This window comes from Clostridioides sp. ES-S-0001-03 (assembly GCF_020676075.1).
Taxonomy (GTDB): Bacteria; Bacillota; Clostridia; order Peptostreptococcales; family Peptostreptococcaceae; genus Clostridioides.
On record NZ_JACVWJ010000002.1, the window covers coordinates 461,372 to 692,057 of the forward strand.

A 230,686-nucleotide genomic window follows, 5' to 3' on the forward strand; every position below is an offset into this window, starting at 1 on the left:
ATAATAATTCCTAATTCTATGTTAGATATTGTTGTTGGACTTAGTTTAGGTCTTGGGTATAGCTTTAGAGCTATAATTGGTGCAGAACTTATTGCGGCTTCTTCAGGTTTAGGATACTTGATTTCTGACGGTAAGGATATGTCAAGAACTGATATTGTACTGGTTGGAATTTTTGTTATTGGTTTTTTAGGTATACTTTCAGATTATCTATTTTCAATGGCAATAGCAAAATTTAGTAAAGGGAAGCAGGTTGATTTAAATGGTTAGAAATGGATTTTTATTAGAGAATATACATAAAAAGTATTTAGTTGATAATAAAGAACATTTAGTGCTTGATGATATATCATTAAGTATATCTAGCGAAGAAATAACGGTTATACTAGGGGAAAGTGGCTGTGGGAAGACAACCTTGCTTAGAATTTTAGCAGGTCTTGAAAGTACTACTAGTGGAAATGTATATTTTTTTAATAATGATAAAAAGTGTATCCCAAAAGTAGGAGTTGTTTTTCAAGAAAGTAGACTAATGCCATGGCTAAATGTAAGTGAAAATATACTTTTACATACTGAAAAAAATAATAGAAATAAAGTTGATTTAGATAGATATTTAAAGATGATGAAACTTGAAAAGTTTAAGAACTCATATCCAAATGAGTTATCAGGAGGAATGGCTCACAGGGTAAGTATTGCAAGAGCTCTTTCTTTTAACCCAGATATTCTATTGATGGATGAGCCATTTGCAGCATTAGATTATTTTACAAGAAGAAAAATGCAAAAAGAAGTAGTAAATATCCATAAAAATACTAAAAAAGGGGTAGTATTTGTAACTCATAATATAGAAGAAGCTATGGAAATAGCAAAGAAAATAATTGTTTTTAGTAAAAATAAAGGGATTAAACAATTTAGTGTCGAAGATGAATATAATAGAGATTTAACTAAAAGCTATTATATAAGCTTAAAAAAAGAAATATTAAGGGAATTGGGGGAGTTTTAAGTGATTAAGAGAAACAAAAAAATTTTAGCAGTAATGACATCTTTAGTAATGGTATTGGTTGGGACTGTGGGATGTTCAACCAAAGAAGAGGGTAATAAAGATGTTCCTACAAAAAAAGAGACTAGTTTACCTAAGGAAATAAATTTAACCTATGTGAAGTCTCCACTTAACGTTCCAAGTATACTGGAAAAGAAAGATGATTCATTTGGTAAGGAATTTAAAAAGGATAATATAAAAGTTAATTTTCATGAACTAACAACAGGCCCAGAACAAACTCAGGCACTAGCTGCTGGAGAATTAGACTTTTTACATGCATTAGGTGGAACATCTGCTATAATAGCAGCATCTAATGGAGTTGGACTTAAAGTTACAAATATCTATAGTAGATCACCAAAAGGATATATGCTTATAACTAACAATGAAAATATCAAATCTATAAAAGATTTAAAAGGTAAGAAAATTGTAGGTCCAAAAGGGACTATACTTCATCAATTATTGATTGCTGCACTTGCTAAGGAAGGTTATACGATAGATGATGTTGAATATGTAAACATGGATATTCCTAGTGCTGCCTCTGCATTAGAAAGTAAAAGTGCAGATGTTGCAATGCTTGCAGGGCCAGTGGCTTTAAAAACAATAAATGCAGGTAGCAAAATGATAGTAAATGGAGAAGGTTTAGTTAGTGGAATAATAGTTACTGCAGTAAGTGATGATTTTGCTCAAAAATATCCTGAATTAGTAAAAAGATTTATGAAAGTTCATGAAGAGACTTTAAAATATATGGATGAGAATAAAGGTAAGGTAATGGAAGAGGTATCAAAAGAAGTTGGTTTAACTTTAGATGAAACAAAGGAAATGTATTCTTGGTATGATTTTAGTTCTAAGATAACAGATAAGGACATAAAAGAGTTAGAGGACACACAAGAATTCTTGATGTCTAATGGAATGCAAGAAAAGAAAATAAATATTAAAGATATGTTATATAACTAAAATTAGTATATTAAGAAATTAGCATATTAAAATAGAAAATACATCCTTAAGTTATTGTGATAATAACATGATAAAAAAGGATGTATTTTTATTTTTAATTATTTTATAGAATAAAATCTAATTAGAAACAGCTTACTATTTTATCTACACTTATGTAGTCAAGTAATTTTCTCATTTTTTTACGATGAAGCAAGAACTTAGAATATGTGTCTTCTGATTGTTTTGGATCACCATAAACTTTCCAATACCTAATCATAGAAACTTCATAGTTACTATATCCCATAAATCCAATTACATCTTTAAGGGGATATCCTAAAAAAATACCTATTTCATCAGGAAAAGTATCAGTTTTAAGCTTTTCAACTAGATGCTCTAAATAAGCATTTACATTAGTATTTTGTTTGTATCCTAAAAACTTCAAGAAATTTACTGTTTTTTTACATTTTAATCTTTCTGACAATGCTGTTTTATTTACAAATAAAATTTTTAATCCTTTTTTTTCTTTATCAATAACTATAAAATCTATTCTTTTACAATTATATAGATATTTGTAAATATCATTAATTTTTTCCTCTCTATTTACATCAGTAAATGAAATATTTATTATTTCAGCAGGTTTAGAGCCTAAAAAAACTGGACCTAAAACTTCTAAAAGCCATTTTATATATGATGATTCAATTTTATTCTTACAACAAAATTGTGAATTGCAACAATGCATAAAAGATAACCTCCTTCAAATGAAAATTAATATCAATTAATTAAATTATACTATGAATGATAATCAATATCAATAATAAAATTATATTTTTTTTATTAATTACTTATCTATTATAATTTCCCAAAAAATAAATTATAAATTGTTTAATTTTAGTAAATAAAAAATAAAAATATAGAAATACTAAATTGAGAAAGAACTTTATTAAAACTTTTTGTAATATAAAACATCTAGGAGGATAATAAAAATGAAATTAAAAAGAACTTTATTTGTAGGACTAGCGTTAGTATTAGCTATAGGTATGACTGCTTGTACTAAAAAAACTGAAAAACCAAATGAAAATGCAGGAAAAAATCCAAATGAATCAGTAAACAACAATGAAGGTTATATGAATTATTATTCAACAAGCTATAATGATTATATAGCAGGTTTAAATAGATATTCTATTTATGATACTCCAGAAAGTATAAATAATCAATTTAAAGATAAAGAATATCCAGGAAATGAAAAATATTTAAGTGATGTAAAGGCTGCATACAAAGACAGTAGAGACAAAATACAATCATTTGTAACATCTCTTAAAAAAGATGGTAAAACAGAAGATGCTGAATTAAAGAAAATGAATGATGAATTAATAACTGAAGGTGAAAGATTAGTAAAAGATATAGATGCTAGATTAGAGAAATTAGATAAAGTATCTGATGAAGATATGAAAAAAGGTCAAAATGACTTTATGAAACTAGTTCATGGAACAGAAAATGTTGGAAATGATATAGGTAGTGGTTTTAGAAAAATGATAAAAGACATGAATGATAGATTAGGAATAACAGGAAATAATAAAAAATAGTAGAATAACCTGCCAATATCAACAATAAAAATTATTTTATAAAGCGCTGTAAAGCCACACGAACACTATGTTTGTGTGGCTTTATGTGTTTCTATTTTAGTTGCTTAAAAATTCCGTTTTACGCCTATTTGATTTCAATATTCAATGATGGCTTATAAAAACAGTAAAAAAATATAAAACGAGAAATTTTCAGGTATAGTATCTAATCGAATTTTTAGCCTTGTTTTGTTGCCACATACAGGATAGCGTATCTACTCTATTTTTATAATGCTTTACTTTATTTCGATAAATAATTTAGAACACGATTATTAAAATCTTTTGCTTCCTCATACGCAGCATGTCCAAGACCTTTATATATAAATAATTCGCTGTCCTTAATTTTATCAGTTAATTCAACAGAAGAAGTTACACCAACTATCTTATCGTTATCGCCCCCAATTATCAAAGTGGGACATATAATATTATTCAACTCCATATATGCATCATGCTGAATACAAGAGGATGCTTGTATGAGAAACCGTCTAAAATCTTTAGGTTTACCGATTTTCCCAAGCAAAGGGTAAAGAAAACGATATTTTTTTAGATAATTCTCTGAATAAGAATTTTCTGATATGTCAATCATTAGATACTTATATTTTTCTTGCTCTGCCAATGTAATCCAATTCCCAACAACTTCTTGTATGTTTTTATTCTGCTTTGATAGCGTAACTGCCAGTACGAGTTTCTCAATTAAATCGGGATAATCAATAGCAAGGTATTGTGCTATCATTCCACCTTGAGAAATACCTAAAACTTTAGCTTTAGTGATACCAAGTATTTTCATGGCTTTCGCTTGGTCTTTAGCCATATCTCGTGTAGAATAACCTTCTTTTAAATGGTTTTTTCTGCTAAAAACATATACTTTATAGTCTTTGGCGTACATGCGATATGCGATAGCCATTGTAATAGCCATTCTTTTGACTGTGGTTAATCCATCGCCTAGTCCAGGAAGCATGATTAATATTTTCACAAATATTTACTTCGCATTTTAAAATAGTTCGTTTTTATTTTTTACTCCAAGTTCTTTGCAAATAAGTTCTTTATATGCTTCTACTTTTGCTGGAAAATCACTAACATTCTACTCGAAGAAATCCACATCCAAATAGAAATTAGATAGAACAAGTATCAGTTTTGTCAAAATAATTGAAAGAGTAGTATCTTGATATCCATTTTCTAAACTGATATGAGGTTTTATGAACTTTGTTTTCAATTCAGAATAATAAAAAATAAAAATTTCAAATAAATTTATTGACAAATATTATTAATAAATATATTATATATAACATAGCAAGAAATGATAATCGAATTAAATTAAATAACGTCTTATCAAGAGTGGTGGAGGGACTGGCCCTTTGAAACCCGGCAACCAGTATATTTTATATACATTGGTGCTAAATCCTGCAACTAATATAGTTGATAGATGAGTATAAATAGCTTTCTAAGCCTGAGTTTATACTCAGGCTTTTATTTTGTTAGATACAAATTTAAAATACATAAATAAAAATAAACATACAAATTGAGCAGAATATGTGGGGAGGAAATTTTATGATTAGCATAAAAAATGTTAATAAGTATTATGGAAAGACTCAAGTACTTAAAGATGTAAGTATTGAGATAGAATCTGGAGAAATTTTTGGAATAATAGGTCATAGTGGTGCTGGAAAATCAACACTACTTAGATGTATAAATGGGCTAGAAGAATATCAAGAAGGTAGTGTGCTTGTATCTAATAAGGAAGTAAAGTCATTAAATGAAAAGCAAATGAGGGATTTAAGAAAAGAGTTAGGTATGATTTTTCAACACTTTTCATTACTTGAAAGAAAAACAGTGTTTGATAATGTAGCATTACCTTTAGAGTGCTTTGGATATACAAAGGCAGAAATAAAAAAAAGAGTTTTAGAGTTACTAGAAGTGGTTGGTATATCTGAAAAGAAAAATGATAAACCAAGAAACTTAAGTGGTGGTCAAAAACAGAGAGTTGCAATTGCTAGGGCTTTAGCACTAAACCCACAAGTACTTCTTTGTGATGAAGCAACTTCAGCACTAGACCCAAATACTACAAAATCAATTCTTTCATTACTTGAAGATATAAACAAAAACCTAGGAATAACAATAATAGTTGTAACTCATCAAATGGAAGTTATAAAACAAATTTGTGGAAGAGTGGCAATAATGGAAAATGGAGAGGTATTAGAAATAGGAGATACAGAAGAAATTTTCTTGAGAAATACTAAAGGACTTAGAAAATTAATAGGTGAAGAAAGTATAATTTTACCAAAAGGAACAAATATAAAAATACTATTCCCTAAAGACATTTCTAATGAAGCTATTATTACAACAATGGCAAGAGAGTTAAACATAGATGTATCTATAATATTTGGGAAATTAGAACAATTTAAAGAAGATATTTTAGGTTCACTTATTATAAATGTTTCAGATAAAAGTGGAGATAAAGTAAAACAGTATCTTACAGATAAGGACATAAGATGGGAGGAAATGATAAATGAATAGTCTAATTGATTTTTTAACAACACTATTTCCAAATGCATTACTACAAACTTTATATATGGTCATAGTACCAACTGTAGTGGCAACAATATTAGGATTTATACTAGCAATTATATTAGTAGTGACAAAACCAGATGGATTAAAACCAAATAGTACGATTAATAGTGCACTAGGATTTATAGTAAACATATTTAGAAGTTTCCCATTTATGATACTTATAGTTGCAATGATTCCAATAACAAGATTAATTGTTGGAACAAGTATAGGAGAAACTGCTGCAATAGTACCAATAACTATTGGTGCAGCACCATTTATCGCTAGGATTATAGAAAGTTCATTAAACGAAGTTGATAAGGGACTAATAGAGGCTGCCAAATCTTTTGGAGCTACAAAAAAACAAATAGTATTTAAAGTTATGATAAAAGAAGCAATGCCTTCAATAGTATCTGGAATTACATTATCAGTAATTTCTATACTTGGCTATACAGCTATGGCAGGTGCAGTAGGAGCTGGTGGACTAGGTAATATAGCTCTTATTTACGGATACCAAAGATTTGACACAGCAGTAATGGTTTATACAGTAATAGCACTTGTAATACTAGTTCAAATAATACAAGGTTTAGGAAATCTAGCTTATAAGAAACTAAAATAATTTAATCAATAAAACATTTTTAAAGGGGGAGTAAAAAATGAAATTAAAAAAATTATTATCAGTAGCATTAGTGTCAGCAATAGCAATATCAGCAGTAGGATGTTCAAACAAAGAGGATAAAAAAATATTAGTAGGGGCATCATCAAATCCACATGCAAAAATATTGGAAGTTGCAAAACCTTTATTAAAAGAAAAAGGATATGATTTAGAAGTAAAGATATTTGATGATTATGTGCTTCCAAATACAGCTTTAGATGAAGGTTCTTTGGATGCTAACTTCTTTCAACATATTCCATTTTTAGAGGAGACTGTGAAGGAAAAGGAATATAAACTTACTTATACATCTAAAGTTCATATAGAGCCAATGGGATTCTATTCAGAAAAAGTTAAATCATTAGATGAAGTAAAAGATGGAGCAGTTATAGCTGTACCAAATGATGCGACTAATGGAGCTAGAGCACTTAAATTATTAGCAAAGCATAAATTAATAGAAGTAAAGGATGGCGAACTTATAACTAAAAAAGATATAACTAAAAATCCTAAAAATATACAAATAAAAGAAATGAATGCAGAACAATTACCAACAGTATTAAAAGATGTTGATGGAGCAGTAATAAATTCTAACTATGCTTTAACAGCGAATTTAAATCCTACTAAAGATGCAATAGTAATAGAATCAAGCGATTCTCCATATGTAAATATAATTGCTTGTAGAGAAGATAATAAAGATAGCGATAAGATTAAAGCTTTATCAGAGGCTATGAATAGTAAAGAAGTTAAAAAGTTTATACAAGATGAATATAAAGGAAGTATAGTTCCAGCTTTTTAAATTAAATATACAAAATCTATAAAATGAGTAAAATTTTAAAAACTTTACTCATTTTTTTTTATAACTAGAAAGTGACAAATTTTTTGGGAGAATTGTGGTAACATATTTATAGATAAAACTATATAAAAATGAAGAAGTGGTGGAGAATATGGAATCTAAAGGAACTTTAAGGAAGAATAAGGGCTATATATTGGCTAATGGGTTATTTTTAATTATTGCACTTTTGAATATAAATTTGTATACAGTTTCCATAAATATGTATAGAATAATTTTACTTTGGATATTTGGATATTCTATAGTTTATATAACTAGTTTTGAAAAAGATGAATTTATAAACATACTAAAATTAGGATGCCTTGTATTAGTTTTTGTGGGGATTTTAGGCATAGCAGAATTAGAGATTCAAAAATTCCAAGTTATGATACTCAATTTAAGTATAATTAATATATCTACATTTATATACTTAACAATTTCTAAAATAAAAAAGCTGAGAATAAGTCATTTGTTGATTTTCAACAGTACTTTTGTAATAGTAGATTATCTTCTAAGAAGTATTTTTAATAACTTTTATTTGAATATGATTATTATGGCAATTAATGTTGTCATGTCTTTGTTCAATTTATTGTTTGTATTAAACAAAACTAATAGTGAAACTGAACATTATAGCTTAATAAAAAATTTATCATACTTTGCTTTATTTGCAACTATTATAGGTTTTATAACAACTTGTCAAATTAGTATAGTAGATACAGATAGATTAATAGGAGTAGTGTATTTATTGTTATGTAATTATACTTACTATGTGTATGTATACAGTCTAATTAATAGAGTGGTATATCCATATTATGAATTAAATTCAATAAATAAGAAATTAAGTAAAAAGTCAGAACAATTAAGTAAGATAAATCTAGCAATAGAAAAGGACATGACTATACAGAAAACATTAAAAAATTACATAGATGAAAGAAAAGAGTTATTAAGACAAGCACTTGATACTATACCAAATGTATGGATAATAACAGATTATGATTTTAATATAAGTTATACAAATAATGCATTTAAAGATGAATTTTCAAAGGACATGAAAAACTTTTATCACATATTAAATTTTATAAAGGAAGATGAGCATGTAGCTGAAAAGCTAAAGAAATTTGATACGGATATAAGTATAATTGATAAACAAGTAGAGTTGAATAATAAAATATATTTGTTAAGTTTAAGTAATAATGAAGAAGAAAGTAATTATTTAATAAGCTTAAATAATATTACAAATGAAATAAAAATGGATAAAGAGATAAGGGCTATAAATAAAGATTATGAAAATATAATATTAAATATACCATCTCCTATACTTGTAAGAAGTGCAGAAGGTGGTATAAAGAAGAATAAAGTAATAAGCATAAATAAAAAATATGAAAAGAGTTTTAAATGTACACCAAAAGAGCTAGTTAATATGACATTAGAAAAATATTTTGAAACCTTTAACGTAGATTTTTTTGATAATAGAGAGTTTAAAAGATTAAATCTAACAAAAGAAAAGAAAGCTGAAATAGTAAGTTATAATGATACAGCAAATTGTATAATTAATTTTGTAATGTCTGATTCAGAGGGCGAAGAACATGTTGAAGAAGTAAGAGTTGGAGATTATTGGTCAAATAATAAATTATTTAAGTTACTTACATTTAGAGATATAACTAAAGAAATAAATATACTTAGAACAGTAAATGAACAAAAAATAATATATGAAAAATTATTAGATGCTATACCAGAGGCTATTTTTCTTGAAGATTTAAGTACATCAAGAGTACTCTATACGAATAGAGCTTTTAGAGAATTATTTGGAATATCAAGTGATGTACTGGGCGTAACAACACAAAAATATAGAAATATCTTAGTAAAAAAATACATAAACAATTTAAATATAGGTGAAAGAGAAAAAAGTATTCATATAGTAAATGAAAACAATCATATTAAAGAAGTAAAGATGATATCAAGAACCTTATACTTTGGGCAGAAGAGAAGTAGAGTGAGAATAATTAAAGATTTAAGTGTACAAAGAGAGTCTGAGAGACTTAAAAAAGCATTAATAAAACAAAGACAGTATGACCAGATGAAGATGGAGTTCTATGCTAATATATCTCATGAACTTAAGACCCCTTTAAATAATATCTATAGTTCAGTTCAGCTTATCGAGAATCTTTATAAAAAAGGAAAGATAATTGACTGTCAAGATATATTAAGAGAACACATAAAAATAACTAAACAAAACATGTTTAGATTATTAAGATTAATAGATAATATAATAAATATTTCTCAAGTTAAATCAGAAATATATAAGATTAAAGCGGTTAACTTTGATATTATCGATATAACAGAAAGAATAGTTACATCCATTAGCAGTTATGCAAAATCTAAGGGAATAGACTTAGTTTTTGATACAAATGAAGAAACCATGAGAGTAGGACTTGACCCAGAATCTATAGAGAGGATAATATTGAATATATTATCAAATGCTATAAAGTTTACTTTAGAAGGTGGAGAAATACTTGTAGGAATATATAAAGAGGGTGAAAATGTAGAAATACTTATAAAAGATACTGGAATAGGTATAGAAAAGGAAAAATTAAATGACATATTTAATAGATTTAAACAAATTGAAAATAGTGGTATATCAAATGAATTCGGAAGTGGAATAGGATTATGTCTTGCAAAATCGTTAATTGAAATTCAAAATGGAGAAATTTATATAGATAGTAAATTAGGAGAAGGAACAAAGGTAAAAATAATATTCCCAATTAAAGAAGTAGTTGAAGAAGTCTATGATAAATCAAATTACAACGATAATATTGAAAAATTCGAGATAGAATTTTTTGATATATATAAGTAGTAAATATTGAAATCCATTATTTTATATATTAATATACAATTAAAAGCAGACTAATTTTACTTATGATTTTAGCTGTATTTAACTGACTATAAATAAACTTTATGAGGTGAAATTTTGGAAAAGGATTTTTTTAGGAAAAATGGAATTGATTTAGCTAAATCTATATTAGGTAAATATTTAATAAGAAAATATGAAAATAAAACAATTGTTACCAAGATAGTAGAGACAGAGGCATACATGGGTATAAATGACAAAGGCGCACATGTATATGGTGATAAAAGAACTGAGAGAACTAAGCCTCTCTATTTAGATGGTGGACATATATATGTTTATTTAATTTATGGTATGTACAATTGTCTAAATCTATCAGCAAATATAGAAAATGTACCAGAGTGTGTGTTAATAAGAGGTGTCGAACCAATAACTTCTTTAAATGAGATATCTGTAAATAGATATAATAAACTGTATGATAATTTGAGTAAGTATCAAATAAAAAATATTACTAATGGACCAGGAAAACTTTGTAAGGCTTTAAAAATAGATAGAAGCTTAAATAGTAAGAGTATAATGGGCGAAGAATTGTATATAAGTGACTTTTATTATGACAATGAAGGAAAAAAAGTATTTAGTGAAGATAAATTGGATATAAAAACTAGTAAACGTATAAATATAGACTATGCAGAAGAAGCAAAAGATTTTTTATGGCGTTTTTATATAGAATAGGTACTGATATCAATAAGATATATATTTATAAAAATTATTTTTTATAAATATATATCTTATTTTTTATAGAATTTTTATTTTAGTATAAATAAATTTATAAAGCAGGAGATGTATTTTCAGTAGATTTTTATAATTATTTTTAATTGTTTTGTTTATACAAACAAAGATATATTTCAACAAAATAAGTATGATAATATTATACTATAAAATAAATGAATATTAACTTTTGGACGCATTTTATTAAGAATAGTCGTGTTTATATATAAAGTTAGTTTATTTTATATTAAACAGATTATTTATTACAACAAATAATTATTTATAAAAAATAGAAAAATTTTGACAAAAAAAGAAAGTATCTTTAGAATAGAGATATATTTAAAATCGTATGATTGAGGTTATAAGGTGATTTCATATGGTTTATTATGAAAATTATTGTTAGACAGAAAATTTAAAAATGGAATTTAAAAAGATGATAAATATTTTGATAACGATTGTTAAATTAGGAAATAACAAGTCTGTATCTGTATAAATATTAGAAAAATATGTATAGTTTTAGACTGTAAAATATAAGATATTGTAGAAATAAAAAAAGGCATTGAATAGATACTATTAAATTGTAAAATTATGTTATAATTATTGTAAAGGATGTAAAAATCTGTAGAAATAGCAATGTAATAAGCTTGATTTTTAATAGTTAAATTCAAATAAACTATATAATGCAATATACATAAATTAAAGATAGTAATCTGATAAAAATTATACTAATAGGATTTATATATTATGAACTATATAAATAATAAAGTAAATTATAGGAATAACTTAAGTTTTATAATATAGTTTTATAATATAAAAAAAGTCATTATAATCAGATATATTAAAAAATAGAAAAATGATTAATAAATTTTATTAAATTAGGTAGAGAGATATATATAATAAATTATAAATAATGATAAATGTGTAGACAAAAGAAAGTGAATAAATTATATTTATACTAATAAAGTTTTTTTGAGGTGAAATATTATAGATATAATAGCCTATATTTATATTCTTATATTTATATTATGAAAAAATTAAAATTATTTAGGGGTGATGGTTTTGAATAAGGACATAGGAGCAAAAATAAAGCAACTTAGAACTCAAAAACAAATGACACTGAAAGATATGAGTGAGAAAACAAACTTATCAATTGGATTTTTGTCACAGCTTGAAAGAGGATTAACAAGTGTGGCAACAGATTCATTAGGTAAAATAGCAAATGTATTGGATGTAGATTTAACTTACTTTTTTATGAAACCAAAGGAGCATAAGAGACCTGTATTAAGAAGTTATGAAAAAGAAGTTTTTGATGTAGAAAATTCAACATTTATACATTATCATTTATCATCTAATTTAAAAGAAAAAACTATGTTACCAAGATTAATTGAAATTCTTCCAAGTAAAAGTAGTGAAGAAATTTGTTGCTATGTACATAGTGGTGAAGAATTTGTATATGTTTTAGAGGGCACTCTTACAGTGTTTTTGGGTGACGAGCAAATTGAAATGTATCCAGGTGATACAATACACTACAATAGTGAAAAGAACAATCACAATTGGGTTAACTATACTAATAAGATGGTAAGAATTTTAGTGGTAAGTATACCAAATCCATTTGAAAATTCTGATACAGTTAAAGAAGCTTAAAGTTTAGTTATTACTTATTTAAGGAGGAGTATTACAGTGAAAAGAATTGGATTTATAGGTGCAGGGAATATGGCCAGTGCTATGATAGGTGGTATAGTAAATTCAAAATTAGTTGAACCTAATATGGTAACAGCATCAGCATATACTCAAGGAACTCTTGATAGAATACATGCAAATTTTGGTATAAATACTACAAAAGATTCAAAAGAGGTTACTAGAAATTCTGATATAGTAATTGTAGCTGTTAAGCCAGACATATATGATGATATTTTAGAAGAGATAAAAGATTTTGTAGATGATAGTAAGATTATAGTTACAATAGCAGCAGGAAAATCTATAAAAGATATAGAGGCAATTATAGGTGAAAATAAAAAAATAGTTAGAACTATGCCTAATACTCCTGCACTTGTAAATGAGGCTATGTCTTCAATATCTATAAATAAAAATATAAAAGATGAAGATTTAGAAGCAGTGGTAGAAGTATTTAGTTCTTTTGGAAACACTGAAGTCGTACCAGAATATCTTATAGAAGCAGTGATTGGAGCGAGTGGTTCTGCACCAGCCTATGTGTTTTTGTTTATAGAAGCTATTGCAGATGCAGCAGTAATTGCAGGAATGCCAAGACAACAAGCATATAAATTTGCAGCACAAGCAGTTATGGGTTCTGCAAAAATGGTACTTGAAACAGGAAAACATCCTGGTGAACTAAAAGATATGGTATGCTCACCTGGAGGGACTACTATAGAAGCAGTTAAAGTCCTTGAAGAGGAAGGTTTTAGAGCCTCTGTTATAAAAGCTATATGTGCATGTATAGAAAAATCTCAAAAAATGAGCAAGTAATAAGAATTTATTTGAGATAAAAAGAATTGCCTTTTATAGAAAATTTCTATATTAGGCAATTCTTTTATTTACTTAATTTTTAAAATAAACCTGAAAGCCAATTCTTTATTTTTTCAAAGAAACCAACTGAGTCATTAGTATTGGATTGATTTTCAGAATTATTAGTTGTGTTATTTTCACTTGATTGAGTGTTATCATTATTCTCGCTATTATTTTCTGAGTTATCCGTATTATTAGAGTTAGTACTATCTTCTGAGTTATCTGTATTATTAGAGTTAGTATTATCTTGTGGATTTATTTGAACACCTTCTGTAGAGTTTATCACAGCATTTGAGCCAAGAGACTCATCATTAGTGTTATTTAAGATTCCCAAATCTTTTTTATCTCCTCCTGAGAATAAACCAGAGAACCAATCTCCTATTCCACTAAACCATCCACCTATAGTATCTAGTATTCCAGAACCTTTAACACTATCACCTAATTTTTTTAGTTGTTCATTTACATTGTCTGATACATTATCCAATGTATTTTTCATATTATTGTAATCATAATCTTGGTCAGCTATTTTTTTCATTACACCTTGAATTTGTTCTTTTTGTTCTGGTGTAATAGTAATATTGTAATTGTTTACAACATTATTTATCGTATTAGCTATTTGATTAGTATCCTTTGTACCATTTTTTACAATTTCTGTTTTAATATCATTCATCACACCAGTTGCTTTTTCTTGACCTATATCATCTCCTAAATCACCTGTAACCACTAACTCTTCAGAAGCAATTTCCTTTTTTGTTTCGTCAAGTTTTTTTCCTGATGCATCTTCAAATGCTTTCATAATTCCTGTCAATGCACCAGTACCACTTACAGGATATGGAGCAGCAGCAATAACATTTGCATTTTCAAGACCAGCTGTTGTAAGTGTTGAAGCAATCATTGAGCTAGTTACCCAAGTTAAATTTGCTGTTTTAACATTAATTCCATTGCCATTTGTTGTAGGCTCAACATAAGAGCAAGAAATAGTAACTTTACCAAGTTGGCTCTCTGTTGCAACACCTTGTAAATATTGTCTTTCTTCTGCATTTGTTACATCTAAAACTAAGACTTGGTCTTTTTTAACTCCAAAATAATTAAGCATTTGTTGTTTTTGAGATTCTGATAAGTTAGCTCCAAGTGTAACAACATTTGTTCCATCTGCATAAGCAAGGTTTAAACTTCCAAACACAAGCATAGTAGATATAATAATAGAGCTAATTTGTTTTTTAAACTTCATAATAATCCTCCTAGATTTAACATACATTACATTTTCAATATACATTTTTATCAATATACTGAATAAAAATATGTGCTACATTTCTATTATACTAAATATAAACTATTTTTTAAATCAATGCGATTACAAGTTTGTAATAAAAAAGGTAATATAAGGTAAATAATAAAAAAATAATTTTTATAAGAGATTGAAAAAACAATTAATGTAGTATACTATAATATAGAAATGATTATGATAATGTTATAGAATCGGAAGGAGAAAAAATAAATGTCAAAAGAATTAGTAAAAGACAGAGTAATAAAATATTTAATAGAAGATTTATTGGTACCTCAGGACATGATTGATACAAATGTTGAATTAGCAGAATTTGAAGAAGGTGCAGAGGGAACTTTAGATATTATTGTAAATGTTAAAGATGATGAGGATTATTACGCTCCAGTAATGATAGTGCAGTGTTTAGATGAAGATGTAGAATTAGAAGGGGAAGTTTTACAAAAACAAATAGAATTTTTAGAAGAAGTAGATAACATAACTATGTCAGGTAGATTGGTTTTAACTAATGGTGATGCTATGATGTATGCTGATTGGAGAGGCGAAGAATATGATACTGAGGCAGCACTTCCAACTTATGATATAATGGTAAAAGAGTTTAATGAGATGGAACAACAAGTTAAAGATTCAGAAGAAGAACATCATCATCACGATGAAAATTGTGGATGTGGATGCAATCATCATGAAAAGTAAATAACAAGCATATATATTAAAAAAGACTGTTTAATCAACAGTCTTTTTTTAGACATATATCAATCTAAAAACTTAGGATATAACAATATATAATAAAATAAATTATATATATAAGGAGGATATTAGGGTTAGAGGTAGAATAATATTATAGGTATAGTTTTTATAACTTTGTATACATAATATACAAAACAACTTATTTGAAGAAGGGGATATTATGTAGTTGTAGATTATGTAGTTTTAAATTATTTATTTTTGTTTTAGCAAATTCTATGAATAGAAGGGGTTTGATTATGGATACTAAAAAAGAAAATAATTATGAAAATTATATTTGTGTGGGTTCATCAAATGTATCAAATGCGATGAAAATGTATTTAAAGGAAATTGAGGAATACAAAATGTTGTCAGCAGGAGAAGAGGTAGAGCTGGCAAAGGAAATAATCAACTCATCTTCAGTAGCAAAGGAAAAGTTTATAAATTCAAATTATAGGTTGGTAGTGAGCATAGCAAAAAGATATAAAAGAGATAGTATTGATATGCTAGACTTAATTCAAGCGGGAAATATAGGACTCATAAAAGCAGTAGAGAAGTACGATTATAAAAAAGGATACAAATTTAGCACTTATGCTACATGGTGGATAAAACAAAGCATAACAAGATATATTGATGATTGCGAAAATACTATTAGAATACCTATACATCTTCACCAAAGAATAAATTTTGTAAAGAAAAAGAAACAAGAACTTTTAAATGTATTATTAAGAGAACCAACTGTAGATGAGATTGCAGATGCTTGTGGTCTTGAGGTTGAGAAAGTATTGGAATTATTAAAACGAGATAAAAATGTTGTATCTTTGGATACACCATTAAAAGAAGATGAAGATAGTAGTTTAGTTGAATTTATACCATCAGATGCTGATTTTAAAGATGTTGTAATGCATGAAGTGGAACAACATAATTTAAAAGAAAAAATAGAAGAATTACTTACAGGTCTTGGAGAACAAGAACAGCAGGTTTTGAGAATGAGATTTGGCATTGATGATGATGACCCTAAGACATTAGAGCAAATTGGAAAGGTGTTTGGAGTTACTAGAGAAAGAATAAGACAAATAGAAGCTAAAGCAATAAGAAAATTAAGACATCCAAGTAAATTAAAACAATTAAAGCATTTTTATTAATATTTATAAAGCGAATATAAAAGAAAGTAGGAGAAAGATTCTCCTACTTTTGTTTTTTCTTTTGTCATACTTACACATAATCAATAATGGTTTTTCAATAGGAAAATATGAGATTAATAAAATAAAAATTACCTTTACATTACTTTAACTTGCAGAAAAGTTGAGTTTTTATTAGCTTATTGACGACTATTAATAATCATATTGATGTACTTTATTTAAAATGCACTTATATATTTCTGTTAAGTATTCTTCATTGAGGAGAATACTTTTTTGGATTTTCTTTAAATAAATAATTATTTAGTAAAAGTGATTAAAATTTTTCAAAATAGATAAAATATGTTAAAATATAACTTAAAAATGATTATATATTTTCCTTATGTTGAGATTATTAAGTTATAAGAAATGAATAAAATGAAATTTAAAGATATTGCTAATATAAGTGTTTTGTTTTACCTAGATTAGAAAATAATAACTCCATTTCTGTGAATTCAATTAAATTTATTCTATTAGATTTAAATTGCGATTATAGAAAATGTTGTATAAATAAAAAACATAAAAAATAATGTTATTTATGATATATTAAAGAATAAACAACTACTATTATCTTCAGAAAATGTAGGAATAATAGATTAAATTATATATAATAGGCTAGCTTTTACTGAACTAAAAGAAGTGTGTTAGAAGTGGAGTGATGAAATGAGCAAAGTGGCTAAAGCAACTTTTTATTTGATGATAGTTACTGTAATATCTAAGATTCTTGGCATGGGTAGAGAATTAGTTTTATCATCAATTTATGGAACAGGTTTGTATACAGAAAGTTATTTGACAGCTATGAATATACCAAATATTATATTTGCAGCAATAGGAACTGCTATAGTTACTACTTTTATACCAATGTATCAAGACATAAGTAGTAAACAAGGTGAAAAACAAGCAGTAAAATTTTTAAACAATGTCTTAAATATAATAGTTGGTATATGCATAATTGTAGCTATACTGGGTGTGATTTTTTCAAAACAACTTGTGAGTATATTTGCTATAGGATTTGAAGGTGAGAGATTTGAGCTTACTGTAAAATTTACTAAAGTACTTATAACGGGAATAATATTTATAGGTATTACTAGTGTTATGTCAGCATTTTTACAAATAAAAGAAAATTTTATCATAGTTGGATTTGGTAGTATCCCCTATAATATAGTAATAATTATTTCAATAATGATAAGTACCGTGTTTGGACCATATGTACTTCCAGTTGGTGCTGTAGTTGCTATGATAGTTCAGCTACTTTTTTACATGTTTTTTGTTAAAAAAACAGATTACAAATATTCATTTTACTTAGATTTTAAAGATGATAGTCTTATAAAATTGCTGGCATTACTTTCACCAGTGTTTATAGGTGTTGCTGTTAATCAAGTAAACTCATTAGTTGATACAACTTTAGCATCTACATTAGTTAAAGGTAGTATACCAGCACTTACTTATGCAGATAGGTTAAATGGTTTTGTTACAGGGACATTTACAGCCTCAATAGTGTCTGTTATGTACCCAATGCTGTCAAAATTAAGTGCAGAGAATAATCAAAAAAAATTTACTAGTTCAGTTAAATCTAGTGTCAATATGATAATAATTTCTATGATTCCTATTTCAGTTGGGTCTATTGTTTTTGCAAATCCAGTTGTTAGAATTATATTTGAAAGAGGAGCTTTTGATGCTAGAGCAACTCAAATGACAGCAACTGCTTTAGTTTTCTATGCAGTTGGAATGACTGCATTTGGACTTAGAGATATATTAGGTAAAGTTTTTTATTCATTACAAGATACAAAAACACCTATGGTAAATGGTATTATATCTGTTTGTGTAAATATAGTGCTAGATTTAATTTTAATAAAACCTATGGCTCATGGTGGTCTTGCTCTTGCAACTAGTTCATCATCAATTGCATGTATATTGTTACTTTTCATAAATTTAAGAAGGAAAGTAGGTTATTTTGGACAAGATAAGATAATAAAAGCAACCTTAAAATCATTAGTAGCATCAGTTATTATGGGAATTTTATCATATTTTACGTATAAATTTATATTTGGACTTTTAGGCGTAGGTACACTTAACGAGTTAGTATCATTAACCATTTCAGTAATAGTTGGAGGTGGAATTTATACATTACTAATGACCATTTTTAAAGTTGAAGAAGTTGATATGATATTAAATATTGCAAAAAGAAAGTTACACTTAAAAAACTAGTTTAACTATATTAATTATATATTTAGGAGGATTTTATGAAACACATATTAAAAACAGTAGACCATACTATTTTAAAGGCTACAACGACATGGGAAGATATTAAGATTTTATGTGATGAGGCTATAAACATGAATGTAGCATCAGTTTGTATACCACCATCATATGTAAAAAGAGCAGTAGAATATTTAAATAGTAAAATAAAGGTATGCACAGTAATAGGATTTCCCCTAGGATATCAAACTACTGCAACGAAGGTATTTGAAGCTGAAGATGCAATTAAAAATGGAGCAGATGAAGTTGATATGGTTGTAAATATTTCAGATATTAAAAATGGGGACTATGAGAAGATAGAAAATGAGATAAAAGAAATAAAAGCAATTATTGGAGATAAAATATTAAAAGTTATTATAGAAACATGTTATTTAGAGGAATATGAAAAAGTAAAGATGTGTGAGATAGTAACAGTGTCTGGTGCAGATTTTATAAAGACATCTACTGGAATGGGAACAGGTGGAGCTACTTTAGAAGATATAAAGCTTATGAAAGAGCATGTTGGAGAAACTGTTAAGATAAAGGCTGCTGGAGGTGTTAAATCGATTTCTGATGCAGAAAAATTTATAGAGGCAGGTGCTGAAAGATTAGGTACTAGTTCAATATGTAAAATATTAAAAAATGAAGACATAACAGGTTATTAAAACTATTAATTAATGGATAAAACAATGACAACTAGATATTAGTTTAATTATAAATTTATAGAATAAAAGGCAGAGGGAAATTTCCCTCTGTTTTTTTTATTTAATCTTGACAGAGAAAACTTTATAATATATTATAGTCTTATAGTTAGTTACTTAAGTAATTAACTAACTTAGGAAGGAGGAACCTATGAAATTAATATTAAATAATGAAGAACCCATATTTATTCAGATAGCACGAGCAATTGAAGATGAAATACTATCAGATGGAATAAAAGAAGAAGAGCAGGTTCCATCAACAACTGAACTTTCAAAGCTTTATAAAATTAATCCTGCTACAGTCTTGAAAGGAATAAATACATTAGTTGATAAGAATATTTTATACAAGAAGAGAGGGATAGGAATGTTTGTATCAGAGGGGGCAAGAAGTATAATAAAAGAAGTTAGGAAAGAAAACTTTAAAAATAATTTTATAAAAAATCTACTTCAAGAAGCAGATAAATTAGAAATAAACAGAGAAGAATTAGTTGATATTATAATAAATTTTAAGGGGGAGTAATGTATGAGTAACTCTATTAGGATAAAAAATTTGTCTCATAGCTTCAAAAAACAAAAGATTTTTGATAATGTATCTCTGAATTTTGAAGAAAATAAAATATATGGTTTATTAGGAAAAAATGGTGCTGGGAAAACTACATTATTGAATATAATAGTAAATCAATTAATTCAAAGTGAAGGAGATATAGAAATTTCAGGAAAAAATATAAAAGAAGATTTAAAAGTATTGGAAGATATTTGTATTGTAAGAGAAAAAGAATTTTATAATTCAGACTTTAAGGTAGGTCAGATATTTGAGTTTTCTTCTAGCTTCTATAAAAATTATGATAAGGCATTAGAAGAAAAACTATGTAAATATTTTGATTTAAATATAAAGAAAAAGTATAGACAATTGTCTAGGGGAATGAAGACTATACTTTCAAATATAATAGGAATTTGTTCCAATTCAGCTATTACTATATTTGATGAACCAACAATTGGTCTAGATGCAGTAAACAGGCAAGAATTTTATAATGTAATCTTAGATAATTATATAAAAAATCCAAGAACGATAATAATATCAACTCATTTGATTGATGAAATAGATGATTTATTAGAGCATGTAATAATATTAAATGAAGGTAAGATTATTATAGATGAAGATATTGATACTATAAAACAAAAAGCTCATTATATTACTGGAAGCAGAGAAGAAGTAGAAAAATTAGAAGCAATAAGAAATGTAAAGCCTAAAAAATCATTTGGAAATACAGTTGCCTATTTTTACTATGGTGACTTTAATAAAAACGATGAAAATATACTTAAAAATTCAAATATAGATGTAGGATATATAGGATTACAAGATATGTTTGTAAGTATGACTAAAAAGGAGGTTTTGTAATTGAATGAATTAAGACCATATATGAAATTTTTTAATAAAAATACAAAAACGTATATAATTTTATTTTTGGTAATAGGTGTTTTTTTAAATGTTTTACCACTTATTATTGTAAATTTTGCTAATTTACCTAAAGAAGACTTATCTTCATTTACAACTCCACTTTTAAACTATATAAGTATACTAATATTTGTATATGGAATATCTATAGTAAATAAAGATTTTTCAGGTGCTTTAAGTATAAGGGCAGATAGAAAGAATTGTATAAAAGCTATTATACTAACTTTAATTATTTTAGCCTTTGTTCTTTCTATTGTAAGTATAGTTTTGATATTTTTATCAAAGTTATCTATTGAGCTTATAACTGGTTATAAGGTAGATATGTTAGCTTTACTGAAACAAGATTTAATTTGGACCTCTATACCCATGATAATAAAATCATCAACAACAAATATGCCACTAGCTTATTTAAATTATTTTATAAATTTATGTATTAGTGAAATATGTATAGGTTTGATAGGCGCTTTATTGGGTGCTTTTACGTATAGGGTTAGAAAAGCTACAAGCTTTACCATATTAATAGGACTACCAATATTGATATTAATTTATGTAGTTAATTTTGCAATTAAACATATGCAAAAAATGATTACATATTTAGATAAAATTATTATTTTATTTGAAAATCCTTCTATTTTATTAGGGTTAAAAGTAGGAACTATATTTGTTTGTATAGCCTTAATAATATTACTACTTAGAAGAGCTCCAATTAAGGATTATGCAAATGATTTATTATAATTAAAATAGAAATCACCTTAAAAGTAGATTTAAATATTACTAGTAAAAAGCCCTTAAAAACCATTTGTTTTGGATTTTAAGGGCTTTAATTTCATTACAAATATGAAGTTTCTAAAGCGAAATTTGAATACAATTACTTTAAGCTAGCTTTATTAATTTTAACAAGTATATATTTTACTAATACTTATATTTACTCTTATATTTTTTTATAAACAATATAGATATAAATATAGTTATAATTTCAGCAAATGGAACAGTAAGCCATAATCCATTTAGATGCAATATAGGAGGAAGAATTACAATTCCTATAATTACAAAAACAAAGGCACGACTAAAAGATATAATAGCTGAAATTTTTCCGTTGTGAAATGCTGTGAAAAATCCTGATGCAAATATATTTATACCAACAAATAAAAAAGCAAAAGCAAATATTTTTAGACCTTGTAAAGCTAAACCAAATACCCCATTATCAGGATTTACAAAAACTCTAACAATAAGTGGTGCAAAAACTAAAGCTACAATAAAAACTAAAATAGAAGAAGCAAATATAAATTTTAAAGAATGCTTAAATGTTTCTTTTAACTTATTACTATTTTCAGCACCAAAATTATAACTTATCAATGGTGATACTCCAGCAGCAAAACCTAGATAAACCGATGTCATCAAAAAGTGAGCATAAAGTACTATAGTAAGAGCTGCAAGTCCAGTTTCTCCTGCTAATCTTAAAGCAACTATATTAAATAAGAATGTTGTAATTCCTGTAGATAATTCTGTAACCATTTCAGAAGAACCATTTATCATTGTATCTCTTATAAGTCTAAAATCAGTTTTTGGTTTTTTTAATTTTAATGTAGACTTACTTGATAAGAAGTAGGCTATACCTAAAATACAAGTTAAAATGATACCTATAGCAGTTGCAACCGCAGCACCTAGAAGACCCATTCCAAAATATTTAATAAACACATAATCTAATATTATATTTGTTACACCTCCAATTACTGATAGAAATAAACTAAATTTAGAGTTTCCATCAGTTCTTGTAAAATATTCAAATATAAATTTTAAAATATAAAAAGGTGTACATAAAATCATAACCTTACCATAAGTTATACAATAAGGTAGTAGTTTATCTGTTGCTCCAAGTAAAATAGATATTTCTTTGACAAAAAAATACGAGATTATTGTGAATAAAATTCCAATAATCAATGAAAATAAAACTATAAAAGAAAATGTAGAATTGGCTTCATCTTGTCTATTTTCCCCCATACGTATAGAAACTATAGCTCCTCCACCAGTTGCCATCATTATTCCAAAACCACAAACAAGGTTGATTATGGGTAGTACAATATTTATACTAGCAAGAGCATCTGAGCCAACTAATGTTGATACAAATATACCATCTATTATTGTGTATAAAGATATAAATACCATGGATATAATTGCAGGAGAAACAAATTTCAGAAATTCAAAAGTAGTGAATTTTCTTGTAAATAAATTTTCCATAAATTTTACCTCCTTTTATTACTCTCTATATATAATAAGGTATATAGTAACTATATAGTCAAGAAAAACTTTGCTAATACTATAAATGGCTTTAAATCAATAATAACTTATGTTTCGTAGGATTTATAGAATGGCGATTAATGAACTTTTATTGAAAGAATAATTATACTCTATTGAAAAAGATAATTATATCTTAAGAAAATCTTTAGAAATATAGGTATATAATCTTAAGTTTTACAGCTTATCATATATATAAGATTTTGTTTGATAAGAAGTATATTTTAGTAACTATATATATTCAATATAGTTTTCTTTAGGTTGGCTATTATTTATTAAATATAATAACTATAGTATAGAGAATAGATTACTTTTATTTCAATCAACAATTTTATATATTATATAGATATTAGGAGTGTGAAGTATGAAAAGGTTTTTTGTGTTAGTTTTGGGATGTGTTTTTGCTTTAGGTATACTTTCTGGTTGTAGTAAAAAAGAGTCTAAGCCTATAGACACAAGCGAAAAGAATAGTGAATGGTTTTTTAATCTAGAAACCAAAGATGTAGATGGAAATAAGGTAACAAAGGAGGTGTTTTCAAGTAAAGACCTTACTCTTATTAATGTTTGGACTACCTGGTGTGGTCCATGTGTAGGTGAGATGCCAGAACTTGAAGCTTTATCAAAAGAATATGAAAGTAATAATTCAAATGTAGCTATAAAGGGATTAGTTGTAGAAGTGGATGGAGCTGATATGAAAACTGGTCTTTCGGATGAAGAGAGAGACTTAGTTAAAGATATTATGAAAAAATCAAATGCTACCTATCAACAATTAACAGTATCTGAAGGTTTGAAAAAGACTGATTTTAAAAGAATTATAGAGTTTCCAACAACTTATTTTGTAGACAAGAACGGGAAATTTGTAGGTGACAAAGTTGCAGGTGCAAATAGCAAAGAAGAATGGAAAAAAATTATAGATGAAAGATTAAAGATGGTAAAAAGTAATGAGTAACTTTATTAAAGAAAATAAAAAAGGTATTTCTATTATTGTAATTGGTATTTCATTTATTGTATTGGGCATATATCGTGGAGAAGCAAATATAGTATTAACTAAAGCAATTATGATTTGCCTTGAATGTATTGGTATTGGTTAGGAGAGCAATCATGAAGTTATTATCAAAAATAAACAATAATATAAGAATTATTACTCAGATTGCATTTACAGCATTAACAAATGGATATATAAATGGTTTTTTGCAAGGGACTATTTATGGTGGAGAAAGTAAAAACTTGTGTGTACCTGGATTAAATTGCTATTCTTGTCCAGGGGCACTAGGTGCATGTCCAATAGGTTCACTACAAGCCGTTTTATCAAGTAGGGATTATAAATTTTCATTTTATGTTGTAGGATTTTTAATGGCATTTGGAGCTTTTTTTGGACGCTTTGTTTGTGGATGGCTTTGTCCTTTTGGACTTATTCAAGATTTATTATATAAAATACCATTTCCATTAAAAGTAAAAAAAGTTTATGGTGACAAATATTTAAAATATCTAAAATACATAGTTTTAATAGTTTTTGTAATTATTTTACCAATTACTATTGTAAATGTAGCAGGTGGTGGTAATCCTTGGTTTTGCAAGTGGATTTGTCCTTCAGGTACATTATTAGGTGGGGTACCTCTTATTTTAGAAAATGAAAGTTTAAAAGAATCCATAGGATTCTTATTTAGCTGGAAATTAAGTATTTTGATATTGATTTTATTAGTGTCAATAATGATTTATAGACCATTTTGTAGGTACTTATGTCCTTTAGGTGCAATTTATAGTTTCTTTAATCCTATTTCAATATATAGATTTAAAATTGATAAAGATAAATGTACAAATTGTACAGTATGTCAGTCAAAATGTAAGCTTGATATTCCAATATATGAAGATGTAAATAGTTTAGAATGTATTAGATGTGGTGATTGTATAAAAGTGTGCCCTCAAAATGCAATTACTGCAACTTTTTCAAAAAATATAAAGAATAAATCAATATTTAAAAAAAATGTAAGGGGAAATAATTTAATGAAGAAGATTACTATATGTATTATGATGTTTGCAATCTCAGTATTAGTATTAACTGGGTGTAATAATGACAATAAAATAAAAAGTGAAGTAGATAATATGTTTAATGCAATAAAGACTCAAGATTCTGATAAAGTAGATAAATATTTTCCAGAATCAGGGTTAGGTAGTTTTATCTATAGTGACAAAGAAGGATTTAAAATGTATTCTAAAAATATGTCTTGGAAAATCGAAAATATAAAGAAAAAAGACGATAAAGTTATTGTAGATTTAAAAATTAATAATACAGATATGGTTTCTATATTAAAAAAGAATCCTCCTAAATTAGGAGAAATGATGCCTAATCCAACTATGGAGGACATTGATTCTGCAAATAAAAAAGAGTTTACAATTGCTTTAGAAGTCGTTAAGTCTGGGGAAAATTATATATGTAAAGCTAGCCCTGAATTTGCAATGAAACTTTTAAATGTAATTACTGGAGGAGGTACAGATTATCTAGCTGAGTATAATAAAGATTATTTTAAAAAACTTGATGGAGAATAAAAAAACTAAATTTATAGATAAAACATACTCAATAATTTATTAAAATTATTGTCAATATGTAGAAGTTTATTATGTAAAAGTTGTTTCTTATAGAAATAAAGATGCTAATAAAGAACATAATTGGCAATATAAATATTTACTTGAATTATATAAAAATAATTAAATATGTAACATAAATAGTATAATAAAAGTGGCACTTAATTATAAGTGCCACTTTTATTATACTATTTATGTTATTTATAAGAGTTTATGTAGGTATTTTTTATAGGTTATAAATAGATTATATTGATTTGAAAAATTAAGTATTATAGTAATTATAAGTTTTAAATTTTAAGTTTTAAGTTTGGGACATGATATAAAGGATGATTCATATATTTTTCATAATTAGAACGAAGAATAAAATTATGTGTAGCTATGTATATTTGTTCTCCAATGTCATTGTTTAGTTCAACTCCCAATTCTTCACTTGCCTCTTTAGGAAATCCAATATGACCTTCATTTTTAATTGTATTGATAACTTTTTGGATGTTCATCATTTCGTTATCTTGAATAGATATATCAGGGCGTTCTTGGTAATTATCATTTACTAATTCTGGATAGAGTGATAACATATTAGATGTTTCAATCCAGCCTGCGTGAAAATCATTTGGAAATAATTTGATTTTTTCTTTAATAGAATTAGAAAATTTTCTTAAGATTCCCTTTTGTTCGCAATTAAAAATTGAACCCATAGGTGCAATTGAAATTATGCCATATTCTTTGTTGATTGATTCACAGGCTTGTTCTATAGCAATTGTATGTAGTGGGTCAGCATGAGCAGATATAACAACGATATTTTTAACACCCCATTTGACTATGTTCTTTAATGTACTATAAATTATTTTGTAAATTAATTCACGGCTAATATGAATATTACCTGGGAAAGTTCCCATATCTGCAAAGCCCAAAGGTATTATAGGCAGTTTTCCATAACAATAGCTAGGTAAAATTGAGTCTAGTTTATTAATTGCAAGGTTAATCCATTCATCTGTTTCATAAATATCCACACCTATTGGTAAATGTCTACCATGTTCCTCAATTGGAGCTATACCAACAAATACTACTAGTTTTTCTTTGTCTAAATTCAAAATATCTTCCCATGAAAGAGTAAGTAAGTTATAATTCATAGCCTTGAACCTCCTGAAAATTTATTTTAGTAGTGATATTATTTTCTATATACATAATAATTAACACTAATATGTATATATAGTACTTTATATAAATAGTAATATATATACATATTAGTGTCAAGAAAGAAATAACTCTGATTTTAAAAACAACGACGATTCTTTTAATAATTGTTAAGTGAAAAAGTTAATGCTTATAAATTTATTACAATATTTTTTAGACTAAATATAAAGAGCAAGTATAGTACTATTAAAAAATAGAAGATATTTATTCAAAAAACACCAATCGGAAATTAAAACAAAAAACTTTATGGTATTTATGAAAACTTTATTAGAAATACAATTTAAATTATATATTATAGAAGTTTAAATAATAAAAGTAGTAGATATTTTGATTTCTAAGGGAAATAGTATTTAAGAAAATTGGAATATAGAAATTTGAGGACAAGGTAAAAGTGATAGAGAGAAAATTTTATATAGAATTTTCTCTCTATCACTTATGTAGGTAAACTATGTAACATTATTTTATTATTTATGTAATTATTTTTGTTTACAGATGTATTTTATAGACCAAGATTTTCTCCAACTAATATTACTTTTATCTTATTTGCTGGACGACTGATTCTTGTAGTTACCATATATGCACAAATACTTTCAGGACTTGTGCAATCTATACAACTACCATTAATATAGCAAGGAGTATTAACATCTTGAAAACGCTGTACAACTGCTGGTGCAGCAATTGTTCTAGTTCTTTGTATTGCATCACCAATATTTTTTACAATCTTATTCATGCCAGCAACAACTATAACATTTTTTGGTCCAAAAATCATTGCAGCTACACGATTTCCATTCCCATCAATATTAAAAAGCTGACCATCTTCACTAATAGCATTACTACTCATTAAAAAAGTATCACATAGAAGTGCTTGACGCATAATTTCTGTTCTTTCTTCTGGACTTTTTGCCAAATCCCTATCAATAACTTTATATCCTTTATTTTTAACAGCAATTTGTACACCCATTTCCTTAAGAGTTTCAGAACCTCCCCATGAGACTGTATGATTTTGAGGAATTAAATCTAAAATTTGTTGTAAAGCATCGTTTTTAGTTTTACAGTAATAAGCATCAAAATAGCGTTTTTTAAGAGCTGTAACGATGTTTGGACCTAACTTATCGTAACGTTTTTCTAATGGTGTTTGTCTTATCATACTAAAATCACTCCTGTATTTAAATTTTAAAGTTGTAACTATTATGCTAATTAAATTTACCTACTAGATAATTGTATAAATAAAGATAAAGAAAAGATTATACAAAATAAGCTTACATAAAACCAATTTTATTATTAACTTTTCCTAAAATTATGAAAATAGTTACAATATAGTTATAACACAAATAAGTTTTTATTATAAGATGTATATTATTAATTTTTAGTAAATAATCAAGTGGAAAAATAGTTCTGTTAAGAGTTCTTATTTTTAAAACTACTATATAAGAATGTTGTAAATTGTAGTTGATTATATGATTTTTTCACAAATATTTATTATAAATAAATGACTTAAGTTCTATTGAATAATAAAAAAGTAAAGAAGCAGTTTAGATGCATCTTTACTTTAATTAATTTTATGTTATATAAATTTGTTTAGAGTTTTTTAATTACATATTTTTGTAGTTTTCCAATATTCTGATATAATGATTGGCTTCTCTTAACACATGGTCTGCTAAAAGTGGCAATATTATAGATTTTATTTTACATTCTTCTATTCCAGATACTCCAGCCTCTTTAAAATCTTTGAATTCAACTGTTTCATCTAGAGTTTTATCTGTCATACTATTTATAGTAGCATCATTCATTTTATTTGCTTCTTCTATTAATTCCTTAAATTTTGCAGCAAATTCGTTTGAAGTATTGATTAGTTCATTTTCAGATGGGTCAAGTAATCCTCTTATAAACAATGCATGCTCCATCATAATTTGATCCCAAAATAATTCTATCTCTTTAAAATCTTTTGAATCAATATCTATTTTATTTTCTAGGTCAATTACATAGGAACGATATAAGTTAGCTTCATGTATTATATGTTCAATAAGTAGAGGGTAATTTGAGGTAAATAGATTGCATGATAGCACTCCATCTAGAACTCTTTCCTTTAGATTAATAAGTCCATCAAGTAACTTTAGTGAATCTGAGTTAAGCTGAGCTACATAATTTACTAAATCTTGGCTAACCTGTGGATTTACACCACTTTGTAAATTTAATTCTCTTGTGGTTATGTTTTGATTTATTTCTATTCCTGTAAATTCCTCTGTCTTTTTTTCTGCATTCAATGTATGACTAGTGACAATTTCTTCTGAATATAATATATCAGGTCTAATTACACCATTGCTAGCACTAACAGCATATGATAATAATTCCTCAAATTGCTTTTTATAGTGGTCAGCTTCTAGAGCAAGATTGTAATCCTTAGGTGTGAATCCTGCTTCTAAAAAAAGAGAATGCTCTTTCATGATTCTTGAAAAAAATAAGTGTAATTCAAGTGATAAAATAACATATTTTTGATTATCTATCATAACTTCCTCCCTTTAAAAATTATCTTGTTTATAATACTTTATTCTTAAGATTTGATTTTATGTATATTAGAAATAAATTAATTAAATTCTCTTGTTACTAGTTTTAAGATTTATTATTAGATTTTAGTTTTGAATACATAACTTTTGGATAAAACTATTAAAGCTAAAATACATAAAAGTAGGCAAGAAGAATCTTATATAAAATTCTTTTGCCTACTTAATATACTTGACTTTATGCCAAACCACACTCACATAATAAAATCATTATTCTATGGAGACATGACTCCACAGTATCTTCGCCATATTTTTTAATAAAATCATCGATTTGAGTTTCTATAAATGAATAGTATTCTTTTAAATTAGCAATATATGCAGTCATTATATGGACACATTCATCAATTTTATCTTTAAACACAACCAATCCCCCTAAAAAACGAAAAATTAAAATATTCAGTAAATAGCATGTATTATTTCATTTGATAACCTATATAGTATGATATATTGGCTAGAAAAATTTTACAAGTGGGTATGCAAAACTGGTTGTTATAATTGCAAAACTGGATAGCTGTTTTGTTATATGTTCATGAATAAGAAACCAAGTAAGATATTGGGCAAATCCATTATCAAATAGATTTTTTATATATCATTTAAATTGGTAAATAGGATATTGATGTATTTTTTTTTATCAACTATAATTTAGAATATGAAGTGATAAATTTCTCCAGTAAATTAAGCTATTTAATGTGTATATATAAATGATTAAGCAATCCTCTGTAATAAAAAATAATTTTGGAAATGTTGTTATAAGTAATAGTAACAATGAAGGAGGCATGTATATGAACAGACATAACATTGAAATTATATTAAATCAGATAAAGACTAATATATATATTACAGATATTCATACTAATAAAATTATTTTTATGAATGAAAATATGAAAGAAGAATACAGTATTTTAGTTCCAGAAGGAAAAGTCTGTTGGGAAGTATTATATCCCGAAAAAAATATTCCTTGCAGTTGTTGTAAGATTTCAGAATTACTAGCGAGCAATAAAAAAGGAGTATCAATAAAATGGTATGAAAAATGTAATAAGTTAAATAGAGTTTTTGAGAATTATGATAGTTTAATTACATGGTATGATGGGACAACTGTTCATATACATCAATCTATAGATATTACAAACTCTATAGATTTAAACAAACAACTTAAGATTGATGAGTTTTGTCACGTATCAGATAACGATGAAAAAAAAGAGAACTTTGAGTATTTAAATATATCAAGAGATAAATTTGATTATGATTCCACTTTACTTTATGATGCTCTTATTAGAGGTACAGATGAATATATATATATATGTAACTTCAAAACAGGAGTATTTCGATATTCACCATCACAAGTTGAATTATTTGATTTACCAGGAGAAATTGTGGAAAATCCACTTGAATATTGGAAAAAAATTGTACATCCAGAGGACTGGAATCGTTTTTATAAGTCAAATATGGAAATAGGTAAAGATTATATGGATTATCATACAGTTGAATTTAGAGCTAAAAATCGTAGTGGAGAATATATATGGTTAAAGTGTAAAGGCCAATTAATGCGTGATGAATTTGGAGAGCCAAGTATTTTTGCAGGAATTATGACGCAGTTAGGTAAACAAAATAAGATTGACCCATTAACACAGTTATTGAACTACTATGAGTTTATGAGTGTATTTGAAGAAAAACTTTCAAATCCCATGATTGAAAAATTATGCATAATGCTACTAAATATTGATGACTTTAAGAATGTTAATGAGATGTATGATAGAGCCTTTGGAGATAACATAATAAAAACTTTAGCACAATCCATAAAATCTATTTTGCCAGGTAATGCTGAACTTTATAAACTTGATGGTGATGAAATGGGAATTCTTGTTGATAATGTTGAAGAAAATGACATTCGAATTCTATATGAACAAATACAGAATTTGATTATACATCTTCACTTGTGGAGAAAATATGGATTAAATATAACAATTTCTACTGGATGTGCTATATATCCAAAGCATGGAGATACAGTAAAAGAACTTTATAAATATGCTAGCTATTCTTTACAGTATGCTAAAGAACATGGAAAAAATAAACTTGTTTTTTTCTCTGAAAAAATCTTGAAAAATAAAATGCATTCATTGGAAATGATGTGGGAGTTGAAAGCATCAATTAATGATAATTTTCGAGGATTTAGTCTTAGATTTCAGCCACAAGTAGACACGCAAAGTCATAAAATAATAGGCGTAGAAGCACTTTTAAGATGGACTAACCAAAAAGGTGAAGCAATTTCTCCTTTAGAATTTATTCCAATTTTGGAAGAAAATGACATGATAAATGATGTGGGAGCATGGGTACTTCGAATGGCATTACGTACTTGTAGTGATTGGATTGATTATAATCCTCTTTTTACAGTAAGCGTAAATATTTCAGCTGTACAAATATTAGAGGAGACGTTTATTGAGGATGTAATTAAAATTATATCTGAGGAAAGTTTTCCTTATCAAAATCTTGTATTAGAGTTGACAGAAAGTCATACAGTACAAAATATGAGTATTTTACAAGATAAGTTTGAAATTCTACAATGTTTAGGAATTCGTATTGCTATGGATGATTTTGGTACAGGGTACTCTTCTTTAGAGATTTTAAAATTTTCTCCAATAGATATAGTTAAAATTGATAGAGTATTTGTCAAAGACATATTAAAAAGTAAGTTTGATGCTACATTCATACGATTTATTGTTGCAATTTGTCATGATGTAGGCATAAGAGTGTGTTTAGAAGGAGTAGAAACACAGGAGGAGTATGATTTAGTTAAGCAAATGAAACCAGATTACATACAGGGATATTTTTTTGGAAAGCCGCAAACAGCAAGAGAAATTTTAGCTATTTTAAAATTAGATATCTAATACTAATCAAATTTTCAATTTCACATTTACTTATATAATCTAGAAAGTAAATATATTTTAATTTTAACTGACATTTAACCTTAGATAAAAATAAAGAAAAAGTAAAATATAGGTAGATTATGTAAATATATATGCTATAATAGGGTTAACAAGAAGAAGCAGTCTACAATCTAAAGAGTGAGGTTCATGCGTAAAGAATATCCTCCCAACGTTAAGAAGGGAGGTGAATTGTGCATGGATATTTTTTTACGAGGTGTACTAGAACGTTTAGTTGCCAGTTTTATAGTTAACAAACTATTTGGAAAATGTAAAAAACCACTCGAAGCGGCAACTAAGAGTGGTTGGGAATTTGATTTAAAAATCACATTCCGTAAAAATGAGTAATTTTAAATTACGAACTCCACTCTACTGACAATAGATTGTAGTTCTTCTTGTTTTTTATTATACCACAAATTGATACAATTATTCAAAAAAAATATTTATATAATATGATTGATGATGCTAGTTCAATTCTAATTGTGTTCAAAATCTATTAATACACTATATTAAGTATTTGAATTGAGATTAAAATCTCATACAATTTTGTATCTTAATTCAAAGTCTAAAAATCGGGTGGGACTTGGTAACTTCACTCATTATACAGGTACTGGTGTTTAATCTAGGTTCGATTCATAGAACTTGAGACATAATATGTAATTCCACCTTAAAAAGACTAAGTTTGGGTAAGTTTAGTCTTTTTAAATTCTAAAATTCTTCTAATGCAGTTCATATTCAGTACACAAACTTTTGGTAATATATAAGTAAATCAAAGATTGTATAGACACTAAATGAATTCAAATATACATACTTGTACATAAAATATATGATAATTTTGGGAGGTATAAACATGAAATGTCCTAACTGTGCTAGTGAGAAAATTCAAAAAAATATTAAATGGGGAGGAAAAGGAAATGCTGGTAATGTTGGACTAAGATATAGTTTACTAGGAGTAGCAACCGTATATTCTGATTTATGTTTGGATTGTGGTGAAATAGTTAGAACATACATAATGGAAAATACTGATGAGGATTGGCAGATAAAGAGAATAAAGAATATAAAAAAATAGAATAAGTTAAAAGGCTATCTTTGTAGATGGTCTTTTTTTATATAATAGATTGAAAAGGAGAATGAATTATGAAATTTGAAGAAGTATTACCACTAATAAAAAATGAAGAAAAAGCATTTAGATTATGTTGGAATGGGAAAGGAATGTATGTGCAAATGGATAAAGGCGGAAGTTATGAGTTTTCAGAAATTTATCCATTCTTTGTAATAAAAAACACATTAAATTCTTTTAATACATGGGTTCCAAGTGTAAGTGATATATTTGCAGAGGATTGGGAAGTAATAAGAGGAGAATGATAAGGGATGGATAGGAGGTTAATAAATGATAAGAGTTTTTATCCAAATAATATTTATCCAGCAATAGACTTTCTCAAGATAAAAAGACAGTTAAAATCAATATACGTTTATGAGATTGAACAGTTATTCAAGTCTCAAGTTGAAAATTTTAGTATATCAAAACTTAAGAATTGATGCTTAAGAAGGTAGCAACTGGAAATAGTTGTTACCTTCTTTTTTAATAAATTTAAATTTTATAAAACAATATATATTTTCCTAATTAAATAATAGGATATTATTGTTATGATAGACACTAATATTACTGATATTATTGCAGTATCAAGTCTTCTTGTTAATAAACCCATGATTATATATTCTAAACCTATTAAATAGTGATAAAATATTTCTAGTTTAGTAGCTTTTTCTCTATCTATATTCCCATATTTTAATTCTAATTTATCTAAATATTTTTTCTTACAATAATTAGTTTTACCCTTGATTAAATATCCTACAGTAACTACTATTGTAAATGTTACTCCATAACTTAAAAATATAATGTTCCAAGAATTCATAGTAGAGATACCTCCATTTAGATTTATTTTCTTAATCAAAGTATATCAGTAGTATAAACATAAAGAGTGTCTAAAAAATTACAAATATTAACAAAGGGAATAAAATTATAGTAAAAGTTTTAATAATAAAACGAACAAAAACTATCATACTAAAACATAAGACATGTTATAATTGTATTACAAAGTTTCATTAATTACACTAAAAGCACTTCTGCAAAAGAGTGCTTATTTTTTGGGAATTCATTAATATATATGAACTATTAAGAACATTACTCAACACACTTTAAAATTGATTTAAATAGGTCTTTTTAACAACCTAAATCATATGATATAATAAAAAAATAGAAGTGTACTGCCAATACACTTCTATAGTTATAACTAAGCATTCTCATGTCGGGGAGTGCTTTTTTCATTTTTCCAAACAATATTATTTACTTCATCAATAATTATCAAATCAATCTCATTTTCTTCTAATATTTCTGTTGCAGTAAAAATTAGATTATCTAAGTCAAAACTTCGAGTTATTTCTAGTTGATTGTTGTTTAGAGTTCTTTTTAGTATGTAAGTCTTAAAACACACTTATATCACCTCTCATATTTATAAAAAAATTAAACATATATTAGCCTCTAAAATAGTTACATTAACTTGTGTTTTTAATAAACTTGTATTTACTCTTTTTTATCTAAAAGTATATTTATAAGCAAATATGCAACAAATAAAAAAATCTCAATGACACATAGTGTTATAGCTATAACTAGAAGTGATTGATTTTTCCATGCACTATAAGCTATGATGAAAAGAAATGTAAAAGCGCATAATGTATAATTCATAATTTTAACTAATATATGACTTGTTTTCATTGTTAAGTATAAGTCTCTTTCATCTGCATTATCTTGTAATTCTTCAACAATGCCTTTTTTTGAAAAAGCATTGTAAAAATTAAAGATTGCTATTGTAATTAAAAGGAATGATGAAATTAGGAATCTTTGTTCTTTTAAAATGCAGTAAATAACTATGCTAGCACAGCATAACATAGAAGCTATAACAGCTACTATAAAACCTCGTCTATTCTTTACCTTCATGTTTTTTGTCCTCCATTTCTTTATTTTCTTTTAAACAACATAGTTCTTCAATAGTTATACCAAACACTTGTGCCATACGATAAGCAAGCATAAGAGAAGGACTATATTGCTCTTTTTCAATAGAAATAATTGTTCTGTTTGATACATGGACTAAATCAGCAAGTTGTTGCTGTGTTAAACTCATATTTGTTCGAAATTCTCGCACTTTTGTTTTCATTCCATACCCTCTCTCTATATGAAGCTAACTTCATGTGAAGTTAGCTTCATAATATCCTAAAAAGAGCAAAATGTCAATTTTTTTTAGAGAAAAGATAAAAATAAACTAAAAAAGTAGAATATATTGTAAATTTTACCTGTAGTTTTTGTATTAAAAAGTTCCTACTATTAGTTTAAGTTAAATTTTATGTTATATAGAAAGAAGGAATATATTATGCTAAATAAAAAATTACCAGATGCAGAATTAAAACTCATGAAATTTATTTGGAATTTGGGATACAAAACTGTAATATCAAAAGATGTTGCAGATGAAATGGATGAAAACTATGGGTGGAAACATACAACTACAATTACAATCTTAGCAAGATTAACTAAAAAGGTTTTTTAATATCTCAGAGAATTAGAAAACATGTACACTATACAGTATTAGTGAAAGAAAAAGAATATTTGAAATTAGAAAGAAAAAGAATTTTTTGAGGTTTACATAACAATCCTTTGTCAGAAATAATTTCAAAGCTACATAAAGAGGAAACAACAGAAGACAAAATAACAGAGATATGAGAATGGATAAAAACTTGGAAAGATGAAGATTAATAGAATAAAAGGTAGCTACTAAGTAGGGCTCAGTTCAATATAAGTGCTACCTTTTTATTGATATGGATAAAATATGGAAAAGTTATATAAAATTGTGGGTAAAATATTTTACTGATATCTAACTGACATTTGACCTTTAAAATTAAAAAAATATTGATTTTATTAAATAATAACTACTTGATTTAGTAAATACTAAAGGATATAGTAACTATATAGACAACAAAGCAAAAAGGAGTGTACAAACCTTGGAAAAACAGTATTTTACTACAGGTGAATTTGCAAAACTATGTGGTGTTTCTAAGCAGACGTTGATTTTTTATGATAAAATAGGGATTTTTTCACCTGAATATAAAGATAAAAACAATTATAGATATTATTCAGTATATCAGTACGATACATTAGATATATTACAATCATTAAGAGAAATAGGCATGAGTTTAGAAGAGATAAAAGAATATATAAAAAATAGAAGCCCTCAACATTGTGTAGAAATGCTTAAAGAAGAAGAAAAAAAGATAAAAGAGAAAATAAAAAAATTAAAACAAATAAGTTCTAAAATACAAAACCGGATAAATACTACAGTTGAAGGTATTTCTAAGATATATAATGAAGAAATTTATATATCCAATAGATGTGAAGAATACTTAGTATTATCAAGTGATTTGAGTAGTATAAATGATGGCAATTTTATGATGGAATTGATTGATTTTACAAATTACTGTAAGTCAAAAAATCTGTATCAGGGATATGAACTAGGAGCAATAGTAAGTAATGAAAATATAAAAAATGGAGAATATTTAAGTATATCAAGTTTTTATTTAAAAATAGATAAAAAAATAAAAGATAAAAAGCTATATATAAAGCCAGAAGGAATGTATGTGTGTATAAAGCATATTGGGAGATATGAAGACTCATATAAGTCCTATGAAAAATTAAAAAAATATATATACGATAATAACTATAAAATTATTGGTAATTCATATGAAGAAAGTATACTTGACTTTTTTTGCGAAAATAATGAAGAAAATTATATGACTGAGATTTCAATTCAAATATCTATATAAGAATTAAAAATTAAAATAGAGGTATATTCACGTGATAAGTAATTTTACTTATCACCTGAATATACCTCTATTTTAATAATAAAGTATATGAATTTTTAAATAATACTTATAGGATAAAGTTTAATGTTAACTAAATGCTAATTATACAAATAAATTATAAACAAAAGTTGTTAAAAAACAAACAACAAAAGCAAGTACAGTAGGCATTAAAAATCCTAAGGCAGTCCATTTTAAACTTCCAGTTTCTCTTTTTATAGTTAAAAGTGTTGTTGCACAAGGCCAATGAAGTAAGCTAAATAACATAACATTTAAAGCTGTTAAATAAGTCCAACCATGTTCTCTAAGAACTTGACCTAGAGCACTAAAGCTATCTAATTCTATCATAGAACCAGTTGCTAGATAAGCCATTAAAAGTATAGGTACAACTATCTCATTTGCTGGAAAACCAAGAATAAAAGCCATTAATATGAAGCCATCTAGGCCAATTAGCTTAGCTAAAGGGTCTAAAAAGTTTGCAACATGTGATAATATGCTCAAATCTCCTATATAGATATTTGCAAATATCCAAGTTATTACACCAGCAGGTATAGCCACCATTACAGCTCTTCCTAAAACAAATATTGTTCTATCTATTATAGAAGTATATAAAGTTCTACCTATTTGAGGAACTCTATAAGGAGGAAGTTCTAATGTAAATGTAGAAGGAACTCCTTTTAATAATGTTTTGGAAAGAGTATAAGAAACCAACAATGTTATTATAACTCCTAAAATTATTAATAAGGTTATACAAAATGCAGTTGCTATACTAGATACAAAAGAGCTAGTTACAACAGAGCTAAAAAATATTGTAGATATGGCTATTAAAGTAGGAAAACGACCATTACAAGGTACAAAGTTATTTGTAAGTATAGCAATAAGTCTTTCTCTTGGAGAGTCAATTATTCTACAACCAATAACTCCAGCAGCATTACATCCAAATCCCATACACATAGTCAGGCACTGTTTACCATGAGCACATGCTTTTTTAAATAGATGGTCTAAGTTAAATGCAACTCTTGGCAAATATCCAAAATCCTCAAGTAATGTGAATAATGGAAAAAAGATTGCCATAGGAGGTAACATTACAGAAATTACCCATGCTAAAGTTCTATATAATCCTAATACTAACATATCATTTAACCACAATGGACAATTAATGCTATTTAATATATTTGAAATACTTGGTTCAAATCCAAGTAATAAATTAGATAATAAAGTGGATGGATAGTTAGCACCTTCTATAGTAATCCACAGTATAGTACCTAATAATAAGAGCATTATTGGAAGTCCAAATATTTTAGATGTTAATATTTTATCTACTTTTTCTTCTCTATCTGTTGGTTTTTTAGCATTATTAGAACAACACTTATCACTTAATTTTTTAGCATAATCATAATTGATTTTAGTAAATTCATCTCTAGTCTTCTGTTTGTTTATATCATTTGGAACTTTTTTCTTTACTTCGTTAATAGCATCTATAGAATCTTTATCTATATAATTACTCATAGATTCAAAAATACTTTCATCGCCATCAATAAGTCTAAGACCCAACCACCTAGAATTTATATTTGGCATGATATCATCTAACTCTGGTTGAATTGATTTTACTGTGTTTTCTATATTTTCGCTGTATTTTACTGGTTTATTATTAAACTTGTATCTATCAAAAGATACGTCATTTAAAATTTCTAATAGTTCACCCATACCAGAACCATTTCTTGCAGCAGTTAAAACAACTGGAATTCCAAGAGATTCCTCTAAGAAATCTTTATTAATATTAATACCTTTTTTTCTAGCTTCATCTATCAAATTTATACACAAAATGACTTTATCTGTGAGTTCCATTACTTGAAAAACTAAATTTAAATTTCTTTCAAGACATGTAGCATCACACACTACTATTACTGCATCTGGATTACCAAAGCATATAAAATCACGAGCTACAACCTCTTCTTGTGACAAAGCAAATAGAGAATATGTTCCTGGTAAATCTATTAATGCATACTCTGTATTTTGATATTTGAAATTACCACGAGCTGTAGCTACAGTTTTTCCTGGCCAATTTCCAGTGTGTTGTCTAAGTCCAGTAAGATGATTAAATACAGTACTTTTACCTGTATTTGGATTACCAGCTAGTGCAATTACAAACTGGTCTTCCTTGTTATCTATATCAAACATGTCTTTTAAAGAATTCATTTTAGTTGAGTTGTGTGTTAAACCCATATTAATATCCTCCTGCTAGAAAATTTTAAATGTCAGAAACTAATATTAGTCTACTTTCTTCTTGTCGTAGAGCTATCTTGCTACCTCTGATGTTGTAGACAGTTAAATTATTTTTTGGTCCTTTTCTAACTACATCTATAACAGCTCCTCTAGTAAGACCAAGCGCTAACATTCTCTCTCTTAAATTACCACTAGATAATATATCTTCAACTTTAACAGTTTTTTTCACTTGAATATCATTAAGGTTTTTCATAGTAGCACCTCCATGCATGAAATTTAGCCTGAGCTAATCTTCTTATTTTAAACTATGCACTATGCTATTACCTTGTTACTTTTTGCAAAAAAAAGATAGGCAATATGCCTATCACAAAGTTGGGTATAATTCTTACTTTTGGGGAAAGTAGAATATAGAATAAAAATTAACATTTTGAATCTATATAATTATTGAATTTTGATAATAAAAAAGTCAGAAAGCGCAAAAGCCTTCTGACTTATATAAGGTATTTTCAAATACCTAGATATCAATTCAATATTTAATTTATGATTTAATTATATATTAACAATGTTAGCTTGTCAACACTATAATCTCATTTTAATATGTTCAATACCTGCTTCATCATACACTTCTGAAATTTCTTTAAAACCACAAGATAAGTAAAGATTTTTTATGTAAGCCTGTGCTGATAAGGTTATATTATTTTCATGCAAATTAACCTTTATAAAGTCTATAGCACAGTCCATCATTTTCTTTGCCAAGCCCTTTTTTCGATGAGTAGAAAGAACTAAAACCCTACCAATAGAAACATCATTATAAGAGCTATATTTTTTAGGGATTATTCTGGCATAAGCACAAATCAACCCATTCTCTTCTAAAAATATATGATAAGAGTTTTTGTCTACATCATCATAATCATTTAATGAAAATATCCTCTGTTCGCATGCAAATACTTCATATCTTGACTTTGCTATTTCGTAAAACTCATTTAGACTTAAATCATTAAAGTGTTTTATTTTAAACATAATAATTACCTCCTAAGTATATTAAAACCAAATATTAAGATATATTATACCATTTTATAATTTTTAACAGTAATACTTTTATTAAAATAGGTATGTGTTAAAAATATTTTAAAAAAGTGTTATACTGTATTAAAAACAAAATATTAGTTAGAAAAATTATGGTTTGTGGAGGAAGTTGTTTTGAATACTACCAAAAAATTAACTGAAGCGGCTTTATTGTCGTCTTTATTTATAGTAATAACAATTATAGCTGTAGGGACTGGGTTTGGATATGCCATTTATTTAGATTTTATAGTGCCAATATTTTTTTGTATAATATGTTTAAAGTGTGATTTAAAGTATACTGTTTTATCTGGAGTTATATCTCTTTTAATAATTTCCTTGGTGCTTGGAAACTTGGGAACTGCTATTTGGGCAAGTCAGAGTGTCTTACTTGGTATAATATGTGGTTATTTGATAAGTAAATCATCAACAGTTATGGATGATTTAGTATATGGTTCAATTATTGGAGTCATTATAATGGTTTTTATTGATATATATGCTTCAGCATTAATAGGATACAGTTTTATGAGAGAATTTCAAGGATATAGTAAATTGATTTATTTTAATGAATACTCAGATTCTATTTTTTACTTACTGATAGCACTGTTTCCTTTTGGAATGGTTTTTTGTATATACTTTTTAAGTTTGATTATGGGACATAAATTACATATTTTAAACTCTAATGCATTAAAAAAGTTTCTAGTGTTTAAGAGTTTTAGATTTTTAAATCAATTTTTATGTTGCTCAAAGAAAGTTTTTTATATGTGTGTGTTTTATTTAACTATTTTTGAAGTTACAAATATATTAAATATTAAAACTGAGTTAGTTTACTTAAAAACAATTTTTATATCAATTGGATATTTGTGTATGTATTTTGTTATTAGAGATTCCTGTATGTCACTACAAAATTTTATAATAACTAAATTTGGAAAAGTAGCATACGCTAGAATTTCTTTTTTGATAGTAGTTATATCTTTATTTCTAATGTTTAAGATAACTGTTATGGGATTAATAATTATAAATGCATTTTTAAATAAGAAAATGAATATAAGATTGACTCAAATTAATATTGTCGATAAACAAATAAATATTTTAATTGAAAAATAAACTTTATACATTGGTAAAAAATATAAAAAAGTAGTATAATGTAAAAAAACATGTATATAATAATAAAAAAGGTTGACAAAATGTAAAAATAATAATATATTATGAGTAAGTTAAGAAAAATTTCTTGTAATTGATGAAATAATCTGAATATATAAGTGCTGTGAAGAGAAGAAGTAGAGCTGAATTTTATTTAACAGAGAGTTCCAGTTTGGTGAAATGGAATAAATTGATTTAGTTTGAATACATCTTGGAGCAATATCTCTGAAAGATAACAACCACTAAGAGATATCGGAATAGTACACGTTATAGTACATGAGTAAACAAATTATACTCTACAGAGATTAATATCGTGAGATATTAGTGAACTAAGGTGGTAACACGTAAGCAATGCTTTCGTCCTTTTAATAGGATGAGAGCTTTTTTTATTATAAAAATAAAAATCATAGATTATATAAATATTTTAGGAGGAATGAAAATGAAATCAATAGACGAGCAAATGCGAATCATTATGAAAGGTGTAGACGACTTAATAGACGAAAAAGAGCTAAGAGAAAAACTTATTAAATCAGAAAAAGAAGGAAAACCTATGATAGTAAAATTGGGGTTAGATCCAAGTGCTCCAGATATACACTTAGGTCATACAGTAGTTCTTAGAAAGATGAAACAATTACAAGATTTAGGTCATCAAATAGTAATTATAATTGGAGATTTTACAGGTAAAATTGGAGACCCAACTGGAAAATCTAAAGCTAGAAAAGCTTTAACAACAGAGCAAGTTCTTGAAAATGCAAAAACTTATCAAGAACAAATATTTAAAGTTTTAGATAAAGAAAAAACTATTGTAAGATTTAATAGTGAATGGCTAGCTAAATTAAACTTTGAAGATGTAATAAAATTAGCTGCAACTATTACTGTTGCGAGAATGTTGGAAAGAGAAGATTTTAAGAAGAGATATGAAGGACAAATGCCAATATCAGTGCATGAATTTTTCTATCCATTGATGCAAGCATATGATTCAATAGCATTAGAAGCTGATATAGAGCTTGGTGGAACTGACCAAAGATTTAACTTATTAATGGGAAGATCTTTACAAAGAGAATTTGGTATGGAATCTCAAATAGTAATAATGATGCCTTTAATAGAAGGTTTAGATGGAAAAGAAAAAATGAGTAAGAGTTTAGGTAACTATATTGGAATAGATGAAGAAGCTGGAATAATGTACCAAAAATCTATGGAGATTCCTGATGAACTTATAGTTAAATACTATAATTTAGTAACTGATGTTCATCCTGATGAAGTTAATAAAATTGAAACTCAGTTAAAAGATGGTTCAGTAAATCCAAGAGATATAAAAATGAATCTAGCAAGAGAAATAGTAACTTTATACCATGGAGAAGAAGCTGCTAAAGAAGCTGAGGAAAGGTTTAAATCTGTATTCCAAAAAGGTCAAATACCTGAAGATATACAAACAATTCAAGTTAAACAAGAAGAATTTGATTTAATTGAAGTATTAGTTTCTAATGAGATTGTTAAAAGTAAGAGTGAAGTTAGAAGATTAGCATCTCAAGGTGGAGTAAAAGTAAATGGTGAGAAAGTGGAAGATTTAAGTACAGTTGCTAAAGAAAGCGAACTTGTTGTTCAAATAGGAAAGAAAAAATTTGTAAAAATAGAGTTAGTAAAGTAAAATAAAAGCAAGTTCGTTGGTTATATAAAAGTATAATCAATGAACTTGCTTTTTTATTATATTAAGGTTTTAAATTGGTAACCATTATCTTTAAAATATGTTATAATTTGGTCTAGTGCATTTACTGTTTCTTGCTTTCCATAAGTATCATGCATTAAAAGTACAACTATTTCTTTACCTTCAGAAGATTTCTTTGCATGTTCAAATAACTCTTGAGCATTTTTCTTTTTACCTTCTGCATCAGCATTTAGAGCATTCCAGTCTATTGATGCCATATTTTTTTCTTTTAAGTAGTTACCTAAAGGTTCCATATTTTTCCATGACATATATCCACCTGGGCATCTAACTACATGTGATGAAAAATTCTTTCCTAGAACTTTTTTCATGGCTTCATCTGTTTTATTAAGTTCATTTACAAATGTATCAAGATTTAGGCTTCTGCCAGGGTATAGTTTTTTGTAGTCATGAGAATATGAGTGATGAGCTATTGCATTTCCCTCATCAAATGTTCTTTTTAAAATTTCATTGGCACCTTTTCGTTCAAGAGAATCCCCCTTAATAAAGAAAGTTCCTTTAACATCGTGTCTTTTTAAGATATCTAGGACTTGTGGAGTATTAGTAGTAGATGGTCCATCATCGAATGTAAGGAATACTATTTTTTCTCCATTATTTGAATAGTCGTATTTGTTAAGTTTATCCCAAACTAATTTTGCGTCATATCCATATTCTTTTGCAGCTTCTTTTTTTGCACCAATGATAGGCTCATTTTTTTCTTTTTCAATTCTTTCTTTTTCTAATTTTTCAGCTTTAAGCTTTTCTTGAGTTTCTTTAATTTCTCTTTTCTTGGACATATCCGCCCATGCCATAGAAAAAATACCAATAACTATTACAACAATTATAGTAAGTGCCATAGTTTTCTTTTTTCTTTTTTTTACCATGATTTCAACATTCCCCCTTTTTGTCGAATTGTATCAAAAATATATTATAATTATATCGAAGAAAGTAGAAAAAGTAAACCGACAAAGTTGTAACTAAAATAACTAAAGTGTAACTTATACAACATTATTTGCATAATATAAAAGTATCCTAGATATTGAAATTATCTATAAAAAAATTTAATATAAGTAAAAAAAATATAAAAAAGGTAAAAATTTATTAAAAAGGTGTTTACAAAAAATGATTAATATATTAATGTTAAATAGTGGATATAAATCTAGATTTAAAATACTGAAAAAATTTACTATAACTATATAAATTTATAGTAATGCTTATAGAAAAACTCTCTTGCTGTTTAGGGGGTTTATAATTTTGCAAAAAAATAAAAAGGAGGGGGCTTTATTGAAAAAATACTTTGGAGAAATAGGACTAATATTCATAGCAATTATATGGGGAAGTGGCTTTGTAGCAACCCAATTTGCACTAGACGGTGGGCTTACACCTCTACAAATAATAACTATAAGATTTTTCTTGGCAGCTGTAATTATGAATTTATTATTTTTTAAACAAATTCGTGCCAATATGGGAAAGCATTTATTAAAAGCAGGAGGGCTTTTAGGAATATTTTTATTTTTAGCCTTTACAGTACAAACCATTGGACTTATGTACACTACACCATCTAAAAATGCATTTATAACAGCAGCAAATGTTGTAATAGTTCCATTCATAGGATTTATACTTTATAGAAGAAAACTAGATAAAATAGGATTAATAAGTAGTTTAGTAGCTCTTGTAGGTATAGGTATACTTTCTTTAGAGGCTGATTTCTCTGTTAATTTTGGAGATTTTTTAACACTTATATGTTCATTTGGATTTGCATTTCATATATTCTTTACTAGCGAATTTGCTAAAGATAACAATCCAATGGCATTAACAGCTATTCAATTTACTGTAGCATTTTTACTGTCTTTAGTAGTTCAGACATTTGCAGGACAGTTGAAAATGGAAGCTGAATTGTCTGGATATATGGGAACTATATATTTAGCTATATTTAGTACTTCAATAGGGTTTTTATTCCAAACTATATGTCAAAAGAGAGTTGATGGAACTAGAACAGCCATAATACTATCTACTGAAGCTATATTTGGGACTATATTTTCTATAATAATTTTAAAAGAACCTATTACAGCCAAATTAGTTATTGGTAGTATATTGATATTTGGTGCAATTATAACAGCAGAAACTAAATTATCATTTTTAAAAAGTAAAAAAGTAGAACTTAAAGAGTCAAAAGATTCTTCACTAGAAAGTATTTAAATAGACAATTGTTTCCTAATTAATCAAATAAAGTATATATTATGTAGAAATTTGACATCAAAACTTAGTTGATACCAATGTTTCAAAGTGATAAAATTAATTAGGAAATAAATTTTATTTTTAGTGTTTAAACTATAGTACATGGGGTATATATATTCTTGTAGCAAGTTATTAAACTTTAAAATAAAAATTTAATTAATATAAAATTGGGAGGAATTTAATTATGAAAAAATTTGTTTGTACAGTATGTGGATATATACATGAAGGAGATGCTGCACCAGCACAATGTCCAGTATGTAAAGTTGGAGCTGATAAATTCGAAGAAATGAAAGGTGAAATGGTTTGGGCTGACGAACATAGAATAGGAGTAGCTCAAGGTGTGGATGCAGAAATAATCGAAGGATTAAGAGCTAACTTTACTGGTGAATGTACAGAAGTAGGAATGTATTTAGCAATGAGTAGACAAGCTGATAGAGAAGGATATCCAGAAGTAGCAGAAGCATATAAGAGAATAGCTTTTGAAGAAGCTGAACATGCTGCTAAATTTGCAGAACTTCTTGGAGAAGTTGTAGTTGCAGATACAAAAGAAAACTTAAGAGTTAGAGTTGACGCTGAATATGGTGCAACTGATGGAAAATTAAAATTAGCTAAGAGAGCTAAAGAATTAGGATTAGATGCTATACATGATACAGTACATGAAATGTGTAAAGATGAAGCTAGACATGGTAAAGCATTCTTAGGATTATTAAATAGACATTTTGGAAAATAATAATTAAAAACATAGATTAAAAGGAGAAACTTTGGTTTCTCCTTTTTTAAATTATACAAAAAATATAAAAAAATCTTTGTAATAAAAGGGTGAAGATAATATGAAATCGGTATCTGTTAGAAGCTGTAAAAATTATGAGTATGAAAATGTAAGATTTTCTATTGAAAAAATTTTAGATGACATTGGAGGGCTTAACAAGTTTGTAAAAGAAGGAAGTAAAGTACTTGTAAAACCAAATCTACTGATGAAAAAAAAGCCTGAAGAAGCTACAACTACTCATCCTATGGTAGTAAGGGTTGTATGCGAAAAGCTTTTAGAATTAAACTGTGATGTAGTAGTAGCAGATAGTCCTGGTGGACCATATAATCAAGCCTCTCTTAAAAGTATATATAAGACATCTGGAATTGAAAAGGTAGCAAATGATTTAGGTATCAAATTAAATTATGATGTTTCAGATGTTAAGATACATAGTGAAAAAGCGCATGCTCTTAAATATATGGATATTATTAAACCAGTAATAGATGCTGATTATGTAATAAATCTTTGTAAATTAAAAACACATGTGATGGCAACTTTTACTGGTGGAACAAAAAACTTATATGGATGTATAGCTGGATTAAAAAAAGCAGAAATACATTATAGATTTCCTACAGAGGAATTATTTTGTGAAAATGTACTTTTAGATATTTGTGATTATGTAAATCCGACACTGACAATTATGGATGGAATTGTAGGGATGGAAGGGGATGGTCCTTCAGCAGGAAACCCTAAAGAAATAGGTGTTTTATTAGCATCACAAAATCCATATGCTATAGATGTTGTTGCATGTAAGATTATAGGTTTGCTTCCAAATAAAGTTGCTACAATTAGAGGGGCTATTAAAAGAGAGTATATAAAAGAAGACTTTTTAGATATTGAGATTGTAGGAGAAGATATAAAGGATTTAATTATAAAAGATTATAAGGTACCAATTGTAAGTAAAGATTTAAGGCTATTTTCTGTAAAATTGCCAAAATTTTTAAATGAACCTATTTCAAAACTTATAACACCAAAGCCAGTGGTTAGATTTAAGGATTGTATAAAATGTGGAAAGTGCAAGGAAGCTTGTCCTGCAAATACCATAGAGATAGGGAATAGAGGTGCTCTTATAGATTTAAATAAATGTATAAGATGTTACTGTTGTCATGAACTTTGTCCTAAAAAGGCTATTGATGTCAAACGTAATTTTGTATTTAAGTATGTAAAATAATGTATAATATTATATGAGTCTATATAAATGAAAATTATAAAGGAGAAATAACATGATTTTAATTAAAAATGGTAGAGTGATAGACCCTAAGAGTCAAAGAGATGAGAAAATAGATTTAATTATAAAAGAAAATAAAATCTATAAAATAGGTAATTTTGATGAAAATGATGAATTTGAAAAAATAATAGATGCTAGTGGGAATATAGTTGCACCTGGATTAGTAGATGTACATGTACATTTTAGAGACCCAGGATTTACATATAAAGAAGATATAGATAGTGGAGCTAAATCTGCAGCTAGAGGTGGATTTACAACCGTTATATGTATGGCAAATACTGACCCAATTGTAGATAATGAAGATACTTTTAACTATGTGAAGGAAAAAGCAAAAAATGCATGTATAAATGTTTTACAAGCAGCAGCTATAACAAAAGGTTTTGAAGGTAAAGAGTTAGTGGATATGGAAAATCTTAAAAAGGCTGGAGTTCCAGGATTTACTGATGATGGATTACCTTTAATGGATAGCAGTCTAATTATGGAAGCAATGATTAAGGCAAAAGAGTTAGATGTACCACTTAGTTTTCATGAAGAAGACCCTTCTTTAGTTGGAAATCCTGGCGTAAATGCAGGAAAGATAGCTTCAGAGCTTGGTCTAAAAGGTGCATCGAATGTAGCAGAAGATGTAATGGTTGCTAGAGATTGCATGTTAGCACTAAAAACTGGTGCTAAGATTGATATACAACATATAAGTTCTGGGGTTTCTGTTGATATGGTTAGATTTGCAAAATATCTTGGAGCAAACGTAGTTGCAGAAGCTTCACCACATCACTTTACACTGACTGAGGAAGATGTATTAGAGTTTGGAACAAATGCAAAAATGAATCCGCCTTTAAGAACTAAGTGGGATAGAGATAAGATTATAGAAGGATTAAATGATGGTACTATTGAGATAATAGCAACAGACCATGCACCTCATAGTAAAGAAGAAAAAGATAGAGAGTTTATAAAAGCTCCAAGTGGTATTATAGGGCTTGAAACTTCGTTGTCTCTTGGAATAACAAACTTAGTATATAAAAATCATCTTAGTATGATGCAGTTAATAGAAAAAATGTCTACAAATCCTGCAAAACTATACAATTTAAATGTTGGTTTTATAGAAGAAGGAGCAGTAGCAGATATTGTTATATTTAATCCTGAAGAAGAATGGATAGTTGAAGATTTTGCTTCTAAAGCTGACAATTCCCCATTTAGAGGTAAATCTCTATATGGGAAAGTTAATTATACTATATGTAATGGAGAAGTTGTATACAACGCTTAAGGTTGTGTTTTAAGGGTGGTGAATACAGTGATTGAAAGCAAAAGATTATATATTAGACAAATGAATCATAGTGATTTTAAGGAAATAAGTAAAATGTTACAAGATTCAGAAGTAATGTATGCATGGGAACATGCTTTTTCTGATGAAGAAGTTACAGAATGGATTGATAGAAATATACAGAGATATAATAATGATGGATATGGATATTTTATTGTTATAGATAAGTATATAGATAATGTAGTGGGGCAAATAGGCCTTATAAAACAGGACATAGGGTTAGGAATAGGTTATATAGTAAAAAGAGAATATTGGAATCAAGGTTATGCTACAGAAGGTGCTACTATATGTATAGATTATGCTATTAGAAACTTAAATGTAGATACTTTAGTAGCAGATATCAGACCTGAAAATATAGCATCTATAAATGTGGCAAAAAAACTAGGTATGAAGAAAATATCTGAGTGCGACAAGATTTATAGAGGACAAGTAATGAAACATGATGTCTACCAATTAAAAGTAACAGGATTAACTACAAAAATTGTTGAAATAGTAGATTATAATCCAAATTGGAAGTATGAGTTTGAAAAATTAAAATCTACACTAGAAAAGACTCTAGGTAATTCGATTTTGAAAATAGAACATGTTGGTAGCACATCTGTTGAAGGGCTTTCTGCAAAACCTAGATTAGATGTTGATATAATAATTGGAGACTATAGCTACTTAAATGATGTTGTCAGTAAACTAAAAAAATTAGGGTATAAACATCTAGGCAATTTAGAAGTAGAAGGAAGAGAAGCATTTTCTTATGAGACAACTAGTTTCATGGAGCATAATTTATATGTATGTCCTAAAGATGGGAAAGGATATTTAGAGCATATTAAATTTCGAGAGTATTTGAGACTAAATCCAGATAAGGTTAAAGAATATTCTGACTTAAAAAAGAAGCTAGCAAAACTTTATAGGTATGATGTTAACTCTTATTGTGATAACAAAACAGATTTCATAAGAGGCATAATAGATTAGATATTAATATTAAAAATATTTAAAGCAAATAATTCATTAGTAATTTTGAAAATAACAATGCACTATTATATTTGATTTGAAAAAGATTAAGTTCTTAATCTATCATATATAATAGTGCATTAAATATTTAAGCATGTTTTAGAAAACAATTTAAAAATAATAACTTATTAATGGAAATACTATTTATAAATTGCCTTTATAGGGTCTAGTTTAGAGGCTTTAAAGGCTGGTATTAAACCAAATACAACTCCAGTTAATATAGTAGCCAAAATAGCATAAAGTAAGCTATTTAAGCTAGGAATTGCTTCAAATCCAATGTATTTAGAAACATAGTTAGTAGCAATAAATCCAACTATAGTTCCTAAAATTCCTCCACATACCGTTATAAAAACAGCTTCAACTAAAAATTGAAATAATATAGACCTAGGTTTTGCACCAATAGCACGTCTTATACCAATCTCTCTTTGTCTTTCCATAACTGATACATACATTATATTCATTACACCAATACCACCAACAAACATTGCAACTACAGTTATTATAGATACATATTTATTGACATTAGAATTGATGCTTTCAAGATAAGCTGTTTGTTCAGTTGGGTCTGGTGTAGTATAAGAACCATTGATACCAGGATGCATTTCATATAGTTTAGCTATAATATTGTTTGCAACTTCATTCACATTATATCCTTTAGAACAAACTAAGTCTAACTGATAAATTTCAGTGGAGTAAGAGTTTTGACTCATTAGACTATCAAAAGCTTTTTTAGGTATAAGAGAAGTTATAAATTGCATATCTTGATAACCTCCTAAAAATCCTCCAGCTTGTTGTTGGTTAGAAGAATCATCCAATACTCCAATTATTTCAAATATAGTTCCATTTACATTAATACCATGGCCTAAAGCGTCTTCTGGATTTTCAAAAATTTCACTTGCACTTTGCTGTGTAAGTAGAATTACCTTTCTTTTTTCATCATCCAAGGAAAAATCTCTACCACAGATTAAATTTATTTTTGAATCTTTTTTTACTGGTCCAACTTCCACATAAGTCGTTTTTTTATCAAAAGATGCCTCAGAAGAATAAGTTGAATCAAGATTAAATCCATCTCTTGCAGGAGCAATTCTTTCTACACCTTCAACAAATGATAATTCTTCTAAATCTTTTGCATTGAATGGCTTTAAAAATATACTCATATCATTGGTAAGACCTGTGTTATCAGCTGATTCAAATGAAATAGTAGTTTTATTAGGATTAGCGTTATTTACAGATTTCTTGATTTCTTTTTGAAATCCATTACCTATAGAACTAACAAGTATTACTGAAGTTATTCCTATAATAATCCAAAGTAAAGCTACAAAGACACGAAGCTTGTGCCCCTTTAAATTAGCCAAAGAATTTTTTAATAAGCCCATGATTACACCTCCGAAGTAAACACACCATCTTTAAGTCGTATGACCTTAGTTGCATACTTAGTCAAATCCTGATCATGTGTAACCATTATTATAGTCTTGCCTTGTTCATTAAGTTCTGTCAAAAGTTCCATAATTTCCCTGCTAGTTTCACTATCCAATGCTCCAGTTGGTTCATCAGCAAAGATTATTTGAGGGTCATTTGCCAAACAACGTGCAATAGCTACACGTTGTTGCTGACCACCAGATAATTGAAGAGGTTTTTGTTTGATTTTATCTAAAAGCCCAACAGATTTTAGTTTGCTCTTAACAATTTCTTCTCTTTCAGATTTTTTTAATATTTTATTGTAAATTAAAGGTAGCTCTACATTTTGATATATATTTAAAGTTTCTATTAAATTAAATTGTTGAAAAACAAAACCAATATTGATATTTCTAAAAACAGAACGCTCATTTTCACTGAGATTAGTTACATCTGTGCCATCAAATATATATCTTCCTTCGTCAAACACATCAAGAAAACCTAAGATGTTAAGTAAAGTGGTTTTACCACTACCAGATTTACCCATTATCATGACAAATTCTCCAGATTCAATTTCTAAATTTAAGGATTTTAAAACATGTAATTCATCTTTCCCTACTTTGTAATATTTTTGAATATTTTCTAATTTAATTAACATATGTAAATTAATTCACATCCATATTAACTTCTTTTAAATTTTTATCTGGAGTAGCATCTCCATTATTATTAGAGCCAGCAGTTACACCATCACCTTGAACTGGGTCTCCTTCTTTCATTTCTTTAGTAGGGTATTTTATTACTATATCACCTTGTTCAAGACCGCCTCTAATTACAGCAAAGTCATTATTTTTACTTGCAACATCTACAATTTGTTTTTTCAAGATTCCATCTAAGTCTTTAAATACATATGAGTGTTTTTTATCCTTAAGTACACAAGATGCTGGTATTTTAAAGCTTGAGTTAGCTACTTCAAGTGATGCTTGAAGATGGAATCCATTTGTCAACCCTTCTTGGTTATCAAATGCTATGTTTATATCATAATAAGATAAAGTACTTTGTTGAGCTCCCATCTCGCTACTTGGAGTAGATGGCTTATCAGATATAAAACTTATTCTACCAGTAAGATTTTGGTCAGTTGAGAAAACTAATATATTAACCATTTGGTCAATTTTCATCTTAGGTAAATCTTGTTCACTTGCTTGCCCCTTCATATAAAACTCTAGACCTTGAATAGTCATAAATGAAGCTGGTTGGTCTGGATTTCCAGTTTGGTCATTTAAGTATACAGTACCATCAAAAGGAGCAGTAGTTCTATCATATGCTTTCTTATCTAAAGAAGCTATCTGAGAGTTTAAAGCTGTTATTTGTGCATTTATAGAAGCTATAGCATCTCTATTTTCATCAATATTTGCAAGTGATATCTTTTGTTTTTTATATTGGCTAAGTTGTGATTTTAGACTATCTATTTCTGCTATTATAGTTGGATTTTTAGCAGTAAAAAGAAGGTCTCCTTGATTTACCTTTTGCCCATTTGTAACATTTACATCACTTAACTCATAATCTCCAGAAATATTAAAGTCTTTAGTTTGCTTAGGAACAACCATACCATTTATAAATATTTTTTCGTTTTCTGGAATAGTGTATGTTTCTATGAAGTTTTCATTAGTTTGTAATTCAGTATTTTTTGAATCGACATAAGCAAGTACCCCTAATATTAAAAGTATGATTATCACGATTCCTGCATAGATTTTAAATCTCTTGTTTTTAAAAGGATTATTTTTAAAACCTTTATTTTTAGCTTTGAAATTATTACTTCCAAAGCTAGTATTTTTAAAGCTATTACTCTTAAAGCTACTATTTCTAAATTTTTTATTTTTAAATTTTTTTAGAAAAGACATGTTTTCCTCCTTTGTATAAAAACTACTTATTATATACTGGGATGTACATATAGAATCATTATAAGAAGCATGTTGAATATAAGTCAAATGAAAATAACTTATCAATATATAAGATACTATAGATAATCTTTGAATGTAATAGTAATTTTTGTATATTGATTGTACTCTGAATCTACATCAATTTTATGGCCAAGTTTGTCACAAAGTTCTTTTACTAAATAAAGACCAAGCCCTGTAGATTTAGTGCTATTTCTTCCATTATTACCTGTAAATCCCTTATTGAATATTCGATTTAAATCTTCCTTTTTTATACCACAGCCAGTATCTTCCACCCTTAATTGTAAATAATTTTTGTGGGTTTTGCAATAGATAGATATATTATCTTCTATTGAGGCATATTTTAGGGAATTATTTAATAATTGCTCGAATATGAAGTGAAGCCATTTTTCGTCTGATAAAACTGTATAATTCAAATTATTTAAGTTTAAAATTATTTTTTTTGAGATAAAATATTTTGAATATTTTCTTATAATATCTCTAAGAATATTTTCAATATTTACTTCTTGAATCAAAAAATCTTTATGAAAATCTTCAAGTCTAGATAAATATAAAATTCTTTCAATAGAATTTTCAATTCTAAATATCTCTTTATCAATATCATCTGAAATTTTTTCTTCGATTAAATCTTCGTTTTGTTCAAGTACTAGTTTAATTATTGCTATAGGTATTTTTATATCATGTACCCACATACTCATAATTTCTTTATTTTCTTCAAATTTCTTAGTATTGATATCTATTATATCATCACACTGGCTTTGATAACCTTTAATTATATCCAAATATATTTTTTCTTCATTTGTACATTTAACTAATTCTATATCATTAGTACTAACTTTGAATGTATTATTTTTAATTTTCTCTAAAAATCTATTTTTCTTAATGTAGCCAGTAAGTATATATATAAATGAAAATACTATATTTACAATTAATATGTATACAATAGTATCTACTAAGAGAGCATCAATAGGAGAAAATATAATAACTGCTATCGTAAAAAGTAAGAAACCAAAGTTGTATACTAAAAATTCGAGTTTATCTTTGAGAAAATCTTTAAAACTCATAAATTCACCTACTTAAAACTATTTTAACTGATTATATAACCTAATCCTCTTTTAGTTTCTATAAAGTCTTCCAATCCAATTTCACTTAATTTTGAACGTATTCTGTTTACATTAACAGTGAGAGTATTATCATCTACAAACCAATCATTATCCCATAATTTTTTCATAAGTTTATTTCTACTAACTATTTTACTTTTATTCCTCATAAGTTCATGAAGAATTTTAATTTCATTTTTGGTTAGCTCAATAGTACTATCTTTATAACATATAGTTGCAGTTGATAAATCCAAAGTAACCCCATTATGGACAATTTTATTTGAATTATTATCAACAAAATTATAAGTTCTTCTTAAAAGAGCATTTACTTTAGCTATTAAAACATCTATAGAAAATGGTTTTTGTATATAATCATCTGCGCCTAGATTTACACCCATTATCACATCCATATTAGAATTTCTTGAAGAAATAAATATTATTGGAACTTTGGAAATTCTTCTTATCTCATTACACCAATGAAATCCATCATAAAATGGAAGATTTATATCTAATAAAACCAATTGTGGTTTATAATGCTTAAATTCTTCTATTATGTTTTCAAGATTTTCTATTTGATAGACAATATGTCCCCATTTAGAAAGACAATCTGCTATTTGATGTTTTAATGAAACATCATCTTCAATTACCATTATTTTAAACATTTTTACCTCCTAATCCAGAATAGTTATATTAACATAACTATATTTTACTTGATAAGTTCAAACATTTCTACCTTATAATTTAAAATAATTATATTAATATAACTATATTTTACTTGACAAATTATATTTTAAATATAATTCTAGTAAAAAGGAAGAAATATAATTAATACTTACAGAAATGTAACATTATATTAATATAAGTAAATGGTTAAAAACTACTTTAATATATATAATATATTTATAAGAATTGGAAAATGAGCAATTATGTTGAGGAGTGGTAAGTAATTATGGAAGAAATATTAATTGTTGAAAATATAAAAAAAGAGTATGGTAGAAAAGGCTCAAAATATGAAGCTTTAAAGGGAATAAGTTTTAAAGTTTATAAAGGCGAATTTGTAGGTATTATGGGTTCATCTGGAGCTGGAAAATCAACTCTTTTGAACATTATTTCTACAATAGATTTGCCTTCATCAGGAAATGTTTATATAGAGAATAAGAATATTATTAAAATGAAACAAAATAAATTAGCCGACTTTAGACGTGATAATCTTGGATTTGTATTTCAAGACTCTAACCTTTTAGATACATTAACTATAAAAGAAAATATAATGCTACCTCTTTCTTTAAAAAATGAAAAAGTATCAGTAATAGAAAGTAGAATAAAAGAAGTTTCAAAATCACTAAATATAGAATCAGTATTAGATAAATATCCTAATGAAGTCTCAGGTGGACAAAAACAAAGAGGCGCTGTTTGTAGAGCAATAGTAACAAAACCATCATTAATACTTGCAGACGAGCCTACAGGAGCATTAGATTCTAAATCTGCAAGGGATTTATTAAATTCTCTAGTAAAATTAAATAAAGATAACGATTCAACAATATTAATGGTAACACATGATGCTATAAGTGCAAGTTTTTGTAGTAGAATACTCTTTATAAAGGATGGAATAATCTTTACAGAACTTATAAAAGGAGAAAGCACAAAAGAATTCTATAATAAAATACTAAATACAGTTTCCTTAATTGGAGGAGTTAATAAAAATGAGTTTATTTAAAATTGCTATAAAAAATATAAAAAAGAACTTTTTAAGCTATTTTATGTACTTCGTTTCAATTGTATTTAGTGTATTTATATTCTTTAGTTTCAAGTCAATAGAGTACAATGAAGCCTTAAATTTACTTGGTAGAAAAACTAAAATAGGTATTAATACAAGTTCAATTGTAATAGTGGTATTTGTTTTTTTGTTTATATATTATTCAAATTCATTTTTCTTTAATAGACGTAGGCAAGAGATAGGTACTTATAGCTTGATTGGAATGAGAAAAAATCAGATAGGCAGAATATTTTTATATGAAACTTTTTTGATGGGAATCTTTGCAATATTAATAGGAATATCTTTAGGTTTTTTATTTTCAAAGCTTATGACAATGATTCTTGTAAAATTAATGAAAGAGATTATAGTAGTAAAGATGACTTTAAGTATAAGGGCTTTAATTCAGACATTAGGAATATTTTTAATAATATTTGTAGTAATTGGAATGAGAAATATTATAGTTATTAGGAATAAAAAAATTGTAGAGTTATTTAAGAAGTCACCAGAAAAATATACAAATAAAAGATTTATAAAGCTAAAGGGAACTCTTGGAGTTTTACTGATAGTATTTTCTTATTTAATGTCAGTTAGTCATTTCATTGTTGAAAACATAATGTTTTCAGCTTTTATATTAATTACAATAATACCAGGTACTTTTTTATTTTTTTCATCAATAATGTCGATAATTATAGATGTTGCTAAGAAGAAAAAAAGTTTTTATTACAAGGGAAGAAATCTAATTGCATTTTCAGAACTTGGATTCAAATTAAAGAATAATAGCAGAGTATTGGCAATAATAGCAATATTAATAGCTACAAGTGTAACTATGTTAGGATTTACAATATCAATTTATTACGATATAGATAGAAATATAAATGAAAACTACAAGTATAGTTATACTATAAATGCAGAAAATTCTCTTGTAAATAATGAAATCGATAAGCTGCTATATAAATATAAAGAAGATGATAAGGTGCTTTTTGATAAGACAGTAGAGTTTATAAGTAGAGATGTAAATTTTAAATTGTACTATAAAAAAGGAGGAGTTTATAGAGAAAATACAGTGATTGTAGATTTTATTAAAGAAAGTGATTTTAAGAAATTAAGACAATATCAAAACAGTAATTATGAAGAATTAACTTCAGAAAAGCATGTATATTATGTTTCAGATTCATATAAGAGAATGTTTCTTAAAAGTACTGGTACTCAAAAAATAGATGTATACATTAAAGAAAAAGAGAAGATGAATTTATTTACAGTTCAAAAAAATATTTTAGAGCCAGAAATAAATTTACAATCAACATTTGATTTAATTGTGGTAAAAGATAACATATTTAATAGATTAAAATCAGGAGGAGAATCGAGATTATTAAGATTAATTGATATAAAAAATGAAAAAAAAGAGTTTGATATGTCTTTAAGATTAAAAAATATAGTTGATAAAAATATGGAATCAACTTATCCTTTTAATTTTACATCAAATGTCGAAAACTATAATGATTTAATTAGAGTAAGTGGTCTTATGTTATTTATAGGTATATTTCTATCTGTAGTATTTCTTTTGTGTACAGGAAGTATAATTTTATTTAAGCAATTATCAAATATATATGATGATAAAGAACGATATATTATGCTAAAAAAACTTGGGGCAAATAATCAAGATATTGAGAAAATAATATCAAGACAATTAAAAGTTGTATTTTTGTTGCCATTAATTGTAGGTACAATTCATAATTTATTTGCTATGTCAATTGCTCAAAAATTTATAACTAGGCCATTGCTTATACCAATTATTACAACACTAGCCATTTATTATATAGGTTATTTTATATATTATTTTATAACATTAAAATACGCTCAAAATATGATAATAGATTAAGTTGTAGAGTATTTTTTACTTAATAAGAATTAAATACTAAAAACAAGATAGCTTATCTAATCAAAACAAAAAAATATTATAATAATGTAATTAAGTCTTGGAAAAAGTTTGTATTTTGTATCAGTTGTATTAATTAATGTTATATAATAAATTTAAGGAAAATATAAAATAAAAATGACAAGGAGTTGAAAATTATGATGTTTGATGCTCATCAACATAAATATCCATCAATAAGAAATGTTATATATGCTAAAAATGGAGCAGTTGCAACTTCAACGCCATTAGCTTCTCAAGCTGGGCTTGAAATACTAAAAAAAGGTGGAAATGCTGTGGATGCAGCAGTTGCAACTGCTGCTACATTATCTGTAGTTGAACCTACAAGTAATGGAATTGGAGGAGACGCATATGCTCTTGTTTGGATAGAGGAAGAAAAACGATTATATGGACTAAATTCTAGCGGTTTTGCTCCAGAAAGAATGGAATTAAAAAATTACAAGAACATGAAAGAAATGCCAAAGTATGGATTTGGAGCAGTAACTGTACCTGGAATACCTGCAGCTTGGGCAGAATTAAATAAAAAGTATGGAAAACTTAGTCTACTAGAATGTTTATCTCCAGCAATTAAATATGCAAGAGAAGGATATGTTGTTTCTCCTAATGTATCAAAAGTATGGAAAAAATCCTATGAACTATATGAAAAAGAATTTGTTGGAGAAGAATTTAAGTCATGGTTTGAGACGTTTTCTAAGGATGGTAAAGCTCCAGAAGCTGGTGACATATTTGTATGTGAAGAGCATGCTAATACATTAGAAGAAATAGCCAATACACAAGCTGAAAGTTTTTATAGAGGTAGACTAGCAGATAAAATAGATGAGTGTTCTAGAAAGTTTGAGGGAGCTATAAGAAAAAGTGATTTAGCGAGTTTTTATCCAACTTGGGTAGAACCTATAAGCACAGAATACAAAGGATATAAAATATTTGAAATTCCACCGAATGGACATGGAATAACAGTCCTAATGGCATTAAATATATTAAAAGAATTGGACATAAAAGGAGATATAGAAAATGTAGATGACATACATAAGATTATAGAAAGCTTAAAACTGGCTTTTGCAGATTCTAAAACTTATGTAACTGATATAGAACATATGAAAGTAAAGGTTCAGGAATTATTAAGTCAAGATTATGCAAAAAAGAGAAGTTTATTGATTGATAATGAAAAAGCTTTATACCCAAAAGAAGGAGAACCATATTGTGGTGGAACTGTATATCTTTGTACTGCTGACAAAGATGGAAATATGGTTTCATATATACAGAGTAATTATATAAATTTTGGTTCTGGGATAGTAATACCAAACACTGGTATTGCACTACATAGTAGAGGTAATAATTTTAACTTAGACCCTAAACACCATAATGTAGTAAAACCATTTAAAAAACCTTATCACACAATAATACCTGGTTTTTTAGGTAAAGATGATAAGGCAATAGGTCCATTTGGTGTAATGGGTGCTTTTATGCAACCACAGGGACATCTTCAAGTATTAACGAGTATGATAGACTTTGGTTTAAACCCTCAAGAGGCATTAGATGCTCCAAGATGGCAGTGGATAAAAGGTAAAGAGATAGAAGTTGAATCAGAGATGCCAAGACAGATGGTAGATGCTCTTATTGAAAAAGGTCATGAGATAAAAGTAATTCATGATAATGTTGATATGGGTAGGGGACAAATAATCTTCAAAACAGAGCAAGAAAGTTATGTTTGTGCAACAGAGTCAAGATGTGACGGTCATGTTGCAGTTTATTAATATTGTAAACTAAATTTATATTTAATGACTAAAGGAATCTATATGAAATGATGATAATAAAAGGCGAAAGTCTACAATGACTAACGCCTTTATAAAAAACTAAGATATATAATATGCTAGTTTTATTGATTATTAACTTTATTCTTGTCCAGTTTTAACTTCGTTGTCATCATAGCTAATCCAGTCACTAAAGCTACCAACATAAATCTTATGGGGCATATTAAGTTCTCTAAGTGCAAGGCTGTTAACACAAGCAGATATTCCTGAACCACAAGACAAAATTACTTCTTCATAATTGTTTAAATCCTTAAAGAAGTCTTTTAAAAATTCAGTATCTTTAAGTGAGCCATTTTCAAAATCACCTTTTATTAAATCCTTGCAAAAGTAATTTTTTGCACTAGGTATATGGCCAGCTTTTGAATATGCAGGTTCAACTAAACCTTGGTATCTTTCATTAGCACGACAATCTATAATCACAGTATTTTTGTCATATAATTTAGACTTAACATATTCCATTGGAACAACTAAACTGTCATTTACATTAGGCTTAATTTTTTTGTCTGTACAGTTTGGAATATTTATTTTTTCTTCTAATTCTCCACCTTCTTTTACAAAAGCTGTTATTCCACCATCTAATACATAGACATTTTCAAGACCTAAGTGTTTTAATTGGAAGAATAGTCTACAAGCACCATTTAAATCTCCATCATCATAAGCTACAATTGTAGTGTAATTATCAACACCCATTTTTTCTAACTTTTCTTTTAATATAAAAGGGTCTTGTAAAGGATTTTTACCGCCATGTTCTTTTGTAGGAGATGATAAATCCTTGTCTATATCCAAGATAAAGCTACCTTTTATATGTCCTTTTTTATAAGAATCAATACCATAAGTTCTATTGATAAGGTCAAATCTACAATCTATAACAACTAGATTATCATTATGTTCTAATTTAGATATAAGTTCTTTTGCAGAAATAATATTTTTCAAAAAACAAACCTCCTATTTTTAATTATTTTTATGTGTATTCATAATAATTATTAACTTTATAAATTAATATTATTATAAATTATTACATAAGTAAATAAATCTTTAGAAAATATAAAAATTTTATATAAAAATTCAAATAATTAATGAATATTAAAAATTTTAGATATATAATAAAATAAGAGTATATTTTAGTTTATATAAAAGCTGGTATTGCAATAGATTAAAGCCTTATACATGTTTAGTTTTTAAAGAAATCTGAGTTATTATGAAAACCTAGGTTAATTTATTAAACAAATAATTGAATAAAAAAAATTTATTATGTATTTATAAAATTTTTGTTACAAATTTGGCATAATATAGTATACTTTAAGTGTGTATTAGGTTAAATCTATAACAAATTATACGTATAATATGGGTTTTAATATTTGTTGGAATTTAAACGTAATTTGTTAATATCAACTATTTGTAATTTGGGCAGTTATAATTATTTTACAGGGGGGATGTCCAATACAAAACATTTAATCGAGAACTAATATTGTATTATAATTAGAGTTATAGTTTTGTGTGTTTATGTTTTAATTAAATTTAAAGTGGGAAAAATATATTTGTTAGAATGGAGAATAGCGAGATGAGTAATAAAATAGTTAGTAAGAGACAATTAACAGATAGTATTTATTTGATGGAAATAGAGGCTCCTAGAGTTGCAAAATCTTCTCAGCCTGGTCAATTTATAATAATTAAAAATGATGAAAAGGGAGAAAGAATTCCTCTTACAATAGCTGATTATGATAGAGAAAAAGGAACAGTAACTATCGTATTCCAAACAGTTGGTGCTTCAACTAAGAAATTAGCAATGTTTGAAGAAAACGATTTTGTAATGGACTTTGTAGGGCCATTAGGACAAGCAAGTGAATTCATACATGAAGATATAGAAGAATTAAAAAATAAAAAAATCCTATTTGTAGCTGGTGGAGTAGGTTCTGCTCCAGTGTATCCACAAGTTAAATGGTTTAAAGAGAATGGATTAGATGTAGATGTAATAATTGGTGCAAGAACTAAAGAATTAATCATATTAGAAGATGATATGAGAAAAGTAGCTAAAAATGTATACATATCAACAGATGATGGTACATATGGATTTGATGGAAGAGTTACAGATTTATTAAAAGATTTGGTTGATAATCAAGGCAAAAAATATGACCAAGCAATAGTAATTGGACCAATGATAATGATGAAATTTATGTGTCAATTGACTAAAGAATTAAACATACCTACTATAGTAAGTTTAAATACAATAATGATTGATGGAACAGGTATGTGTGGTGGTTGTAGAGTTAGTGTTGGAAATGAGACTAAGTTTGCATGTGTAGATGGTCCTGAATTTGATGGACATTTAGTTGATTTTGACCAAGCTATGAGAAGACAATCTATGTACAAAACTCAAGAAGGAAGAGCTATGTTAAAACTTGAAGAAGGCGATAGTCATCATCATAGTAATTGTGGATGTGGAGGTAACAAATAATGGATGCTAAAAAAGTAAAAGTACCAGTTAGAGAACAAGAACCTGCTGTAAGAGCAGCAAACTTTGATGAAGTATGTTTAGGATACAATAGAGAAGAAGCTATGGCGGAAGCTAATAGATGTCTAGGATGTAAAAAACCAAAATGTGTAGGTGGATGTCCAGTAGGAATTGATATCCCAGGATTTATAACAAAAATTAAAGAAGATGATATAGAAGGTGCTGCTAAAGTAATAGCCAAGAGTAGTTCACTACCTGCTGTTTGTGGTAGAGTATGTCCACAAGAAAGTCAATGTGAAGGTGTATGTATACTTGGAATAAAATCAGATGCAGTATCAATAGGAAAATTGGAAAGATTTGTAGCAGATTGGTCAAAAGAAAATGATATAAACTTATCTGATACAGAACCTAAGAAAAATCAAAAAGTAGCTGTAATAGGAAGTGGACCAGCAGGTCTTGCTTGTGCTGGTGACTTAGCTAAAAAAGGCTATGATGTAACAATATTTGAAGCAATGCATGAACCAGGTGGAGTTTTAACTTATGGAATACCTGAATTTAGACTTCCAAAACAAGCTGTTGTTCAACCTGAAATAGATAATATAAGAAAATTAGGTGTAAAAATAGAAACTAATGTAATTGTTGGTAAAACAATAACAGTAGATGAACTTATAGAAGATGAAGGATTTGAAGCTATATTCATAGGTTCAGGAGCTGGTCTTCCTATGTTTATGAATATACCAGGAGAAAATGCTAATGGAGTATTTTCTGCAAATGAGTTTTTAACTAGAGTAAACTTAATGAAAGCTTATAGAGATGATTATGATACACCTATTAGTTCTGGTAAAAAAGTTGCTGTAGTTGGTGGTGGAAATGTTGCTATGGATGCTGCTAGAACTGCATTAAGATTAGGTTCAGAATCATATATAGTTTATAGAAGAAGTGAAAAAGAGCTTCCAGCGAGAGCTGAAGAAGTACATCATGCAAAAGAAGAAGGAATTATATTTAATACATTGACAAATCCTAAAGAAATTTTAGTAGATGAAAATGGATATGTTAAAGGTATGGTTTGTATAAGAATGGAATTAGGAGAACCAGATGATTCTGGAAGAAGAAGACCTATAGAAATAGAAGGTTCTGAATTTGTACTTGATGTAGATACAGTTATAATGTCACTTGGAACAAGTCCAAATCCATTAATATCTTCTACAACAAAGAGCCTTGATATAAATAAGAGAAGATGCTTAATAACAGATGAAAATGGTCAAACTTCTAAAGAAGGTGTATTTGCAGGTGGAGACGCTGTTACTGGAGCAGCAACAGTAATATCTGCAATGGGTGCTGGTAAAACTGCAGCAGCTTCAATAGATGAATATTTAAAAGCAAAAGTTAATGCTTAATTTGTAAATTAAATATACCAAGTTAGAATAATCTCTAGCTTGGTATATTTTTTTGAAAAATTATATAATAAAGTCATAGTTACTATTGTAATATTTACTATTAAGCAACATAATTTTGTTTAATTATGGTAAAATAATATCGAATAAAGATTTTATAAGGGGGAAATAATGTGTGGTTGGCAGAATCAGAGTTATCAAACTTGACATTAGAACTTATACCTAAAAAGAATATTTTTGGTATAACGGTTACATATATTAGTGCAACAGATATTGAAAATGTAAGCATTTTAGATAAAGCAAGTATAAATTACTTAAAAAATAATATACCATCATTAGAATATAGGCCTTTCCTATATAAAATTGAAAAATTAAATGTGCCAGTTTTAAATTATGAATCTCGTATAAAGGATTCATATAAATTTAAAGAAAGAATACTTTTGGATTATTCACATAGAGTAATGTCACAAGTTATTAAAGAGCCGATTGAGTATGTATTACAATAGTATAATTAATGGTGTTTAAATATGAGAAAAAGAGAAAAAATATTTGATGGATTAGTTTTTAGGTATATATTAATTTTATGGATGTTATTAATTTTAATTGATTTTACAAGTACAATTATATATGCAAGTAATTCTATGGAGGTTGCTTCTAAAAATATGATTGAAGCCTCAAAAAGAGAATTAGAAAATTATTTAAGTGTCAATGCATCCTTATTAAAAGCTCTTAGTCAAGACGATAGATTTTCTGATGCCAGAACTTCTCTAATTGAAAAAGGTAAGTTATTAAGACCTTATCAAAAACAATATAACCTTTTTATGCTTGGAATAACTGATGCACAAGGGAATACTTCAAGTACATATAAAGAAAGGGTTGGGACAATAAAAGACCGAACTCATTTTCAGAAGGTATTAGAAACAAAGAAAATGGTGATTTCTGACATTACAGTTAGTAAGGTTACAGGAGATAAAGTATTTATTATATGTGTACCTATTATAAAAAATAATGAAGTAACTGGAACTATTTTTGCTTCCTTTTATTTTCAAGATGTAAATAAGATAGTAAGTAGAAGTAATTCTGATGATTCTATTAAGTTTTTAATGGTAGATAAAAATTATGCCATTATTTCTCATCAAAATAAAGACTATGTCCACAATAAGACGGACATGTTTAGTATAGAAGGAAATATTATAGGGTCCAGTAAAAATGAAATTTTAAAAAATATAGATGAGAAACGTCAAGGTGGTTTTTTATCATGGGATAATTGGAAGTTATATAGTGCAAGATATACGAGTATCGAAGGAACTGATTGGACGTTAATATCAAGTTGTGATGTCTTTAAGAACTTTAAAAGCTTGATAATTGATTTTATAATCAAGTTATTTTTCTATATATTAATATTTTTGATATTGTGGAAATTAAGTAATGTTACACTAATAGAACAACTGAAAAAATTAGCTTATTATGATTCCTTAAGTGGAATAAAGAACAAAGAAAAGTTTAAAAAAGATTCTATATATATTTTACATAATTATTATAAGGATGATTTTTACTTAGTTCAATTGGATGTCAATAAATTTAAATACATAAATGAGATGTTTGGTTATACTGAAGGAAATAAGATATTAATACATATTGCAAATGTGTTAAAACACAATACAAACAAATATGAACTTTGTGCCAGAATGGATAATGACCACTTTATATTATTGCTTTCTTGTAATACTGATACTGACCTTTTAAATAGACTAGCTAAAATAAATAATGAAATATGCAATTTAAGTACTAGTAATTCTTCACAATATAAAATTGTTATGTCAAGTGGCATATATAAGATAAATAGAAGTGATGATATACAAAAAATTGACTTGTTAATTGATAGAGCGAATATTGCTGCAAAAACAAAAAAAGATAAGTATGAGCATTCATATTCATTTTTCAATGAAGATACAAGAAATCGATTATATAGAGAAAAGAAATTGGAGGATAATATGAATAAAGCTTTGGAAAAAGGCGAGTTTGTAGTATATTACCAACCAAAATATAGTTTAAATGATGGAAATGAAATTGAAGGAGCAGAAGCTCTAATAAGATGGAACAATCCAGATATAGGATTTATTTCACCCGTAGATTTTGTACCTTTATTTGAAAGAAATGGTTTCATTGTAAATATTGATATGTTTGTATTTGAAGAAGTATGTAAGACCTTGAGAAAGTGGCTAAACAAAGGTTATAACCCTGTGCCAATCTCAGTGAATATATCTCGAGTTCATTTACATAGAGATAATTTTATAGAGAATATTACTGAATTGATAAATAAGTATAATATATCTCCTAAGTTTATAGAACTTGAATTAACAGAAAGTGTTGTATTTGATAATTTAAATATATTGATTGATATAATTAAGAGGCTTAAAAAGATAGGATTTCTTATATCAATGGATGATTTTGGCTCAGGATATTCATCCTTGAATCTATTAAAGGACCTTCCTTTTGATATTTTAAAATTAGATAGAGGATTTCTAATTGAAACAACAGATACAAAACGTGGAAAAATTATTATCTCTAAGATAGTAGAAATGTCAAAAGCGATTAATATTAAAGTTATATGTGAAGGTGTAGAAACCAATGAACAAGTAGAGTTTTTAAAAGAAATAGGATGCGATAAGGTTCAAGGTTATTTATTTGCTAAACCGATGGTACTTAGTGAATTTGAAAAGCTTCTAAAATTTTAGTTGAATTAATTATTAATACTAATTAATTTGTTGATACCCTAACAATTAACTTACAAATATGTAAGTTAATTGTTAGGGTATTTTTATGGTTAAAATGGGATATTCAAGATAATATATTACTGTAGTGAAAATAAAAAAGTAATGGAGAATATAAAATGAACATATTAAGTATTAAAAATATATCAAAAACATATTATGGAAAAGTTCCATATAAAGCATTAGATAGTATTAATTTAAGTATAGAAAAGGGCGAATTTGTAGCTGTTATGGGTCCATCTGGAAGTGGCAAATCTACTCTCTTAAATATAATATCTACAATTGATAAGCAGAGTGAAGGCCAAGTTATATTAAATGGACAGGATACAAGTAAATTAGAAGGAGAAAAATTAGCTGAATTTAGAAGAAAACAACTTGGTTTTGTATTTCAGAATTTTAATTTGATTGATACTTTGACAGTTGGTGAAAATATAATGTTGCCACTTACACTAGATGGTAGAAATGTTAAAAAAATGAACAGGGAAACTAAAAATATATCTGAATTTTTAGGTATTGATAAAATTTTAGATAGAAGAACTTATGAGATTTCAGGAGGACAAGCTCAAAGATGTGCAATTGCTAGAGCAATTATAAATAAGCCATCATTACTTCTTGCAGATGAACCAACAGGGAATCTTGATTCGAAATCCACTGATGATGTTTTAGAGTTATTTGCTAAGATAAACAAAGAACAAAGTGTAACTACACTTATGGTAACTCATGAAGCATATAGTGCAAGCCATTCAGATAGAGTTGTTTTTATAAAGGATGGATGCATATATACAGAGATAAAGAAATCAGGCACGAATAGTTCTTTTTACAATAAAATACTATCTGTCTTGTCTCAAATAGGAGGTGTAAGGTAGTGACTTTTGGAAGATTTGCTTATAATAATATAATTAGAAATTTTAGAGCATATTTAGCGTATTTTTTAAGCTCAATTTTCTCTATAATGATATTTTTTGTATTTGCAGTATCTATGTTTCATCCAATTATAACGGATTCTGGAATCCAAAGTGGTTCTACTGCATTTATGGCTCTTATGATTTCAGAATTAATAATATTAGGATTTAGTCTGCTTTTTATATTATATTCCTTAGGAAATTTCTTAAAATCTAGATTAAGAGATTTTGGAGTTATGATAATAATTGGAATGAGTAATAAACAATTGAAAAGATTGATATTGATTGAAAATTTAATAATAGGATTATTAGCAATAATGTTAGGAATACTTTTAGGGCTATCTATTTCTAAGTTATTTTTATTGTATTTAGGTAAAATATTTTATATGAACTTGACAGAAAGTTACTTTCCAATAAAAGCGATACTAATGACAATTATATCTTTTATGTTATTATTTTTGATAACAGGACCACTTAGCTTAAAATTGTTAAACAAAAATAATATTTTTGAACTTTTAGTAGGCACAAAGAAACCTAAAAAGGATATAAAACCTTCAAAATTATTTGGAATACTTGGTATATCATGTCTTATGACAGGATATGCTATGATACTATTTGGTAATAAGTTAAATATAAATGGTGATATGTACATGATAGCGCTGTTGATTACTCTAGGAATGTTTTTATTTTTTTCTCAGTTTACCATTTTAATATTAAAGCATATGAAAAATAGAGAGAAGTTTTATAAAAACAAAATAAATATGTTGCTTATAGGTAATTTAGTATATAAGATGAAAGATAATTCTCGATTATTGTTTTTAATGACAATACTTTTATCTGGTACTTTAGTAGCATTTACAACAACTTTAACGCTTGTAACTTCACAAGGTAAATCCTCTAAAAATAATTTTCCAATGGTTTACTCATATTTCTCAGAAGACAATAATAACAAAAAATATGAAGACTTAGAAGAAATTAGAAACACAATAAAAGAATATGATTATAAGGAATTAAGTTTTCCTATGCTTGAATATAATAATGAAGTATTATTAAGTATGAGTAACTATAATAAATTATCAAAACAATTGGGATTAGATAAAATTAATCTAAAGATAGATGAGGGCATTATAGTTCCTAGATATAATTCTAAAGAGCATATAAATTCTTTAAAAGAAATTAAAGCTTATAAGATAAAAAATGTAAACATAAAGATAAAAGAATCAACAGATAGGATAATTTTTCCTACAGGTATGTTTAGTAAAATTATAGTTATACATGATAATTTATATAATAATATACAAAGTAAGTTTTCAAAAATAAACTTTCATGGATTTGATTATGAAAACTGGCAAAATAGTGCTGATATAACTGAAGCATTAAAAGAAAAACATTTTAATCTAGATAGAAATGATATGAAGTCATATTTTTTAACCTTACCAGATATGTATTTAGCTGAGTTACAACAAAGTAAAATTCTTCAATTTATGGGTATTTTCATAGGTGTTATTCTGTTTATGGCAGTTCTTAGTTTTTTGTATTTTAGACTATACACAGATGAACCTTTTGATAAGGTTAAGTACAACAATCTATCAAAAATAGGTCTATCTTTTAAAAATATGAATAAGATTGTTAGTATAGAGATAGGTATACTATTTTTTGTACCTTTTATCATAGCTATTGTAAATAGCATATTTTCTTTACTCTTTTTAAATAGTGTACTAAACAATAGTTTTAACTTAAAAAATTGGGGTATATTATTAGTGCTCTCATGTATATATTCACTTTATTTTCATTTACTAAAGAAATTTTATATTAGAAAAGTTTGGTTTTTTGATTAAAGTGGTATATAATATATATTATAGAAAATTAATATTTAAAAAGTAGTTAATATTAAGGGAGGGCATATGCACCTCCCTTGTAATATGTGGAAAATTAAATATTAGAAGAAGGAGGAGACTTGATGGATAATCAACAATTATTAGGAACGGAACGAATCAGTAAATTACTACTGAAATACTCTATACCGGCAATAATAGGTATGCTGGTAAATAGTCTATATAATGTGGTAGACAGAATTTTTATTGGGAACATACCAGGGGTTGGACCACTTGCAATAACAGGTCTTGGTGTTACGATGCCAATAATGACAATAATACTTGCATTTGGTATGTTGATAGGAATAGGAACAACGACAACTATATCGATAAAACTTGGGCAAGGTAAAGTAGAAGATGCAAGGAAACTTATAGGAAATGCAATGACATTAGCTGTAGTTACAGGAATTATAATAATGGTACTTGGGATATTATTTGCAAATAAAATACTTACATTATTTGGAGCAAGTGAAAATACATTAATATATGCAAAGACATATATAAATATCATCTTATTAGGAACAATAGTAAATCTTCTATCCTTTTCTTTAAATCACTCAATAAGAGCTGACGGTAGCCCTAAGATTTCAGCAGGAATAATGATAATAGGATGCCTAACTAATATAGTTTTAGATTGGATGTTAATATTTGGATTCAATATGGGAATACAAGGAGCTGCAATTGCTACAGTAACTTCTCAAGCTCTTACAGCTATTTTAACTATAGGCTACTATATAAGTGGAAAATCAAATTTAAAATTCAGTAAATCTCATTTAAAATTAGATAAAAGATTAGTAGGTGCAGTATTTGCAATAGGAATGTCACCATTTGCTATGCAACTTGCAGCAAGCTTAGTTCAAGTAATATCAAATATTGCACTTAAAACTCATGGTGGAGATTTAGCTATAGGAGCTATGGCTACAATTTCTTCTATAGCAATGGTATTTTTAATGCCTATCTTTGGAATAAATCAGGGAGCGCAACCCATTATAGGTTTTAACTATGGGGCTGAAAAATACGATAGAGTTAAAAAAGCATACTTAGGTTCATTAGTAGTAGCTACTATAATTTTATGCATGGGTATGGTAGTAATTATGCTTTTCCCAGAGGCAATTATAGGGATATTTAATAAAGACCCTGAGCTTATGAGTATATCTGTAGATGGTTTAAAAATATACCTACTTATGTTACCAATTGTAGGTTTATCAATTACAGGAACAAACTTTATACAATCTATAGGTAAAGCAAAAATGGCAATGTTATTAAGTCTTCTAAGACAGGTAATTTTATTGATACCAGCAGTAATAATTCTTCCTACATTCTTAGGTTTAAAGGGTGTATGGACAGCTCAACCAGTATCTGACTTTATAGCCACAGTAATTACAGGTGTAGTAGTATTTAGAGAGTTGAAAAGATATACACCTAAAAGTGAACGTTTAAGTGAAATAACAACTGAATAAAAAGTATAATTTCAGATAAATAAGTAAAAAATTGTAAAAAATACAATTATATGATAAAATAAAACCGCTGTCAAAAAGAAGAGAAATTCTAATTATGGAGTGATTTTATGGAATTTACAAAAAAAAGCAAATTAAAAAATATGTATGTAAACATGAATGTAGCTAGAATGTTGTCTAAGATAAATGAGTATAAGGGTAGACAACTGCTTTACAAAAAACAACCAAAAGAAATTTTAGAAAGTCTAGAAAAAAAATCTTTAGTAGATTGTTCAGAATCTACATATATTGGAAATCAAAAAGAAAGTAATACTTTTAATTTAGAAAAATTAATAAGTAATGAAGTCACACCTAAAAGTAGAGAAGAGTTAAGTATTGTTGAATACAGAGATGTAGTAAAAACTATTAACAGTGCTTATGAGAGTATACCAATAAGCTCACAAACAATTCTTGAACTTCATGGATACTTATATAAATTTTCATCTACCAGAGGGGGAAGCTATAAATCAGAAAGTGGATTCTTTGAATATAATTTAAAAAATAGTGACTTCATAAATGTTGATGCAAGTGTTAATAAGGTTGAAAAAGCTGTAGAAGAAATATGTGAAGCTTATAATACATTGATAGATGAGGATGAAATTGATATATTAATATTAATTTCTGCATTTGTGTTAGATTTCATCTTGATACATCCATTTAAAGAAGGTAATATAAAAATGGCAAGAGTACTTATACTATTGCTGTTAAACAAAAATGGATATGAAGTTGGAAGATATATAAGTTTAGGAAAAATATTTGATGACAGTTCATATGAGTACTATAGTAACTTAAACTATTTGAAGTCATCTATAGGGAATGAAAAATCAGATATGAATGCTTGGATTGAATATTTTTTAGAAACTATATTGACTGCATATAAGAAGTTAGATGACAGTTTAAATGTATCTGATAAGAAAAGACAGACAAAAACTAGTAGAATAGAAAAAATAATAAATTCTACTCTTGGATATTTTACAAAAGAAGATATAAAGGACTTGTGTCCTGATATTCCAGAACCTACTATAAATAGAGTTTTTAATAATCTAAGAAAACAAGATAAGATAGAGGTTGTTGCAAGGGGAAGAAGCGCAAAATGGAAGAAGAAGTATTAAAAAATACTTTAATAATTTTAATGGTATAGTGTTAAAGCACTATACCATTTTTTATTGAAATTAGAAACTCTGAGAGGAATTTACATAACTTTATGGAACACTTATCTTATCTAAAATACTATAGGTAATTTCTTGATTAGAATTTTAAAATATTTAAAATTATATTATATAATAAATTATGTTTTATTCCTGTACTCTATCAATTTACTTTTTAAGATTATTTAACAAATATATTTCTATTAACTTTATAATTTAATTACAGAATAGAATGGTTATTTTTGTGAAATAATAATATAAAAATAATCTTAGGAGTGAGCTTATGAAGAAAAAATTATTATATATAAATGTGAATTCAAAACCAGAAGATTTATCTTCAAGTAAAACTGTAGCAAGAAAGTTTATCAATAAATTTATAGAAAAAAATAAGGATTTCGAAGTTGAAGAAATAGATCTTTATAAAGAGCATATACCAAGACTAGAATATCAATACTTCGAAAAGAGAAATAGTATAGTCAGCGAAGAAGCCGCTAAGCAATTAGATGATAAGGATAGAAAAGAACTTGCAAAAATTAGAAGCCTTTGTGATCAATTTGTGAGTGCAAGTGTATATGTAATAGCAGCACCTATGTGGAGTTTATCTTTTCCAGCACCACTTAAAGAATATATAGATTGTATAATTCAAGATGGAAAAACTATATCTTTTGAAGGTGATGATAAACCACAAGGAATACTGAATGATATTGATAGAAGTATGGTATATATACAATCTTCAGGTGGACATATACCATGGGTACTAAAACCAGTTATGAATAAAGGGGTAAATTATGTGGAAAGTATCATGAAATTTATAGGAATCAAAAAATTTGATGAATTATTAGTAGATGGAACTGGAACTAGTGAAGAAGAAAGACAAAGTGCAATAGAAAAAGCATCTGAAAAAATAGAAGGCATAGTAGATTCTATGAAGTTTTAGTTATAATATTTTATTTTATTGAAAATATAAAGGAAAAACCTCTCTTAATGTAGAAACCTATATTGAAGGAGGCGAAAATCATGCGAGAAGAAAAAAGTAATGAGAAGTATGATTGTTATTGGTGTAATCAAGAAAATAATTTCCATGTAGAGATAAAAGACAATGTAGTGATGATAGATGATGGCACTGGTATACTTAAACAAGCCGTTTTCATAGGGTATAAACAAATTCAAGTTAATTTGAATTGTTCACATTGTCAAAACTTAAATAGAATAAAATTAAATTTGTAAACTTTAGATATGGAGATTCTTGAAAGAGTTAAAAATAGAAAGTATTAATATTTAGACTGAAAATTATATTGTATACAATAATGATTAATTTAAGCTGTATTGTATTTTAATATTTATTTTCAGTCTTACTTTATTAAAATTATTTTTTGGGAGTATCTTGGAAAAAAGTATCTACTATTTTTTCTGAAATACTTTTTAATTGGTCAGCCATTGAAGTTAGGCTTAGTAAGGCTATCAATAAATCACCTTTATTTTCTGGATTAATACTGATATTTTCAAAATTAGACTCTATAAAGTTTGGCATATTATTTCTTTGCCTTTCTTTTATTGATATAAACTTTTCATAACATGCCACTAAATCTTCTCCGTTGAAATCATCTTTTTCGTATACACCATTTAAGATTCTTTTAATCTCTTGTATTGTAAGTGTATTTTTCATAGAATAAATGATTATCATTTGTAAGATTTGTTCTTTGGTATATTTTTTTCCCTTAATTGGTTTGATTAATCCTTCTTTACTATAATTATTTATCATTGTTTTAGTGAGAATTTTATCATCCTCAAATCTTTTATTGGCAGAAAGTTTACTGTCAATTAGAGAAATAATCTGATCCATATATAGGTCAATAGATGGAATATCATTTGAAGTTATATCTGTATTATTTAGCGTTTCCAGTATTATGGTATTTAATTCATTGTTCATCATATGTTACCTCCATAATATTTATAATACACTAATTTAGAAAATAAAACAATATTAATGGTTGCAAAAGATATATAAAGTGGTATAATTAAATTTATAATATAGTATTAAAAACTATATATAAAATGTAATTTTTAAAATACATAATTGTAGGAGGATGAAATGTATCAATTTTTTTTAAAGGGTAGAGACCCAATAAGTAGTTTAACTCATTTTATAGGGGCTTGTTTATCTCTTATAGCTACTATAATTTTAATTTTTCAATCTATATCTTTACAACAAACTTCTTTTTTGATGATAGTGTCTGTGTCTGTATTTGGATTATCATTAATTGCTCTTTATAGTGCAAGCTCATATTATCATTTTTTAAAAGGTACACCAGAACAAGAATTATTTTTCAGAAAAGTAGACCACGCAATGATTTATGTATTGATTGCTGGTTCATATACACCAATATGCTTATATTTTATGCAAAAAGAAGAGGGAATAATATTTACTACAGCAATATGGATAGTTGCATTTATTGGTATAGTAATAAAAATATTTTGGATGGATGCACCTAGATGGTTGTCTACAAGTCTATATTTACTTATGGGGTGGGCAATTGTCTTTGATATAAATGCATTTAATTCAATTCCTAAGGATTGTCTTAACTTATTAATAATGGAAGGTGTATCTTACTCTATAGGTGCAGTTATTTACATTATTAAGAAGCCAAACATAAGTCCTGAATTTGGATTTCATGAGATATTTCATATTTTTATTATGTTAGGTTCTTTATTCCACTTTTTAGCTGTTTTATTGTATGTTTTATAGTTTAAGAATCCAGTTAATTGATACTAAAATTTCTGCAATGAAGAAAATAAAAAGAACTGTCTTATATAGAATCTATCTTCTACTATAAGACAGTTCCTTATTATAAATACAATTATATTTATAATAACCTGTTTATAAAAATAGCATATTCAAAATGTCTATTCCATAATTCCTTTAATGTATTTCTCATTTACGACATATAGTTTGAATTTATGTACTATAATTATATCCTCTAAATTCTCTGACACACTAACAATTCTAACACATTTATTTCTAATTTCTACAGGCAAATCTAAATCATTTGTTAAATTTACATAGTCATCATATTTATACATAAAATCATCCCTTTACATTAAGATATACTTATTATACTATATTTTAATAAGTTTTTTAAAATTATTACAATTTTTCCCGAAATTTCATTTTTTATACACAAAACTTCCAAATTAAGTAAAGATTAAATATCTAACTGTACAAATAAAAAATCATATAAAATATTTTATTTAAATTTTTAAATAACTATTGCCAATTTTTGAAAAGTATATTATTATTAATAGTAATAAAAAAACTGTAAATTTAGAATATTAATAAAAAATATTTGGGAGGAAATTATCATGGTGAGATTAAATGTAGAAAAATTAAATATAAAATTAAATCATCACCATCATCATAGATTAAAGGGATTGTAATATGAAATTGATTCATAGACACAAGCCCTGTTTTTAGTGTAATTGGTCTTGTATCTATGATGGGAAGTAATTTTAAAAGAAAATTATAGCCATATAGGTATAAAGCCTATATGGCTTTTTTATTGTTTTAAATTTGCAAATGTAAGAGTAATTTTAATGAAAAGGGTGAGAGTATGAAATTTTTAAGAATTGAAGATGAGGTTATTTATTCTAAAAAAAGATACAAATTAAAAAGAGAAATAGACAGGCTTTTCTTAGATGAAGAATATTTTCAAATAGAACCACAATTATTTGAAGAATATGATGAATTTACAAATATAAATAGTAAAATCCCAAAAGAATCTATGGTAAAGGTTGTAAATGGAAGAGTAATGGTGTTAAGAGCTGATATAACTACAAGTATAATAAAAAGCCTCATACCAAGATGGGAAGAGGGTTTAAAACTTAAACTTTTTTATAATTCATCTATATATAAAAATAAGAATACAGTTGGAATAAAAGAGATAAGACAGATAGGTTGTGAGTATTTAGGAGAATCTTCTGTAGAAGCAGATAGAGAAGTGGTAAAATTGGCCATTAAGATACTTGAAAAGTACAACAATAATTTCATTTTGGAAGTTGGGAGTAGTAAATATATTAATGGATTATTAGAGGAATTAAAATTGAATAAGAATTGTGAAAATCAAATTAAAAACTTATTATATACCAAAAATAACCATGAATTAAAAGTATATATTGAAGATTTAAAAATTAAAAATGATGTAAAAGAATTATTATCAAATATCTTAAGTTTTCAAGGTAATCTATATAATGTTATTGAAAAGACGCAAAAATTCTATTGTAATGATAAGATGAAACAAGCACTTGAAGAGTTAAAACAAATAAACGATTTAATTGAGGAATGTAATTTTTTAGATAAAGCTAGATTTGATTTATCAATGATTACAATGCTTGACTATTATGAAGGAGTTATGTTTAGAGGATACTATCCAGACTCATATAAAGAAATTCTAAGCGGTGGAAGATATGATTCTCTAACTAAAGAGTATGGAAAAGAAATTCCAGCTATTGGATTTACATTAAGTGTTGATGAGCTAATGAAGTATGTATATAAGTAAGATTGAAAAGGAGGTATTATTTTGGATTATTTAACTATAGCACTAGCAAAAGGAAGAATAGAAGGGGAATCATTTAAAAAATTTAAAAAAATGGGCTTGGGAGACAGTATAGATACTGATACAAGAAAGTTAATTTTTAAAGATGAAAAAAATAAAATCATATATATACATGTAAAACCATCAGATGTGGTTACCTATGTTGAAAAAGGAGTTGCTGACCTTGGTATAGCAGGGAAAGATACTATTTTAGAAAATGAAACAGATGTATATGAAATATATGATTTAGGTTTTGGAAAGTGTAAATTTGCAGTAGCAGGATTAAAGGGAGATAGCATATATAGAAAAGATGAATATTTAAAAGTGGCAACAAAGTACCCAAATATAGCAAAAAAATACTTTAAAGAAAAAGGTCAAAAAATTGAAATAATAAAACTAAATGGTTCTGTTGAACTAGCTCCAATAGTAGGCTTATCAGATGTAATTGTTGATATAGTTGAGACAGGTAATACACTTAAAGCAAATGGACTTGAAATATTAGAAGATATATGCGATATAAGCGCTAGGATTATATCAAATAGAGCTAGTTATAGATTTAAGTATGAACAAATTCAAAATATAATTCGTTTGTTTAAGGAAATTGATAACTAAAATATAATTAAAATTGACAAGGAGAGGTTTAGATTGAGAGAAAAAGAAAGTATAAGAGAACTAAAGGGATACGAACCAAATCATGTAAATTGTAAGGTAAAGCTTGATGCAAATGAAGGAAATAAAAAGTTGTTCAAGTATCTTGTTAAAGAGCTTGGAGATAGCGATATAGATTTAAATTTATATCCTGAAGACTCTTATAGCGATTTAAAAGAGTCTATAATAAATTATATAGATATTTCTGGAGTAAGTAAGAAAAACCTTTTAGTAGGAAATGGTTCAAGTGAAATAATTGATTTGATAATACATACTTTTGTAGATAAAGATGAAACAATATTAAGTTTTTCTCCAAGTTTTAGCATGTACTCTATATACAGTCAGATAAATGGTTCAAAGTTTATAGGTGTTGAGAGTGATGAAAATTTAGTTATAAATATAGATGATGTAATTGAAACAGTAAAAGAAAATAATCCAAAGATAGTAATTGTTTGTAATCCTAATAATCCAACAGGGGCAATACTTAAAAGAGAAGACATAATAAAACTTTTAAACTCAACTAACAGTTTAGTAGTTTTAGATGAAGCATATATGGATTTTGGGGAAGAAAGCATGTTAGAGAATGTTTTTGAGTATGAAAACTTAATCGTTCTTAGAACTCTATCAAAGGCATTTGGATTAGCTGGGATAAGAACTGGATATATGCTATCTAATAGTAGTTTGATAAACTCTGTTGAGAAGGTAAGACCTCCATATAACTTAAATTCATTGTCCGATTTCATTGCTACAAGAGCATTGAAAAATAAAGAAGTAGTTAAGTCTTATATAGATGAAGTAAAAAAAGAAAGAGAAAAATTGTATAAAGAAATAATTGATATAGGTATCAAAGCGTATGAGTCACAAGCAAACTTTATATTATTTTACTCTGAGATAGAAAATTTATCACAAAAGCTGATTGATAGAGGAGTACTAATAAGAAAGTTTAGTGGAAAACTAGAAAATTATTATAGAGTTACAATTGGTGATAAAGAAGAAAATATTATGTTTGCAAATGCTATAAAAGATATTTTTCAAAAGGAGAATTAGGTATGAGAGTTTGGAAAATAGAAAGAAATACACTTGAAACACAGATTTTAGTAGAACTAAACATTGATGGTACTGGAAAAGTTGAGGTAGATACTGGAATTGGATTTTTAGACCATATGCTTACTTTAATGGCGTTTCATGGTAAGTTTGATTTAAAGATTATTTGTAAAGGAGATATATATGTAGATGACCATCATAGTGTGGAGGACATAGGTATAGCTGTAGGAGAGGCATTTAAAAATGCTTTAGGGGATAAAAAAGGAATAAGAAGATATTCTACTATCTACATACCTATGGATGAATCTTTATCCATGGTGTCTATTGATATAAGCAACAGACCATATCTTGTATTTAATGCAAAGTTTGATACTCAAACGATTGGTAGTATGAGTACTCAATGTTTTAAAGAATTTTTTAGAGCTTTTGTAAATGAATCTAGAGTAACTTTACATATTAATCTTTTGTATGGAGAAAATGACCATCACAAAATAGAAAGTATTTTTAAAGCATTTGCAAGAGCATTGAAAGAAGGTAGCGAAGTAATTTCCAATGAAATAGCATCTTCAAAGGGGGTCTTATAAAATGAATATAATAGTAGATTATGGTCTAGGAAATATAGATTCTGTATCTAGAGGTTTTAAGAAGGCTGGAATAGAAACTAAAATTTCTAACAATTTAAATGAAATAAAGAAGGCAAATTCACTAATACTTCCAGGTGTTGGAGCTTTTAGAGATTCTATAAATGCTTTAAATAAGCTAGATTTGGTGCCAATAATAAAAGAACATGTGTCAAAGGGAAAGTTTTTAATAGGCATATGTTTAGGCATGCAATTACTTTATGAAAAAAGCTATGAATATGGAGAATATGAAGGGTTAGGTCTTATAGAAGGTAGCATTGATAAACTGGATATAAGTTTAAAAGTTCCACATATGGGATGGAATAATCTAAAATTTAATAAGAAAAATGATGATATTCTTAAATATATTAAAGAAGATGACTATGTATACTTTGTTCATTCATATTATGCAAATTCATCAAATGAAGAACTTGTTGCGTTTTCAGAGTATGAGAAGAAGATTCCAGCAATAGTTAGAAAAGATAATGTATATGGTATACAATTTCATCCAGAAAAAAGTGGAGAAGTAGGTTTAAATATATTAAGAGCATATGGGGAGATGATAAAATGATAATATTTCCAGCAATAGATATAAAGGATAACAAGTGTGTAAGATTAACTCAAGGTGATTTTGACAAAGTAAATGTATATTATGATAATCCATTAGAAGTAGCACATAAATGGAAAAATGAAGGTGCAGAATATATACATATAGTAGATTTAAATGGAGCTAGAAGTGAATTTGGTGTAAATACAAAAACAATTGAAAATATAGCAAACAACATAAAAATACCTATTCAAGTAGGTGGAGGGGTTAGAGATAAGGATAAAGTTCAAAGTTTAATAAAAGCAGGTGTTACTAGAGTGATACTTGGGAGTATCGCAATTGAAAATATGGAGTTAGTTGAAGAGTTGGTTAATGAATATCAAGAAAAAATTGTTGTTTCAATTGATGCTAAAGATGGAAAGGTAGCGGTTAGAGGTTGGGAAGTTGTAAGCAATGTAGATTCTCTGGCTTTATGTAAACAACTTGAAAAAATAGGAGTAAAGACGATTGTTTATACAGACATATCAAAAGATGGTATGCTTCAAGGTCCAAACTTTGATATATATGAAAAAATATCAAAAGAGACATCTTTAAATGTTATTGCTTCTGGGGGAGTGACTTCTATAGAAGATATTAAAAAACTTAAAGATATGAACTTATATGGAGCAATAATAGGTAAAGCACTTTATGATAAGAAGATAGACTTTAAGGAGGCTCAACAACTATGCTTACTAGAAGAATAATACCATGTTTAGATGTACGAAATGGAAGAGTTGTAAAAGGGAAAAAATTTACAGATATAGTGGATGTGGACAGTCCAGAAGTCCTTGGAAAATTTTATAGCGACTGTAGCGCAGATGAACTTGTATTTTATGATATAACTGCATCAAATGAAGACAGAAAGACATCTTTGGAATTTGTATCTAAAGTTGCAGAGAATATAAATATTCCATTTTGTGTAGGTGGAGGAGTAAATAAATTAGAAGACTTTACTAATATTTTAAGAAAAGGTGCTGATAAAGTTTCTATAAATTCATCAGCAGTAAAAAATCCTGAATTAATAAGAGAAGCCTCACTAAAGTTTGGTGCACAATGTGTAGTTTTATCAATAGATGCAAAAAAAAATGAAGAGGGTTCATGGAGTGTATATGTAAAAGGTGGTAGAGAAAAAACTGATTTAGATGCAATTGAATGGGCAGTCAAAGGTGTTGAACTTGGAGCTGGAGAGATTGTTGTAAATAGTATGGATGAAGATGGAATGAAAAATGGATATGATATAGAGTTACTGTCAAAAATAACATCTTTAGTAAATGTACCTGTTATAGCATCTGGAGGGGCTGGGAAAATGGAAGATTTCTATGAAGCAGTCAAAGAATCTAATGTAGATGGAATCTTAGCAGCATCTGTTTTTCATTTTGGAGAGATAAAAATAAAGGATTTGAAAAAGTATTTAAAAGAAATGGGTGTAGAAGTAAGATTATAAATTAAATATCTATAAGGAGATTGGAAAAATGAATGATAAATGTAATAATGTATGCAGTGAAAAATTTGAAGAATTTATAAAAAATGTAAAATTTGATGATAAAGGATTAGTTCCTGCTGTTATTCAGGATGTAATAAGTAAAGATGTATTGATGTTAGCATATATGAATGAGGAGTCTATAAAGAAAACTTTAAAAGACAAAATAGCCTGTTACTTTAGCAGAAGTAGACAAGAATTATGGGTTAAAGGTGAGACATCTGGAAATATTCAAAAAGTGGTCAAGATTTCTTATGATTGTGATGTGGATACAATATTACTTTTAGTTGAACAAACAGGTGTAGCTTGCCATACAGGTAATTACTCTTGTTTCTATAGAAATTTATTTGATGATACTGATAAAATTGACTTTGAAGTACAAAAAAATACATTAAAAGAATTATATGATTTAATAAATGAAAGAAAAAACAATCCTATTGAGGGGTCTTATACTAACTATCTATTTGACAAAGGTTTAGATAAAATTCTTAAAAAAGTTGGAGAAGAAAGCAGTGAAGTAATTATAGCCTCAAAAAATGAAGATAAAAGTGAACTTATTTATGAGATTAGTGATTTAGTATATCATACATTGGTTTTAATGATAGAAAAAGGTGTTGAAATTGATGAAATAAAAAAAGAATTAATTAAAAGAAGAAAATAGAATAAAAATAGATTGATAGAAAATAAGAAAGTATACCGTTTTTTAAAAAAAACGGTATACTTTCTTATTTTCTGTTTTATATTATAGAGGAAAATCACAGGTTTCTTACTTAAGTTTATTATGTATACAATTTATCAATAAAACGATTATAATACATTATTTATTTTAGAAAAAATATGATTATATAATTAATATTTAAGAAAAATAATTTTAAATTAATTTTCATATTGAATAATATGGGCTGAAAAAGGATATGTTTTAAGATGAAATAGATATAAATTTTAATAAAAAGTAAAAGTTTTCAAAACTAATATTTTATTTTTTACTAAAAAATAAAATATTAGTTTTGATTTATGGTTTAATTTGGGTTATAATAAATTGTTAAATTATTTATTACTATAAAACAAGCTATAAAATAAATAAAAGTGATACTATTTAGTCAAAAACATTAATAATAAAATACAAATTACAAAAATATAATAAAATGTTTTTGAAAACAGTGAAAATTTATTGCAAAAGGTTTAAATTAACTTTTACTTGTGGATAGAATCTATTTTAATAGATAAATAGATATTGAAATGTAAAACAATTTAACTGTTATGAAGAATGTATCATCATATTGGGATTTTTAATTTTTATAATTTTTTTAAAAAATTTTAATTTTACTTAAAAATTAAAATTTACAAAAGTTTAGCATATGTTATTTTATCTTAATAAATAATAAAAACTATTTTTCTATAATATTGGCATAGTAGATGCTTATATAACTATGAAATTAAAATTAAAATTAAATAGGATGAAATAGGAGGAAAAAAATGGGAAATAGTGAGCTAAAAAAGACTCTTGGTGTATCTGCAGCATTATCAACTGTTGTAGGTTCAGTAATAGGAGCAGGTGTATTTTTTAAACCGCAGGCAGTTTATACATTAACTGGAGGAGCTCCAGGACTCGGTATATTGGCATGGTTAATAGCAGGAATCATAACTATAACAGCTGGTCTTACAGCTGCAGAGGTATCAGTTGCAATACCAAAAACTGGTGGAATGATGGTATATATAAAAGAGATTTATGGAGATAAATTGGGATTTTTAACTGGATGGATGCAAATTGTATTATTTTATCCTGGGATGATGGCAGCATTAGGTGTCATATTTGGAGAGCAAGCATCAGCTTTAATTGGTAATTCATCATTATTACTTCCAATAGCAATTGGAATTATAGTGATAGTTGCAGGGCTGAATATGTTGGGTTCAAAAACTGGGGGAGCTATACAAACAATTTCTACAATATGTAAATTAATACCACTTATATTAATAATGATTGTTGGATTTATTAAAGGCGGTGGAGATAATCCAATACTTAGTCCTATGGTTGGTGAAGGATTAAGTCTAGGAAGTGTAATAGGTCAAGTTTTAATTGCTATATTATTTGCATTTGATGGATGGATGAATGTTGGTACTTTGGCTGGAGAAATGAAAAATCCAGGAAAAGACCTTCCAAAAGCTATAATAGGTGGATTATCAGTGGTTATGGCTGTTTACTTTGTAATAAACTTAGCATATCTTTGGGTATTACCAGCTAGTGAGCTAGCTAATTACGCTTCACCAGCATCAGCAGTTGCTGAGGTTATATTTGGTTCAATAGGTGGAAAAATAATATCTGTAGGTATATTAATTTCAGTATTTGGAGCATTAAATGGATTCTTATTAACTGGTTCAAGAGTGGCCTATACTTTAGCAACAGATAAAACTTTGCCTAAATATAAAGTATTTTCTAAATTAAATTCTGCTCAAGTTCCAGCAAATTCTATAGTATTAGTATCTGTTCTTGCAGCTATCTATGCTTTATCAGGTCAATTTAATTTATTAACTGATTTAGCAGTATTTGCTACTTGGATATTCTATGTATTGACATTTATAGGGGTAATGAAGCTTAGAAAAACTCACCCAGATATACCAAGAGAATACAAAGTACCACTATATCCAATTGTTCCAATAATAGCTATAGTGAGTGGTATATTTGTCGTAGTTAATCAATTATGCTTCGCGGGTATGAAAACTACTATGATATCTGTTGGAGGTCTTATAATAACAGCTATAGGCTTGCCAGTGTATGCTTATATGACTAAGAAAACAAAAAATGAGTCTAACTAGTTTATAAATACTTTATGATTATATAAAAAATAAAATCCCAATCTATAATGTAGATAGATTGGGATTTTATTTTTTTATTTTTAGCTTTTATAATTACACCTCTAAAAAATCACCTGTCTTAAAATACTCTATTTTGTCTCCAAGTAATTTTTTCATGTAATCAAATGCAACTAATCCTGTACAATGGAATGTATATATTTTCTGAAAACCAATTGTGTTAAGTTCCTTTATGACATCATCTATGTATTCTGTAGAACAGTTAAGTCCACCTTGTTTTGATAAATTATCCATATGAAATCCTCCAATAATAAACTTAATTGATTTATCTGGAAAGTATTTTTTAACAGTATGAGCGATATTTACAATTCCACTATGGCTACAACTACTTATTATTGATACATAGTCTCCATCCACATATACTAAGAATAATTCGTGTTTAAAATCATCTTCAATAAACATATTGTCCTTAAATTTTAACAGATTTTTATCTCTACAAAAGAAATCTTTATTATTGTTTTTATCAGAGAAGATATAAAGATTTTCACTAAGTTTGTAAAAATCATCTATCCAAATGAAGTTTTTATTAAAATCTTCAAATAAGCCCTTTCTATTTCCTATATAGTAGTTTTCTTGCTCATTTTCGTTATGGTAGAAATATTCATATAATTTAGCTTGAGATTTTATATAAACATTAATATCTTTATTAATTTCAAAAAATTTATCTATACCGCCAATATGGTCGGAATGATTATGAGATATTACAAGTGCATCTAAATTTAATAAATCAACATTTAAATTTTTAGCATTTTCTATAAAATTTCCACTTTTTCCTGTATCTAATATATAGCTTTTATCATTAATTTCTAAAAATAAAGATAAACCATGTTCAGATTTTAAGTTTTTGGAGCCAGAAATATTTTCAATTAAAGAAATTACCTTCATAAACAATACCTCCCAATAATATTTTTAGAATTTTTATACAACTAATACTTATATTGTAACAAATTATTATGTTGTAATGTAAAAAGTTTCCTATAAAGTATAACACTTTGTAGACAAGTTTATAAATTTTTATTTAATAACAAAAACAAATGTATATGAATATATAACATATAAGGTCAAAACAAGAAATAATATTGTTTTCTTAATATATTTCTTATTTTAAATTTCTATTTTATAGAAAAAAAATTATAAATTTTAAAAATTAGAAACGACATTTTAACTAGTATTAATTGTAAAAAACACTATATAATACTCAATTTTCAACATTCTATACAATTATACAGAAATTATACAGCATAATAATCAGCAAAATAACAAATTTTAAAAATTAAGTAAAACTTTTTGTCGAAGTTCAACGTCTATATATATGTAGTGTAGATTCTGATTCTAAAATACTACAAAAATATAAATGTAAAAATATAGTAATATTGGAGGTCGAACGATGAGAAATAAAAAGAAAAAAATAAATAGAAAGAGATTGTATTTGCTTTTAAGTGCTATAGTAGTCTGTTTAGCATTTATAATAATTGGCATACGAGTTAGTTATATGAACATGAAAGAAGATGAAATTAGTAGAAATGCTAAACTATCAAGTTCTACTATTACAGATATAATATCTAATACATCAGCAGAAGTTAGTAAAGGGCCTAGTAAAAGTTCTGGAAAAGTAGCATACATAACTATAGATGATGGTCCATCTAAATTTACTGACCAAATGATAAAAACTTTAAATAAGTATAATGTTAAAGCAACTTTTTTTATGATAGATGGAAATATGAAGGAATATCCACAGCAAGTTAAAAATATAATTAAAAATGGGAACACAGCAGGTTTTCATAGTGTATCTCATGATATTCATAAACTTTATGTTACTAGTACATCAGCAAAAGATGAATTTGATACGAATGATCAGACTCTTTATAGTATAACTGGTAAACATTCAAAAGTAATAAGAATTCCTTATGGAAGTAAACCATATACTCCACAAGCTTCATATCAAGCCTTAGTTGATGCAGGGTATAAAATTTGGGATTGGGATTTAGATACTGAAGACTGGAAATCTAATTCTGCACAAATTGTACAGAATGTAAAAGCTCATATTAAGAATAGAAAAGGTGAAGATAAGGATCAACTTGTAGTTTTAATGCATGAGAAAAAACAAAGTGCAGAAGCTTTAGATTCAATTTTAAAATTTTTATCAGATGAAGGCTATGAATTTGCAGCAGTAGAGCAAAATCAGATACCAAAAAATTATTGGTTACGTAATTTGGAATAGTAAAAATAAAAAATGTTGATTAAGAGTTTTAAAAATTGAAAATAAAAAATGAGTGAGGTGTAAGTGTTTTGAATAAAAAACTTTGTGTAGGAATGGTCGGAGTACTATCTTTAATGATGGTTGGTTGTAATAAAAGTTTAGCTAAAGTGAATGATGTAGAAATCACAAAGGCGCAATATGAAAAAACAAAGGCAGTATTATCTGCTACTAACAGTTATATAAATGGTCAATCTTTAGATGAAATGGAAAAAAGTTTAGATAAAAAAGGTAGAAATAAATTAGAAAATGTTATAATATCGTTTATGGTGGATAATGAACTTTTATATCAAGAGGCTAAGGATAAAGGATTAACTCCAAGTAAAGGTGAGATAGACTCAAAATATCAAGAACTAGAAAATGAAATGAATTTGAATACAAGCTATAAAGAAAAAATGGACAAAGCAGGTGTAGATAAGGAATATTTAAAGCAAGAAATATCTAGAGATTTAGCCATAGACAAAAGTAAAAAAGCCTTTGAAAATAAAATAAATATAAGTGATGCTGAGATGGAATCTTATTATGTAAATCATAAAAAAGATTTTAACGTAGAAGAAGTAAGTGCTTCTCAAATATTGATATCAACTTTAGACAAAAATAAAAAAGAAGTAAGTAAGGATAAAAAAGAAGCTTTAAAAAAAGAGGCAGAGAGTATATTGACTAAAATCAAAAATGGAGAAAGTTTTGAAGCATTGGCTAAAAAATATTCAGATGACAAAGCGACTGGAAAAAATGGAGGTCGGCTAGGATATTTTTCAAAGAATGATAAAAATGCTGAATTTACAAAAAAAGTATTCAAATTAAAGAAAAATGAGGTTTCAGGTGTTTTTGAAACTAGTTATGGATATCATATAGTCAAAGTTACTGATAAAAGAGAAAGACAAAAAAGTCTTAATGAGTGTCAGAGTTTAGTAAGAGAATCTATTTTAAACGAAAAATATATTGAGCACATAAAAAAATTGAATGAAAGTGCAAAAGTAGAGAGATAGAATCTATAAAAACTCAATCCTAGCCTGTAGCCGGAGGGAGATTTTACAGGAATGTTTAAGAGTTTAAAGAGAAGGAAAGTTGAGAGATACATTATCGATAATAAAGACTCTTTTTATAGAATTGCATATAGTTATACAAAAAATGAAGAGGACGCATTAGATGTGGTTCAAGAAGCCATGTATAAGGCTCTATATTCAGTAGAAAACCTTAAAGAAGTAAATTATATAAAAACATGGTTTTATAAAATTCTAGTTAGAACGAGTATAGATTTTATTAGAAAAAACCGCAAATATAATAATATGACAGATATCACTCTTATAGATGAGACAGGAGAATGTGATAAGTATACTGATTTAGACTTAAAAAAAGCATTAGAAGAATTACCTATTGAATATAAATCTATTATAATATTGAGATTTTTTGAGGATTTAAAGATTGAAGAAGTAGCAATAATATTGGATGAAAATGTGAATACTGTTAAAACTAGGTTATACACTGCTTTAAAAAAATTAAAATTAAAAATTGAAGAGTAGGGATAAAAAGAATGACGAACAAAGAAAGGTTAGATAAGTTAAGAGATGAGTATCATAAAATTCCAATACCAAAGAAACTAGATACTATAATAAATCATAAAAAAATAAAAGATATATATTGCGAACAAAATAAAAAGATAAATAAATGGAGATTTAAAGTCATTATGGCTTCAGCCTGTATGTTTATAGTATTAGTAAATATTAGCCCTGTATTTGCAGATAACTTTTCTAAATTACCTATAATTGGAGGATTAGTAAAAGTAGTAACTATAAAAAATTATAGTTTAAAAAACGAAAACTATGAAGCTAAAATTGATATTCCTAAAATACAAGGTTTAAAAGATAAAAATTTAGAGAAGAGATTAAATAATAGTTTTATGGAAGATGGAAAGAGGCTTTATGATGAATTTCAAAATAGAATGGAAAAAATAGAATTATCAAAAAATAAGGAACATAAGTATTTAAGCTTAAGTTATAGTGTTAAAAATAATTCTAAAGATTTTCTATCAATAGAAATGACAAAAAATGAGATAGAAGCATCATCATATGTGAGCAAAATACATTATAATGTTGATAAAAAAAGACAAATAGTTTTAACTTTACCTATGCTTTTTAAGGATGATAAATATGTAAAAGTTATTAGTAATAATATAAAAGAACAAATGCGAAATCAAATGAAAAATGACAGCACAAAATCATATTTTATAGATCAGGGAAAAGATTCTCCTGTTAAAGATTTTAAAACAATAAATAAATATCAAGATTTCTATTTTAATAAAAATGAAGACCTTGTAATTTGTTTTGACCAGTTTGAAGTAGCACCTGGTTATATGGGTTCAGTAGAATTTGTAATTCCATATAAAGTAATAAAAAATTTGTAAATAGAATAGTAATTTATATATAAATATATTAAGGAGGTTAATATGAATACATATAAAAAACTTAAAAAATCTATATTTAAAATTGCTGTGATTTCAGTGTGTCTACTTGTAGCATTAGTAAATGTAAATCCTATATTTGCAGGAAGTTCTTCTGATAGAGTTATAAAAAATAATCCGATAAAAGTGATAAATGCTAAAAATTATAGTTTGAAACAAGATAATTATGAAGTCAATATCAAAATTCCTAAGATAGAAGGTTTAAAAGATAAAGATTTAGAGAATAAATTAAACAATGAATTTATGGAAAATGGGAAAAAACTTTATAGTGAATTTCAAAATAAAATGAAAAAAGAAAACAATAAAGGTCATAGATACTTAAATGTAAGTTATAGTGTAAAAAATAATTCTAAGGACTTTTTATCTATAGAAGTTAAAAAAGAAGAGATAGAAGCTTCCTCATATGTAACTAAAACACATTATACTATTGATAAAAATAGAGAAATACTATTAAACTTACCAATATTTTTTAAAGATAGTAGATATATGGATGCTATAAGTGATAATATAAAAGGACAGATGAAAAATCAAATTAAGAAAGACAATACAAAATCATATTTTATAGACCAAGAAAAAGATTCCCCAGTAAAAAATTTTAAGTCTATAAATAAGTATCAAGATTTCTATTTTAATAAAGATGGAAACCTTGTAATTAGTTTTGATGAATATGAAGTAGCTCCTGGGTATATGGGGCCAGTTGAGTTTGTAATACCAGACAAAGTAATAAAAAACTTAAAGTAGACATATAGAAGATTTTTAAATAGACTAGTAAGGAGAAATATATGAATATATATGAACAAGCGATAAAGTTAATAGAAAATAATGAGGACTTTGCATTTGCTACAATAACTTCTCACTCAGGTTCAACACCACGTGAAACTGGAGCAATGATGATTGTAAAAAGTGATGGCTCTATATTTGGTTCTGTAGGTGGGGGAAGTGTAGAAGCAACATGCATAAAACATTCAATTAATGTTATAAAAAATAGAGAGTCAATGTTGTATAAATTTACTCTAAATAAAACTGATATAGCAAAGCTTGGAATGATATGTGGTGGTACTGGAGAAATACAGATAGATTTTATTGATAGTAATTTGAAAAGCAATTTAGAAAGATTTAATAAAAACTTAAAAGAAAATATAAGTAAAGCATATATATTTGGTGCAGGTCATATTTCAAAAGATGTAGCAGTAATATTATCACTTCTAGAGTTTAGAACAATAGTAATAGATGATAGAGAGGAATTTGCTAATTCTGAAAGATTTCCACACTCAGAAGTGGTAGTTTTAGATTCTTTTGAAAATATACCAGATTTTCCAATTGATGAGAATAGCTATATAATTATTTTAACGAGAGGTCATCTATATGATTCAAGTTCATTGGAATGGGCTCTTAAAACGAATCCTTGCTATATAGGTATGATTGGAAGTAGAACAAAAATTGGATTGACATACGAAAAACTTATGAAAAAGGGGTTCAGTAAGCAAGAACTAAATAAAGTACATGCTCCAATAGGAATAAAACTAGATGCTCAAACACCAGCAGAAATAGCTGTGTGTATAGCAGCTGAACTTATAAATTGTAGAGCAAATAAGGAAAAAAGAAATTAATGAAAATGATGAGCAAAGGTTATCAGATTTTAAATATTAATTTTAAAAATAAAGAAATAGAAGCAGTATTACTGTATAAAAATAGAAAAAATATTTGCATAAAAATAGACTCATTTGGCAAAGTAGTTGTAATAAGTCCACCTAAAGTTTCTAAAAAAACAATAGAAGAAATAATAATTAAAAAAGGAGACTGGATACTTAAAAAATCTGGTGAGTATAAAGACAGAGAGGAGGCATACAAGCAAAGAACATTTATGACAGGTGACAAATTTCTTTATCTTGGTGAAGAATATTGCTTAGTTGTAAATAAAACTTTGGATGATTGTGCGAAAAAAAGTAAGTGTAAAATAAATCTTGAAGAATATAAAATAATTGTTAAAACAAATGACCTAAGTAAAGATTTTATCAAAAAATCTTTACAGTGTTGGTACAAAAATGAAAGTCAAAGAATTGTTTCAGAAAGAATCGATTTTCTTAAGTCGAATTGTGATATAATGAAGCAACTAACACCAGTTAATGTAAAAGTAAAAGAACAAAAAAGTAGATGGGGGAGTTGTACATCTCAAAAAAATATTTATATAAATTCAAAAATATCTATGGCGAGATTAGATGTAATTGACTATATAATAGTACATGAGTTTAGTCATTTATTACATATGAATCACTCAAAAAAATTTTATGATTTGGTAAAAAATATTATGCCAGAGTATAAAGATAAAGAAAATTGGCTTAAAAAAAATGGATATAAGATAATAATATGAAAACGATTATTTCAAATGTTCATTTAAAATATAAAAAAGTGATTATTGCGAAGAAAAAAAATAATCTGAAAATTTTAAAAAAGTCGTTGACATTCCAAAAGATAGATAATATAATCTATATTAACAGCAAAACAAAGTTAAAAAAATTAGATAGATAAAAGCAATGACAGAGACAACAATACTAATAGAGTTATCTACAGAGAACCAATGTTGCTGAGAATTGGTGTTAACAGTAGTATAATGATCACTCTGGAGCTTTTGTACTGAATATATTTTAGTAAGTACAAACGTCTGCCAACGTTATATGGCTAAGGTTAAGGTAATCAATTACCCGACCTGAAAAAAGAGTGGTAGATATATTTTTTATATCTACAAATAAGGTGGTACCGCGGAATTTAACTTTCGTCCTTATAAGTAATATTTATATTGCTTATAAAGATGAAAGTTTTTTTATTTTGAGCGATATAAAAGATTAATCCATATAAAATTAATGAAAATAATAATAAAAAATAAGGAGGAGTTTTTTATGGAAAATACTGTATATGCTAAATTAAACCAAGGAATAGATTCTTTTTTAAGAGTGGCGATGACACTTAGAAGAAGAGAAGTTGATATACAATCAATAAGTATGACTGTAGATAATATGAATAATTCAGGTATAAAATTGATAGTAAATGAAGAAAAGACATCTCTAGATAGTGTCTTAAATCACATGAAGAAACTACATGATATAAGAGAAATAACTGTTGAACAAGTAAGACACTAATTAAATATGACTTATAAAAATTAAAAACTAGTATGAAGAAACTAATGTTTAAATAAAAACTAAAGAAAAATATTAGATGAGAAAAATTTTAGATTAAAAATACGATTATTATTGAAATTATAAACCTATTACAAATTCTAAAAACTGAAAATTATAAATATTAAGATTATTAAAACTATAAATATTGAGATTCTGAAGATTAAAATTCTATAAATTAGAAAATAAAGTTTGTTAAGTAGCATAGAATCAATGATAATGAGTATAAATTTCTAATAAAAATAAATATCACAAAATAATTGAGAGAAAATATTGGGAGGAAGTAAAGATGGCAAAGATGTATTATGAAAATGATGTAAATTTAGAGGTTTTAAAAAATAAAAAGGTTGCAGTTTTAGGATATGGAAGTCAAGGTCATGCACATGCACAAAATCTTAGAGATAATGGTGTGGATGTAGTGATAGGACTTTATGATGGAAGTAAGTCAGCGCAAAAAGCAAAGGAAGATGGATTTGAAGTAAAAAGTGTAGCAGAGGCTACGAGAGAAAGTGATTTAACAATGTTGTTAATGCCTGATGAAAAGCAAAAGAAAGTTTATGAAGAAAGCGTTAGAGATAATTTAAAAGAAGGTCAAACATTAGCATTTGCACATGGATTCAATATACACTATAATCAAGTACAACCACCAGAATTTGTTGATGTTGTAATGGTAGCTCCTAAAGGACCTGGTCACTTAGTTAGAAATGTATTTACTAAAGGAAGTGGAGTTCCAGCATTGTTTGCAGTATATCAAGATTACACTAAAAAAGCCACAGAGACAGTTTTGGCATATGCAAAAGGAATAGGAGCTACAAGAGCAGGTGTTTTAGAAACTACTTTTAAAGAAGAAACAGAAACTGACTTATTTGGAGAGCAATCAGTACTTTGTGGTGGTATAAGTGAACTTATAAAATTAGGATATAAGACACTTGTAGATGCAGGGTATCAAAAGGAAGTAGCATATTTTGAATGTCTACATGAAATGAAACTAATAGTTGACCTTATATATGAAGGTGGATTTGAAAGAATGAGATACAGCATAAGCGATACAGCAGAATATGGAGATTATGTATCTGGTAAAAGAGTAATAACTGATGCAGCAAAACAAGGTATGCAAGATGTATTAGAAGATATACAAAATGGAAAATTTGCTAAGGCATGGATTAAAGAAAATGAAGAAGGGCGTGAAAACTTCCTAAAAACTAGAGAAGCAGAATATGCTACAGAAATAGCTGAAGTTGGTAGAAATTTAAGAAGTATGATGTCATTCTTGAAATAAATATATTAAATGGATTAGTTTGAGGGAAAGAGTGGTGCATAGTAGTGCGTATGAACGGAGCAAAGGTAATTTTAGAATGTTTAAAGAAAGAGGGAGTTGACACAATATTTGGATATCCTGGTGGAGCAGTAATACCTCTTTATGATGCTCTATATGATTATACAGATTATTTTAAACATATAAGGACTTCACATGAACAAGGTTTGGTTCATGCAGCAGATGGATATGCAAGAAGCACTAATACAGTGGGGGTTTGTTTTACAACATCTGGACCAGGAGCAACGAATGCTATAACTGGTATAGCAACAGCCTTTATGGATTCTTCTCCTATGGTTGTAATTTCAGGTCAAGTTCCAACTAGTTTATTGGGGAAAGATTCTTTTCAAGAAATTGATATAACTGGAGCAACCTTATCTATGACAAAGCACAATTATCTAGTTAGAAATACTAAAGAGTTAGTACCTACAATAAAAGAAGCTTTTAAAGTTGCAAACTCAGGTAGAAAAGGACCTGTACTTGTGGATGTTCCAAAGGATTTGTTTTTAGCAGAAATGGATTTTAATGATGAGGACTATGGTTTATGTCAAATAGATGAGTATATGGATTATAAGGATGATTTTGACTTAGATGATGAAAACAACTTTAAACTTTTAAAAGATGCAGTGGAGATGATAAAAGAGTCTAAAAAACCTATAATATATGCTGGTGGAGGTGTTAAATCATCCAATAGTGAAGAAGTTCTTGTAAAATTTGCAACTAAGATAGATACACCTATATTAAATACACTTATGGGACTTGGAAATATAGATAGAAAAAATGAATTATCTCTTGGAATGGTTGGAATGCATGGAAGTAGAGAAAGTAACTTAGCACTTTCTAATTCAGATTTAGTGATAGCGATAGGTGCAAGATTTAGTGATAGAGTAATAAGTAAAAGTTCTGAATTTGCTAAAAATGCAAAAGTAATACACATAGATATAGACCCATCTGAAATAAGTAAAAATATAAAGTCCAATATATCTTTAGTTGGAGATGTAAAGATGGTTCTTAGTCTACTACTAGAAAGAGTTGAAGGTAAGGACAATAGCAATTGGAAAGAGGAAATAAAGACCTTTAGAAAAGGTGAGGGTGTAGAGGAAAAAGAGTTTCATCCACAGAATATACTTAGAAAAATAAACGAAAAATACGAGCAATTGGCAAATCCAACTGTAGTTGTTACTGATGTTGGCCAGCACCAAATGTGGTCTGCAAAGTATTGGGATTTTAAAGGAAATAAAAGTTTTATAACATCAGCAGGTCTAGGAACTATGGGATTTGGTCTAGGAGCAGCTATTGGAACTAAAGTTGGTAATTTAGATAAAAATGTAGTTTTAGTTACTGGTGATGGAAGCTTTAGAATGAATTGTAATGAGTTAGCTACAGTTGCAAATTATAATGTACCTATGCTTATTTTATTGCTTAATAATAGAACTCTAGGAATGGTAAGACAATGGCAGAAATTATTTTCTAATCAAAGATACTCTCAAACTGATATTAATGAAAATGTAGACTATGTTAAGCTTGTAAATGCTTATAATATAGATGGATATAAAGCATGTGATATGGAAGGATTAGAAAGAGTTTTGGATGCAATAGATTTTAATAAACCTGTGTTTTTACAATGTGATATAGATAAAGACTATGATGTTTATCCTATTGTAGCTCCTAATGATGCATTAGAAAATTTGATATGTAACTAAAAATTGATACTGAATATTGATAAAGTTTTTTATTAAACTTTTATTGATATTCAGTTTTTTATTTTACAATAATCTCAAGTATAGATTAATATTTTTTAGTTTTATAATAATTTAATTCATGTATGATAAAGTATTGATTAAATATTAATGATGGAATTTAGAATAATAATGTAACTTAAGTAAATAATAATTCTGAATAATAATTTACGGAGGTATTTATATGTTTAAGCATGATAAAGCTTTATTAAAAGAAGTAAAAGTAGAAAGACCAAACCCTCAATATGCCGTTTTGATGCAAGAACAGTTAGGTGGTGGAAATGGAGAATTAAAAGCAGCAATGCAATATTTAGCTCAAAGCTTTAGAATAAAAGACCCTCAAATAAAAGATTTATTTCTTGATATAGCAGCAGAAGAACTTAGTCATATGGAAATGGTAGGTCAAACTATAAATTTATTAAATGGGCATGATGTTGATTACAAAGCAGTTGATACAGGGGAAATCGAAACTCATGTCTTAACTGGATTATCACCAGTATTAATAAATTCATCAGGAGCTCCATGGACTGCTGATTATGTTACAGTTACAGGTGATTTAGTAGCTGATTTACTTTCAAATATAGCTTCTGAACAAAGAGCAAAGGTAGTTTATGAGCATCTATATAGACAAATTGATGATAAATATGTAAAAGAAACAATTGATTTTTTACTTAATAGAGAAGAAGCACATAATGCTTTATTTAGAGATGCTTTAAACAAGGTTAAAGATACAGGTTCAAACAAGGATTTTGGAGTTACAGAAGATTCTAAGTTATACTTCGATTTATCAACTCCAGGACCAAATCATGATACTAAGATAGATATCAATCCTCCTTCTTTTGAAAAACCTTTAAAGAAATAGCTTGATATTTCTTGTATTGTTTTGTTTTGGTAGGTATTTTAAAAATTATTTGCCTAGAGGAATTAAGTAGATAAAAACTTAAATATATACAGTTAAAAATGGGTATATGCTTATTATAAGTGTATATCTATTTTTTTATTGCAAAACATATAACAAAATAATAAATGAGGTGGTATTATGGCAACGAATAAAAAACCTAATAATTTAATAAGTGAGAAATCTCCATATCTTCTGCAACATGCATATAATCCCATAAATTGGCATAGTTGGAATGACGAAACTTTTAAAAAGGCAAAGGAAGAAGATAAACCGATATTTTTAAGTATTGGATATTCAACTTGCCACTGGTGTCATGTTATGGAAAATGAATCTTTTGAAGATGAAGAAGTTGCTGAAATAATGAACAAAAACTTTATAGCAATAAAAGTAGACAAGGAAGAAAGACCAGATATAGATAGTGTGTATATGACAGTTTGTCAAGCAATGACAGGTAGTGGTGGATGGCCAATGACTATAATAATGACTCCTGATAAAAAACCTTTTTTTGCAGGAACTTATTTTCCAAAATACTCAAGATATAATAGACCAGGTGTTATAGATTTATTGGAAAATGTATCTGACAAATGGAATACAAATAAGGATATGCTTATAAAATCTGGAAATGAAATAGTAGAGGCTCTTAAAGATGATTTTGGAGTGAAAAATACAGATGGTGATTTATCAAAAGATATGTTGAGTTCATCAGTTAGAATATTTAAAACTATTTATGATGATAAATATGGTGGTTTTGGTAATGCACCTAAGTTTCCAAGTCCTCAAAATCTTATGTTTTTGATGAAATACTATAGTATAGAAAAAGATGAAGATGTATTAAAAATGGTGGAAAAAACTTTAGATGGAATGTACAGAGGAGGTCTATTTGACCATATTGGATTTGGTTTTTCAAGATATTCCACTGATAAAAAATGGTTAGCACCTCATTTTGAAAAGATGCTATATGACAATGCTATGCTTACAGTTGCATATTTAGATGCATACAAGATAACCAAGAAAGAGTTATATAAAGAAATTGCTATAAAAACTATAGATTATGTAATTAGAGAGATGCAAGATAAAGAAGGTGGATTTTATTCAGCACAAGATGCAGATAGTGAGGGCGAGGAAGGTAAATTTTATACATTTAATCCACTTGAAATAATTGATATATTAGGTGAAGAAGATGGAAAATTCTTTAATGATTATTTTGATATAACTAGTAGTGGAAATTTTGAGGGGAAAAGTATTCCTAATCTCATAGAAAATAAAGAATATGATAAGTATAATGAAAGAATAGCTAATTTGAGTAAAAAGGTATTTGAATATAGGAGAGAAAGAACTTCTTTGCATAAAGATGATAAAATTCTGACATCATGGAATGCATTGATGGTAGTAGCTTTAGCAAAGGCTTATAAAACTCTAAAAATGGATAGATATTTAGAGTATTCAAATAAGTGTATTGATTTTATAAATAGTAATCTTGTGAATAAAGCAGGTAGATTATTAGCTAGATATAGAGATGGTAGTGCTGATTATTTAGCATATTTGGATGATTATGCATTTTTGATATGGGCATATATAGAACTTTATGAATCAACATTTGATATAAAGTATTTAGAAGAGGCATTAAAATTAAATGAAAGTTGTATTGAGCTTTTTTGGGACTATGAAAAAAGTGGATTTTACCTATATGGTAAAGATAGTGAAAATTTAATAGCAAGACCAAAAGACTTATATGATGGAGCTATTCCATCAGGTAATTCTGTACAATTATATAATCTTATAAGACTTGCAAAAATTACTGGTGACAATAAACTTGAAGAATTGTCATACAAGCAATTAAAGCTTTATTCAGATAGTGTAAAAAATTCACCAACAGGATATAGTTTTTATATGCTTTCATTAATGTATGAACTTTATCCTACAAAAGAAATCATATGTATTTTAAAGGAAAACTCTGATTTAATTGGTTTTAAGACTTTAGTAAGTGAAAATTTTTTACCAAATTCAACTTTTTTAGTAAAAAAATACAATGAAGAAAATACTAAGATAGATTTTTTAAATAATTATAGATTAAAAAACGACAAAACTACTTATTATGTATGTCAAAATAATAGTTGTAGTCAACCATTTAATGATTTACAAAAGCTAAATGATATAATTTTTATGAGAGACTAATTATAATGTTGAAAGAACTCAGTATTGATATTTGATACTGAGTTCTTTTTGCAATAGTTATTCACCTAGTTACATTTTACTGTTCTCCTTTCTTTTTAGGGATATTTACGTAGTTCTTATTATTAGGCAAAATAAATCATGGTATTCGCACTCCATTTCTTGATTTTATCTGGTTCTCCATATATAATATATGCTGATATATTATAACGAAAGAACCATTTGAATATGGAATATATGTCTTGCCCCTAAGTGGCGATAAAATGGGGCATTTCTGAAAGATGGTGCAAAATATACTGGAATTTTCAAAAATTGATTATATGTGGCTAATACTAAAAGACTCTAAAAAGTCGTATAGTAGAACAAAGAGGAGAAAGGAGCTATAATATGAATAATGTTGTGATTATAGACGATGACAAAGAGCTTTGTGCTCTTATGAAAAAATGTGTAGAGCAAGAAAATTTATCTGCTATTATTGCACATGGAGGTGTGGAGGGATTACGCCTGACTGATGAAAACAAAAATAGCTGCTCTCTTGTGATTTTGGATGTAATGATGCCAGACATAGATGGGTTTCAAGTTCTGAAAAAAATTAGGGAAACAAGTAATGTCCCAGTACTTATGCTTACCGCTAAAAGTGACGAGAATGATAAAGTTTCTGGGTTGCGTCTAGGTGCTGACGATTATCTAACAAAGCCATTCTGCATAAATGAGCTTATGGCTCGTATCAATTCTCTTATTCGCCGTTATACTATGTTAAACCCTACTTTTGTAACAGATACAGATTGCATAATAATAAAAGGCATGGTTATTGACAGAACAAATCGCGTTGTTTCCGTTGACAATATTCCTGTTCAGCTTACAAGCAAAGAATTTGATTTACTTTCTTTTCTGGCTTCTAATAAAGGACGAGTGTTTACCAAAAAACAGATTTATATGCAAGTGTGGGGAGAAGAATATGCTTTTGACGATAGTAATATTATGTCTTTTATCAGTAAATTACGGAAAAAGATTGAAGCAGACCCTGGACATCCATTTTATATTTTGACAGTCCGAGGTGTTGGCTATCGTTTTAATAAGGAGGCATAACCTAAATATGAATGTTTATCTGCTTTTTGCATTTGCTCTTGCTTTAATTATTATAGTGTATCTCGTTTCTATTTTGTGGCGTGTCCGAACACAGCTTGCACTTATAAAATATGCTTTAGAAGATATAAAAAACGGGAACCTTAACCGACGTGTTTTAACAAGGAAGAGTGATATAACAAGACAAATTTGCTATGATATTAACGAAATTGCAATCAACGGTCAATCACAGCTTATCCAGCAGAAACAATCGGAACAAGCATACAAACAGCTAATGACAAGTCTTTCCCATGATGTAAAAACTCCACTTGCTTCTTTGGTTGGTTATTTGGAGGCAATCGAAACTGATATTGTTGTAGGAGAAGAAAAGGACGAATATATACATGTTGCGTATAATAAAGCCCAACACTTAAAACATTTTGTAGAAAATCTATTTGAATGGGTGAAATTGGATTCTAGGGAACAGATTTTTCATTTTGAACTTTTCGATTTGAATGAATTATCTCGTAATATTATAGCTGATTGGGTTCCTATTTTAGAAAAATGCCATTTTGAATATGAAATTGATATACCTGAAACTGAGTATGCTATGCACATAGATGTAAACGCATATACCCGCATTCTTAATAATCTATTACAAAATATCATTAGGCATAGTGATGGAGATAAAGTAACACTACATATTTTTGAAAATGAACAGCAAGTCAAAATTGTAGTAGAAGATAACGGGAAAGGAATATCTTCTGATAATCTCCCACATATCTTTGAAAGAATGTATCAATGTGACCATTCTAGGTCATCAAAAGGTAATGGCTTAGGATTGGCGATTGTAAAAGAACTTATCAATGTTCACAAAGGAACGATTACCGCCAACAGCACCATTAATATGGGGACTATATTTACAATATTGCTTCCGAAAGCTCTGTAAAATGCAGGGCTTTCTTTCTGCTAAAACAAGATAAAAGCAAGGTTTTAGCAAGGTTTTGGCAAGGTTTATGTTGTATACTTCTAATTGTGATTGTTTCTGATATTCTATCAGTTATCACATGACAAAAGTAGTTTTATGGAAAGTGAGGAAATTTTATATGAATGATTTTGTGATTGAAACAAAACATCTGACAAAAGTTTATGGAGAACAGGAAGTGGTTAGCAAAGTCAATCTCCATATTAAAAAAGGTCAAATTTATGGTTTGTTAGGACGCAATGGAGCTGGTAAAACCACGATTATGAAAATGATTTTAGGACTGACGCCTATCACTTCTGGCGAAGTAACTGTATTCGGAAAAAATATCAAAGGTAGAGAAAAACAAATATATCCCCGTATTGGCGCAATTATTGAAACACCAGGATTTTATCCAAATTTAACTGGAACAGAAAATCTTGAAATTTTTGCGAAGCTGCGCGGCACAGCCAGCCCACACGCAGTTGAAAACGCATTGAAAATAGTAGGATTGCATTATAAAGACAAAAAGCTGTTTGGTAAGTATTCACTTGGAATGAAACAGCGTCTGGGAATTGCAAATGCTATTTTACATGACCCAGAAGTGCTGATTTTGGATGAACCTACAAACGGTCTTGACCCTATTGGCATTGCTGAAATGAGAGATTTTATTAAACATTTAAGTGTTGAGTGCGGAAAAACGATTCTTATTTCAAGTCATATTCTTTCGGAAATTTCATTATTGGCTGATGATATTGGAATCATCAACAATGGTGTCCTCTTGGAAGAAAGCAGCATGAGCCAACTAGAAAAGAAAAATCGTAAATATATACTGCTGCAAGTGTCAGATACTCCAAAAGCTTTACTGATTTTAGAGCGTCAATTCAACTTAAAAGATTATTCTGTTCAAGACAGCCATAGCTTACGTATTTACGACACTAATCTGAATATGGGTGAAATAAATAAAGCCCTTGTTATGCAGAATGTTACTGTAACTAGTTCGGGGATTTGTAATGATACTTTAGAGGACTATTTCAAAAAAATTACAGGAGGAGAAGGCATTGCTTAAATTTATTCAAACAGAATTTCTTAAACTGCGCCGCAAGAAACTTATTTGGTTAATGTTGTTAGCTACTCTCATTATGCCATTTTTCGCACTATTATATTTCAAGCATTTGGGAGAAACTGATGTTGACCCAATACAATTTTATAAATGGTCTGCGTTCAGTTATACTATTTTTATTATTTTGCCTGTCGTTTTGGGAATGCTTTGTACGATACTTATGCGCGAAGAAAATCAGTATGATATACTCAAACAACTTTTGATTGTGCCTATAAGCAAAATGGGATACTTTTTCAGTAAATTTTTTGTGGTTTTGATTTACTCTATTTGTTTCATGCTGATTACAGCCATTGCTTCTATTATATTCAGTATACTTCCTGGATATGTCGTATTTGAATGGGGAAGCGTTTTATATTTACTGAAAAAATGTTTGGAATTTGGTGTTATTATTGCTTTTGTAATGCTACCAATTTTAGCAATCGCTGTGTCGCAAAAAGGATACATTCTCCCAACTTGTATAACATTGGTGTATGCCTTTTCTGGTTTTATCTTAATGACAGTAAATATGTATTTACACCCGTTATCCAGTATGGCAGTTATCGTTATGCGAAATAAAGATATTCCAGGTCTTGTATATACACAGGCAATTAACATTCCACTTGCATTTCTTTGTATTTGCATTTGGGATATTGTTTCAATAGTACTTGTAAATATAGCATTAAGAAAAAGAAAGTGAGGTATGAATCATGCAAAAATTACTTTGGGCTGAAAGCCAAAAGCTTCGCCGTTCAAAGGTTGTTTGGATTGCAGTTTTTGCAATAGTTATGGTAGCTACTATGATTTTTGCAGGAGGACAAGGTGTGCATGATGGACCAGATTTACATTATGGATTAAAAACTGTATATGAGGGCTCTCGGTATATAGACAATGCAGGGTGGTATATGGACGAAGTTCAACCCTGGGCAACTTTTTTTGTTCTTCCAGCAGTCATTGCCCTTTTAGGGAGTTATATGATTTGTCGTGAAGAAGATGATGATACCATAAAATCTCTGCGCCTAATTCCTGTAAATGAAGCAAAATTAACCATTGCAAAAATGATTGTTACTTTTGCATTTAGCATACTCCTTTATTTGTTGCTCTTTGCCATAACATTTTTGACTGAAGTTATTTTACATCTTTCCGATTTATCAGTAGAACTGATTTTAAGTTCTTTGAAAGAATATTTTTTAGGTGGTGTAGGTGTATTCCTTGCAATTTCACCCATTATCGCGCTGGTCTCACGTATGAAAAAAGGGTATTGGCTTGCGTTAGTATTTACTGAAATTTATTCTGTTACTGGACTATTTGCGAGTATGTCAAATACTCTAAAAACCTTTTATCCTATTTCAGCTATATTTAACTTTTCTGGTTACCACATAACCACTGTAGGAAAAATAATGGGGAGTACTATAATATTGTTGCTGTGCATCTGTCTTTCTGCCTTTATACTGAAAGGGCTAAAACATAGTGAAGAAAATTGAAATAGGTAATATCAAAATGAAGAAGATGAAAAAGCTGATTATGCTTATTGTATTTCTATTGCTCTTTGATATGCTACACTGTTATATCGAATGGAAATTCAACAATGACTCACCTAAAGGGATAATAGAACTAATAGATGAGTGGACTGACCAGATTGGTCTGCATCATGTGATGGGTGTATTTTTTTATTCGAAAATGCAACTGGAATCATTTCTGTGTGGCGACTAAGAGTGAAAAGTAGAAGTTCCTATCAATTCTCTCCCTTTCAGGCTGGAAGTAGAGTGAGAAATGATGAAGCCATTTGAAATTTCAGACAATCATAGAAAACCAGTTTGGTTACATCTATAGATAATTCATCTATGTATTTTAATGTAAGAATAAGCTTATAATGTTTGAGAATCTTATCTAAGCAACTTACTATAATCTGATTTTCATAATCTCGCATGATTTCAAGTTCAATGACCTTAATACAGTCAACAAAAGACTATAAAAGTTATTCAAATTTATAAAAGGATAAATAGATTTAACGGCGATTTTGCAAAAACTAAAGTCGCCGTTTTCATGTTTTGATTTATATTATACAAATATCTATATTTCAAACCTCCATCTTTAATCTCATGAGCATTTAAAAATATTGTGATATTATAGATAGCTTTTTCATTATAATATTAATCTTTTTTATTTACTTTGTTTCTTCTTCTTGAGAATTCTTTAAGTGCTTCAGCTTTAATTTTATCAAGTTCTTCATCCTCCATAAAATTAGCATCGTCTTCAAATCCATCTTGTTCTTCGCCATTAAAACGATACATTTTTTTTAGTAAACTCCACAAGGTTTCTAATTCGTCTTGAGTAAACTCATGAAATACATCTGCCATAAAATTTATTCCAACTCTACTACATTTAATCATGACTTGTTTTCCTAAATCGGTAACCTTTACATTAATTGCTCTTTTATCATTTGGGCTTGGAACTACCTGAACATATTCATTTTTTTCAAGGTTAGCAACTATTCTATTTATATTTTGTTTACTTGTACCCATTTTTCGTGCAATATTATTTAATGTTGTTTCTTCTTCTGGTAAGTGAAGAATAGATAAAATAGTCATATATTGTCTTGAAGTAAGTACATCAAAATACTTATCGCCTTCTATTTGTATTTTGTTTGTAAGAGTAAAAAGAGTTGCATATGTTTGATTCATTAGAAACAATTCTTTCAATTCATTTGAATAATCCATAAAATATCTCCTTTGTATTTAGATACTATTTTGACGAAAACAGAATATCACGAATTGAATATAATGTCAATATGATGTCCAAGTATAGTTAAATGTTCTCTCTAAATAATTAATATTCAATAACTAAATTATTATATAGTTATTTAGAGCAACACTTGTATAGCAATTTATGCTAATAATTAATAAGTAAGAAACTTATATAGAACGTTTTGACTTGAAAATTGTAGTAATATAGTATATAAGTTAATATGTTGAATAAATTCAGGCTGGAGGAGTAATTATGAAGTGTACAAATTTTACTTTCAAGGGAAAAGAAGATTTAGATATATATACATATAAATGGGAAGATGAAAGTATAGAAAACCCAAAGGCAATTGTACAAATTGCCCATGGAATGGCAGAAACTGCACAACGGTATGAAGTTTTTGCTAAAGAGCTTACTAAAAATGGATATATAGTATATATAAATGACCATAGAGGACATGGAAAAACCGCAAAGACAGTAGAGAATGTTGGGCATCTAGCTGAAAAAGAAGGTTTTAGATGCCTTGTAGAAGATATGAATACTTTAACAAGTATTATAAAAAAGGAAAATAAAGATTTGCCAATTTATTTATTTGGGCATAGTATGGGGTCATTTGCGAGTCAAAGATACATAATGGATTACAGTGATAATTTATCTGGTCTTATATTATGTGGTTCAAATGGAAAACAAGGTATTATTCTAAATTTTGCTCATCTAATAATTAATCATGAGATTAAAAAGTATGGAAGAAATTCTCGAAGCAATAAAATAAATGATTTAATATTTGGTGGAGAAAGCATAAGAAGAAATAAAAATACTAAATTTGATTGGTTAAGTAGAGATAAAGAACAAGTTGAAAAATATATAAATGACCCATTTTGTGGGGTGGTATGTACTTGTGGCTTTTTTTATGATTTAGTACAAGGATTAAAAGAAATAGAGGATAAAGAAAACTTAAAAAAGATACCACTTGATATTCCTATTTATATAATATCTGGAGATAAAGACCCTATAGGTAAAAATGGTAAGGGTGTCTTAAGGCTAAGGGATAGATATATAAAATTAGGAGTAAAAGATGTAACATGTAAACTCTATAAAGATGGAAGACATGAATTATTGAATGAGATAAATAAAGAGGAAGTTTTTGAGGATGTTATTTGTTGGCTAAATGAAAAATGGGAATTTTGTAGTCAATGAAATAAGCTTTTAACTTATAATTTAACCAATAGTTAAATTATAGGTTTTTTGTTAACTTTACCTCAATTTACTAATAAATGCTTTTTTAATATACTTAAATTAAGAGATATACATTAAGGAGGTATATATGCGAATTAAAATAGGTGAAGTCATACAAACATTGAGAAAAGAAAAAAGTTTAACACAAGAACAATTAGCAAAGTTTATAGGAGTGTCAACACCAGCAGTATCTAAATGGGAAAGTGGAAACTCTTATCCAGATATAGAACTATTGCCAGTATTAGCAGATTTTTTTAATGTATCTGTTGATAAACTTTTAAACTATAAAGTAGATTTAAGTGAAGAAGAAGTAATGAAAGTCTATAAAGAACTAGAAGCAACTCTTGCTAAAGTAGAAATTGATTTATTAATAGAGGAACCATTAGAAGAATTTAAAGAAGATTTAGAATCTGTAGAAAGACTTGCTAATATGTATATGGAGAAATATCCTCAAAGTTATCTGCTAAAGTTAAAAATAAGTTCACTATACCAAATGTATTCATATAAATTTGGTAAAGATAAATTCAATAGTAAAATTAAAGAAACAACAAATATTCTTGAAGATATAGTTAGAAATACAGATGATATTCAGATTAAAGAAACAGCGCTTCTTATTTTATCAAATGCATATTATATGTTAGACGATTACGAAAAGGCAGAATTATATTTAAATATGATACATAAACCAATAGGAGACACAAGTGTTAATTTAGCTATGATATATTTAAGTCAGAATAGATTGGATGAAGCAGAAACATTACTTCAAAATAAATTATTTAGCGATGTATTTAATGCAACTCTGGATTGTAAAGGATTAATTAATGTATGTAAAAACAAATATAAAGAATTAAAGAAAGAATTAGATGATGGAAGCTATAACAAAAAAACAACAGAAAAAGAAATGGAATATATAAAAAATAAATCATTAGGATATGCAAATATATCTTTAGAAATAAAGAAAAAATTTAGTGAAAATAGAGGAGCTTTTTTTGGAATATACATGGACTACATAGAGTTATCTTTAAATTTCTTATTTTTTAATATGAAAGAAGAAGCTAAAGAAGCTTTATATGGTTTAAATGAAATATTAGAAAAATATCACCTACATGAAAGTTCAGATACAAGTCAAATGATGTTTTTTGATAAAGTAAAATCTAGAAATTCATATACTTTTAATGTATATACTAATCTACTTATCATGTTTAATGATAATAGTTTTAATGAATTAAGAGAAGAACCAATTTTTGAATCTATAATTAAAAAGGTTTCAGAATTGGAGAAAATGTTAAAAGATAAATAAATGTTTAGTGTGACGAACTGAAATTAGTAAATAAAAAGCTGGAAATCAGGATACTTAATAAAGTAAATATCTTGTTTCTAGCTTTTTATTTGCATGAAATAAGTTATCAAACATAGAGATTTAATTTGTATGAAATAAGTCATTAACCGTAGAATATAAAAAAATTATGAATAAAACAAATTTAGAAGTTACAAAAAAGTTACATAAATTTAGAAAGTTATAATATACATATATAATATAAGATTAAAACTGTAATAAATAAGTTAATTTAAAATTTGAACATGAAAGGGGAAATATTATGGAGAAAAGAGAAAAGAAAATAATAATATCATCTTTATTAAGTGTATCAATTTTAATGAGTTTAGTAAGTATATATTCTATATTAAATAAAGAAGAGATAAGTCTAACTGTTAAAGGCCAAGAACAAAAAGTGTCTTCATTTAAAAAGACAGTTGAAGAACTTTTGGATGAACAGGGAGTGAAATACAATTCTGAAGATAAAATTAATCCAAGTTTGAATACAGAATTAAAGGATAACATGAAAATCAAGGTTGTTAAAGTAACTAAAAATCAAAAAGAAGAATTTGAAAAAATACCATTTGACACAAAACATGTGAATGATAGCAATTTAGTAAAAGGAAAATCTAAAGTCTATCAGGAGGGAATAGAGGGAGAGAAAAAACTAGTCTATAATTTAACTTACCATGATGGAAAGCTAGTCAAAAAAGTCTTATCAAAAGAAGTGATTTCTAAAGAACCAACTACAAAAATTATAAAAAATGGAACTAAAGAAAAAGTATTAATTGCATCAAGAGGAGCAAATACAAGAGGAGGAAAACATATGAGAGTAGTTGCTACTGCATATGCAGGAGATACTATAACATCTACTGGTACAACACCAAGATGGGGGGTAATTGCAGTTGACCCAAATATAATACCATATGGAACAAAAGTATATATACCTAGATTAGGTATGACATTTGTTGCAGAAGACTGTGGAGGTGCAATTAAAGGGAACAGAATAGATATATTTATGAATAGTGAAGGAAAAGCATCTAATTGGGGGAGACAGAGTCTAGATGTATATGTGTATTAATTTAGTGAATATAATAACTTTACTTAGAAGGAAAAAAAGTATAAAATATGAATTAATTAAACTGTTAGATTATTCTTAAAACAGAAAAAACATAGCTAAGGGGGGATAAGATGAAAATAGTCTGCTTAGGAGACAGTTTAACATATGGATTTGGAGTATCACGAAGTAATTCATGGACAAACATTGTGAGTCAGGAGACTGGTTTAGAAATAATAAATAAGGGTATAAATGGTGATACAACAAGTGGTATGTTAGTTAGATTTAATGAAGATGTTTTACAGAATTCTCCCGATATGGTTTTTATAATGGGTGGTACTAATGATTTTATTGCTGGAGCAGGAAATGAAGTTATTAATTCTAATATAATGGCTATGGTACATCAAGCATATGCAAAAAATATTATACCAATAATAGGTATACCACTGAGACCAGATATTCCAAATGTTAGGGAAGATTGGAGTAGCTTTACGGATTTTAATACAGTATCAAAAAAGTTAGAGTCATATAATTATTGGATAAAAAAATTTAGTGTGACATTTAATACTGATTTTGTAGATTTTTATTCTGAATATAATAAGAGTATGGAAAAAAAAGGATATAAAAAATTATATTTTGATGGATTACATCCAACTAAGGAAGGTCATAGAATAATTGCAAATATTTTTATTAAGTCAATTAATAAGTATATAGAAGAGTCATAATTATATAAAAAAGGTTTATCTATGCAATTATAATAAATGGATAAAATAGGGAGGATTTTATTATGGATTATACTAAAACTTATGAAGAATGGGTAAAGAGTTCATATTTTGATGAAGATACAAAACTAGAATTAGATAAAATAAAAGATAATGAAAAAGAGATAGAAGATAGATTTTATAAAGATTTAGAATTTGGAACGGCTGGTCTTAGAGGTGTAATTGAAGCAGGAACTAATAGAATTAACAAATATACAGTTAGAAGAGCTACTTTTGGATTGGCAAACTATATACTAGAAAATACTACAGAGGAAGAAAAAAATAGGGGCGTAGTAATAGCTCATGATAATAGACATAAATCTAGAGAATTTTGTATAGAATCTGCAAATACATTAGCAGCGTGTGGTATAAAGGCATATATATTTGATAGTTTAAGAACTACTCCAGAATTGTCCTTTGCTGTTAGAAATCTAAATGCAATAGCAGGGATAGTTATAACAGCTAGCCATAATCCACCTGAATACAATGGATACAAAGTATACTGGGAAGATGGGGCACAAGTTATGCCAGATATTGCAAATGCAATAACAGAAAAAGTAAATAGCATACATGATTATAGTATAATACCAACTTTAAATGAAGCTAATAAAAATTTAGTAGTCTTATTGGACGAAACACAGGATACTGAATTTATAGAAGCTGTAAAAAGTCAAGTTATAAGAAAAGATTTAGTAAAAAGCGTAGGTAAAAATTTTAAAATAGTTTATACACCTCTTTGTGGAACTGGCAATATTCCAATAAGAAGAGCATTAAAAGAAGTAGGATTTGAAAACATATTAGTGGTTCCAGAAGAAGAAAATCCAGACCCAAATTTTGCAGGGCTTGACTACCCAAATCCAGAAGAGAAAAAAGCTTTAAACAGAGGAATATTGCTTGCAAAAGAAAAAGGAGCAGACCTTGTAATAGCAACTGACCCAGATTGTGATAGAGTAGGTGTAGCTGTAAGAACCACTACAGGGGAATATGTATTACTTACAGGGAATCAAATTGGTGGAATGTTGACACACTATATAATAGAAGGCTTAAAAGAAAATGATCAATTAAAAGAAAATCCTACAATGATAAAAACTATAGTTACATCAGAATTTGGAGCGGATATAGCAAAAGAAAATAATGTTGATGTACTAAATGTTCTTACAGGTTTTAAATTTATTGGTGAAAAAATAAAATTATTTGAAGAAAATAAAGATAGAAATTATGTATTTGGATATGAAGAAAGTTATGGTTATTTAGTTGGAACTCATGCAAGAGATAAAGACGGTGTTGTTTCATCATTATTAATATCTGAAATGGCAGCATTTTACTATTCAAAAGGCATGAGCTTATATGAAGGCTTAATAGAACTATATAAGAAATATGGATTCTTTAAAGAGCAGACTATATCTTTAACTTTAAAAGGTATAGAAGGTGTGGAAAAAATAAAAGAGATAATATCTTATTTTAGAGAAAATCAAATTGATTGTATAAATAATATAAAGGTAATTGATAAAAAAGACTACAAAAATGGTGTAGATAATCTCCCTAAGTCTGATGTTTTAAAATATTTCTTGGAAGATGAGTCTTGGGTAGCTATAAGACCATCTGGGACAGAGCCAAAGCTGAAATTTTATATAGCTGTAAAAGGAACTAGTGATGCTGAAGCAGATGAAAAGCTTAGAGGTTTAAAAGAATATATAGATATTATGGTATCAAAATTAAAATAAAATAGACTAAATTGCTACATAAAAGAATAATAAATAAGTATTAAAGATGCAATTTTATTTGTATTTAAATAAAAGCATTATAAAAAACTGGTTGACATTTAACTGAAAGTTAGTCAGTTTTTTAATTAAAAAGTATTTTACGAAAATTATTATTTTAATTATTTGTTTTGACAGCTTTTGTTATATTTGTAATAAATGATTTATTAAATTTTATACAACAGTATATTTTCTTAGTATGTAAACTTTAAAGACATTTGTTTTGAAAATAGATTTATTTTTCATACTTACTACTAATCTATCTTAGTCTTGTATAATAATATAAAAATAAAACAATATATACTATAGGTAATAAGAGTAATACTTTTAAATCAAGGTCAAAAGTATTAGTATAAAATGTAAATATGAGTGCTAATAATACAATTATTAAGTTTGGGATTGTTTGAAAGAATGCTTGTTTTGCTCTTTTATTCATTGTATTTCCTCCTTGTAAATATTAATATTTTAAAATGTTTTTCATAAAATAATCAGTAACTTATATTTGATTTTCTTAATCAAAGTATAACAAGAGAATAAGAATAAAGAGTTACTAAAATATTACAATAAGAAATAAAGAAACAAAAAAGTTAAGTATAAATATATGGAATAAATTATAATATATATCTGTATTTAATCTACCTTAATACCTTATGAAGTTATCTATATATAGAAAAAGCACCTATAATTAAAAGGTGCTTTTCTTATTTATACAATTTATATTGTGTCTTTATCCTATTTGTTTTATTAAAGCTTTTGCAGATTTAATCTTTGATTTTTCATTAGTTTTTTCTAATAAGTCTAAAGCACAATTAGTACAAATATTTACTTCATTACAACTATCTTTTTCAGAGTAAGTTATATACTTATTCTTAGATTTGTCTATTTTGTCTCCACAATAATTACATATTATAAAGTTACTCATATTTTAAGACCTCCGTTTTATTTATTTTTGAATATAAAAATATTATTTAAATAGAATTTGCATTAACAATTAATGTAAAATTTGTATAATTCTGAAAATTAACTTGTTAAAATTATAGCAAATTTGCAACTTTACTTTTAATTATAATGTATTTTATTCAAAAGATAAACATTATAACCATAAATACTTAACTTTTATTACATATTTCTTAAATTATAAGCATAAGATTAATATTGATTTGATATAATCAATAATTGTTTAAGAAGAAAATATAATAAATTTAAAAGTTACCCTGCTAATACTAGTTTGTTTAATATTTTTATTTGTTGTTACTTTAAAAAACCTTTTTGTGTTGTCAATTCAATTAGAAAATACATCTCGAATTTTATCCTTTTAAATTAATACCACTAGAAGCTTGTATATAATCATAATTATAGTCCAATAATATATATTTAATTCAAGATTATACTTTTTATTTTCAGTGATTAAAAAATTAAAATATTGGTAGAATTATTATTTTCAGCTTTTATTTACTTTATTTTTGTTTAAATAATTATATTATGGTATGAATCTGAGTATAATTAATATTGTATAATGAAATTAATATTAGAGAAAAGGGGATATTTATGTTTGGGATAGATAAGAAATTAATTGAATATATAGTAGCAAAATCTAATTATAGTGAGTTAAGTTCAAAATCAGCAGAAGTATCTTTTTTTTTAATGTTGTCTATATTTCCTTTTTTAATATTTACAATAAGTTCTATAGCATATATACCAGTTCTTCATTTAAATAAATATATAGCCTTATTTAGAAACATGATGCCAGAGAGTGCTTTTGATGTATTATCTTCAATTATAGTTTCTGCAATAGACAATAGAAGTTTAAATTTTTTAGCTGTCAGTTTTGTACTTACGATGTGGACATCTTCAAGGGCAGTAAAAGCACTTATTAAAGGAATGAATAGAGCTTATAAAGTTAAAGAAACTAGGTCTTTTTTAAAAATCTTATCTATATCATTTTTATTTACGATTATGCTTTTGGTATTGATTTTTTTATCTATGATATTTTTGGTTTATGGAGAGAAGATAGGTTATTTTATTTTTAACTTTATAGGATTAGATGAGATATTCATAAAAATATGGGATATTCTAAGATACACTGTAGGTATTGCAACAATAATAGTAATATTTACATTTTTGTATAAGTATACACCTAATAAGAGTTTGACTATGAAAGAATCTGCTCCAGGTGCTATTTTTGCTACGTTTGCTTGGTTTGTAGTATCATTTTTCTATTCTTATTATACAAACTATTATGCTAACTATGAAGTAATCTATGGAAGCATAGCTGAAATAATTGTACTTATGACATGGATATATTTTAGTAGTTGGGTTATTGTTGTAGGTTATGAATTAAATTCAAGATTGTATTTTAGAAAGATAAGAAATGAAATGTTAAAGTAAAATATTAAAATAAAAATTGGTATTTGATATTGCAAATGTAAATTTTGTAAAAACGTTTTCTAAAAATAATTTACATTTGTTATTACATATGATAATATTGAGTTAAGATATTGGTAAGGAGATGATTCAATGTTGTCAACAGTTACATGGAGAAAAATGCTAATAAGTGCAGCAGAAATATTAAAAGAAAATAAGATATATTTATGTGAATTAGATGGTATAGTTGGAGATGGTGACCATGGAGTTACTATAGATAGAATAGCTGATTGTATGAGAAAAAGGGCTCTAGAAGAGCATGATGATGATAGTATAAAATCAATTAATGAAGATTTGAGTACTTTATGTATGAATGTAAATGGAGGGTCAGCAGGACCTTTATGGGGAACTATATTTGAGGGAATGGCTGAAGGAATAGAATATAAAAAAGAACTTAAAATAGAAGAAGTAAAAGATATGTTTATTGAAGCAAGAGAAAATTTATCTCTTATTTCTACTGCTAAAGTAGGTCAAAAAACACTAGTAGATGCATTATACCCAGCAATAGATGCTATGCATACTATTGAAAGTGACAACATAAAAGATGTTTTTAAAGTGGGTTATGAGAAAGCAGTAGAAGGCGCAGAAAGCACTAAAACTTACATAGCAAAATTTGGACGAGCAAAAAGTATAGGGGAAAGAAGTTTAGGGCATATGGACCCAGGCGCTGTTTCTATATCATTAATGTTTAAAGGTTTATATGACGCATTATAAAAGAGATTAACACAGCAATTAATCAATATAACAAATTTAATAGGGGGAATTTATCATGTCAATGAAAAAATTTATTAACCAACCAGAAGATTTAACTAGAGAAGTTTTAGAAGGTTTAGAACTTTCAAATTCGGAGTTACTAAGAGTTACAGATTCAAATTTAGTAATAAACAAAAAGTTGGAAGAAGAAGACAGAGTAACAATAGTTACTTTAGGAGGAGCAGGTCATGAACCAGCTTTGAGTGGATTTGTTGGAGATGGAATGGTTGATATAGCTGTAGTCGGAGATGTATTTGCCGCTCCAGGACCAAATTCTTGTTTAGAGGCTATAAAGATGGCAGACAAAGGGAAAGGTGTATTATTTGTAGTTCTTAATCATGCAGGAGATATGTTGACAGGAAACCTTGTTATGAAACAAGTTAAAAAAGAAGGATTAAATGTTAGAAAAGTTGTTACTCAAGAAGATATAGCAAATGCACCGAGAGAAAATAGTGATGATAGAAGAGGATTGGTTGGATGTATACCTTTATATAAAATAGCTGCAGGGGCTGCTAAAGAAGGAAAATCTTTAGATGAAGTTGCAGAAATAGCACAAAAATTTGCTGATAATATGGCAACTATAGCTGTTGCATGTAAAGGAGCAACTCATCCATCTACAGGTATGGTAATTTCTGAACTTGGAGAAAATGAGATGGAAATAGGAATGGGGCAGCATGGAGAAGGTGGAGGTGGACGTATGGAAATGAAGTCTGCTGATGAAACTGCTGAAATAATGACACAAGCTTTAATAAAGGATTTGGATATCGAAGATGGTGAAAAAGTAATGTTAGTAGTTAATGGTTCAGGAGCTACTACTTTAATGGAAATGTTAATAGTTTATAGAAAGTGCCATAGAATATTACAAGAAAAAAATATAGAAATAGTTTCAAATTGTGTTGGAGAACTTTTGACTACTCAAGAAACAGCTGGATTCCAACTATTTATAGCTAGAATGGATGATGAATTATTGAGATACTTCAATTCACCATGTAATACGCCTTACTTTAAAAAAAATTAGACTAAATTAAAGGGAGATAAAAAATGGCAGATAAAGATGGAATAATATTACCAAAAGATTATGGAATAGGGATAAAACCACCTCAACAAAGTTTTTATTTAAAAGGAATGGACAATGCAGATTGGGGAATGAAAAATAGATTATCAAAGATATTTAATCCTAAAACAGGAAAATCATTGATGTTAGCTTTTGACCATGGATATATAATGGGTCCTACTCAAGGATTAGAAAGATTAGACCTTTCAATACCTGAACTTATAGAAGATGCAGATTGTCTTATGGCTACAAGGGGAGCTTTAAGAACGTGTATAAATCCCACTCAAGATAAAGCTATAGCACTTAGATGTTCGGCTGGTAGTTCCGTACTCAGAGAGGATATGAGTAGAGAGGTTATAGGAGTTGATATAGAAGATGCTATAAGAATGAATGCATCATGCCTAGCTATACAGACATTTATGGGGGCTGAAGGTGAGTGTAAGGCTATAGAAAATTTAGTCAAAACAATAGATATGGGAAATAGATATTCAATACCAGTTTTGGGTGTCGTTGCAGTAGGTAAAGAGATGGAAAGAACTGCAAAATATTTTCTATTAGCCACTAGGATGTTAGCTGAATTTGGAGCAAGTATAGTAAAGACTTATTATTGTGAGGATTTTGAGAAAATAACATCTGCTTGTCCAGTTCCAATAGTTATAGCAGGAGGGAAAAAAGTTCCAGAAAAAGAAGCGTTAGAAATGGCTTATAGAGCTATAAATGAAGGAGCAGCAGGAGTTGATATGGGAAGAAATGTATTCCAATCAGAAAATCCAAAAGCTATGATAAAGGCAATAAAGGCTGTAGTTCATGAAAACAATACTCCAGAACAAGCATACAAGTTATTTGAAGAATTAAAAGAAGAGTATAAGTAGTATAAGTTTAATATATAGGTTTTAATATAATTGGAGGGGAATTTATGGAATTTGTACATATAGGTGTTATAACAGATAAGCCACAAGAGCATGAAGAGTTTAATGAAGAATTGAAGGTGTATATAACAGACCCAAAATACACAGATTTCAAATATGAATATTTAAGATTTGTTGAAGGAAGTCCACTTCCAGAAATAATGCAAAAAAATCCTCATGTTGCATATAAAGTAAAAAATATGGACAAATATCTGAGTGAGAATGAAGTAATTGTAGAACCTTTTAAAGTAGGAGATAACTTAAAATGTGCATTTATAATTAATGGTGGTTTTATAATTGAATTAATGCAAGAATGTTAATAATTAAGCTAAAAAGCCCAGAATTTTTCTGGGCTTTTTAAATTTTTTATACAACTTGACAAATTTTATCTAATGAGATAATTTTATCTTAGAATTAGCTTTGAAAGGATGAAAATATGACTATTGAAAACGAAATGTTGAAATTAGTAGAAGTATCAAAAATGTATTATGAAGATAATAAAACTCAAGCAGAGATTGCAAAAATTTTAGGAGTATCAAGACCATTGATAAGTAAAATGTTAAATAAAGCAAAAGAAATTGGAATAGTAAAGATAGAGATTAGGGAACTATTTTCTAGTAATGATTTGCTGATGAATCAGATGAAAGAGATATTTAACATTAGAGGTGGACTAATAGTACCAGAAGCTAAAACCGAATATATAACTCAACAAACTATACTAAGTCATGGAATAAAATATATAAAAGAAGAATTACCTAAGGTTAGTAATGTCGGTATAGGATGGGGATATACTATAGGTAATATAATAGAAGAAATACAAAAGAGTGAGGATACTTTTACTTTTAAAGGAGAAGTATATCCATTGGTTGGAATGGCTAACATACCAAATAAAGGATATCACCCTAATGAATTAATATCTGTATTTTCAAATAGTACAGGATTTAGTCCTGTATTTTTATATGCGCCTGCATTTCCAACTAGTAGTGAAGAGCGAAATATCTATTTGAAAACTGAAAATTATCAGAGTATGGAGAAAAAATGGGATAATATAGATACAATAATTTTATCTGTTGATAATTATCCTCAGGTTCCAGACCAAGCTACTGCGATTAGATTTGGAAAGAAGCTTACAAAAGAAAAAGCAATAGGTTCCTTTTTATCTTATTATTTTAATAAAGATGGAGAAATAATTAAAAGTGATAGTGATTATGTCATACAAATACCTCTTGAAAAATTAAAAAAGGCAAAAAAAGTAATAGCTATATGTTCAGATTCTAGTATAGATTCAATAACAGGTGCACTGAAGACTGGATACATAACACATGTCATTACCGATGAAAAAAAAGCGACACAAATAATTATAAACAAATAATAAATTACATAAAATTAAATTTATTTGAAAATATTTGTTATGAAATATGTTATAATTAATAGAAAAATGTCATATAATTACTTAAGAAGTATTATTATAAATAACATTGAGAGGTCGTGGTTAGGATATGGATATCCATAATAAATATGTGAATTTTATAAAAAATATACCTGTGCCTTTTTTATACTGTAAGATTATAAGAGAACATGAAGATATAGAATATAGAGTGGAATATATAAGTAAAGGTATGAGTCAAGTATTGAAACTAGAAGAGGGAATTTGTGATAAAGATATATTAGATGTATTACCTATATTTAGAGCAAAAAAATATTCTAAAGAGTTGTTCTCAGATAATATAGATTGTATAAAAAGATATATTCCAGCACTTAAAAATTGGATAAACATAAGAAAACAAATAGTTGGAGATTCGTACGTAGTTTTGTATTTTAGTAAAATAGTATTCGATTATAGACAGATAATCGATTCATTTGATAAAAAAGAAAAATTAGCTTATGTTAAAGATGAAGAAGGAATATATATAGATTGTAGTGAAAATTTAATATCAATATTAAATAACAAAATTAAAACTACAAAAGATATATTTGGAAAAAACGATATAGAAGTATGGGGAGAACGAACTGGAAAATTATTTAGAGATGACTATTTAGAAGGAATATCTAGTAAAAAAAGATTTTTACAAAAACTATTTGAATACGAAGAAACATTTTTTATGGTTGAAAAATATTTCTTATATGATGAAAGTGAACTTTTAGGTACTATAGGAATAATAGATAATATAATATACAGTGGATATAATAATAAAAACTATGATTCAAAAAACTTAATGAAGATGATTGAACATTCAATACCAGAGAATATGTTTTATAAAGATGTATATGGAAATTATATTGGATTTAATTCAGGATTTTTGAATCTAGCATGTATGAATAAAGAAGAATTACTAGGTAAGAATAGTCATAAATTATCAACAGAAGAATCTCTTATAGACAAGATATGTAAAAGTGATAAGGATGTAGTTGAAAATAAAAAGATTGTTACATTTGAATCAAATATGACTATACATAACGAAAATAAATGTATTGAGATTACAAAAAGACCATATTTTGATAGTTATGGTAGTGTCATTGGAATAATTGGTACAGCAAGAGATATAAGTAGAAGAAAAAAACTAGAAGAAGAGATGGATAAAAATAGAATGGAGTTTTTTGCAAATCTATCTCATGAACTTAGAACTCCTATAAATTTAATATCATCTTCATTACAAGTAATAGAAAAGAAAGAGGCAGACTTAATAGAATCAAATGATACTCTAAAAAGAAATCTAGGTATAGTAAAACAAAATGGAAATAGAATATTGAGATTAGTAAATAATGTTATAGATTTTACAAAAATGCAGTCGGGATATTTGGATTTTAAGCCAAAAGAGTCTGATATAATATCATTTGTGGAAGAGATATGTATGTCTGTAGCTGATTTTGCAAGTCAAAATAATATACAACTTACATTTGATACAGAAATAGAGGAATTTTCAATGTTATTTGATTCAGAAAAATTGGAAAGAATAATATTGAATTTACTTTCTAATGGAATTAAGTACAACAAAGAAAATGGGAAAATAAATATATTTTTATATGTGAAAGATAATATGTTTGAAATGAAAATATCTGATAGTGGTATAGGTATACCAAAAGAAAAAATAGATAAAATATTTAATAGGTTTGAACAAATTGACAATGAACTTTCTTATAGAGTTAAAGGCAGTGGAATTGGGCTTTCATTAGTGAAATCTTTAGTTGAATTGCATGATGGTAGTATATCTTTAAAAAGTCAACTTGGTGTTGGAAGTGAATTTGTTGTCTCGTTGCCAGTTAGAAGCAATAATAGTGAAAAATGCAATTATAAAAGAGAGCTCAGTAGTGAGCTAAGTAAAAAATTAGAAATAGAATTTTCGGATTTATAGATTAAGTATAAAAAATAAAATTAAAAAAACTATTGACAATTTATTTGTAAGGGTTTAAAATAAATTACAATATAATAAATAAAAAAGCGATGAATAGGAAGAGTAAATCTAATTCGATTATCAGAGAGAAAAGTCCATTGGCTGAAAGACTTTTTAAATTAGAGAGATTGAAAACTACCTAGGAGCTACTTTCTGAAGTTATCTATATTAATAGATTTTAGTAAGAATAGTCGTTAACTACGTTAAAGTTTAAAGTGGGTTTTCATAAAAAATGAAAACTAAATTAGGTGGAACCGCGGGAATTATACTCTCGTCCTTATGTTATAAGGATGGGAGTTTTTTGTTATTTAAAATATTATTTGAAAGTATAAAAAGGAATTATAAAAAATTATAAAAGCGATGAATAGGAAGAGTAAATCTAATTCGATTATCAGAGAGAAAAGTCCATTGGCTGAAAGACTTTTTAAATTAGAGGGATTGAAAACTACCTAGGAGCTGTTATCTGAAGTTACTCTAAAAAGAGTTTTAGTAAGATTAACCGTTAACTGCGTTAAAGTACAAAGTGGATTTTGTCAATAATTGACAAAAATCAAATTGGGTGGAACCGCGAGTATAGACTCGTCCCTTTATATAGGGATGGGTCTATTTTTATTACAATAAAAGATTGAAAATTAAAAAAAATCGGAAAATTATAAATTTAGGAGGAAAATAAAATGCAAAATAAAGTGAAAATTGGAGTACTAGGATATGGAACTGTAGGAAGTGGACTTATAGATATAATAGATAATAATAAAGAGAAAAGAAATATAGAAATAGTTGGAATATTAGTTAATAATTTAGAAAAGCATAAAGAAAAAAAATACTCTAATATAATAACTAATAATATAGATGACATATTTGAGAAAGATATAGATATATTAGTTGAAGTTATGGGTGGTTTAGAACCAACACTATCTTATATAAAAAAAGCATTAAATAATAAAATTCATGTTGTTACAGCAAATAAAGATTTACTAGCTGAATGTGGAGATGAACTTGCAAAATTAGCTAGTGAAAATAAAGTAAGTATTAAATTTGAAGCTTCAGTTGCTGGAGGGATACCAGTATTAAAGCCAATAATAGAATCATTAGAAGGAAATAATATAGACAGCATAAATGCTATTTTAAATGGAACTACTAACTTTATATTATCTAAAATGTATGATGAGGATTTGTCTTATGACATGGCATTAAAACAAGCTCAAGAATTAGGTTTTGCTGAAGCAAACCCAGAGTCAGATGTATTAGGATATGATGCTGCTAGAAAGCTATCAATATTGTCAACTCTAGCTTATGATAATAGAGTATACTGGAAAGATGTATATCTAGAAGGAATTACAGATATAGATGAAAAAGACATAGAATATGCTAAAAAACTAAATTGTAAAATAAAATTAATTGGGCAAAGTAAATATGAAAATGATAAAGTAAGTGCATTTGTTAGACCTGTTTTAGTGGAAAAAGATAACATACTTGCTAGAATAGACAATGAGTTTAATGCTGTCATAGTAAATGGAGATTCAGTAGGAGAAGTTTCTTTTGTAGGTAAGGGAGCTGGAAGTCTAGCAACAGGAAGTGCAGTTTACTCAGATGTTATTGATATAATAGATAACAGAGTTTCTAGTATAGATTCTTTTACTAAAGATAGAATACAAGTAAATAAAATAGTTAGAGAAAAATGTGGAGCACTTCTTAGATTTAAAAAATGTAATAAAGATGAAATATTGAATATAGTTGGAAATTGCTTAGTAAACTATGATATTTTAAATGATGATGATGAGCTTGCTATTATGGTTTATGCTGACTCTGAGTATGAAATAAATAACAGTTTATGTCTAATAAAAGACAAAGGATATTGTGAAAAAATGAATAAAATGTTGAAAATAAGCTAAAAAGAAAAGAATATAGGTTTCTATGTAACATATTTTGGAAATTTTAATACTATATAGTATGAGATGAAACAAAACATCTCATAAAAAATTAAAATTAAAAGGAGATATGCTATATGGGAAATAATAAATGTTCAGGAGATTGGTATAGAAGAAGTTATTCTACATCAAGATGGTTCCAAGATGATAATAATTCATGGGATAGAGACAGAGATAGAGATTGTGACAGAGACAGAGATTGTGACAGAGATAGAGACAGAGATAGAGATAGAGATAGAGACAGAGACAGAGATAGAGATAGAAATTGTGATAGATTTAGAAGAGAAGCAGAAAAAAGAGAAAGAGAAGCAAGAGAAGCATTCTGTGAAGCTGAAGAAAGAGGAAGAGAAGCAAGAAAATTTGAAAATGAAGCTAGAAAAATGTGGGAAAAAGCAGAAAAATCTTGGAATGAACACTCAGCTTATAATTATCAAGGTATAGAATCTCTAGAAGAGTCTAGAAGATTCTTTGACGAAGGTATGGAATGTGAAGCTAGAAGAAATGGAAACAACCATAATAACCATGATTGTGATAGATGTAGATGTCATAAGTGTAATTGTGACAGATGCAAATGTGACAAATGCAACAAATGCAAATGTGATAGATGTAATTGCAATTGCTGTAGAAGATAAAAAATTTCATTGACAAATTAATAGTTAAAATATATCATATTATGTATAATAAAGAGAAAATTCAGAAAGATTAACTGAAATATAAGTATAGTTATTAGACAAATAGTGCTCAGTCAGTGAGGTGAGTACAATATGATTAAACTCCTATCCTCTAGTTATTGATAGAGGGTGGGAGTTTTTATTTATTGCTAGAATGATAACATTATAAAACTAGGAGGGAAAAGATGAAGATTATAAAAAAATCAAATATAAAAGAAAAGGTAGATGAAAAAATACTAAGAGAAGAAGTAAGTTCTATAATAGAAGATATAAGAAATAATAAAGAGACTGCGTTGAAAAAATATAATGAAATGTTTGATAAAAACACAAGAGATGAATTCAGAGTTACTGAAGAAGAAATAAAAGAAGCCTACAAACATGTAGATGAGGAGTTTATAAACAATTTGAAAATTGCTGCTAAAAATATAAGCGAATTTGCAAAAGCCCAAAAGGCTAGTTTCGAAAATTCTTTTGAAAAGGAAATCTATCCAGGCGTTATTTTAGGTCAAACTAATATTCCTATAGAGTCATGCCTTGCATATGTTCCAGGTGGACAATATCCTTTATTTTCAACAGCTCTTATGCTTATAATACCTGCAAAAATTGCAGGAGTAAAAAGAATAGTGGCATGTTCACCAACTATGAAAAACACTAAAAATATAAATCCTAAAACATTAGTAGCTATGGATATAGCAGGAGCTGATGAAATATATGCAACTGGAGGAGTTCAAGCTATAGCAGCATTTACATATGGTACAGAAAAGGTTAAACCTGTTGATATAATTGTAGGACCAGGAAATAAGTTTGTAACAGAAGCTAAAAGACAATGTTATGGGCAAGTCGGAATTGATTTTGTAGCTGGTCCAAGTGAAGTTCTTATAATAGCTGATGAAACTTCAAATCCAGTCTATATTGCAGCTGACTTGTTGGCACAATGTGAGCATGATTTAAATGCAAGAGGTATATTATTAACTGATAGTTTAGAAATAGCACAAGAGGTTGAAAAAAATATGAAAATCATGTTAGAAGATTTACCAACAAAAGATATTGCATATAATTCATGGAAAAATAATGGTGAAATAATACTGGTTGATGATATAGATGAAGCAATAAAAATAAGTAATTTTTATGCACCAGAACACTTAGAAATAGCAGTAAATAAATATGAAGAAATTTGTGATAAATTAACTAACTATGGCTCATTGTTTATTGGAAACTTATCTGCTGAGGTATTTGGTGATTATGTTTCAGGTACAAATCATACACTACCAACATTAAAAGCATCAAGATATACTGGTGGTGTTTGGGTTGGTACTTTTATAAAAACTTGTACAAAGCAAATATTAAATGAAAAAGCTATAAAAGTGTTAGCCCCTGTTGCAGAGAAGCTAGCAAAAGAAGAGGGATTATATGCACATGCAAAGGCAGCAGAAGTTAGATTTAAGAAGTAGATAAAGAGAGTTTTAATTGTTATAAAAATGTATACTGCAATAAAAAATAAAATTTTAGAAACAATTATTTATATTATAGTTGAGAATTTAAAAGAAATAAATTTAGAAATAACCTATTTTAAATTTATTTCTTTTTTATTGGAATAATATTGACAAATTTAACCTGTAACTATTATACTAAACTTAATAAATAAAGTTTATAAAGTAAGGTGTTGTTTATGAAAAATATAGTTGGAAAGCCACAAACGATAAAAAAAGTAAATGAAGACTTAATAAAAAATATTATAAAAAATGATGGACCTATAACAAAGCCAGAAATTTCAAGCATTACTGAATTGAGTTTAGCAACAGTTAATAAAATTGTAGAACAATTAGCTTTGAAAAATGAAGTTAAAGTAAGTGGATTAAATGAATCTACTGGAGGAAGAAGAGCTCAACTATTTGAAATAAATGCAGACTTAGAACATATAATAGCCTTGTATTATTATAGAAACAGCTGTATAGGAGTAGTTGCAAATTTATTAGGTGAAATAACTTATCAAGAAGAGTTCAATATAAGAATGGATACATATGAAAACGTTAACCACGATACTTTTTTTGTTATAGATACTTTGATTGAAAAAGTAAGGGGAAACAATATAAGAGCGATTGGAATTGGTGTTCCAGGAGTTGTAAAAAAAGGTGTAGTCAAAAACATTCCAACAATAAAAAGTTGGGAAGGTATAGATTTAGAAAATTTAATAAAGAGTAAATATAACACTAAAGTATTTATAGAAAATGATACAAATATTACCACTATTGGAATTTATCAAAAACAGTACAAAGACGAATATAAAAATATGGCACTTATGTATTTAGATGATGGTATTGGCTCAGGTATAGTTATAAATGGTGAATTATATCTAGGTTCTACAAATTTTGCTGGTGAACTAAGCTATCTAAATATAGAGTTTAGCAAGTATAACTATGATAACTTAAATATTGAAGATTACATTATGAGTTTAAGAAAAAGATATTTAAAGAGCAAAGATAATAAATTTAAGAAAGAAATTTTATCTATAATATCAAATTTTGTAAGGACTCTTGTTTGTGTTTTAAATCCAGAAGCTATGATTATACAATGCAATATATTAACTAAATGTGACATGGAATTTATAGAAGAAGATGTAAATAAAAGTGTTGGAGGAGAAAATTTCCCTAGACTAATAAAAGTGGAGTCATTGAGAGAGGGAAGTATAAATGGGGTAATTAGTATGTGTTTAAAAGAAACTGACTACCAATATTCCCTATCTAATAAAAAAGGAGGATATTAATGTGAAATATTTGATTTCAATAGATGGAGGGGGAACAAAAACAAAATTTTGTGTAAGTGATTTAGATGGAAATATACTTAAAGAACATACTACTGGTTCAACTAATTATAAGTCAGTTGGAGTTCAAAAAACATATGAAAATATTAATAATGGATTTGAGAAAATATTAAAAGATTTACATATTGACTATAACGATATTGAGTACACTGTATTTGGTATATCTGGATGTGATTCTCCAAATGATTATAATATTATAATGGATGAAATATTAAAAGTTGGGTTTAACAAAGAAAAAATATATTTAGTAAATGATGCAGTTTTAGCCTTTTATGCGCAAACTGATGCTCCTGGCTTAGTAATTGTAGCTGGTACAGGTTCAATTGTATTAGGAATTAGGGAAGATGGAGACATATATAGAGTTGGTGGATGGGGATATAATTTTAGCGATTTGGGTTCTGGATATGATATAGGAAGAAAAGTACTAAAGAAAGTTTTACTTTATTGTGATGAGTGCCATGAATATAGTGATTTATTTGATTGTGTTTTAGATTTCTTTAATGCAGATAGCTTTAAGAAACTTACATATATGATTACTGAAATAAATAACAATGTTGAAATAGCAAACTTAGCTTCATTAGTGATTGATTGTGCTGAACGAGATGATAAATTAGCTATTGAAATACTGAGAGAGTCATCAATTGAACTGTCCAAATTAGCTCAAGTAATATTAAGTAAAATATCTAATTCAATGAAAAATAATAAAAGTGAAATAGATATAGTTTTATCTGGTGGTACATTAAACAAAACTATATATGCTCAAATGTTAATGGACAACTTAAGGGAAGAAAATACAGATAAAAAGTTAAAATTTATACTTCAAGAAAATCAGCCAGTATATGGAGGGATAAGACTTGCTATGGCGTTAGCTAATAGGAGGGTCAAACATGGATAGGAAAAAAATAGTTGTACAAATCTTTACAGGTGGATTCAAAAATAAAGAAATAAAATTTAATGATATAAAATGTAAGCTATTAGAATTAATGGAATGTATTGATGTAGAAAAGGTCATTATGGGTTGGAGTGTAGACAAAGAACTATATGTAAAGACTAAAAAACTATTAAAAAAATATAATGTTGAATTATATCTTTGGTTCCCATGCTTTTCGGAAGTAGGATTACTTGAAAAAAGTAATCTATTAGTTGATTATACTGGAAAAGAAGTTAAAGGATATGCATTACAAGAAGATGAAAACTTTGAATTTTATTGTCCAAATAATAAGGGAAATATAGAAAACATAAAGAAAATATATAGTACTTATTTTAGTGAAATTGAGTTTGATGGAATTTTTTTAGATAAGATAAGGTATGGCTCTTTTTCTAATAAATTAAATGGTGTTTTTAATTGTTTTTGTAAAGATTGTTTAGATATATATGAAAAAAATAATATTGATAAAAGGTCATTAATGATAGAAATGGATAATGTATCTAATGAAGTTATAGTTAGTGAAGATACTCCATTTGGTATAACAGAATACATTAATGGAAAATACAAATTTAAAAATAAAATATGGGAAGATTTTTTTGAAATGAAAAGTCAAAATATATATAACGCACTAGTGGATATAAGTAGTTATTTTAAAAGTAAAGGATTGAAAATAGGGATAGACACTTTTTCCCCTTTTATCTCTTACTTTGTAGGTCAAGATTTAGAAAAATTACAAGAAGTAGCAGATTTTATAAAACCAATGATGTATAGAATTACTAAAGCTCCAGCAGGTTTGCCATTTGAATTTGAAAGATTAATTGATGAATCAGTACATGAAAATAAAGAGATTGCAAAAAGAAATTTATTAGATATTTTAGGAATTAGAGAGTATGAAGGAGATATATATCCTATAAAATTTGTGCTAGAGGAAATCGATTTTATAACAAAAAATCTTGTCAAAGATATATATGTAGGTATTGAAATAAATAAAAAAGAAATTATAGCTCCTGTTACACCTAAATATATAAGTGAAAATATTTCGAACATAAATAAGACAACAGTAAAAGGGTATGTACTATCTTGGGATTTGTTATCAGCACCAAAAGAAAATATTGATGAAGTTATAAATTGGTTTAGGAATTAGTGAGGTGATATAGTGAGTAAGATACTAAAAATGCAACAAATATATAAAAGTTTTGGAAAGGTAGACGTTTTAAATGGTATAGATTTTGAACTAGAAAAAGGAGAAGTAAGAGCCCTTTTAGGAGCTAATGGAGCAGGAAAATCTACACTTATTAAGATTCTAGGAGGAGTCCATTCTCAAACTAAAGGTAAAGTGATTTTAGCTGGCAATGAAATAATGTTTAAAAACCCACATCATTCTAAAGAAAATGGTATTAGTATAATTTATCAAGAATTAAGTTTAATACCAACTCTTACAGTTATTGAAAATATTTTTTTAGGTAGAGAGACTTTAAAAGGAATTGTGTTTTTAAATAAGAAAGATATGCTAGAAGAATACATGAAAATTTGTGAAGATTTTGACTTTAATATAGACCCACATGTAGTAGTGTCTAATTTGAGTGTAGCAAATCAACAAATGGTTGAGATAATGAAAGCAGTTTCATGTAATTCTGAAATCATCATAATGGATGAACCTACAACATCACTTACTAATAATGAAAAAGAAGGATTATTTAAAATAATAAACAGATTGAAATCTAAAGGTAAGACTATAGTTTACATTTCTCATATACTAGAGGAAGTTTTTAAAATATGTGATAGTGCAAGTATAATGAAAAATGGAACTATGATTGGAACTTATGATGTAAAAGATTTAACTAAATTAAAAATAACTCAACTTATGACAGGAAATGATAATCACAAACTTATTGAGAAGAAGGATTATACATTCGCAAAATATGAAGAAGCTCCTGTATTAGATGTTAAGAATGTAAGTTGGTCTAATAAAATAAAAAATGTTTCATTTAAAGTTTATAGAGGTGAAGTTGTAGGTCTTGCAGGTCTTGTGGGTTCAAGAAGAACTGAAATTATAAATTTAATATTTGGGATAGATAATAAAGATAGTGGAGATATATTTATTAATGGTAAAAATGTAGATATAACTTCTCCTAAAGTTGCTATAAAAAATAAAATAGGGTTAATCCCTGAAGATAGAAAAAATCTTGGGCTAATTTTGGAACAAGCTATATATACTAATTCGGCATCAGTACAAATTGATAAATTTAAGAAATTCTTGTTTATAGATAAAAATAGAGAAATTGAGTTTTCTAAAAAGGGTGTCAAGGAACTAGGAATAAAAGTTAGTGATGTAAAACAAGAAGTAAAAGAACTTAGTGGTGGAAATCAACAAAAAGTAGTAGTCTCTAAATGGTTAGACAAAGACTTAGATTTAATAATATATGACGAACCAACAAAGGGAATAGATATTGCTGCAAAAGAAGATATTTTTAATACAATAAAAGAATTTTCAAGTAAAGGGATAGGAGTAATATTTATATCTTCTGATTTGGAAGAAGTAATAAGAGTAAGTGATAGAATTTTAGTGACAAGAGAAGGTTCTATTGTAGATGATTTAAAAAATGAGAATATAAAAGTTCAAGATATAATGAACAGTATATTTAATGTATAAAAGAAATGAAAATGGAGGACTGAGATGAAAAAAGCTTTTGAGAAATTGAATTTAAGAGATTATGGAGTATTACTAGGTTTTTTGGCTTTATGTATAGCGATAAGTGTTGCAACTCCATCATTTTTAGGTAAACAAAATATACTTAATCTTTTGCGACAATCTTCTATAATTGGAATAATTTCGGCAGGTATGACTTTTGTTATAATATCTGGAAACTTTGATATATCAGTTGGGGCAGTAGCAGCTCTTGCAGGTGCTATAACGATGAAATTTGCGACTGGTGGAACCAATTTATTTGTATCTATGCTTTTAGGTATAGCAATTTGTGCAGTAATAGGACTAATAAATGGGATAGTAGTTGCAAAGATAAATGTACCATCGCTAATAGCTACTATGGCTATGGTTACTATTGTAAGAGGATTGCTTTTGATGCTTACAGGAGGATATCCAATTACTGAAAATATACCAATACTCGATTATATTGGAAATGGATATTTATTTAATATACCAATACCAGTAGTAATTTTCTTTATAGTAGTACTAGTTGCATTTATTGTACTAAATAAAACTAAGTTTGGTAGATATGTTTATTCTGTAGGAGGTAATCAAGAAGCAAGTAAACTCAATGGTATAAATGTGGATTTCCATAAAATAAAAGTATTTATTATTAATGCTGTACTTGCAGGAATAGCTGGGATTGTACTAACTGGAAGACTTGGAACGGCAACTGCGATTGCAGGTGAAGGCTATGATATGGATGCTATTGCATCTGTTGTAATCGGAGGGACATCAGTAGCAGGAGGCTCTGGCTCTGTACTTAAAACTGTTATAGGTGTGTTACTTATGAGTGTTATAAACAACAGTTTTAATCTTCTTGGAATAGATGTATATTTCCAATACATATTTAAAGGTTTAATAATTTTAGCAGCAGTTGGATTTGATTCTTATAGCAAGAAAAAGCTTGCTTCAAGATAAAAAATAAGAGGGGGAAATTTTTTATGAGAAAATTAATGAAACATTTAGCATTATTACTATCACTTGCTATGATATTCAGTTTAGTTGGATGCTCAAATGATAGTGGAAAAGGAAAAGATGGAGAAAAAAAGATAGCCGTATTGTTGCCAGGTTCAACAGGTTATTTTGTAGCAACTAAACAAGGTATAGATGCAAAATCTAAAGAATTAGGTGTAAATGTAGAATATGCAGATGCTCAATGGGATGCTAGTAAACAATTATCACAAGCTGAAGATTTTATGGCTAAAGGAGTAGATATGATTGCATTATGTGGAGTTGATTCTGCTGTAAGCGAGAGAATAGTTAAGGCTGCTAATGATTCAGAAGTTCCTATAATAGCATTTACAAATTCTATAGGAAGTAACTCAACTGGAGAATTTAAAGGCTTAGTTACCTATATAGGGCAAAATGAGGAAGAAACAGGAGCATTAACAGGTAAAATTGCTAAAAACTTATTAGGAGAAGCTGGTGGAAAAGCTGTATTAATAGAAGGTGTTCCAGGAACTACTCCACAAGTATTAAGAAAAAAAGGTCTTGAAAAAGAGTTAAAAGATAGTAACATACAAATAGTTTATAACCAAACTTCAAATTGGGAGAAAGAGCAAGCCTTAAAGGTAACAGAAGATTTAATTCAAAAGAAAACTGATTTTAATGTTATAATATGTCAAGATGATAACTCTGCTACAGGAGCAGGACAAGCTTTAAAAGATGCTGGTCTTAAAGATAAAGTTAAAGTTATAGGTTTAGGTGGAAGTAAAGACGGATTAAAAGCTGTAACTGATGGGTTAATAGATGGTACAACTTATATGTCTGCTATTGAAGAAGGTGCATTAGTTATAGAAAAGGCATCTAATTTCCTTAAAGGCGAAAAAGTTGAACCTGTTACACAAATTAAACAAGTTGAAGTCAACAAGGATAATATTTCAGAATTTAAGGGTGAATGGTAAGATATTACATACATTAAAATTGAGAGAGTTACTTTATATAGTTTCTAAAGTAACTCTCTCTTTAAATCCAACCTAGTAATAAGTTATTGGATAGTATTTCTAAACAAATAAAAAATTAATATAAACAAAGACTTATTTATACTAAATTATAAGTCAAATTAATATAAACTTATGTAAAATGAGAAAACATTTAAAGTATTGAAAATACTAAGGTTCAAAAGAATTATTAAAAAAACATAAAAAAACATAAAAAAACTATTGAAAAAAATAAAAAAATTTTGTATAATTAAAGTTTTAAAAAGTGTGGTATACAAAGCCAATTCTTTTGTATATAATATATATAAATTAAGAAAAAGGAAGGGATATGTATGGCCAGGCGGTTATTTTTAGAAAGAATTGGACTTATATTATTAGGTTCAGCAATATTAGCATTTGGAGTTTATAATTTTTACTATCTAAACAACATAACAGAAGGTGGAGTGTTAGGTATTTTACTACTGTTAAAAAATTTATTCAACATACAACCAGCAATAGCAAATATTGTAATTGATGGTTTACTACTTTTAGTAGGATATAAATTTTTCGGTAAAAAATTCCTAATATATTCAATAGTAGCTTCTATAAGTTTTTCAGTATTATATGATTTATTTGAAGCTATAGGACCTCTTGTACCACAATCACAAAATATGCTTTTATCAACTATTTTGGCAGGTATAACTGTAGGAGTAGGAGTAGGGATAATAGTAAAAGCAGGTTGTGCATCGGGAGGAGACGATGCTTTAGCATTAGTAATTTCTAAGACTACATCTTTGAACATAGGGCAAGTTTATCTAGCAACAGATGTTATTGTATTGTTGTTATCATTAGTTTACCTATCCGCATTTGATATTTTTTATTCTTTAATTGCTGTTACGATTAGTGGTAAAGTAATTGATTTTATTTACTATCATGGTAAAAATTTAGATATGGATATGAGTAATGAAATAGTTCCAGAATGTTAATATAAACTAAATAACAGTATTTTTGAAAGGTGGCAAACTTGCCTCCTTTTTTTATGTCTAAATTAAGTAGAGAAGAGCTAATTTTATATTTATGCAATACTAATCAATAATAGATGTATCTTAACCCTATCTTTATACCTAAAATGATAAGATAAATGAAGTAGCAATATGAAACCAAAACGTATCAAAGAAACTAAAGTAAATGGAGGAGTCGAAATGTTAGATATAGTGATGATAGCGTCACTGGCTATAGGATTTATTTCCATGAAGTTGCTTGCTGGCTGGTGTGGGAAACAAACTGAAAAAAAATAATGTAATGTATGGAGGTATTACCTATGTGGTTTCTGGCAGTTGTAATTGTAATGTTGATAGTATATTTGGTGTATGCGCTTATTAATCCTGAAAAATTCTAAATAGTATAGAGGTAATAAGCAAGTTGAATTGGGGGGAAAATTTTTATGGTACAGATAGTAATAGTATTGGCGATATTTATGGTTTTAGTAATACCTATGGGTAAATATTTATATCATATATCCACTAACCAAAAAACATTTGGAGATAAAGTGTTTGATAAAATAGACAATGGCATATATAAGGTATGTAGCATAGATAAGAAAAAAGAAATGAATTGGAAGCAATATGCTTTAGCTTTATTAGTTACAAATGCAGTCATGGTGTTTATAGGATATGTAATACTTAGAACTCAGAGCATGCATATTTTTAATCCTAATGGAATTAAAGGTATGGAACAAAGTTTATCATTTAATACAATAATAAGTTTTATGACAAACACGAATCTTCAACATTACTCAGGTGAAACAGGGCTTTCATATCTTAGTCAAATGACAGTGATAATATACATGATGTTTACATCAGCAGCAACAGGATATGCAGCGGCCATGGCATTTGTAAGAGGGTTAGTAGGCAAAAAGAAAACATTAGGCAACTTTTATGTAGATTTAATTAGAATAACAACAAGAGTACTTTTACCAGGGGCTTTAATTGTTGGTATTATATTAGTTACACAAGGAGTACCACAAACTTTTGCTGGTACAGAAACAGTAACTACTATAGAAGGAAAACTTCAAGATATAGCTAAAGGTCCTGTGGCAGCACTTGAATCAATAAAACACTTAGGAACAAATGGAGGAGGATTTTTTGGTTCAAATTCATCACATCCATTTGAAAATCCAACAATAATATCAAATATAGTAGAGATGTTATCTATGATGATATTACCAGGAGCTTGTGTTGTTGCATTTGGACATATGATAAAGAATAAAAAACAAGGTTGGGTTGTATTTGGTGCAATGTCAATCATATTTTTAATAGGTTTAATAGTTTGTTTTAGAGCAGAAAGTGCAGGAAATCCTATCTTATCACAATTAGGACTTAATCAAAGCATGGGAAGTATGGAAGGTAAAGAAGTTAGATTTGGTATAGCTCAATCAGCATTGTTTACGACAGTGACGACTTCCTTTACAACTGGTACAGTTAACAATATGCATGATACCTTAACTCCTCTAGGAGGATTAGTACCACTTTTAAATATGATGTTAAATGTCGTATTTGGTGGTAAAGGTGTAGGCCTTATGAATATGCTAATGTACGCTATAATAGCAGTATTTTTATGTGGATTAATGGTAGGAAGAACACCAGAATTCTTAACTAAGAAAATTGAAGGAAAAGAAATGAAGCTTATAGCTTTACTTATTATATTACATCCACTTTTGATACTTATGTTCTCTGGACTTGCAGTAGCACTACCAGCAGGTCTTGAGGGAATTTCAAATCCTGGATTCCATGGATTATCACAGGTTTTATATGAGTTTGCATCTTCAGCAGCTAATAATGGCTCAGGATTTGAAGGTTTAGGAGATAATACTATGTTCTGGAATATAACAACAGGTATAGTTATGTTTTTTGGAAGATATGTGTCTATTATAATATTACTTGCAATATCAAGTTTATTAGCATCTAAGAACTCTGTAAATGAAAGCATAGGAACACTTAGAACTGATAATTTCACATTTACAATAATTTTAGTATTGGTTGTTTTAATTGTTGGTGCTTTAACATTTTTCCCAGCCTTAGCGCTTGGACCTATTTCAGAGCATCTAGTATTATGGCACTAAAAAATTGGGAGGGAGTAAAATTTTATGGAAACTAAAAAAACAAAGTTTATTACAAAAGATATTTTCAAAACTTCCATTATAGAAGCTTTTAAAAAATTAAATCCTAAATATATGATGAAAAATCCAGTTATGTTTGTTGTAGAGATTGGATTTATAGTAACTTTGATACTTACAATAGTACCTAGTTTGTTTGGAGATGAAGGTAATAACTTAAGAGCTTATAATGGGATTGTAACAATAATACTATTTATAACTGTTCTTTTTGCAAATTTTGCTGAAGCTGTAGCTGAAGGTAGAGGAAAAGCACAAGCAGATACATTAAAGAAAACTAGAAAAGATACAGTTGCAAGAGTTTTAGATAAATTAGGAAATGAAAAAATGATAAGTGCAAGCGAGCTAAAACTGGGAGATATTGTTTTAGTAAATGCAGGAGAAGTTATTCCAAATGATGGAGAAGTAATAGAAGGTATAGCTTCTGTGGATGAGTCAGCAATAACTGGAGAATCTGCACCTGTTATGAGAGAATCTGGAGGAGATTTCGCTTCTGTTACAGGAGGAACTACAGTTGTAAGTGACTGGCTAAAAATAAAAATAACAACAAAACCAGGAGAATCCTTCTTAGATAAAATGATAGCTCTTGTAGAAGGAGCTTCAAGACAAAAAACACCAAATGAAATTGCTTTAAATACTTTATTGGTGGGATTAACACTTATATTTATGGTTGTTTTAATCTCTCTTTATCCAATGGCAAATTATGCAGGTGTAAAGATTCCAATTTCTACTATGATAGCACTTTTGGTGTGCTTAATACCAACTACGATAGGTGGATTATTGTCAGCTATTGGTATTGCAGGTATGGATAGAGTAACTAGATTCAATGTTATTGCAATGTCAGGAAAGGCAGTGGAAGCTTGTGGTGATGTTGATACTATGATTTTGGATAAGACAGGTACTATTACTTATGGAAATAGACTTGCATCAGAATTTATAGCAGTTGGAAATGCAGATTCAAAAGATTTAATAAACTATGCTGTTATGTGCTCATTAAAAGATGACACACCAGAAGGAAAGTCTATAGTTGATTTAGGGATAAAACTAGGTTCAACAGGAAAAACAAAAGAGGCCGAAGAAGCTGAGTTTGTAGAATTCTCTGCACAAACTAGAATGAGTGGTATAAATTTATCTGATGGAACAGCTATTAGAAAAGGGGCTTATGACAGTATAATAAATCGAGTAAAATCTTCTGGTGGATTAGTACCAGACGATTTAGAAGAAAGTGTGAATAGAGTAGCAAAATTAGGTGGTACACCTCTAGTAGTGTGTGTCGATAATGAGATATACGGTATTATCTACTTAAAGGATACAGTAAAATCAGGTCTTGTAGAAAGATTTGCTAGACTTCGTGAGATAGGAATAAAGACAATCATGTGTACAGGAGATAATCCTTTAACAGCAGCCACAATTGCAAGAGAGGCTGGAGTAGATGGATTTATTGCAGAATGTAAACCCGAAGATAAGATAGAGGCAATAAAAAAAGAACAATCTGAAGGTAAAATAGTTTCTATGACAGGGGATGGAACAAATGATGCTCCTGCACTTGCTCAAGCAGATGTGGGTCTTGCTATGAATAGTGGTACAACATCTGCAAAGGAAGCAGCAAACATGGTAGATTTAGATTCAGACCCAACTAAAATATTAGAAGTGGTTGAAATAGGAAAACAGCTTTTAATAACACGTGGTGCTTTAACAACATTCAGTATAGCAAATGATATTGCAAAATACTTTGCAATTATACCAGCTATATTTACCCTTGCAATACCTCAAATGGAGATATTAAATATAATGAAGCTTTCTACATCATTTAGTGCGATATTATCAGCTTTAATATTTAATGCTATAATTATCCCATGTTTAATACCTCTTGCTATGAAAGGGGTAAAATATAGACCTATGAAATCGCAAGCTATGCTAATGAGAAATATGCTTATTTTTGGTCTTGGTGGGGTTATAGTACCATTTTTAGGAATAAAAGTAATTGATTTATTAATTACACCTTTAGTAATGGTTCTTAATTTAGGTTAATGAATGGAGGATATAAAAATGAAAACATTAAAACCAGCATTGCTTGTAAGTCTTGTATTGTTATTTGTTTGCGGACTTGTATATCCACTTGTTTTAACAGGCGTAAGTCAAGTTGCATTTAAAGATAAAGCTAATGGAAGTATGATAGAAGTAAATGGCGTAAAGGTTGGTTCAGAGCTTATTGGTCAAAGTTTTACAGATGCAAGATTTTTTAAGGGAAGAGTTTCATCAGTAAACTATAATACTTATACAAAAGAAGATTTAATACCAGATAAGGATGGAAATACAGTTTATGGCGGTGTTTCATCGGGTTCTTTTAATTATGGGGCAACTAATCCAGAGCTTCATGATAGAGTTCAAAAAGACATTGAACAGTTTTTGAAGGATAATCCAGGTGTAAAAAAAGAAGATATACCAACAGATTTGCTTACAGCATCAGGTTCAGGACTTGACCCTAATATAAGTCCCGCTTCTGCAAAGGTTCAGATACCTGCTATAGCAAAAGTATCAGGAATATCAGAGAGTAAATTACAAAAAATTGTAGATGATAATACTTCAAAAAAACTTTTCGGAGTTTTAGGTGAAGATAGAGTTAATGTGTTAAAGGTTAATGTAGAGGTTGCAAAAATATTAGGTCTTATATAGTATTTCGTAGAATTTTTGTAGTGAAGTATTGTGTATGACTTAGCATAAAGCTTGAAGTTTGAAGAGTGAAAATCGATAATGATTTTCACTTTTTTTGTTTGAATATTACTAATATTAGAAATAAAACAATTGAAGGGATAAAATCCAAAAAAAGGTTGCATTATCAAAATGATAATACTATAATATATTTATCGTTATCAATTTGATAATAGAATTGGACATATAGGAGGAAGTAGTATGTTATATAATAACGCATTAGAGTTGATAGGAAACACACCTGTAGTAAGGTTAAATAATTTAGGATGTACTAACGGGTGTTCTAACATATATGTAAAATTAGAAAAAGTAAATCCAGCAGGAAGTATAAAAGATAGAGCAGTTTATGAAATGCTAGAAGGATTAGAAAAAAGAGGAGAATTAAAAAAGGGTGATGTACTAGTAGAAGCAACTAGTGGCAACACTGGTATTGCATTATCCATGATAGGAAGATTAAAAGGATATGAAGTAGTAATAGTAATGCCAGAGACTATGAGTATCGAGAGACGAGATTTAATGAAGGCTTATGGAGCAAATTTAGTACTTACAGATGGAAAAGCTGGAATGTCAGGCTCTATAGAAAAAGCAAATGAACTATTGAGAGAAAATCCAAACTATAAAAGTTTGAAACAATTTGAAAATAAAGACAATCCAAATGCACATTATAAAACAACAGCAGTTGAAATTATGAATGATGTTAGAGATTTAGATATATTTGTATGTGGAGTTGGAACAGGTGGTACTTTAATAGGGACTGCAAGATATTTAAAAGAGCAAAATCCAAATATAAAAGTAGTTGCACTTGAGCCAAAAAAATCTCCAGCTATATCAGAAAATAAAACTGGACCTCATAAAATACAAGGAATAGGAGCTAACTTTGTTCCTGAAAATTATGATTCTAGTGTAGTTGATGAAGTAATATTAGTTGATGATGAAGATGCTTTTGATACAGTTAAATTACTTGCATCAAAGGAAGGGATTTTGGTAGGTATATCTTCTGGAGCAAATATATTTGGAGCTATGGAAATGGCGAAAAAATATCCAAATAAAAAAATAGTAACAGTAGCTCCAGATGGAGTAGATAAATATATGTCCATGGGAATATTTTAATAATTTTATTTGAGGGAGTGAATACTTTGTTTAAAAAAATAAATAAAGATATTGAATATATAATGAAGAATGATCCAGCAGCTAGATCTAAGATAGAAGTTTTTTTACTATATCCATCAGTGCATGCAATGATAATGCATAGAATAGCTCATTTTCTTTATAAGAAGAAGATGCTTTTTTCAGCTAGATTAATATCCCAGATATCCAGATTTATGACTGGTATAGAAATACATCCTGGAGCTAAAATGGGAGAAGGTATTTTGATAGACCATGGAATGGGTGTTGTAATTGGCGAAACAGCTGAAGTGGGAAATAGAGTAACAATATATCAAGGAGCTACTTTGGGTGCTACAGGAAAGGATACTGGCAAGAGACATCCAACTGTTGGCGATGATGTATTAATTGGAGCTGGAACAAAAATACTAGGACCTTTAAATATCGGTTCTAATTCAAAAATAGGTGCAAATTCAGTTGTTGTTAAAGATGTACCTAATGGAGCCACAGTTGTTGGTATACCAGCAAAAATAGTGAAAATAAGAAATCTAGAACCTGTAAAAAAGAATAAAAGAGAAGTATCCTACGAATACGAAGAGTTAGACAATGTATATTATATATAGTCATAGTGATGTTATAGAATATGAACTTTTGGAAAATGGTGAAACTGTGACTAAAGGTGGGATAGGAAGAGCTTTAGCAGAAGGAGTTTTATTTGGAGGAGTAGGTGCTGTTGTTGGTGGTGGAGCATGTGAAAAGATAGGTTCTATGACTAAAGAAAAGTTCACTATGATAAAGGGGAATGATACGCTTTACAAAGCATTAGATTTCATAAATAGATAATATTTTAAAATATATAAGGTATTTGTATAAATTATTACTATTTTATGAAAAAAAAATTTTTTAAAAATATTAGCCGATTTTGCGTGTTTATTGACTAGTTATGCAGATTTCTTGTAAATTTACCTCTATAGTGCTAGGATATGATTAAATATAAGATAATTGAAGGGGTATAATTGTATAAATTTTAAGAAAATAACATCTATGTCATTAGCAACAATTAGTATTTTAGCATTATCGTTTTCTAATCTGGTTATTTCAAACGCAATGGAAAAGGACATAAATTTAAAAAACGAGAAAAATATTAGACTTGAGAATGGAGATACAATAAGCATTTCTGGGAATACAAGTACATGGAAGGGTAAATGGTTTATAGATGGAAGAAATTATGATTTTGCAGATGTATTAAGCAAGTATTCTGGTGTTTTTATATCTCAACATATGTAATTAATGTATGTTTTAAAGTAATTATATGAATGGTTTTAAAACTAACATATAATTACTTTTTTAATATAAGAATAAATTTATTTTGGAGAGGTAAATATAATGAAAATTTCTAGTCAATATAGAAGCCAATATTTATTAAATAATGAAAGTAACATAAAAAATACAAAAAAAAATACAAATATTATTAAGAAAAATGAAACTATAGAAAAAAATAATTATTTATCTAATATCATGAAACAAAAACAAGAACTTGATAATAGAATTAAAGATTTAAAAGATAAACAAGAACTTTATGCTAAAAAAATAAATGAAGCAATCAGAAATTTATTTAAATCAGAAGAAGAAAATAAAAATACTATTTTGGAAGAATATCCAATTTCTCTAAATACAGGAGAAAAAGAGGAATCATTAAATACAGATGAACTTAATGATAAAAATGAAGAAAAGGTAGAAGAATTAGATCAAAAAGGCGTCGATAATGAAAAAGAGTCAGAAGAACTAGAACAAAAACATATTGATAAAGAAGATAAAGAACTTGAAAATTTATTTTTAGAAGGTAAAACTCGCGAAGAACTTGAAAATATGCTTAAAGATTTTATGAGTATGGCTCAAGAGGAAATAAAGAAAATTGAGTCAAGAATAGAAAAGTTAGATAAAGATGCTGAAAAATACAAGAAAAATCAAAATATTAATGGGCAAAAAAATTATATAGATACTTTAATTTAAAGACCCCCCAATAAAATCAGGTATATTTTAGAAGGTAGCAACTAGTTAGTTGTTACCTTCTTTTGCTATTAATCCTATTAGATTTTATATAGCTATATATTTCTTTCTAATTAGATAATATAATACTGTTGTTATAATGGCCGCTATTATCATTGCTATTATTGTAATGTCTAATTTTCTTGTGAATAAACCTATTGCTATATATTCAAGACCCATTACATAGCGAGAAAGTATTTCTAGTTCAACAGTTCTTTTCTTATCTATATTTCCATACGTTGATTCTAATTTATTAAAATATTTTTCACTGCAAAAACTAGTTTTAGGTTTAATTAAAGATATTATTGTAGTTAATATTATAATTCCTACTCCAATAAGTATAAGATTGATATTTCCAAAGTTCATAGTATATACCTCCTTTAGCATAATAATTTTTTTATGTATGTTGTTTATATTCTTTTGTAAAGAGGAAAGGAAGATAAAATAGTGATACAAATATAAGTCTCTCTAAAATAACATAATAGCTAAGTGGCATTTCAGAACTATTACAAATAACATCTAAACTATTAACTAAAGCATGAATTATAGAACAAATCCATATATTTTTAGTTTTCAAATAAACATAACCTAAAAATATAGAAAGTCCGATTCCATAAATTAAATGAATTACAATTCCCAGTATTGGAGCATCTGGACTATAGAATGTAAATTGTAGAGGTAAATGCCATAAACTCCAACAAACACCTACAATTATAACACCTATTTTTTTGTCAAATTTATCAAAGAAAATACTTTGTAAAAAACATCTCCAGCCATATTCTTCAGACAAAAAAGGATAAATATATATTAATGATATTATAGTAAGGTTCAGATAAAATAAAATACCATTATAATTAAGATTATTTCTACTTATTATTAATCCAAGGATAACTTGAGAAAATATAAAGTAGATAATTAATAAAGCACCTGTTCTTACATTTTTTAGAATATACAGTTCTTTTGATTTAAAAGAATAAATAATAAGATATAAACTGCTTATTAAAATTAATATAGAATTCACTAATTGAGATTGATTGAGGTTTATTAAGTTAAATGATTTAGCAATAAATAATAAAAAATAACTAAGAAAAAGTAATATTACTAATGAATAAAACTTATACTCATTATTAGTTTTTCCTTCTGAGTAAAATTTTGCAATAGCGACAGAAGATAAAGGCAATATCATTATGAATGATGCAAAATTTCCTGGGTCAATAAACTTATTGAAATATAATAGAAAACCTAATAAATAAGTTAAGCCAAAAGTTATAGAAAAAAATATTATAATCTGTATTTTCTTTCTTTTTTCTTCATTTTCAATATATCTTGGATTTAATAAATCAATCCATTTTTCTTGTAATTTCAATACAAAAACCTCCTTTAACATATTACTTTCTTTTCTATAATAACAAATTCATATTGTATTAATTTTCTTAATAAAAGTATAGCAGCAATGTAAGTATAAAGAGTATCTAAAATATTACAAATATTAACAGGTTATATAAAACTATAGTAGAAGTTGTAATAATAAAACGAACGAAAATTATTATACTAAAACATAAGACATGTTATAATTATATTATATATTTATTAATGTATAAAACTATCAAGAGCGTTGCTTAACACATCTTAAAATTGATTTAAATGAGTCTTTTTCATACACAAAATTATATGATATAATAAAAAAATAGAAGTGTATTGGTAGTACACTTCTATAGCTATAACTAAGCATTCTCATGAGCGGGAGTGCTTTTTTCATTTTTCCAAACAACCTTGTTTACTTCATCAATAATTATCAAATTAATCTTATTATTTTTCAAAATCTCTGTTGCAGTATCAATAAGATTATCTAGGTCAAAACTACGAGTTAATTCTAGTTACTTGTTGTTTAAAACTCTTTTCAGTATGTAAGTATTAAAACACATCTATATCACCCCTTAAGCACTAAGGCATTCTTGTAAGCGCTTCCAAAGTAAAAAATTCGTCTACATACTGGTCAAAGTTTCTAACACATTCAGTCTTGTATTTAGTGTTATTTATTTCTATAAAAGCAATAGTTTTGCCATCATCATAGTATCTGCTTATTACGAAATATTTTTCTGCAGTAGATACATTTTCTTTATCTTCTATAACTAAGCCTTCAGCATTAAAACAAGGTGCCATACTATGCTTTCCAATCCTTAAGTAGTTAATATTAACCCTTTAAGGTTAATTTAATAATATTACTATTTCATAATAAAGTCAAGAAAAATTAACTATAAAAGAGAAATATTGCCCTTAATGGGTTAATTATGATAAAATAAATTAAAAGAGGTGATAAAATGATTTCATACAATCGCTTATGGAAATTATTAATTGATAAAAAAATAAAAAAAATGGAATTTAAAGAAATGACAGGACTAGGAAGTTCAAGTATTAGTAAATTGAACGAGGATAAAGTTGTCTCTATGGCTACAATGGAAAAAATATGTTTGGCATTAGATTGTAACATAGAAGATATTGTTGAGATTAAAAAAGATATTGAGTAGTAATATTTATCTTAAAAAGTATATGATACTAATATGTTTTATAGGGCATTAGAAAATATAGAAATAATAGATTAAGTTTTATACAATGGACGAGGTTTTATCAGATTATAAAGAAAAATAATCATAACACAACTAATAAATTTTATAAAATTTATTTTGAAAAGGTATTATTTTCAAATTTGAGGACATAATAAAAAAGAACTGAAGGTCAAAGTTTTAGTTCGCCAATCGTTGGTAAACAAAAATTTTAAATTTGTAACATCTAGGAGGATTTTATTATGAAAGCAAATGTTAATCAAGATACTTGTATAGGTTGTGGATTATGTCCATCAATATGCCCAGAAGTATTTGACATGGCTGATGATGGAAAATCACATGTTATAGTTGATGAAATACCAAGTGATGCTGAAGAATCAGCAAAAGAGGCTAGAGAAAGCTGTCCAGTTGATGCAATAGATGTGCATTAACAAAAGAAAAGCCTATGAAGATTGAAAGCTCAATCTTTATAGGCTTTTATATTTTATTGAGTTAAAATTTCAATTCCTGTTTCTGTAACTAAAACCATGAACTCCCATTGAGCAGATAATTTACCATCTTTTGTGTAGATAGTCCAATCATTTTCTTCATCAACAAAAATCTCATGAGTTCCTTCATTTACCATAGGTTCTATAGTAAATATCATTCCAGGAACCAATAACATTTCAGTTCCTTTTTTAGAAACATAACTTACAAATGGGTCTTCATGAAAACTTAGTCCAACTCCATGCCCACCAATTTCTCTAACAACAGAATATCCATTTTCTTTTGCATAAGAATTAATAGCATCACCTATATCACCCAAGAATCCCCATGGTTTAGCAGCTTCAAGACCTTTTTGAATGCATTCTTTAGTAACTTGAACCAATTTTTTTGCATTTTCTTTAACATTTCCTACCATAAACATTCTTGAAGCATCTGAGTAATATCCATTAAAAATAGTAGACACATCTACATTTATAATATCTCCATCCTTTAATAGGATGTCTTTACTTGGGATACCATGACAAACTTCATTGTTTATTGATGTACATACACTTTTAGGAAAACCATTATAATCTAGTGGTGCAGGAATAGCTCCATTTTCTAATGTAAAGTTATGGACTAATTCATTTATATCTTCTGTAGACATTCCAACTTTAATTTTGTCCGAAATATAATCTAAAATCTTTGTGTTTATTACAGCACTTTTTTTAATTTCTTCAATTTGTGTTGTATTTTTTATGATGTCATGAGTAGGTACAATATGACCTAGCTGAGCAAATGAATTTATTTTATTATCTATATCCATATGACATTTTTTATATTTTTTAGTACTTCCACACCAACAAGCATCGTTTCTGTTTAATTTCATAACTCTTCATCCTTTTTATTATTTATTTAAATTATGGGCTACATAAACTATTTTAAAATATAACCATTAGAAATATTATAACATAAATATCAAAAAGTCTTTTATAAAGAGTACTTTATTAAATAGAAATATATTATTAAGTATTAATGTGTTTCATAGCTTAGTTCTAATTCTTCAAGAAAATTATATGTTAAAGGACAATTTTCTTTCAATATATTTTTTGAGTCTTCATCAAGATAATAATGCACAAATGATTCCGCAAAAAATTCTTCTGGGAATTTACTAATATATGCATGTGCAACTTGTTTAGGGTCATAAAGTTTATACCTTTCTTGAATAAACACTTCCATAAATTCTTCTGAATTTGATTTTTTGTCTAATACATTTTTATCTATAGCATGTGCAGTTTCATGTAATTCCAAATTTTTAGCTGAATGAACATTTGCATAACTAGGGTTACTATAACCTATTTTAGCCACAATAGAGTTGTTTCTATATACCCCAGGTACATCTTTCCAAGTTTTACCTGATCTTACCCAGCATGGAGGTAATTGGTGTTTTAAATCACTAAATTCTGGTTCATCAGTTAAATTTGAATTTATTAATTTTATAATTATATCTTTTTCTTTAAGTGTTTGTAGATATTTTCCATTTATGTTTGAAAGTCTGTTTTTCATGTTTTCAACTTCATCTTTATCATAGTCTGAATTATCCGGAAGTATAATCATTTGTTCAATTATATCTATATTACTTTCTCTTATATTTTTACTGTTTTTGTTAACTTCATATTTGAGGCTATCATCTCGATAAAAAGTCATATTTGCATCGTTTTCTGAAAAAGAGGAGTGAATATTTTCTAAATCTAAAATGTTCATTTGATGTAAAATATTTTTTGTTTCACCACTCCATACCACTAAAGAAAGTGAATTAAAGTTAATTAGTGGATTTTCTTTCATTTTTGTTTTATTACTTATACTGACATCGAATACATATTCAATGGAGTTTTCTATATCAAGATTATTTGTATTCTTCTTAAGATATAGATATGCTTGTCTTAACTCTATATAAATGTTATCTAAAGATTCGTCGAAAAATTCTGATAGATTGTTTGTAAATATTTCTTCACTTAAAAGTTCACTTTTATCAGTCACACTTTCAATTAAAGTATTAATTTCTTTTATCATCTCAGGAATATTTATCTTCTTGCTTGCTTTTTCATCAGATACATTGCATGGTGCAAGAGCAATGCAATAAAAATCTTCTTCTTTTTTATAAAAGGCTTTAAGTGATTTTGACAAAAGTGTAAAGTCTACACCTATCTGTAAATTGACTTTAAATAAGTTCTTTTGTGATAATTCAATATTATTGCTTTTAGCTATAATTAAATTGTTTTCCATAATCATTGCCCCCTTTTTATTAGGTTATCATAATTTTTTTATATATGTCAATTTATTTTTTTGAAAATTATAATTTTTTTGAAAATTTTATTTTTTATATTTGTGAATTTTTTGTTAGAAGAATAAATATGTTATTAATATGTCAAAATTTAGCGTCAAATACTTTTAGAATCTACTTTACGAATTTACATTTGAGTTATTGTTATAGCTGACCAATATATAAAATTTACAGCAGTTTTTTTTATTTTATAATATAATGTTTATATATTTAATTTAAGGATGTGAATTAAGATGTATTTTACATATATTATAAGGTGCAAAGATGATTCTCTATATACTGGATATACTAGCAATATAGAAAGAAGAATGAATGAGCATAAGTCAGGAATTAATTCAAAGTATACAAGAGCAAGGGGATTTAAAAAGTTAGAGGTTTATTTTGTAACAAATACAAAAAGTAATGCAATGAAATTAGAATACTATATAAAAAAGTTAACTAGGGATAAAAAATTATCTATAATAAAAAATCCCAATATACTTATAGATTCAATTGACAATAAAGAAAATTATATTATTGGAGAAGAGATAAAAGAACTGAAGTAAGTGTCTTTAATTATATTGTAAATAAGTGTATACAGTGTAAAAACTTGACAATAAATACTATTGTAATATAATGAAGTTATAAATATAATAAATTAAAATAGCTAGGGGAGCCAAGAGCTGAGAGGAATACCGACCCTTACACCTGAACTGGATAATGCCAGCGTAGGAAAGCTTAGTATAAAACTTAAGTATGTATTATTTGTGATATATGCGAATTTCTAAGCTATACCTATTGTAGGTATAGCTTTTTTAGTTAATCTATTTAAATTAAATTTTTAGGAGGGTATAAATGAGTAACTACAAAATACCAACACTTACAATAGCTGGTTCAGATTCATCTGGAGGAGCTGGAATCCAAGCTGATTTGAAAACTTTTAGTGCAATTGGCACATATGGAATGAGCGTAATAACAGCTATAACGGCACAAAACACTCAAGGAGTTTTTGCTGTAGAAGATTTAAGCCAAAGTATAATAAAAAAACAAATAGAGGCAGTATTTGATGACATACCTCCAAGAGCAGTAAAAATAGGAATGGTTTCAAGCCCAGAAATTATACTTGAAATAGTTGAAAATTTAAAAAAATATAATCCAGAATATTTAATAGTAGACCCTGTAATGATATCTAAAAGTGGATATTATTTATTAAAACCAGAAGCAAAGGAAAATCTAATTAAGTATTTAATACCACTTGCATATATAATTACACCAAATATTCCAGAAGCAGAAGAAATTACAGGAATAAAAATACATAATGTAGATGATATGAATAGAGTAGGAAAGAAAATATTAGAGCTTGGACCTAAATTTGTTCTTATGAAAGGTGGACATTTAGATGGAGAAGCAGTGGATATTTTAGTTGGTAAAAATATATTTGAAGTGTATAAAAGTGAAAGAATTGATAAAAAAAATACACATGGAACAGGATGTACATTATCTTCTGCAATAACATCTTACCTTGCATTAGGTTATGAAATAAAAGAATCAATAAAATTAAGTAAAATTTATATAACAGAAGCAATAAAAAATAGTTTTGATATAGGTCATGGAGTAGGCCCAGTACATCATTTTTATAAGTTTGAATAATAAAATTTTATGGAGGTAGAATATGTATAATTTAATTGAAGATGTAAAAAAAGTAAACCCATTAGTAATTCACTATACTAATAATGTAACAATAAATGATTGTGCTAATGTAACTTTAGCTATAGGTGCAAGCCCTCTTATGAGTTTTTCATATGAGGAAGTAGAAGAAATGGTAAGTATAGCAAATGCTGTAGTTATAAATATAGGAACTATGAATTCAAATATATTAGATTTGTTTTTATTGGCTGGAAAGGCTGCAAATAAATACAATAAACCTGTTATCTTAGACCCAGTGGGAGTCTTTGCAAGTAAAGCCAGAGCAGAACTTACAAATAAGCTTTTAAATGAAGTTAAATTTGATGTGGTTAAAGGGAATATAGCAGAAATAAAATTTATAGGTGGCTTTGATGTAATGGGTAAAGGTGTAGATTCCTTTGATGATGAAGAAGATTCTACTGATATAATAAAAAAAGTTTCTGAAAAGCTTGAATGTATAGTTGCAGCAACTGGAAAAATAGATATAATAACTGATAGTAAGAATACATATAAAATAAATAATGGAACTGATAAATTAAAAGGTATTACAGGCACAGGGTGTATGACTGCTAGTTTGATTGCAAGTTTTATGGCTGTGACTAAAAATAAATTAGAAGCAGCTACAATGGGTGTACTTACAATGTCGTTAAGTGGGGAGCTGGCTAATTTAAATAATCCACCAATAGGTACATTTAAAGAAAATCTAATGAATTCTATTTATCAAATGGATGAAGAGATTATAAGTAAAAACTCTAATATTGAATTTTTAAATGAATAAATGGTCAACAGGAGGCTGTAAATGATAGATAAAGAATGTTTAAAAAAAGACTTAAAGTTATATTTAGTGACTGATTCTGAAATGCTAGAAGGTAGAGATTTTTATAAATGTATTGAAGATGCAATTGTTTCTGGAATAACAACGGTGCAACTCAGAGAAAAAAATGCTTCTGGAAAAGAATTTTTAAAAAAGGCTATAAAGCTAAGGGAAATAACTAGAAAACATGGTGTTAAGTTTATAATAAATGATAGAGTAGATATAGCAATTATTTGTGATGCAGATGGAGTGCATGTAGGACAGAGTGACATTGATGCAAAGGAAGTTAGAAAGCTTATAGGGAAAGATAAAATACTAGGTGTATCAGCAAGAACTTTAGAAGAAGCTATCTGTGCAAAAAATGATGGTGCAGACTATTTAGGTATAGGGTCTATATTTACAACATCTACCAAACTGGATGCTAAATCCGCATCATTTGAAACTGTCAAAGAAATTAAAGAAAAGATAGATATACCATTTGTATTGATTGGTGGGATAAAACTAGATAATGTAGATAAACTTAAGTGCTTAAATAGTGATGGATATGCTATAATATCTGCTGTATTAAAATCTGAAAATATTTCTGAAGAAGTAGAAAAGTGGACATTAAAAATATAAAATGAGTTAAGGTAGTGAAAAAATTGGAAAAATTTGATATAATTTAAAAGTAAAATATAGGAAGTTATAAATGTAAACTTTTCTACATATACTTTTTAATCAAAATATATGTAGATTTGATTAAAAGGAGATATTAATGATTAGGATATTATTAGTGTGTGTTGGCGGTATGTCTTCTACTTTATTGGTAAATAAAATGGAGAAAGATGCAAAGAAAAGAGATATAGACTGTAAAATATGGGCAGTTGGAGAGGGAAATATAAAATCAGAACTTGGTAATTTTGATATTTTGCTTCTTGGGCCACAGCTTAGATTTATGTTTGATGATGTAAAATCTATAGTTGGAGATAAAGCTCCAGTAGCTATAATAGATATGGTAAACTATGGTACTTGTAATGGTCATGCTGTATTAAATGCAGTACTAGAAATACTAAATTAAATTAATCACTGATAGTGAACTCTATGATATAGAGTTCACTTTTTATATTTTATAGTTCTTTTTCAAATTTTTTTATTTTCAACAAGGCTGATTTAAATTGTTCATCTTCATAGACTCTTAATATATAATTAACTTAGAAAAAAATTATTTCTAGAAAAAAATTAATAAAGGAGAATATAAGGTAGAGTTGTTTCTATATGTAAATTATTCCTAAATTTGCACTGATTATATACTTATCCATTTAGATTTTAATCTATTCAAAATACACTTCTATTTACTCGTTTATCAATTTATATGGTAATAATTGGATTTGATTGTATGAAATTAGTGCAGTACTATTTATTAGAATAAAAGAATATAATTTATTTTTTCACTAATATATAAAGGATATACTGGTATCATTGACATTTATATTGGAGGTTGATTATGAAGAATGAAATTTTACGTTTTATAAATGAAAAGGTATTATTTGACAATTTTGATGAACTTAAAAAACAAAGTGGTATAGTAACAGAAGATATAGTAAAAAAGTTTAATTTAAGTAGAACTCAATCAAGCAGATTATTAAATGATTTGGTAAAGTCTGATAATCTTATAAAGATAAATAGTAGACCTGTTATCTTTCTACCAAAAAATAAGATAAATGATGCAATAGGTCCTACGAAAAAAAGTATTTATGAAAGTGTTGATGAACTTAGTAATGAGTGTAAATTATTAAAGCAGGAGATTGTATTTAACAGTATTATAGGTCATGAAAGTAGCCTAAAGGAGGCAATAGAGCAAATAAAAACCGCTGTACTTTATCCAAATGATGGACTTACAATAATGCTAACAGGTGAAAGTGGTGTAGGTAAAACTTTTTTAGCGAAGGTAATATATAAGTATAGTGTAAGTAGTAATATATTAGAAAAAAATGCTCCATATAATGTACTAAACTGTGCACAGTACTATAATAATCCAGAGTTATTATCAAGTATACTATTTGGACATGTCAAGGGGGCTTATACTGGAGCAAATGAATCTAGAGCTGGGTTAATAGAGAAATCTGATGGTGGTATATTATTTTTAGATGAGGTACATAGATTAAACAGTGAAGGTCAGGAAAAGTTATTTACATTTATGGATACAGGTACATTTTCTAGAATTGGAGAGAATGGAGTAAATAGAAGTGCTAAGGTAAGGCTAGTATTTGCTACAACAGAAAGCTTATCTGAGTTTTTGCAGACTTTTTTAAGAAGAATACCTATAAATATTTATGTTCCTAATATAGAGGAAAGAGGAACTATTGAAAAAAGGAAGATTATAGAACATTTTATATATGAGGAAAGTAAGGTGCTTGGTTTACCTATAGAGATAACTCAAATTACATTAAATACGATTTTAAAGATAAAATTCAAAGGTAATATAGGTGAATGTAAAAATGTAATAAAATATGCATGTGGAAGGGCATATGCAAAAAACCAAAAAAGAAATGGAAATATTTTTGTTACACTTCAAGACCTTCCTAGAAATATTTATATAGAAAATGTAGATATATTTCAGTTCCAAAGTGCTAAAAGCAAAAGTATTGTGTTTTCTCCTAAACAATTTAATATTGAGACATCAGATGAAGGAAATAAAAGAAATATAATATATCAAAGTCTTACAAAGTGTTTAGATTATTTTGATAGACTAGAAAAAAAAGAAATAACAAAAGAGATATTTAGTGAAAAGAGCTCAAACTTAATGATTAGGTTAATGGATAACCTAGTTTTTTCAAATAATGATGAAAATAAAAATGTACTTATGGAGCTTATAATATCTATAATGCAGGATATATTTAGAAATTTAGAAGTTAACAACAATATAAAATATGATGGAAATAATGTATTAGCATTTTCTTCGTATCTTTATTTGAAGGATGAGTCTTATCAATTGTCTGATGAATGTAAAATCTTACAAAGTAAATTACTAACATATTTAAAGAAAGAAAATTACAAAGAATACTCTATAGTAAATAAAGTATCGACATTAATAGCAAATAGATTGGATATGTATCTTAATAATGTAGATATAATTATAATGATTATATTTATTAAGTCGACAGTTATAAGAATGAAGTCTAATAAAGTTAATGCAATGATTATAGCACATGGGTATGCTACTGCTAGTAGTATGGCAAATGTATGTAATCGTATGTTGGGTAAAAATGTATTTACAGCTATAGATATGCCTATAGATGCGACAATTGCTGATGTATCAAATCAAATGTCTAGATACTTAGAAGGAGATAGGATAAAAAATGGACTAGTTGTGTTATTTGATATGGGCGCTCTTAATCTGATATATGAAGATTTAAAAAGTAAAATAAGTAGTCCAATGTTGTTTATAGACCAAATATCCACTATTTTTGCACTAGAGGTAGGTAATTTATTAATGCAAGGTAAAAACATTGAAGATATAGCAGAAATTATGGATGAAGAAATTAAACCCAACATACAATTGTATTATCCTCAAAAAAATAAAGAGTATGCTATAGTATCTTCTTGTTTTACTGGGATAGGTACTGCTATAAAAATCCAACATCTACTTTCAGAAAGCTTAATGGGGATAGTTGATGTTAAGATAATACCGCACGATTATGAGAGTCTTGTTTCTATGGGAGATAAAGATCCACTTTTTAAAATGTATGATGTATTGGCCATAGTAGGAACTGCTAATCCAAATGTAAATGGAGTAGATTTCATACTACTAGAGGATATAATATCAGGAAAAGGAGAAGATGATGTCTTTAGAATATTTAGTAAAGTAGTAGAAAGTGAAAAAATCAAAAACATAAATGATTCTATCATAAAGAATTTTTCTCTGATTAGAGTAATAGATAGTCTGACTATTTTAGACTCAAAAAAAATAATAGAGAGAATAGAAGAAGGAATCAATGCTATAGAAAATAATCAAAAGAAAAAACTTCCTAATGATAAAAAAATTGCTTTATATGTTCACTTAAGTTGTATGATTGAAAGATTGGTTAGACAAGCTGAGATTGAAGAATATACTGATATGAATTTATTAATTAAAAACCATCACAGTGAAGTTAAACTAATAAAAAATGCATTTAGTGTGCTAGAAAAGAGCTATAGTGTGCAAATATCTATTTCAGAAATCGGATATATCTATAATATTATTTATGGTCCACTTCAGTAAAATACAGTATTAAAAAATAAATAAATAAAATTGAAAAAAAGTATGCCACTAGTTGGCATGCTTTTTGCTTTTATAAATAAACAAGAGGATAAAAAATAAAAATTTTAATATATAATGGAGGATTTGAGGAAAATGATATCTTTAATGAGGATTGATGACAGACTAATACATGGTCAGGTAGCATATGGATGGACAACATCATTAGGTATAAATGTAATATTAGTTGCAAATGATGAAGCAAAAAACGATCAAATGAAAGCCATGTCATTAAATTTAGCTAAGCCTAGCAATGTAACTTTATATATAAGGGGGGTAGAGGAATCTGGAGAAATAGTAGAAAAATTTGCTTCTTCAAAGAAAAGTAATGTATTAGTATTAGTAAAAAATACAAAAGATGCTTTAGATGTAGCTAAAAACTCAGGAGGAGTTTTAAAAGAAATAAATGTAGGTGGATTAAGATACGAGGAAGGAAAGAAGAAGCTGACAGACTTAGTTGCTGTTGATGATAATGATATAAACAATTTTAAAGAAATAACTGATTTAGGAATTGATATAGAATTTAGAATGTTACCTAGAGACAAAAAGAAAAAATTATCAGACTTAATAAAATAATTTGGGAGAAAGAAAATGAAAAATTTTTTAATTGCAACACATGGAGAATTATCTAAGGAGCTTGTTGAGACAAGTAAATTAATAATTGGTTCATTAAGTAATGTTGAGTACTTTTGTATGACAAAAGATAAATCAGCAGACGATGCTGAGAAAGAAATGATAAGTATATTATCAAATAACAAAAATAATGGAGAACTTATCATACTAACAGATATATTTGGTGGAAGTGTAGCAAACATATGTACTAATTTACTCTTACAAGGGTTTAAATTTGAGTTATTGACAGGAGTAAATTTACCAATGCTTTTGGCTATTCTTTTATCAACAGAAGAGGATGCAAAGCTATTAGCTAAATCAGGTTTAGAGGAAGCGAGAAATGGAATAGTTCATGTAAATGAACTATTAGAAAATAAAAATGAAATCAAAAGTGTGATGTAATTAATGTAAATTAAGAGGGAGGTTCACTATGTTAGTACAAGCTATTATGTTAGCTATTATAGCAGGCTTTGGTATATTAGATGGACGTATATTTGGTCAGTCTATGTTTGATAGACCAATAGTTACAGGGGCATTAGTAGGATTAGTTTTAGGAGATATAAAGTCAGGAATTATGATTGGTGCACAACTTGAATTAATTTGGATGGGAATTGCAGGAATAGGTGCAGCTACTCCTCCAGATGTAGTAACAGGTGGTGTATTAGGTACAGCGTTTGCTATATTATCAGGAAATGGTGCAGAAGTTGCTCTAGCTGTAGCAGTGCCAGTAGCAGTTTTAGCACAATCTCTTGGAGTATTGGTTAGAATAGTAAACTCATATTTTTCTCAAAAGGCAGTTTTTTATGCTAAACAAGCTGACTTTAAAAAGGTTACTATAATGATGTGGATACCAGTAGTATTATTCTTTTTAAGTACTTCAGTTCCAACATTTTTAGCAATTATGATTGGTGCTGATAAAGTTACAACATTAATAAATGCAATACCTAAAGTTATATTAGATGGATTAGGTGTTGCAGGAACATTGTTACCAGCAGTAGGATTTGCACTACTTATGGATATGCTACTTTCAAAAAAGATGTCTGTATTTTTCTTTATAGGATTCCTCTTAGCATCTTATGTTGGACTAGATATAACTGCAATAGCGTTGTTTGGAGTCTGTGTAGCAGTTATATTAAACTTTTATATTAATAACAAAGAAAATAGTCAAAATCCTCAAGTAGCAACTAATATTTTAACGGAAGGAGAGATTGACTTTGAATAAACTAACAAAAAAAGAATTAAGAAGTATGTTTTGGCGTTCATTTGCTCTTCAAGGTGCGTTCAATTATGAAAGAATGCAAAACTTAGGTTATTGTTATGCAATGTTACCTGCAATAAAGAAGTTATATAATAAAAAAGAAAATCAAGCAAAAGCGATAGAAAGACACTTAGAAATTTTTAATACAACCACAGTAGTAGTTCCTGCTATATTAGGTATAACAGCAGCTATGGAAGAGGAGAATGCTAATAATTCAGAATTTGATGAAAACTCAATCAGTGCTGTTAAAACAGCTCTTATGGGACCTCTTGCAGGAATTGGGGATTCACTATTTTGGGGAACATTTAGAATTATAGCTGCTGGAATAGGAGTATCACTTGCAAAAGAAGGAAATATATTTGGCCCGCTATTATTCTTACTGTTGTATAATATCCCAGCATTTGCTCTAAGAATACTTGGACTTAAATATGGATATAAAGTCGGAGTAAATTCACTTGAAAGAATACAAAGAGAAGGGCTTATGGAGAAAATAATGTCTATGGCTACAACTGTTGGTTTATTCGTTGTAGGAGGAATGGTTGCAACAATGTTGAGTATAACTACTCCACTAAAATTTAATTTAAATGGTGCAGAAGTGGTTTTACAAGATATATTAGATAAAATAATACCTAACATGTTACCTTTAGCTTTTGCATTTGTAATATATTACATGCTAAAGCGAAAGGTAAGTGTAACAAAGTTAACTCTAGGCATTATAGTTGGAGGAATTGCTTTACATGCAATAGGGTTATTATAGAAAGAAAATTATAATTTATTAAATATATGAATAAGGAAGGCATACAAAATGAGAATACAAGATTATATGTTAGAAACACCAGCAAAAATGAGAGAAATGATATCTAATGCAGATAGTTTATTTAATGAAATTAAGAAAGAAGATATAAAAAAGATTATAATAACAGGTTCAGGTACTAGTTATCACTCAGGATTGCAAGTACAACCATATTTGCAAAATTTATTAGACATAGATGTTGTAGAAAAGTATCCATTTATGATAACTGAAGATACATTTAAATTTGATAATAAAAATACTTTAGTGGTGGGAATATCTCAAGGTGGAAGTAGTTATTCTGCATATAATGCTATGAAGTTAGCTGAAGACAAGGGTTGTAAAATAGCATCTATGGCAGGCTGTAAAAATGCTCTAATAGATGAGATTTCTGACTATATATTAACAGTGAATTGTGGTGAAGAAAAATCTGGTGCTAAAACAAAAGGCTTTTATTGTACAAAGTTAAATTTAATGTTATTAGGTCTTCAAATAGCTAGAGAAAAGGGAATAATATCTAGTGAAAAGTACAATGAAGAGATAAATAAGATATTGGATGCAATAGATAGATTTGAATCAGTATATAAATCATCTGAGCAATGGATTGAAAGAAACAAAGAAAAGTTAGTTAACGCTAAAGAAATAAGAGTAGTAGGTCACTCTGATATATATGGAGATACATTAGAGTCAGCATTAAAATTATTAGAGACAATGAGAATTCCTGTAACTGGATATGAGTTTGAAGAGTTCATACATGGTGTATACAATGCTATAAATAGTGATTCTACTATATTTATACTAGATACAGGAAGAGAACCTAGAGTAACTAAGATGGTTGAAGTACTTTCTGGATGGACAGACAATGTATTTGTCATAGGTAGAGATGTTGCAGAAGAAGATAAAAATTTAAAGGCAGATATTATAGATAATCCTTACTATCAAACGTTTAACTTCATAGTACCTATACAATTGATATGTGGAGAAATACCTACATTAAGAGGTATAAACCCAAGTATTCCAAAAGATACTAAGTTCCACATGAAGTTAGGTAGTAAGAAGTTTAATAAGTAATTATACATATAAGTACTTTAGTTTATAGTTTCTTGTATAAATTTATAAATATACACTTAAGTAGCATGAATTATAAAGGTGGTGTCTCAAAATGATTTTAATTAATCATTTTGGAACACCACTTTTTTAGTGTATATATAATAGATTAGTTTTTTACAAATCTACACACATTATCTTCAAAAATTAACTTACCATTTCTTTTTTCAGTCTCCACATAGCAAGTGCGAAACTTCCACAACACAATATTAAAAATAACACTATAACAGGTAGTATATCTCCAACTAGAATGGTTTCACCAAATATTAGACTACGTAAAGTATTAATAACATGGGTAAATGGATTGAGCATAACTGCTATTTTTAATCCTCCAGATAAATCTTCAACAGGGAAGAGAGCAGAGCTTAAAAAGAAAATAGGAAGTACAATGGCAGTCATAATTGTTTCATAAATTATTTCATTTGGTAATAATAGACTTATAGCATAAGCTAGGCTTGATAAAAAAAAGGCTGTCATAAATATCAATACTATCATTATAGCAATTCCACCAATACCAGATGCTATTTTTACTGAAAAGAATATGCTTACTATGCATAAAATTGCTACTTCAATAAAAGACACTAGGATAGCTTCTAGTAACTGACCAAAGACAATGGAATATCGACTAATAGGTGCAATTAAAACTCTATAAAAACTCCCACTATTTTTCATTATAAAATTGATGATACCACCACTACTACATGATGAAAAGATAACCAATACAATTATACCTGGAAGTATAAAAGCTGTATAATTATCGACATTCATATCACTCATAGTTTGGTTTGCGACAGAGCTATAAAGTATAAGCCAAAGAAGAGGTTGTAATATAGTAACTACAAATGAAATTGGATTTTTAAAACGCCATTTCATATTACGCCATAAGATATTTAACATTTCCATTCCTCCTTTAAATCTTTATTAGAACTTGTTAATGCTAAAAAAACATCTTCAAGACTTGGCTCTACAATTTCTATCGCATCAAACTTTATATTATGCTCTAAAAGAAATTTATTTATTAACGTAAGTGAAGTTCTACTTTCTTCTACACTTATGAAAAGAGAATTTTCATGTATATTCATAAATTTAACTAAGCAAGCATTTTTAATATCATTCTTATATTTTTTTATATCTTCAATATCATGAAATGCGATACGAAGTATATTTTGCTTAATATAATTACGTAAACTAGATGGTGTTCCTTGTGCCAAGTCTTTTCCATTTTTCATAATACAGATATTATCACTTAGCTGTTCAGCTTCTTCAAGATAATGAGTAGTTAGAAAAATAGTTGTACCATATTCATCTCTAATTTTTAGTAGCATATCCCACATAGCTTTTCTTGAATCTACATCCATACCAACAGTAGGTTCATCTAAAAACAGAATCTTAGGAGACGACACCATATTCATAGCTATATCTAATCTACGTTTTACTCCACCAGAATAAGATGAAGTAGGATACTTTAAGTAACTAGTTAACTCAAATTTTTCAATTAAAGAGTTTATTCTTTCTTTTGCAACTTGTGGTTCCACTTTATACATTTTGCTTTGGAATATCATGTTTTCCATGAGAGACAGGTGTTCATCAATAGATACTTGTTGTGCTACACAAGCAATTTGAGTGCGTATCCAAGATGGATTATTTATTAAGTCTTTTCCAAGCATCGTTACATTACCCGCTGTAGGCTTATAAAAAGTGGTCAAAATATTGATAAGCGAAGATTTACCAGCACCATTTGGACCAAGTAAAGAAAATATTTCTCCAGTCTTTACACTAAAACTTAGACCATTTAAAGCTCTTACACCATTTTTATATTGTTTTACTAAATTGTTGATTTCGATTGCCAACATGTATTATTCCTCCTCTTTAAGTGGAAATATGATTTCTGTAATATATTTATCTGGATTACCTTTTATTAGCATACCTGGTCCTTTAATAAATACTTCTCTCCAAGGAGTTTTTATTGTTAGATTATTTTCATGAATATATTTAAATATCATTTCATATGTTTTCGGCAAATTGTTATATGAACCAATGTGGGTAAAAAACAAAGCTTTTGTTTTAGGAAACTCTTTTATTGTTACACCCATACGATTTGGAGTTTCAGAAGTTGGTACACATAACTCCATTTTTCCTATGCCAGTTTCTTGGTCAACATTATGGTAACAAAAGAATGGTGCACCATTTGATTTTCCTTTTATAGATTTAAATACATTTGGAAAATATTTTGTTGCTTCAGTCATGGGTCCATTGTAACTCATAGTAGCTGCTGTGACTGATTCGATGTTTTTAATTTCAATTTTATAATTCATTTGTTTTCCTCCTTAGGTATGTTTATAATGGTTTAATTAACCCATTAAGTATTAGTACAATATAAGATTTTTGATTCATTGATGATATAACCTTACCTTGTTTGTTTTCAAGTCTAACATAACATAAAATATATATCCTCTCATTTGATGCTCAATTTTGTAAACTTATTATTTGAATTTTGATTTTAATGATTTAATAAATTAAAATCAAATAATTTATTAAAAAGTATTTACAAATTAAGTGTATTAATCGTATAATACACTTAACGAAATATAAAATAAAATTTAAAGTAGAAGTGTATTTTTTTAGAAAAAGTGTATTATCGTATTAATACACTAGAATAGGAGGAAGTATGAATTTTGAATTAGATAATACATCTCCAATTTATTTGCAAATAATAAAGCATATAAAGAGACAAATAGTAACAGGAGAATTAAAACCAGGAGAAACAATACCATCAAGAAGAGAAATGGCACTTAATTTAAAAGTAAATTTAAATACTGTTCAAAGGGCATATAAGGAGATGGGTGATATGAATATAATAAATACTTTTAAAAACTATCAGAGTAGCGTGACAGTTGATGAAAATATATTAAAAAATTTAAAACTAGAGTTAATAAATGAATCTTTAGTTGTATTTATAGAAGATATGAAGGCAATAAATGTTACTAAAGAAGAAGTTTTAAAGATAATAGAAGATAGATATTAGTTTTTTAATAAATATAAACACTTAACTTATAAGGTTAATTGTACAAGCATATTAAATATGGAGGATACTAATATGATAGAAATTAAAAATGTAAGCAAAACATATAAAAGAATGCAAGGACTAAAAGTAAAGAAAATAGATGCTTTAAAGAATGTAAGCTTTAGTATTGAAAAAGGAAAAATAACAGCTTTACTTGGGATAAATGGTGTTGGTAAGTCAACAATTTTAAAAGCAATAGCAGGGCTTATAAAAATTGATAGTGGAGAGATTTTAATAGATGGAGAAAAAATGAATAAAAACATATATAATAAACTTGCATTTGTTCCAGATGTAGAATCTCACTTTAGTAATACAACAATAAAAGAGTCATTTGAATTTATGGAAATTTTTTATCCAAGATGGAATAAAGAAAAATCAAAAGAAATGATGGATATATTTAAACTGAATGAAAATGAATTAATTGACAATTTATCTAAAGGAAATATTGCAAGAGTAAAATTAATTCTTGGATTTTGTCAAGACCCAGACTATATATTACTTGATGAACCATTCACAGGGATTGACTTGTTTAAAAGAGAAGAATTTATAGGAGTGATAGCACAGTATATGAAAGAAAATCAAGCTATTATTATAACCACTCATGAGATAGTAGAAATAGAAAGTCTAGTTGATGAAGTTATAATTCTTGATGAAGGTAAAGTAATAACATCATTTAATGCAGAAGATTTGAGAGAAAGAGAAGGTAAGTCTATATTAGATAAAATGAGGGAGGTATATAAGAATGAATAAGCTTCTATGTCTAATAAATGTAGATTTAAGGAGAAATAAGAGGTTTTATATAGCCTATATATCTTTTTTATCTTTAATTACATTGGGCTTAAATTTATTTGAAATTATTAAATTTAAGAACTCTAAATTTATTATAAACTTAGCAATAGAGGATTTTGGAGGTGTATTTTATGGAATAGGTATCATTGGCAATCTTAGATGTATCCAAACAATTTTACTGTATGGAATATTGGGAATGTTTACATACTATATTTTTATGTGGAAAAGAGATTTCTTTTCTAAAAATCAAAGTATTTATACTTTAATGATGTTACCTCAGAATAAATTTAAACTTTGTATATCTAAGTCAATTACTTTGATAACAATGGTATATGGTTTTTTGATAAGTCAGATAGCAACATTATTTATATGTAAACACATATTTAATTTTGTTTTTAGAAATGCTCCAATAGTTAATATGTCCTTTGCTCAGGATTTATATTATTTAAATTTAAAAAGTATTCCAATCGATTTTATTTCTTTCATAACAATTTATGTATTTTTACTGTTTGTAGCTATTTCTTTTTTGAATAGTTGTATATTATTCACATTTTCTTACAGAGGTAAATTTTATGTGATTTTAATTACCTTGATAATTTTGGCAGGGTTATATTTTTCAACAGTATATATAAATATAATTAGTTTGTTTAGAAAGTATTATGGATTTGTTGGAACACAACTTAATTCCTTAGGTAACTATGTATTAAGTTTTATAGTTATAATGTTTATTTTAAATGGAATCTCTTATTTCTTAATAAATAAGAAATTGTCTATTTAGGAGGTGTGACATGAAATTAAAATCTAAAATATCTATACTTATTATATTTTTAGCAGTAGCAATATATTTTAGTATAGACCTATTGAACAATGAAAACAATTTAAGTATAAAAACGATAAAAGGTGACCAAGATGAATTGGGTTATATAAACATATATTTTGGATATGATTTTAATGGATATATAAATTCAAGATATATAATAAATGGAAGCAATAAAACTAAAAAAACAGAATTATTAAAATCAATAAAAGAGAGTGAGAACACGAATAACCTAATCGATGTCTCTAGTGGTTTGGATTCAATAGCTCATGTTGGTTTTGAAATAAGTGATGATTCTAAATCTAGTTCAAAAGGGATAAATTTTGTTATAGATGAGAAAAAAGAAGACCTAGAAAAAGGTGTATTTATTTCAGAAGGAAGTGATAAAAAAGTTGAATATGAAAAACTAGATATGGATAATTTTATAAGAACTAAATATAAAGTAGATAAAGATATCGATGAGTATCATGTAAAAGTGCTATCATCAAAAAGATACAAAAAAGATTTATATGTGTCTGTGCTTTATGCTCCAAATGAGTCATCAGAAAAAAATGAAGAAGATTTGAATACTATAGATATAATAAAGATTAATACTAAAAGTAAAAAAATAGAGACGATAAAAAGTATAAATATAAGCAAGTATATTTTTGAAAAATACAACAACATACAGAGTATTGATGTAAGTTATTCTAGTAAAGATGGAGATAAAATGTATATTTTGATAGAAGCGATAAATGCAAATACATGGGATGATGTTGATTCTAAGCTCAATTTACTTGAGTATAATGTTAAAGAGAATAAAGAGAAAATAATAGAATTAAAAAGTTATAATAGAATGTCTTTGGAAAAAGCAAAGCTAAAAGATAGTAAATTATATATGATAATGTCAGAAAGAGATAATTCCAATAAAAGTAAAGAGGTAAATTTAATAACTTATAACATACTAGATGGCAGTTTAGTTGAAGATAAATATGTTTTGGATGAAAAAGAAGAAAGAAGCATCAGAAACATTGAAATTGATTCAAATAAAATCATTGTATGTACATCAAAAACAAATTCCGTACTACCCTGGGACAATAAGACTATTCTATATATAATAAATAAAAATTCGAAAGAAATAGTGTATAAGGGAGAATTACAGTTTAATAGTTCAAATAGCAGTTTAGAATTTGAAATAAAGTAGGTGAATTGATGAGGGATTTAATGAAGTTATTTGAGTTTGATTTAAAAAGAAACATAAAAAATTATATATTTATAATAAGTTGTTTTTGTTCTATTGTATTTTTAAATCTAGTGAAAAATTTAAATGATTATAACTATATAATAGAAAATGCAGTAAAAACTGAGCAGTTATCAAAAGTAGGAAAGACAATAGAAACAGTAAGTGTCATGGGGTTTTCAAGTTTTGGAAACATAATGGGTTCTATACAATCATGTTTTTTATTTGGGATATTTGTGTGTATTTGTTATGCTTTTTTTATTTGGTATAGAGATTTTGACATGAAAAGCAAATCCATATATACACTTGTGATGCTTCCTAAGAATAAAATTAATATTTATATATCTAAATTATTAAATGTATTGTTTCTAGTGTATAGCTACACTATATTATTTACAATAACTTTATTTATTGCAAGTAAAATACTACCTAATTATATGCTTGGTAGTATTGCAAACTATAATTTTGTACAAGAAACAATATATAAATTAAATATTTTACTTCCATACAGCTTTGAGAACTTATTAGTAGAATATGTATTTTTACTAATAGGAGTTATATGTGTAGTATTCACATCAATTCTTATAAATAAATCTGTGTATAAGATGAGAGCTTTAATGAGTTTTCTATTTTTAGTTATAGAAATTCTAATATTTATAATTCTTGTAGAGTTTATTATACCTTATGAATATAGTAATGTATTTACTGTAGTATATTCAAGTGTGAGCATATTTGTATGTAGTTTTATGTCTAATAAACTTTTAAATAATAAAATTGACTTTTAGGAGGTGTATATATGAGAGAAAAGAAATTAGGAAAATATACAATATGTTTTATAACAGTATGTTTATCAATGATTATTATGACTTTGATATTGAGTTGTCTTAGTAAAAATAAATTATCTATAAGAACTTTAAATGGTAATCTAAAGGATATAGGAAGAGTTAGTTTAGTATATACACCAAATATAAGTAGATATACTTATGAAGAAGTAACCATAAGTAAAAATGGGACAAGAAATGATATAAATCCTAAAACTAAAATTGGAAATGATTATTTGCATATTGATAAGAAATACAGCGATTTTATTGATGGTAAAGGAATCGAATTTATATATAAAGATGATTTGAATATAGGGGTAGCATATACTTCTACTAAGTCTAATTCAGTACAGGAAAGAAACCATTTAAATGATTATATAAAAGTTTCAAATAAAAATTTGAAAAGTGGCTTAGAAGAAAATTTTGATATTGATTTAAAAAAATCTGATTTTAAAGAAAATAGTTGGCAAACTATTTTTAACAAAATATATAGAGGAAATTTATATATGGTGATTAGTGAAACAAATGTTTCAGGTGTTACAGTCAATAATATTTGTATATTAAAGGTAGATATAAAAAATAAATCCTATAAATTATTAAATAGATTTAATTTAGACTCACAAAGTAAATACCAACAAAATATTAATGAGATTAAATTTTCTATTGGAAGTAAACTTTATTTAGAGAGGTTAAACAACAAAGAGATAAATGGTGACATTGAAGGGCATGATAATTATTCAGATTTCATTGTGTATGATATAGAAGAGAATTCTTTCGATAAAAGTAACAAGTTTATGGATAATTTAAATAAAGAAAAAAATGCTGACCAAGGGGAAATGGGCTTATTGAGTAAAACAAAGTTAGACTATATCGTTAAAGATAACAAACTAAATATTATAGTTACAGATAAGAGTCGTTTTATAATTAATCTTGTTTATAGTGTTGATTCTAATGAAATTAAACTAGAAGATTATGAAAGGCATAATTTAAAAGTAGATTATGATGAAGCACTATCTGGTGTTAGGAAAGTTAAGTTATTAGACGATAAAATATACTCTATTTCAAGTGTAAAGGAAACTATTTCAGGAGAGAAAAAAGGAAGTGGAGTTACTTCTGACATAGTTGGAACCAAGCCAATAAAATTTCAAGTATTTGATATGAATCTTAAAAAAACAGTATATGAAGCTGAATTGATAAATGGAGATGTAAGTTTACAAGATAAGTTATTCTTTGTAGCAAATTAAATAATAGTATTAATCAAATAACTTTAAATTTAGATATTTTTTCATGTAAAATATAAAAATGAATAGATAAAAATAAAACAAGATAATTATATACATTTTGATTATCTTGTCTTATTTTAGCATTGATATAAAAGCAATTTGATTAATATCTTTTACATATTATAAATATTCTAATATTATAATATATTCTAGTTTAATCTGATATTTAATTCACTTAAATTTGAAATGATAGTAATATAGTGGTAGAATTAATTATTAGAATATTAAAAATAATAAATAAATAATACATTATACTTGAAGAGGGGGATAATTTAAAAATGAGTAAAAAGTATATAAAAGCAGGAAATTTAATTGATGGAACAGGAAATAGTATTATGAAGAATAAAGGTATAATTATTGATGGAGATACTATACTTGAAATTGAAGATATAAGAGAAGATTTAAGTGGATATGAGGTGTATGATTACCTAGATAAAACTGTTATGCCAGGAATTATGAATTGTCATGTGCATTTGACAATGGAACCAGTAGGAAATCCAAAAGTTTATTATGAGAATGTATCTGATGTAGAGCTTGTAGTAAATACAATAAAACAACTTGATGCATATTTAGATTCAGGAGTAACATATATTAGAAGTCTAGGTTGTCCGAAATATGTGGATGTACAACTTAAAAATCTTATAGACAAAGGATCTATAGATGGTCCTGGTATAGTTACTTCAGGTCCAGTTATATGTATGACAGGAGGACATGGATACTATTTTGGTATTGAAAGTGATGGAGTAGATGAATGTAGAAAATCAGCTAGAACAGTTTTAAAAAATGGAGTAGATTGTGTAAAGATAATGGCTACTGGAGGTGTAACAACTGATGGTGTTGAGCCAGGTTCACCACAGTTGACTTTAGAGGAAATGAAGGCTGCTGTAGATGAAGCTATAAAAGCAGGTAAAATAACTGCTACACATGCACAAGGAAGAACTGGTATAAAAAATGCAGTTCTTGCAGGTATTACTTCTATAGAGCATGGTGTTTATTTAGATGATGAAATAATTGATTTGATGCTTGAAAAAGGAACATATCTAGTTCCAACAGTTGCTGCACCATATTTTATTTTAAATGCAGGAAAAGAAAGTGGAATAACTGAGGCTACTCTTAGAAAGTGCGAAATTGTTGCTATTCCTCATAAGGAATCATTCTTAAAAGCGTATAAAAAAGGAATTAAAATTGCAGTTGGTTCTGACGCAGGAACTTCTTATAATGAACATGGAAAGACGTATTATGAAATGAAATTAATGTCAGATTATGGTATGGATAACATGGATGTAATAGTAGCAGCTACAAAAACTGCATCTGAACTTTTAAGAATTGATAAAAATTATGGAACTCTAGAAAAAGGAAAGAAAGCAGATGTGATAGTGGTAAATGGAAATCCTATAGATAATATAGATGTAATGTCAGATGTTTTATCAGTATTTAAACTTGGCAAAAAAGTTAGATAATAAAATAAAAGAGAAATTAGAAAAAAGTGTCTGAAAGAATGTTTAAAAGATTAGAGACACTTTTTTTTATTGATAATATTTATTAATACTTTAAAAATTCATATGTTATTTTATATCCATTAGTTAATATATATATTATAAAAGAATAAAAAGTAATAATTTGTCATGTAAATATATGTGTTTTTATAAATAATATATTTTAAAATAAAAAACAGTATATAAAAAAGGTTTATATGTTATATTTATATAAATATATCTATAAATAAGAAAGGAGCAAGTTGGTAAATGATAGAGGTAGATAAATTATGTAAATCTTTTACAAGGGTTGTAAAAGATGATAAAAGTAAAAGTTCGATAAAAAAATTAAAGAAGATTAAAACTAAAAAAGAAGACTTTCTTGCTGTAAATAATGTTTCTTTTAGTGTTGAAGAAGGTGAGATAGTTGGAATATTAGGACCAAATGGTGCTGGAAAAACAACATTACTTAGAATGTTAGGAGGAATATTAACACCAACATCAGGAAATATAAGTGTTTCTGGATATGATTATTCAATAGATAGAAATTCAGCAAAAAAAGAAATAGGATATCTATCTGGAAATACAAAGCTGTATGGGAGACTTTCTCCTAGAGAACTTTTAACAACTTTTGGAAGTTTATATGAAATGACAAAAGAAGAAATAGAAGAATCAATTAAAAATGTTGTAAAAGTAATGGATATGAATGAGTTTATAGACAACAGAATTGAAAATCTATCAACTGGTCAGACACAGCGAACATCTATAGCTCGTTGCTTAATACATTCCCCAAAAGTATATATTTTTGATGAGCCGACATTAGGTCTTGATGTTTTGAGTAGTGCATCTATAATAGACTTTATGAAAAATGAAAAGTTAATAGGAAAAACTGTACTTTATTCAACTCATTATATGGAAGAAGCAGAAATTTTATGTGATAAGATTTTAATGATTCATAATGGAAAAATAATTGCATCAGGGACTCCAGAAAGTTTAAAAGAAGAATCAGGAGTAAATAACTTGAGAGATGTGTTTATAAATCTTGCTAGAATGGAGGAGGTTTAGATGAGAAGTAAAATTGTAAAATACATATTCAAAAAAGAAATGTTAGACATACTAAGAGACAAAAAGACTTTATTTATGATGATTGTTATACCACTTCTTTTATATCCTTTGCTTATGTTGTTGATGATTCAGGTAATGAATATGTCCGCAAATAGTATGAATAGTAAAGATATTAATATAGCTTTTGATAGTACACCCAATAAAGTGCTTGTATCAATGATTGAAAAGGAGAATAATTTAGAGGAAGACACTGGGAACAATAAAGATACTACAAATGATAAAGGCAAGATAAAAATATTAAGTGTTGATAATTATAAGAAGTCTTTAGAAGAAAATAAAATTGATGCCTACATAAAAATAGAAGAAAAGCAATCAGCTACAAGTTATAAAATATATATGAATTCATCTCAGGAAAATTCTTCTAACTCTGTAAAAAGAATTGAAACTGTTTTAGATAAATACAAGAGACTTACTGTAGAAAATACTTTAGCTGAAAAAGGATTAGATGTACAGAGTACATTGGAACCTATAACATACAATACTATAGATATTGCAAAAACAGAAGAAGTAGCAGGTTACTTTTTAGGTCAGATATTACCATTTATATTAATAATAGGAGTTTTGCTTGGTTCAATATATCCAGCAATAGATGTTATGGCTGGAGAAAAGGAAAGAGGTACACTAGAAACTTTATTTACACTCCCAATATCGAATTTAGAATTAGTAATGGGAAAATATATGGCGGTTTCCCTTAGTGCAATAGTAACAGCAATTTTAAATATTTTATCTATAGGATTAACGATGGCATTTATTTTAGTTAGTGGTGGTCTTAGTAGCCAGTTTGGTTTTGGAAATTTTAATTATGGAGATTTAGTTTTACCAGTTATTACTACTTTAATATGTGTATGTCTGTTTTCAATGGTAGTTGCAGCAATAAGTATGTGTGTATGTTCACTAGCAAAAAGTTTTAAAGATGCTCAAAACTATATAACTCCTCTTATGTTGGTTATTATGATACCATCTTATGTTTCTATGATACCCAATATAGTATTGGATAGAGTAACAGCTGTAATACCTGTGGTAAACATATCATTACTTATAAAAAGTGTATTGTCTTTTAAAAGTGATTTAAATCTGATAGCACTAGTTTTAACATCAAATATAGCTTTTGTAATATTGGCAATTATACTTCTGTCTAAAATGTTTAATTCTGAAGAAATACTTTTTGGAAATAGTAAGAGTTTTTCTTTTTTGGAGAAAAGATGCAATATAAAAAAAGGGTCTATACCAACTGTGAGTGATGGTATTATTTTGTATGCAGTAGGATTAGTTCTTTTAATTTATGTTGGTTCTTTGGTTCAAATTAAATTTGGAACAGCAGGTATTGTAATGACGCAAGTTATGATAATTGCTTTACCACTAATATTTGCATATTATATCAAAGCTGATTTTAGAGAAGTATTTAGTATAAAGATTCCAACATTAAAACATCTCTTAGGAGGCGTTGTTCTTTGGGTTGGAGGATACATAATTATTATGATTATAACTCAGTTAATTTTATTTTTATTTCCTCAAAATATGGAAGTGGCTGAGAGTTTAAATAAATCTCTTTTTATGAAGGATAAATTTTTATTGAATTTATTGATAATAGGATTATTGCCAGCTATATGTGAAGAAATATTTTTTAGAGGTTTTATATTTTCTGCATTTAGTAAATCCAAAAATGGAGTTAAGTCTGTAAAGTTAGCAATAATATGTAGTGGAGTATTGTTTGGTATTATGCATATGGATTTTATAAGAATAATTCCAACATCAATATTAGGAATCATATTTGCATACAGTGTATATAAGTCTGGCTCTATATTTGTATCAATGTTATTACATTTCTTAAATAATAGTGTAGCGGTTATAGTAAGCCATTATGCAACAGGAAATATAGCTAACTTATATAAGTTTATTGAGGTTGATTTTTCAAATTTAAATATATTTAAATTTGCTTTAGTTCTTGTAATAAGCTTTATATTAGTTATATTAGGAATGAGACTTTTATACAGAAAAGATTTAAAAAATTAAATATAAATTTCTTAAATATATTGAGATAATAAATAACACTAAAATATATAAGTATTGCTTTATTTATATATACTTTAGTGTTATTTTATTTATTTATTCATTATATAAACTCTTTATAAATTCATTTATATAATATTTTAATTATATAAATGAATTTATAAAGAGTTTATATCTAAAAAATGACTTTAAAAAATTAGGTAAAAAAGGCATATTAAAAAATTTATATTAAATATTATTCAATTTAGTTAATTATAAAAATTAAGTGTTGATTTGTCGAAATGAATAGAAGAAGAAAAACATAATGAAATTTTAAAGGTGAATGTATTGGAAATACTGTGTTTTAATAAAAAGTAGTCATTTCTTGTAAAATGGATAGTTTATATTTATTTTAAAATTTGTAAAATTTTGCTATACTATATATATAGAATATGTTATATTAGTTGTCTTTCCTATTGATTTATACATTTCATATCGGTATAATAGAAAATAAATTGGATTATTTTGGCATATAATTATTGATGAAAAGCCTATATCTTTCTATGAATTTTCTGAAAAATTTTATTTTTATATTATAATTATATTAATTTTTAATAAAAACTATCCATTTTACAAGAAATGGAAACTTTTGGAATGTGTTTGTTTGCTAGTGATTTATAATCAAATAGAGGTGCTTTAATGGGAGGAAATTTTTATGAGGAAATTACAAAAAAAATTAATGGTTTTTTTATTTATTTGTATAATTTTACAAGTTAAATATACAACACCAGTCTATTCTTTACATAAGCTTTATAAAAATAACTCCATAAATAACCTTGAATTCAGATTATTTAATAAACAATTTATTAGCTACTATGCATTGCAGATAATATTTATTATGACGATAATATGTCTAGTACTTATTTTTTATATAATATATGATAAATTAAGTTTAAGAGTTAAATTGCAAAAGATAGTATATACAGATGGTCTTACAGGAGCAAGTACTATGGATAAATTTGTAATTGATGCTAAAAAAATATTAAGCAAAAACACTCAAGAGAAATATGCGTTATTATATATAGATATTGATAAATTTAAGTATATAAATGATTTGTTTGGATATGAAGTGGGAAATAAAATTTTATGTAGTTTAACAAATATTATTAAACATAATATATTTGAAGAAGAAATATTTGCAAGGATATCTGCTGATAATTTCACAATAATCATGAAATATAGAGAAGAAGAAGATATAATAAATAGATTAGAATCTATATTTAAAGAATTGGATTTATTTAATAATAATCAGGAAGAAAAATATAAATTAGTTTTAAGTTGTGGAATATACTTTATACTTCCAGAAGATAAAGATATCAACCCAATAATAGATAGAGCTAATATACCTCATAAAATGGCAAAGGGAGGACATAAAAGTTCATATGCATTTTATGACAACAAGATTCATGATCAAGAAATAAAAGAAAAAGAGATGGAAAATACAATGTTCTCAAGCTTAGAAAATAAAGAGTTCATAGTATACTTGCAACCTAAAATAGAACTAAATACAGGAGAAATACAAGGTTCGGAAGCACTTGTACGATGGAAAAGTCGTGATAAGGGATTAATTCCTCCAAATGAGTTTATACCATTTTTTGAGAAAAATGGTTTTATAATAAATTTAGATTTATATGTACTAGAAGAAGTTTGTATACAACTTAGAAAATGGATTGACACAGGTATAAACCCATTAACTATTTCAGTTAATGTATCAAGAATACATTTATATTGTAATAATTTTATAGAAACCTATAAAAATATAATTGACAAGTACAATATACCTGCAAAATATATAGAACTTGAATTAACTGAGAGTATTATATTTGATAATTTTGATATTTTAATTGATATAATGAATAGTTTAAAAGAGATAGGTTTTTTAATATCTATGGATGATTTTGGTTCAGGGTATTCATCATTAAATATGTTAAAAGAAATTCCTATGGATATTTTAAAACTTGACCAAAAATTTATCATGGAAACATATAATAGTAAGAGAAGTAAAATAATTGTTACTAAAGTTGTAGAGATGGCAAAGGAATTGGGGATGAAAGTAATATCTGAAGGTGTAGAGACAGAAGCACAGTTTAAACTATTGAAGGAAGTCAAATGTGATATGGCACAAGGATATCTATTTGGAAAACCAATGCCAATTGAAGAATTTGAAAAATTGATTGCATACACTTCAGCAAAAGAATAATCAATTTACTTTATAAAAAATGAATAAGTTATATTAAAAATGAACTTTAAGCTAGAGTTCATTTTTTTATGTGGATTTTTATACATCTATTTATTAAAATATGTAAACATTAACAAATATAAATATAGTCTTATCTCATATAGATTAGACAAAACACTAGAATGTAGTATATATTGATAGCATCCATTGACATTACACTCCAGTGTTTATTTTGCAGTAATGATTGTATAACTCCTGAACTTTTGATTTTATCAATGTTTTAAGCTCAATTGGTTCTAGTACTGTGGCCTCTTTTCCAAATGACAAGAAATATTCAGCTACCCAGTTTAGTGTTGTTTTTGAGATATACATATCTATGTAACCGCCATTAGGAAAAACAGTCAATCCTTTTGCTAATAGAAATTCTGCCTCACAGCGTTTTACTCCTATATCTGTTAGTTGAATTTTAATATGATAATCTTTAGCAACTTCTAAATTTTCAAGATATTCATGTATTGAATTTGGAATACTGTATTTTGAACTTGTTATATTTTCTATACTTACAATCTTTTCAATTCTGTCTACACGAAATTCACGGATAGATTTTGACTTTAAGCAATAAGCTGGACAGTACCAAAGACCATTCATTGCATATAAACCAACAGGTATAATAGTTCTGATACTTTGGTTTTTATTTGATGAATATTGAACTGTAAGAGCAGAATTATTTGTAATTATGTTAAATAGTTCTTTTAGCAAGGGAGAAGAGCAATGTCTATCTGGTGTCCAGAATACAATTTTATTTTGTATTTGAGTAATATTATGTTGTACATCTGCTGGTAGACAATTTAAAAACTTTTTTAATACAGAGACTCTCTCTTGTTCAAATGGCAAATCACGATAAAAAGCTAACGATTGATAGGCAAAAAATATTGCTTTTGCTTCACTTTCTGAAAAGGTAATTGGTGGTAGTATACGTTCTTTTAACATATGATAACCACCTGTTGCTCCTGTTTTTGAATATAGAGGGAATCCCATGCTTTCTAAAGCTTGTAAATCTCTAAGTATTGTTCGTTTTGATACACAAAATTCTTCAGCCAATTCTCTTAGAGTAAAATTTCTTTTTGCATTTATAGTTATCATCAATTCAATTAAGCGCTCAGCCTTTGACATTTTTCTACTCCTTTTTTTACAATAGTGACAATTATTGTCACTATTATATGATAGGATATTATCGTGTTGAAAGCAATATAAATATTATAGAAAGGATGGATATTTAATATGAAAGCTGACGATATATTCAATTACTGTGTATCAAATTTAGATGATGTTGTTTTAACAGAAAATTGGGGGGAAAGAGGGATATTTTATAATCCTAATGGTATTTTAAAGAAAGGAGTATATGTTCTTACTATCAAAGAAAAAGATGGTGAAAATGACAAAAGTTCATCACTAAACCGAAGTAATGTTTATCGTGTAAATGTGTGCTTGAAAAAGGAAACATTTATTAAAAGGTTTGATAATATCCCAAAACGGCCAGATGCTGGGCAAATTGTGAAAATGGACTTTGATTTTACAAAACTGGATACAATTATGCCTCATCCTGTTTATGCATGGATGGGATGGGTGTGTGTCTTAAATCCTTCAGAAAAAACATTTAAAGAATTAAAAGTAATGATACAAGAGTCATACGATTTTGCTAAGGAAAAATTTGCTAAAAGGATAAAAAAGTAATAGCATGTGAACATAATTATAATAAAGGCTACTGAGACCTGAAAATGTAATTCTATTTTTTCACTTCATATATTCTTATAGATTCATATAAAATTTGGTAGCCTTGAATGTAAATCTCTAAGTCAGACAAGAGAAAAATAAATACCAAATGAAATATCAAAAAACATAGTGATTAAGGGAATTTCTTGTATTATACCTATTTAGACTTGAAGATTTTGAGATTTAATAGTAGGTTTTAAAATGCTATTTTTTATAAAAACTATCTTTAAATGAAAAAGCTTGTAGATATTCATAATTTTATTTAAAAATAGTTGACATATGAGCTGTATTATTATATTATTGTATTAGGTTATTAATACAATAATATAATAACACAATGAGGAGGCATGAATATGGAATGGGAACTTGATAATAACAAACCTATATATATACAATTAGTAGAACATCTAAAGTTAAAAATAGTTTCAGGGGAAATAAAAATAGGTTCTAAATTAGAAACAGTAAGAGCACTTGCTGAGGATGCTGAAGTTAATCCAAATACGATGCAAAAAGCTTTAACAGAACTGGAAAGACAAGGATTGGTTTATAGCCAAAGAACAAAAGGAAGATTTGTAACAGATGATAAGGAAAAAATAAAAGCTATGAAAGAGGAAATAGCCAATGTTGAAATAAATACATTAAAAGAGACTTTAGTAAAACTTGGATATGACGAAGATGAAATGTTAAAACTTATAACAGAAAATTTGAAAGGAGAATTATAAAATGGATAAAAATATAAATGATGTTTCTCAAAATGACATAGTTGAATTTAAAGGTGTAAATAAAAGCTATGGAACTAAAAAGGTTTTAAAGAATGTTGAATTGAATATACCAAAAGGAAAAATAGTTGGCTTGTTAGGTCCTAATGGAAGTGGCAAAAGTACAATGATTAAATTGATGAATGGATTATTACAACCTGATGATGGTGAAATTATGATAAATGGAATGAAGCCATCTATAGAAACAAAGAAAATAGTATCATACCTACCAGAAAGAACTTATTTAAACGACTGGATGAAAGTATCAGATTTACTTAAATTTTTCTATGATTTTTATAGTGATTTTGATGTTAGAAGGGCAAATGAAATGATTAAGAGTTTAGATATTGATGTAGATGAAAAATTAAAAACAATGTCTAAAGGAACTAAAGAAAAAGTACAACTTATTCTGGTCATGTCAAGAAAAGCAAATATATATATTTTAGATGAGCCTATTGGAGGTGTTGACCCAGCTGCAAGGTCATATATACTTAAGACTATACTAAAAAACTATTATGAGGATAGTACTTTGCTGATTGCAACTCATTTAATAAGTGAGATAGAAAATATATGTGATGAAGTAATATTTATATCTAAAGGTGAGATAGTACTACAAGGAGATGTTGAATCAATAAGAGAGGAAAAAGGTAAATCTATAGATGCATTATTTAGGGAGGAATTCAAATGTTAGGAAAACTATTAAAATATGAGTTAAAGGCAAGTGGAAGAACGTTTATACCATTATATATAGCTATAATAGTAGTGGCTATATTAAATGGAATATTTATGAAGATTGATATATTCCAAATACAAGGAATAGGAATACTTGTACTTACAAGTCTTTTTATGGCACTGGGTGTTTTAACTATTGTAGTTACAATTCAAAGATTTAGAAAAAATCTTTTGGGAGATGAAGGCTATTTAATGTTTACTCTTCCTGTTAGTACTAGTTCACTTATATTATCCAAATGTATAACAGCACTTATATATGCGGTACTTAGTTTTATAGTTGCAGTAGGTACATTTGCAGTACTAATGTTTTTTAGTGCTTCTGGAATTGCATTTGCTGAGATTTTAGATTTTTTTAATAATGTTTTCAGATTGGGGTTTGAAAATTTTTTAGATATGTTCTTGCTATTATTAACAATGCTTATTTCATATACTTCATTTATTTTATTGCTATATACAGCAATTTCAATGGGGCAATTACCAAAGTTTAATAAACATAGAAATGTATCTGCATTTGTTTCTTTTATAATTATAAATATGATAATATCAACTGTTGGTAGTACAATTGAAAGATTTTTACCAGGAGAAAATACTAACATGATTTATCATTTATATCAAAGTTCTCATTTTATGTTTGCTATACTTGGTAGTATTATAATTTTAGTAATATTATTTATTGCTACAAAATATATACTAGATAGAAATTTAAATTTAGAATAGATATTTTTATAAAGAGCCATCTTTTAGAGTTACTTTAAAAGATGGCTCTTGTTTACTTTAAGAATTAATTAAGTATTATATAAACAGGAATAAATTCTTATATATGGTTAAATGTGTATGTGTATTGTATAATAGAAATGCATATTAAAAATTTTGATAAATAATTACAAAATTCTTATAAACACATACTGTAAATAGAAAGTCTACAAACAGAGTAATAAAAGTTAAAATTACATAGATTTGAGGGAGAAAATATGAAAAGTTATACAAAGACTAAATGGAGTGTTTGGGGCATAATTACATTTTCATTTATTTTAGTCTTATTTTTAAGGATGTCAACTGCTGTTGTCTCAGATAATTTAGCAAAAGAGTTAGGGTTTAATTCTATACAAATATCAAATATAGCATCATTTTGCCTTTACTCATATGCACTTATGCAAATACCAGCAGGTATATTAATTGATAAATATGGAGCAAGAAAGATTAGTAGTATTGGAATAATAACGGCTAGTATAGGTTCGATACTATTTGGATTAATACAAAATATAGAATTAGCATATCTTTCTCGTATAGTTGTAGGAGCAGGAACATCAGTAATATTACTCTGTATCTTAAAAATTCAAGGTAGATGGTTTGATAAATCGGAGTTTGCTTCTGCAACAGCTAAGTTCTCATTTGTTGGAAATGTGGGAGGAGTTCTTGCTACTTTTCCGCTAGTATTTTTGTCCGAATTTATTGGTTGGAGAAATTCATTTTTATTAATAGGTATAATAGGTATTTTAATTGGATGTTGTATGTATATTATTGTTAGAGATACACCAAGAGAATATGGATTTAATGTAAATGTTGATATTTATGAAGAATCAGAAAAAATTAGTATTATTGAAGGGATTAAGTCCGTTATAATTAATAAGTCAACATGGTATAATTCAATAATAATGTTTTCTTTTGTAGGTTTAACAAGTGCATTTACAAGTCTTTGGGGAGTAAGATACATAATGGATGTTTATGGAGTTAGTAAGAGTTTTTCTGCGTTTATAGTATCATTTTTTACATATGGATTTATATTTGGTTCAATAATCATGGATTTTGTGTTTGCAAAAATAAAGTCTAGCAAGTTTAACATAATAAAATATGGTGCAATGATAGACTTATTTATATGGATAATAATTGTAATTGTTTTTAAAGTAAAACCACCAATAATGTTTTTACCAGTAGCATTTTTTATAATGGGGTGTATAGTCATGTCACATCTACAAGTATTTAATGATGCTAAATATAAAAATAAAGAGATTTATTCTGGATTGGCAACTAGTGTTATTAATACCTTTGAATTTATAGGAAGTGGTATTATTAATTTAATCATAGCTATATCTTTACAAATAAATTTCTATAATACAGTTGATGGATATAAAAGAGGATTTATTGTATTTATAGTATTAAGTATTATAACTATAATAGCATCTCATATTGGTGTAAAAAATGATGATTTTAAAACTCAATAGCATTTTCATAGTGGCTTAGCATAAAGTTCTACAAATAATAGAAGGTTTGGATTTAGAAAAAAGAGCTAACTGGAATATAAATCTTGTTTACTATGATTAAATGATATTGTATCATATTAAATAGAAAAATAAGAACTTTAAACTATAATATTGGTTCTAAAATATAAAGTAAGGAGTTTTTTCTATGGATACAACAAAAATAGATGATATAAGTAAGTTAGATTTAAATAATCTAGATATTAATAAAATGGACATGGGTGGTTTGATGGAAAGCCTTTTGGAATGGGCAACTACAAGTGGAGTAAAACTTATAATAGGTTTACTCATACTTTCAATTGGATTTAAAATAATAAAAAAAATTGTAAACCATGTCATGACAGTTCTTGGCAAAAGAGATGTCGATTTAACTTTAAGAAGGTTTTTGAAATCTCTTCTTTTAAGTGTACTTAAAGTTGCTGTTATAATAGTTGTTCTTGAATACTGGGGGATGAGTTTATCTAGTTTTGCTGCTGTAATAGCTTCAGCAGGGGTAGCGATAGGTTTAGCGCTGCAAGGTAGTTTATCAAATTTTGCTGGAGGATTTATTATACTTTTGATTAGACCTTTTAAAGTAGGAGATTACATAGAAGCAGCAGGTCATGGAGGAACAGTTGAGCAAATAGGACTTTTTTATACTCAATTAGCTACTCCAGATAATAAGCAGATACTTATACCAAATGGCTCTGTATCAAATGATAGTCTGATAAATTATTCTGCAAAAAATACTAGAAGGGTTGATTTAGTTTTTAGTGTAGGATATGAAGATGATATATTACATGTTAGAAGAGTCTTAAAAGAAATTGTAAATAGACATAAATTAATAATAAATGAACCAGAACCATTTATAGGAGTAGTAGAACATGGAGATAATGCCATTAAATTTGCAATTAGGGCTTGGTGTAAGACAGAAGACTATTGGACAATTTACCTTGATTTATTAGAAGATGTTAAAATTAGATTTGATGAAGAAGGAATTACAATACCTTATCCTAAAATGGATTTAACAGTTAGGGAACTAAATAAAATTTAAGTTTTTAATTATATAAAGGGGATGCTATTTAAAGCATCTCTTTTAGTTGTTTTTATTTTATGTAGATTTTTTATTTTCATATTTAATTAATGATAATTTTTACTATTTTATAGATTTAAATTTTAAAATTCTGGTATAATAAATTATATTATATAGATTTTAAAAATATTTCATCTTTGAGCGATACACGTATAGTTAAATATTATTTTACGATAGACAGAAAATCATCTTATCTCAGTATTTTAAAATAATAAGAAGTTGTATAACTTTGGATATTTGTGTATCATCCAATTTCATCTCAGTTTATCTCAACATTTCTATTTTTAAGAATAATTATGATTTATAAACAGGTATTATATTAGAAATTTAAAAATTTGTACTCATATCTTATTATTTAGGTTAATTTTCATATAAGTAATATTAAAATAGATTTTTAGCTTTTGATTATAAAGCTTTGAAAATAATTAAAATAAAGTAAGGAAAATATGCAATATAAAAGGGTAAATGAAGGGTTTAAAGGGCATAATATAGAATAAATTAATTATTATTTAAGGAGGATTTTTATGTGTAAAAAATTATATTTATTAGTAGCAAGTATACTTATTGCAGGTTTATTAACTGCATGTAGTGGAAATTCAAATTCAGGACAAGCACCTCAAAATAGCAATACAAAAAAAGAAGCAAATGCTTCAAATAGTGATTTAAAAGATGGCAAAATTGATGAAAGTTTAATGGAACAAGACTTCAAAGTACCTTATACAGATGCAATAAATATGTTTAAAGACAAATATAAGGATGCTGATATAGTAGATTTAAGTCTTGAAAGCGATTTAAATAAATATGTTTATACTGTTGAAGGTGTAGATGATAATAATGAGTATAAGATGAAAATAGATGCTAATACAAAGGATGTATTGCAAGATAAAACTGAAAAATTGGATTCAGAAGATTTAAATGGTAAAGCTAGAAAAGAAAAATTAGATTTAAATGATATAATAACACCTCAAAAAGCTATGGAAATTGCATTGAAAGAACAAGATGGAATAGTAAAAGAATGGAGTTTAGATAAAGATTTAGATGTTACTTTTTATAAAATAAGAATAGATAAAGATAAAAATGAATATGACATAAAGGTAGATTCTAAAAAAGGAACTATACTGGAGGTAGAAAAAGAAGATTAAGAGTTTCAAGTTGCTTTTAAAATAAATTCTTTTTTGAATAAAATTTGTTTAAAATATAACAAATAGGGTATAAAAAGGTTAAATAACTATTTTAGGAGGAGTACGGTATGTCATTAAAATCATTGAAAATAAAAGAAAATTTATATTGGGTAGGTTCACTTGACCCTGATTTAAGAGTATTTGACATAATTATGTATACACCTTATGGAACAACTTATAATTCATATGTCTTAAAAGGCACAGAAAAAACAGTTTTATTTGAAACAGTTAAAGATAAACATTTTGAGAAATATATTGAAAGATTAAATGATTTAAATATAGACTTTGAAAAAATTGACTATATTGTGGTAAGTCATACTGAACCAGACCATGCAGGAAGCGTTGAAAAGCTATTAGATTTAGCAAAAAATGCAAAAGTAGTAGCTTCAGAAACTGCTATTAAGTATCTAAAGGAAATCGTAAACAAAGACTTTGAATATATTGCAGTTGCAGATGGAGATGTGCTATCAATAGGCGATAAGACTTTAGAATTCTTCTCTGTACCTATGCTTCATTGGCCAGATACTATATACACATATATAAAAGAAGATAAAACTCTTGTAACATGTGATTCATTTGGAAGTCATTATAGTAATGACAAGATAGTAAACACTCTTAATGAAGATGAAGAAAAGGATTACTTAGATGCCTTAAGATATTATTATGATTGTATAATGGGGCCATTTAAACCATCTATGGTAACTGCTATAGAAAAGATAAAAGATTTAGATATAGACACAGTGTGCCCAGGTCATGGACCAGTATTGACTGAAAATCCTAGAAAAATTATAGACCTTTATTATAAATGGAGTGTAAATGAACAAGTAAAATTAGAAAAAGAAGTTACAATTTGTTATGTTTCTGCACATGGATATACAAAAATCATGGCAGAGGCTATAAAATCATATATTGAAAAAAATAGCAATTATAAAGTAAATTTATTTGATGTAATAGAGCATAAGCAAGAAGAAATTCTAGATAAAATAGCAGTATCGCAAGGTGTATTATTTGGAACACCAACAATATTAGGGGATGCATTAAAACCTATATGGGATATATTAGTATCTTTAAATCCAGTTCTTCATGGTGGAAAAGTTGCATCAGTATTTGGTTCATATGGATGGAGTGGAGAAGGTATAGAAAATGCTATGGAGAGAATCAATCAGCTTAGAATGACAACAGTGAAACCATTTGCTGTTAATTTTAAACCATCAGGGGAAGAAGTTGACAAATTATATGCTTATACAGGAAAATTCTTAGATAAGTTAAACTCTACTTTTGGAAGTAAAAAGAAGACTAAAAAGTTTAAATGTGTAATTTGTAATGAAGTATTTGAAGGAGATAGTGCTCCTAGTATATGCCCTGTATGTGGAGCCAAAGAGGACCAATTTATAGAAGTTGAAGAAGATGAGGTTACTTTTAGAAAAGATACTGACGAATATTTTGTTATAGTAGGAAATGGTGCAGCTGGTTTCTATGCAGCAGATGCTATAAGAAAAAGAAATAAGACTTGTAAGATAACTATGATTTCTAATGAGGAAGAGTTAACTTACTATAGACCTGCACTTTCTGATGGTATAAATGAAGAACTTAATTCTGATTTCTATATGGAAGATAAAGCTTGGTATGACGAAAACAACATAGTAGTAATATTAGGAACAAATGTAGATAAATTAGATGAAGCAAATAAAACTATTGTAGTAAATGATGGAGCTATTAAATTTGATAAGCTTGTAATAGCCACAGGAAGTAGAAATTTCATACCACCAATTAAAGGTCATGATTTAGAAAATGTATTTACACTTAGAAATATAAAAGACTTATATAATGTAAAAGAAGCATTAGAAAAGTCTAAGAAAGTTGTAGTAATTGGTGGAGGACTATTAGGTCTTGAAGCAGCATGGGAATTTAAATTAAAAGGCTTAGAAGTAGTAGTGGTTGAAGCAATGGATGGTATATTATCAAAACAACTTGATAAAGAAGGCAGTAAAATACTAGAGCAATGTGTAAGAGATACAGGCATAGATGTAAGATTAGGTGTGGCAGTTGATGGTATTGATGGCAATGGAAGGGCCCAAAAAGTTGTATTTAAAGATGGCAATAGTGTTGACTGTGATATGGTAGTCTTTTCAATTGGAGTGAGAGCAAATACTCAGATGGTTCAAGATACATCTGTAAAAATTGATAGAGGTATTGTTGTAGATAATACATTACAGACAAATGTTAAAGATATATACGCTTGTGGAGATGTTACACAAGTAGGAAACACTAGTCTAGCAATATGGCCATCTTCAGTAGAAATGGGAAAAATAGCAGGAGCAAATGCAAGTGGAGATAGTTTGAAATTTGAAAGTGATGTATATCCAGTTTCATTAGATGCTATGAATGTTAAAGTATTTAGTATTGGTAATATACAAGATTTTGATAAAGAAATTTCATCAAAAGATGAAGGTAAAAGAGTATATAAAAAATTATTTATGAAAGATGGTTCATTAGTAGGAGCTATACTTATAAATGATTTAAGTTGCACTGTTAAATTGATAAGATTAATATCTGAAAAAGGGGATTTTGAAGATGTTATGAAGTCAGATATACTATAGTTTAAATATATCTAGATAAAAAGAAAAAGTCTTGAAATATGATAGATTCATATTTTAAGACTTTTTTGTTATAATATATAATAAAATAAAGATACCTTAACTGTAAATTTACATAAATTATTTACTTTTGAATATTAGATTCCTTTTTGAAATTGGTATGTAATAGCAATATAGAGTATATAATAATAGTTAAAGTTAAAAAAGGGGAAAAGCAATATGCAGTATATACAAGAATTACTTGATTTAACTCAAAACTATTGGGTGTTAGCCACAATAATTGGTTTATTAAGTGCATTTATAGAAAGCTTTATACCAGCCTTACCACTTGTGGCGATAGTTACAGCAAATGCTGCTATACAAGGGTTATTACTTGGGTGTTTGCTATCATGGATTGGCTCAGGGCTTGGGACAACCTCATTATTTTTATTAATAAGTAGATTTACTGATAGTAGACTTTTTAATAAGTTGAGAAATAGTAAAACTGAAAGAGCAATAAGTTGGATGGACAAACAGGGATTTAAACTGCTATTTATAGCATATGCTTGTCCATTTATGCCTGGGTGTTTAGTTACTGTTGCATCAGCTTTTTGTAAAAAAGATATAAAAGATTTTGTTCCAGCAATGTTGGCAGGAAAATTTGTAATGTTTATAGTAATAAGTTATGTGGCAAGTGATATAGAAGGATTTATAACAAGTCCACTAAAGATAGCATCATTTATACTATTAGTATTTTTATCATGGAAGATTGGAAGTAAAGTTAATAAAAACCTTGAAAATCATAACTATGAATTTCATCATAAAAAACACGATAATGATAGAGATAACAAAAGAATTTAACTTGTCAAAAAATTAAAATTGTCTTAAAAGAATTAGATTTAAATAAAAATTAAATTTAAAAGTATTCTTTTAAGACAATTTTTTTAATTTATTTAATTAATTTATAAATATGTAGCTATAAAAATACATTAAAATAAAATGTAAAATTGATATCCGATTAAAAAAATAACTATGAAGTTTAAAAGTTTAGATATGAATTTTTCTGTTTTTGAACTAGTTTTTATAGGGAGTAAGGAAATGTTTATAGTAATGGGAAAAAACAATTCGATACCTTCTTTGGTAATAAGGTCAAGACACATGTGAGAAAAATATCCTATTATAAATCCACTAGACAGACATGAAAAAACTATATTGTTGTTGGTAAAGATTGTTAGAGACTTAAAAAAACTACTAATGAGTAATAATGCAAGAAGACTATGGGTAAACCCTCTGTGTCTAAACCTACTTCCAAATAATTTGTAAATTAATATGAATTTTTTACTTATGTAAGAACCTCTCATATCTATATCTGGAAACAATGAACCTAAATATGCAAAATAGATATAGATTATAATTAATACTATTTTATATGTAGTATCGTATTTGACTAAATATATATTATTTATAAAGGGGAGTATCAAAAGCGCTAATATATATCCTCCCCTTTCATGTGTTTCTTTTATCATATAAAAATCCTCCTGAATCGTCACTATAAACACAATATTGGTAAATTTAGACTATCTTTTATTATATTATATAGCAAACATAAGTTTTTTTCAAAAGGATTTTAATATTTAATTACTCTTGAGATTTTAAATTTTTGTAATTTTCTAAAGCTCCATTCCAATTAACTACATTAAACCAGTTGTTAATATATTCATTTCTTCTGTTTTGATATTTTAAATAGTAAGCATGTTCCCAAACATCAAGACCTATGATAGGAGTCAAGTTTTTACTTACAGGGCTATCTTGGTTTGGAGTAGTTATAATGGACAATTTACCATCTTTAGTGGCTACCAGCCAAGCCCAACCAGAACCAAAAACATCTAAAGCTGCTTTTTGGAATTCTTCTTTGAATTTTTCAAAAGAACCAAAATCTCTGTCGATAGCTGCTTTTAAAGATTCAGAAGGTATAGTTTTCTCAGGAGTCATTATATCAAAAAAGAATTTATGATTGTAAGCACCACCTGCATTATTTCTTACTGTTGTAGCAATGTCTTTAGGCAAAGAATCTAAGTTTTGTAATAATTCACATAAAGAATAATTATAAAGCTCAGGATATTTTTCAAGAGCTGCATTTAACTTATCAACATAAGCCTGATAATGTTTATCATGATGTAAAATCATAGTTTCTTTATCTATATATGGCTCAAGTGCATCATAAGCATAAGGTAATGGTTTAACCTTAAACTTGTTATTTTCGGGTGTAAAAGCAAATAAAGTTATACACTGTGAAAGTATAAATAAAGACATAATAACTGGTATTAACATTTTTTTCTTCATAAAAATCACCTCCTAATATAGTATTTCTAGAAATTAAAAAATTATGAAAGATTAGCAGATAATTTATAAAAATTTGATAGTAATTTTTTTAAAATTGAATAAGTTTTGAAGGCAAAGACAAAACTATGAGATATAGGATAATACTAAAAATTAGGAAGGAAATCTGATAATATGTGTGGCAATATTTCAATTTATTATAAAGGAGATATATCTAAAAAAGAAGATATTAAATTTAAAATAAAAGAATCTGTAAATAATATAAATCATATAAGTCTTGATAGTAGAGGATACTTAAAAGGTGAGGAAAAAGAGTTTGATTTTAATAGATTTGATGTAATAGATGTTATACATGGAGTTAAACCATTTGAAAAAGATGGAAAGGTTATAGTTTTAAATGGTGAAATATATAATGGTTGCGAGATAAAAGAAGAATTGATTAAAAAAGGGTACAATTTTGCTACAGATAGTGATATTGAAATCTTATTAACATCTTATATAGCATTTGGAAAAAATTGTGTACATAAGATAAAAGGTATGTTTAGCTTTATAATATATGATAAAGAAAATGAAAGCATATTTGGGGCAAGAGATTTATTTGGAATAAAACCACTTTACTATATAAATAAAGAAAAAGTGATAATCTTTGCATCAGAATATAAATTTATACTCGAGTATGTTAAAAAACTAAATATAAATGAACGAAGTTTACAGAGTTATTTTTCGTTTCAATATGTTCTTCCTGAAGATACTATGATACAAGGAATAAGATTGATACCAGCAGGACATTTTTTTAGAGTGGAAAACGGAATACTATCTTTAAAGAGATACAATAAACTTGAATTTAGGAGTAGTACAAAATTTTTTTACAGTAAGAATCATTTAGGGAATAGAGATATAGGCGAAGAAGAAATGAGAAATGTAGTAATAGATTCGGTAAGAAGACAGGTAGAAGAAAATAAACAAATTGGGACATTTTTGTCTGGTGGTATAGATTCATCAATTATAACCTCTATAGCTTCACAAATTAATCCAAATATAAAGTCTTTTTCGCTAGGTTTTAATGTTAAAGGGTATAGTGAATTGGAAATAGCTAAAAAAACAGCTGATAAATTGGGCATAGAAAACATTCCACTCAACATAACACAAGATGACTATATAAAAGCATTACCGAGTGTAATTTATTTTTTGGATGACCCTGTGGCAGACCCATCAGGAGTAGGTCTTTATTTTTTAATTAAAGAAGCTAGTAAATATGTTAAAATAGCTTTGTCTGGAGAAGGTGCTGATGAATTATTCGGGGGATATAATGTATACAAGGAATATAATAATGTGAAATCAGTTATAAATTCACCAGTGTATATTAGAGGCGTATTAAATAGAGTTTCAGAGCTTATGCCTAATATAAAAGGCAAAAATTATCTTTACAGAGCTACAACACCTTTAGAAAAGAGATATATAGGAAATGCGAAGATTTTTGAAAATAATGAAGTAAAAAGATTCTTTTTTAAATATAAGGAAAAGAATATACATGAGTATTTATTATCAAATTTGTACAGAGAAGCGCAGAAAAATAATTACGATTATATAAGTAAAATGCAACATATAGATGTAAATACATGGCTTCAAGGTGATATACTTCAAAAAGTTGATAAATTCTCTGTAGCTGAGCATCTAGAACTTAGAGTACCTTTTTTAGATAAAGATGTATTTGATGTAGCAAAAAATTTAAGAGTTGAACAAAAAATAACAAAAAATAACACAAAAGTGCTACTTAGAGAATCTTTTAAAGATATAGTACCAGAGCATGTTATTCAGAGAAAAAAATTAGGATTTCCAACGCCAATAAGAGTTTGGTTAAAAGATGATTTAGGAGTTGTTGTAAGAGAAACTATTTCCAATGCAAATGTAGATGAGTTTATTGATAAAAAATATATAATAAAACTTTTAGATGAACATCTAAAAGGTCACAAAGATAATTCAAGGAAAATATGGACTATATTTACATTTTGTCTATGGCATCAATTGTTTATAGAGCATAAAAACATCAAGTATTAATTTTTTCATTATATGGAGAGGGGGAACATATATAATGTTCTCACCCTCTCTATTGGTATGAAGAAAGAGTAAATTAGTTTATTATTTCGATAAAATTATTGGCAAATATTTTGACAAGATGACTTTCCACCGCTAGATTTAAGTTTTGTCCATCATCATATCCAGCAGAAATTAATCCCAGTAAATTGCCAAACATATCTAAAAGAGCCCCTCCAGAACTACCACTAGAGATTGGAGCTGTAAATTGTATCATTTGAACTGTTTCAAAGTCACGAAAAGCAGAGATAATTCCATCTGAAACTGTATTGAAAAGACCTAAAGGGCTTCCAATTGCAACTATTTTTTGGCCTCTTACAGGTTTTTTACTAACCTTGACTGGTATTGATTTACATTCTCTATCAACTTTTATTACAGCCAAATCATAATCTGAGTGGTATTTTATGATTTGATGTGATGTATAAACTTTATCATCATTTTCAAATCTAACTAAAAATGAATAGCCTTCATTAACTACATGGAGATTTGTAAGTATGTAACCTTCACTATTTATGACTACTCCAGAACCGCTCTTGAATGGTTTGTTTTCATTATCACACACAACAATCATAACAACAGAAGTTGATAATTTTGCGAGTTCTTCATATGTAAGTTCTATTTCTTTATCTTTTTTATTTTTTGTAGATGTAAAGTTTGTGTCAACAGAAGTTTGTTCAGATTGAGGTTTATTTATAGGAGTATAAGTTTTGTTATTATTGATGTTCTTATTTATATCTGTATTTAATTTTTCCAAAGGTATATCTAGCATAGTTGGACTTTTTTTAGAAAATTCAACTAAAGTAGAAAATCTAGAACATTCAGGATACAAATCAAGGATATCCTTATGAGGATTTATATATAAAATATCACATCCAAGCTGTGATAAAAAATATAAGAAAAAAAGTTCCTGTCTCTTAATATTTCCAAAATACACTACCTTGGGTGAAACAGTAATTTTAATTTTATTATAAAATAATTTAGGTAGAAAATAATCTATCCAACATAAAAGTTTAACAGCAAAATTTTTAACAATAGAAGGTGTTGAATGTGGTGTGTTTTTAGAAAACAAATCTAATGTATTTTTAAATGCAATTTTTTTTGTCCAATCTAATGTATCATTTTCTATCTTACAAGGAAATTCAATATTGTATAAATTCCAACTGTTAAATTTAGCATCATTATAAGTATTGAAAGTATTGAGCATCTTATCTGTTTGTGATTTATCAAAATTTATATTTAAGTTGTTTAGCCTAATATAGGGAACTGTTATATTGTTAAAAAAATGAGCATCTATATTTTTGATGTTTTTTATGTATTTATCAATCGAATTATCAATACCTATATATCGTGTAAAGTAGACTTCTTTAATATAAGAAGAACTCTTATTTGTATAAGACTTACTAGACATAAATTCATTTAAAGGCTCTTTTGAGTTCTTTATTACAACTTTTAATGGTTTAATAGTACAAATCATATTTTTTCTCCTCTAATAAGATGATATAATCTATTATAAAACATCTTAAAACAATATAGTACAAAGAATTTTGTAGTTTCAAAATAAAATGTATACTTGTATATATAAATGATATATAATTACATATTAAACATAGATTTTATCTATTTAAAAAAATATGTAAAATCTATGTAAAAAGTAAGAAATATAAACATTTTTTTAATTATATTTTAAAAATATCAAGTAAGTTTTATTCACAAATGAATAAAAAATGTTATAATATGATTAAAGAAAAAGATAAATAATTAGCAAGATTTGTTTAGCTAAAATTAACAAGGGAGCGATAAATTATGGGTATAACATTATCAAAAGGCCAAAAGGTTGATTTAACTAAGGGAAACCCAGGGCTTAAAAATATTTTAGTAGGGTTAGGATGGGACACTAACAAGTATGATGGTGGATTTGACTTTGACTTAGATACAGCAGCATTTTTAACAGGAGCAAGTGGAAGTGTTACTAATGATGGAGATTTTGTATTTTACAACAATTTAAAGCATACTTCTGGAGCAGTTGAACATTTAGGTGATAATAGAACTGGTGAAGGTGATGGAGATGATGAGCAAATAGTTGTTGATTTATCTAAGATTCCTGGAGAAATAAGCAAAATTTCTTTTACAGTTACAATTCATGATGCAACAGAAAGAACACAAAATTTTGGGCAAGTAAGTAATTCTTATATAAGAATAGTAGATAAAGATACAAATGAAGAGCTAATAAAGTATGAATTAGGTGAAGATTTTAGTATAGAGACAGCTATAGTAGTAGCTGAAATATATAAACACAATGGAGAATGGAAATTTAACGCACTAGGTTCTGGTTTTGAAGGTGGACTTGCTGCGTTATGTGGAAACTTTGGAATAAACTTATAATTTTAAATATAATAAACTAGAGGGGGTATTTTCCATGGCTATAGTATTAAAAAAAGGACAAAAAATTGATTTAACTAAGGGAAATCCAGGACTTAAAAATATTAGACTTGGACTAGGATGGGATACAAATTCATTTGATAGTGGATATGATTACGATTTAGATGTCAGTGTTTTTATGGTAGGAGAATCTCAAAGAGTTGAAAGAGATGAAGATTTTATATTCTATAATAATTTAAAACATCCATCTGGAGCAGTTGAGCATTTAGGTGATAATAGAACTGGTGAAGGTGATGGAGATGACGAAGAAATATTAGTAAACTTAGATACAATGCCAAAGCATATACAAAAAATAGCTGTAACAGTTACAATATATGAAGCTGCTGAAAGAAAACAAAACTTTGGACAAGTAAGCAACTCATATATAAGAGTTTTAAACTCTGAAAATGACCAAGAAATATTAAGATATGACTTAGGTGAAGAATTTAGTATAGAGACTGCAATTACAGTATGTGAGATATATAAATATAATGGAGAATGGAAGTTTAGTGCAGTTGGAGCAGGATTTGAAGGTGGCTTAGAAGCACTTTGCAGAAACTATGGATTAAGTGTTTAGTATGAGTAACACAGTATATTAAATATAAGTAGCCTATACAAATAATGTATAGGTTATATTATATAAAATTTTATGGAGGTTTAGTATGTCAATTAATTTATCAAAGGGTGATAAAATAGATTTAAAAAAATCCAACCCAGGATTGAGTAATATACTTGTGGGCCTAGGATGGGACCCTGTGCAACAGGCAGGTGGAGGATTCCTTAAGTCTTTATTTGGTGGAGGACAAGCTGATATAGATTGCGATGCATCTGTATTTATGCTAAATCAGGAAGGAAAATTAAGTGGTATAAAAGACTTAATTTATTTTGGAAATTTAAAGAGTGCCTGTAAGTCAGTTTTACATACAGGAGATAACTTAACTGGTGAAGGTGTGGGTGATGATGAACAAATTCTAGTTAATTTAGATAAAGTTCCATCAAATATTCACAGATTATTATTTGTAGTAAATATATACAATTGTATAGACAGAAAACAACACTTTGGGATGATAAAAAATGCCTATATAAGAGTTGAGGACCAAAGCAATAAAAAGGAAATAGCAAAGTATAATTTATCTGATAATTACTCAGAAAAAACTACGCTTATAGTAGGGGTTATATATAGAAAAGATGGAAGTTGGCAGTTTAAAGCAATAGGTGAAGGAACAAAAGATGCGGGTCTTAAAGAAGTAATGCAAAATTTAGACAGGATTGAGTGTGTATATGGAATTTAATAACGATATCAAATATTATAATGTTGACAAAGAAGACGTAACTAAAGACTTATCTGTTAACCCTGATAGAGGTCTATCAGAATCAGAAGTCAAGACTAGAAGAGAAAAGTATGGTTTAAATGAATTTACACCAAAAGAGGAAGGAAGCTTTTGGGATGATTTAAAAGACAGTTTAAGTGAACCAATGATAGTTATTTTAATTATTGCAGCAGTAGTAAGTGCAGTAATTGGAGAAACTCATGATGCAATAGGGATTGTAGGAGCTATAGCAATAGGTATAGCAATAGGTATGATTACAGAAGGTCGTTCTAAGAAAGCAGCAGATGCTCTTTCTAAGATGACTGAAAATATTGAAGTTAAAGTACTAAGAGATGGAGAAATACATCAAATTTCTAAGAATGAACTAGTACCAGGAGATATAGTATATATTGAAACTGGTGATATGGTACCTGCTGATGGTAGACTTATAGAAACTATAAATCTTAAAATTAGAGAAGATATGTTAACAGGAGAATCAGATGATGTATCTAAAAAATGTGATGTAGTAGTTCCAATGGAAGAAATAGAATCTAAAGGAGCACTAGTGGTACAAGAACCAATTCCTGCAAAACAAATAAATATGGTATTTGGTGGTACACTTGTTGCTTATGGTAGAGGAATATTAGTTGTAACTTCAATTGGAGATAGCAGTGAAATGGGTAAAATCGCTCAAAACTTATCAGATGCAGATGAGCAAACTCCACTTCAGATAAAGCTTGGAAATTTAGGTGGATTGATAGCTAAAGTTTCCAGTGCAGTAGCAGGACTATTATTTATATTCATGGTTTTCCAAATGGTAAGTAAGAATGTATTAAATGTTGATATGTCTGGAATTTTACCATTTTTAGAATCAATAGACCCTGTTAAAACAGCCTTTACAGTATGTGTTGCATTGATAGTTGCAGCAGTTCCAGAAGGTCTGCCAACTATGATAAATATGACACTTGCAATAACAATGCAAAAAATGGCTAAAATAAATGCCTTAGTTACCAAAAAAGAAGCTTGTGAAACTATAGGTTCTGTTTCTGTAATATGTTCAGATAAAACTGGTACATTAACAGAAAATAGAATGACAGTAGAAGTTGCATATATTGATGGAAGATATATTGAGAGCTCAGAAGAAGAAATAAATAGTTATTTTGAAGAAAACTGTATGATAAACTCTACAGCTGATGTAGAGCATAATGATAATGATGTTAAGTACCTAGGAAGTGCTACAGAATGTGCATTACTTCTATATTATAAAAATGTAGATTACAGACAAGTTAGAAAAGAATCTAATATAGTAGCTCAAAATCCGTTTACTTCTGATTCAAAAAGAATGACATCTGTCATAGGTCAAGAGAATAATCATGTGTTGTTATCAAAAGGAGCACCAGAAGTATTGCTTGAGCTATGTTCACACATTCAAAGAGGTAAAGACATAGTTCCAATAACTGAAGGTATAAAACATGAGATTTTAGAAGAAATAAAAAAATTACAAGTAAAATCAATGAGAACCTTAGGTTTTGCATATAAAGAAATTTCCCAAGCTGAAGAAGAAGCAGCAGTAACTGCTGAAAGTGATTCTATGAATGTAAGTGCAATGGAAAGTAATTTAGTATTTAGTGGATTTGTTGGTATAAGAGACCCACTTAGAAAAGATGTTATAGAATCAGTGAATACAGCAAATAAAGCTGGTGTTTCTGTAAAAATGCTTACAGGAGACAATATAAATACAGCAAGAGCTATAGGTGAAGAGTTAGGTTTATTAAAAGGAAATATGAGAGCAGTTGAAGCTTCATATATAGACACTTTAGATGATGAAGAATTAAAACAAGAAATACAAACTATTTCGATTGTTGCAAGAAGTAAGCCAGATAGTAAAATGAGAATAGTTTCAGCTCTTCAAAAGAGTGGAGATGTTGTTGCTGTAACAGGTGATGGGATAAATGATGCCCCAGCGCTTTCAAAGGCAGATGTTGGTATAGCAATGGGTATATCTGGTACAGAAGTATCAAAAAGTGCAGCAGATATAATTTTAACTGATGATAGTTTTAGCACTATTGTAAAAGGTATTAAATGGGGTAGAGGAATCTATGATAACTTCCAAAGATTTGTTCAATTCCAATTAACAGTAAATGTAATTGCATTTTTAGTGGCTATAATATCTCAGGTTATGGGGCAAGAAATGCCATTTACAACAATACAATTGTTGTGGGTAAATATAATTATGGATGGGCCACCAGCACTAGCATTAGGTTTAGAGCCTGTTAGAGACCACGTATTAAATAGAAAACCTGTTGATAGAAAAGCAAATATAATTTCTAAGTCAATGGTATATACAATAGTATTAAATGCATTCTATATAACAGCAATACTAATGTTACAATCTACATTTAACTTCTTAGGTGTTGATGAAGCTCATAAGGGAACTGTAATGTTTGCGTTATTTGCTTTTAGTGCATTATTTAATGCATTTAACTGTAGAGAATTTAGTGCAGATAGTATTTTTCCAAACTTTACACATAATAAACTAGCATTACAAATAATAGTTTTAACAGGTATTGCACAAGTAATATTTACTCAGTTATTCCAAGATTTCTTTAACTCTGTAGCTATGGATGTTATGACATGGGTAAAAGTTTTATGTGTTGCAGCAAGTGTAGTTGTAGTCAATGAAGTTGTAAAGTGTGTAATAAGATTAGTAAAACCAAAGAAAACAGCTTAAAACAAATTTTATAAAAAAACAAACTGGCTCAAAATATATATTTTGAGTCAGTTATCAATAAACAATTAAATTGGGAGGATAATTATGGGTGACTCAAAGGTATTTGAAAAAATATTCTCCAGCCAATCAGATAGAGGAAATTACACTCCTTCAAAGGGATATCTAAGTTATTTTATTTCATATATTGGTTTAGAAGATGAGATTTTGTATAATCTTGAAATATTTAAGGCGAAGCAAAATATTGATAGTAGAAAAGATATTGCCTTATTTACTGATGCTATAGCAAATCCTAGTGATTTTGACATTATTAATTATTTTAAAAATGGGCTTAAAAATTATAAAAACAGTACAGAAGATGTAGACATAAGTATTTTAGGGTTTGAAGAAATAGATTATAAAATAAAGCAAGCAATAGATAAAGTATTAAAAGAGGAAGAAAAAGATTTTACTAATGATAGAGTTAAACAAAATTTTATAGTGAAAATAATGGCATGGATAAAGACTTATATTGGTGCCTTAGATATAAATAAAAATGATGCTCCAAAAATAATATTTTATGGAGACATAAAAAAGCATGAAGTCTATCTACTTTTAATATTGTACTTAGCAGGATTTGATATATTATACCTTAATCCAAACTCAAAGAGTAATATAAGTATCTTAAATTTAGATAAATATAAGATAGAATTAGAAGAGGCTAATATAATAGAAGAAAATGTTTCTTTTGAAGATAGAGTTGTTTCAGGTGAAAAGATAGATAAAGGCTCTGTAAAAAAAGCTTTTACTGTTGGAGCAGAAGCATCAAAAAGAATAAGTGAAGAATTGTTAAATGATGCTGGATTTATAAAACCCTGGCAACTTCAAGATAGAAAAATAAAAAGCTTGCTTTTAAGTTCAACTATTGATGAAATATCAATATATTGGAATCAGCCATTAAAATTGAGACCAGGATTTAAGTTTAATGATACTATAGTAGAAACTCCAGTTTTCTTTTCTAAAATCAATGGAATATATAATGATAAAAATGAATACATTAAGTTTTTAGATTTATTAAGAGATTCAGAAAGTTCAACATTTATTGAATTTAATGGAGAGATAGATAGATTTTCAAAAGAATTTACAAGAGAAGCTTTTAGCCTATCATTTGTATTAAATTCAAAAGGTATTATAGATAAAAATTCTGTTTTAAATAATAAAGGATATTCTATTTCAACATTAGCATTAAATCAACAAATTATGATTTTAGAAAAAGTGGAAGAACTTATAGAAGGCAACATGTTTTTAAATGGACTAAGTGGAGAGGATAAAATAAAAGGCTTATTCACAGTACTTCATATGGATAAAAAGCTTGTTCATATGATGAATAATTTCGATTACTCTCTCATAAATCCAAAGTTGGTTATATATATGTATAAGAGCATTGTGTTTGATAAAGAAGTTGTATTCCTAATGCTTTTACTTAGTAAAATTGGATTTGATATTATTATATTATCTCCAGGCGGAGAAAATAATATAGAAAATGTTATAAATAACCAATTGATTGATATACACAGATTGGATAAAATGGTATATGACCTTAAATTGAACTTACTTGAAGATGGAATACCTTTACTTAAAAAAATTTTTGGCAAGAGGAGACGATTTTAAATGGGGATAAATATAAATAATTTTTCAAAAGATAATAATTCTGTAGAGACTGTTGAAAATTTACCTACGACTATACAAGAAGAAAATTTTGATATAATGGAATATACAAATAATAAAAAAAATGAACTTAGAAAGTCTAAAGAGGTGGAGGCTTTAACTTCTCTTATAGAAGTAGAAAATCCAGATACAATTTTACAATTTGGTAGAAAAGCATCTGAAGGAGTAGCTAGAGTTTCTGATAGCCTATTAAACACAATAAAATTAAATAGAAATGAAGAAAATTCTAAGATGCTTGTTCACTTAACTAAAATAATGGATAAGTTTGATTTAGATGATTTTCAAGAAACTAAGGAACCAAATTTTGTTCAAAAACTTTTCAAAAAAGCTAATAATGCTATTGAAATGATGTTTCAAAAGTATGAAACACTGGGAGGAGAAGTTGAAAAGATTCAAATTGAACTTGAACAATATGAAAGAGATATAGCTCTTTCTAACAAGCAAATTGGTGCTATGCTAAATGAAAATTTTGACTTTTATAATGAACTTCAAAAATATATTGTTGCTGGAGAAATGGCAGTAGAAGAAATGGATAATGAAATACTACCATATTTCAAACAAAAATCAGAGACTAGTGGAGACCAAATGGATATTGTCAACTATCAAGAACTATTAAAAGTCTATGATATGTTAAATCAAAGAGTCTATGATTTAAGGATAGCAGAAAATATAGCTATTCAGACTATACCTATGCTTAGAGGTATGCAACATAATAACTATGGTTTAATTAGAAAAATCAATAGTGCCTTTGTTGTAACTCTACCAGTATTTAAACAATGTTTATCTCAAGCTATATTACTTAAAAAGCAAGAATTACAAGCAAAGTCTTTAAAAGCTCTTGATGATAAAACTAATGAATTACTGCTTAGAAATGCACAAAATGTAAGTTCTCAAAGTGCACAAATAGCTAGAATGGCTGGAACAAGCTCTGTGCAAATAGAGACATTAGAAAAAATGTACAATACAATTAAATCTGGTATAGATGAAACTATGAGAATAGAAGAAAATAATAGAGTTACAATTAAGGATAATACAAAGAGATTAGAAGAATTAAATACAGCTATAATTTATAATAAGTAGTATATTAAGGGCTAATTTTGATAAAGTTGGCCCTTTCTATGTATATGAGGAGGCCACACATTGAAATATTTCGATTATATCTGCAAAGAGGATTTAGAGAAAATTTTTTTGAAAGTGCCAGAAGACTTTAATGCCAATACTGAAAAAGATGTACTGAAATATGCACTAGGTGCTTTTTTATACGTTCCAGCGACTCAATATAACATGATTTATAAAAGTATTATAGGTGATGTTAAGGGAGTTAGACCATTAGCTATTTGTTTAGAAGATGCTGTTGGGGCAAATGGAGAATCTGAGGCTATAGAAAATCTTAAATTGATTTTGAAAAATATTAGCAATGAAAATATAACTAATAAAGATGGTATACCATTAATTTTTGTGAGAATAAAAGATGTAGAGCAATTGCTAAGAATTAAAGATATTATAATTAAAAACAATAATACAATAACAGGAATATTGATTCCTAAAGCAAATTCTGAGTTAATTGAAAACTGTATAGAAGTTTTGAATTCTATAGGTCTTCAAAATATGTATGTTATTCCAATAATAGAAACAAGAGAATTCATATATAAAGAAAACAAAGAATTAAGCTTCAGTAGTTTATATAATACTATTTTAAGATATAAATCAAGAATACTCAGTATTAGAATAGGTCTAACTGACATATTAGGTATGTATGGTATAAGAAGAAATAAAAATTTTTCTATATATAATAATTTAATTTGTTCTTCTTTTATATTAGATATAATTACATATCTTCAAAGACCAGAGATAGATATACCAATAAGTGGAGGTGTATCGGAATTTTTTGATATGACAAATGAAGAGATAAGAAATAAGTATATAGAAGAAATACTATTGGATAAATTTCATGGATTAGTTGGAAAGACAGTAATTCATCCAATGCAAATTCAAATTGTACAAGTTTTGTCTGCAGTATCATATGAAGATTTTACTGATGCTTTAGAGATACTTGATAGTACAAATAGTAAATATGGTGTGAGTAAAGGAATATTAGGTGAGAGAATGAATGAAACTAATCCTCATTTTTTATGGGCTAAAAAAACATTGATTTTATCTAAAATATATGGTGTATTAAATAAAGGAGTAGACTATGAAGAATTGCTTAAATTTTAATTGTGAGATTGACATTGTTGATAATCCATTGAACTTAGATTTAAATGATTTTTTAGATATAGGAATAAGAAATAACAGCAAAAGACGTTTTTTATTTATATCAAAAAAACTTGGAAAACATTTAGCTTGTAAGCCAAGTGAAATGGATAATTTAGGGAAACTAATGGCTACGATTTATAATAAAAAAAACAAGGTGGCATCAAATGGAACTGTAATAGCTTTTGCAGAAACTGGGACAGCCGTTGGGCATAGCTTTTTTGATTACTTATCTGGAAATTATGAATTTATTCATACCACTAGAGAGCAATTTGATGAACTAGAAAATTTAGACTTTTTAGAAGAACATTCTCATGCAACAGACCAAAATTTATATTTTGAAATGCTAGACAACTTTAAATTTGGCGATGAAGTAATTTTGGTAGATGATGAAATTACTACAGCTAATACATGTATGAATATAATCAGAAAGATTCAAAGTATCTATCCTAAAAAAATATATACTATATGTTCTATACTTAATTGGGTAAGTGATGAAAATTTAAGAAGAATTAGTAGTCTAGAAATAGAACTTGGATGTAAAATAGAATTTGTGTATTTATTTAAAGGAGACTTTAATTTTGATATAAATGAAGATATTGTTGCAAATTACAATGATAATTGCAATATTAGTAAATTGAGTATTATGAAGGATGATAAAATAAATTTAATAGTAAATCATATCAATGTTGATTTAGAAGATTATATTGGAAATAAAAAATATATAAGATATACAGGTAGGTTTGGAATTAACAAAAGAGAACAAATTAAATTAAAAGAAATTATAAAAAGAGAAAGTAAAAAAATAGTTATAGAAAGTAAAGAATCTTTAAAAAAGAAAGCAGAAAAGGTTCTATTTTTAGGCACTGAAGAATTTATGTATATACCTATGTTATTTGCAAAAGAAAAAGAAAATCAATGTGATATATACTATCATTCAACAACTAGAAGTCCAATAATTAATATTGATAAAAATAATTATCCTGTTAGAAGTAAATTTAAATTAAAGAGTTTTTATAATTTAGATGTTCAAAATTACATTTACAACATAGACAGACATAATTTTTCTGAGTGTTATTTATTTGTTGAGTTAGATAAAAGTGAGAATTCTTATCTGGAATTTATTGATATAATTAAAAATACAAGTATAAAAAAATTGACTATAGTATGTTGTAGCTAAAATGTTTTATCACGATAAAATATATCACAGTTTTAAGATAGGAGTTGAGTCATATGAGAGAATTTAGCACATATTCTAAAGATGATGTTATCTTTTTATTAAAAGATATATCAAATTTAATTGAAGAAGAAGGAAACAAAGAGAGAGAGTTAAAAATACAAAATGGTAGACATTATTCGGAAATGATACCAATAGAGTATGAGGTTAGCGAAGATTATCTGAAATTATATCATGATAAACTAGAAGAAAATAAGAATAAACTTGCATTTTCTATAGGTGTTATGTGTGAAAAGATAATTAAAAAAAATGGAAATGATGTTGTACTAGTTTCACTTGCTAGAGCAGGAACACCAATTGGTATTTTGGCAAAAAGATATCTAAAAAATAAGTATAGTTTAAATTTACCTCACTATACAATATCTATAATAAGAGATAAAGGAATAGATATGAATGCAGTTGAATATATAATAAGTAGTCATCCAAATTCAAACATACAATTTTTAGATGGATGGACTGGCAAGGGAACAATATCAAGGGAGCTAGAAAAAGCATGTGATGAGCTTAAAATTAAATTTAAAAAGAATTTTGATTCAACACTTGCTGTATTAGCTGACCCTGCTGGATATTCTGGACTTTATGGAATTAGAGAAGACTTTTTAATACCAAGTGCATGTTTAAACTCAACTGTTTCTGGATTAGTGAGTAGAACTGTGCTAAGAGAAGATTTGATTGGTAAGGATGATTTTCATGGTGCTAAGTTTTATAGCCATTTAAAGGATAAAGATGAGTCTATAAATTATATAGAAACTATAGAAGCATGTTTCAAAAACCAATTTGAAAATATATCTGATGAAGTTGAAAAATGGAAAAGTGATATTATAACTAAAGATGGTTATTTTGATGTTTTAAATATAAAGGAAAAGTACGATATAAAAGATATCAACTTTATCAAGCCAGGGGTAGGAGAAACAACAAGAGTTTTACTTAGGAGAGTTCCATATAAGATACTTGTTAAAGACTTAAATGATAAATCTTTAGAGCATATATTTATTTTGGCAAAAGAAAAAAATGTTGAAGTTGAGAAAATAGATTTAAAAGCTTACAAGTGTTGTGGCATAATAAAGAATATGAAAGATGTTTAGAAAATATATTTGACAGGAGAATGCTGAATGATTGTTTTTTCAGACTTAGACAGGAGTATTATTTACTCTGATAAATTTTTAAATACTAATAAGAGATATACCAATATAGAAATCTATAAAGAGAAAGAAATCTCTTATATATCTTTAAATACTATAAATTTAATAAAACAAATACAGTACTATGGTATGTTTGTACCAACTACTACTAGAACAATAGAGCAGTTTAAGCGTATAGAATTTAATAAATATGGTATTTACTTTCCATGGAGTATAACTTCAAATGGAGGAGTTATACTTAAAGATAATGAAATATTGAAATCATGGAGTGAAAAGATAGACAAATTAAAATCTGACTATGAGCCTATTGAAAGCATGGTAGATAAATTTAAAATTTATTTGAATGTAGAAGGAATAACTAATTTTAAAGTTGCAGAGGATACATTTTTTTATATAGTTGTAGATTTTAAAAAATTTAATTTAGATTCAATTAGGGAGTATATAAATATATTAGAATCAAAAAATTGGAGATTGTATGTGAGTGGTAGAAAAATTTATTTTATACCAAAAGAAATCTCAAAAGAAAATGCCATAGAATATTTAACCAAAGAATTAGGAATAGAAAGTTTTTATGCAATTGGGGATTCTATTATGGATTATGGGATGCTCGATATTTCAAATAAAGCTTATGTATTGAAGCATGGTGATATAAATAAAAATGAAATAAAAAACACATTTATATCAAGTAAATTTGATGGAATGAGTGGAACTGAGGAAATATTATCTGAAATTTTAGATGAAAGTTGTCTACTCAATATATAACCAATAAACTAGAAAAGTCTGAAATAAATTAGGATAAAATTTATCATACTAATTTATTTCAGATTTTTATTAATTTATATTTAAACAAGAGCTGCATATATTAAAATGAAGGTGGAGTCATTGCCCAGACGGAAATACATTCATCATCATCACAGTTTTCATATATATGTGGTATAGTGCTGTTAAAATAAAAACTGTCACCCTCCTCTAATAGATACTCTTTATTACCAAGTGTTATTTTCATTTTTCCTTTTATTATGTATCCGCATTCCTCTCCTTCATGTGTAACAAATTCATTACTTTTTTTTGTATGTCCATTTAATGTGACAAGTATAAATTCTATTTTTTTTCCAATTAAATTAGGAACAAGAAGCTCGTAAAATTTTGTAGAATCGTTAGTTACTATTTTCTTTCGATTGTTTTTCTTTACTACTATATTAGAATTATCCTTCCCAATATCATCAAAAAAATAACCTATGTTTACATCAAGCGTTTTTGATATTTTCCACATTGCTATAATTGATGGAACAACCATATTACGTTCAATTTGACTTATTAAACCTGTACTTAAACCAGACTCTTTTGCTAAGGTAGCTATACTTATATTTTTAGATTTTCTAAGAGCTCTAATTTTGCTTCCAACATCTATGTCCATTAGATAAAAACCCCCCTCAAACATGATTATAACATATATAGTTTTCAAAATTAATAAAATAAAATAAAAGTTATATAATGAATGTATTTACATCGTTATATTGAATTTTCTGAAAAGATGAATTATAATAGTATTAATATTCAATATATTGAATATTAATATTGATATTTTAATTTAATGAAATGGAGGCGGTTGAGATGAGGAGTTTTGTAAGTCCTGATAATATTTGGGTATTGTGGGCAATTGTAACTGGATGGGCAGCATTTAGTATTTATTTAGAGCAAAAGTATAGTTGGGCATCAAAAATATCAGGAGCAATAATAGCTCTTGTAGGAGCAATGTTATTATCAAATCTAAATATTATACCAGTAGAGTCTGTTGTATATGACCAAGTCTGGGGTTATGTTGTCCCTTTAGCCATAGCTTTGTTGTTATATCAATGTAATATCAAAAAGATATGGAAAGAGAGTGGAAGATTACTTGTAATATTTCTTGTAGGTTCTATAGGAACTGTACTTGGAGCTATGATTGGATTCTTGGCATTAAAAAATGCAGTACCAGATTTAAATATTGTTGCAGCCATGATGACAGGTTCTTATATAGGTGGAAATGTAAACTTTGCAGCTATGTCAGGAGCATTTGATGCACCTGGAGAATTGGTATCAGCAACTGTTGTAGCAGATAATCTTTTGATGGCATTATATTTCTTTGTTTTAATAGCTATTCCATCTATTGGATTTTTTAGAAAACATTTTAAACATCCACATGTAGATGAGATGGAAAGCATAGGTGTAAATGAAGGCGAAACAATAGCAGCAAATTATTGGGGAAGAAAAGAAATATCTTTAAAAGATATAGCAATAGCCATTGGTAGTGCTTTTATAATAGTTGCAGTATCAGTAGAATTGTCAGGTTGGTTTAAAGCTATAATACCAACATCAAATCCATTTTTAGCAATGTTAAATACTTTATTTGGCAATCAATATCTAATAATAACTACTTTAACTATGATGTTTGCTACCTTTATGCCTAATTTCTTTAGTGATATAAAAGGAGCGCAAGAGCTGGGCACATTTTTAATCTACATTTTCTTTGTTGTAGTAGGTGTTCCTGCTTCAATCCCATTAATAATTCAAAAATCACCATTATTACTTTTATATTGTGGAATAATGGTACTTATAAACATGCTAGTTACATTTACAGTTGCCAAAATATTTAAGTTTAGCTTGGAAGAAGCTATTCTTGCATCTAATGCAAATATTGGTGGACCTACAACAGCAGCAGCTATGGCAATATCAAAAGGGTGGTCTAAGTTAGTAGGGCCAATACTTATAGTTGGAACATTTGGTTATATAGTTGGTAATTATTTTGGTCTTTTGGTAGGAAATATTTTAATATAAGTTTTGTAAAGAGTGAAAAACAAACGTTTGAAAAAGATTTTATTTAATTGGAGGTTGTCATGATTTTTGATGGACATTCAGATACTTGGTCAGATGTAACGATAAGAAGAATTAATGGAGAGAAAGATGTATTTAGAAGAATCCATCTTGAAAATTTTAAAAAAGCAAACATTGAAGGGGCTATTTTTGTAATATGGATAGACCCACCATATGATAAAAAGCCTGAAAAGAGAGTTAAGCAGATAATAGAATGTGTAAAAGAAGAAATTGAAGATATGAAGGATATTGTAAACATAGTAAAAAAATATTCTGATATAAATAAAGGTCTAAATGAGAATAAAATAAATATTTTAATTGGTCTTGAAGGTTTAAGCCATGTTGGAAAAAATTTAGACTTAATCGAATATTATTATAAAGAAGTTGGAGCTAGACATGCATCATTAACTTGGAATGAGCAGAATGAACTTGCTACAGGGTGTTTAGGAGATGAAAACAGAGGCTTAACTGCAATAGGAAAAAAAGCAGTAGATAAGTTAGAACAATTAGGTATGCTAATAGATGTATCACATCTAAATGAAAAATCATTTTGGGATTTGATGTCAGTTGTAAGTAAACCAGTTATAGCATCTCATTCTAATGTTAAGAATCTATGTGATGTAAAAAGAAATCTTACAGATAATCAATTAAAAGAAATTTCAAAAACAGGTGGATTAGTGGGAATAAATAGCTTTAGAGCATTTACCAATATTAATCCTAAGAAGCAAGATTTAATACATTTAGTTGACCATATAGATTATATGGTGAATCTTATAGGTATAGAGCATGTATCTTTTGGTTTTGATTTTAGCGATTATCTAGGAGAAGAGACTATAGGTTCTTTTACTGAAGAAAATTCCAAAAATCCAAGTGTAGATGGGCTTAAAAGTACATATGAAGCTAAGAATATAATAGTAGAGCTTGAAAAAAGAGGATATAAAAAAAGTGATATAAATCTAATATCTAGTGGAAACTTTTATAGAGTGTTTAAAGAGATACTAAAGTAAGATAGTAATTAAATTAGGTGTAGAAAATACTATATTTAATAAGAAGCATTCATATATATAGATTTATATATGAGATATGGGTTAGATTAAATTTAAATGTTACTAGAATTTTTAATTCTAGTAACATTTTTTATATAAAAAAACAAATATATATATATATTGACAATGATAATTATTATTGATAAAATGTAAAAAGAAATGATAATAATTATCATTTTTAGTAAAAAATTAAGGAGGGAGAATGAAAAAGAGATATTTAATTATAGGAATAATAATTTTATCTTATTTTTCCTTATTTATAGGAGCAGAAGATATAAACATAATGCATATATTTGCAAAAAATCAGCATAAACTTATGATATTTGTCATGAGTAGAATACCAAGATTAATAAGTATATTAATTGCAGGTATAGGAATGAGTATAGCAGGCCTTATAATGCAACAGATAAGTAAAAATAAATTTGTATCGCCTACTACAGGAGCAACAATAGATGCGGCTCAATTTGGTATAGTAATTTGTATGCTTTTAATACCAAGTGCATCGATTTTCACGAAGACCATAATAGCATTTATATTTTCTCTTATAGGAACATTTATGTTCATGAAAATAATAAGGAAGTTACAGTTTAAAAGTATAATATTCGTGCCATTAGTAGGTATAATGTTTGGAAATATAATAGGTTCTATGACTGATTTTATTTCATATAAATATGATTTGAGTCAAAATGTAAGTTCTTGGATGCAAGGTGACTTTTCTATGATACTTAAAGGAAATTATGAAATATTATACATAACAATACCTCTCATAATAGTAGCATATATTTATGCAAATAGATTTACTGTTGTTGGGATGGGGATGGATTTTGCAACTAACCTAGGTCTAAGTTATAAAAAAGTCGTTAATATAGGTTTAATAATAGTAGCTCTTGTTACAGTATGTGTAGTTGTTACTGCTGGTAATATACCTTTTATAGGTCTAATAGTTCCTAATATTGTATCTCTGTATATGGGTGACAATATAAGAGATAGTATATGGCATACGGGATTATTTGGGGCACTATTTGTACTTATATGTGATATTTTTGGAAGGCTTATCATTTATCCATATGAAATATCTATAGGGCTTACAGTTGGTGTTATAGGAAGTATACTATTCCTTTACTTAATACTAAGGAGGAATATAAATGAAGCTTAGTCTTAATAAAAAAATTTACTTAGTGACTGCATTACTCTTGATATCAATGGTACTTTTTTTAACCTATGGAATAGATATGAATAATCTAGATTATGCATTATCACAAAGAATACCAAAAATACTTGCAATGATACTTGGAGGAGGATGTATAGCATTTACTACAGTAGTATTTCAAACAATTACTAACAATCAGATATTAACACCAAGTGTGCTAGGGTTAGATTCCTTATATGTAATGATTCAAACTATAATAGTATTTATATTTGGAGCAACCAGTAATCTCATTACAAATGAAAATTATAATTTTATCATTAATGTTACTATAATGATTGTAGCTTCAATGTTATTGTATAGAGCATTGTTTGAAAGAAAAGAAAATAATATTTTCTTTTTAATCCTAGTAGGAATGGTATTTGGAACTCTATTTAAAAGTGCAACAACATTTATTCAAGTAATGATAGACCCTAATGAATTTCTAGCACTACAAACTAGCATAATGGCTAGTCTAAATAATATAAATACAAATGTATTGTTAATTGCATTTATAATAGTTATTGCAACAATACCTTTTATATATGATGATATAAAATATTTAGATGTACTATCATTAGGTAGAGAGCAAGCAATTAATTTAGGTGTAGATTTTGATAAAGTAGTAAAAAAAATGATAATCCTAATAGCAATTTTAGTTTCAGTATCAACAGCACTTATTGGACCTATGACATTTTTAGGTCTTTTACTAGCCAACATAGCTAGAGAAGTTTTTAAAACATATAAACATACCTATTTAATTTTAGGTTCTATATTGCTAGGAATGATTACGTTAATAATAGGTCAATTTTTTATACAACATATATTCAAATTTGATACAACATTAAGTGTAGTAATAAATTTTATAGGAGGAATTTACTTTATCCAATTATTATTAAAGGGGGCAAATAGATGATAGAAATAAAAAATATATTTAAAAAATATAAAAATAAAAATGTTGTAGATAATGTTTCTTTTAATATAGAAAAAGGAAAAATAACATCTTTTATAGGTCCAAATGGGGCTGGTAAAAGCACTGTGTTATCAATAGTAACAAGACTTATAGGAGGTGATAGTGGAGAAGTATTGATAGAAGGAAAAAGCTTGAGTTCTTACAACAATAAAGAACTTGCAAAAAAAATAGCTATACTTAAACAATCTAATAATATAACTTTAAAACTCACAATAAGAGAATTAGTTGGCTTTGGAAGATTTCCATACAGTGAAGGAAATTTAACTCAAGAGGATGAAAAATATATTAATGAAGCAATAGAGTATATGAAATTAACTGATATACAAGACAAATATTTGGATGAATTAAGTGGAGGTCAAAGACAAAGAGCTTATATAGCAATGGTAATAGCCCAAAATACGGAGTACATATTACTTGATGAACCACTTAACAATTTGGATATGAATCATTCAGTACAAATGATGAAGGTACTTAGAAGTCTTTGTGATGAGTTAGGTAAGACTATAGTGTTGGTCATGCATGATATAAATTTTGCTTCATGCTATTCAGATAATATAGTTGCACTTAAAAATGGAAAAATTGAAAAGGTAGGTCGTACAGATGAAATAGTTAATGAAAAAGTTTTAGGAGATATTTACGAAATGAACTTTGACATTAAGCATATAAATGGAAATAGAATATGTGTTTATTTTTAAAACACTATAGATAAAAATCTATGAATTTTCTAATCAAAATTTAAACTAAGACAAGTATTAATAAAAAATGAGGGAGACATTAAGATGAATAAAAAAGCAGCAATAATAGCAACCGTGGCTATAGTAGGATTAGTAGCAGTATTTGCATTAGGTGGGAGTAAAAAAAGTGATAAGAAAACATTAGATGCTTCAAATGCTACTATAAAAATAACTCATAGCTTAGGAGAAACAGATGTAAAGTTGAAGCCTAAAAAAGTAGTAGTATTTGATTATTCAGCACTAGATACAATGGATGCACTAGGTGTAAGTGAGAGTTTAGTAGGACTTCCAAAATCAAGCTTACCAGTATCTTTAGAAAAGTATAAAGATGAAAAATATGCAGATTTAGGTGGATTAAAAGAACCAGATTTAGAAAGTATAAAATCAACAAATCCAGATTTAATCATAATAAATGGAAGACAAGAAGATTTTTATGAGCAATTATCTAAGATTGCACCAACAATAAGTACAAGCAAAGATGATAAGAAGTATTTAGAATCTGTCAAAAATAATATAAATAAAATAGCTAAAATATTTGGAGTAGAAGAGAAGGCTAATCAAGAATTTGCTAAAATTGAAAAGAAAATAGAAGTTTTAAATAAAAAAGTAACAGAAAAAGACTTAAATGCTTTAACTCTTATGGTAAATGAGGGAAATTTAAGTGTATTTGGTGAAGAGTCTAGATTTAGCATATTATATAATAGTTTTGGATTTAAGAATAAAGATAAAAATATAAAGGAATCAAGTCATGGTCAAAATATTACTTTTGAATATGTAGCTAAACAAAATCCAGATATTATGTTTGTTATAGATAGAGGTATAGCTACTGGTAGTGATGTGAAAGCTGGTTTAACAGCTAAATCTGTTCTAAACAATGACGTAATAAAGTCTATGGATGCTTATAAAAATGATAATATAATATACTTAGATGCACCAACATGGTATGTAAATGATGGTGGTCTTACATCTTTAAATAAGATGATAGATGATGCTTCAAAAGCAGTTAATAAATAAGTCTATTTTTTATGGCAAATGTGCTTTATATAATGATTATGTAATCAGCCACCTTAAAGTGGCTGATTTTTTATGATTTAAATACTTCTGTGGACGAGTTTTGTAGACTTGTATAAATCTATAACAGTTTCCTTTATTGCTGAAAAGTAATTAATTGAATACTTTTTTGAATTTCTTCATCTTGTTTAAAGATGATAATAGAAGTTAGTTTAACTCTAATTGAAATATATCCAGCACCTTGCATTCGTGATAGAGCAGTACGAGCTGTTTGTGGTGCAACTCTAAATTGCTTGCAAATTGTTTCAATAGATGGTAGAGTTTGCCCTTTTTTATAATGTCCAAATAATATACTCTATACATAGTATTCATAAATTAAATAATACAAGCCATATTCGTGTTTCAAAGTATTTACACTTCCTATTATTATACAACTTATTTGATGAATCTTATTTTATCATTCTATGTTTAAGGTTTAAGAAAACTAGCTAGAACTTGCGGTTTATTAGTTATTTTGATACAATTAATCTAATACATACATGAACAAGGTTATGTTATTATATTAATAATTCAATGGATATATATTTATTATATAATCTCTCAGGAGTGGTTTAAATATTAGAATAAAATCTTCTAAAAAAACGTTTTTCTATTTTTGTTACTAATTATTGATTTTATCCGTATAAAACCTCCAGCATATGCACTAAAGAAAGAATGTAGAAATTGATTAAACAGACCCTTATTTCTCAACTAGTTTACATAAAAAATACTTTGCACAACAAAACTTGAAAAACATTTACAAGTGTATGGACTTATGAGTGATTATTTTATTAAGTATGATTATAAAAAACACATTGATATTTTCAATACCACCTACAAAGGAGAATGAACAACCTAGATTAATAACAATGAAAAAAAGGAAAAAGGTCACAATAGATTTTAGATTGCAGATTTTGAATAAAAATAAACAAACATTAAACTTGCAATAGCTATTATGATTATAGTATTTATATAGGTTCTAAAGTTTGTTAACAGAAACTAAACCTAGACCTATTGGAAAATTTGAAAAAATGATGATTTACAAAAATATGCAATGTCAAAAATAAACTATGTAGAATAAAATCTTCTATATTTTAAGTAATAAGAGAGTTTTATTAAGGTTTAATACACGTTATTTGAGAAAATGATTATACAATATTTTACTAAGTTGGTTATTAAAAATGTTTAGAAAATTTATTGAAGAAATCATATTAATTATTTATAACATATAAAAACCTAGTTAGCATAATTGTAGAATATCTGATAAACGTGAAAACATAGGGGATAGAGGTATTTTATGAAGAGATTTTTAAAGATAACTATCTTAGTTTTATTTGTTTTATTAATTTCTATAAGTTACATTTCTGTTCAATTAATTCACAACATTGGAGATTATGGAAAGTTGATTAATTATGTTGGTATTGTTCGTGGAGCGAGTCAACGTCTAACTAAATTAGAAATGAATTTTCAACCAAATGATGAACTAGTAGAATATATCGATGAAATTTTACATGAATTAAATACAGGACATGGAAAATATGGTCTAGTAGTCACTGATTGTAAAAAATATAACGAGTATTTATCTTTATTAGAAAGAAAATGGGAAAATTTAAATATTGAAATTAAAAAAGTAAGGATGGAAGAAGATAGTAGTCAGTTACTACAAACAAGTGAAGAATTTTTTAAGATTGCAAATGACACAGTATTTGAGATAGAACATTATTCGAAAGAAAAAAGCGATTACTTAATGACTTTAATAATTATAATATCAATTGTAGGTATAGTAGCATGGATTATATTGATTATGCAGTACAATAGAAGATTAATTAGACTTGAAAAATTAAATGTAGATTTAAAAAATATTGCATATAAAGATGAACTTACAGGAGCAAATACTATAGACAAGTTTAAGTTGGATGCAGAACAGTATATTTATAAACATAAAGACAAGAAATTTGCTATATTTTATATCGATTTTGAAAATTTTAAGTATATCAATGATATATTTGGATACGATTATGGGGACATGATATTAAAACGCTATTCTAATTTCATGATGGATGATATTGGAAAATATGAAACATTTGCAAGAGAGATTGCAGATAGATTTGTTGCATTAAGATGTTATGTAGATAAGGAAGCTTTACTAAGAAGACAACAAATTGTAGATGATAAGTTGATTAACATTACAGATGAAATTAAAAATAAATATAGTATTACTATTGTCAGTGGAATTTGTTGTATTGAAGATGTGAATGAAAAATTAAATATAGATGACTTGATAAATCGTGCAAATTTTGCACAAAAGACTGTCAAGAATAAACCTGGTACTAAGTATGCTTTCTATAATGAAAATATTCGCAAAAAAATGATTGAAGAAAATACCATTAAGAGTAGAATACATGAAGCACTCGATAGAAGAGAATTTGTTGTTTATTTTCAACCTAAAGTTAATTTACATAATCAAAAAATAGATTGTGCAGAAGCTTTAGTACGTTGGATGACACCAGACAAATGTGTGATATCTCCAGCGATATTTATTCCAATATTAGAAAAGGAATTTTTTATTAGCTTAGTAGACCAATATGTATTTGAAGAGGTATGCAGATGGATTAGAAAGAGATTAGATGAAAATGAACAAGTTGTTCCCATCTCAGTTAATGTTTCTAAGATTCAATTTTATAATGCTAAGTTTGTAGAAACTTATTCGCGTATACAAAATAAATATAATATACCTAAAAATACTATAGAAATTGAATTTACAGAAAGTGTTGCTTTTGAAAATCAAGAGCATCTTTTAGAAATTGTACATGACCTACATGAAAGTGGCTTTACTTGTTCTTTGGATGATTTTGGAAAAGGATACTCATCTCTAAGTGTTTTGAAGGATTTACCATTTGATGTTTTAAAGCTTGACTCAATGTTTTTTAAAGAAAGTTTAAATAAAGAAAAAGAGAAGATAGTAATAAAAAATATTATACATATGATAAAAGAGTTAAATATTATAACTGTTGCTGAAGGTATTGAATATAAAGAACAGGTTGAGTTTCTTAAAGAGATTGGGTGTGATTTGGTTCAAGGATTTGTCTTTTATAAACCAATGCCAATATTAGACTTTGAAAAAATATTAGATGAAGAAACTGTTTATAGTTTACAATAGTTAAAGTATATTTTAATATATACTAATCTAATAAAGTGCTTATAATATAAGTGCTTTATTAATTTTGTTAACTATTTAAAATGTACAGTGATACAAATATTGAGAATAACATCAATACATAATATACAACTTTATTTAAATAATTACATGAAAACTATAAATTCTTATAAGGTTTTATGTGAGGTGTAAATAATATAGAGTTATGTTTTAGAGAAGATGAACTTATTGATAGTGTTGATGGCGAATACATAAATAAAGACTATAAGTAGATTTACTTATAGTCTCTTAAACATTGTTATTTTTTCCCTGCAACCCATTTTAAGCCCCAGTTAAATTCATTATCCATTTCTCTATGTCCTTTAAAGTACTTAACTACCTTTTCAACACTAAATGTTTCATCATTTACATTTTCTATTAATGCTATTGAACACATATTATAGCCATTTTTATGCTCATCAAGCTTAACCACTAAATCAGAATCTTGTTTTTGTTTAATAGTTACAACTCCGTCAGCTTCTGACCAATTAGCCACACCTTCATAAATAAAAGCATAAATCAATATTCTTTTTATTTCTTTTATCTTGTTACCATTGATTCTTATATTTTCGCCTTGTGTATTGCTTCCTGTTCGGTCATCTCCATCTAGTTGAGCAAAAGGAGGATGTTCTAAATTGCCAAAAGAATTGCCTAACGCTTGAACAGCACCTTTTACACCATTTTTCATTTCAAACAAGCAACCTAAATCTAAATCTATATTACTATTTCTTAGAGCTCCAAAAAAGCCCTTTTTTTGTACTTTTTGATTCCAATTTAAATTAACTAAAATCTCACCTAAATCGGTATTTTCTTTTTTTGTAAGATTTATTTTTTGTCCTTTTTTCAATTCTATAGCCATAGTAATCTTCCTCCACAAACATAGATTTACTTAAATGGTAGCACTTAACAAGTCAACATTCAACAAGATTACAATAATAATATTAAAATTATACTAATTCTACTAAAAAACAGGAATTACAATTCCTTTGTATTTTTCTTTAATTAAGTTTCTTGCTTTATCTGATGTAAGAACTTCTTGTAGAACTTTAATTTTTTCACTATCTTTATCTTCACTTCTAAATGCTAAAAGATTAGCATATTCATCATTTACTGGTGCTGTGTAGATTCCATTTTTCTTAGCATCAAGACCAGCAGGTACTGCGTAAGTAGTGTCTATAAATGCAGCAGTTACATCTGGAAGAGAAGATGGTATTTGAGCAATATCTAATTCTTTGAATTGTATGCCCTTTGGATTTTCAATTATATCTTTAGGACTAACTAAATTATTTTCTTTAGGTAAAGTTAAAAGTCCTATACTTTCAAGATATCTAAGGTCTTTAGAACAAGAAGATGGATTGTTGCTTATTGCAATTGTATCTCCCTTTTTAAATTCATCAACAGATTTTATTTTGTAAGAGTAAAGTATCGCTGGGCATACATATAGTTTAGTTCCTGCCATTATTTTATAACCTTTAGCTTTAACAGCTTCTTTTAGATAAGGTTCATGTTGAAATAGATTTGCATCAATTTCGCCATTATTTAAAGCTTCATTTGGAAGTATGTAATCGTCAAAGTTCTTAACTTCTAAAGTATAACCTTTTTCTTCAATCAGTGGTTTTAGTTCCTCTAACAACTCTCCACCTGGAACTAAAGTAGCACCAACAACAATTTTTTTATCGTCTTTAGATTTTGAACATCCAACTACAGATAAAGTAAATACTAGACATAATAACAAACTTAATAATTTTTTGAATTTCATAAAAATTCCCTCCTGAATATAATTGATTAGTTAAAAATAAAATACCCTCTTTTTATCACATTGTGAAAATAAAATAAGCCTGAGTGTAAACTCAGGCTTTAAAAGCTAATTTAAACTCATCTTTCAGTACAATACTGCAGGATTTAGCACCAATGTATATTAAAAAATATACTGGTTGCTGGGTTTCACAGGGCCAGTCCCTTCACCACTCTGGATAAGAAGTATTAATTTTTAATTATGTTATACATATTAGCATGATTTTTTGTGTCTGTAAACATAATTTTATAAATATTTTAAAGTTTTTGTTATTTCTATTTAACACCCAAAATTCCAGAAACTAAAATATTAGTATCAGCACCCAAGAAATAGTCATTTATTTCAATAGCATCTAAAATAGATCTCAATGAATTCTCCTCATGCTTTGTACCAATAAGTTTATCTTCTACAAAAGATACATCACACTTCCCAAAGAAATCTCCAAAAAACTTTATACTAGTTATTATACCTTTATCAACATTTAAATTAAATTCTACATTTCCACCAGCATATTTTAATTCATTTGAAAGGGAGTATTTTGGTGAATTACCAAAATTCCAATCCCAAGTTTCATATTTTGATTTAGTAAGTTTTTCTATTTCTTCTATGTCATATTTACTTAGAGAGTAATTTGTATTACCAGTATTTGTTGAAGAAAGATAATTCATTATAGCATCTTTAAACTCAAGTATATCCATATCAGACTGTAAATGTTCGCTTATATTGGTTACACGAGACTTTACAGATTTTATGCCTTTACCTTCAAACTTTATGGGTTTTACTTTTAGTGCATTTGAAAGGTCATTTATTTCAGATGAAAATAAAAGTGTCCCATGATGCATCACTTTATTTTTATAGTTATGTTGAGCATTTCCAGAGAATTTTTTACCTTCTATAAGAAGGTCATTTCTTCCAGAAAACTCAGCATTGACATCTAAGGTTTTAAGCAAGTCTATTATTGGTTGAGTGAATCTTCTGAAATCACTAAAGCTATTATTATTACAAGCTATAAATGTAAAGTTTATATTTCCTAAATCATGAAATACAGCTCCTCCGCCAGATTGTCTTCTAACAACTGGTATTGAATGTTCTTTTATATATTCTAAGTTTATTTCAGAAAGTGTATTTTGATTTTTTCCAACGATTATAGAAGGTTCGTTCCTCCATAAAATAAATAAATCTTCGTCAAAGTTTTTAAGTAGATATTCTTCCATTGCTAAATTAAAATAAGGGTTTGTTTTTTCATTGTAAATTAATAACATTAAAGTAATTCCTCCATATAATTGATAAAATTTTTTTAGCTGATTTTAGTACAATTATTTTTATAATTCGACAATAATATAAAAAATCCTTTAAAGTAAAATTTTTAAAACTTCCTTGCAAATTTTAAATAAATAATATATACTCAAAATATATTTAATAAAAGTGAATAAAAGGGTAGAGGCGCAATAATCTATCAGTACCAATAAGGAGTTAAGCACAAAGAATTATTGGGAAAGGGGATATTGCCGAAGTTTTATAATCGATGCTTTAAGATTATATTGCTGGGGGTACATAAAATATATGTACAACTGTCACAGGTTTATTTGTGGTGAGCTATCATTTAAGGAATTATATTATATTTGTTTTTAGTATTATCAATGTATTGTAATGTTTAAGCCTTGAGTGTTTACCACTCAAGGCTTTTTTATTTTATCATAACCCATAATACCCTATATAATTCACAAAATTAAAAAGAGAGGGAGATTTATATGAGAAATAAAAAATTTAACATTATTTTTCTGACGACAATTATGTTTATAATGTCAACTGTAATGGTATTTGCAGAGGAAGATATAGATACCATTGCACTGGCTAACGCAGAAAAATTTGGAATTTTAACTTTAATACCACCATTAGTTGCTATAATACTTGCATTTATAACTAAAAATGTAATAATTTCTTTATTGCTAGGAATTCTTTCTGGAAGTTTTATAATTCAAGTCAGTGGAGTTAATGTATTTGCTGCATTTATACAAGCGTTTTTAGACTTAGTAGATAGAGCTTTAGTATCTCTATCAGACCCGTGGAATGCAGGGATAATACTACAAGTCTTAGCAATTGGGGGAGTAATAAATCTTGTTGCCAAGATGGGTGGTGCTAAGGCTATAGCTGAAGCACTTGCAAAGAGAGCAAAATCAGCTAAAGGTACACAGATTATAACTTGGTTTTTAGGTCTTTTAGTTTTCTTTGATGATTATGCTAATTCATTAATTGTAGGACCTATGATGAGACCAGTTGCAGATAAAATGAAAATATCAAGAGAAAAATTAGCATTTATAATAGATGCTACAGCAGCACCAGTTGCTGGGCTTGCTATAATATCTACATGGATAGGTCTTGAAGTTGGTTTGATACATGATGCTTTTGAAAGTATCAGTGTAGATGTTGATGCATTTGGCATATTTTTAAATACAATACCATTTAGATTTTATAACATATTAATATTAGCATTTATTGTAATTTCAGCGTTATTATTAAAAGAATTTGGACCAATGAGAAAAGCTGAAATAAAATCTAGAAGTAGAAAAATTGGTACAGACCTTGATGAAGGTGTTGAAGAGTTGGATGATTTAGCTCCAAAAGATGGAGTGAAATTAAGTGTATGGAATGCTATAATTCCAATAGGTACATTAATAGTAGTTGCACTAGCATCATTCTATTATAGTGGATATACATCTATAATGGGAGGAGAAGATAAGACTTTAATACAATTATTTACAAATTCGCCATATTCTTTTGAAGCAATCAAAGAAGCGTTTAGTGCATCTGATGCATCTAGAGCATTATTCCAATCTGCATTAGTTGCAAGTTTAGTTGCTATTATAATGGCTGTAGTTAAGAAGATTTTTACAGTATCAGAAGCAATTGATGTTTGGATAGATGGTATGAAAAGTTTAGTAATCACTGGTGTAATATTAATACTTGCTTGGTCATTAAGTTCAGTAATAAAAGAGTTAGGTACAGCTAAATTCTTGATACATTTATTATCAGGTTCACTGCCTCCATTCTTACTACCAAGTTTAATATTTGGATTAGGAGCAATAATATCTTTTGCTACTGGAACTGCTTATGGAACAATGGGTATACTTATGCCACTTGCGATACCACTTGCATATTCACTAAATCCTGACATGTCTTATGTAATAGTAAGCACAAGTGCAGTTTTAACAGGTGCAATATTTGGAGACCATTGTTCTCCAATTTCAGATACAACAATACTTTCTTCAATGGGAGCTGGATGTAATCATATAGACCATGTTAATACTCAAATGCCATATGCTATATTTACAGCAGTAATTACTATTGTATTTGGATATATACCAGCTGGATTTGGATTGCCAATATATATAGTATTGCCAGTTGCTATAGCAGCTGTATTTGTAGGTCTTCAAGTTATAGGTAAGAGAGTTGATGAAGCAGAAATAGAACTTGCAGAATAAGGCTGTAAATGAATTTTACCTTTTATTATCATTATTTTGTTTATTTTTAGATAATTTAAAAAAGTTATTGAAAATAATAGCGAAATATAGTAAAATAAAAGAGTAATATAAGCGGATATGGCGGAATTGGCAGACGCACTAGACTTAGGATCTAGCGCCATTGGCGTGGGGGTTCGACTCCCTTCATCCGCACTTTACAGTACTTAGTTGTGCTGAAAAAAAACTGGGGTTGCTGGCTTTCGGAGTGGGCTATCCCGTTTTTATTTTTTGATAAATAACTATATTAAATTAATAGGGATACCTAATGATAGGAATTTGCTATATTGTTATTTTTAGAAAACTTGTAAAAAAGCTCAATAAGTTCTTTTTGTTATACAAAAATAAAATTACATATACAACATTTAAAATGTATGTAAATAAAGGTATAAAATTTTATAGCAATGTATTTTAAAAGTATAAAATGATTAAAATTTTAAGAAATATTCAAATCACATAACCATTCAATAGTTGTAATTCTATTAAAAATATTCTATTTTAAAAATCTTATTTTTCACAAGTTTAAAATTGTAAACGATTTCATCAAGTGTATGAATATACTTTTAACATGTTATAGTAAATCTCGATACAAATTTACATTTGGTTCTTTGTGTGTTATTTTAATAATAAATTAAGTGAAAATGTTATTTTGCATTAATATATAATATGTTTGCAGAAGAGTGAATAATATAAAAGAGAAATAATTGATAATAAAAACTTAACAAAAAAATTAATACATAAAAAAAAATAAATATAATGTGTTGACATTTGATTTAAATATTCATAAAATAAAATTGAAAATAAATATTTCCAAGTGAGATTAGCGAGAGAGACCTTTATACAAAAAGGCGCCGAAGAAGAAATTTAAGAAATGCCAATTCTTAGAGAAGCTTTCAGGCAAAGATATCGCTAATTGATGGGACTCTGGAGAGACTTAAGTTAAATACTATAAGTCACCGAAGAAGCAGAATAATATTAAATTATTAAATCTTTCAGGTATACAAACAGGGATATATAGGCTAGGATTATTTCCTATGCTTATATATTTTTTTTTATGGGAAAATACAGGACATAATGGCGAAGTTGCTTAAATAGAATAAGTTTAGTTTTATAGGGAGGGTTATATATGAATGAATTAAAAAGAGTACCTTTGTATAATACACACAAAGAGCTTGGTGCAAAGCTTGTTGAATTTGCTGGTTGGGAAATGCCTTTAGAATATGAAGGAATAAACAAAGAGCATGAAATGGTTAGAAAAAGTGCAGGTATATTTGATGTATCTCACATGGGAGAGATAGAAGTAAAAGGAGTAGAATCAGAAAAATTTATACAAAATCTAGTTACGAATGATATAAGTGTATTAAAAGTCAATGACATCATATATACACCTATGTGCTATGAAAATGGTGGAGTAGTTGATGATTTATTAATATATAAGTTTGGGGAAGAAGATTATTTGTTAGTAATAAATGCAGGAAATATAGACAAAGATGTTGCATGGATAATGAAGCAAAGTGAAGGGTATAAAGTAAATATAAAAAATATATCTAATGAAGTTTGTCAATTAGCAGTTCAAGGACCTAAAGCAGAAAAAATTCTTCAAAAAATCACGGACATAAATTTAGAATCAATAAAATTTTATAAGTCAATGCCAAAAATAAAAGTATCTGGATACTCTTGTTTAGTTTCAAGAACAGGATATACTGGAGAAGATGGTTTTGAAATATATTGCAAAAATGAACATATAAAAGCAATTTGGGATGAAGTCCTGAAAGTTGGAGGAGAAGATATATGTCCAGCTGGTCTAGGTTGTAGAGATACTTTAAGATTTGAAGCAGCTCTACCTCTATATGGACATGAGATAAATGAACACATATCTCCACTTGAAGGAGGATTATCTGTTTTTGTAAAAGTAAATAAGGAATCATTTATTGGCAAATCAATCTTAGCAGAAGAAAAAGAAAATGGGATTAAAAGAAAATTAGTAGGATTTGAAATGCAAGGTAAAGGGATGCCTAGAAATGGATATGATATAAAAGTTGGAAATAAAACAGTTGGTTTTGTAACTACTGGGTGTGCATCTCCAACAACAGGAAAAATCTTAGGAATGGGAATTATAGATGCTGAATATGCAAAAGCAGGAAATGAAATAGGTATAGCAATTAGAAAAAAAGTTGTTCCTGCTATAACAGTTAAGAAGCCTTTTTATAAAAAACAATATAAAAAAGATAATGTTGTAGTAAATAAAGAAAATAAATTTTCATATATACCTGCCACAAATGAAGATAAGGAAAAAATGTTAAAAGTAGTTGGATTAAACTCAGTTGATGAATTATTTTCAGATATACCAGATGAACTAAAATTAAAAAGAGATTTAAATCTAGATAGTGGAAAATCTGAATTGGAAGTTAGTAAAATAGTAAAAAGATTGTCAGAGGAAAATTTAAGTCTAGAAGATTTAACTTGTTTTCTTGGAGCTGGTGCATACGACCATTATATACCATCAATTATAAAGCATATAACTTCAAGGTCCGAATTTTATACAGCATATACTCCATATCAAGCAGAAATAAGTCAAGGAACTTTGCAAGTAGTGTTTGAGTTCCAATCTATGATTGCAGAAATTACTGGTATGGAAATTGCAAATGCATCAATGTATGATGGAGCGACTGCTGCAATAGAAGCATGTATAATGGCAATGAATCAAACTAGAAAAAGTAAAATAGTAGTATCAAAAACTACACATCCAGAAACTTTATCAGTACTAAAAACTTATTTACAATATAAAGATTGTGAAATAGTAGAAATTGATTTTTGTAATGAATATGGAACTACAGATATAGAAAAATTAAGAACTTCTGTAGATAAAGATACAGCATGTGTCCTTATACAAACTCCTAACTTCTTTGGGATTATTGAAGAGATGGAAGAAATAGAAAAAATAACTCATGAAAATAAAGCCATGTTAATTATGAGTGTTGACCCAATATCATTAGGTGTTTTAAAAACACCAGGTGAAATAGGAGCAGATATTGTTGTTGGAGAAGCTCAATCACTAGGAAATCCTCTTAATTTTGGAGGTCCTTATGTAGGATTTTTGGCTAGTAAATCTAAATATACAAGAAAAATGCCTGGAAGAATAGTTGGGCAAAGTTTAGATACAGAAGGGAAAATTGCATATGTATTAACTTTACAAACTAGAGAGCAACATGTAAGAAGAGAAAAAGCAACTTCTAATATATGTTCAAATCAAGCTCTAAATGCTCTTGTAGCATCAATATACATGGCTACTATGGGTAAAGAAGGATTTAAAGAAGTTGGTATGCAATCAATGAAAAAAGCACACTATGCTTATAATAAACTTGTGCAAACAGGAAAATACAGACCTATATTTAAAGGCAGATTTTTTAAAGAATTTGCAGTACAAGGAAATTATAATATAGACACTATAAACGATAAACTTTTAGAAGAAAATATATTAGGTGGTTATAATTTAGAACACAATTATCCAGAATTAAAAAATTCAACTTTACTTTGTGTAACTGAAAAAAGAAGTAAAAATGAAATAGATAAGTTAGTTGGAATAATGGAGGGGTTATAATGAAAGAATATAATAGTTTGTTGATAGATATATCTAAAAAAGGTAGAAAAGCATACTCACTTCCAGAATTAGATATAGATGATATAAAAATAGAAGATATGATTGACCCAACTATGGCTAGACAAAATGAATTAAACTTACCAGAAGTTGGTGAATTAGAATTAGTTAGACATTATACTTTATTGTCAAATAAGAATTTTGGTGTTGATACTGGGTTTTATCCTTTAGGTTCTTGTACAATGAAATATAACCCTAAAATTAATGAAGATATGGCAGCACTTCCAAACTTTACTGGAATGCATCCATATCAATCTTCAGATACAGCACAAGGGTCTCTTGCTCTTATGTATGATTTATCAAATAAACTTGCAGAAATTACAGGTATGGATGAAGTGACACTTCAACCTTCAGCAGGTTCACATGGTGAATTTACAGGTCTTATGCTTATAAAAGCGTATCATGAAAATAGAGGAGACTATAAAAGAACTAAAGTAATAATTCCAGATTCTGCACATGGAACAAATCCAGCAAGTGCAGCTATGGCGAATTTTGATGTAATTCAAATAACGTCTGATAAAAATGGTGCTGTAGATATAGATGCATTAAAAGAAGTTTTAAATGGTGAAGTAGCAGCCCTTATGCTTACTAATCCGAGTACTCTTGGGCTATTTGAAAAAAATATAAAAGAAATAGCTGACCTTGTACATGAAGCAGGTGGTCTTTTGTATTATGATGGTGCAAACATGAATGCTATTATGGGAATAACAAGACCAGGAGATATGGGATTTGATGTAGTCCATCTTAATCTTCATAAGACATTTTCAACTCCTCATGGTGGCGGTGGTCCAGGGGCTGGACCTGTTGGAGCAAAAAAAGAGTTAGTGTCTTTTTTACCAATTCCAATAATCGAAAAACAAGAAGATAAATATGTATTAAACTATGATAGACCAAAGTCTATTGGAAAAATTAAAAATTTCTATGGAAACTTTGGAGTCCTTGTAAGAGCTTACACATATATATTGACAATGGGAAGAGATGGACTTAAAGAAGCTAGTGAAATGGCAGTTCTAAATGCTAATTATATAAAAGAAAGTATAAAAGATGATTATATTTTACCAATAGACACTTTATGTAAACATGAGTTTGTATTAGGTGGACTACCAAGAGGAGAAGCAAATATAAAAACTATTGATATAGCAAAGAGATTGTTGGATTATGGATATCATCCTCCAACAATGTATTTTCCTCTTATTATAAATGAAGCACTTATGATAGAGCCTACAGAAAGTGAGAGTATAGAAACATTAGATAGTTTTATTGAAGCTATGAAGAATGTCGCCAAAGAAGCTAAGGAAGAGCCAGAATTACTAAAAACTGCTCCACATAATACTTTAGTTAAAAGAGTTGATGATGCAAGAGCAGTGAAAAAGCCTATATTAACATGGTCACAAAGATAAGTAATTAAAATAATAAATAATTTAAATATACAAAAACTTTGTATTTGTATTAAAAAGCTATCTAAACTATTTTAAATTAGATAGCTTTTTTGTATATATGTTGACATACATGGTATGTACTGTTAAAGTTTTTTATATATTACTAGAAAATGTAAGGATTTAAATCCCTCTTGATTTTATGTATGTTTCAACCATTTCTATATTTTATGCTTGAGACATTTGGAGTTAAGTATACATCTACATCAGAAGTTGGAGTTATGATATCTATGATACCAGTAGTTACAGGGATTATGGGAATTATATTTTTAAATGAAAAAATGAACTTAAAACAAGTAGTGTGTATCGTAATTGCAGTTTTTGGAGTTATAATAGTAAATTTACAAAATACAGTTAATCAAACAAGTAGTATACTTGGAAGAATAATGATACTTGCGGCAGTAATTTGTGCAGGTGCATATGGTGTATATGTAAGAAAATTATCTAAAAGTGAATTTACACCAATTGAAATAACAGCAGCAATGCAACTAATTGGAACAATATCATTTACATCAATATTATCAAATATCGCTACGGTAGTATCTATATTTGCAGGAGTATTTTTACTGAATGAAAAGTTCAATTTTTATAGTATTGTAGGAAGTATGCTTATAATAATTTCAGTTATAGGAATGGTTATATATGGTAAAGGAAAACATGAAGATTTGGAAATTGAATATATAAACTAGTTTTATTTTATAGGGAATAAACCTATTTATTCTTTTAACTTAATTTAAACTTAATAAGAATATATCGAAATTCATAAAAAATTTAGGAAATCTTAAGAATTATGATATTTAAATCTTTAGATTTATGTTTTATTATATAAACTACAATAAGATATATTAAACTAAATTAGAATTTTACAATATATTTATAGATATTACTATTAAAGAAAAAGTTAAGTTGAAAGGAGTATAATATGGATAAAGTTAACTTAAAAAGATATAATTGTGATATAAATGTTGGATTAAACAGTGAACAACTTAAAAGTAGAAGAGAAGACAATTTAATTAATGTATTTGACAATGGAAAAACTAAAACATACAAGCAAATTTTTAAAGATAATATATTTACACTTTTTAATCTTATAAATATTGTTTTAGTTTGTTTGCTAGTTTCAGTTGGCTCTTTTAAAAATACCTTATTTATATTTATTGCTGTAATTAATACTATTATTGGTGTGATTCAAGAAATAAGAGCAAAAAGATTGTTGGACAATCTATCTGTTATAGTATCAAGCAAAGTATCTGTTATAAGAGAAAAAGAGAAAATAAAGATTGATGTTCAAGAATTAGTGCTAGACGATATTATGATTTTAAAAACAGGAAATCAAATTTGTGCTGATTCAAAAGTTTTAGAAGGAAAGTTAGAGGTAAATGAATCTCTAATCACAGGAGAATCTGATATTATTGTAAAAAGCAAAGGTGATTTTTTATATTCTGGTAGTTTTGTAGTTTCTGGAGATGCATTTGTAAAAGTTGAAAATATAGGAAAAGATAACTATGCAAATAAGATAGCTAGTGACGCTAAAATTTCCAAGAAACACAATTCTCAACTCAGAAATTCATTAAATGCAATATTAAAAGTTGTTGGTGTAATAATTATTCCTTTAGGAATTATATTGTTTGTAAAACAACATTTTGGAAATGGAGATTCTATAGTAACATCTGTAGTAGGTACTGTGGCAGCTGTAAATGGAATGATACCAGAAGGATTAACTCTGCTTACAAGTATTGCCTTAGCTGTTGGGACAATAAAACTTGCAAGCCACAAGACTTTAGTTCAAGAATTATATTGTGTAGAGACTCTTGCTAGAGTTGACACATTATGTCTTGATAAAACAGGTACAATTACAGAAGGTAAAATGCAAGTTGATGATGTAGTAATGCTTGAAAAAGTTGATGTAAATGAGATTATGGGAAATTTGTGTAATTCTCTTAAAGATGATAATGCGACATTAAATGCTATAAGAGATAAATATGATATTTCAGATACGTATAAAGTTAAAAATTTGATTCCATTCTCATCAGCAAGAAAATACAGTGGTGTTGTTTTTGAAAATGAAGGTACATACTTAATAGGAGCCTTTGAGTTTATTTTTAAAGATAGATATAAAGACTTAAAAATAGAAATTGAAAAATATTCTAAAGCAGGAAATAGAGTAATAGCTTTAGCTCATAGTAACTCTTACATGGAAGATAATAAGATACCTGAAGATATAAAACCGCTTGCTTTTATATTGATATTAGATAAAATTAGGAATGAGGCTAAGGAAACTTTAGAATTTTTTTATAATGAAGGTGTAGATATAAAAATTATATCTGGAGATAATCCAATAACAGTAAGTGAAGTAGCAAGAAAAGCAGGTCTTAAAACAGCTAATAGATTTATTGATGCAACAACACTTAAAAATGATAAAGACATATACGATGCTGTTGATAAATATAGTGTTTTTGGAAGAGTAAGCCCACAACAAAAGAAACAAATGATTGTAGCATTAAAACAACAAAATCGTACAGTAGCAATGACAGGAGATGGTGTAAATGATGTGTTAGCACTTAAAGAAGCTGACTGTAGTATTGCAATGGCATCTGGAAGTGATGCTACCAAAAATGTTTCTAATTTAGTTTTATTAGATTCAAATTTTGCATCCATGCCAAAGGTTGTTATGGAGGGGAGAAAGGTAATCAATAATATTCAAAGAGCATCTTCTTTGTTTTTAGTAAAAACAATCTTTTCATTCTTCTTATCACTATTAACATTATTTTTCTTTAGTAGACAGTATCCATTTGTGCCAATTCAATTATCATTGATTGGAGCTGTAACAGTAGGTATACCATCATTCTTTTTAGCTCTTGAGGCAAATAGAAGTAGAATTTCAGGAAATTTTTTACTTAATATATTAAAAAATGCTTTACCAGGAGCATTATGTGTAACATTAAATGTAATTATTGTTTACAATATAGTCGAATATTTAGGTTATAGTTCAAGTGTATTTTCCACAATGTGTGCTATATTAACTGGTATATGTGGTCTTTTAATACTAAGACAGCAATGCTTGCCATTTAATAAAGAAAGATTATTTTTAATTGTAAGCATGACCATAGCATTTGTTATTGGGATTCTATTTTTAGGTGGATTATTCTCATTTGTAGCTCTAAGTAAAGAGCTAATCCTTATAACTATGGTATTAGCAGTGTTAATGCCGATTATGATAAAAGTTATGTTATTTGTATTAGATGAGATACTAGACACAATAGTTCCAGATTTAAACTAATTTGAGCAATATAAAAAAAAGAGCAACTTAATATTAAATATAGTTGTTCTTTTTTTATTTACATTAAATTTTATATAAGAATATCATATATATTTATTAATCAGCTATGTATGAACAGCAATAGTCAACAACTTCATTAACTTTTAAATCAAAACTTGAATCAGAAGGAACATTAAATTTTTGACCTTCTTTATATGTCACAAATTCATTGCTTCCAGGTAGTTTTACATCCATGCTTCCAGCAAGCATTTCCATTATTTCTTCTTCTCTAGTAGAAAAAGTATACTCTCCAGGTAACATCAATCCTAAAGTTTTTCTTTCTCCATTAGGAAATATTATTACTCTACTACTTACTTTACCATCAAAATAAACGTTTGCTTTTTTTACTGCAGTAACATCTTTAAATTCACTCATTAGACAAATCCTCCAAAATTATTTACTCATATATATTATATAGAAATAATATAAAAATTGCTATATATTTACAAATAAAATTTAGTATTTATAAAAAAAATTAATAAAGATAAAATAAGAAAAAATTTAAAAAATGAATGGAAAAAATTCATATTGTTATTATATTGGCTTCGCAATTTTATAAATATAATATGAAAAGTACTTAGGAGAAGTACCATATGCTACACATCAAAAACATAAAGATAGTGTATAATCTAAATATGTTATACAATCTAAAGTTTATAATTATAGAAAGAGGGGATAAGCTTGTCAAAGAGAATATTGGTCATAGAAGACGATATAGATATCCAAAATATAATAAAAACATTTTTAGAAAATGCAGATTATACTATCATAACAGCAAATAATGGTCTTGATGGAATTGAAAAGTTTAAAAAGTAACAATTTGATTTGATTTTATTAGACATACTGATGCCAAAAATAGATGGCTTTGTAGTTTGTGAAATAATAAGAAATGAATCTAATATTCCAATTATTATACTTACAGCATTGGATGAAGAAACAGACCAAGTAAAAGGATTTGAATTAAAAGTGGATGATTATATTACAAAACCATTTTCTACAATTGTTCTTCTAAAAAGAGTAGAGGCAGTATTAAGAAGAACTGGGGATAAGGAAGAAAATCATGAAGATAGAGAATTTTTATCATATAGAGATATCAATGTTGATGTTGAAGGATATAAAGTTTTTGTTAATTGTAAACAGATTGAATTGACTGCTAGAGAATTTGAAGTTCTAAAGGAACTAATAGAACACAAGGGTCGTGTACTTACTAGAGAAAATTTAATAAATAGCCTGTGGAAATATGATTTTTTAGGAGATGAAAGGGTTGTAGACACACATATAAAAAATCTTAGAAAAAAGCTTGATGTGAATTACATAGAAACAATAAGAGGGGTAGGATATAGGATTGATGTATTGGATTAAGAAAAGTCTAAATAGAAAAGTTTTTTTAAGTACAACTTTGATACTTATTTTATCCTGTACACTAATTTACATATTTATCATGATATCAATGCCCAAAACATATAAATCATACTTAACAGATGATATCAAAAAAAATCTGAATGAATTTGTTAAAGTTATTGAGAAGACTAAATATGAGGATTCTACACCTAAATTTTATGATTTTATAATTGAAAATAATGTGTCTATTAATTTAATGAAAAATGGAAAATCAGTAGAAATACCATCTAATATAAAGTATGGGAAATTAGGTGATGAAAATATTATATCAAATAAGAAGCAAAGAACCATATTCAATGAAGATAATTTTTTATATAATTACCTAAATAATAATCAAATTTCGGGAAGTAGTTATGTAAGTGCCATATCCACTGATATTACATTTAAAAATAGTTCAGATAAATATATTCTCTCTGTTATGCCAAAATTGATGGTAGTTGATGAAGCTTCTATGGTTTTATTAAAATTGATACCAGTAGTTGCAATAATGATTTTGATAATATCACTAGTTACTTCATTTATTTATTCTAGAGTAATTACAAAACCTGTTGTCAAGATAAGTAATACTTCAAAAAAAATTGCACAGATGAATTTAGATGTTAGATGTGATGTAGAAAGTGATGATGAAATAGGCTCTCTTGCTTTAAGTTTAAATGAGCTTGCACATAATTTATCAAGCACACTTAATAATCTTGAGCATGCAAATTTAAAGCTTCAAGAAGACATTGAAAAGGAAAGAAAGAATGAAATAAGTAGAAGAGCTTTTTTTGCAGTAGTATCTCATGAGTTAAAAACACCAATTACGATTATAAAAGGTCAACTTGAAGGCATGATATACAATGTTGGCATGTATAAAGATAGAGATACTTATTTAAGACATTCACTTAAGGTAATAGAAAGTATGGAAGAAATGGTACGTGAAATTCTCGATATTTCTCGTATGGAGTCATCTGGATTTAAATTAAATACAGTAGAAATCAATATGAGTTCATTAGTACAGAAATCAATACAAAATTACTTGATATTAGCAGAAAATAAGAATATAGATGTTATTACTGATATAGAAAAAAATTTATACTCTTTTGTAGATATAAAATTGATGAAAAAAGCTATTTCTAATATTATTAACAATTCAATTAAGCACTCAAAAAATGATGTTTTGGTAAGTATAAAATTGTATAAGAATAATGAATGTGGAGTTTTTGAAGTTGAGAATTCAAATACATTTATAGAAGAATCTGAGATAGAAAATATTTTTAATCCTTTTTATCGTGTAGATAAGTCACGAAGTAGACAATCTGGTGGAAGTGGTCTAGGATTGTATATTATTAAAGTTATATTTGATATGCACAAGGTCAAATATAAAATTGAAAATACATCAGTAGGTGTAAAATTTACAGCTATATTTCCTATCGCATTAAAAAATACATTGCAGTAAATATTTTATAAATAAAATAACCCTATACTAAAATTTTAAGGTTAAATTTAAATTTTAGTATAGGGTTATTTTGAGTATAAGAATGTATTTAAAAAGTATTTAGCTACCATATAAAAAACAAGATAAGAACATATTAACTACATACTTCATTTATATAATAAAAAATGTAATAAGAAACTAAAAAACGTGAAAGGTGAGTGAAACATGAAAATTGATGTTAAAAATTTAAATATGACTTATAGAGCAGGGAAGGAAGCACTAAAAGATATAAATATAAGTCTTGAAAGTCCAAATTTGATAGGCTTACTTGGTCCTAATGGTTACTATTAATTAGTCCGAATAATTATATAAAATTAATTGTGATGTTTTTGTTATTATCTATTTCTATATAATCTATTATAGATAGCCAAAAACGTCTGCGTTCAATCTTGCTTAAATTACTATACATCTCATTAATATCAATGTCTAAGAATTTTTTTATATGTGATGTATCAATAATTTGACTTTCTTGTTCCTCAGTTATATTATCCAATTGAGATTGTAATTTTTCATAATCTTTTCGATAAGTTTCTTTATTAATTAAATCTTCCAAATATAAGTCTTTTATTTTATCTAACTTTTTCATAATCTTTTTCTTTTCATCTTTTTTACTAAATCTTTTCATTTGTCTAATTTTTTCATTTTGTGATTCTAATTTCAACATATGTCTATGTAATTGTGGTTTTAAATTAGTTAAAAGATAATTTTCAATGTGTTTTTCATTATGAGTTACGCTATGTATGCAGTTTTTATTTAGATAGAATGTAGAACACCTATAAGATAAGTAAACTCTTTTATCATTAATGTTTTTAGAATTACCCTTTAATGTTCGACCACACTCCTTACATTTTAAAAGACCAGAAAAAATATGATAGTTTCTATTTTTATTATGAGTAGATTTTTTATTTTTTTCTAATATTCTTTGGATTCTCTGAAATTGTTCTTTTGATATAATTGGTTCACAATAATCTTCAACATAAAATCCTCGTTTATTATAGATTCCTATGTAAAGTTCATTTTTTAGTATATTCTTTATTTTATTATAACTGTATAATTCGCCACAAAGATTATTAATTATATCTATTAAACTTCTAACAGAACATAATTTCTCATATTCATCAAAAATAGATTTAACTATATATTTTTTTTCTTTATCAATAACTAGATGCTTATTTTCTATTTTATAACCTGTTGGAATTGTGCCACTTACAACCTCTTTACGTTGTAACTTATCTTGAAAAACAAATTTTATTCTTTCAGATGTTTGAGCTGCTTCATTTTCTGCTACAGATAACATAATGTTTATATGTAATCTACCAGCAGCAGTACTAGAATCATAATTTTCTAAAATGGTTTTCCAATCACATTTATGCTTTTCCAAAGTTTCCATGATTTTATAATAGTTTTTAACACCACGACTTAGTCTGTCAATTTTAGTTAAAAGAACTAGGTCTACTTTATCCTTTTCTACATCTTTTAATAATCGCTGTAAGTTAGGTCTTTTTAAATTAGTTGCAGAGAATCCTTCATCAATGTACTTACCAACTATGTCAAAATCATTCTCTTTAGAGTACTGTTCTAAAGCCTCTATTTGTGTTCTTATACTATCCCCATTTAAAACTTGTTCTTCTGTACTAACACGTATATAAAGTGCTACTCTTAACATCCCATCACCACCTTTTTTATAGTTATATTTAAGAGTAGTTTAGTTACTCTTAAATAAACTATGAATTGTTATAAAAAATTCGCATTCATAATACTAAATCTTGGCTCAAAAAATATTACATAATTATCTAGTGTAGCTGAAATACCATATTTATTTTTATAACATTCTAAAGCTTCCTTTAGAAACTTTTCAGTTACCTCAAGGTATTCTGCCATTTCAGATATAGTCTTACAACCAGCATTAAAACTATCTATTATACCTTTAAGACCAATTAACTTGTTATAAGCCCTTAATCTAGCTTTATATTCCTGTTTACTATTTTCAACTTTATTTAAATCTATAATATCACCATATGATGTGTAGTGGTGTCCTAATTCTTCTGCTAAAACACAAATTTTTTCACTTAAGGTAGTAAGTTTATCTTTATTAAGTGCAATTTTGTTATTGATATATAGACCACTAGAATTAGATTTTAAAGGAACTTCTTTAATTAAAATATTGTTGTCATAAGCTTCAGTTTGTAATTCTTCATATTTATTCAAATTAGACACCTACCATTTTTTCATATCATCTAAATCTTGATATATTTTTTCAATTTCTCCTTCTTCATCTAAGTGGTCATTATGTGCTGCCATTGTATCTATATGATTTTTATTTACATATTTATCTATTTGAGTAAGTTCATCTACTCTTTTTATTGCCTCGTTTTGCCCAATGTCGTTTAACTCATTAAAGCTAGATAAAAGCTTATTTTCTTTAGTTTTAATGAGTTTGGAATTTTTACTCCATCCCATTATAAAAGCAGGAGACTCATTTAATGCATGAGCTAAAATTTCTAGCTTATCCAATGGAATATTTTTTATAGTTCCTGTTTCATATCGCTGTAAAGTGGATTTACTTAGTCCAGTTTTGTTGGCTAAATCTTGATATGACATATTAAGTTCTAATCGTTTATTTTTTATTCTATTTGTAATCTCCAACATTTTTAAATCATTTTCAGTATTCAAATTTATCACCTCTATAAAATATATTATAAAGTATTTTTTCATAAATGCAACAAATATATTAAAAAATATAAAAAAATGTTGCATTTTTGACTTGACAATATAAAAGGGATGTATTAATATTGAATTATCCCAAATAAGCAACGAGGTGATGAAATGAATATAAATAAATTAAGAGGAAAAATGGTCGAAAAAAAATACACTCAAAAGAAATTAGCAGAAGAACTAGGTATGACTGTTCAAGCCCTCAATGCAAAATTAAATAATCGTTCACAATTCAAGATTGAGGAAGCGGTTAAGATATCAAATATTTTGCAAATCGAAGAGCCGGGGGAGATTTTTTTTGACAATTATATCCCAAAAATGCAACGTTATTAAGTAAGAAGACCTAACAGATGAAAATATAAAAAACTAGGGAGGAAGAAATTATGAGTAATAATTTACAAATATTTAAAAATAATGATTTTGGAGAAATAAGAACAGTTGAAATTGGTGGTAAACCATATTTTGTAGCAACAGATATAGCAAAAGCTCTTGGATATGCAAAGCCAAATAATGCAATTGAAAGACATTGTAGGTATACCCTAAAACAGGGAATACCTCACCCACAAAGTAAAACTAAGACTTTAGAGGTAAACATCATTCCAGAAGGTGATATGTATAGATTAATTACAAATAGCGAATTACCAAGTGCTGAAAAATTTGAGAGTTGGGTATTTGATGAAGTATTACCATCTATTCGTAAAACAGGTACATATAGTAGTAACAAACCTAAAGATAGTAAAGATGAATCAGAAATAAAATACATGAATGCTCAGGCAAGATTAAAAAATGCAAGGGCAAGAGAAGCGAAGATATATTTAGAGTTGGCTGATAAAGTAGATATAAAAGAATATAAACAAATTATGTACTCAAAGACTACTGAACTTATTTCTGGAGAAGCATTAATACCACTTCCTAAAATGGAAAGAAAAACTTATTCAGCTACAGAAATAGGTAATATGTTAGGAATTTCAGCTAACAAAGTTGGAGGATTGGCAAATGCTTATAATCTAAAAACAGATGAATATGGAATTAAGGTATGGGATAAAGCTAAATATTCAGATAAACAAGTAGCTAATTTTAGATATTATGAGAATGTGATAGCTATTTTAGAGAAAGCACTAAAAGGTTTTGAAAATTAAATGAAGAAAAAACTGCAATAATTAAATACAGAATATTTTTAAAAATAAACTGATTTAAAGATTGTATAAATTTAGTAGGTAAGAAAATATAACAAATTCAAGGGAAATAGTTTTATTCATATCGAACTTATGTTTTGCATGAATAAAAAATAGAAGCCCTGTTTCTAGGACTTCTATTTTTTAATAACTCGTATATATTCTTTTTCCAATATACTAGTTACTATGTCTTTACCATGTTCATCTAAAGCATTATATTTTTTCAAAATATCTTGTTCAGATGATTTTATAGATATATTTACTGAATTTTGTTTTTCTCTTAATTCATTTTCAATGAGTGCATCAGCATCAATGTTTAAAGCATTACAAACTTTTAGAACTGTTGTTATGCTAGTACCTCCAACACCACGTTTAAGCATAGTATCTATTGTTGAGTAAGGAGTATCAATTTCTTTTGTAAAAGCTCTAATGCTTTTATATCTATCAAGAATTAATTGTTTTAATTTTTCTTCAATAGTCATTTTATCACCACCTTTACATTAAATATAAACGTAAAATCACAAAAAAGCAATAATAATTTACGAAATTACAAAAATAAAGTGTAAAAATGTATTGACTATTCACTAAATTGAGTGTATTATTGAAATATAAATTACGAAATTTAGTGAATAAGTTTAGAAAGGAGAATATATATGTTTAAAAATTTAAGAGCTGAAATGGTAAGAGCAAATATAACTAATGAAACATTAGCAAAAGCATTGAATCTAAATGTAAGTACAGTGTCTGCAAAGTTAAGAAATGCTAACAGATTAAAGTACATAGAAGCTAAAAATATACAATCAATGTTTTTCCCAAATCTAAGTACTGAATATCTTTTTGAAACTGAAGACGAAATTAAAGAAAATCATAGGGGGTAAAAATAATGAATAACTTACAAGTAATAGAAAGAAACAACGAAAGAGTTCTAACTACACAACAACTAGCAGATGTATATGAAACTGATGTAAACAATATACAAACTAATTTCAATAGAAACAAAGAGAGATTCAAAGAGAATGTCCACTATTTTTTATTACAAGGTGAGCATTTGAAAGAATTTAAGAACCAACCTACTAATAGTCAGTTGGTTTCAAAACATTCTAGTCAATTGTATCTTTGGACTGAAAGAGGAGCAAACAGACACTGTAAAATATTAGATACTGATAAAGCTTGGGAACAGTTTGATAACTTAGAGGAAACATATTTCAAAGTTAAGCAACAGAAACCAACTTGTATAGAAGATGTATTAATAGAAAGTTTAAAAGAAATGAAAGATTTAAGGTTACAAGTTAATCAAGCTAATGATATAGCATTAGAAGCAAAAACAGAAGTTAAAACAATAAAAGAGGTTGTTTCATTAAATGCTACAGACTGGAGAAAAGATACACAACAACTAATTGCAAGAATAGCAAAACAGCAAGGTAGTTTTGAACATATAAACATGCTTAGAAGAGAAAGTTATGAATTATTAGATAATCGATTTGGAGTTGACTTACATAGAAGATTAATTAATAAAAGAAGAAAAATGGCAGAAGAAGGTGTGTCTGAATCTAAAAGAGAGAAAATCAACAATTTAGATGTTATACAAGATGATAAGAAGCTTATAGAAGGATATGTTTCCGTTATAAAAGACATGGCTTTAAAATACGGAATATCAAGTGATTTAAGCAAAAACTGCAATAATTAAATACAGAATATTTTGAAAAATAAAGGGGAGATTTAAATGGGTAAAAAAAGCGAATACACAGTAACAACAGTTGGTGAACCAAATTTAGATGCATTAGGGGAGACTTTAGCTAAAATTCTTACAGATAAGTTTGGTGTATTAATAACTCACACGTATATTGAAAATTACTATGTTGACAAAGAGATAGGGGGTGATGTAGATGGAGCTATTGAAAGTGAACTTTAATCTAGACGAATTAAAAATAGGAAATGTAGTGAATGTAAGTTCTAAGA

Annotated in this window: 221 protein-coding genes, 1 tRNA gene, 2 pseudogenes, 5 riboswitches and 4 other annotated features (2 of these 233 cut by a window edge); of the genes and pseudogenes, 173 read left to right on the top strand and 51 right to left on the bottom strand. The window is 27.4% G+C overall.

Features of this window, described 5'->3' with window-relative positions; all coding sequences use genetic code 11:
- The 3 genes in view from IC174_RS05315 to IC174_RS05325 are tightly spaced (at most 33 nt apart) and all read left to right on the top strand, a layout consistent with a single transcriptional unit that may run on beyond the window.
- Positions 1-267, top strand: the end of a protein-coding gene (locus tag IC174_RS05315) for an ABC transporter permease (RefSeq protein ID WP_227482321.1). Its footprint begins 504 nt before the window's first position; 267 of the gene's 771 nt are visible here — the last part of the coding sequence; its start codon lies beyond the left edge, outside the window; it ends in the stop codon at positions 265-267.
- On the top strand, positions 260-991 hold the full coding sequence (locus IC174_RS05320; RefSeq protein ID WP_227432849.1) for an ABC transporter ATP-binding protein: 732 nt from the start codon (positions 260-262) through the stop codon (positions 989-991). The genes IC174_RS05315 and IC174_RS05320 overlap by 8 nt, the downstream gene beginning before the upstream one ends.
- A gap of 33 nt (positions 992-1,024) precedes the next feature.
- The gene (locus IC174_RS05325; RefSeq protein ID WP_413927183.1) at positions 1,025-1,981 is read left to right on the top strand and encodes an NrtA/SsuA/CpmA family ABC transporter substrate-binding protein; all 957 of its coding nucleotides are present in this window, start codon (positions 1,025-1,027) and stop codon (positions 1,979-1,981) included.
- A gap of 121 nt (positions 1,982-2,102) precedes the next feature.
- Here IC174_RS05325 and IC174_RS05330 read toward each other — a convergent pair whose 3' ends face one another.
- Positions 2,103-2,699: a DUF3793 family protein gene (locus tag IC174_RS05330; protein ID WP_227432851.1), complete on the bottom strand. Its 597-nt coding sequence runs from the start codon at positions 2,697-2,699 to the stop codon at positions 2,103-2,105.
- A 244-nt stretch (positions 2,700-2,943) separates the two neighbouring features.
- Here IC174_RS05330 and IC174_RS05335 point away from each other — a divergent pair, with 244 nt between their 5' ends.
- Entirely contained in the window at positions 2,944-3,543 is a 600-nt protein-coding gene (locus IC174_RS05335) for a hypothetical protein (protein ID WP_227482323.1), read from the top strand.
- 152 nt (positions 3,544-3,695) lie between these two features.
- Here the strand turns inward: IC174_RS05335 and IC174_RS21340 are convergent, their stop codons facing one another.
- Positions 3,696-3,794 carry a cysteine-rich KTR domain-containing protein gene (locus tag IC174_RS21340; RefSeq protein WP_227433305.1) on the bottom strand — a complete coding sequence of 33 codons (99 nt, stop codon included), beginning with the start codon at positions 3,792-3,794 and terminating at the stop codon, positions 3,696-3,698.
- Between the two features lie 26 nt (positions 3,795-3,820).
- Complete coding sequence (locus IC174_RS05345; RefSeq protein ID WP_227482324.1) at positions 3,821-4,552, bottom strand: alpha/beta fold hydrolase; 732 nt, start codon at positions 4,550-4,552, stop codon at positions 3,821-3,823.
- Positions 4,553-4,902: 350 nt separating this feature from the next.
- Positions 4,903-5,009, top strand: a riboswitch (SAM riboswitch).
- Between the two features lie 118 nt (positions 5,010-5,127).
- On the opposite strand from IC174_RS05345, the gene IC174_RS05350 reads away from it, so the two are divergent.
- The 7 genes from IC174_RS05350 (at position 5,128) to proC (ending at position 13,701) form a co-directional block, all read left to right on the top strand.
- Positions 5,128-6,093, top strand: a complete 966-nt coding sequence (locus tag IC174_RS05350) for a methionine ABC transporter ATP-binding protein (RefSeq protein WP_227432855.1) — start codon at positions 5,128-5,130, stop codon at positions 6,091-6,093.
- Positions 6,086-6,742, top strand: a complete 657-nt coding sequence (locus tag IC174_RS05355; protein WP_227432857.1) for a methionine ABC transporter permease — start codon at positions 6,086-6,088, stop codon at positions 6,740-6,742. The genes IC174_RS05350 and IC174_RS05355 overlap by 8 nt, the downstream gene beginning before the upstream one ends.
- Before the next feature lie 37 nt (positions 6,743-6,779).
- Positions 6,780-7,571, top strand: coding sequence for a MetQ/NlpA family ABC transporter substrate-binding protein (locus IC174_RS05360; protein ID WP_227432859.1), 792 nt, complete (start codon positions 6,780-6,782; stop codon positions 7,569-7,571).
- Positions 7,572-7,719: 148 nt separating this feature from the next.
- Positions 7,720-10,458 (top strand): PAS domain-containing sensor histidine kinase, encoded by a 2,739-nt coding sequence (locus IC174_RS05365; RefSeq protein ID WP_227482325.1) that lies wholly within the window; start codon positions 7,720-7,722, stop codon positions 10,456-10,458.
- 114 nt (positions 10,459-10,572) lie between these two features.
- Positions 10,573-11,181: a DNA-3-methyladenine glycosylase gene (locus IC174_RS05370; protein WP_227432862.1), complete on the top strand. Its 609-nt coding sequence runs from the start codon at positions 10,573-10,575 to the stop codon at positions 11,179-11,181.
- Positions 11,182-12,270: 1,089 nt separating this feature from the next.
- Positions 12,271-12,861, top strand: coding sequence for a helix-turn-helix domain-containing protein (locus IC174_RS05375; protein ID WP_413840640.1), 591 nt, complete (start codon positions 12,271-12,273; stop codon positions 12,859-12,861).
- 36 nt (positions 12,862-12,897) lie between these two features.
- On the top strand, positions 12,898-13,701 hold the full coding sequence (proC, locus tag IC174_RS05380) for a pyrroline-5-carboxylate reductase (RefSeq protein ID WP_227432864.1): 804 nt from the start codon (positions 12,898-12,900) through the stop codon (positions 13,699-13,701).
- 79 nt (positions 13,702-13,780) lie between these two features.
- Here the strand turns inward: proC and IC174_RS05385 are convergent, their stop codons facing one another.
- Entirely contained in the window at positions 13,781-14,971 is a 1,191-nt protein-coding gene (locus tag IC174_RS05385; protein WP_227482326.1) for a DUF1002 domain-containing protein, read from the bottom strand.
- A 267-nt stretch (positions 14,972-15,238) separates the two neighbouring features.
- Between IC174_RS05385 and IC174_RS05390 the strand changes: the two genes are divergently transcribed.
- The 7 genes from IC174_RS05390 to IC174_RS05420 all read left to right on the top strand — a co-directional run bounded on the left by IC174_RS05390 (position 15,239) and on the right by IC174_RS05420 (position 22,053).
- On the top strand, positions 15,239-15,715 hold the full coding sequence (locus IC174_RS05390; protein ID WP_227432867.1) for a type I restriction enzyme HsdR N-terminal domain-containing protein: 477 nt from the start codon (positions 15,239-15,241) through the stop codon (positions 15,713-15,715).
- A 290-nt stretch (positions 15,716-16,005) separates the two neighbouring features.
- Positions 16,006-16,890: an RNA polymerase sigma factor RpoD/SigA gene (locus tag IC174_RS05395; protein WP_227432868.1), complete on the top strand. Its 885-nt coding sequence runs from the start codon at positions 16,006-16,008 to the stop codon at positions 16,888-16,890.
- Positions 16,891-17,586: 696 nt separating this feature from the next.
- Positions 17,587-19,131: a murein biosynthesis integral membrane protein MurJ gene (murJ, locus tag IC174_RS05400; RefSeq protein WP_227482327.1), complete on the top strand. Its 1,545-nt coding sequence runs from the start codon at positions 17,587-17,589 to the stop codon at positions 19,129-19,131.
- Between the two features lie 35 nt (positions 19,132-19,166).
- Complete coding sequence (deoC, locus tag IC174_RS05405) at positions 19,167-19,826, top strand: deoxyribose-phosphate aldolase (protein ID WP_227482328.1); 660 nt, start codon at positions 19,167-19,169, stop codon at positions 19,824-19,826.
- A 187-nt stretch (positions 19,827-20,013) separates the two neighbouring features.
- Positions 20,014-20,382: a GntR family transcriptional regulator gene (locus IC174_RS05410; RefSeq protein WP_227432872.1), complete on the top strand. Its 369-nt coding sequence runs from the start codon at positions 20,014-20,016 to the stop codon at positions 20,380-20,382.
- Between the two features lie 3 nt (positions 20,383-20,385).
- Positions 20,386-21,261: an ABC transporter ATP-binding protein gene (locus IC174_RS05415; protein WP_227482329.1), complete on the top strand. Its 876-nt coding sequence runs from the start codon at positions 20,386-20,388 to the stop codon at positions 21,259-21,261.
- Positions 21,262-22,053 carry an ABC transporter permease gene (locus IC174_RS05420; RefSeq protein WP_227432874.1) on the top strand — a complete coding sequence of 264 codons (792 nt, stop codon included), beginning with the start codon at positions 21,262-21,264 and terminating at the stop codon, positions 22,051-22,053.
- Between the two features lie 177 nt (positions 22,054-22,230).
- On the opposite strand, the gene IC174_RS05425 is transcribed toward IC174_RS05420, so the two are convergent.
- A complete protein-coding gene (locus IC174_RS05425; protein ID WP_227482330.1) occupies positions 22,231-23,556 on the bottom strand; it encodes an MATE family efflux transporter in 1,326 nt (441 codons plus the stop codon).
- 421 nt (positions 23,557-23,977) lie between these two features.
- Here IC174_RS05425 and IC174_RS05430 point away from each other — a divergent pair, with 421 nt between their 5' ends.
- From IC174_RS05430 to IC174_RS05440, 3 genes and pseudogenes are all read left to right on the top strand, one after another.
- Positions 23,978-24,562, top strand: a complete 585-nt coding sequence (locus IC174_RS05430) for a TlpA family protein disulfide reductase (RefSeq protein WP_227482331.1) — start codon at positions 23,978-23,980, stop codon at positions 24,560-24,562.
- Positions 24,555-24,704 (top strand): CD1871A family CXXC motif-containing protein, encoded by a 150-nt coding sequence (locus tag IC174_RS05435; protein WP_227432878.1) that lies wholly within the window; start codon positions 24,555-24,557, stop codon positions 24,702-24,704. Before IC174_RS05430 ends, IC174_RS05435 begins: the two co-directional genes overlap by 8 nt.
- A 10-nt stretch (positions 24,705-24,714) precedes the next feature.
- Positions 24,715-25,566 (top strand): annotated as a pseudogene (locus IC174_RS05440) (4Fe-4S binding protein); the annotation flags it as partial.
- Between the two features lie 917 nt (positions 25,567-26,483).
- Here the strand turns inward: IC174_RS05440 and IC174_RS05445 are convergent.
- The 4 genes from IC174_RS05445 to IC174_RS05460 all read right to left on the bottom strand — a co-directional run bounded on the left by IC174_RS05445 (position 26,484) and on the right by IC174_RS05460 (position 30,312).
- Positions 26,484-27,326, bottom strand: a complete 843-nt coding sequence (locus tag IC174_RS05445) for a creatininase family protein (protein ID WP_227432879.1) — start codon at positions 27,324-27,326, stop codon at positions 26,484-26,486.
- Between the two features lie 563 nt (positions 27,327-27,889).
- Positions 27,890-28,537 (bottom strand): lactate utilization protein, encoded by a 648-nt coding sequence (locus IC174_RS05450; RefSeq protein ID WP_227432881.1) that lies wholly within the window; start codon positions 28,535-28,537, stop codon positions 27,890-27,892.
- A 445-nt stretch (positions 28,538-28,982) separates the two neighbouring features.
- Positions 28,983-29,897: a DUF2935 domain-containing protein gene (locus IC174_RS05455; protein ID WP_227482332.1), complete on the bottom strand. Its 915-nt coding sequence runs from the start codon at positions 29,895-29,897 to the stop codon at positions 28,983-28,985.
- Positions 29,898-30,129: 232 nt separating this feature from the next.
- Positions 30,130-30,312 carry a hypothetical protein gene (locus tag IC174_RS05460; protein ID WP_227432883.1) on the bottom strand — a complete coding sequence of 61 codons (183 nt, stop codon included), beginning with the start codon at positions 30,310-30,312 and terminating at the stop codon, positions 30,130-30,132.
- A 421-nt stretch (positions 30,313-30,733) separates the two neighbouring features.
- On the opposite strand from IC174_RS05460, the gene IC174_RS05465 reads away from it, so the two are divergent.
- The 5 genes from IC174_RS05465 to IC174_RS05485 all read left to right on the top strand — a co-directional run bounded on the left by IC174_RS05465 (position 30,734) and on the right by IC174_RS05485 (position 34,411).
- On the top strand, positions 30,734-32,836 hold the full coding sequence (locus tag IC174_RS05465) for a bifunctional diguanylate cyclase/phosphodiesterase (protein WP_227482333.1): 2,103 nt from the start codon (positions 30,734-30,736) through the stop codon (positions 32,834-32,836).
- Between the two features lie 234 nt (positions 32,837-33,070).
- Positions 33,071-33,220 (top strand): hypothetical protein, encoded by a 150-nt coding sequence (locus IC174_RS05470; RefSeq protein ID WP_227432886.1) that lies wholly within the window; start codon positions 33,071-33,073, stop codon positions 33,218-33,220.
- A gap of 502 nt (positions 33,221-33,722) precedes the next feature.
- Positions 33,723-33,941, top strand: a complete 219-nt coding sequence (locus IC174_RS05475; protein WP_227432888.1) for a hypothetical protein — start codon at positions 33,723-33,725, stop codon at positions 33,939-33,941.
- A gap of 68 nt (positions 33,942-34,009) precedes the next feature.
- Positions 34,010-34,237, top strand: coding sequence for a DUF2829 domain-containing protein (locus IC174_RS05480; RefSeq protein WP_227482334.1), 228 nt, complete (start codon positions 34,010-34,012; stop codon positions 34,235-34,237).
- 6 nt (positions 34,238-34,243) lie between these two features.
- The gene (locus IC174_RS05485) at positions 34,244-34,411 is read left to right on the top strand and encodes a hypothetical protein (RefSeq protein WP_227432891.1); all 168 of its coding nucleotides are present in this window, start codon (positions 34,244-34,246) and stop codon (positions 34,409-34,411) included.
- A 59-nt stretch (positions 34,412-34,470) separates the two neighbouring features.
- Here the strand turns inward: IC174_RS05485 and IC174_RS05490 are convergent, their stop codons facing one another.
- The 4 genes from IC174_RS05490 to IC174_RS05505 all read right to left on the bottom strand — a co-directional run bounded on the left by IC174_RS05490 (position 34,471) and on the right by IC174_RS05505 (position 36,087).
- The gene (locus IC174_RS05490) at positions 34,471-34,788 is read right to left on the bottom strand and encodes a hypothetical protein (RefSeq protein WP_227482335.1); all 318 of its coding nucleotides are present in this window, start codon (positions 34,786-34,788) and stop codon (positions 34,471-34,473) included.
- 378 nt (positions 34,789-35,166) lie between these two features.
- The gene (locus tag IC174_RS05495) at positions 35,167-35,367 is read right to left on the bottom strand and encodes a hypothetical protein (protein WP_227432893.1); all 201 of its coding nucleotides are present in this window, start codon (positions 35,365-35,367) and stop codon (positions 35,167-35,169) included.
- Positions 35,368-35,456: 89 nt separating this feature from the next.
- Positions 35,457-35,870, bottom strand: coding sequence for a hypothetical protein (locus IC174_RS05500; protein WP_227432894.1), 414 nt, complete (start codon positions 35,868-35,870; stop codon positions 35,457-35,459).
- On the bottom strand, positions 35,854-36,087 hold the full coding sequence (locus IC174_RS05505; protein WP_227432895.1) for a helix-turn-helix transcriptional regulator: 234 nt from the start codon (positions 36,085-36,087) through the stop codon (positions 35,854-35,856). Before IC174_RS05505 ends, IC174_RS05500 begins: the two co-directional genes overlap by 17 nt.
- Before the next feature lie 213 nt (positions 36,088-36,300).
- On the opposite strand from IC174_RS05505, the gene IC174_RS05510 reads away from it, so the two are divergent.
- Together IC174_RS05510 and IC174_RS05515 are read left to right on the top strand one after the other, a co-directional pair.
- Positions 36,301-36,474: a BlaI/MecI/CopY family transcriptional regulator gene (locus IC174_RS05510; protein ID WP_227432897.1), complete on the top strand. Its 174-nt coding sequence runs from the start codon at positions 36,301-36,303 to the stop codon at positions 36,472-36,474.
- A 451-nt stretch (positions 36,475-36,925) separates the two neighbouring features.
- The gene (locus IC174_RS05515; RefSeq protein ID WP_227432899.1) at positions 36,926-37,744 is read left to right on the top strand and encodes a MerR family transcriptional regulator; all 819 of its coding nucleotides are present in this window, start codon (positions 36,926-36,928) and stop codon (positions 37,742-37,744) included.
- Positions 37,745-37,885: 141 nt separating this feature from the next.
- Here the strand turns inward: IC174_RS05515 and feoB are convergent, their stop codons facing one another.
- From feoB to IC174_RS05530, 3 genes are all read right to left on the bottom strand, one after another.
- The gene (gene feoB, locus IC174_RS05520; RefSeq protein ID WP_227432901.1) at positions 37,886-40,006 is read right to left on the bottom strand and encodes a ferrous iron transport protein B; all 2,121 of its coding nucleotides are present in this window, start codon (positions 40,004-40,006) and stop codon (positions 37,886-37,888) included.
- 25 nt (positions 40,007-40,031) lie between these two features.
- Positions 40,032-40,259 carry a FeoA family protein gene (locus tag IC174_RS05525; protein WP_227432903.1) on the bottom strand — a complete coding sequence of 76 codons (228 nt, stop codon included), beginning with the start codon at positions 40,257-40,259 and terminating at the stop codon, positions 40,032-40,034.
- A gap of 326 nt (positions 40,260-40,585) precedes the next feature.
- Positions 40,586-41,026 carry a GNAT family N-acetyltransferase gene (locus tag IC174_RS05530; RefSeq protein ID WP_227432904.1) on the bottom strand — a complete coding sequence of 147 codons (441 nt, stop codon included), beginning with the start codon at positions 41,024-41,026 and terminating at the stop codon, positions 40,586-40,588.
- A gap of 180 nt (positions 41,027-41,206) precedes the next feature.
- On the opposite strand from IC174_RS05530, the gene IC174_RS05535 reads away from it, so the two are divergent.
- Both IC174_RS05535 and tyrS read left to right on the top strand, forming a co-directional pair.
- Positions 41,207-42,175 (top strand): DUF2232 domain-containing protein, encoded by a 969-nt coding sequence (locus IC174_RS05535; protein WP_227482336.1) that lies wholly within the window; start codon positions 41,207-41,209, stop codon positions 42,173-42,175.
- Positions 42,176-42,326: 151 nt separating this feature from the next.
- Positions 42,327-42,579: a binding site (T-box leader), on the top strand.
- 71 nt (positions 42,580-42,650) lie between these two features.
- On the top strand, positions 42,651-43,859 hold the full coding sequence (gene tyrS / locus IC174_RS05540; protein ID WP_227432906.1) for a tyrosine--tRNA ligase: 1,209 nt from the start codon (positions 42,651-42,653) through the stop codon (positions 43,857-43,859).
- Positions 43,860-43,915: 56 nt separating this feature from the next.
- On the opposite strand, the gene IC174_RS05545 is transcribed toward tyrS, so the two are convergent.
- Positions 43,916-44,797, bottom strand: coding sequence for a polysaccharide deacetylase family protein (locus IC174_RS05545; RefSeq protein WP_227482337.1), 882 nt, complete (start codon positions 44,795-44,797; stop codon positions 43,916-43,918).
- A 370-nt stretch (positions 44,798-45,167) separates the two neighbouring features.
- Here IC174_RS05545 and IC174_RS05550 point away from each other — a divergent pair, with 370 nt between their 5' ends.
- From IC174_RS05550 to IC174_RS21345, 5 genes are all read left to right on the top strand, one after another.
- On the top strand, positions 45,168-46,112 hold the full coding sequence (locus IC174_RS05550; RefSeq protein ID WP_227432908.1) for a DMT family transporter: 945 nt from the start codon (positions 45,168-45,170) through the stop codon (positions 46,110-46,112).
- A 223-nt stretch (positions 46,113-46,335) separates the two neighbouring features.
- The gene (locus tag IC174_RS05555) at positions 46,336-46,881 is read left to right on the top strand and encodes an NADH peroxidase (RefSeq protein WP_009889371.1); all 546 of its coding nucleotides are present in this window, start codon (positions 46,336-46,338) and stop codon (positions 46,879-46,881) included.
- Between the two features lie 100 nt (positions 46,882-46,981).
- Positions 46,982-48,130 (top strand): DUF362 domain-containing protein, encoded by a 1,149-nt coding sequence (locus IC174_RS05560; protein WP_227432909.1) that lies wholly within the window; start codon positions 46,982-46,984, stop codon positions 48,128-48,130.
- A gap of 52 nt (positions 48,131-48,182) precedes the next feature.
- The gene (locus IC174_RS05565) at positions 48,183-49,448 is read left to right on the top strand and encodes a dihydroorotase (RefSeq protein ID WP_227432910.1); all 1,266 of its coding nucleotides are present in this window, start codon (positions 48,183-48,185) and stop codon (positions 49,446-49,448) included.
- A gap of 27 nt (positions 49,449-49,475) precedes the next feature.
- The gene (locus IC174_RS21345) at positions 49,476-50,471 is read left to right on the top strand and encodes a GNAT family N-acetyltransferase (protein WP_227432911.1); all 996 of its coding nucleotides are present in this window, start codon (positions 49,476-49,478) and stop codon (positions 50,469-50,471) included.
- A gap of 179 nt (positions 50,472-50,650) precedes the next feature.
- On the opposite strand, the gene IC174_RS05575 is transcribed toward IC174_RS21345, so the two are convergent.
- The 5 genes from IC174_RS05575 to IC174_RS05595 all read right to left on the bottom strand — a co-directional run bounded on the left by IC174_RS05575 (position 50,651) and on the right by IC174_RS05595 (position 55,622).
- Entirely contained in the window at positions 50,651-51,886 is a 1,236-nt protein-coding gene (locus IC174_RS05575; RefSeq protein ID WP_227432912.1) for an ABC transporter permease, read from the bottom strand.
- Between the two features lie 2 nt (positions 51,887-51,888).
- Positions 51,889-52,563, bottom strand: a complete 675-nt coding sequence (locus IC174_RS05580) for an ABC transporter ATP-binding protein (protein ID WP_227482338.1) — start codon at positions 52,561-52,563, stop codon at positions 51,889-51,891.
- A gap of 7 nt (positions 52,564-52,570) precedes the next feature.
- Positions 52,571-53,803, bottom strand: coding sequence for a biotin/lipoyl-binding protein (locus tag IC174_RS05585; protein WP_227482339.1), 1,233 nt, complete (start codon positions 53,801-53,803; stop codon positions 52,571-52,573).
- Positions 53,804-53,919: 116 nt separating this feature from the next.
- Positions 53,920-54,924, bottom strand: a complete 1,005-nt coding sequence (locus tag IC174_RS05590; RefSeq protein ID WP_227482340.1) for a HAMP domain-containing histidine kinase — start codon at positions 54,922-54,924, stop codon at positions 53,920-53,922.
- A 23-nt stretch (positions 54,925-54,947) separates the two neighbouring features.
- Positions 54,948-55,622 (bottom strand): response regulator transcription factor, encoded by a 675-nt coding sequence (locus tag IC174_RS05595; protein WP_227432916.1) that lies wholly within the window; start codon positions 55,620-55,622, stop codon positions 54,948-54,950.
- Between the two features lie 287 nt (positions 55,623-55,909).
- Between IC174_RS05595 and IC174_RS05600 the strand changes: the two genes are divergently transcribed.
- From IC174_RS05600 to ggt, 3 genes are all read left to right on the top strand, one after another.
- Entirely contained in the window at positions 55,910-56,677 is a 768-nt protein-coding gene (locus IC174_RS05600) for an ABC transporter ATP-binding protein (RefSeq protein WP_227432917.1), read from the top strand.
- On the top strand, positions 56,664-58,595 hold the full coding sequence (locus IC174_RS05605; protein ID WP_227482341.1) for an ABC transporter permease: 1,932 nt from the start codon (positions 56,664-56,666) through the stop codon (positions 58,593-58,595). The genes IC174_RS05600 and IC174_RS05605 overlap by 14 nt, the downstream gene beginning before the upstream one ends.
- Before the next feature lie 194 nt (positions 58,596-58,789).
- A complete protein-coding gene (gene ggt, locus IC174_RS05610) occupies positions 58,790-60,403 on the top strand; it encodes a gamma-glutamyltransferase (protein ID WP_227432919.1) in 1,614 nt (537 codons plus the stop codon).
- 138 nt (positions 60,404-60,541) lie between these two features.
- On the opposite strand, the gene IC174_RS05615 is transcribed toward ggt, so the two are convergent.
- On the bottom strand, positions 60,542-61,393 hold the full coding sequence (locus IC174_RS05615; RefSeq protein ID WP_227482342.1) for a sulfurtransferase: 852 nt from the start codon (positions 61,391-61,393) through the stop codon (positions 60,542-60,544).
- A 628-nt stretch (positions 61,394-62,021) separates the two neighbouring features.
- On the opposite strand from IC174_RS05615, the gene IC174_RS05620 reads away from it, so the two are divergent.
- The 10 genes from IC174_RS05620 (at position 62,022) to IC174_RS05665 (ending at position 73,727) form a co-directional block, all read left to right on the top strand.
- Positions 62,022-62,915, top strand: coding sequence for a sulfide/dihydroorotate dehydrogenase-like FAD/NAD-binding protein (locus tag IC174_RS05620; protein WP_227482343.1), 894 nt, complete (start codon positions 62,022-62,024; stop codon positions 62,913-62,915).
- A complete protein-coding gene (gltA, locus tag IC174_RS05625; protein WP_227482344.1) occupies positions 62,915-64,309 on the top strand; it encodes an NADPH-dependent glutamate synthase in 1,395 nt (464 codons plus the stop codon). The genes IC174_RS05620 and gltA overlap by 1 nt, the downstream gene beginning before the upstream one ends.
- Positions 64,310-64,479: 170 nt before the next feature.
- Positions 64,480-64,812, top strand: coding sequence for a hypothetical protein (locus IC174_RS05630; RefSeq protein WP_227482345.1), 333 nt, complete (start codon positions 64,480-64,482; stop codon positions 64,810-64,812).
- A gap of 21 nt (positions 64,813-64,833) precedes the next feature.
- The gene (locus IC174_RS05635) at positions 64,834-67,044 is read left to right on the top strand and encodes an EAL domain-containing protein (RefSeq protein WP_227482346.1); all 2,211 of its coding nucleotides are present in this window, start codon (positions 64,834-64,836) and stop codon (positions 67,042-67,044) included.
- 155 nt (positions 67,045-67,199) lie between these two features.
- Positions 67,200-67,946, top strand: coding sequence for an ABC transporter ATP-binding protein (locus IC174_RS05640; RefSeq protein ID WP_227482347.1), 747 nt, complete (start codon positions 67,200-67,202; stop codon positions 67,944-67,946).
- Entirely contained in the window at positions 67,946-69,820 is a 1,875-nt protein-coding gene (locus IC174_RS05645; RefSeq protein ID WP_227482348.1) for an ABC transporter permease, read from the top strand. The genes IC174_RS05640 and IC174_RS05645 overlap by 1 nt, the downstream gene beginning before the upstream one ends.
- 122 nt (positions 69,821-69,942) lie before the next feature.
- Positions 69,943-71,316: an MATE family efflux transporter gene (locus tag IC174_RS05650; RefSeq protein ID WP_227482349.1), complete on the top strand. Its 1,374-nt coding sequence runs from the start codon at positions 69,943-69,945 to the stop codon at positions 71,314-71,316.
- Positions 71,317-71,423: 107 nt separating this feature from the next.
- Positions 71,424-72,464 (top strand): Fic family protein, encoded by a 1,041-nt coding sequence (locus IC174_RS05655; protein ID WP_227432928.1) that lies wholly within the window; start codon positions 71,424-71,426, stop codon positions 72,462-72,464.
- Between the two features lie 319 nt (positions 72,465-72,783).
- Positions 72,784-73,437, top strand: a complete 654-nt coding sequence (locus tag IC174_RS05660) for an FMN-dependent NADH-azoreductase (RefSeq protein ID WP_227432929.1) — start codon at positions 72,784-72,786, stop codon at positions 73,435-73,437.
- A gap of 80 nt (positions 73,438-73,517) precedes the next feature.
- Positions 73,518-73,727 carry a hypothetical protein gene (locus tag IC174_RS05665; protein WP_227432931.1) on the top strand — a complete coding sequence of 70 codons (210 nt, stop codon included), beginning with the start codon at positions 73,518-73,520 and terminating at the stop codon, positions 73,725-73,727.
- Between the two features lie 139 nt (positions 73,728-73,866).
- Here IC174_RS05665 and IC174_RS05670 read toward each other — a convergent pair whose 3' ends face one another.
- Positions 73,867-74,433 (bottom strand): DUF1836 domain-containing protein, encoded by a 567-nt coding sequence (locus tag IC174_RS05670; RefSeq protein WP_413927178.1) that lies wholly within the window; start codon positions 74,431-74,433, stop codon positions 73,867-73,869.
- 159 nt (positions 74,434-74,592) lie between these two features.
- Here IC174_RS05670 and trhA point away from each other — a divergent pair, with 159 nt between their 5' ends.
- Positions 74,593-75,246: a PAQR family membrane homeostasis protein TrhA gene (trhA, locus tag IC174_RS05675; RefSeq protein WP_227482350.1), complete on the top strand. Its 654-nt coding sequence runs from the start codon at positions 74,593-74,595 to the stop codon at positions 75,244-75,246.
- Between the two features lie 158 nt (positions 75,247-75,404).
- Here trhA and IC174_RS05680 read toward each other — a convergent pair whose 3' ends face one another.
- Positions 75,405-75,581: a hypothetical protein gene (locus IC174_RS05680; RefSeq protein WP_003420092.1), complete on the bottom strand. Its 177-nt coding sequence runs from the start codon at positions 75,579-75,581 to the stop codon at positions 75,405-75,407.
- A gap of 527 nt (positions 75,582-76,108) precedes the next feature.
- Here IC174_RS05680 and IC174_RS05685 point away from each other — a divergent pair.
- From IC174_RS05685 to IC174_RS05725, 9 genes are all read left to right on the top strand, one after another.
- Positions 76,109-77,053, top strand: coding sequence for an ATP phosphoribosyltransferase regulatory subunit (locus tag IC174_RS05685; protein WP_227482351.1), 945 nt, complete (start codon positions 76,109-76,111; stop codon positions 77,051-77,053).
- A 21-nt stretch (positions 77,054-77,074) separates the two neighbouring features.
- Complete coding sequence (gene hisG, locus IC174_RS05690; protein WP_227432938.1) at positions 77,075-77,701, top strand: ATP phosphoribosyltransferase; 627 nt, start codon at positions 77,075-77,077, stop codon at positions 77,699-77,701.
- A 33-nt stretch (positions 77,702-77,734) separates the two neighbouring features.
- On the top strand, positions 77,735-78,784 hold the full coding sequence (hisC, locus tag IC174_RS05695) for a histidinol-phosphate transaminase (RefSeq protein ID WP_227482352.1): 1,050 nt from the start codon (positions 77,735-77,737) through the stop codon (positions 78,782-78,784).
- 2 nt (positions 78,785-78,786) lie between these two features.
- Positions 78,787-79,365 (top strand): imidazoleglycerol-phosphate dehydratase HisB, encoded by a 579-nt coding sequence (gene hisB / locus IC174_RS05700; RefSeq protein ID WP_227432940.1) that lies wholly within the window; start codon positions 78,787-78,789, stop codon positions 79,363-79,365.
- Between the two features lies 1 nt (position 79,366).
- Positions 79,367-79,972: an imidazole glycerol phosphate synthase subunit HisH gene (gene hisH / locus IC174_RS05705; protein ID WP_227482353.1), complete on the top strand. Its 606-nt coding sequence runs from the start codon at positions 79,367-79,369 to the stop codon at positions 79,970-79,972.
- Positions 79,969-80,691: a 1-(5-phosphoribosyl)-5-[(5-phosphoribosylamino)methylideneamino]imidazole-4-carboxamide isomerase gene (gene hisA / locus IC174_RS05710; RefSeq protein ID WP_227482354.1), complete on the top strand. Its 723-nt coding sequence runs from the start codon at positions 79,969-79,971 to the stop codon at positions 80,689-80,691. Before hisH ends, hisA begins: the two co-directional genes overlap by 4 nt.
- The gene (hisF, locus tag IC174_RS05715) at positions 80,673-81,431 is read left to right on the top strand and encodes an imidazole glycerol phosphate synthase subunit HisF (RefSeq protein ID WP_227482355.1); all 759 of its coding nucleotides are present in this window, start codon (positions 80,673-80,675) and stop codon (positions 81,429-81,431) included. The genes hisA and hisF overlap by 19 nt, the downstream gene beginning before the upstream one ends.
- 28 nt (positions 81,432-81,459) lie before the next feature.
- Positions 81,460-82,128: a bifunctional phosphoribosyl-AMP cyclohydrolase/phosphoribosyl-ATP diphosphatase HisIE gene (gene hisIE, locus IC174_RS05720; protein WP_227482356.1), complete on the top strand. Its 669-nt coding sequence runs from the start codon at positions 81,460-81,462 to the stop codon at positions 82,126-82,128.
- Positions 82,129-82,943: 815 nt separating this feature from the next.
- Positions 82,944-84,281, top strand: a complete 1,338-nt coding sequence (locus IC174_RS05725; RefSeq protein WP_227432948.1) for an APC family permease — start codon at positions 82,944-82,946, stop codon at positions 84,279-84,281.
- A gap of 93 nt (positions 84,282-84,374) precedes the next feature.
- Here the strand turns inward: IC174_RS05725 and IC174_RS05730 are convergent, their stop codons facing one another.
- On the bottom strand, positions 84,375-85,223 hold the full coding sequence (locus IC174_RS05730) for an MBL fold metallo-hydrolase (protein WP_227482357.1): 849 nt from the start codon (positions 85,221-85,223) through the stop codon (positions 84,375-84,377).
- Positions 85,224-85,725: 502 nt separating this feature from the next.
- Here IC174_RS05730 and IC174_RS05735 point away from each other — a divergent pair.
- The 17 genes from IC174_RS05735 (at position 85,726) to IC174_RS05815 (ending at position 102,965) form a co-directional block, all read left to right on the top strand.
- Positions 85,726-86,559, top strand: a complete 834-nt coding sequence (locus IC174_RS05735; protein WP_227432951.1) for a polysaccharide deacetylase family protein — start codon at positions 85,726-85,728, stop codon at positions 86,557-86,559.
- Between the two features lie 68 nt (positions 86,560-86,627).
- Entirely contained in the window at positions 86,628-87,584 is a 957-nt protein-coding gene (locus IC174_RS05740; protein WP_227482358.1) for a peptidylprolyl isomerase, read from the top strand.
- Between the two features lie 51 nt (positions 87,585-87,635).
- Positions 87,636-88,118: a sigma-70 family RNA polymerase sigma factor gene (locus IC174_RS05745; RefSeq protein ID WP_227432953.1), complete on the top strand. Its 483-nt coding sequence runs from the start codon at positions 87,636-87,638 to the stop codon at positions 88,116-88,118.
- An 11-nt stretch (positions 88,119-88,129) separates the two neighbouring features.
- Positions 88,130-88,999 carry a DUF3298 and DUF4163 domain-containing protein gene (locus IC174_RS05750; protein ID WP_227432955.1) on the top strand — a complete coding sequence of 290 codons (870 nt, stop codon included), beginning with the start codon at positions 88,130-88,132 and terminating at the stop codon, positions 88,997-88,999.
- 42 nt (positions 89,000-89,041) lie between these two features.
- On the top strand, positions 89,042-89,797 hold the full coding sequence (locus tag IC174_RS05755; protein WP_227482359.1) for a DUF3298 and DUF4163 domain-containing protein: 756 nt from the start codon (positions 89,042-89,044) through the stop codon (positions 89,795-89,797).
- Between the two features lie 41 nt (positions 89,798-89,838).
- Complete coding sequence (locus tag IC174_RS05760) at positions 89,839-90,666, top strand: XdhC family protein (RefSeq protein WP_227432959.1); 828 nt, start codon at positions 89,839-89,841, stop codon at positions 90,664-90,666.
- Positions 90,666-91,427 (top strand): SprT family zinc-dependent metalloprotease, encoded by a 762-nt coding sequence (locus IC174_RS05765; RefSeq protein WP_227482360.1) that lies wholly within the window; start codon positions 90,666-90,668, stop codon positions 91,425-91,427. The genes IC174_RS05760 and IC174_RS05765 overlap by 1 nt, the downstream gene beginning before the upstream one ends.
- Before the next feature lie 154 nt (positions 91,428-91,581).
- Positions 91,582-91,840: a binding site (T-box leader), on the top strand.
- A gap of 113 nt (positions 91,841-91,953) precedes the next feature.
- Positions 91,954-92,193 (top strand): ACT domain-containing protein, encoded by a 240-nt coding sequence (locus tag IC174_RS05770; protein WP_227432962.1) that lies wholly within the window; start codon positions 91,954-91,956, stop codon positions 92,191-92,193.
- Between the two features lie 295 nt (positions 92,194-92,488).
- Positions 92,489-93,508 carry a ketol-acid reductoisomerase gene (gene ilvC / locus IC174_RS05775; protein WP_255606542.1) on the top strand — a complete coding sequence of 340 codons (1,020 nt, stop codon included), beginning with the start codon at positions 92,489-92,491 and terminating at the stop codon, positions 93,506-93,508.
- A 50-nt stretch (positions 93,509-93,558) separates the two neighbouring features.
- Entirely contained in the window at positions 93,559-95,247 is a 1,689-nt protein-coding gene (gene ilvB, locus IC174_RS05780) for a biosynthetic-type acetolactate synthase large subunit (protein ID WP_227432964.1), read from the top strand.
- A gap of 220 nt (positions 95,248-95,467) precedes the next feature.
- Complete coding sequence (locus IC174_RS05785; protein ID WP_227432965.1) at positions 95,468-96,145, top strand: manganese catalase family protein; 678 nt, start codon at positions 95,468-95,470, stop codon at positions 96,143-96,145.
- A 177-nt stretch (positions 96,146-96,322) separates the two neighbouring features.
- Entirely contained in the window at positions 96,323-98,359 is a 2,037-nt protein-coding gene (locus IC174_RS05790) for a thioredoxin domain-containing protein (protein WP_227482361.1), read from the top strand.
- Between the two features lie 384 nt (positions 98,360-98,743).
- Positions 98,744-99,445: a response regulator transcription factor gene (locus IC174_RS05795; RefSeq protein ID WP_227432970.1), complete on the top strand. Its 702-nt coding sequence runs from the start codon at positions 98,744-98,746 to the stop codon at positions 99,443-99,445.
- A gap of 7 nt (positions 99,446-99,452) precedes the next feature.
- Entirely contained in the window at positions 99,453-100,370 is a 918-nt protein-coding gene (locus IC174_RS05800) for a sensor histidine kinase (RefSeq protein WP_227482362.1), read from the top strand.
- A 157-nt stretch (positions 100,371-100,527) separates the two neighbouring features.
- On the top strand, positions 100,528-101,451 hold the full coding sequence (locus IC174_RS05805; RefSeq protein WP_227432974.1) for an ABC transporter ATP-binding protein: 924 nt from the start codon (positions 100,528-100,530) through the stop codon (positions 101,449-101,451).
- Positions 101,444-102,181, top strand: coding sequence for an ABC transporter permease (locus IC174_RS05810; RefSeq protein ID WP_227432975.1), 738 nt, complete (start codon positions 101,444-101,446; stop codon positions 102,179-102,181). The genes IC174_RS05805 and IC174_RS05810 overlap by 8 nt, the downstream gene beginning before the upstream one ends.
- Before the next feature lie 10 nt (positions 102,182-102,191).
- A complete protein-coding gene (locus IC174_RS05815) occupies positions 102,192-102,965 on the top strand; it encodes an ABC transporter permease (RefSeq protein WP_227482363.1) in 774 nt (257 codons plus the stop codon).
- A gap of 669 nt (positions 102,966-103,634) precedes the next feature.
- Here IC174_RS05815 and IC174_RS05820 read toward each other — a convergent pair.
- The gene (locus tag IC174_RS05820; protein ID WP_227432977.1) at positions 103,635-104,201 is read right to left on the bottom strand and encodes a MarR family winged helix-turn-helix transcriptional regulator; all 567 of its coding nucleotides are present in this window, start codon (positions 104,199-104,201) and stop codon (positions 103,635-103,637) included.
- Positions 104,202-104,481: 280 nt separating this feature from the next.
- Between IC174_RS05820 and IC174_RS05825 the strand changes: the two genes are divergently transcribed.
- The 5 genes from IC174_RS05825 to IC174_RS05845 all read left to right on the top strand — a co-directional run bounded on the left by IC174_RS05825 (position 104,482) and on the right by IC174_RS05845 (position 110,319).
- The gene (locus IC174_RS05825) at positions 104,482-105,423 is read left to right on the top strand and encodes an alpha/beta hydrolase (protein WP_227432979.1); all 942 of its coding nucleotides are present in this window, start codon (positions 104,482-104,484) and stop codon (positions 105,421-105,423) included.
- Positions 105,424-105,550: 127 nt separating this feature from the next.
- A complete protein-coding gene (locus IC174_RS05830; protein ID WP_227482364.1) occupies positions 105,551-106,762 on the top strand; it encodes a helix-turn-helix domain-containing protein in 1,212 nt (403 codons plus the stop codon).
- A gap of 298 nt (positions 106,763-107,060) precedes the next feature.
- Complete coding sequence (locus tag IC174_RS05835) at positions 107,061-107,858, top strand: 3D domain-containing protein (RefSeq protein ID WP_227482365.1); 798 nt, start codon at positions 107,061-107,063, stop codon at positions 107,856-107,858.
- Positions 107,859-107,968: 110 nt separating this feature from the next.
- Positions 107,969-108,559 carry an SGNH/GDSL hydrolase family protein gene (locus IC174_RS05840; RefSeq protein ID WP_227482366.1) on the top strand — a complete coding sequence of 197 codons (591 nt, stop codon included), beginning with the start codon at positions 107,969-107,971 and terminating at the stop codon, positions 108,557-108,559.
- Positions 108,560-108,621: 62 nt separating this feature from the next.
- Complete coding sequence (locus tag IC174_RS05845; RefSeq protein ID WP_227482367.1) at positions 108,622-110,319, top strand: phospho-sugar mutase; 1,698 nt, start codon at positions 108,622-108,624, stop codon at positions 110,317-110,319.
- Positions 110,320-110,614: 295 nt separating this feature from the next.
- Here IC174_RS05845 and IC174_RS05850 read toward each other — a convergent pair whose 3' ends face one another.
- Positions 110,615-110,791 carry a hypothetical protein gene (locus IC174_RS05850; protein WP_227482368.1) on the bottom strand — a complete coding sequence of 59 codons (177 nt, stop codon included), beginning with the start codon at positions 110,789-110,791 and terminating at the stop codon, positions 110,615-110,617.
- 291 nt (positions 110,792-111,082) lie between these two features.
- Positions 111,083-111,277, bottom strand: coding sequence for a DNA-directed RNA polymerase (locus IC174_RS05855; RefSeq protein WP_227432990.1), 195 nt, complete (start codon positions 111,275-111,277; stop codon positions 111,083-111,085).
- 626 nt (positions 111,278-111,903) lie between these two features.
- Between IC174_RS05855 and IC174_RS05860 the strand changes: the two genes are divergently transcribed.
- The 27 genes and pseudogenes from IC174_RS05860 to IC174_RS05990 all read left to right on the top strand — a co-directional run bounded on the left by IC174_RS05860 (position 111,904) and on the right by IC174_RS05990 (position 138,864).
- Entirely contained in the window at positions 111,904-112,743 is an 840-nt protein-coding gene (locus IC174_RS05860) for a YihY/virulence factor BrkB family protein (RefSeq protein WP_227432991.1), read from the top strand.
- 129 nt (positions 112,744-112,872) lie between these two features.
- Complete coding sequence (locus IC174_RS05865) at positions 112,873-113,493, top strand: dihydroxyacetone kinase subunit L (protein ID WP_227432993.1); 621 nt, start codon at positions 112,873-112,875, stop codon at positions 113,491-113,493.
- Positions 113,494-113,548: 55 nt separating this feature from the next.
- Positions 113,549-114,550: a dihydroxyacetone kinase subunit DhaK gene (locus IC174_RS05870; protein WP_227482369.1), complete on the top strand. Its 1,002-nt coding sequence runs from the start codon at positions 113,549-113,551 to the stop codon at positions 114,548-114,550.
- 23 nt (positions 114,551-114,573) lie between these two features.
- The gene (gene lsrF, locus IC174_RS05875) at positions 114,574-115,458 is read left to right on the top strand and encodes a 3-hydroxy-5-phosphonooxypentane-2,4-dione thiolase (RefSeq protein WP_227482370.1); all 885 of its coding nucleotides are present in this window, start codon (positions 114,574-114,576) and stop codon (positions 115,456-115,458) included.
- Between the two features lie 44 nt (positions 115,459-115,502).
- The gene (locus IC174_RS05880; protein WP_227432999.1) at positions 115,503-115,814 is read left to right on the top strand and encodes a hypothetical protein; all 312 of its coding nucleotides are present in this window, start codon (positions 115,503-115,505) and stop codon (positions 115,812-115,814) included.
- Between the two features lie 116 nt (positions 115,815-115,930).
- The gene (locus IC174_RS05885) at positions 115,931-116,866 is read left to right on the top strand and encodes a sugar-binding transcriptional regulator (RefSeq protein WP_227433000.1); all 936 of its coding nucleotides are present in this window, start codon (positions 115,931-115,933) and stop codon (positions 116,864-116,866) included.
- A gap of 127 nt (positions 116,867-116,993) precedes the next feature.
- Entirely contained in the window at positions 116,994-118,847 is a 1,854-nt protein-coding gene (locus IC174_RS05890) for an ATP-binding protein (protein ID WP_227482371.1), read from the top strand.
- An 80-nt stretch (positions 118,848-118,927) separates the two neighbouring features.
- Positions 118,928-119,168 (top strand) — a binding site (T-box leader).
- A 69-nt stretch (positions 119,169-119,237) separates the two neighbouring features.
- Positions 119,238-119,476: a binding site (T-box leader), on the top strand.
- An 84-nt stretch (positions 119,477-119,560) separates the two neighbouring features.
- Entirely contained in the window at positions 119,561-120,778 is a 1,218-nt protein-coding gene (locus IC174_RS05895; RefSeq protein WP_227433002.1) for a homoserine dehydrogenase, read from the top strand.
- 113 nt (positions 120,779-120,891) lie between these two features.
- A complete protein-coding gene (locus IC174_RS05900; RefSeq protein WP_227482372.1) occupies positions 120,892-121,446 on the top strand; it encodes a hypothetical protein in 555 nt (184 codons plus the stop codon).
- A gap of 224 nt (positions 121,447-121,670) precedes the next feature.
- Positions 121,671-122,936: a histidinol dehydrogenase gene (hisD, locus tag IC174_RS05905; RefSeq protein ID WP_227482373.1), complete on the top strand. Its 1,266-nt coding sequence runs from the start codon at positions 121,671-121,673 to the stop codon at positions 122,934-122,936.
- A gap of 218 nt (positions 122,937-123,154) precedes the next feature.
- Positions 123,155-124,249 carry an ROK family protein gene (locus IC174_RS05910; RefSeq protein ID WP_227482374.1) on the top strand — a complete coding sequence of 365 codons (1,095 nt, stop codon included), beginning with the start codon at positions 123,155-123,157 and terminating at the stop codon, positions 124,247-124,249.
- Position 124,250: 1 nt separating this feature from the next.
- Positions 124,251-125,201 (top strand): BadF/BadG/BcrA/BcrD ATPase family protein, encoded by a 951-nt coding sequence (locus tag IC174_RS05915; protein WP_227482375.1) that lies wholly within the window; start codon positions 124,251-124,253, stop codon positions 125,199-125,201.
- On the top strand, positions 125,194-126,378 hold the full coding sequence (locus tag IC174_RS05920; protein ID WP_227482376.1) for a hypothetical protein: 1,185 nt from the start codon (positions 125,194-125,196) through the stop codon (positions 126,376-126,378). The genes IC174_RS05915 and IC174_RS05920 overlap by 8 nt, the downstream gene beginning before the upstream one ends.
- A 12-nt stretch (positions 126,379-126,390) precedes the next feature.
- Positions 126,391-127,887, top strand: coding sequence for a sugar ABC transporter ATP-binding protein (locus IC174_RS05925; RefSeq protein WP_227482377.1), 1,497 nt, complete (start codon positions 126,391-126,393; stop codon positions 127,885-127,887).
- Positions 127,888-127,911: 24 nt separating this feature from the next.
- Positions 127,912-128,862, top strand: coding sequence for an ABC transporter permease (locus IC174_RS05930; RefSeq protein ID WP_227482378.1), 951 nt, complete (start codon positions 127,912-127,914; stop codon positions 128,860-128,862).
- Positions 128,863-128,885: 23 nt separating this feature from the next.
- Complete coding sequence (locus IC174_RS05935) at positions 128,886-129,848, top strand: sugar ABC transporter substrate-binding protein (protein ID WP_227482379.1); 963 nt, start codon at positions 128,886-128,888, stop codon at positions 129,846-129,848.
- A gap of 368 nt (positions 129,849-130,216) precedes the next feature.
- Entirely contained in the window at positions 130,217-130,849 is a 633-nt protein-coding gene (locus IC174_RS05940; RefSeq protein WP_227433016.1) for a YitT family protein, read from the top strand.
- A gap of 168 nt (positions 130,850-131,017) precedes the next feature.
- Entirely contained in the window at positions 131,018-131,161 is a 144-nt protein-coding gene (locus IC174_RS05945) for a hypothetical protein (protein ID WP_227433018.1), read from the top strand.
- Between the two features lie 23 nt (positions 131,162-131,184).
- Positions 131,185-131,262, top strand: a complete 78-nt coding sequence (gene kdpF, locus IC174_RS21350) for a K(+)-transporting ATPase subunit F (protein ID WP_227433307.1) — start codon at positions 131,185-131,187, stop codon at positions 131,260-131,262.
- Between the two features lie 45 nt (positions 131,263-131,307).
- Positions 131,308-132,984 carry a potassium-transporting ATPase subunit KdpA gene (gene kdpA / locus IC174_RS05955; protein ID WP_255625478.1) on the top strand — a complete coding sequence of 559 codons (1,677 nt, stop codon included), beginning with the start codon at positions 131,308-131,310 and terminating at the stop codon, positions 132,982-132,984.
- Between the two features lie 24 nt (positions 132,985-133,008).
- On the top strand, positions 133,009-135,066 hold the full coding sequence (gene kdpB, locus IC174_RS05960) for a potassium-transporting ATPase subunit KdpB (protein WP_227482380.1): 2,058 nt from the start codon (positions 133,009-133,011) through the stop codon (positions 135,064-135,066).
- 18 nt (positions 135,067-135,084) lie between these two features.
- A complete protein-coding gene (locus tag IC174_RS05965; protein WP_227433020.1) occupies positions 135,085-135,711 on the top strand; it encodes a K(+)-transporting ATPase subunit C in 627 nt (208 codons plus the stop codon).
- Positions 135,712-135,948: 237 nt separating this feature from the next.
- A complete protein-coding gene (cysK, locus tag IC174_RS05970; RefSeq protein WP_227433021.1) occupies positions 135,949-136,857 on the top strand; it encodes a cysteine synthase A in 909 nt (302 codons plus the stop codon).
- A gap of 26 nt (positions 136,858-136,883) precedes the next feature.
- Positions 136,884-137,474, top strand: a complete 591-nt coding sequence (epsC, locus tag IC174_RS05975) for a serine O-acetyltransferase EpsC (RefSeq protein WP_227433022.1) — start codon at positions 136,884-136,886, stop codon at positions 137,472-137,474.
- 109 nt (positions 137,475-137,583) lie between these two features.
- A pseudogene (locus tag IC174_RS05980) lies at positions 137,584-137,694 on the top strand (cell wall hydrolase); the annotation flags it as partial.
- Positions 137,695-137,895: 201 nt separating this feature from the next.
- The gene (locus IC174_RS05985) at positions 137,896-138,138 is read left to right on the top strand and encodes a hypothetical protein (protein ID WP_227482381.1); all 243 of its coding nucleotides are present in this window, start codon (positions 137,896-137,898) and stop codon (positions 138,136-138,138) included.
- Between the two features lie 99 nt (positions 138,139-138,237).
- Positions 138,238-138,864 carry a hypothetical protein gene (locus IC174_RS05990; protein ID WP_227482382.1) on the top strand — a complete coding sequence of 209 codons (627 nt, stop codon included), beginning with the start codon at positions 138,238-138,240 and terminating at the stop codon, positions 138,862-138,864.
- Positions 138,865-138,948: 84 nt separating this feature from the next.
- Here the strand turns inward: IC174_RS05990 and IC174_RS05995 are convergent, their stop codons facing one another.
- From IC174_RS05995 to IC174_RS06005, 3 genes are all read right to left on the bottom strand, one after another.
- Positions 138,949-139,266, bottom strand: a complete 318-nt coding sequence (locus tag IC174_RS05995) for a hypothetical protein (protein WP_227482383.1) — start codon at positions 139,264-139,266, stop codon at positions 138,949-138,951.
- A 31-nt stretch (positions 139,267-139,297) separates the two neighbouring features.
- Positions 139,298-140,266 (bottom strand): CPBP family intramembrane glutamic endopeptidase, encoded by a 969-nt coding sequence (locus tag IC174_RS06000; RefSeq protein WP_227482384.1) that lies wholly within the window; start codon positions 140,264-140,266, stop codon positions 139,298-139,300.
- A 578-nt stretch (positions 140,267-140,844) separates the two neighbouring features.
- On the bottom strand, positions 140,845-141,063 hold the full coding sequence (locus IC174_RS06005; protein WP_227482385.1) for a hypothetical protein: 219 nt from the start codon (positions 141,061-141,063) through the stop codon (positions 140,845-140,847).
- Positions 141,064-141,221: 158 nt separating this feature from the next.
- Between IC174_RS06005 and IC174_RS06010 the strand changes: the two genes are divergently transcribed.
- On the top strand, positions 141,222-141,428 hold the full coding sequence (locus IC174_RS06010; RefSeq protein ID WP_227433028.1) for a helix-turn-helix domain-containing protein: 207 nt from the start codon (positions 141,222-141,224) through the stop codon (positions 141,426-141,428).
- Positions 141,429-141,706: 278 nt separating this feature from the next.
- The gene (locus IC174_RS06015; RefSeq protein WP_227433029.1) at positions 141,707-141,895 is read left to right on the top strand and encodes a ferredoxin; all 189 of its coding nucleotides are present in this window, start codon (positions 141,707-141,709) and stop codon (positions 141,893-141,895) included.
- 53 nt (positions 141,896-141,948) lie between these two features.
- On the opposite strand, the gene IC174_RS06020 is transcribed toward IC174_RS06015, so the two are convergent.
- Together IC174_RS06020 and IC174_RS06025 are read right to left on the bottom strand one after the other, a co-directional pair.
- A complete protein-coding gene (locus IC174_RS06020; protein ID WP_227482386.1) occupies positions 141,949-142,818 on the bottom strand; it encodes a methionyl aminopeptidase in 870 nt (289 codons plus the stop codon).
- Between the two features lie 143 nt (positions 142,819-142,961).
- Positions 142,962-144,215 (bottom strand): anthrax toxin lethal factor-related metalloendopeptidase, encoded by a 1,254-nt coding sequence (locus IC174_RS06025; RefSeq protein WP_227482387.1) that lies wholly within the window; start codon positions 144,213-144,215, stop codon positions 142,962-142,964.
- Between the two features lie 291 nt (positions 144,216-144,506).
- Here IC174_RS06025 and IC174_RS06030 point away from each other — a divergent pair, with 291 nt between their 5' ends.
- From IC174_RS06030 to IC174_RS06080, 11 genes are all read left to right on the top strand, one after another.
- Entirely contained in the window at positions 144,507-144,818 is a 312-nt protein-coding gene (locus IC174_RS06030; RefSeq protein WP_227433034.1) for a GIY-YIG nuclease family protein, read from the top strand.
- 93 nt (positions 144,819-144,911) lie between these two features.
- Positions 144,912-145,004, top strand: a riboswitch (TPP riboswitch).
- Positions 145,005-145,107: 103 nt separating this feature from the next.
- The gene (gene thiD / locus IC174_RS06035; RefSeq protein WP_227482388.1) at positions 145,108-145,902 is read left to right on the top strand and encodes a bifunctional hydroxymethylpyrimidine kinase/phosphomethylpyrimidine kinase; all 795 of its coding nucleotides are present in this window, start codon (positions 145,108-145,110) and stop codon (positions 145,900-145,902) included.
- 22 nt (positions 145,903-145,924) lie between these two features.
- Entirely contained in the window at positions 145,925-146,716 is a 792-nt protein-coding gene (gene thiM, locus IC174_RS06040; RefSeq protein ID WP_227482389.1) for a hydroxyethylthiazole kinase, read from the top strand.
- Positions 146,717-146,737: 21 nt separating this feature from the next.
- Positions 146,738-147,370 carry a thiamine phosphate synthase gene (thiE, locus tag IC174_RS06045; protein WP_227482390.1) on the top strand — a complete coding sequence of 211 codons (633 nt, stop codon included), beginning with the start codon at positions 146,738-146,740 and terminating at the stop codon, positions 147,368-147,370.
- 136 nt (positions 147,371-147,506) lie between these two features.
- Positions 147,507-147,809: a PTS sugar transporter subunit IIB gene (locus IC174_RS06050; protein ID WP_227433038.1), complete on the top strand. Its 303-nt coding sequence runs from the start codon at positions 147,507-147,509 to the stop codon at positions 147,807-147,809.
- 426 nt (positions 147,810-148,235) lie between these two features.
- Entirely contained in the window at positions 148,236-150,992 is a 2,757-nt protein-coding gene (locus IC174_RS06055; RefSeq protein WP_227482391.1) for a sigma 54-interacting transcriptional regulator, read from the top strand.
- 132 nt (positions 150,993-151,124) lie between these two features.
- Positions 151,125-151,604, top strand: coding sequence for a PTS sugar transporter subunit IIB (locus IC174_RS06060; protein ID WP_227433042.1), 480 nt, complete (start codon positions 151,125-151,127; stop codon positions 151,602-151,604).
- Between the two features lie 15 nt (positions 151,605-151,619).
- Entirely contained in the window at positions 151,620-152,042 is a 423-nt protein-coding gene (locus IC174_RS06065) for a PTS sugar transporter subunit IIA (RefSeq protein ID WP_227433043.1), read from the top strand.
- A gap of 28 nt (positions 152,043-152,070) precedes the next feature.
- A complete protein-coding gene (locus IC174_RS06070) occupies positions 152,071-152,862 on the top strand; it encodes a PTS mannose/fructose/sorbose/N-acetylgalactosamine transporter subunit IIC (RefSeq protein WP_227433045.1) in 792 nt (263 codons plus the stop codon).
- Positions 152,855-153,655: a PTS system mannose/fructose/sorbose family transporter subunit IID gene (locus IC174_RS06075; protein ID WP_227433047.1), complete on the top strand. Its 801-nt coding sequence runs from the start codon at positions 152,855-152,857 to the stop codon at positions 153,653-153,655. The genes IC174_RS06070 and IC174_RS06075 overlap by 8 nt, the downstream gene beginning before the upstream one ends.
- Positions 153,656-153,703: 48 nt before the next feature.
- Positions 153,704-154,759, top strand: a complete 1,056-nt coding sequence (locus tag IC174_RS06080) for an SIS domain-containing protein (RefSeq protein WP_227482392.1) — start codon at positions 153,704-153,706, stop codon at positions 154,757-154,759.
- A 183-nt stretch (positions 154,760-154,942) separates the two neighbouring features.
- Here the strand turns inward: IC174_RS06080 and IC174_RS06085 are convergent, their stop codons facing one another.
- The 3 genes from IC174_RS06085 to IC174_RS06095 are packed head-to-tail and all read right to left on the bottom strand — an operon-like array spanning position 154,943 to position 157,110.
- On the bottom strand, positions 154,943-155,692 hold the full coding sequence (locus tag IC174_RS06085) for an ABC transporter permease (RefSeq protein ID WP_227482393.1): 750 nt from the start codon (positions 155,690-155,692) through the stop codon (positions 154,943-154,945).
- On the bottom strand, positions 155,686-156,648 hold the full coding sequence (locus tag IC174_RS06090; protein ID WP_227482394.1) for an ABC transporter ATP-binding protein: 963 nt from the start codon (positions 156,646-156,648) through the stop codon (positions 155,686-155,688). The genes IC174_RS06085 and IC174_RS06090 overlap by 7 nt, the downstream gene beginning before the upstream one ends.
- Before the next feature lie 3 nt (positions 156,649-156,651).
- Positions 156,652-157,110 carry a GyrI-like domain-containing protein gene (locus IC174_RS06095; protein ID WP_227482395.1) on the bottom strand — a complete coding sequence of 153 codons (459 nt, stop codon included), beginning with the start codon at positions 157,108-157,110 and terminating at the stop codon, positions 156,652-156,654.
- A gap of 353 nt (positions 157,111-157,463) precedes the next feature.
- Between IC174_RS06095 and IC174_RS06100 the strand changes: the two genes are divergently transcribed.
- From IC174_RS06100 to IC174_RS06145, 10 genes are all read left to right on the top strand, one after another.
- Positions 157,464-157,820, top strand: a complete 357-nt coding sequence (locus tag IC174_RS06100) for a GntR family transcriptional regulator (RefSeq protein ID WP_227433053.1) — start codon at positions 157,464-157,466, stop codon at positions 157,818-157,820.
- Between the two features lie 72 nt (positions 157,821-157,892).
- On the top strand, positions 157,893-158,609 hold the full coding sequence (locus IC174_RS06105) for an ABC transporter ATP-binding protein (protein ID WP_227433054.1): 717 nt from the start codon (positions 157,893-157,895) through the stop codon (positions 158,607-158,609).
- The gene (locus IC174_RS06110) at positions 158,602-159,426 is read left to right on the top strand and encodes an ABC transporter permease (protein ID WP_227482396.1); all 825 of its coding nucleotides are present in this window, start codon (positions 158,602-158,604) and stop codon (positions 159,424-159,426) included. Before IC174_RS06105 ends, IC174_RS06110 begins: the two co-directional genes overlap by 8 nt.
- Positions 159,427-159,436: 10 nt before the next feature.
- Positions 159,437-160,648 carry a hypothetical protein gene (locus IC174_RS06115; RefSeq protein ID WP_227482397.1) on the top strand — a complete coding sequence of 404 codons (1,212 nt, stop codon included), beginning with the start codon at positions 159,437-159,439 and terminating at the stop codon, positions 160,646-160,648.
- A 20-nt stretch (positions 160,649-160,668) separates the two neighbouring features.
- Positions 160,669-161,469, top strand: a complete 801-nt coding sequence (locus tag IC174_RS06120; protein WP_227433057.1) for a hypothetical protein — start codon at positions 160,669-160,671, stop codon at positions 161,467-161,469.
- A gap of 11 nt (positions 161,470-161,480) precedes the next feature.
- Entirely contained in the window at positions 161,481-162,749 is a 1,269-nt protein-coding gene (locus IC174_RS06125) for a hypothetical protein (RefSeq protein WP_227482398.1), read from the top strand.
- A 317-nt stretch (positions 162,750-163,066) separates the two neighbouring features.
- Entirely contained in the window at positions 163,067-164,248 is a 1,182-nt protein-coding gene (locus tag IC174_RS06130) for a metal-dependent hydrolase family protein (protein ID WP_227482399.1), read from the top strand.
- Positions 164,249-164,533: 285 nt separating this feature from the next.
- Positions 164,534-165,328: an ABC transporter ATP-binding protein gene (locus IC174_RS06135; RefSeq protein WP_227433060.1), complete on the top strand. Its 795-nt coding sequence runs from the start codon at positions 164,534-164,536 to the stop codon at positions 165,326-165,328.
- Positions 165,329-167,401, top strand: coding sequence for an ABC transporter permease subunit/CPBP intramembrane protease (locus IC174_RS06140; RefSeq protein ID WP_227482400.1), 2,073 nt, complete (start codon positions 165,329-165,331; stop codon positions 167,399-167,401). It begins immediately after the preceding gene.
- Between the two features lie 691 nt (positions 167,402-168,092).
- Positions 168,093-169,637, top strand: coding sequence for a bifunctional diguanylate cyclase/phosphodiesterase (locus IC174_RS06145; RefSeq protein ID WP_227433063.1), 1,545 nt, complete (start codon positions 168,093-168,095; stop codon positions 169,635-169,637).
- A 192-nt stretch (positions 169,638-169,829) separates the two neighbouring features.
- On the opposite strand, the gene IC174_RS06150 is transcribed toward IC174_RS06145, so the two are convergent.
- Positions 169,830-170,789, bottom strand: coding sequence for a helix-turn-helix transcriptional regulator (locus IC174_RS06150; RefSeq protein ID WP_227482401.1), 960 nt, complete (start codon positions 170,787-170,789; stop codon positions 169,830-169,832).
- A gap of 108 nt (positions 170,790-170,897) precedes the next feature.
- On the opposite strand from IC174_RS06150, the gene IC174_RS06155 reads away from it, so the two are divergent.
- The 9 genes from IC174_RS06155 (at position 170,898) to IC174_RS06195 (ending at position 180,827) form a co-directional block, all read left to right on the top strand.
- The gene (locus IC174_RS06155; RefSeq protein WP_227482402.1) at positions 170,898-171,350 is read left to right on the top strand and encodes a DUF6194 family protein; all 453 of its coding nucleotides are present in this window, start codon (positions 170,898-170,900) and stop codon (positions 171,348-171,350) included.
- Positions 171,351-171,742: 392 nt separating this feature from the next.
- Positions 171,743-172,111, top strand: a complete 369-nt coding sequence (locus tag IC174_RS06160; RefSeq protein WP_227433073.1) for a GntR family transcriptional regulator — start codon at positions 171,743-171,745, stop codon at positions 172,109-172,111.
- Position 172,112: 1 nt separating this feature from the next.
- Positions 172,113-172,838, top strand: a complete 726-nt coding sequence (locus tag IC174_RS06165; protein ID WP_227433074.1) for an ABC transporter ATP-binding protein — start codon at positions 172,113-172,115, stop codon at positions 172,836-172,838.
- Positions 172,832-173,596 carry an ABC transporter permease gene (locus tag IC174_RS06170; protein ID WP_227433076.1) on the top strand — a complete coding sequence of 255 codons (765 nt, stop codon included), beginning with the start codon at positions 172,832-172,834 and terminating at the stop codon, positions 173,594-173,596. The genes IC174_RS06165 and IC174_RS06170 overlap by 7 nt, the downstream gene beginning before the upstream one ends.
- A gap of 254 nt (positions 173,597-173,850) precedes the next feature.
- The gene (locus IC174_RS06175; RefSeq protein ID WP_227482403.1) at positions 173,851-175,101 is read left to right on the top strand and encodes an MFS transporter; all 1,251 of its coding nucleotides are present in this window, start codon (positions 173,851-173,853) and stop codon (positions 175,099-175,101) included.
- 184 nt (positions 175,102-175,285) lie between these two features.
- On the top strand, positions 175,286-176,170 hold the full coding sequence (locus tag IC174_RS06180; RefSeq protein ID WP_227433080.1) for a mechanosensitive ion channel family protein: 885 nt from the start codon (positions 175,286-175,288) through the stop codon (positions 176,168-176,170).
- A 563-nt stretch (positions 176,171-176,733) separates the two neighbouring features.
- Positions 176,734-177,351, top strand: a complete 618-nt coding sequence (locus tag IC174_RS06185; RefSeq protein ID WP_227433082.1) for a PepSY domain-containing protein — start codon at positions 176,734-176,736, stop codon at positions 177,349-177,351.
- Positions 177,352-177,458: 107 nt separating this feature from the next.
- A complete protein-coding gene (locus IC174_RS06190; protein ID WP_227482404.1) occupies positions 177,459-179,990 on the top strand; it encodes an FAD-dependent oxidoreductase in 2,532 nt (843 codons plus the stop codon).
- A gap of 216 nt (positions 179,991-180,206) precedes the next feature.
- Complete coding sequence (locus IC174_RS06195; protein ID WP_227433084.1) at positions 180,207-180,827, top strand: TVP38/TMEM64 family protein; 621 nt, start codon at positions 180,207-180,209, stop codon at positions 180,825-180,827.
- A 128-nt stretch (positions 180,828-180,955) separates the two neighbouring features.
- Here the strand turns inward: IC174_RS06195 and IC174_RS06200 are convergent, their stop codons facing one another.
- Both IC174_RS06200 and IC174_RS06205 read right to left on the bottom strand, forming a co-directional pair.
- Positions 180,956-181,492 carry a metal-dependent hydrolase gene (locus IC174_RS06200; protein WP_227433086.1) on the bottom strand — a complete coding sequence of 179 codons (537 nt, stop codon included), beginning with the start codon at positions 181,490-181,492 and terminating at the stop codon, positions 180,956-180,958.
- A 112-nt stretch (positions 181,493-181,604) separates the two neighbouring features.
- Positions 181,605-182,309, bottom strand: a complete 705-nt coding sequence (locus IC174_RS06205; protein WP_285891625.1) for a superoxide dismutase — start codon at positions 182,307-182,309, stop codon at positions 181,605-181,607.
- 171 nt (positions 182,310-182,480) lie between these two features.
- Here IC174_RS06205 and asnB point away from each other — a divergent pair, with 171 nt between their 5' ends.
- Positions 182,481-184,364, top strand: a complete 1,884-nt coding sequence (gene asnB, locus IC174_RS06210; RefSeq protein ID WP_227482405.1) for an asparagine synthase (glutamine-hydrolyzing) — start codon at positions 182,481-182,483, stop codon at positions 184,362-184,364.
- A 73-nt stretch (positions 184,365-184,437) separates the two neighbouring features.
- Here the strand turns inward: asnB and IC174_RS06215 are convergent, their stop codons facing one another.
- A complete protein-coding gene (locus IC174_RS06215) occupies positions 184,438-185,874 on the bottom strand; it encodes a trypsin-like peptidase domain-containing protein (protein WP_227482406.1) in 1,437 nt (478 codons plus the stop codon).
- Between the two features lie 329 nt (positions 185,875-186,203).
- Here IC174_RS06215 and IC174_RS06220 point away from each other — a divergent pair, with 329 nt between their 5' ends.
- From IC174_RS06220 to IC174_RS06265, 10 genes are all read left to right on the top strand, one after another.
- Entirely contained in the window at positions 186,204-186,782 is a 579-nt protein-coding gene (locus IC174_RS06220) for a TerD family protein (RefSeq protein ID WP_227433090.1), read from the top strand.
- Positions 186,783-186,816: 34 nt separating this feature from the next.
- The gene (locus tag IC174_RS06225) at positions 186,817-187,395 is read left to right on the top strand and encodes a TerD family protein (protein ID WP_227433091.1); all 579 of its coding nucleotides are present in this window, start codon (positions 186,817-186,819) and stop codon (positions 187,393-187,395) included.
- An 85-nt stretch (positions 187,396-187,480) separates the two neighbouring features.
- On the top strand, positions 187,481-188,110 hold the full coding sequence (locus IC174_RS06230; protein ID WP_227433092.1) for a TerD family protein: 630 nt from the start codon (positions 187,481-187,483) through the stop codon (positions 188,108-188,110).
- Positions 188,100-190,859, top strand: coding sequence for a calcium-translocating P-type ATPase, PMCA-type (locus IC174_RS06235; protein ID WP_227482407.1), 2,760 nt, complete (start codon positions 188,100-188,102; stop codon positions 190,857-190,859). The genes IC174_RS06230 and IC174_RS06235 overlap by 11 nt, the downstream gene beginning before the upstream one ends.
- 84 nt (positions 190,860-190,943) lie before the next feature.
- Entirely contained in the window at positions 190,944-192,506 is a 1,563-nt protein-coding gene (locus tag IC174_RS06240) for a YceG family protein (protein ID WP_227482408.1), read from the top strand.
- Complete coding sequence (locus IC174_RS06245; protein WP_227433096.1) at positions 192,507-193,643, top strand: toxic anion resistance protein; 1,137 nt, start codon at positions 192,507-192,509, stop codon at positions 193,641-193,643.
- 60 nt (positions 193,644-193,703) lie between these two features.
- Positions 193,704-194,780 carry an HpcH/HpaI aldolase/citrate lyase family protein gene (locus tag IC174_RS06250; RefSeq protein WP_227482409.1) on the top strand — a complete coding sequence of 359 codons (1,077 nt, stop codon included), beginning with the start codon at positions 193,704-193,706 and terminating at the stop codon, positions 194,778-194,780.
- Complete coding sequence (locus IC174_RS06255) at positions 194,758-195,996, top strand: phosphoribosyltransferase family protein (RefSeq protein ID WP_227482410.1); 1,239 nt, start codon at positions 194,758-194,760, stop codon at positions 195,994-195,996. Before IC174_RS06250 ends, IC174_RS06255 begins: the two co-directional genes overlap by 23 nt.
- Before the next feature lie 53 nt (positions 195,997-196,049).
- Positions 196,050-197,138: a cysteine protease StiP family protein gene (locus IC174_RS06260; protein ID WP_227433100.1), complete on the top strand. Its 1,089-nt coding sequence runs from the start codon at positions 196,050-196,052 to the stop codon at positions 197,136-197,138.
- 27 nt (positions 197,139-197,165) lie between these two features.
- Positions 197,166-197,957: an HAD family hydrolase gene (locus tag IC174_RS06265; RefSeq protein ID WP_227433102.1), complete on the top strand. Its 792-nt coding sequence runs from the start codon at positions 197,166-197,168 to the stop codon at positions 197,955-197,957.
- A gap of 100 nt (positions 197,958-198,057) precedes the next feature.
- Here the strand turns inward: IC174_RS06265 and IC174_RS06270 are convergent, their stop codons facing one another.
- Positions 198,058-198,612, bottom strand: coding sequence for a cupin domain-containing protein (locus tag IC174_RS06270; RefSeq protein ID WP_227482411.1), 555 nt, complete (start codon positions 198,610-198,612; stop codon positions 198,058-198,060).
- A gap of 197 nt (positions 198,613-198,809) precedes the next feature.
- Here IC174_RS06270 and IC174_RS06275 point away from each other — a divergent pair, with 197 nt between their 5' ends.
- The 6 genes from IC174_RS06275 to IC174_RS06300 all read left to right on the top strand — a co-directional run bounded on the left by IC174_RS06275 (position 198,810) and on the right by IC174_RS06300 (position 205,001).
- Complete coding sequence (locus IC174_RS06275) at positions 198,810-200,012, top strand: DUF819 domain-containing protein (RefSeq protein ID WP_227433106.1); 1,203 nt, start codon at positions 198,810-198,812, stop codon at positions 200,010-200,012.
- Positions 200,013-200,071: 59 nt separating this feature from the next.
- Positions 200,072-201,055 carry a dipeptidase gene (locus IC174_RS06280; RefSeq protein ID WP_227433108.1) on the top strand — a complete coding sequence of 328 codons (984 nt, stop codon included), beginning with the start codon at positions 200,072-200,074 and terminating at the stop codon, positions 201,053-201,055.
- Between the two features lie 241 nt (positions 201,056-201,296).
- On the top strand, positions 201,297-202,250 hold the full coding sequence (locus IC174_RS06285) for an ABC transporter permease (RefSeq protein ID WP_227433109.1): 954 nt from the start codon (positions 201,297-201,299) through the stop codon (positions 202,248-202,250).
- On the top strand, positions 202,240-203,196 hold the full coding sequence (locus IC174_RS06290; protein ID WP_227482412.1) for an iron chelate uptake ABC transporter family permease subunit: 957 nt from the start codon (positions 202,240-202,242) through the stop codon (positions 203,194-203,196). Before IC174_RS06285 ends, IC174_RS06290 begins: the two co-directional genes overlap by 11 nt.
- The gene (locus tag IC174_RS06295) at positions 203,193-203,948 is read left to right on the top strand and encodes an ABC transporter ATP-binding protein (RefSeq protein ID WP_227433112.1); all 756 of its coding nucleotides are present in this window, start codon (positions 203,193-203,195) and stop codon (positions 203,946-203,948) included. Before IC174_RS06290 ends, IC174_RS06295 begins: the two co-directional genes overlap by 4 nt.
- A gap of 84 nt (positions 203,949-204,032) precedes the next feature.
- Complete coding sequence (locus IC174_RS06300) at positions 204,033-205,001, top strand: siderophore ABC transporter substrate-binding protein (RefSeq protein WP_227433113.1); 969 nt, start codon at positions 204,033-204,035, stop codon at positions 204,999-205,001.
- A gap of 133 nt (positions 205,002-205,134) precedes the next feature.
- On the opposite strand, the gene IC174_RS21355 is transcribed toward IC174_RS06300, so the two are convergent.
- The gene (locus IC174_RS21355) at positions 205,135-205,350 is read right to left on the bottom strand and encodes a GntR family transcriptional regulator (protein ID WP_227482447.1); all 216 of its coding nucleotides are present in this window, start codon (positions 205,348-205,350) and stop codon (positions 205,135-205,137) included.
- Positions 205,351-206,334: 984 nt separating this feature from the next.
- On the opposite strand from IC174_RS21355, the gene IC174_RS06310 reads away from it, so the two are divergent.
- On the top strand, positions 206,335-208,197 hold the full coding sequence (locus tag IC174_RS06310; protein WP_227482413.1) for a GGDEF domain-containing phosphodiesterase: 1,863 nt from the start codon (positions 206,335-206,337) through the stop codon (positions 208,195-208,197).
- 295 nt (positions 208,198-208,492) lie between these two features.
- Here IC174_RS06310 and IC174_RS06315 read toward each other — a convergent pair whose 3' ends face one another.
- From IC174_RS06315 to IC174_RS06325, 3 genes are all read right to left on the bottom strand, one after another.
- Positions 208,493-209,092, bottom strand: coding sequence for a TerD family protein (locus IC174_RS06315; protein ID WP_227433117.1), 600 nt, complete (start codon positions 209,090-209,092; stop codon positions 208,493-208,495).
- A 102-nt stretch (positions 209,093-209,194) separates the two neighbouring features.
- Entirely contained in the window at positions 209,195-209,992 is a 798-nt protein-coding gene (locus IC174_RS06320) for a MetQ/NlpA family ABC transporter substrate-binding protein (protein WP_227482414.1), read from the bottom strand.
- 113 nt (positions 209,993-210,105) lie between these two features.
- A riboswitch (SAM riboswitch) is annotated at positions 210,106-210,213 on the bottom strand.
- 90 nt (positions 210,214-210,303) lie between these two features.
- Complete coding sequence (locus tag IC174_RS06325; protein ID WP_227482415.1) at positions 210,304-211,290, bottom strand: lipoate--protein ligase; 987 nt, start codon at positions 211,288-211,290, stop codon at positions 210,304-210,306.
- Positions 211,291-211,458: 168 nt separating this feature from the next.
- Positions 211,459-211,635, top strand: a riboswitch (Lysine riboswitch).
- A 144-nt stretch (positions 211,636-211,779) separates the two neighbouring features.
- Between IC174_RS06325 and IC174_RS06330 the strand changes: the two genes are divergently transcribed.
- The 6 genes from IC174_RS06330 (at position 211,780) to IC174_RS06360 (ending at position 221,920) form a co-directional block, all read left to right on the top strand.
- Complete coding sequence (locus IC174_RS06330; RefSeq protein WP_227482416.1) at positions 211,780-213,510, top strand: Na+/H+ antiporter NhaC family protein; 1,731 nt, start codon at positions 211,780-211,782, stop codon at positions 213,508-213,510.
- 111 nt (positions 213,511-213,621) lie between these two features.
- Positions 213,622-213,702, top strand: a tRNA-Leu gene (locus tag IC174_RS06335).
- A 658-nt stretch (positions 213,703-214,360) separates the two neighbouring features.
- A riboswitch (glycine riboswitch) is annotated at positions 214,361-214,465 on the top strand.
- 207 nt (positions 214,466-214,672) lie between these two features.
- Positions 214,673-217,147, top strand: coding sequence for an aminomethyl-transferring glycine dehydrogenase subunit GcvPA (gene gcvPA / locus IC174_RS21065; protein WP_255612882.1), 2,475 nt, complete (start codon positions 214,673-214,675; stop codon positions 217,145-217,147).
- A complete protein-coding gene (gene gcvPB / locus IC174_RS06350; RefSeq protein ID WP_227482417.1) occupies positions 217,147-218,604 on the top strand; it encodes an aminomethyl-transferring glycine dehydrogenase subunit GcvPB in 1,458 nt (485 codons plus the stop codon). The genes gcvPA and gcvPB overlap by 1 nt, the downstream gene beginning before the upstream one ends.
- A gap of 170 nt (positions 218,605-218,774) precedes the next feature.
- A complete protein-coding gene (locus tag IC174_RS06355) occupies positions 218,775-219,329 on the top strand; it encodes a DMT family transporter (protein WP_227482418.1) in 555 nt (184 codons plus the stop codon).
- 233 nt (positions 219,330-219,562) lie between these two features.
- Positions 219,563-221,920, top strand: coding sequence for an HAD-IC family P-type ATPase (locus tag IC174_RS06360; protein ID WP_227482419.1), 2,358 nt, complete (start codon positions 219,563-219,565; stop codon positions 221,918-221,920).
- A gap of 96 nt (positions 221,921-222,016) precedes the next feature.
- On the opposite strand, the gene IC174_RS06365 is transcribed toward IC174_RS06360, so the two are convergent.
- Positions 222,017-222,334 carry a pyrimidine/purine nucleoside phosphorylase gene (locus IC174_RS06365; RefSeq protein WP_227433130.1) on the bottom strand — a complete coding sequence of 106 codons (318 nt, stop codon included), beginning with the start codon at positions 222,332-222,334 and terminating at the stop codon, positions 222,017-222,019.
- A gap of 306 nt (positions 222,335-222,640) precedes the next feature.
- Between IC174_RS06365 and IC174_RS21360 the strand changes: the two genes are divergently transcribed.
- The 4 genes from IC174_RS21360 (at position 222,641) to IC174_RS06380 (ending at position 225,128) form a co-directional block, all read left to right on the top strand.
- Positions 222,641-222,775 carry a hypothetical protein gene (locus tag IC174_RS21360; protein WP_413927179.1) on the top strand — a complete coding sequence of 45 codons (135 nt, stop codon included), beginning with the start codon at positions 222,641-222,643 and terminating at the stop codon, positions 222,773-222,775.
- A gap of 9 nt (positions 222,776-222,784) precedes the next feature.
- Entirely contained in the window at positions 222,785-223,321 is a 537-nt protein-coding gene (locus IC174_RS06370) for a response regulator transcription factor (protein ID WP_413927180.1), read from the top strand.
- Entirely contained in the window at positions 223,308-224,798 is a 1,491-nt protein-coding gene (locus IC174_RS06375; RefSeq protein ID WP_227482420.1) for a sensor histidine kinase, read from the top strand. The genes IC174_RS06370 and IC174_RS06375 overlap by 14 nt, the downstream gene beginning before the upstream one ends.
- Before the next feature lie 204 nt (positions 224,799-225,002).
- Positions 225,003-225,128, top strand: a complete 126-nt coding sequence (locus tag IC174_RS06380; protein ID WP_413927181.1) for a hypothetical protein — start codon at positions 225,003-225,005, stop codon at positions 225,126-225,128.
- 13 nt (positions 225,129-225,141) lie between these two features.
- Here the strand turns inward: IC174_RS06380 and IC174_RS06385 are convergent, their stop codons facing one another.
- From IC174_RS06385 to IC174_RS06395, 3 genes are all read right to left on the bottom strand, one after another.
- Positions 225,142-226,503, bottom strand: coding sequence for a recombinase family protein (locus IC174_RS06385; RefSeq protein WP_227482421.1), 1,362 nt, complete (start codon positions 226,501-226,503; stop codon positions 225,142-225,144).
- A gap of 68 nt (positions 226,504-226,571) precedes the next feature.
- Positions 226,572-227,045: an ImmA/IrrE family metallo-endopeptidase gene (locus tag IC174_RS06390; RefSeq protein WP_227482422.1), complete on the bottom strand. Its 474-nt coding sequence runs from the start codon at positions 227,043-227,045 to the stop codon at positions 226,572-226,574.
- 9 nt (positions 227,046-227,054) lie between these two features.
- Positions 227,055-227,510, bottom strand: coding sequence for a helix-turn-helix domain-containing protein (locus tag IC174_RS06395; protein ID WP_227482423.1), 456 nt, complete (start codon positions 227,508-227,510; stop codon positions 227,055-227,057).
- 153 nt (positions 227,511-227,663) lie between these two features.
- Here IC174_RS06395 and IC174_RS06400 point away from each other — a divergent pair, with 153 nt between their 5' ends.
- Positions 227,664-227,885, top strand: a complete 222-nt coding sequence (locus tag IC174_RS06400; protein WP_227482424.1) for a helix-turn-helix domain-containing protein — start codon at positions 227,664-227,666, stop codon at positions 227,883-227,885.
- A 50-nt stretch (positions 227,886-227,935) separates the two neighbouring features.
- Positions 227,936-228,691, top strand: a complete 756-nt coding sequence (locus tag IC174_RS06405) for a BRO family protein (RefSeq protein ID WP_227482425.1) — start codon at positions 227,936-227,938, stop codon at positions 228,689-228,691.
- Positions 228,692-228,864: 173 nt separating this feature from the next.
- On the opposite strand, the gene IC174_RS06410 is transcribed toward IC174_RS06405, so the two are convergent.
- A complete protein-coding gene (locus IC174_RS06410) occupies positions 228,865-229,209 on the bottom strand; it encodes a helix-turn-helix transcriptional regulator (protein WP_227482426.1) in 345 nt (114 codons plus the stop codon).
- A 171-nt stretch (positions 229,210-229,380) separates the two neighbouring features.
- Here IC174_RS06410 and IC174_RS06415 point away from each other — a divergent pair, with 171 nt between their 5' ends.
- The 4 genes in view from IC174_RS06415 to IC174_RS06430 are tightly spaced (at most 36 nt apart) and all read left to right on the top strand, a layout consistent with a single transcriptional unit that may run on beyond the window.
- Positions 229,381-229,605 carry an XRE family transcriptional regulator gene (locus tag IC174_RS06415; protein WP_227482427.1) on the top strand — a complete coding sequence of 75 codons (225 nt, stop codon included), beginning with the start codon at positions 229,381-229,383 and terminating at the stop codon, positions 229,603-229,605.
- Between the two features lie 5 nt (positions 229,606-229,610).
- Positions 229,611-230,414 (top strand): ORF6N domain-containing protein, encoded by an 804-nt coding sequence (locus IC174_RS06420; RefSeq protein WP_227482428.1) that lies wholly within the window; start codon positions 229,611-229,613, stop codon positions 230,412-230,414.
- A gap of 36 nt (positions 230,415-230,450) precedes the next feature.
- Positions 230,451-230,639: a hypothetical protein gene (locus IC174_RS06425; RefSeq protein ID WP_227482429.1), complete on the top strand. Its 189-nt coding sequence runs from the start codon at positions 230,451-230,453 to the stop codon at positions 230,637-230,639.
- Positions 230,614-230,686: the start of a hypothetical protein gene (locus IC174_RS06430; RefSeq protein ID WP_227482430.1), read on the top strand. It continues 155 nt past the right edge of the window; only the first 73 of its 228 coding nucleotides appear in the window; it begins with the start codon at positions 230,614-230,616; its stop codon lies beyond the right edge, outside the window. Before IC174_RS06425 ends, IC174_RS06430 begins: the two co-directional genes overlap by 26 nt.

Excerpts from the sequence above, each read along its gene's own strand:
- IC174_RS05320 (WP_227432849.1), top strand. The coding sequence starts at position 260 with ATGGTTAGAAATGGATTTTTATTAGAGAATATACATAAAAAGTATTTA.
- IC174_RS05325 (WP_413927183.1), top strand. The coding sequence starts at position 1,025 with ATGACATCTTTAGTAATGGTATTGGTTGGGACTGTGGGATGTTCAACC.
- IC174_RS05330 (WP_227432851.1), bottom strand. The coding sequence starts at position 2,699 with ATGCATTGTTGCAATTCACAATTTTGTTGTAAGAATAAAATTGAATCA.
- IC174_RS05335 (WP_227482323.1), top strand. The coding sequence starts at position 2,944 with ATGAAATTAAAAAGAACTTTATTTGTAGGACTAGCGTTAGTATTAGCT.
- IC174_RS05350 (WP_227432855.1), top strand. The coding sequence starts at position 5,128 with ATGATTAGCATAAAAAATGTTAATAAGTATTATGGAAAGACTCAAGTA.
- IC174_RS05355 (WP_227432857.1), top strand. The coding sequence starts at position 6,086 with ATGAATAGTCTAATTGATTTTTTAACAACACTATTTCCAAATGCATTA.
- IC174_RS05360 (WP_227432859.1), top strand. The coding sequence starts at position 6,780 with ATGAAATTAAAAAAATTATTATCAGTAGCATTAGTGTCAGCAATAGCA.
- IC174_RS05365 (WP_227482325.1), top strand. The coding sequence starts at position 7,720 with ATGGAATCTAAAGGAACTTTAAGGAAGAATAAGGGCTATATATTGGCT.
- IC174_RS05375 (WP_413840640.1), top strand. The coding sequence starts at position 12,271 with ATGGTTTTGAATAAGGACATAGGAGCAAAAATAAAGCAACTTAGAACT.
- IC174_RS05385 (WP_227482326.1), bottom strand. The coding sequence starts at position 14,971 with ATGAAGTTTAAAAAACAAATTAGCTCTATTATTATATCTACTATGCTT.
- IC174_RS05390 (WP_227432867.1), top strand. The coding sequence starts at position 15,239 with ATGTCAAAAGAATTAGTAAAAGACAGAGTAATAAAATATTTAATAGAA.
- IC174_RS05395 (WP_227432868.1), top strand. The coding sequence starts at position 16,006 with ATGGATACTAAAAAAGAAAATAATTATGAAAATTATATTTGTGTGGGT.
- murJ (WP_227482327.1), top strand. The coding sequence starts at position 17,587 with ATGAGCAAAGTGGCTAAAGCAACTTTTTATTTGATGATAGTTACTGTA.
- deoC (WP_227482328.1), top strand. The coding sequence starts at position 19,167 with ATGAAACACATATTAAAAACAGTAGACCATACTATTTTAAAGGCTACA.
- IC174_RS05410 (WP_227432872.1), top strand. The coding sequence starts at position 20,014 with ATGAAATTAATATTAAATAATGAAGAACCCATATTTATTCAGATAGCA.
- IC174_RS05415 (WP_227482329.1), top strand. The coding sequence starts at position 20,386 with ATGAGTAACTCTATTAGGATAAAAAATTTGTCTCATAGCTTCAAAAAA.
- IC174_RS05425 (WP_227482330.1), bottom strand. The coding sequence starts at position 23,556 with ATGGAAAATTTATTTACAAGAAAATTCACTACTTTTGAATTTCTGAAA.
- IC174_RS05430 (WP_227482331.1), top strand. The coding sequence starts at position 23,978 with ATGAAAAGGTTTTTTGTGTTAGTTTTGGGATGTGTTTTTGCTTTAGGT.
- IC174_RS05435 (WP_227432878.1), top strand. The coding sequence starts at position 24,555 with ATGAGTAACTTTATTAAAGAAAATAAAAAAGGTATTTCTATTATTGTA.
- IC174_RS05445 (WP_227432879.1), bottom strand. The coding sequence starts at position 27,326 with ATGAATTATAACTTACTTACTCTTTCATGGGAAGATATTTTGAATTTA.
- IC174_RS05450 (WP_227432881.1), bottom strand. The coding sequence starts at position 28,537 with ATGATAAGACAAACACCATTAGAAAAACGTTACGATAAGTTAGGTCCA.
- IC174_RS05455 (WP_227482332.1), bottom strand. The coding sequence starts at position 29,897 with ATGATAGATAATCAAAAATATGTTATTTTATCACTTGAATTACACTTA.
- IC174_RS05465 (WP_227482333.1), top strand. The coding sequence starts at position 30,734 with ATGAACAGACATAACATTGAAATTATATTAAATCAGATAAAGACTAAT.
- IC174_RS05470 (WP_227432886.1), top strand. The coding sequence starts at position 33,071 with ATGGATATTTTTTTACGAGGTGTACTAGAACGTTTAGTTGCCAGTTTT.
- IC174_RS05475 (WP_227432888.1), top strand. The coding sequence starts at position 33,723 with ATGAAATGTCCTAACTGTGCTAGTGAGAAAATTCAAAAAAATATTAAA.
- IC174_RS05480 (WP_227482334.1), top strand. The coding sequence starts at position 34,010 with ATGAAATTTGAAGAAGTATTACCACTAATAAAAAATGAAGAAAAAGCA.
- IC174_RS05485 (WP_227432891.1), top strand. The coding sequence starts at position 34,244 with ATGGATAGGAGGTTAATAAATGATAAGAGTTTTTATCCAAATAATATT.
- IC174_RS05490 (WP_227482335.1), bottom strand. The coding sequence starts at position 34,788 with ATGAATTCTTGGAACATTATATTTTTAAGTTATGGAGTAACATTTACA.
- IC174_RS05500 (WP_227432894.1), bottom strand. The coding sequence starts at position 35,870 with ATGAAGGTAAAGAATAGACGAGGTTTTATAGTAGCTGTTATAGCTTCT.
- IC174_RS05505 (WP_227432895.1), bottom strand. The coding sequence starts at position 36,087 with ATGAAAACAAAAGTGCGAGAATTTCGAACAAATATGAGTTTAACACAG.
- IC174_RS05510 (WP_227432897.1), top strand. The coding sequence starts at position 36,301 with ATGCTAAATAAAAAATTACCAGATGCAGAATTAAAACTCATGAAATTT.
- feoB (WP_227432901.1), bottom strand. The coding sequence starts at position 40,006 with ATGGGTTTAACACACAACTCAACTAAAATGAATTCTTTAAAAGACATG.
- IC174_RS05525 (WP_227432903.1), bottom strand. The coding sequence starts at position 40,259 with ATGAAAAACCTTAATGATATTCAAGTGAAAAAAACTGTTAAAGTTGAA.
- IC174_RS05530 (WP_227432904.1), bottom strand. The coding sequence starts at position 41,026 with ATGTTTAAAATAAAACACTTTAATGATTTAAGTCTAAATGAGTTTTAC.
- tyrS (WP_227432906.1), top strand. The coding sequence starts at position 42,651 with ATGAAATCAATAGACGAGCAAATGCGAATCATTATGAAAGGTGTAGAC.
- IC174_RS05545 (WP_227482337.1), bottom strand. The coding sequence starts at position 44,797 with ATGGTAAAAAAAAGAAAAAAGAAAACTATGGCACTTACTATAATTGTT.
- IC174_RS05555 (WP_009889371.1), top strand. The coding sequence starts at position 46,336 with ATGAAAAAATTTGTTTGTACAGTATGTGGATATATACATGAAGGAGAT.
- IC174_RS05560 (WP_227432909.1), top strand. The coding sequence starts at position 46,982 with ATGAAATCGGTATCTGTTAGAAGCTGTAAAAATTATGAGTATGAAAAT.
- IC174_RS05565 (WP_227432910.1), top strand. The coding sequence starts at position 48,183 with ATGATTTTAATTAAAAATGGTAGAGTGATAGACCCTAAGAGTCAAAGA.
- IC174_RS05575 (WP_227432912.1), bottom strand. The coding sequence starts at position 51,886 with ATGGGCTTATTAAAAAATTCTTTGGCTAATTTAAAGGGGCACAAGCTT.
- IC174_RS05580 (WP_227482338.1), bottom strand. The coding sequence starts at position 52,563 with ATGTTAATTAAATTAGAAAATATTCAAAAATATTACAAAGTAGGGAAA.
- IC174_RS05585 (WP_227482339.1), bottom strand. The coding sequence starts at position 53,803 with ATGTCTTTTCTAAAAAAATTTAAAAATAAAAAATTTAGAAATAGTAGC.
- IC174_RS05590 (WP_227482340.1), bottom strand. The coding sequence starts at position 54,924 with ATGAGTTTTAAAGATTTTCTCAAAGATAAACTCGAATTTTTAGTATAC.
- IC174_RS05595 (WP_227432916.1), bottom strand. The coding sequence starts at position 55,622 with ATGTTTAAAATAATGGTAATTGAAGATGATGTTTCATTAAAACATCAA.
- IC174_RS05600 (WP_227432917.1), top strand. The coding sequence starts at position 55,910 with ATGGAAGAAATATTAATTGTTGAAAATATAAAAAAAGAGTATGGTAGA.
- IC174_RS05605 (WP_227482341.1), top strand. The coding sequence starts at position 56,664 with ATGAGTTTATTTAAAATTGCTATAAAAAATATAAAAAAGAACTTTTTA.
- ggt (WP_227432919.1), top strand. The coding sequence starts at position 58,790 with ATGATGTTTGATGCTCATCAACATAAATATCCATCAATAAGAAATGTT.
- IC174_RS05620 (WP_227482343.1), top strand. The coding sequence starts at position 62,022 with ATGAGTAATAAAATAGTTAGTAAGAGACAATTAACAGATAGTATTTAT.
- gltA (WP_227482344.1), top strand. The coding sequence starts at position 62,915 with ATGGATGCTAAAAAAGTAAAAGTACCAGTTAGAGAACAAGAACCTGCT.
- IC174_RS05635 (WP_227482346.1), top strand. The coding sequence starts at position 64,834 with ATGAGAAAAAGAGAAAAAATATTTGATGGATTAGTTTTTAGGTATATA.
- IC174_RS05640 (WP_227482347.1), top strand. The coding sequence starts at position 67,200 with ATGAACATATTAAGTATTAAAAATATATCAAAAACATATTATGGAAAA.
- IC174_RS05650 (WP_227482349.1), top strand. The coding sequence starts at position 69,943 with ATGGATAATCAACAATTATTAGGAACGGAACGAATCAGTAAATTACTA.
- IC174_RS05655 (WP_227432928.1), top strand. The coding sequence starts at position 71,424 with ATGGAATTTACAAAAAAAAGCAAATTAAAAAATATGTATGTAAACATG.
- IC174_RS05660 (WP_227432929.1), top strand. The coding sequence starts at position 72,784 with ATGAAGAAAAAATTATTATATATAAATGTGAATTCAAAACCAGAAGAT.
- IC174_RS05665 (WP_227432931.1), top strand. The coding sequence starts at position 73,518 with ATGCGAGAAGAAAAAAGTAATGAGAAGTATGATTGTTATTGGTGTAAT.
- IC174_RS05670 (WP_413927178.1), bottom strand. The coding sequence starts at position 74,433 with ATGATGAACAATGAATTAAATACCATAATACTGGAAACGCTAAATAAT.
- trhA (WP_227482350.1), top strand. The coding sequence starts at position 74,593 with ATGTATCAATTTTTTTTAAAGGGTAGAGACCCAATAAGTAGTTTAACT.
- IC174_RS05680 (WP_003420092.1), bottom strand. The coding sequence starts at position 75,581 with ATGTATAAATATGATGACTATGTAAATTTAACAAATGATTTAGATTTG.
- IC174_RS05685 (WP_227482351.1), top strand. The coding sequence starts at position 76,109 with ATGAAATTTTTAAGAATTGAAGATGAGGTTATTTATTCTAAAAAAAGA.
- hisB (WP_227432940.1), top strand. The coding sequence starts at position 78,787 with ATGAGAGTTTGGAAAATAGAAAGAAATACACTTGAAACACAGATTTTA.
- hisH (WP_227482353.1), top strand. The coding sequence starts at position 79,367 with ATGAATATAATAGTAGATTATGGTCTAGGAAATATAGATTCTGTATCT.
- hisA (WP_227482354.1), top strand. The coding sequence starts at position 79,969 with ATGATAATATTTCCAGCAATAGATATAAAGGATAACAAGTGTGTAAGA.
- hisF (WP_227482355.1), top strand. The coding sequence starts at position 80,673 with ATGCTTACTAGAAGAATAATACCATGTTTAGATGTACGAAATGGAAGA.
- hisIE (WP_227482356.1), top strand. The coding sequence starts at position 81,460 with ATGAATGATAAATGTAATAATGTATGCAGTGAAAAATTTGAAGAATTT.
- IC174_RS05725 (WP_227432948.1), top strand. The coding sequence starts at position 82,944 with ATGGGAAATAGTGAGCTAAAAAAGACTCTTGGTGTATCTGCAGCATTA.
- IC174_RS05730 (WP_227482357.1), bottom strand. The coding sequence starts at position 85,223 with ATGAAGGTAATTTCTTTAATTGAAAATATTTCTGGCTCCAAAAACTTA.
- IC174_RS05735 (WP_227432951.1), top strand. The coding sequence starts at position 85,726 with ATGAGAAATAAAAAGAAAAAAATAAATAGAAAGAGATTGTATTTGCTT.
- IC174_RS05745 (WP_227432953.1), top strand. The coding sequence starts at position 87,636 with ATGTTTAAGAGTTTAAAGAGAAGGAAAGTTGAGAGATACATTATCGAT.
- IC174_RS05750 (WP_227432955.1), top strand. The coding sequence starts at position 88,130 with ATGACGAACAAAGAAAGGTTAGATAAGTTAAGAGATGAGTATCATAAA.
- IC174_RS05755 (WP_227482359.1), top strand. The coding sequence starts at position 89,042 with ATGAATACATATAAAAAACTTAAAAAATCTATATTTAAAATTGCTGTG.
- IC174_RS05760 (WP_227432959.1), top strand. The coding sequence starts at position 89,839 with ATGAATATATATGAACAAGCGATAAAGTTAATAGAAAATAATGAGGAC.
- IC174_RS05765 (WP_227482360.1), top strand. The coding sequence starts at position 90,666 with ATGAAAATGATGAGCAAAGGTTATCAGATTTTAAATATTAATTTTAAA.
- IC174_RS05770 (WP_227432962.1), top strand. The coding sequence starts at position 91,954 with ATGGAAAATACTGTATATGCTAAATTAAACCAAGGAATAGATTCTTTT.
- ilvB (WP_227432964.1), top strand. The coding sequence starts at position 93,559 with ATGAACGGAGCAAAGGTAATTTTAGAATGTTTAAAGAAAGAGGGAGTT.
- IC174_RS05785 (WP_227432965.1), top strand. The coding sequence starts at position 95,468 with ATGTTTAAGCATGATAAAGCTTTATTAAAAGAAGTAAAAGTAGAAAGA.
- IC174_RS05790 (WP_227482361.1), top strand. The coding sequence starts at position 96,323 with ATGGCAACGAATAAAAAACCTAATAATTTAATAAGTGAGAAATCTCCA.
- IC174_RS05795 (WP_227432970.1), top strand. The coding sequence starts at position 98,744 with ATGAATAATGTTGTGATTATAGACGATGACAAAGAGCTTTGTGCTCTT.
- IC174_RS05800 (WP_227482362.1), top strand. The coding sequence starts at position 99,453 with ATGAATGTTTATCTGCTTTTTGCATTTGCTCTTGCTTTAATTATTATA.
- IC174_RS05805 (WP_227432974.1), top strand. The coding sequence starts at position 100,528 with ATGAATGATTTTGTGATTGAAACAAAACATCTGACAAAAGTTTATGGA.
- IC174_RS05815 (WP_227482363.1), top strand. The coding sequence starts at position 102,192 with ATGCAAAAATTACTTTGGGCTGAAAGCCAAAAGCTTCGCCGTTCAAAG.
- IC174_RS05820 (WP_227432977.1), bottom strand. The coding sequence starts at position 104,201 with ATGGATTATTCAAATGAATTGAAAGAATTGTTTCTAATGAATCAAACA.
- IC174_RS05825 (WP_227432979.1), top strand. The coding sequence starts at position 104,482 with ATGAAGTGTACAAATTTTACTTTCAAGGGAAAAGAAGATTTAGATATA.
- IC174_RS05830 (WP_227482364.1), top strand. The coding sequence starts at position 105,551 with ATGCGAATTAAAATAGGTGAAGTCATACAAACATTGAGAAAAGAAAAA.
- IC174_RS05835 (WP_227482365.1), top strand. The coding sequence starts at position 107,061 with ATGGAGAAAAGAGAAAAGAAAATAATAATATCATCTTTATTAAGTGTA.
- IC174_RS05840 (WP_227482366.1), top strand. The coding sequence starts at position 107,969 with ATGAAAATAGTCTGCTTAGGAGACAGTTTAACATATGGATTTGGAGTA.
- IC174_RS05845 (WP_227482367.1), top strand. The coding sequence starts at position 108,622 with ATGGATTATACTAAAACTTATGAAGAATGGGTAAAGAGTTCATATTTT.
- IC174_RS05850 (WP_227482368.1), bottom strand. The coding sequence starts at position 110,791 with ATGAATAAAAGAGCAAAACAAGCATTCTTTCAAACAATCCCAAACTTA.
- IC174_RS05855 (WP_227432990.1), bottom strand. The coding sequence starts at position 111,277 with ATGAGTAACTTTATAATATGTAATTATTGTGGAGACAAAATAGACAAA.
- IC174_RS05860 (WP_227432991.1), top strand. The coding sequence starts at position 111,904 with ATGTTTGGGATAGATAAGAAATTAATTGAATATATAGTAGCAAAATCT.
- IC174_RS05865 (WP_227432993.1), top strand. The coding sequence starts at position 112,873 with ATGTTGTCAACAGTTACATGGAGAAAAATGCTAATAAGTGCAGCAGAA.
- IC174_RS05870 (WP_227482369.1), top strand. The coding sequence starts at position 113,549 with ATGTCAATGAAAAAATTTATTAACCAACCAGAAGATTTAACTAGAGAA.
- lsrF (WP_227482370.1), top strand. The coding sequence starts at position 114,574 with ATGGCAGATAAAGATGGAATAATATTACCAAAAGATTATGGAATAGGG.
- IC174_RS05880 (WP_227432999.1), top strand. The coding sequence starts at position 115,503 with ATGGAATTTGTACATATAGGTGTTATAACAGATAAGCCACAAGAGCAT.
- IC174_RS05885 (WP_227433000.1), top strand. The coding sequence starts at position 115,931 with ATGACTATTGAAAACGAAATGTTGAAATTAGTAGAAGTATCAAAAATG.
- IC174_RS05890 (WP_227482371.1), top strand. The coding sequence starts at position 116,994 with ATGGATATCCATAATAAATATGTGAATTTTATAAAAAATATACCTGTG.
- IC174_RS05895 (WP_227433002.1), top strand. The coding sequence starts at position 119,561 with ATGCAAAATAAAGTGAAAATTGGAGTACTAGGATATGGAACTGTAGGA.
- IC174_RS05900 (WP_227482372.1), top strand. The coding sequence starts at position 120,892 with ATGGGAAATAATAAATGTTCAGGAGATTGGTATAGAAGAAGTTATTCT.
- hisD (WP_227482373.1), top strand. The coding sequence starts at position 121,671 with ATGAAGATTATAAAAAAATCAAATATAAAAGAAAAGGTAGATGAAAAA.
- IC174_RS05910 (WP_227482374.1), top strand. The coding sequence starts at position 123,155 with ATGAAAAATATAGTTGGAAAGCCACAAACGATAAAAAAAGTAAATGAA.
- IC174_RS05920 (WP_227482376.1), top strand. The coding sequence starts at position 125,194 with ATGGATAGGAAAAAAATAGTTGTACAAATCTTTACAGGTGGATTCAAA.
- IC174_RS05930 (WP_227482378.1), top strand. The coding sequence starts at position 127,912 with ATGAAAAAAGCTTTTGAGAAATTGAATTTAAGAGATTATGGAGTATTA.
- IC174_RS05935 (WP_227482379.1), top strand. The coding sequence starts at position 128,886 with ATGAGAAAATTAATGAAACATTTAGCATTATTACTATCACTTGCTATG.
- IC174_RS05940 (WP_227433016.1), top strand. The coding sequence starts at position 130,217 with ATGGCCAGGCGGTTATTTTTAGAAAGAATTGGACTTATATTATTAGGT.
- IC174_RS05945 (WP_227433018.1), top strand. The coding sequence starts at position 131,018 with ATGAAACCAAAACGTATCAAAGAAACTAAAGTAAATGGAGGAGTCGAA.
- kdpF (WP_227433307.1), top strand. The coding sequence starts at position 131,185 with ATGTGGTTTCTGGCAGTTGTAATTGTAATGTTGATAGTATATTTGGTG.
- kdpA (WP_255625478.1), top strand. The coding sequence starts at position 131,308 with ATGGTACAGATAGTAATAGTATTGGCGATATTTATGGTTTTAGTAATA.
- kdpB (WP_227482380.1), top strand. The coding sequence starts at position 133,009 with ATGGAAACTAAAAAAACAAAGTTTATTACAAAAGATATTTTCAAAACT.
- IC174_RS05965 (WP_227433020.1), top strand. The coding sequence starts at position 135,085 with ATGAAAACATTAAAACCAGCATTGCTTGTAAGTCTTGTATTGTTATTT.
- cysK (WP_227433021.1), top strand. The coding sequence starts at position 135,949 with ATGTTATATAATAACGCATTAGAGTTGATAGGAAACACACCTGTAGTA.
- IC174_RS05985 (WP_227482381.1), top strand. The coding sequence starts at position 137,896 with ATGTCATTAGCAACAATTAGTATTTTAGCATTATCGTTTTCTAATCTG.
- IC174_RS05990 (WP_227482382.1), top strand. The coding sequence starts at position 138,238 with ATGAAAATTTCTAGTCAATATAGAAGCCAATATTTATTAAATAATGAA.
- IC174_RS05995 (WP_227482383.1), bottom strand. The coding sequence starts at position 139,266 with ATGAACTTTGGAAATATCAATCTTATACTTATTGGAGTAGGAATTATA.
- IC174_RS06005 (WP_227482385.1), bottom strand. The coding sequence starts at position 141,063 with ATGGCACCTTGTTTTAATGCTGAAGGCTTAGTTATAGAAGATAAAGAA.
- IC174_RS06010 (WP_227433028.1), top strand. The coding sequence starts at position 141,222 with ATGATTTCATACAATCGCTTATGGAAATTATTAATTGATAAAAAAATA.
- IC174_RS06015 (WP_227433029.1), top strand. The coding sequence starts at position 141,707 with ATGAAAGCAAATGTTAATCAAGATACTTGTATAGGTTGTGGATTATGT.
- IC174_RS06020 (WP_227482386.1), bottom strand. The coding sequence starts at position 142,818 with ATGAAATTAAACAGAAACGATGCTTGTTGGTGTGGAAGTACTAAAAAA.
- IC174_RS06025 (WP_227482387.1), bottom strand. The coding sequence starts at position 144,215 with ATGGAAAACAATTTAATTATAGCTAAAAGCAATAATATTGAATTATCA.
- IC174_RS06030 (WP_227433034.1), top strand. The coding sequence starts at position 144,507 with ATGTATTTTACATATATTATAAGGTGCAAAGATGATTCTCTATATACT.
- thiD (WP_227482388.1), top strand. The coding sequence starts at position 145,108 with ATGAGTAACTACAAAATACCAACACTTACAATAGCTGGTTCAGATTCA.
- thiM (WP_227482389.1), top strand. The coding sequence starts at position 145,925 with ATGTATAATTTAATTGAAGATGTAAAAAAAGTAAACCCATTAGTAATT.
- thiE (WP_227482390.1), top strand. The coding sequence starts at position 146,738 with ATGATAGATAAAGAATGTTTAAAAAAAGACTTAAAGTTATATTTAGTG.
- IC174_RS06050 (WP_227433038.1), top strand. The coding sequence starts at position 147,507 with ATGATTAGGATATTATTAGTGTGTGTTGGCGGTATGTCTTCTACTTTA.
- IC174_RS06055 (WP_227482391.1), top strand. The coding sequence starts at position 148,236 with ATGAAGAATGAAATTTTACGTTTTATAAATGAAAAGGTATTATTTGAC.
- IC174_RS06060 (WP_227433042.1), top strand. The coding sequence starts at position 151,125 with ATGATATCTTTAATGAGGATTGATGACAGACTAATACATGGTCAGGTA.
- IC174_RS06065 (WP_227433043.1), top strand. The coding sequence starts at position 151,620 with ATGAAAAATTTTTTAATTGCAACACATGGAGAATTATCTAAGGAGCTT.
- IC174_RS06070 (WP_227433045.1), top strand. The coding sequence starts at position 152,071 with ATGTTAGTACAAGCTATTATGTTAGCTATTATAGCAGGCTTTGGTATA.
- IC174_RS06080 (WP_227482392.1), top strand. The coding sequence starts at position 153,704 with ATGAGAATACAAGATTATATGTTAGAAACACCAGCAAAAATGAGAGAA.
- IC174_RS06085 (WP_227482393.1), bottom strand. The coding sequence starts at position 155,692 with ATGTTAAATATCTTATGGCGTAATATGAAATGGCGTTTTAAAAATCCA.
- IC174_RS06090 (WP_227482394.1), bottom strand. The coding sequence starts at position 156,648 with ATGTTGGCAATCGAAATCAACAATTTAGTAAAACAATATAAAAATGGT.
- IC174_RS06095 (WP_227482395.1), bottom strand. The coding sequence starts at position 157,110 with ATGAATTATAAAATTGAAATTAAAAACATCGAATCAGTCACAGCAGCT.
- IC174_RS06100 (WP_227433053.1), top strand. The coding sequence starts at position 157,464 with ATGAATTTTGAATTAGATAATACATCTCCAATTTATTTGCAAATAATA.
- IC174_RS06105 (WP_227433054.1), top strand. The coding sequence starts at position 157,893 with ATGATAGAAATTAAAAATGTAAGCAAAACATATAAAAGAATGCAAGGA.
- IC174_RS06110 (WP_227482396.1), top strand. The coding sequence starts at position 158,602 with ATGAATAAGCTTCTATGTCTAATAAATGTAGATTTAAGGAGAAATAAG.
- IC174_RS06115 (WP_227482397.1), top strand. The coding sequence starts at position 159,437 with ATGAAATTAAAATCTAAAATATCTATACTTATTATATTTTTAGCAGTA.
- IC174_RS06120 (WP_227433057.1), top strand. The coding sequence starts at position 160,669 with ATGAAGTTATTTGAGTTTGATTTAAAAAGAAACATAAAAAATTATATA.
- IC174_RS06125 (WP_227482398.1), top strand. The coding sequence starts at position 161,481 with ATGAGAGAAAAGAAATTAGGAAAATATACAATATGTTTTATAACAGTA.
- IC174_RS06130 (WP_227482399.1), top strand. The coding sequence starts at position 163,067 with ATGAGTAAAAAGTATATAAAAGCAGGAAATTTAATTGATGGAACAGGA.
- IC174_RS06135 (WP_227433060.1), top strand. The coding sequence starts at position 164,534 with ATGATAGAGGTAGATAAATTATGTAAATCTTTTACAAGGGTTGTAAAA.
- IC174_RS06140 (WP_227482400.1), top strand. The coding sequence starts at position 165,329 with ATGAGAAGTAAAATTGTAAAATACATATTCAAAAAAGAAATGTTAGAC.
- IC174_RS06145 (WP_227433063.1), top strand. The coding sequence starts at position 168,093 with ATGAGGAAATTACAAAAAAAATTAATGGTTTTTTTATTTATTTGTATA.
- IC174_RS06150 (WP_227482401.1), bottom strand. The coding sequence starts at position 170,789 with ATGTCAAAGGCTGAGCGCTTAATTGAATTGATGATAACTATAAATGCA.
- IC174_RS06155 (WP_227482402.1), top strand. The coding sequence starts at position 170,898 with ATGAAAGCTGACGATATATTCAATTACTGTGTATCAAATTTAGATGAT.
- IC174_RS06160 (WP_227433073.1), top strand. The coding sequence starts at position 171,743 with ATGGAATGGGAACTTGATAATAACAAACCTATATATATACAATTAGTA.
- IC174_RS06165 (WP_227433074.1), top strand. The coding sequence starts at position 172,113 with ATGGATAAAAATATAAATGATGTTTCTCAAAATGACATAGTTGAATTT.
- IC174_RS06170 (WP_227433076.1), top strand. The coding sequence starts at position 172,832 with ATGTTAGGAAAACTATTAAAATATGAGTTAAAGGCAAGTGGAAGAACG.
- IC174_RS06175 (WP_227482403.1), top strand. The coding sequence starts at position 173,851 with ATGAAAAGTTATACAAAGACTAAATGGAGTGTTTGGGGCATAATTACA.
- IC174_RS06180 (WP_227433080.1), top strand. The coding sequence starts at position 175,286 with ATGGATACAACAAAAATAGATGATATAAGTAAGTTAGATTTAAATAAT.
- IC174_RS06185 (WP_227433082.1), top strand. The coding sequence starts at position 176,734 with ATGTGTAAAAAATTATATTTATTAGTAGCAAGTATACTTATTGCAGGT.
- IC174_RS06190 (WP_227482404.1), top strand. The coding sequence starts at position 177,459 with ATGTCATTAAAATCATTGAAAATAAAAGAAAATTTATATTGGGTAGGT.
- IC174_RS06195 (WP_227433084.1), top strand. The coding sequence starts at position 180,207 with ATGCAGTATATACAAGAATTACTTGATTTAACTCAAAACTATTGGGTG.
- IC174_RS06200 (WP_227433086.1), bottom strand. The coding sequence starts at position 181,492 with ATGATAAAAGAAACACATGAAAGGGGAGGATATATATTAGCGCTTTTG.
- IC174_RS06205 (WP_285891625.1), bottom strand. The coding sequence starts at position 182,309 with ATGAAGAAAAAAATGTTAATACCAGTTATTATGTCTTTATTTATACTT.
- asnB (WP_227482405.1), top strand. The coding sequence starts at position 182,481 with ATGTGTGGCAATATTTCAATTTATTATAAAGGAGATATATCTAAAAAA.
- IC174_RS06215 (WP_227482406.1), bottom strand. The coding sequence starts at position 185,874 with ATGATTTGTACTATTAAACCATTAAAAGTTGTAATAAAGAACTCAAAA.
- IC174_RS06220 (WP_227433090.1), top strand. The coding sequence starts at position 186,204 with ATGGGTATAACATTATCAAAAGGCCAAAAGGTTGATTTAACTAAGGGA.
- IC174_RS06225 (WP_227433091.1), top strand. The coding sequence starts at position 186,817 with ATGGCTATAGTATTAAAAAAAGGACAAAAAATTGATTTAACTAAGGGA.
- IC174_RS06230 (WP_227433092.1), top strand. The coding sequence starts at position 187,481 with ATGTCAATTAATTTATCAAAGGGTGATAAAATAGATTTAAAAAAATCC.
- IC174_RS06235 (WP_227482407.1), top strand. The coding sequence starts at position 188,100 with ATGGAATTTAATAACGATATCAAATATTATAATGTTGACAAAGAAGAC.
- IC174_RS06240 (WP_227482408.1), top strand. The coding sequence starts at position 190,944 with ATGGGTGACTCAAAGGTATTTGAAAAAATATTCTCCAGCCAATCAGAT.
- IC174_RS06245 (WP_227433096.1), top strand. The coding sequence starts at position 192,507 with ATGGGGATAAATATAAATAATTTTTCAAAAGATAATAATTCTGTAGAG.
- IC174_RS06255 (WP_227482410.1), top strand. The coding sequence starts at position 194,758 with ATGAAGAATTGCTTAAATTTTAATTGTGAGATTGACATTGTTGATAAT.
- IC174_RS06260 (WP_227433100.1), top strand. The coding sequence starts at position 196,050 with ATGAGAGAATTTAGCACATATTCTAAAGATGATGTTATCTTTTTATTA.
- IC174_RS06265 (WP_227433102.1), top strand. The coding sequence starts at position 197,166 with ATGATTGTTTTTTCAGACTTAGACAGGAGTATTATTTACTCTGATAAA.
- IC174_RS06270 (WP_227482411.1), bottom strand. The coding sequence starts at position 198,612 with ATGGACATAGATGTTGGAAGCAAAATTAGAGCTCTTAGAAAATCTAAA.
- IC174_RS06275 (WP_227433106.1), top strand. The coding sequence starts at position 198,810 with ATGAGGAGTTTTGTAAGTCCTGATAATATTTGGGTATTGTGGGCAATT.
- IC174_RS06280 (WP_227433108.1), top strand. The coding sequence starts at position 200,072 with ATGATTTTTGATGGACATTCAGATACTTGGTCAGATGTAACGATAAGA.
- IC174_RS06285 (WP_227433109.1), top strand. The coding sequence starts at position 201,297 with ATGAAAAAGAGATATTTAATTATAGGAATAATAATTTTATCTTATTTT.
- IC174_RS06290 (WP_227482412.1), top strand. The coding sequence starts at position 202,240 with ATGAAGCTTAGTCTTAATAAAAAAATTTACTTAGTGACTGCATTACTC.
- IC174_RS06295 (WP_227433112.1), top strand. The coding sequence starts at position 203,193 with ATGATAGAAATAAAAAATATATTTAAAAAATATAAAAATAAAAATGTT.
- IC174_RS06300 (WP_227433113.1), top strand. The coding sequence starts at position 204,033 with ATGAATAAAAAAGCAGCAATAATAGCAACCGTGGCTATAGTAGGATTA.
- IC174_RS06310 (WP_227482413.1), top strand. The coding sequence starts at position 206,335 with ATGAAGAGATTTTTAAAGATAACTATCTTAGTTTTATTTGTTTTATTA.
- IC174_RS06315 (WP_227433117.1), bottom strand. The coding sequence starts at position 209,092 with ATGGCTATAGAATTGAAAAAAGGACAAAAAATAAATCTTACAAAAAAA.
- IC174_RS06320 (WP_227482414.1), bottom strand. The coding sequence starts at position 209,992 with ATGAAATTCAAAAAATTATTAAGTTTGTTATTATGTCTAGTATTTACT.
- IC174_RS06325 (WP_227482415.1), bottom strand. The coding sequence starts at position 211,290 with ATGTTATTAATTTACAATGAAAAAACAAACCCTTATTTTAATTTAGCA.
- IC174_RS06330 (WP_227482416.1), top strand. The coding sequence starts at position 211,780 with ATGAGAAATAAAAAATTTAACATTATTTTTCTGACGACAATTATGTTT.
- gcvPA (WP_255612882.1), top strand. The coding sequence starts at position 214,673 with ATGAATGAATTAAAAAGAGTACCTTTGTATAATACACACAAAGAGCTT.
- gcvPB (WP_227482417.1), top strand. The coding sequence starts at position 217,147 with ATGAAAGAATATAATAGTTTGTTGATAGATATATCTAAAAAAGGTAGA.
- IC174_RS06360 (WP_227482419.1), top strand. The coding sequence starts at position 219,563 with ATGGATAAAGTTAACTTAAAAAGATATAATTGTGATATAAATGTTGGA.
- IC174_RS06365 (WP_227433130.1), bottom strand. The coding sequence starts at position 222,334 with ATGAGTGAATTTAAAGATGTTACTGCAGTAAAAAAAGCAAACGTTTAT.
- IC174_RS06375 (WP_227482420.1), top strand. The coding sequence starts at position 223,308 with ATGTATTGGATTAAGAAAAGTCTAAATAGAAAAGTTTTTTTAAGTACA.
- IC174_RS06380 (WP_413927181.1), top strand. The coding sequence starts at position 225,003 with ATGAAAATTGATGTTAAAAATTTAAATATGACTTATAGAGCAGGGAAG.
- IC174_RS06385 (WP_227482421.1), bottom strand. The coding sequence starts at position 226,503 with ATGTTAAGAGTAGCACTTTATATACGTGTTAGTACAGAAGAACAAGTT.
- IC174_RS06400 (WP_227482424.1), top strand. The coding sequence starts at position 227,664 with ATGAATATAAATAAATTAAGAGGAAAAATGGTCGAAAAAAAATACACT.
- IC174_RS06405 (WP_227482425.1), top strand. The coding sequence starts at position 227,936 with ATGAGTAATAATTTACAAATATTTAAAAATAATGATTTTGGAGAAATA.
- IC174_RS06410 (WP_227482426.1), bottom strand. The coding sequence starts at position 229,209 with ATGACTATTGAAGAAAAATTAAAACAATTAATTCTTGATAGATATAAA.
- IC174_RS06415 (WP_227482427.1), top strand. The coding sequence starts at position 229,381 with ATGTTTAAAAATTTAAGAGCTGAAATGGTAAGAGCAAATATAACTAAT.
- IC174_RS06420 (WP_227482428.1), top strand. The coding sequence starts at position 229,611 with ATGAATAACTTACAAGTAATAGAAAGAAACAACGAAAGAGTTCTAACT.
- IC174_RS06425 (WP_227482429.1), top strand. The coding sequence starts at position 230,451 with ATGGGTAAAAAAAGCGAATACACAGTAACAACAGTTGGTGAACCAAAT.